This is a genomic window from Microbacterium sp. SLBN-146 (assembly GCF_006715145.1).
Taxonomy (GTDB): Bacteria; Actinomycetota; Actinomycetes; order Actinomycetales; family Microbacteriaceae; genus Microbacterium.
In genome coordinates, this window is sequence record NZ_VFMR01000001.1 from 459,914 (window position 1) to 690,599 (window position 230,686).

At 69.1% G+C, this 230,686-nt stretch carries 204 protein-coding genes, 2 tRNA genes and 1 pseudogene (2 of these 207 cut by a window edge); 85 read left to right on the forward strand and 122 right to left on the reverse strand.

From position 1 onward, the window contains the following. From FBY39_RS01870 to FBY39_RS01925, 12 genes are all read right to left on the reverse strand, one after another. Positions 1–1,364 carry the 5' portion of an AMP-binding protein gene (locus tag FBY39_RS01870; protein WP_160132874.1) on the reverse strand. Its footprint begins 190 nt before the window's first position, so the window shows 1,364 of its 1,554 coding nt (coding positions 1–1,364); the start codon lies at positions 1,362–1,364; its stop codon lies off the left edge, out of view. After that, positions 1,361–2,392, reverse strand: coding sequence for an acyl-CoA dehydrogenase family protein (locus FBY39_RS01875; protein WP_160132876.1), 1,032 nt, complete (start codon positions 2,390–2,392; stop codon positions 1,361–1,363). Before FBY39_RS01875 ends, FBY39_RS01870 begins: the two co-directional genes overlap by 4 nt. Then, positions 2,389–3,588 (reverse strand): acyl-CoA dehydrogenase family protein, encoded by a 1,200-nt coding sequence (locus FBY39_RS01880; RefSeq protein ID WP_141929981.1) that lies wholly within the window; start codon positions 3,586–3,588, stop codon positions 2,389–2,391. Before FBY39_RS01880 ends, FBY39_RS01875 begins: the two co-directional genes overlap by 4 nt. Continuing rightward, positions 3,585–4,499: an LLM class flavin-dependent oxidoreductase gene (locus FBY39_RS01885; RefSeq protein WP_160132878.1), complete on the reverse strand. Its 915-nt coding sequence runs from the start codon at positions 4,497–4,499 to the stop codon at positions 3,585–3,587. The genes FBY39_RS01880 and FBY39_RS01885 overlap by 4 nt, the downstream gene beginning before the upstream one ends. Positions 4,500–4,509: 10 nt before the next feature. Next, positions 4,510–5,307, reverse strand: coding sequence for an LLM class flavin-dependent oxidoreductase (locus tag FBY39_RS01890; protein WP_141929983.1), 798 nt, complete (start codon positions 5,305–5,307; stop codon positions 4,510–4,512). 14 nt (positions 5,308–5,321) lie between these two features. Next, on the reverse strand, positions 5,322–6,512 hold the full coding sequence (locus FBY39_RS01895) for an ABC transporter substrate-binding protein (RefSeq protein ID WP_141929984.1): 1,191 nt from the start codon (positions 6,510–6,512) through the stop codon (positions 5,322–5,324). A 93-nt stretch (positions 6,513–6,605) separates the two neighbouring features. Further along, positions 6,606–7,775, reverse strand: coding sequence for an ABC transporter substrate-binding protein (locus FBY39_RS01900; RefSeq protein WP_222115646.1), 1,170 nt, complete (start codon positions 7,773–7,775; stop codon positions 6,606–6,608). A gap of 11 nt (positions 7,776–7,786) precedes the next feature. Then, on the reverse strand, positions 7,787–8,665 hold the full coding sequence (locus FBY39_RS01905; protein ID WP_141929986.1) for a MaoC family dehydratase: 879 nt from the start codon (positions 8,663–8,665) through the stop codon (positions 7,787–7,789). A 40-nt stretch (positions 8,666–8,705) separates the two neighbouring features. Then, on the reverse strand, positions 8,706–9,809 hold the full coding sequence (locus FBY39_RS01910) for an acyl-CoA dehydrogenase family protein (RefSeq protein WP_141929987.1): 1,104 nt from the start codon (positions 9,807–9,809) through the stop codon (positions 8,706–8,708). 92 nt (positions 9,810–9,901) lie between these two features. Continuing rightward, positions 9,902–10,510, reverse strand: coding sequence for a TetR/AcrR family transcriptional regulator (locus FBY39_RS01915; RefSeq protein WP_141929988.1), 609 nt, complete (start codon positions 10,508–10,510; stop codon positions 9,902–9,904). Positions 10,511–10,595: 85 nt separating this feature from the next. Further along, positions 10,596–11,780 carry an acetyl-CoA acetyltransferase gene (locus FBY39_RS01920; protein ID WP_141929989.1) on the reverse strand — a complete coding sequence of 395 codons (1,185 nt, stop codon included), beginning with the start codon at positions 11,778–11,780 and terminating at the stop codon, positions 10,596–10,598. After that, the gene (locus FBY39_RS01925) at positions 11,780–13,168 is read right to left on the reverse strand and encodes a hydroxymethylglutaryl-CoA synthase family protein (protein WP_141929990.1); all 1,389 of its coding nucleotides are present in this window, start codon (positions 13,166–13,168) and stop codon (positions 11,780–11,782) included. The genes FBY39_RS01920 and FBY39_RS01925 overlap by 1 nt, the downstream gene beginning before the upstream one ends. 112 nt (positions 13,169–13,280) lie before the next feature. Between FBY39_RS01925 and FBY39_RS01930 the strand changes: the two genes are divergently transcribed. The 3 genes from FBY39_RS01930 to FBY39_RS01940 are packed head-to-tail and all read left to right on the forward strand — an operon-like array spanning position 13,281 to position 15,975. Continuing rightward, the gene (locus FBY39_RS01930) at positions 13,281–14,468 is read left to right on the forward strand and encodes an acyl-CoA dehydrogenase family protein (RefSeq protein ID WP_160132880.1); all 1,188 of its coding nucleotides are present in this window, start codon (positions 13,281–13,283) and stop codon (positions 14,466–14,468) included. Continuing rightward, complete coding sequence (locus FBY39_RS01935) at positions 14,465–15,508, forward strand: TIGR03617 family F420-dependent LLM class oxidoreductase (protein ID WP_141929992.1); 1,044 nt, start codon at positions 14,465–14,467, stop codon at positions 15,506–15,508. The genes FBY39_RS01930 and FBY39_RS01935 overlap by 4 nt, the downstream gene beginning before the upstream one ends. Next, on the forward strand, positions 15,505–15,975 hold the full coding sequence (locus tag FBY39_RS01940) for a nuclear transport factor 2 family protein (RefSeq protein WP_141929993.1): 471 nt from the start codon (positions 15,505–15,507) through the stop codon (positions 15,973–15,975). The genes FBY39_RS01935 and FBY39_RS01940 overlap by 4 nt, the downstream gene beginning before the upstream one ends. Before the next feature lie 9 nt (positions 15,976–15,984). Here the strand turns inward: FBY39_RS01940 and FBY39_RS01945 are convergent, their stop codons facing one another. Next, positions 15,985–17,025, reverse strand: coding sequence for a nuclear transport factor 2 family protein (locus FBY39_RS01945; protein ID WP_160132882.1), 1,041 nt, complete (start codon positions 17,023–17,025; stop codon positions 15,985–15,987). A gap of 68 nt (positions 17,026–17,093) precedes the next feature. Between FBY39_RS01945 and FBY39_RS01950 the strand changes: the two genes are divergently transcribed. From FBY39_RS01950 to FBY39_RS01975, 6 genes are read left to right on the forward strand one after another with little or no spacing between them, the layout of a single operon-like run. Further along, a complete protein-coding gene (locus tag FBY39_RS01950) occupies positions 17,094–17,978 on the forward strand; it encodes an SDR family NAD(P)-dependent oxidoreductase (RefSeq protein WP_222115647.1) in 885 nt (294 codons plus the stop codon). Positions 17,979–18,006: 28 nt separating this feature from the next. Then, positions 18,007–19,191: a thiolase family protein gene (locus FBY39_RS01955; protein WP_141929996.1), complete on the forward strand. Its 1,185-nt coding sequence runs from the start codon at positions 18,007–18,009 to the stop codon at positions 19,189–19,191. A 3-nt stretch (positions 19,192–19,194) separates the two neighbouring features. Then, entirely contained in the window at positions 19,195–20,166 is a 972-nt protein-coding gene (locus FBY39_RS01960; RefSeq protein ID WP_141929997.1) for an amidohydrolase family protein, read from the forward strand. Then, on the forward strand, positions 20,163–21,740 hold the full coding sequence (locus FBY39_RS01965; RefSeq protein ID WP_160132886.1) for a class I adenylate-forming enzyme family protein: 1,578 nt from the start codon (positions 20,163–20,165) through the stop codon (positions 21,738–21,740). Before FBY39_RS01960 ends, FBY39_RS01965 begins: the two co-directional genes overlap by 4 nt. Then, the gene (locus tag FBY39_RS01970) at positions 21,737–22,621 is read left to right on the forward strand and encodes an LLM class F420-dependent oxidoreductase (protein ID WP_141929999.1); all 885 of its coding nucleotides are present in this window, start codon (positions 21,737–21,739) and stop codon (positions 22,619–22,621) included. Before FBY39_RS01965 ends, FBY39_RS01970 begins: the two co-directional genes overlap by 4 nt. A 5-nt stretch (positions 22,622–22,626) precedes the next feature. Further along, positions 22,627–23,130: a nuclear transport factor 2 family protein gene (locus tag FBY39_RS01975; RefSeq protein WP_160132888.1), complete on the forward strand. Its 504-nt coding sequence runs from the start codon at positions 22,627–22,629 to the stop codon at positions 23,128–23,130. A gap of 40 nt (positions 23,131–23,170) precedes the next feature. On the opposite strand, the gene FBY39_RS01980 is transcribed toward FBY39_RS01975, so the two are convergent. Genes FBY39_RS01980 through FBY39_RS02000 form a run of 5 tightly spaced genes read right to left on the reverse strand, consistent with a single transcriptional unit; the run spans position 23,171 to position 27,470 of the window. Beyond that, on the reverse strand, positions 23,171–24,091 hold the full coding sequence (locus FBY39_RS01980) for an SDR family NAD(P)-dependent oxidoreductase (RefSeq protein WP_141930000.1): 921 nt from the start codon (positions 24,089–24,091) through the stop codon (positions 23,171–23,173). 39 nt (positions 24,092–24,130) lie between these two features. After that, the gene (locus FBY39_RS01985) at positions 24,131–24,835 is read right to left on the reverse strand and encodes an ABC transporter ATP-binding protein (protein ID WP_141933802.1); all 705 of its coding nucleotides are present in this window, start codon (positions 24,833–24,835) and stop codon (positions 24,131–24,133) included. Beyond that, on the reverse strand, positions 24,780–25,631 hold the full coding sequence (locus tag FBY39_RS01990; RefSeq protein WP_160132889.1) for an ABC transporter ATP-binding protein: 852 nt from the start codon (positions 25,629–25,631) through the stop codon (positions 24,780–24,782). Before FBY39_RS01990 ends, FBY39_RS01985 begins: the two co-directional genes overlap by 56 nt. After that, positions 25,628–26,551 (reverse strand): branched-chain amino acid ABC transporter permease, encoded by a 924-nt coding sequence (locus FBY39_RS01995; protein ID WP_141930002.1) that lies wholly within the window; start codon positions 26,549–26,551, stop codon positions 25,628–25,630. The genes FBY39_RS01990 and FBY39_RS01995 overlap by 4 nt, the downstream gene beginning before the upstream one ends. 31 nt (positions 26,552–26,582) lie before the next feature. Continuing rightward, the gene (locus FBY39_RS02000) at positions 26,583–27,470 is read right to left on the reverse strand and encodes a branched-chain amino acid ABC transporter permease (protein WP_141930003.1); all 888 of its coding nucleotides are present in this window, start codon (positions 27,468–27,470) and stop codon (positions 26,583–26,585) included. A 201-nt stretch (positions 27,471–27,671) separates the two neighbouring features. Between FBY39_RS02000 and FBY39_RS02005 the strand changes: the two genes are divergently transcribed. The 6 genes from FBY39_RS02005 (at position 27,672) to FBY39_RS02030 (ending at position 34,738) form a co-directional block, all read left to right on the forward strand. Then, on the forward strand, positions 27,672–28,424 hold the full coding sequence (locus FBY39_RS02005) for an SDR family NAD(P)-dependent oxidoreductase (RefSeq protein ID WP_141930004.1): 753 nt from the start codon (positions 27,672–27,674) through the stop codon (positions 28,422–28,424). Positions 28,425–28,542: 118 nt separating this feature from the next. Next, positions 28,543–29,847, forward strand: a complete 1,305-nt coding sequence (locus FBY39_RS02010) for a TrkH family potassium uptake protein (protein ID WP_141930005.1) — start codon at positions 28,543–28,545, stop codon at positions 29,845–29,847. Next, a complete protein-coding gene (locus FBY39_RS02015) occupies positions 29,840–30,538 on the forward strand; it encodes a TrkA family potassium uptake protein (RefSeq protein ID WP_222115648.1) in 699 nt (232 codons plus the stop codon). The genes FBY39_RS02010 and FBY39_RS02015 overlap by 8 nt, the downstream gene beginning before the upstream one ends. 17 nt (positions 30,539–30,555) lie before the next feature. Then, positions 30,556–31,956, forward strand: coding sequence for a TrkH family potassium uptake protein (locus FBY39_RS02020; RefSeq protein ID WP_141930006.1), 1,401 nt, complete (start codon positions 30,556–30,558; stop codon positions 31,954–31,956). Positions 31,957–32,047: 91 nt separating this feature from the next. Then, entirely contained in the window at positions 32,048–34,015 is a 1,968-nt protein-coding gene (locus tag FBY39_RS02025; protein WP_141930007.1) for an AarF/ABC1/UbiB kinase family protein, read from the forward strand. Between the two features lie 132 nt (positions 34,016–34,147). Next, positions 34,148–34,738 carry a fasciclin domain-containing protein gene (locus FBY39_RS02030; RefSeq protein ID WP_141930008.1) on the forward strand — a complete coding sequence of 197 codons (591 nt, stop codon included), beginning with the start codon at positions 34,148–34,150 and terminating at the stop codon, positions 34,736–34,738. Between the two features lie 72 nt (positions 34,739–34,810). Here FBY39_RS02030 and FBY39_RS02035 read toward each other — a convergent pair whose 3' ends face one another. From FBY39_RS02035 to FBY39_RS02045, 3 genes are all read right to left on the reverse strand, one after another. After that, a complete protein-coding gene (locus tag FBY39_RS02035; RefSeq protein WP_141930009.1) occupies positions 34,811–35,806 on the reverse strand; it encodes an NADP-dependent oxidoreductase in 996 nt (331 codons plus the stop codon). A gap of 148 nt (positions 35,807–35,954) precedes the next feature. Further along, positions 35,955–36,623, reverse strand: a complete 669-nt coding sequence (locus FBY39_RS02040; RefSeq protein WP_141930010.1) for a response regulator transcription factor — start codon at positions 36,621–36,623, stop codon at positions 35,955–35,957. Continuing rightward, positions 36,620–37,822, reverse strand: coding sequence for a sensor histidine kinase (locus FBY39_RS02045; protein WP_141930011.1), 1,203 nt, complete (start codon positions 37,820–37,822; stop codon positions 36,620–36,622). Before FBY39_RS02045 ends, FBY39_RS02040 begins: the two co-directional genes overlap by 4 nt. 131 nt (positions 37,823–37,953) lie before the next feature. Between FBY39_RS02045 and FBY39_RS02050 the strand changes: the two genes are divergently transcribed. From FBY39_RS02050 to FBY39_RS16325, 3 genes are all read left to right on the forward strand, one after another. Then, the gene (locus tag FBY39_RS02050) at positions 37,954–38,676 is read left to right on the forward strand and encodes an ABC transporter ATP-binding protein (RefSeq protein WP_141930012.1); all 723 of its coding nucleotides are present in this window, start codon (positions 37,954–37,956) and stop codon (positions 38,674–38,676) included. Then, a complete protein-coding gene (locus FBY39_RS02055) occupies positions 38,673–39,968 on the forward strand; it encodes an ABC transporter permease (RefSeq protein WP_141930013.1) in 1,296 nt (431 codons plus the stop codon). The genes FBY39_RS02050 and FBY39_RS02055 overlap by 4 nt, the downstream gene beginning before the upstream one ends. A 213-nt stretch (positions 39,969–40,181) precedes the next feature. After that, a complete protein-coding gene (locus FBY39_RS16325) occupies positions 40,182–41,348 on the forward strand; it encodes an ice-binding family protein (RefSeq protein ID WP_160132891.1) in 1,167 nt (388 codons plus the stop codon). A gap of 293 nt (positions 41,349–41,641) precedes the next feature. On the opposite strand, the gene FBY39_RS02065 is transcribed toward FBY39_RS16325, so the two are convergent. After that, the gene (locus tag FBY39_RS02065) at positions 41,642–41,968 is read right to left on the reverse strand and encodes a YchJ family protein (RefSeq protein ID WP_141930014.1); all 327 of its coding nucleotides are present in this window, start codon (positions 41,966–41,968) and stop codon (positions 41,642–41,644) included. 226 nt (positions 41,969–42,194) lie between these two features. Between FBY39_RS02065 and FBY39_RS02070 the strand changes: the two genes are divergently transcribed. Both FBY39_RS02070 and FBY39_RS02075 read left to right on the forward strand, forming a co-directional pair. Beyond that, positions 42,195–43,601 (forward strand): VaFE repeat-containing surface-anchored protein, encoded by a 1,407-nt coding sequence (locus FBY39_RS02070; RefSeq protein WP_141930015.1) that lies wholly within the window; start codon positions 42,195–42,197, stop codon positions 43,599–43,601. 58 nt (positions 43,602–43,659) lie between these two features. After that, positions 43,660–44,814, forward strand: a complete 1,155-nt coding sequence (locus tag FBY39_RS02075; protein ID WP_141930016.1) for an amidohydrolase family protein — start codon at positions 43,660–43,662, stop codon at positions 44,812–44,814. Positions 44,815–44,877: 63 nt separating this feature from the next. Here the strand turns inward: FBY39_RS02075 and FBY39_RS02080 are convergent, their stop codons facing one another. The 6 genes from FBY39_RS02080 to FBY39_RS02100 all read right to left on the reverse strand — a co-directional run bounded on the left by FBY39_RS02080 (position 44,878) and on the right by FBY39_RS02100 (position 51,407). Then, complete coding sequence (locus FBY39_RS02080) at positions 44,878–46,305, reverse strand: amidase (protein WP_141930017.1); 1,428 nt, start codon at positions 46,303–46,305, stop codon at positions 44,878–44,880. Continuing rightward, positions 46,302–47,426 carry a pyridoxal phosphate-dependent aminotransferase gene (locus tag FBY39_RS02085; protein WP_260837394.1) on the reverse strand — a complete coding sequence of 375 codons (1,125 nt, stop codon included), beginning with the start codon at positions 47,424–47,426 and terminating at the stop codon, positions 46,302–46,304. Before FBY39_RS02085 ends, FBY39_RS02080 begins: the two co-directional genes overlap by 4 nt. Further along, the gene (locus FBY39_RS16330; protein WP_160132895.1) at positions 47,423–48,397 is read right to left on the reverse strand and encodes a hypothetical protein; all 975 of its coding nucleotides are present in this window, start codon (positions 48,395–48,397) and stop codon (positions 47,423–47,425) included. The genes FBY39_RS02085 and FBY39_RS16330 overlap by 4 nt, the downstream gene beginning before the upstream one ends. Next, positions 48,394–49,398: an LLM class flavin-dependent oxidoreductase gene (locus FBY39_RS02090; RefSeq protein WP_141930019.1), complete on the reverse strand. Its 1,005-nt coding sequence runs from the start codon at positions 49,396–49,398 to the stop codon at positions 48,394–48,396. Before FBY39_RS02090 ends, FBY39_RS16330 begins: the two co-directional genes overlap by 4 nt. Before the next feature lie 43 nt (positions 49,399–49,441). Further along, entirely contained in the window at positions 49,442–50,653 is a 1,212-nt protein-coding gene (locus FBY39_RS02095; RefSeq protein ID WP_160132897.1) for a M20 family metallopeptidase, read from the reverse strand. Positions 50,654–50,765: 112 nt separating this feature from the next. Then, positions 50,766–51,407 (reverse strand): GntR family transcriptional regulator, encoded by a 642-nt coding sequence (locus FBY39_RS02100; RefSeq protein WP_141930021.1) that lies wholly within the window; start codon positions 51,405–51,407, stop codon positions 50,766–50,768. Positions 51,408–51,618: 211 nt separating this feature from the next. Between FBY39_RS02100 and FBY39_RS02105 the strand changes: the two genes are divergently transcribed. Both FBY39_RS02105 and FBY39_RS02110 read left to right on the forward strand, forming a co-directional pair. After that, a complete protein-coding gene (locus FBY39_RS02105; RefSeq protein WP_141930022.1) occupies positions 51,619–53,118 on the forward strand; it encodes an aldehyde dehydrogenase in 1,500 nt (499 codons plus the stop codon). Between the two features lie 34 nt (positions 53,119–53,152). After that, complete coding sequence (locus tag FBY39_RS02110; protein ID WP_141930023.1) at positions 53,153–53,830, forward strand: GntR family transcriptional regulator; 678 nt, start codon at positions 53,153–53,155, stop codon at positions 53,828–53,830. 5 nt (positions 53,831–53,835) lie between these two features. Here FBY39_RS02110 and FBY39_RS02115 read toward each other — a convergent pair whose 3' ends face one another. The 13 genes from FBY39_RS02115 to FBY39_RS02175 all read right to left on the reverse strand — a co-directional run bounded on the left by FBY39_RS02115 (position 53,836) and on the right by FBY39_RS02175 (position 66,997). Beyond that, positions 53,836–55,152, reverse strand: coding sequence for an NtaA/DmoA family FMN-dependent monooxygenase (locus FBY39_RS02115; protein ID WP_141930024.1), 1,317 nt, complete (start codon positions 55,150–55,152; stop codon positions 53,836–53,838). An 8-nt stretch (positions 55,153–55,160) separates the two neighbouring features. Further along, entirely contained in the window at positions 55,161–56,237 is a 1,077-nt protein-coding gene (locus FBY39_RS02120) for an LLM class flavin-dependent oxidoreductase (protein WP_141930025.1), read from the reverse strand. A gap of 10 nt (positions 56,238–56,247) precedes the next feature. Beyond that, positions 56,248–57,063, reverse strand: coding sequence for an ABC transporter ATP-binding protein (locus FBY39_RS02125; protein WP_141930026.1), 816 nt, complete (start codon positions 57,061–57,063; stop codon positions 56,248–56,250). Continuing rightward, positions 57,053–57,910, reverse strand: coding sequence for an ABC transporter permease (locus FBY39_RS02130; RefSeq protein ID WP_260837395.1), 858 nt, complete (start codon positions 57,908–57,910; stop codon positions 57,053–57,055). Before FBY39_RS02130 ends, FBY39_RS02125 begins: the two co-directional genes overlap by 11 nt. Then, the gene (locus FBY39_RS02135) at positions 57,907–58,551 is read right to left on the reverse strand and encodes a TenA family protein (protein WP_160132899.1); all 645 of its coding nucleotides are present in this window, start codon (positions 58,549–58,551) and stop codon (positions 57,907–57,909) included. The genes FBY39_RS02130 and FBY39_RS02135 overlap by 4 nt, the downstream gene beginning before the upstream one ends. A 68-nt stretch (positions 58,552–58,619) precedes the next feature. Further along, complete coding sequence (locus FBY39_RS02140) at positions 58,620–59,675, reverse strand: ABC transporter substrate-binding protein (RefSeq protein ID WP_141930028.1); 1,056 nt, start codon at positions 59,673–59,675, stop codon at positions 58,620–58,622. A 54-nt stretch (positions 59,676–59,729) separates the two neighbouring features. After that, positions 59,730–61,052: an amidohydrolase family protein gene (locus FBY39_RS02145; RefSeq protein WP_222115649.1), complete on the reverse strand. Its 1,323-nt coding sequence runs from the start codon at positions 61,050–61,052 to the stop codon at positions 59,730–59,732. A gap of 229 nt (positions 61,053–61,281) precedes the next feature. Then, complete coding sequence (locus tag FBY39_RS02150) at positions 61,282–62,661, reverse strand: GMC family oxidoreductase (RefSeq protein ID WP_141930030.1); 1,380 nt, start codon at positions 62,659–62,661, stop codon at positions 61,282–61,284. Continuing rightward, on the reverse strand, positions 62,658–63,686 hold the full coding sequence (locus FBY39_RS02155; RefSeq protein WP_141930031.1) for an amidohydrolase family protein: 1,029 nt from the start codon (positions 63,684–63,686) through the stop codon (positions 62,658–62,660). The genes FBY39_RS02150 and FBY39_RS02155 overlap by 4 nt, the downstream gene beginning before the upstream one ends. Positions 63,687–63,739: 53 nt before the next feature. Then, positions 63,740–64,423 (reverse strand): thiaminase II, encoded by a 684-nt coding sequence (gene tenA, locus FBY39_RS02160; protein ID WP_141930032.1) that lies wholly within the window; start codon positions 64,421–64,423, stop codon positions 63,740–63,742. Continuing rightward, positions 64,420–65,772: an NtaA/DmoA family FMN-dependent monooxygenase gene (locus FBY39_RS02165; RefSeq protein ID WP_141930033.1), complete on the reverse strand. Its 1,353-nt coding sequence runs from the start codon at positions 65,770–65,772 to the stop codon at positions 64,420–64,422. The genes tenA and FBY39_RS02165 overlap by 4 nt, the downstream gene beginning before the upstream one ends. A 72-nt stretch (positions 65,773–65,844) precedes the next feature. Continuing rightward, positions 65,845–66,474: a nitroreductase family protein gene (locus FBY39_RS02170; RefSeq protein WP_141930034.1), complete on the reverse strand. Its 630-nt coding sequence runs from the start codon at positions 66,472–66,474 to the stop codon at positions 65,845–65,847. Further along, the gene (locus tag FBY39_RS02175) at positions 66,455–66,997 is read right to left on the reverse strand and encodes a flavin reductase family protein (protein WP_260837396.1); all 543 of its coding nucleotides are present in this window, start codon (positions 66,995–66,997) and stop codon (positions 66,455–66,457) included. Before FBY39_RS02175 ends, FBY39_RS02170 begins: the two co-directional genes overlap by 20 nt. A 408-nt stretch (positions 66,998–67,405) precedes the next feature. Between FBY39_RS02175 and FBY39_RS02180 the strand changes: the two genes are divergently transcribed. Beyond that, positions 67,406–67,948: an NADPH-dependent FMN reductase gene (locus FBY39_RS02180; protein ID WP_141930035.1), complete on the forward strand. Its 543-nt coding sequence runs from the start codon at positions 67,406–67,408 to the stop codon at positions 67,946–67,948. 66 nt (positions 67,949–68,014) lie between these two features. After that, positions 68,015–68,581 (forward strand): M15 family metallopeptidase, encoded by a 567-nt coding sequence (locus FBY39_RS02185; protein WP_141930036.1) that lies wholly within the window; start codon positions 68,015–68,017, stop codon positions 68,579–68,581. Positions 68,582–68,602: 21 nt separating this feature from the next. On the opposite strand, the gene FBY39_RS02190 is transcribed toward FBY39_RS02185, so the two are convergent. Beyond that, positions 68,603–69,250: a GntR family transcriptional regulator gene (locus FBY39_RS02190; RefSeq protein ID WP_141930037.1), complete on the reverse strand. Its 648-nt coding sequence runs from the start codon at positions 69,248–69,250 to the stop codon at positions 68,603–68,605. 127 nt (positions 69,251–69,377) lie between these two features. Here FBY39_RS02190 and FBY39_RS02195 point away from each other — a divergent pair, with 127 nt between their 5' ends. The 3 genes from FBY39_RS02195 (at position 69,378) to FBY39_RS02205 (ending at position 72,279) form a co-directional block, all read left to right on the forward strand. After that, positions 69,378–70,430 carry an alpha/beta fold hydrolase gene (locus FBY39_RS02195; RefSeq protein WP_141930038.1) on the forward strand — a complete coding sequence of 351 codons (1,053 nt, stop codon included), beginning with the start codon at positions 69,378–69,380 and terminating at the stop codon, positions 70,428–70,430. Between the two features lie 84 nt (positions 70,431–70,514). Continuing rightward, positions 70,515–71,189: a response regulator transcription factor gene (locus FBY39_RS02200; RefSeq protein WP_141930039.1), complete on the forward strand. Its 675-nt coding sequence runs from the start codon at positions 70,515–70,517 to the stop codon at positions 71,187–71,189. A gap of 31 nt (positions 71,190–71,220) precedes the next feature. Then, positions 71,221–72,279: a HAMP domain-containing sensor histidine kinase gene (locus FBY39_RS02205; protein WP_260837397.1), complete on the forward strand. Its 1,059-nt coding sequence runs from the start codon at positions 71,221–71,223 to the stop codon at positions 72,277–72,279. 32 nt (positions 72,280–72,311) lie between these two features. Here FBY39_RS02205 and FBY39_RS02210 read toward each other — a convergent pair whose 3' ends face one another. Beyond that, positions 72,312–73,271, reverse strand: a complete 960-nt coding sequence (locus tag FBY39_RS02210; RefSeq protein ID WP_141930041.1) for a Dyp-type peroxidase — start codon at positions 73,269–73,271, stop codon at positions 72,312–72,314. Positions 73,272–73,307: 36 nt separating this feature from the next. Beyond that, positions 73,308–74,039, reverse strand: a complete 732-nt coding sequence (locus FBY39_RS02215) for a YoaK family protein (RefSeq protein ID WP_141930042.1) — start codon at positions 74,037–74,039, stop codon at positions 73,308–73,310. Between the two features lie 170 nt (positions 74,040–74,209). Here FBY39_RS02215 and FBY39_RS02220 point away from each other — a divergent pair, with 170 nt between their 5' ends. The 3 genes from FBY39_RS02220 to FBY39_RS02230 all read left to right on the forward strand — a co-directional run bounded on the left by FBY39_RS02220 (position 74,210) and on the right by FBY39_RS02230 (position 78,304). Continuing rightward, positions 74,210–75,424: a cupin domain-containing protein gene (locus FBY39_RS02220; protein ID WP_141930043.1), complete on the forward strand. Its 1,215-nt coding sequence runs from the start codon at positions 74,210–74,212 to the stop codon at positions 75,422–75,424. Next, positions 75,421–77,055, forward strand: coding sequence for an MFS transporter (locus FBY39_RS02225; RefSeq protein ID WP_141930044.1), 1,635 nt, complete (start codon positions 75,421–75,423; stop codon positions 77,053–77,055). The genes FBY39_RS02220 and FBY39_RS02225 overlap by 4 nt, the downstream gene beginning before the upstream one ends. 112 nt (positions 77,056–77,167) lie before the next feature. Continuing rightward, positions 77,168–78,304 (forward strand): helix-turn-helix domain-containing protein, encoded by a 1,137-nt coding sequence (locus FBY39_RS02230; RefSeq protein WP_141930045.1) that lies wholly within the window; start codon positions 77,168–77,170, stop codon positions 78,302–78,304. A gap of 124 nt (positions 78,305–78,428) precedes the next feature. Here FBY39_RS02230 and FBY39_RS02235 read toward each other — a convergent pair whose 3' ends face one another. Both FBY39_RS02235 and FBY39_RS02240 read right to left on the reverse strand, forming a co-directional pair. Next, positions 78,429–78,815 carry a nuclear transport factor 2 family protein gene (locus FBY39_RS02235; protein WP_141930046.1) on the reverse strand — a complete coding sequence of 129 codons (387 nt, stop codon included), beginning with the start codon at positions 78,813–78,815 and terminating at the stop codon, positions 78,429–78,431. Positions 78,816–78,908: 93 nt separating this feature from the next. Then, positions 78,909–81,734: an AAA family ATPase gene (locus tag FBY39_RS02240; RefSeq protein ID WP_160132901.1), complete on the reverse strand. Its 2,826-nt coding sequence runs from the start codon at positions 81,732–81,734 to the stop codon at positions 78,909–78,911. 100 nt (positions 81,735–81,834) lie between these two features. Here FBY39_RS02240 and FBY39_RS02245 point away from each other — a divergent pair, with 100 nt between their 5' ends. Together FBY39_RS02245 and FBY39_RS02250 are read left to right on the forward strand one after the other, a co-directional pair. Further along, positions 81,835–82,428 carry a TetR/AcrR family transcriptional regulator gene (locus tag FBY39_RS02245; RefSeq protein ID WP_160132903.1) on the forward strand — a complete coding sequence of 198 codons (594 nt, stop codon included), beginning with the start codon at positions 81,835–81,837 and terminating at the stop codon, positions 82,426–82,428. Between the two features lie 119 nt (positions 82,429–82,547). Further along, positions 82,548–83,363, forward strand: coding sequence for a helix-turn-helix domain-containing protein (locus FBY39_RS02250; protein ID WP_160132905.1), 816 nt, complete (start codon positions 82,548–82,550; stop codon positions 83,361–83,363). Positions 83,364–83,424: 61 nt separating this feature from the next. On the opposite strand, the gene FBY39_RS02255 is transcribed toward FBY39_RS02250, so the two are convergent. Next, positions 83,425–83,952 carry a thioredoxin domain-containing protein gene (locus tag FBY39_RS02255; protein ID WP_141930049.1) on the reverse strand — a complete coding sequence of 176 codons (528 nt, stop codon included), beginning with the start codon at positions 83,950–83,952 and terminating at the stop codon, positions 83,425–83,427. Between the two features lie 13 nt (positions 83,953–83,965). Further along, the gene (locus FBY39_RS02260; RefSeq protein ID WP_141930050.1) at positions 83,966–84,475 is read right to left on the reverse strand and encodes a redoxin domain-containing protein; all 510 of its coding nucleotides are present in this window, start codon (positions 84,473–84,475) and stop codon (positions 83,966–83,968) included. Between the two features lie 268 nt (positions 84,476–84,743). Between FBY39_RS02260 and FBY39_RS02265 the strand changes: the two genes are divergently transcribed. Further along, complete coding sequence (locus tag FBY39_RS02265; protein ID WP_141930051.1) at positions 84,744–85,580, forward strand: alpha/beta fold hydrolase; 837 nt, start codon at positions 84,744–84,746, stop codon at positions 85,578–85,580. Between the two features lie 70 nt (positions 85,581–85,650). On the opposite strand, the gene FBY39_RS02270 is transcribed toward FBY39_RS02265, so the two are convergent. Then, positions 85,651–86,886 carry an Nramp family divalent metal transporter gene (locus FBY39_RS02270; protein ID WP_141930052.1) on the reverse strand — a complete coding sequence of 412 codons (1,236 nt, stop codon included), beginning with the start codon at positions 86,884–86,886 and terminating at the stop codon, positions 85,651–85,653. 194 nt (positions 86,887–87,080) lie between these two features. After that, positions 87,081–88,016 (reverse strand): dihydrodipicolinate synthase family protein, encoded by a 936-nt coding sequence (locus tag FBY39_RS02275; protein WP_141930053.1) that lies wholly within the window; start codon positions 88,014–88,016, stop codon positions 87,081–87,083. A 174-nt stretch (positions 88,017–88,190) separates the two neighbouring features. On the opposite strand from FBY39_RS02275, the gene FBY39_RS02280 reads away from it, so the two are divergent. After that, positions 88,191–89,201, forward strand: a complete 1,011-nt coding sequence (locus tag FBY39_RS02280) for a LacI family DNA-binding transcriptional regulator (RefSeq protein WP_141930054.1) — start codon at positions 88,191–88,193, stop codon at positions 89,199–89,201. Positions 89,202–89,600: 399 nt separating this feature from the next. Here the strand turns inward: FBY39_RS02280 and FBY39_RS02285 are convergent, their stop codons facing one another. From FBY39_RS02285 to FBY39_RS02300, 4 genes are all read right to left on the reverse strand, one after another. Beyond that, positions 89,601–90,185: a PIN domain-containing protein gene (locus tag FBY39_RS02285; protein WP_141930055.1), complete on the reverse strand. Its 585-nt coding sequence runs from the start codon at positions 90,183–90,185 to the stop codon at positions 89,601–89,603. A gap of 26 nt (positions 90,186–90,211) precedes the next feature. Next, positions 90,212–90,736, reverse strand: coding sequence for a helix-turn-helix domain-containing protein (locus FBY39_RS16495; RefSeq protein ID WP_186336912.1), 525 nt, complete (start codon positions 90,734–90,736; stop codon positions 90,212–90,214). Positions 90,737–90,849: 113 nt separating this feature from the next. After that, positions 90,850–91,971 (reverse strand): DUF3322 domain-containing protein, encoded by a 1,122-nt coding sequence (locus FBY39_RS02295; protein WP_141930056.1) that lies wholly within the window; start codon positions 91,969–91,971, stop codon positions 90,850–90,852. Next, positions 91,968–94,436 (reverse strand): ATP-binding protein, encoded by a 2,469-nt coding sequence (locus FBY39_RS02300; RefSeq protein WP_260837398.1) that lies wholly within the window; start codon positions 94,434–94,436, stop codon positions 91,968–91,970. Before FBY39_RS02300 ends, FBY39_RS02295 begins: the two co-directional genes overlap by 4 nt. On the opposite strand from FBY39_RS02300, the gene FBY39_RS16640 reads away from it, so the two are divergent. After that, positions 94,413–94,643: a hypothetical protein gene (locus tag FBY39_RS16640; protein ID WP_260837399.1), complete on the forward strand. Its 231-nt coding sequence runs from the start codon at positions 94,413–94,415 to the stop codon at positions 94,641–94,643. The genes FBY39_RS02300 and FBY39_RS16640 overlap by 24 nt on opposite strands. A 441-nt stretch (positions 94,644–95,084) precedes the next feature. Here FBY39_RS16640 and FBY39_RS16820 read toward each other — a convergent pair. The 9 genes and pseudogenes from FBY39_RS16820 to serS all read right to left on the reverse strand — a co-directional run. Then, positions 95,085–95,318: pseudogene (locus tag FBY39_RS16820) on the reverse strand (ATP-binding protein); the annotation flags it as partial. After that, positions 95,315–95,971: a DUF4194 domain-containing protein gene (locus FBY39_RS02305; RefSeq protein ID WP_141930058.1), complete on the reverse strand. Its 657-nt coding sequence runs from the start codon at positions 95,969–95,971 to the stop codon at positions 95,315–95,317. The gene FBY39_RS02305 and the pseudogene FBY39_RS16820, both read right to left, overlap by 4 nt. Further along, a complete protein-coding gene (locus FBY39_RS02310; RefSeq protein ID WP_141930059.1) occupies positions 95,968–97,419 on the reverse strand; it encodes a DUF3375 domain-containing protein in 1,452 nt (483 codons plus the stop codon). The genes FBY39_RS02305 and FBY39_RS02310 overlap by 4 nt, the downstream gene beginning before the upstream one ends. 252 nt (positions 97,420–97,671) lie before the next feature. Further along, positions 97,672–97,763 (reverse strand) — tRNA-Ser (locus FBY39_RS02315). Positions 97,764–97,844: 81 nt separating this feature from the next. Beyond that, positions 97,845–99,155: an LCP family protein gene (locus FBY39_RS02320; RefSeq protein WP_186336913.1), complete on the reverse strand. Its 1,311-nt coding sequence runs from the start codon at positions 99,153–99,155 to the stop codon at positions 97,845–97,847. Then, entirely contained in the window at positions 99,155–100,435 is a 1,281-nt protein-coding gene (locus FBY39_RS02325; RefSeq protein ID WP_260837400.1) for an LCP family protein, read from the reverse strand. The genes FBY39_RS02320 and FBY39_RS02325 overlap by 1 nt, the downstream gene beginning before the upstream one ends. A gap of 56 nt (positions 100,436–100,491) precedes the next feature. Then, a tRNA-Ser gene (locus FBY39_RS02330) sits at positions 100,492–100,576 on the reverse strand. A gap of 220 nt (positions 100,577–100,796) precedes the next feature. Continuing rightward, complete coding sequence (locus FBY39_RS02335; RefSeq protein WP_141930060.1) at positions 100,797–101,699, reverse strand: HAD hydrolase family protein; 903 nt, start codon at positions 101,697–101,699, stop codon at positions 100,797–100,799. Then, entirely contained in the window at positions 101,696–102,961 is a 1,266-nt protein-coding gene (gene serS, locus FBY39_RS02340) for a serine--tRNA ligase (protein WP_141930061.1), read from the reverse strand. The genes FBY39_RS02335 and serS overlap by 4 nt, the downstream gene beginning before the upstream one ends. Before the next feature lie 64 nt (positions 102,962–103,025). Here serS and FBY39_RS02345 point away from each other — a divergent pair, with 64 nt between their 5' ends. Further along, the gene (locus FBY39_RS02345) at positions 103,026–104,192 is read left to right on the forward strand and encodes a diacylglycerol kinase family protein (RefSeq protein WP_141930062.1); all 1,167 of its coding nucleotides are present in this window, start codon (positions 103,026–103,028) and stop codon (positions 104,190–104,192) included. A gap of 799 nt (positions 104,193–104,991) precedes the next feature. Here the strand turns inward: FBY39_RS02345 and FBY39_RS02355 are convergent. Next, positions 104,992–106,659: a ThuA domain-containing protein gene (locus tag FBY39_RS02355; RefSeq protein ID WP_160132907.1), complete on the reverse strand. Its 1,668-nt coding sequence runs from the start codon at positions 106,657–106,659 to the stop codon at positions 104,992–104,994. A 430-nt stretch (positions 106,660–107,089) separates the two neighbouring features. Between FBY39_RS02355 and FBY39_RS02360 the strand changes: the two genes are divergently transcribed. Further along, positions 107,090–108,433, forward strand: coding sequence for a deoxyribodipyrimidine photo-lyase (locus tag FBY39_RS02360; protein ID WP_141930065.1), 1,344 nt, complete (start codon positions 107,090–107,092; stop codon positions 108,431–108,433). Between the two features lie 32 nt (positions 108,434–108,465). Then, positions 108,466–108,879 (forward strand): hypothetical protein, encoded by a 414-nt coding sequence (locus FBY39_RS02365; RefSeq protein WP_141930066.1) that lies wholly within the window; start codon positions 108,466–108,468, stop codon positions 108,877–108,879. 16 nt (positions 108,880–108,895) lie between these two features. Here FBY39_RS02365 and FBY39_RS02370 read toward each other — a convergent pair whose 3' ends face one another. From FBY39_RS02370 to FBY39_RS02390, 5 genes are all read right to left on the reverse strand, one after another. Continuing rightward, positions 108,896–110,968, reverse strand: coding sequence for an alpha-galactosidase (locus FBY39_RS02370; protein WP_141930067.1), 2,073 nt, complete (start codon positions 110,966–110,968; stop codon positions 108,896–108,898). Between the two features lie 7 nt (positions 110,969–110,975). Further along, complete coding sequence (locus FBY39_RS02375; RefSeq protein ID WP_141930068.1) at positions 110,976–112,310, reverse strand: ABC transporter substrate-binding protein; 1,335 nt, start codon at positions 112,308–112,310, stop codon at positions 110,976–110,978. 64 nt (positions 112,311–112,374) lie between these two features. After that, a complete protein-coding gene (locus FBY39_RS02380) occupies positions 112,375–113,280 on the reverse strand; it encodes a carbohydrate ABC transporter permease (protein ID WP_141930069.1) in 906 nt (301 codons plus the stop codon). Beyond that, complete coding sequence (locus tag FBY39_RS02385) at positions 113,277–114,212, reverse strand: carbohydrate ABC transporter permease (RefSeq protein ID WP_141930070.1); 936 nt, start codon at positions 114,210–114,212, stop codon at positions 113,277–113,279. Before FBY39_RS02385 ends, FBY39_RS02380 begins: the two co-directional genes overlap by 4 nt. Then, positions 114,209–116,227, reverse strand: coding sequence for a beta-galactosidase (locus tag FBY39_RS02390; protein ID WP_141930071.1), 2,019 nt, complete (start codon positions 116,225–116,227; stop codon positions 114,209–114,211). Before FBY39_RS02390 ends, FBY39_RS02385 begins: the two co-directional genes overlap by 4 nt. 145 nt (positions 116,228–116,372) lie before the next feature. Between FBY39_RS02390 and FBY39_RS02395 the strand changes: the two genes are divergently transcribed. The 3 genes from FBY39_RS02395 to FBY39_RS02405 all read left to right on the forward strand — a co-directional run bounded on the left by FBY39_RS02395 (position 116,373) and on the right by FBY39_RS02405 (position 120,996). Continuing rightward, positions 116,373–117,392 carry a LacI family DNA-binding transcriptional regulator gene (locus FBY39_RS02395; RefSeq protein WP_396652237.1) on the forward strand — a complete coding sequence of 340 codons (1,020 nt, stop codon included), beginning with the start codon at positions 116,373–116,375 and terminating at the stop codon, positions 117,390–117,392. 195 nt (positions 117,393–117,587) lie between these two features. Next, positions 117,588–119,822 carry an alpha/beta hydrolase-fold protein gene (locus tag FBY39_RS02400; protein WP_141930073.1) on the forward strand — a complete coding sequence of 745 codons (2,235 nt, stop codon included), beginning with the start codon at positions 117,588–117,590 and terminating at the stop codon, positions 119,820–119,822. Positions 119,823–119,934: 112 nt separating this feature from the next. Beyond that, positions 119,935–120,996: an LLM class flavin-dependent oxidoreductase gene (locus tag FBY39_RS02405; RefSeq protein WP_396652238.1), complete on the forward strand. Its 1,062-nt coding sequence runs from the start codon at positions 119,935–119,937 to the stop codon at positions 120,994–120,996. On the opposite strand, the gene FBY39_RS02410 is transcribed toward FBY39_RS02405, so the two are convergent. The 3 genes from FBY39_RS02410 to FBY39_RS02420 all read right to left on the reverse strand — a co-directional run bounded on the left by FBY39_RS02410 (position 120,983) and on the right by FBY39_RS02420 (position 123,473). Then, complete coding sequence (locus FBY39_RS02410; protein WP_141930075.1) at positions 120,983–121,414, reverse strand: pyridoxamine 5'-phosphate oxidase family protein; 432 nt, start codon at positions 121,412–121,414, stop codon at positions 120,983–120,985. The two genes, FBY39_RS02405 and FBY39_RS02410, sit on opposite strands and share 14 nt — an antisense overlap. Then, positions 121,411–122,361 (reverse strand): prephenate dehydratase, encoded by a 951-nt coding sequence (gene pheA, locus FBY39_RS02415; protein WP_260837401.1) that lies wholly within the window; start codon positions 122,359–122,361, stop codon positions 121,411–121,413. The genes FBY39_RS02410 and pheA overlap by 4 nt, the downstream gene beginning before the upstream one ends. Before the next feature lie 152 nt (positions 122,362–122,513). Further along, positions 122,514–123,473 carry an EamA family transporter gene (locus FBY39_RS02420; RefSeq protein ID WP_141930076.1) on the reverse strand — a complete coding sequence of 320 codons (960 nt, stop codon included), beginning with the start codon at positions 123,471–123,473 and terminating at the stop codon, positions 122,514–122,516. 72 nt (positions 123,474–123,545) lie between these two features. On the opposite strand from FBY39_RS02420, the gene FBY39_RS02425 reads away from it, so the two are divergent. Together FBY39_RS02425 and pgm are read left to right on the forward strand one after the other, a co-directional pair. After that, complete coding sequence (locus FBY39_RS02425) at positions 123,546–124,478, forward strand: LysR family transcriptional regulator (protein ID WP_141930077.1); 933 nt, start codon at positions 123,546–123,548, stop codon at positions 124,476–124,478. A gap of 61 nt (positions 124,479–124,539) precedes the next feature. Continuing rightward, positions 124,540–126,180: a phosphoglucomutase (alpha-D-glucose-1,6-bisphosphate-dependent) gene (gene pgm, locus FBY39_RS02430; protein ID WP_141930078.1), complete on the forward strand. Its 1,641-nt coding sequence runs from the start codon at positions 124,540–124,542 to the stop codon at positions 126,178–126,180. 697 nt (positions 126,181–126,877) lie between these two features. On the opposite strand, the gene FBY39_RS02435 is transcribed toward pgm, so the two are convergent. Together FBY39_RS02435 and FBY39_RS02440 are read right to left on the reverse strand one after the other, a co-directional pair. Beyond that, positions 126,878–128,188: a cellulase-like family protein gene (locus FBY39_RS02435; RefSeq protein ID WP_141930079.1), complete on the reverse strand. Its 1,311-nt coding sequence runs from the start codon at positions 128,186–128,188 to the stop codon at positions 126,878–126,880. Beyond that, positions 128,185–131,493: a DUF5107 domain-containing protein gene (locus FBY39_RS02440; RefSeq protein ID WP_141930080.1), complete on the reverse strand. Its 3,309-nt coding sequence runs from the start codon at positions 131,491–131,493 to the stop codon at positions 128,185–128,187. Before FBY39_RS02440 ends, FBY39_RS02435 begins: the two co-directional genes overlap by 4 nt. A 96-nt stretch (positions 131,494–131,589) precedes the next feature. Between FBY39_RS02440 and FBY39_RS02445 the strand changes: the two genes are divergently transcribed. Beyond that, the gene (locus FBY39_RS02445) at positions 131,590–132,453 is read left to right on the forward strand and encodes an AraC family transcriptional regulator (protein WP_141930081.1); all 864 of its coding nucleotides are present in this window, start codon (positions 131,590–131,592) and stop codon (positions 132,451–132,453) included. 12 nt (positions 132,454–132,465) lie between these two features. Here FBY39_RS02445 and FBY39_RS02450 read toward each other — a convergent pair whose 3' ends face one another. The 7 genes from FBY39_RS02450 to FBY39_RS02480 form a co-directional block, all read right to left on the reverse strand. Continuing rightward, the gene (locus tag FBY39_RS02450; protein WP_141930082.1) at positions 132,466–133,329 is read right to left on the reverse strand and encodes a carbohydrate ABC transporter permease; all 864 of its coding nucleotides are present in this window, start codon (positions 133,327–133,329) and stop codon (positions 132,466–132,468) included. Next, positions 133,323–134,297, reverse strand: a complete 975-nt coding sequence (locus FBY39_RS02455; RefSeq protein WP_141930083.1) for a carbohydrate ABC transporter permease — start codon at positions 134,295–134,297, stop codon at positions 133,323–133,325. The genes FBY39_RS02450 and FBY39_RS02455 overlap by 7 nt, the downstream gene beginning before the upstream one ends. Positions 134,298–134,359: 62 nt before the next feature. Next, positions 134,360–135,694, reverse strand: coding sequence for an ABC transporter substrate-binding protein (locus FBY39_RS02460; RefSeq protein ID WP_141930084.1), 1,335 nt, complete (start codon positions 135,692–135,694; stop codon positions 134,360–134,362). Positions 135,695–136,250: 556 nt separating this feature from the next. Next, positions 136,251–136,847, reverse strand: coding sequence for a hypothetical protein (locus FBY39_RS02465; RefSeq protein ID WP_141930085.1), 597 nt, complete (start codon positions 136,845–136,847; stop codon positions 136,251–136,253). Positions 136,848–137,117: 270 nt separating this feature from the next. Continuing rightward, a complete protein-coding gene (locus FBY39_RS02470; protein WP_141930086.1) occupies positions 137,118–137,567 on the reverse strand; it encodes a hypothetical protein in 450 nt (149 codons plus the stop codon). Positions 137,568–137,701: 134 nt separating this feature from the next. Further along, positions 137,702–138,298, reverse strand: coding sequence for a hypothetical protein (locus FBY39_RS02475; protein WP_141930087.1), 597 nt, complete (start codon positions 138,296–138,298; stop codon positions 137,702–137,704). Between the two features lie 184 nt (positions 138,299–138,482). Next, a complete protein-coding gene (locus FBY39_RS02480) occupies positions 138,483–138,764 on the reverse strand; it encodes a hypothetical protein (protein WP_141930088.1) in 282 nt (93 codons plus the stop codon). Between the two features lie 24 nt (positions 138,765–138,788). On the opposite strand from FBY39_RS02480, the gene FBY39_RS16570 reads away from it, so the two are divergent. After that, positions 138,789–139,016, forward strand: a complete 228-nt coding sequence (locus tag FBY39_RS16570; protein WP_222115651.1) for a hypothetical protein — start codon at positions 138,789–138,791, stop codon at positions 139,014–139,016. A 41-nt stretch (positions 139,017–139,057) separates the two neighbouring features. Continuing rightward, the gene (locus tag FBY39_RS02485) at positions 139,058–139,945 is read left to right on the forward strand and encodes an IS3 family transposase (protein WP_260838047.1); all 888 of its coding nucleotides are present in this window, start codon (positions 139,058–139,060) and stop codon (positions 139,943–139,945) included. Here FBY39_RS02485 and FBY39_RS02490 read toward each other — a convergent pair. The 14 genes from FBY39_RS02490 to FBY39_RS02555 all read right to left on the reverse strand — a co-directional run bounded on the left by FBY39_RS02490 (position 139,917) and on the right by FBY39_RS02555 (position 155,396). After that, the gene (locus tag FBY39_RS02490; protein ID WP_141930089.1) at positions 139,917–140,348 is read right to left on the reverse strand and encodes a hypothetical protein; all 432 of its coding nucleotides are present in this window, start codon (positions 140,346–140,348) and stop codon (positions 139,917–139,919) included. The genes FBY39_RS02485 and FBY39_RS02490 overlap by 29 nt on opposite strands. A gap of 462 nt (positions 140,349–140,810) precedes the next feature. After that, positions 140,811–141,905, reverse strand: a complete 1,095-nt coding sequence (locus FBY39_RS02495) for a glycerate kinase (protein ID WP_141930090.1) — start codon at positions 141,903–141,905, stop codon at positions 140,811–140,813. After that, positions 141,902–142,951 (reverse strand): LacI family DNA-binding transcriptional regulator, encoded by a 1,050-nt coding sequence (locus tag FBY39_RS02500; protein ID WP_141930091.1) that lies wholly within the window; start codon positions 142,949–142,951, stop codon positions 141,902–141,904. The genes FBY39_RS02495 and FBY39_RS02500 overlap by 4 nt, the downstream gene beginning before the upstream one ends. Then, on the reverse strand, positions 142,951–143,841 hold the full coding sequence (locus FBY39_RS02505) for a sugar phosphate isomerase/epimerase (protein WP_141930092.1): 891 nt from the start codon (positions 143,839–143,841) through the stop codon (positions 142,951–142,953). The genes FBY39_RS02500 and FBY39_RS02505 overlap by 1 nt, the downstream gene beginning before the upstream one ends. Beyond that, on the reverse strand, positions 143,838–145,025 hold the full coding sequence (locus FBY39_RS02510) for a dihydrodipicolinate synthase family protein (protein WP_141930093.1): 1,188 nt from the start codon (positions 145,023–145,025) through the stop codon (positions 143,838–143,840). The genes FBY39_RS02505 and FBY39_RS02510 overlap by 4 nt, the downstream gene beginning before the upstream one ends. A gap of 3 nt (positions 145,026–145,028) precedes the next feature. After that, complete coding sequence (locus tag FBY39_RS02515; RefSeq protein WP_260837402.1) at positions 145,029–146,231, reverse strand: Gfo/Idh/MocA family protein; 1,203 nt, start codon at positions 146,229–146,231, stop codon at positions 145,029–145,031. 104 nt (positions 146,232–146,335) lie between these two features. Continuing rightward, positions 146,336–146,992 carry a hypothetical protein gene (locus FBY39_RS02520; protein ID WP_260837403.1) on the reverse strand — a complete coding sequence of 219 codons (657 nt, stop codon included), beginning with the start codon at positions 146,990–146,992 and terminating at the stop codon, positions 146,336–146,338. Between the two features lie 4 nt (positions 146,993–146,996). Then, on the reverse strand, positions 146,997–147,932 hold the full coding sequence (locus FBY39_RS02525) for a carbohydrate ABC transporter permease (protein ID WP_141930094.1): 936 nt from the start codon (positions 147,930–147,932) through the stop codon (positions 146,997–146,999). Continuing rightward, entirely contained in the window at positions 147,929–148,924 is a 996-nt protein-coding gene (locus FBY39_RS02530) for a carbohydrate ABC transporter permease (RefSeq protein ID WP_141930095.1), read from the reverse strand. Before FBY39_RS02530 ends, FBY39_RS02525 begins: the two co-directional genes overlap by 4 nt. A gap of 80 nt (positions 148,925–149,004) precedes the next feature. Beyond that, entirely contained in the window at positions 149,005–150,303 is a 1,299-nt protein-coding gene (locus FBY39_RS02535) for an ABC transporter substrate-binding protein (protein ID WP_141930096.1), read from the reverse strand. Positions 150,304–150,498: 195 nt separating this feature from the next. After that, entirely contained in the window at positions 150,499–151,428 is a 930-nt protein-coding gene (locus tag FBY39_RS02540) for a hypothetical protein (protein WP_260837404.1), read from the reverse strand. Then, a complete protein-coding gene (locus FBY39_RS02545; RefSeq protein WP_260837405.1) occupies positions 151,425–152,525 on the reverse strand; it encodes a Gfo/Idh/MocA family protein in 1,101 nt (366 codons plus the stop codon). Before FBY39_RS02545 ends, FBY39_RS02540 begins: the two co-directional genes overlap by 4 nt. Beyond that, complete coding sequence (locus FBY39_RS02550; protein ID WP_141930097.1) at positions 152,522–153,400, reverse strand: PmoA family protein; 879 nt, start codon at positions 153,398–153,400, stop codon at positions 152,522–152,524. Before FBY39_RS02550 ends, FBY39_RS02545 begins: the two co-directional genes overlap by 4 nt. A gap of 220 nt (positions 153,401–153,620) precedes the next feature. Then, a complete protein-coding gene (locus tag FBY39_RS02555; protein ID WP_141930098.1) occupies positions 153,621–155,396 on the reverse strand; it encodes an ABC transporter ATP-binding protein in 1,776 nt (591 codons plus the stop codon). Between the two features lie 257 nt (positions 155,397–155,653). On the opposite strand from FBY39_RS02555, the gene FBY39_RS02560 reads away from it, so the two are divergent. The 9 genes from FBY39_RS02560 (at position 155,654) to FBY39_RS02600 (ending at position 167,852) form a co-directional block, all read left to right on the forward strand. Beyond that, positions 155,654–156,658 (forward strand): LacI family DNA-binding transcriptional regulator, encoded by a 1,005-nt coding sequence (locus tag FBY39_RS02560; protein WP_141930099.1) that lies wholly within the window; start codon positions 155,654–155,656, stop codon positions 156,656–156,658. Positions 156,659–156,915: 257 nt separating this feature from the next. Continuing rightward, positions 156,916–158,247, forward strand: a complete 1,332-nt coding sequence (locus FBY39_RS02565) for a Gfo/Idh/MocA family protein (RefSeq protein WP_141930100.1) — start codon at positions 156,916–156,918, stop codon at positions 158,245–158,247. After that, positions 158,244–159,161, forward strand: a complete 918-nt coding sequence (locus FBY39_RS02570; protein WP_141930101.1) for an NAD(P)-dependent oxidoreductase — start codon at positions 158,244–158,246, stop codon at positions 159,159–159,161. Before FBY39_RS02565 ends, FBY39_RS02570 begins: the two co-directional genes overlap by 4 nt. Further along, a complete protein-coding gene (locus FBY39_RS02575) occupies positions 159,158–160,057 on the forward strand; it encodes a 5-dehydro-4-deoxyglucarate dehydratase (RefSeq protein ID WP_141930102.1) in 900 nt (299 codons plus the stop codon). The genes FBY39_RS02570 and FBY39_RS02575 overlap by 4 nt, the downstream gene beginning before the upstream one ends. Continuing rightward, entirely contained in the window at positions 160,054–161,115 is a 1,062-nt protein-coding gene (locus tag FBY39_RS02580) for a mandelate racemase/muconate lactonizing enzyme family protein (RefSeq protein ID WP_141930103.1), read from the forward strand. Before FBY39_RS02575 ends, FBY39_RS02580 begins: the two co-directional genes overlap by 4 nt. Positions 161,116–161,149: 34 nt before the next feature. After that, on the forward strand, positions 161,150–162,592 hold the full coding sequence (locus FBY39_RS02585) for an aldehyde dehydrogenase (NADP(+)) (RefSeq protein WP_141930104.1): 1,443 nt from the start codon (positions 161,150–161,152) through the stop codon (positions 162,590–162,592). A 188-nt stretch (positions 162,593–162,780) separates the two neighbouring features. After that, positions 162,781–164,565 carry a beta-galactosidase family protein gene (locus FBY39_RS02590; protein WP_396652240.1) on the forward strand — a complete coding sequence of 595 codons (1,785 nt, stop codon included), beginning with the start codon at positions 162,781–162,783 and terminating at the stop codon, positions 164,563–164,565. A 2-nt stretch (positions 164,566–164,567) separates the two neighbouring features. Next, on the forward strand, positions 164,568–165,539 hold the full coding sequence (locus FBY39_RS02595) for a serine hydrolase (RefSeq protein ID WP_141930106.1): 972 nt from the start codon (positions 164,568–164,570) through the stop codon (positions 165,537–165,539). 45 nt (positions 165,540–165,584) lie between these two features. Then, positions 165,585–167,852, forward strand: coding sequence for a beta-galactosidase (locus tag FBY39_RS02600; protein WP_222115652.1), 2,268 nt, complete (start codon positions 165,585–165,587; stop codon positions 167,850–167,852). A gap of 192 nt (positions 167,853–168,044) precedes the next feature. On the opposite strand, the gene FBY39_RS02605 is transcribed toward FBY39_RS02600, so the two are convergent. Beyond that, the gene (locus tag FBY39_RS02605; protein WP_141933830.1) at positions 168,045–169,031 is read right to left on the reverse strand and encodes a LacI family DNA-binding transcriptional regulator; all 987 of its coding nucleotides are present in this window, start codon (positions 169,029–169,031) and stop codon (positions 168,045–168,047) included. 246 nt (positions 169,032–169,277) lie between these two features. On the opposite strand from FBY39_RS02605, the gene galT reads away from it, so the two are divergent. The 3 genes from galT (at position 169,278) to FBY39_RS02620 (ending at position 172,676) form a co-directional block, all read left to right on the forward strand. Beyond that, the gene (gene galT / locus FBY39_RS02610) at positions 169,278–170,423 is read left to right on the forward strand and encodes a galactose-1-phosphate uridylyltransferase (protein ID WP_141933833.1); all 1,146 of its coding nucleotides are present in this window, start codon (positions 169,278–169,280) and stop codon (positions 170,421–170,423) included. Then, entirely contained in the window at positions 170,420–171,571 is a 1,152-nt protein-coding gene (gene galK, locus FBY39_RS02615) for a galactokinase (protein WP_141930107.1), read from the forward strand. The genes galT and galK overlap by 4 nt, the downstream gene beginning before the upstream one ends. 265 nt (positions 171,572–171,836) lie before the next feature. After that, entirely contained in the window at positions 171,837–172,676 is an 840-nt protein-coding gene (locus tag FBY39_RS02620) for an alpha/beta fold hydrolase (RefSeq protein WP_141930108.1), read from the forward strand. Between the two features lie 48 nt (positions 172,677–172,724). On the opposite strand, the gene FBY39_RS02625 is transcribed toward FBY39_RS02620, so the two are convergent. After that, positions 172,725–175,805 carry a lamin tail domain-containing protein gene (locus FBY39_RS02625; protein ID WP_141930109.1) on the reverse strand — a complete coding sequence of 1,027 codons (3,081 nt, stop codon included), beginning with the start codon at positions 175,803–175,805 and terminating at the stop codon, positions 172,725–172,727. Between the two features lie 181 nt (positions 175,806–175,986). Between FBY39_RS02625 and FBY39_RS02630 the strand changes: the two genes are divergently transcribed. Further along, positions 175,987–177,468 carry a carboxylesterase/lipase family protein gene (locus FBY39_RS02630; protein ID WP_141930110.1) on the forward strand — a complete coding sequence of 494 codons (1,482 nt, stop codon included), beginning with the start codon at positions 175,987–175,989 and terminating at the stop codon, positions 177,466–177,468. Between the two features lie 61 nt (positions 177,469–177,529). Here FBY39_RS02630 and FBY39_RS02635 read toward each other — a convergent pair whose 3' ends face one another. From FBY39_RS02635 to FBY39_RS02650, 4 genes are all read right to left on the reverse strand, one after another. Further along, complete coding sequence (locus FBY39_RS02635) at positions 177,530–181,069, reverse strand: S8 family serine peptidase (RefSeq protein WP_141930111.1); 3,540 nt, start codon at positions 181,067–181,069, stop codon at positions 177,530–177,532. A gap of 197 nt (positions 181,070–181,266) precedes the next feature. Beyond that, the gene (locus FBY39_RS02640) at positions 181,267–182,253 is read right to left on the reverse strand and encodes an LLM class F420-dependent oxidoreductase (RefSeq protein WP_141930112.1); all 987 of its coding nucleotides are present in this window, start codon (positions 182,251–182,253) and stop codon (positions 181,267–181,269) included. A gap of 51 nt (positions 182,254–182,304) precedes the next feature. Continuing rightward, complete coding sequence (locus tag FBY39_RS02645; protein ID WP_141933835.1) at positions 182,305–183,270, reverse strand: site-specific DNA-methyltransferase; 966 nt, start codon at positions 183,268–183,270, stop codon at positions 182,305–182,307. 29 nt (positions 183,271–183,299) lie between these two features. Beyond that, a complete protein-coding gene (locus FBY39_RS02650) occupies positions 183,300–184,349 on the reverse strand; it encodes a biotin/lipoate A/B protein ligase family protein (RefSeq protein WP_141930113.1) in 1,050 nt (349 codons plus the stop codon). A gap of 210 nt (positions 184,350–184,559) precedes the next feature. Between FBY39_RS02650 and FBY39_RS02655 the strand changes: the two genes are divergently transcribed. Continuing rightward, a complete protein-coding gene (locus FBY39_RS02655) occupies positions 184,560–186,167 on the forward strand; it encodes a DEAD/DEAH box helicase (protein ID WP_141930114.1) in 1,608 nt (535 codons plus the stop codon). A 233-nt stretch (positions 186,168–186,400) separates the two neighbouring features. Here the strand turns inward: FBY39_RS02655 and FBY39_RS02660 are convergent, their stop codons facing one another. Then, positions 186,401–187,252 carry an alpha/beta fold hydrolase gene (locus FBY39_RS02660; RefSeq protein WP_141930115.1) on the reverse strand — a complete coding sequence of 284 codons (852 nt, stop codon included), beginning with the start codon at positions 187,250–187,252 and terminating at the stop codon, positions 186,401–186,403. Positions 187,253–187,422: 170 nt separating this feature from the next. Between FBY39_RS02660 and FBY39_RS02665 the strand changes: the two genes are divergently transcribed. Then, entirely contained in the window at positions 187,423–187,866 is a 444-nt protein-coding gene (locus tag FBY39_RS02665; RefSeq protein WP_141930116.1) for a MarR family winged helix-turn-helix transcriptional regulator, read from the forward strand. Continuing rightward, positions 187,863–189,248: an MFS transporter gene (locus FBY39_RS02670; protein WP_141930117.1), complete on the forward strand. Its 1,386-nt coding sequence runs from the start codon at positions 187,863–187,865 to the stop codon at positions 189,246–189,248. Before FBY39_RS02665 ends, FBY39_RS02670 begins: the two co-directional genes overlap by 4 nt. An 8-nt stretch (positions 189,249–189,256) precedes the next feature. Here the strand turns inward: FBY39_RS02670 and FBY39_RS02675 are convergent, their stop codons facing one another. Beyond that, on the reverse strand, positions 189,257–190,261 hold the full coding sequence (locus tag FBY39_RS02675) for a LacI family DNA-binding transcriptional regulator (RefSeq protein WP_141930118.1): 1,005 nt from the start codon (positions 190,259–190,261) through the stop codon (positions 189,257–189,259). A 190-nt stretch (positions 190,262–190,451) separates the two neighbouring features. Here FBY39_RS02675 and FBY39_RS02680 point away from each other — a divergent pair, with 190 nt between their 5' ends. The 7 genes from FBY39_RS02680 to FBY39_RS02710 all read left to right on the forward strand — a co-directional run bounded on the left by FBY39_RS02680 (position 190,452) and on the right by FBY39_RS02710 (position 198,494). Continuing rightward, positions 190,452–190,832 carry an L-rhamnose mutarotase gene (locus FBY39_RS02680; RefSeq protein ID WP_141930119.1) on the forward strand — a complete coding sequence of 127 codons (381 nt, stop codon included), beginning with the start codon at positions 190,452–190,454 and terminating at the stop codon, positions 190,830–190,832. Continuing rightward, positions 190,829–191,995, forward strand: a complete 1,167-nt coding sequence (gene rhaI, locus FBY39_RS02685) for an L-rhamnose isomerase (RefSeq protein WP_141930120.1) — start codon at positions 190,829–190,831, stop codon at positions 191,993–191,995. The genes FBY39_RS02680 and rhaI overlap by 4 nt, the downstream gene beginning before the upstream one ends. 69 nt (positions 191,996–192,064) lie before the next feature. Then, on the forward strand, positions 192,065–192,898 hold the full coding sequence (locus tag FBY39_RS02690; protein ID WP_141930121.1) for an alpha/beta hydrolase fold domain-containing protein: 834 nt from the start codon (positions 192,065–192,067) through the stop codon (positions 192,896–192,898). Continuing rightward, a complete protein-coding gene (locus tag FBY39_RS02695) occupies positions 192,895–194,931 on the forward strand; it encodes a bifunctional aldolase/short-chain dehydrogenase (protein WP_141930122.1) in 2,037 nt (678 codons plus the stop codon). The genes FBY39_RS02690 and FBY39_RS02695 overlap by 4 nt, the downstream gene beginning before the upstream one ends. Then, entirely contained in the window at positions 194,928–196,340 is a 1,413-nt protein-coding gene (locus tag FBY39_RS02700) for a rhamnulokinase family protein (RefSeq protein ID WP_141930123.1), read from the forward strand. Before FBY39_RS02695 ends, FBY39_RS02700 begins: the two co-directional genes overlap by 4 nt. Positions 196,341–196,390: 50 nt before the next feature. Further along, entirely contained in the window at positions 196,391–198,001 is a 1,611-nt protein-coding gene (locus tag FBY39_RS02705; protein WP_141930124.1) for a DHA2 family efflux MFS transporter permease subunit, read from the forward strand. Between the two features lie 121 nt (positions 198,002–198,122). Beyond that, the gene (locus FBY39_RS02710; RefSeq protein WP_141930125.1) at positions 198,123–198,494 is read left to right on the forward strand and encodes a protein-L-isoaspartate carboxylmethyltransferase; all 372 of its coding nucleotides are present in this window, start codon (positions 198,123–198,125) and stop codon (positions 198,492–198,494) included. Between the two features lie 4 nt (positions 198,495–198,498). Here FBY39_RS02710 and FBY39_RS02715 read toward each other — a convergent pair whose 3' ends face one another. Together FBY39_RS02715 and FBY39_RS02720 are read right to left on the reverse strand one after the other, a co-directional pair. Next, the gene (locus FBY39_RS02715; protein ID WP_141930126.1) at positions 198,499–198,831 is read right to left on the reverse strand and encodes a peptide ABC transporter permease; all 333 of its coding nucleotides are present in this window, start codon (positions 198,829–198,831) and stop codon (positions 198,499–198,501) included. After that, entirely contained in the window at positions 198,828–199,172 is a 345-nt protein-coding gene (locus FBY39_RS02720; protein WP_141930127.1) for a hypothetical protein, read from the reverse strand. Before FBY39_RS02720 ends, FBY39_RS02715 begins: the two co-directional genes overlap by 4 nt. Positions 199,173–199,294: 122 nt before the next feature. On the opposite strand from FBY39_RS02720, the gene FBY39_RS02725 reads away from it, so the two are divergent. Beyond that, entirely contained in the window at positions 199,295–199,774 is a 480-nt protein-coding gene (locus FBY39_RS02725) for a MarR family winged helix-turn-helix transcriptional regulator (protein ID WP_141930128.1), read from the forward strand. A gap of 2 nt (positions 199,775–199,776) precedes the next feature. On the opposite strand, the gene FBY39_RS02730 is transcribed toward FBY39_RS02725, so the two are convergent. Further along, complete coding sequence (locus tag FBY39_RS02730) at positions 199,777–200,271, reverse strand: MarR family winged helix-turn-helix transcriptional regulator (protein ID WP_141930129.1); 495 nt, start codon at positions 200,269–200,271, stop codon at positions 199,777–199,779. A 128-nt stretch (positions 200,272–200,399) separates the two neighbouring features. Between FBY39_RS02730 and FBY39_RS16500 the strand changes: the two genes are divergently transcribed. Beyond that, positions 200,400–200,549 carry a hypothetical protein gene (locus FBY39_RS16500; RefSeq protein WP_186336914.1) on the forward strand — a complete coding sequence of 50 codons (150 nt, stop codon included), beginning with the start codon at positions 200,400–200,402 and terminating at the stop codon, positions 200,547–200,549. A gap of 200 nt (positions 200,550–200,749) precedes the next feature. Here the strand turns inward: FBY39_RS16500 and FBY39_RS02735 are convergent, their stop codons facing one another. Genes FBY39_RS02735 through FBY39_RS02745 form a run of 3 tightly spaced genes read right to left on the reverse strand, consistent with a single transcriptional unit; the run spans position 200,750 to position 204,325 of the window. Beyond that, positions 200,750–201,595: a transglutaminase family protein gene (locus FBY39_RS02735; RefSeq protein WP_141930130.1), complete on the reverse strand. Its 846-nt coding sequence runs from the start codon at positions 201,593–201,595 to the stop codon at positions 200,750–200,752. Between the two features lie 13 nt (positions 201,596–201,608). Then, positions 201,609–202,541: an alpha-E domain-containing protein gene (locus FBY39_RS02740; protein WP_141930131.1), complete on the reverse strand. Its 933-nt coding sequence runs from the start codon at positions 202,539–202,541 to the stop codon at positions 201,609–201,611. Next, positions 202,535–204,325, reverse strand: coding sequence for a circularly permuted type 2 ATP-grasp protein (locus FBY39_RS02745; RefSeq protein WP_260837407.1), 1,791 nt, complete (start codon positions 204,323–204,325; stop codon positions 202,535–202,537). The genes FBY39_RS02740 and FBY39_RS02745 overlap by 7 nt, the downstream gene beginning before the upstream one ends. A gap of 116 nt (positions 204,326–204,441) precedes the next feature. Between FBY39_RS02745 and FBY39_RS02750 the strand changes: the two genes are divergently transcribed. Continuing rightward, positions 204,442–206,097 carry a molybdopterin-dependent oxidoreductase gene (locus tag FBY39_RS02750; protein ID WP_141930132.1) on the forward strand — a complete coding sequence of 552 codons (1,656 nt, stop codon included), beginning with the start codon at positions 204,442–204,444 and terminating at the stop codon, positions 206,095–206,097. A 322-nt stretch (positions 206,098–206,419) separates the two neighbouring features. On the opposite strand, the gene rocD is transcribed toward FBY39_RS02750, so the two are convergent. Both rocD and ddaH read right to left on the reverse strand, forming a co-directional pair. After that, positions 206,420–207,646, reverse strand: a complete 1,227-nt coding sequence (gene rocD / locus FBY39_RS02755; protein ID WP_141930133.1) for an ornithine--oxo-acid transaminase — start codon at positions 207,644–207,646, stop codon at positions 206,420–206,422. A gap of 13 nt (positions 207,647–207,659) precedes the next feature. Continuing rightward, a complete protein-coding gene (gene ddaH, locus FBY39_RS02760) occupies positions 207,660–208,526 on the reverse strand; it encodes a dimethylargininase (RefSeq protein WP_141930134.1) in 867 nt (288 codons plus the stop codon). Positions 208,527–208,763: 237 nt separating this feature from the next. Between ddaH and FBY39_RS02765 the strand changes: the two genes are divergently transcribed. Genes FBY39_RS02765 through FBY39_RS02780 form a run of 4 tightly spaced genes read left to right on the forward strand, consistent with a single transcriptional unit; the run spans position 208,764 to position 213,011 of the window. Beyond that, positions 208,764–209,675, forward strand: coding sequence for a hypothetical protein (locus FBY39_RS02765; protein WP_141930135.1), 912 nt, complete (start codon positions 208,764–208,766; stop codon positions 209,673–209,675). Next, complete coding sequence (locus FBY39_RS02770; RefSeq protein WP_141930136.1) at positions 209,672–210,877, forward strand: acylneuraminate cytidylyltransferase; 1,206 nt, start codon at positions 209,672–209,674, stop codon at positions 210,875–210,877. The genes FBY39_RS02765 and FBY39_RS02770 overlap by 4 nt, the downstream gene beginning before the upstream one ends. Then, positions 210,874–211,746 carry an N-acetylneuraminate synthase family protein gene (locus FBY39_RS02775; RefSeq protein WP_141930137.1) on the forward strand — a complete coding sequence of 291 codons (873 nt, stop codon included), beginning with the start codon at positions 210,874–210,876 and terminating at the stop codon, positions 211,744–211,746. Before FBY39_RS02770 ends, FBY39_RS02775 begins: the two co-directional genes overlap by 4 nt. Continuing rightward, positions 211,743–213,011: a DUF6716 putative glycosyltransferase gene (locus tag FBY39_RS02780; RefSeq protein WP_141930138.1), complete on the forward strand. Its 1,269-nt coding sequence runs from the start codon at positions 211,743–211,745 to the stop codon at positions 213,009–213,011. The genes FBY39_RS02775 and FBY39_RS02780 overlap by 4 nt, the downstream gene beginning before the upstream one ends. Positions 213,012–213,101: 90 nt before the next feature. Here the strand turns inward: FBY39_RS02780 and FBY39_RS02785 are convergent, their stop codons facing one another. From FBY39_RS02785 to FBY39_RS02795, 3 genes are read right to left on the reverse strand one after another with little or no spacing between them, the layout of a single operon-like run. After that, a complete protein-coding gene (locus tag FBY39_RS02785; RefSeq protein ID WP_141930139.1) occupies positions 213,102–214,106 on the reverse strand; it encodes an NAD(P)-dependent alcohol dehydrogenase in 1,005 nt (334 codons plus the stop codon). Position 214,107: 1 nt separating this feature from the next. Next, positions 214,108–214,323, reverse strand: coding sequence for a helix-turn-helix transcriptional regulator (locus FBY39_RS02790; protein WP_141930140.1), 216 nt, complete (start codon positions 214,321–214,323; stop codon positions 214,108–214,110). Beyond that, positions 214,323–214,757, reverse strand: a complete 435-nt coding sequence (locus tag FBY39_RS02795) for a hypothetical protein (protein ID WP_141930141.1) — start codon at positions 214,755–214,757, stop codon at positions 214,323–214,325. The genes FBY39_RS02790 and FBY39_RS02795 overlap by 1 nt, the downstream gene beginning before the upstream one ends. Before the next feature lie 160 nt (positions 214,758–214,917). Here FBY39_RS02795 and FBY39_RS02800 point away from each other — a divergent pair, with 160 nt between their 5' ends. After that, a complete protein-coding gene (locus FBY39_RS02800; RefSeq protein WP_141930142.1) occupies positions 214,918–215,640 on the forward strand; it encodes a hypothetical protein in 723 nt (240 codons plus the stop codon). A 480-nt stretch (positions 215,641–216,120) separates the two neighbouring features. Here FBY39_RS02800 and FBY39_RS02805 read toward each other — a convergent pair whose 3' ends face one another. Further along, positions 216,121–219,810 carry a bifunctional proline dehydrogenase/L-glutamate gamma-semialdehyde dehydrogenase gene (locus FBY39_RS02805; RefSeq protein ID WP_141930143.1) on the reverse strand — a complete coding sequence of 1,230 codons (3,690 nt, stop codon included), beginning with the start codon at positions 219,808–219,810 and terminating at the stop codon, positions 216,121–216,123. A 132-nt stretch (positions 219,811–219,942) separates the two neighbouring features. Here FBY39_RS02805 and FBY39_RS02810 point away from each other — a divergent pair, with 132 nt between their 5' ends. Then, positions 219,943–220,854, forward strand: coding sequence for a LysR family transcriptional regulator (locus FBY39_RS02810; RefSeq protein ID WP_141930144.1), 912 nt, complete (start codon positions 219,943–219,945; stop codon positions 220,852–220,854). 9 nt (positions 220,855–220,863) lie between these two features. On the opposite strand, the gene FBY39_RS02815 is transcribed toward FBY39_RS02810, so the two are convergent. Beyond that, complete coding sequence (locus FBY39_RS02815) at positions 220,864–221,424, reverse strand: thioesterase family protein (RefSeq protein ID WP_141930145.1); 561 nt, start codon at positions 221,422–221,424, stop codon at positions 220,864–220,866. 141 nt (positions 221,425–221,565) lie between these two features. On the opposite strand from FBY39_RS02815, the gene FBY39_RS02820 reads away from it, so the two are divergent. The 3 genes from FBY39_RS02820 to FBY39_RS16335 all read left to right on the forward strand — a co-directional run bounded on the left by FBY39_RS02820 (position 221,566) and on the right by FBY39_RS16335 (position 223,144). After that, positions 221,566–222,072, forward strand: a complete 507-nt coding sequence (locus FBY39_RS02820) for a GNAT family N-acetyltransferase (RefSeq protein WP_141930146.1) — start codon at positions 221,566–221,568, stop codon at positions 222,070–222,072. Between the two features lie 5 nt (positions 222,073–222,077). Next, positions 222,078–222,842, forward strand: coding sequence for a coenzyme F420-0:L-glutamate ligase (locus tag FBY39_RS02825; protein WP_141930147.1), 765 nt, complete (start codon positions 222,078–222,080; stop codon positions 222,840–222,842). 164 nt (positions 222,843–223,006) lie between these two features. Then, on the forward strand, positions 223,007–223,144 hold the full coding sequence (locus FBY39_RS16335; protein WP_160132911.1) for a hypothetical protein: 138 nt from the start codon (positions 223,007–223,009) through the stop codon (positions 223,142–223,144). A 123-nt stretch (positions 223,145–223,267) separates the two neighbouring features. Here FBY39_RS16335 and FBY39_RS16340 read toward each other — a convergent pair whose 3' ends face one another. Continuing rightward, the gene (locus tag FBY39_RS16340) at positions 223,268–223,429 is read right to left on the reverse strand and encodes a hypothetical protein (protein WP_160132913.1); all 162 of its coding nucleotides are present in this window, start codon (positions 223,427–223,429) and stop codon (positions 223,268–223,270) included. A 270-nt stretch (positions 223,430–223,699) separates the two neighbouring features. Between FBY39_RS16340 and tcmP the strand changes: the two genes are divergently transcribed. The 4 genes from tcmP to FBY39_RS02845 all read left to right on the forward strand — a co-directional run bounded on the left by tcmP (position 223,700) and on the right by FBY39_RS02845 (position 226,987). After that, positions 223,700–224,938 carry a three-Cys-motif partner protein TcmP gene (tcmP, locus tag FBY39_RS02830; RefSeq protein WP_141930148.1) on the forward strand — a complete coding sequence of 413 codons (1,239 nt, stop codon included), beginning with the start codon at positions 223,700–223,702 and terminating at the stop codon, positions 224,936–224,938. Positions 224,939–224,954: 16 nt separating this feature from the next. Further along, positions 224,955–225,710 carry a DUF5131 family protein gene (locus FBY39_RS02835; RefSeq protein ID WP_141930149.1) on the forward strand — a complete coding sequence of 252 codons (756 nt, stop codon included), beginning with the start codon at positions 224,955–224,957 and terminating at the stop codon, positions 225,708–225,710. A 128-nt stretch (positions 225,711–225,838) separates the two neighbouring features. Next, the gene (locus FBY39_RS02840) at positions 225,839–226,504 is read left to right on the forward strand and encodes a hypothetical protein (protein WP_141930150.1); all 666 of its coding nucleotides are present in this window, start codon (positions 225,839–225,841) and stop codon (positions 226,502–226,504) included. Between the two features lie 183 nt (positions 226,505–226,687). Further along, a complete protein-coding gene (locus FBY39_RS02845; protein ID WP_141930151.1) occupies positions 226,688–226,987 on the forward strand; it encodes a hypothetical protein in 300 nt (99 codons plus the stop codon). Between the two features lie 4 nt (positions 226,988–226,991). On the opposite strand, the gene FBY39_RS02850 is transcribed toward FBY39_RS02845, so the two are convergent. The 5 genes from FBY39_RS02850 to FBY39_RS02870 form a co-directional block, all read right to left on the reverse strand. Then, positions 226,992–227,894 (reverse strand): hypothetical protein, encoded by a 903-nt coding sequence (locus FBY39_RS02850; protein WP_141930152.1) that lies wholly within the window; start codon positions 227,892–227,894, stop codon positions 226,992–226,994. 457 nt (positions 227,895–228,351) lie between these two features. After that, entirely contained in the window at positions 228,352–228,702 is a 351-nt protein-coding gene (locus FBY39_RS02855; protein ID WP_141930153.1) for a hypothetical protein, read from the reverse strand. Positions 228,703–228,899: 197 nt separating this feature from the next. Beyond that, complete coding sequence (locus FBY39_RS02860) at positions 228,900–229,751, reverse strand: DUF4097 domain-containing protein (RefSeq protein WP_141930154.1); 852 nt, start codon at positions 229,749–229,751, stop codon at positions 228,900–228,902. Then, positions 229,748–230,434, reverse strand: a complete 687-nt coding sequence (locus FBY39_RS02865) for a response regulator transcription factor (RefSeq protein WP_141930155.1) — start codon at positions 230,432–230,434, stop codon at positions 229,748–229,750. Before FBY39_RS02865 ends, FBY39_RS02860 begins: the two co-directional genes overlap by 4 nt. Further along, positions 230,422–230,686: the end of a histidine kinase gene (locus tag FBY39_RS02870; RefSeq protein WP_141930156.1), read on the reverse strand. The gene runs 1,037 nt beyond the window's last position; 265 of the gene's 1,302 nt are visible here — the last part of the coding sequence; the start codon falls outside the window, past its right edge; the stop codon is at positions 230,422–230,424. Before FBY39_RS02870 ends, FBY39_RS02865 begins: the two co-directional genes overlap by 13 nt.

Genomic DNA, 230,686 nt, shown 5'->3' on the forward strand with positions numbered 1-230,686 from the left:
GCCTCGACGACAGCGCAGACCGTCTCACCCCATTCCGGATCGGGCAGTCCGATGACACCCGCGTCGCGGACGTCGGGATGCTCGAGGAGCGCCGCCTCCACTTCGGCCGGGTAGACGTTGACGCCGCCCGAGACGACGACCTCCGACATCCGCGCGAGAAGGTACAGGTAGCCGTCCGCGTCGATCCGTCCGATGTCGCCGACCGTCACGTAGTCGCCGTGGCGTCCCGCGAGGGTCTTGTCGGGGTCGCCGCGGTAGACGAAGGCGTGCGCGCCCATCCTCAAGAAGACGGCGCCGGGCTCGCCGGCGGGAACGTCGTTGCGCTCCGCATCGAGGATGCGCACGTCGGCACCCGGCTGCGGACGCCCGACGCTGCCCGGTCGCGCGAGCCACTCCGCCGAGTCGATGACGGTTCCTGCGGCCTCCGTCGCCCCGTAGTACTCCCAGATGACGGGGCCGAACCACGCCAGCATGTCGCGCTTGACCGACTCGGGGCAGGGCCCGGCACCGTGCACGAGGTTACGCATCGAGCTGACGTCGTAGCGTTCGCGGACCTCCGCGGGCAGCCGCAGCAGACGGTGGAGCTGCGTCGGGACCATGTGCGTCGTCGTGACGCGCTCGTCCTGGATGAGCTGCAGCACGCGTTCCGCATCGAAGCCGTCGGTCAACACGACGGCGTGCCCGAAGTGGAGCGAGGTCACCGCGAGCCCGCTGACGGCGGTGTGACTGAGCGGCGACGTGACGAGGTGGACACCGGATGCCAGTGGCTCGATGCCGAACATGCCGAGCTGCCACTGCGCGCCCGCTGCGAAGACGTCGTCGGGCTCGCCCTGCGCGAGTGCTCGCGCGACGCCCTTCGGACGCCCGGTCGTACCCGAGGTGTATCCGAGGAAGGCACCCGGGGTCCGCTTCTCGGGAGTTCCCGAGGGATGCGTCTCGAGCACCTGCGTCAGGTCACGGAAACCCGAGGATGCCGCGAACGAGAACCTTGCGTCGGCGTCGAGTCCCGCGGCATCCGCTGCCGCACCGACGACGTCGGCGAACCGCACCGAGGTGAAGACCGCAACGGGCTGTGCGTCGCCGATGATGTACGAGATCTCGCCCGAAGTGAGCGCCGTGTTGACCGGCACGTAATAGAAGCCCGCCTGCTGGCAGGCAAGAGCGAGCGCGAGCGCGAGCGGCTCGTTCGCGACGACCCCCACGACCCGGTCGCCGACGCGCGCACCGCGTGCACGCAGGAGGTGCACGATCCCGTTGCACCGCGACAGGAGCTCACCGCGGGAAACGACGACACGGTCGGCACCGACGACGCCTGTCGCGCCGGGCTCCGCCGCAGCGAGACGCCAGAAGCCGAGCTCGCTCACGACGACGGAACCTCGTCGAGTGACGCGATGAGCTCGACGGCCAGGCGCCGACGAAGCGATCGCGTCGTGCCGTAGTCCGCCGACAGGCTCATGACGCGCTTGAGCCAGATGTGCAGCTCGTACTCCCACGTGAACCCGATACCTCCGTGCAGCTGCAGCGCGTGCAGATTCGCGAGGTGGGCGGCGTCTCCGGCATAGGCCTTGGCGGCGGCCGCCCGCCGGAAGGCGCCGGGCTCGGTGACGCGGTCGAGCGCGGAGAGAGCTGCGGCCTCGGCGAGGTCGACCATGACGGCGACATCGGCGACCTTGTGCTTGACGGCCTGGAACGAGCCCACCGGCCGGTCGAATTGCTTCCGCACGACGATGTAGTCGACGGTGAGGTCGAGGAGGCGCCGGGACGCACCGGCGAGCATGCACGCCGCGCCTGCGATCGCGATGGCACGGATGCGCTCGACGTCGGCGGCTGCGATCTCGAGGGGCGTTCCCGCTCCGATCGGCGTGACCGCTGCGAGCGGACGCAGCGGGTCGAGTGCGGCCACGTCGCGCACATCGAGCTCATCCGGGGTGAACGCGTGCACGGAGTCGTCGGTGCGCAGGTCGATGAGCAGGTCGGCCTCGCTCGCGAAAGCGACGTGGGGTGCGTCATCCATCCGGATCGCCACGATCGCGTCGCCGGCGGCGATGCGCTCGAGCCACGCCGGCGCCTCTGCCCACGACGTCGCGGTGAGGATCGACGCGGCGATGACCGAGGTTTCGAGGAAGGGCTCCGGTACGGCATGTCGGCCGAACGCGGCGAGAGTCGTCGAAAGGTGCGCGGGCGACAGCGCGATCCCGCCCTGCTCCTCCGGGACGAGGGCCGAGAGGATGCCGGACTCGGCCAGGCGGCCCCACAGGGCCGCCGTGTGCGCGGTGCCCTCCTCGAGGCGCGCGCGCAGATGATCCACGGTGCACGATCGCGCGAGCAGATCCTCGCCGAGGTCGAGGAGCTCCTGCCGCTCCGCTTCGAGACTCGCTGTTGCCTGTGTCATTTCCTGGGCTCCAAGGGAAGTCCGAGCACGCGCTCGCTGATGATATTTCGCTGGATCTCGTTCGTGCCGCCGAAGATCATCGCGGCGCGGGAGTACCAGTACCGGTGGTGCCAGTCCGCCCATGCGCGGGCGGTGACCTCGTCGGCGCCGGCGAGAGCGGACGGATCGCCCACAACGACGGCGTCGTCCTCCATGAGGCGAAGACCCGTATCGAAGATGTCGTACTGCATCTGCGTCCAGAACACCTTGTTGATGCTGGCGGTGGAGGTGAGGTCGACGCCGCGCTCGGCCATCTCGGCGAGGCGATAGACGTTCGCGCGGTAGACCTCGGTCTCGACGAAGACGCGTCCGAGTTCGTCGAGCGCCGAGGCGTCGTCGGCGAGGTCGCGGGCCCGCACGAGCCGAGCGAGATTCGCGACGTCCTTCGAGTACTTCGCGTGGTCGCCGAAGACGGCGCCGCGCTCGAATCCGAGCGTCGACATCGCGACAGCCCAGCCGCCGTCGATCTCGCCGACGACGTTCTCGACGGGAACGCGGACGTCCGTGAAGAAGATCTCCGCGAACCCGCGGGTGCCGTCGACCATCGTCAGCGGACGCACCTCGACACCGGGAGAGCGCAGATCGATGCACAGGAACGTGATGCCGTCGTGCTTGCGACGACCCTCGCCCACCGGCGACGTCCGGACCAGGGCGAAGATCCAGTCCGAGTACGCCCCCATCGACGTCCAGATCTTCTGACCGTTGACGACGAACTCGTCGCCGTCCCGATCCGCACGGGTCCGCAACGACGCGAGATCGGAACCCGACTCGGGCTCACTGAAGCCCTGGCACCAGATCGTGCGGCAGCTCAGGATGTCGGGGATCCAGCGCGCGCACTGCTCGGGCGTCCCGTGCTGCATGAGCACAGGACCCAGGAGGTAGAGGCCGCCCATGTTGATGCGCTCGGGGGCGCCGGCGCGGTAGTACTCCTCGCCGAACACGATGGAGCGGAGGAGCCCCGCATCCTGTCCGCCGTACTCGGCGGGCCAGTCGATCGCGGCATATCCGCCTTCGTAGAGGACCCGCTCCCACTCGCGGTGAGCCGCGAAGCCCTCGGGGTCGGTCCACGATGTGAGCGGCTCGGCGGGGACGTGCGACGTCAGCCACTCCCGCACATCGTGCCGGAAGTCGTCGAGGGATGCGGTGTCGTCGCTCATGCGGCAAGCTCCAGGATTCGCGACGCCGTTGCCAGCGTCTCGGCGTACGATCGGGCGTCGGTGCGCAGGGAGACGTTCACTCCGTCGGCGCCGAGGCGCGCATAACCCTCGACGACGGCGGGCAGCGCTTCGAGGTCGCCGCTGAAGCGCAGTCCTGCGATCACGTGTTGGTCGGCGAGGTCGCGTCCCGCCTCGCGGACGCGGCGCGCATAGGTCGCGTGGTGCTCCTCGAACTGCGGCAGCGTGAGATTCCAGGGGTACCACCCGTCGGCCACCTGCGCGGCCCGGCGGATCGCGGCAGGCGAGTGCCCGCCGACGAGCATCCGCGGTGACGGCCGCGACGCAGCCCCATGCTGCGCGGCATCCGTCGACCATCGCCGTCGCAGATCGACCATCATGTCTTCGTTCCGCCGTCCGCGCGAGGCGAAGTCGGTCTCGCACGCCTCGAGCTCCTCCGACGACCATCCGACCCCGACGCCGAGGTCGAACCGGTCGCCCGTCAGCTCGCCGACCGTCCTCAGCTCGCGCGCGATGACGGCGGGATTGCGCAGCGGCAGGAGCAGGACGGAGCTGCCGAAGCGGATCCGCGTCGTCGCGCGGCACACGTGCACGGCGGTCTGGAAGAGGTCGAGCAATCCCTGGTCGTCGGAGACCTCGACGCGCGGCTTGCCGTCGACGGTCGCGTTGTGCACCTCGGACTTCGTCGGATCCGTCGCCGACGGCGCCGAGGGGTAGGGGTATTCCGACTCGTACCGGTCGAAGAAGAGGATGTGCTCCGGCAGCCAGATCCCTGAGAAGCCGAGATCCTCGGCGGTCCGGGCGAAGCGCTGGATGAACTCGGCGTCGCGCTCGGGACTCCCGTCGAAAAGATCGACGATGCCGATCTCGACGGGGCGTCCCTTCACCGTCATGGCCACCATGTCAGGCCACCAGCGCGCGGACGTCTTCGGGCGTCGGAACGTGATCGAAGAAGCCCACGACCTCGTCGACGCCGAGATCGGGTGCGGCGCCCCGTGCGCGGGCGATCTCCGCTGCGGGCACCACCCACGTCCGCCGGACGGCGCCCGCCCGTTCAGCGAACACGTCGTCGAGCAGGGAGTTCGCGCGGTCGACATCGTGAGCGTCGGCCGACCAGACGACCCAGCCGCCGGGCACTCCGCAGGATGCCGCGAAGCGGTCGAGGTCGTCGGCGCTCGTCGCGCGGACATGAGTGACGGGCACGCGGTCCCCCTTCGGCTTCGGCAGCGCGATCGCGCCGGTGAACGAGATGAACGGTCCGGTGTGGGTTGCGCGACGCTCCGTCCAGAGCGATCGCATCGCACGCACCTGGTCGAGAGCATGTCCGACGTGGTCGTCGGGGCGGGAGCGGAGCGGATCCACGAGCGCGGCGGGAGCAGGTCCGAGATCGATCCCGTACTCGGCACGGCCGCTACTGAACCAGTCGAGCGTCGCTACCTGCTTCGCGCGTACCGGCGCGCTGTAGAGAGAGGGGATGTCACCGGAGACCACCACGCGCAGTCTGCGTGTCGCCGTCGCGACGACCTGCAGGCCGAGCATCGGGTCGTGGCTGCCGTCCGCTGCGGCATCCCGATCCCCCAGGCTCCACCACGACGCGAGCGTCGTGGCGTCCGCTGCGCGAGCCGCTCTTTCGAGGGCTTCGGCCAGCGACGTGTCCTGGGTTGTTCGGAAGCTGCATGCGAGACCTGTCTCCGGTGACATCCTCGTTCTCACTCTCAGCCGTTCCACTCCTCGAGAGTGCCGTCTTCCTGCCACACGAGGTAGACCCCGGGGCCGTCGAGGCTCGCCTGCCCACCGCTGTAGGTCAGAGGACCGTAGACCGAGTCCTGCGATGTGATCGCTTCGAGCGCCTCGGCGACCATCTGCGGGTCGGGGTCACCCGACGCCTTCAGGCCTTCCGCGAGGAGCCACATCGCGGTGTAACCCTGCGCGCCGTACATGTCGGGCATCTCGCCGTACTCGGCCTCGTACGCCTCGACGAATGTGACGGCCTCTTCGTTGGTGTTGAAGCCCGCGTGGAACGGCGACATGAAGATCGTGCCGGCCAATCCCCCGCCCGACGTCGTGAAGAGCTCTTCGCTGTCGACGCCGTAGGTGGTCAGGAAGGGCTTGTCGTAGCCGCGCTCGCGCATGGACTTCGCCAGGAGCGCCGACGGCGTTCCGAGCGTCGAGCCGATGACGGCGTCGGGATCGAGCGCTTCGATCTCGGTCGCTGCCTGCGTGTAGTTGGTGTCGGCGGCAGAGGTCTCGATCGTCTTGAGGATCTCGACGCCGTTGCGCTCGAGCGCTTCCGTCCAGACCTTCGCGTCGCCCACCATGCCGTCGTTGTCAGCGGTGACGACCACGACGGCCGTCTCGATGTCCTCACCGGGCACGATGGCGTCGACGAACTGGTCGTACATTCCGCCCGGCTCCGACGGCAAGATGACCGATCGGTAGATATAGGGCGGGTCCGCGAGGCCCGCGAGGATCGCCGACGTCACGACGGCAGGCGTCGACTGGTCGGTGATGACGGGAGCGAGCGCGCCGGCCTCGGAGGAGAGACCGCAGCACAGGATGCCGGAGGCACCGTCGGCCGCGTACTGGTTGAACAGCGCGATCGCCTGGGCGGGGTCGCCCTTGATGTCGTCGATCTTGAGATCGATCGTGGAGCCCTCACCCAGGAATCCGCTCTCGTTGATCTCCTTGACGGCGAGCTTCGCTCCGTCGGCGATCGGAACGCCCGCGAAGGCGGCGGGACCCGACAGGATGGCAGGGAAGCCGACGACGTACTCGATCGCCTCCCCGCCGTCTCCGGACGGCTGATCGTCGGACGCGCAGCCGGCGAGCGCGACCAGCGATGCGGCGGCCACGACGGCAACGAGGCCTCGCGTCCGCATTCGGCGTGTGGTGGTGAACTGGAACATCGTCGTCCCTTCTTCGGGTTGTGCTCGGTCATGTGAAGCAAGCACTTGATTTTGACATGCGGGCGGGACGGGCGCAATGCCCTTCGCTAACGATTAGGGAGCGAGAAGCTGAGGATCTCCCGCATCGCCCCACACGAGATGCAGCGCTGTCTCCTCGACCTCGGCCTGCCCGCCGACGTAGATGATCCGGCCGTAGACACTCTCCTGCTCGCCGATCGCCGAGAGGGCCTCCCCGACGGCTGCCGGGTCGCCCGTGCCCGCGTCGCGAATCGCCGTCGCGAGGAGCCAGGCCGCCGTGTACCCCTGCGCCGCGAACATGTCCGGCGCCGTTCCGTACTCGTCTTCGTACGCCGCCGCGAACGCAGCGCCGCGATCGTTGACGGGATAGTCGGCGTGGAAAGGCGTGGGGAAGATGGTCCCCGCCATCGCACCGGCGGACGCGTCGAACGCCGCACGACTGTCAGCGCCGACGTTCGAGACGATGGGGCGGTCGAAGCCGCGCTCACGCAGCGCCTTCGCGAGATTGGCGGTCGAGGAGCCGATCGTGCTGGCGACGACGACGTCGGGGTCAAGGGCGATGATCTGCGTCGCGGGTCCGACGTAGGACGTCTCGACGACCGGGACCTCGACGGTCTCCCGCAGCTCGACGCCGTTCCGCGCGAGCCCCTCGGCGTAGATCGACGAGTCCTGCACCATCGCATCGTTGTCGTTGTTGACGACCATGACGGCGGACGAGTAGGCGCCCGCGCCGAAGACGGCGTCGAGGAACTCGTCGTACGTGCCCCCGGGCGCCGACGGCACCTCGAACGGACGGAAGAGGTGGGGAGGATCGGCGAGGCCGTCGAGGATCGACACGGTCACGACGCCCGGGAGCGTGCTCTCGGAGAGGAGCGGCTGCAGCGCACCGGCCTCGCCGCCCAGCGTGCAGCACAGCACGCCCGCAGCCCCGGAGGCCTCGGCCTCGCGGTAGGCGGCGATCGCCTTCGCGGGGTCTCCTGCCGTGTCGACGAACTCCATCTCGATCGTCGCGCCGTCTCCGAGGAAGTCGGAGGCGTTGACTTCGGCGATCGCCAGTTCGATGCCCTGCGTGACGGGAATGCCGGCGAACGCGCCCGGACCCGACTGCACGAGGGGCGCGACGACGGAGTAGACGGTCGCGCCGTCGGCATCCTCGTTCCCGTCTCCCGGCGCGCACGCCGCCAGCACGACGACGGTCGCGACAATCGCGGCGACCGACAGTCGCCGGGTGGAGGTCCGCTTCACGTTCTTCCTCATCACTCCTCCGCTCCACCAGAGGCATCGTCGGTCGGCCGCAGGTCGAGGCGACCGCGGTCGATCACGATCTCGCCGTCGCGCGTCACCACTTGGAAGGACGCGCCGTCTTCATCGCGCCAGACGAGGAGCCGCATGGGGTCGCCCGGATAGGCCGGGCGCGCGAATCGTCCGGAGATCTTCCGGAAACGGGCGACGCTCCCTCCGCACAGCTCCGCGAGCAGAAGTCGCGTTGCGAATCCGTAGGTGCACATGCCGTGGAGGATGGGCCGCTCGAAGCCTCCGCGCGCCGCGAAGGCGGGATCGGAATGCAGGGGATTGCGATCACCCGTGAGGCGATAGAGGAGCGCCTGGTCGGGGCGCGTCGCGAATGCGATGTCCGCGTCGGCAGCGCGCTCCGGCGCGGCCCACGCCGAGCTCGGACCGCGCTCCCCGCCGAAGCCGCCCGCGCCCCCGAGGAACGCACCCGTCCGTGTGCGCGCGAGAACGCGGCCCGAGGCGGGGTCTCGCAGCTCCGTCTCGGTCCAGACCATGGCGTGAGGGTCTTTGTCCCACATCTCGGTGAGGGTCGTCGAGACGTCGGCTTCGCCCTCGGATGCGAGTGGCGACTCGACCTCGATGGTCTGCTCCGCGTGCACCGCGCGCGTCGGGTCGTACTCGCCGATGTCGGGGAGACCCTGACCGAATCCGAGGACGACGGCGAAGCTCGGAAGCACCTCCTGGTCCACCCCCGCACTGTTCTCGGTCGTGAGCGACAGCTCGCGAAGGGGGTCTGCCTGACCGGCTCCGACCGCGAGCGCATAGAGAAGCGACTCGGTCGTCGTCCACCGAACACGGTGGGGGTCGGTCACGAGACCGACGCGAGAGGGATCGAGCGCCATGAGACCTCCATTGGTCAGGATGCCGCGACCGCGGCGGTGATCAGAGTCCGCGCGAAGCGGCGATGAGCGAGCGGTGGTACGCGGGGGTTCCGTAGAGGTTCCGGCCCGCGACGACGCGTCGGAAGTGGTGCGACACCTCGTGCTCCCACGTGAAGCCGATGCCCCCGTGGACCTGGACGGATTCCCGCAGGACGTGCAGCGCGGCATCCCCCACGCGCGCCTTCGCGGCGGAGGCAGCGAACCTCCAGTCGACCGCCGCACGCGAGTCGGCGTCGGCGGCGAGGGCGATGGCGGTGTGCACGGCGCTCAGGGCCGTCTGCTGGTCGCCCCACATGTCGACGAGCTTGTGCTTGATGCTCTGGAAGGATGCCACGGGGCGGCCGAACTGCTCGCGGATCCGGGCGTAGTCGAGCGAGAGGGTCAGGGCGCGCTCGGATGCCGCGAGCAGGTCGATACTCGTGAGGAGTGCTCCGATGAGCCAGGCGTCGTGGAGGGCCTGCGGGATCCCGTCGCCGCGCGCGACGATGGCGGCTTCGACGTCCGCCAGCTCGATGACCGCGAGACCGCGGCCGGGGTCGACGGCATCCATCACCGTCCGCGTCACGCCGGCCGCGTTCGCGTCGACGCGCGCGAGGACGAGCGCGCCGTCGTCGTCGACGGCGGGGACGAGCAGGATGTCGGCGTGCGCACCGCTGTCGACGAAGGTCCTGCGCCCGTCGAGGAGGACACCGGTCCCCGCCGGCGTCGCACGCACGGTGGTGTCGAGCGATACTCCGTGAGCGTCCTCGTGGAGGGCGACGACGACGATGGCTCCGTCCTCCGCGATCGCGGCGAGAAGGCCGGAGTCGTCATCGGAGTCGAGGGTGTGCAGCAGCGTCGCGGCCACGCCGGCCGTCGCGACGAGGGGCCCCGACCATCCGCACCGGGCCGTCTCGGCGACGGCGGAAGCGAGTTCGACGAGGGTCGCGCCCTGACCGCCGTGGTCCTCACCGACGAGGAGGCCTGCCGCGCCGACCTCTTCGACGAGCGCGGACCAGAGGGCGGGGCGTTCGGCGCCTCCCATCCGGCTCACGTCCCACGGACTGCGGTCGTCGACGAACCGCGCGAAGATCGGCGTGAGGTCGGGGCTGATGTGCGGGAACACGATCGGGTTCTCCTCCCTGACTCGAAACAAGCGCTTGCTTTTATTCCGAGACGATCAGCTTTCGTGAAGGGCCCTCGCGGGCCGGTGGCATCTCAGCTCGGGCGTCGCACGCCGTCGAGCAGGATGGAGGTCTGGATCTCGATGATGTCGTCGATGCTCACGCGGCCGCGCGGGTCGTACCACCGGATGACGGCTTGGACGGCCCCCATGATCGTGCGGTACACCATCCGGGAGTCGAAATCGGCGCGGAGCGCTCCGCTGTCGACACCCTCCTGGATCGTGCGCATCCAGAGCTGCTCGACCTGACGCTGCCGCTCGAGGATCCCCGGCATGGGGCCGACGTACTGCCAGTCGTTCTGCAGGATCGTCAGGTGCTCGCGGTGGGTGACCGTGCCGCGGAGCGCCTCGGCGACGAGCCGCTCGAGTCGGTCGACGGGCCCCTCAGCCTCCTCGAGCGCACGTTCGTAAGCGCGGATCTGGCGGTCCAGATACTCGATGAGCACCTGCTCGACGATCGCCTCTTTCGAGTCGAAGTAGTAGTAGAGGCTGCCGGAGAGCATGTCGGCCTCGTCAGCGACATCTCGCACCGTCGCGACCGAGAATCCGTTCTCGGCGAAGACCTTCGCGGCGGCCTTCATAATGACCTCTTTGCGCGCGACGCCCGCAGGAGAGCCGGCCGAGCGGCGACGGGTCGTTGTCACGGTGCCCTTCCTCTCTGTCACGTGTCCGAATTCTGACAAAGACTATCCGAGGCGCACGCCGACACTCCGACGCGATCGCGAAGGCTCATGCCGCCCCCGACACGATCGTGACGGCGCTCACGAGTTCGCCGGGGCTACCGCCCTGATTCTGGATGAGGCCGTACTTCGGATCGGCCACCTGGCGCTCGCCGGCCTCGCCCCGGAACTGCAGCCACATCTCGAACATCATGCGAAGTCCGCTGGCGCCCACGGGGTGGCCGAAGCTCTTGAGTCCTCCGTCGACGTTGACGGGGAGCGCCCCTCCGCGATCGAAGCGCCCCTCGAGGACGTCGCTCCACGCGCGGCCCCGCTCGGAGAAGCCGAGCTCCTCCATGAGCACGAGTTCCGTCGGAGTGAAGCAGTCGTGCACTTCGGCGAGCGAGATCTGGGATGCCGGATCCGTGATCCCCGCCTGCGCATACGCCTGGCGGGCGGAGACGGCGGCCTCCGAGAGGTCGGAGTAGTCGTAGTCACTGTCGTGCCTGCCCGTGCCCGACCCCGCATCGAGCGCGAGCGCGTGGATGTAGAGGGGGCGGTCCGTGTACTTCAGGGCATCCTCGGCCCTCACGATGATCGCCGCCGCGGCGCCGTCGGCGACACCGGAGCAGTCGAAGACGCTGAGGTTCCCCGCCAGTGCGGGGGCCGCGGCGATCGCCTCCTTCGAGACCTCCTTGCGGAACTGCGCACGCGGGTTGAGCGCGCCGTTGCCGTGATTCTTCCAGGCGATGTGGGTCATCGCCTCCTTGATCTGCTCCTCCGAGACGCCGTACCGGCGCGCGTAGGCCGGCACGATCATCGAGTACATGGCGGGGGCGCTGAGCACCGCCGGGGTCCCGTCGTTGGGGACGCTCGGCATCTCGAGGCCCGAGTATCCGGCATCCTTCAGCTTTTCGCCTCCGACGGCCATCACGATGTCGTAGGCACCGGATGAGACGGCGAAGCACGCGTTGCGGATCGTCTCCGACCCCGTCGCGCACATGTTCTCCACGCGCGTGACGGGCTTGTGCCGGATGTTGAGCGGTCTCGTCAGCGTGAGCCCGGAGACGCCCGAGACCATCGATCCGAGCCAGAACGCGTCGATGTCCTGAACGTCGAGGCCCCCCGCGGATGCGAGCGCTCCGTGCGTCGCCTCCACGAGCAGATCATCGACGTCGCGATCCCAGTGCTCGCCGAAGCGCGTGCACGCCATCCCCACGATGGCGACGGGGTTCTTGAGCGCGTGTGCTCCCATCAGGAGTCCTCCTCATCGAACGGGCGGACCTTCCACACGTAGTTGCGTACTCCGTTGCCGGCGACGCTCGCCAGGCGGAACGTCGCCCGGACGCGATCGCCGATCGCGAACGCCCGGCCCACGGCATCCGCCATCTCGAACTCGAAACGTCCGCCGCCCTCGAAGTCGACGGCCACGACCTTCGCGGGAAGCTGCACCGACTCTGACAGCCAGTCGTCGGTGAAGGTCGCGACTCGGCCCGGCACGTCGACCATGGAGATCGGCACGAAGCCGTCCGTCGCCGAGCACCGGAGGCACACGCGGCGGGGCGGGAGATTGCGGTAGCCGCAGGACGTGCACTCGCCCGCGATGAAGGCGAACTTCCATCCGGCGCTGCGTCGGGATGCCGGGGGCACGGGCGGGCGCACGTCGGGCCGCCGAGCGGGTTCGCGCGGAAGGAGCCCGCGCCAGTTGAGGAAGTCGCCGTACGAGACGCCGTAGCCCCCGGCGAGGGAGTCGGCGATCCCGCCGCGAGCGCGCGGTGCGTGCCTCGCCGTCGTGCGGAAGACGAAGGCGTCGGCGCCGTCGGCGCCCGCCACGACGAGCACGGTCTGCTCGGGCGCCGCACCATCGAGGGCCGCGGTCAGCCGGAGCGCCGCGTCGGCCGCACCGGCGAAGCCCGTTCCTGCGGCGTCGGCCGCGGCGAGCTGTGCGGGCGTGAAGCCCTTCCTCATCGCGGCTGCCGAACGGGCGTGCGGAACGCTGATGACGACGTGGTCGACGCGGGCGGCATCGAGACCTGCCCGGTCGAGCGCTTCCTGTGCCACGCGCTGCATGAGGGGTACGTACTCCTCCGTGCCGAACCGTTCCTCCCACGTGCGGGTGCGGACGGCTCCGGGCTCGCGCCAGCGCTCGAGGAACTCGCTCGTGACGGATGCTTCGGCGACGAGCTCCGCGACGGGGGCATCGTCGCCCATGACGAACGCGGCAGCGCCGTCGGATCCGCCCGTCTCATCGATCGAACCGGGAAGTCCGTAGCGGACGTCGCTCACGACGACGAGCGCGGAACCGCCGTCGAGGCCCACCCGGATCGCGCCGATGCCGCTGCGGAGCGCCCCGGAGACGTCGTAGGCGCCGACGGAGTCGGGCAGGCCCGCAGCGACGGCGACCGTCGTCGCGTTGGACTTCTCGAGGTAGGCGGGGCGACTCGTCGCGAACCACAGATTGCGGACGTCGCGCGCGCCGCTCAGGGCGAGGCGGGCCGCTTCGACACCCATGGTTGTAGTGTCCTCGTCAAAGGATGCGACGGGGCGCCGTCCTTTCGCCCGGGCGCCCATGACGGTCGAGGCCTCTGCCAGGTCGAGCCGTGGTGCGGGAACGTAGGCGCTGTAGCTCTCGATGCCGACCACGACACTCCCTTCGTTGGGTAAGGACGTTTAAATCAAGCACTTGCTTTGCTAGCATACGAACACCATCACGGTAACGCAACCGATGGCAGAACGGACTGCCCGAGGGAGGACCATGACGAGCGTGAGCGAGACGGAGTTCCGCAGCGAGGTGGAATCGGCGCTCGCCGCGTTCGCCGCACGACGAGCCGACGAGGGCACGACGGGCCCTCCCGACGACCGGGTCTCGGTCGTGGCAGAGCGGTCAGAAGGAGAGGCCGAAGAGCTGGAGGCGCTCCGCCGTTACCGCACCCACCTCGCCGAGCGCGGCCTCGCGTGGGTCGACGGACCCGAGACGTACGGGGGCCGCGCGCTGCCGGCCGCCTACGCCGAGATCATGCGCGAGATCGAGGGAGACTTCGTGCTCCCCGATGACGGATACCTCCGCTTCAGCGTCTCGACCCTCTCCCCCACGCTCCTCGCACACGGCACGACGGCGCAGCAGGAGGAGTTCCTCCCCCGCCTTCGTACGGCCGAGCTCATCGCGTGCCAGCTCTACAGCGAACCCGGGGCAGGATCCGATCTCGCAGGACTGTCGACCCGTGCCGTCCGCGACGGCGACGGCTGGCGGATCACCGGGCAGAAAGTGTGGAGCTCGGGAGCACACTTCAGCGACCTCGGACTGTGCATCGCACGCACCGATCCCGAAGCGCCGAAGCACGCAGGCCTCACGACATTCCTCCTCGATATGCGTTCCGAGGGCATCGAGGCGCGTCCCATCCGCCAGCTGACGGGCGGCGCGTCCTTCGACGAGGTCTTCCTCACCGACGTCTTCGTGCCCGACTCCCGCCGGATCGGCGATGTGAATGCCGGCTGGAAGGTCGTCGTGACGTCGCTCCTCAACGAGAGATCCGCGATCGGTCGGGAGGTGGGCGTCGACGACACCCTCGTCGACCGGCTCGTCGATCTCGCGCGCACCTCGCGGCATCCTGTCGACGAGCGCACGCGAGACGCCGTCGCCGACGTCGTCGTGCGCGCGTGGGCCGCGCGGCTCACGACCGAGCGACTCCTCGGCGACGGCGCGCCCGGTCCCGAGCTCTCGCTCGCGAAGCTCCTCACGACGGATCTGCTCTCGCAGATGAGCGACGTCGCCTCGGACATCCTGCAGGCCGCGCATGTCGCCGACACCGGCGAGTGGGGCACGTACGCGTGGTCGGAGCTCACACTCGGGCTCCCGGGGCTGCGGGTCGGCGGCGGGACGGACGAGATTCTCAAGAACACGATCGGCGAGCGAGTGCTCCACCTTCCGAAGGATGCGCGATGAAGATCGACATGGGACTCATCGGGGCGTCCGGAGCGGAATGCGGACCCCTCGCCGCGACGGCCGAGGAGCGGGGATTCGACGCCGTCTGGGCGAGTGAGAGCGTGACGGACGCGTTCCTGCAATCGCAGGCGGCGCTCCTGCAGACCTCGCGGCTCACCGTCGGCACGGCGATCGCCGTCGCCTTCGCCCGCAACCCGATGTCGACCGCCTACGCCGCGTGGGATCTCGCCGGGATGTCGGGCGGACGCTTCATCCTCGGACTCGGGAGTCAGATCCAGCCGCACATCGAGCGCCGCTTCTCGATGCCCTGGTCGGCTCCCGCGCCGCGCATGCGCGACTATCTGCTGGCACTCGATGCGATCTTCACCGCCTGGCGCGACGGCACGAAGCTCGACTACCGCGGGCCGATCTACCAGCACACCCTCATGACACCCGTCTTCACACCGCATCACCACGAGCACCGCATCCCCGTCATGATCGCCGCCGTCGGCGAACGAATGACGGCACTGGGCGCCGAGCTGTGCGACGGCCTCCTCCTCCACGGGATGACGACGACGGGCTACCTCGATGGAGTGACGCTGCCCGCGGTCGAACGGGGGCTCGCGGCATCCGGTCGGAAACGCGACGCGGTCGAGCTCTACGTCCCCCTCTTCATGGTCATGGGCGACACGGAGGAGGAACGGGATGCCGCGGCCCGCAAGACCCGAGAGCAGATCGCGTTCTACGCCTCGACGCCGGCGTATGTGAAGGTCCTGGAGAGCGTCGGGTACGAGAACCTGCAGCCCGAGCTGCAGGCCCTGTCGCGCGAGGGGAGGTGGGCCGAGATGGCCGACCTCATCGACGACGGACTCCTCGACGCCATCGCGCTGACGGGGACCCCCGAGGAGATGCCCGACCTGTGTCGCGCACGCTTCGGCGGACGCGTGGACCGGGTCTCCTCGTACTACGGCTGGCCCGTCGACGATCCCGACCGCCTCGCCGAGATCCTGGCGCGCTTCCACGACGCGCCCGCCGCACAGTCCGAGGAGGACGTCGCATGACCAGAGTGACACCCGAGCAGCTGGTGGCGAGGGCCGAGATCGCCGACACCCTGAACGCCTACAGCAGGGGCGTGGACCGCCGCGACATCGACCTCCTGGCCGACCTCTTCACCGCCGATGCCACGTTCGACTACGGACACGGCAACATCACGCGCGGCCGAGAGAATCTGCGGGGGCTGTTCGTCGCGGCGACCGGCAAATACACTGCGACAAGCCATCACGTGTCGACGATCAACTACGTGCGGGTGGACGACGAGACCGCTTCCACGATCACGTACGTCTATGCGTTCCACGACACGGGCGACGCGCACTTCCACGTGTGGGGCTGCTACGAAGACGAGCTCGTCGACGACGGTGACCGCTGGCGGATCGCGGCACGGCGCGTCCGTCCCGCCGGAGCGAAGACGACGACCAGCGAGGCCCTCCCCGACCGCTTCGAGCGCTACGCCAGGCCCGACCCGAGCTGAGTCGCAGCCTCAGAGCGGGAGCTCGTAGACGTCGAAGGCGTGCTGCGTGTCGCAGTACTCGCGCACCTCGCTGACGAGTCCCGCGGCGTTGAGACGGAGAACGAAGGCGTAGCGGTTCTGGTAGCGGCGTCCGTTGGCGACGCGACGCCCGTCACTGACGGCTTCCACCAGGACGAGACCGGATGCCGCGACGTCGTCGTCCACGACGATCCGGTGCGCGTCGATCCGCAAGCCGTCGCGGTACGACTCGCGCAGCCCGGGGATGCGTGCCGCGCGCTGCGAGACGAGCACCTTCCCGACGACGAGCAGCTCGGGGTCGCGGTCGACGGGCCCTTCGGGGTCGGACCAGCGACGGCTCGCCCCGCCGTCGGCCCACCACGTGGCATCCGGTGTGAACAGCGCGCGGAACGCTCCCTCATCCGCCGCACTGATCGCCGCCATGAGCCTGACTCCGACCCCCGCCGCCGCCCGCGTTGCCGACAAGACCCGAACTGCGGCGAAACCGTCCGGATCTGAGCGGTTTGGGTCTTCTCGGCGGTGGGCGGTCGGGATGATGGGGGACGTCGGGAACTGCTGGGCGTCGAGCTCGGTGCGGCGGTCGAGGTTGCGCCCTTCGAAGACGGATGCCGCGTGGCGCGTGTCGAGATACTCGCGGACCTGGGTGACCCGCCCATCGCCGACGCGGACGACGAAGCAGTAACGGTTCCGGTACGGCCGCTCGCCCAGGAACATGCCATCGCCGGCGACCTCGAGCACGGCGATGTCATCGCCCGCGAAGGCACGGCGCACCGCCTGCCGCACTCCGCCCGGAAAGCGTTCGCGGACGCCGGCGAGCAGGTCGCTCTTCTCCGCGGCATCCATCTCGCCGTGGAGCGGCCACGGGCGCTCGTCGCCCGGATCCTCGCCGAACCGTCCCGCCCTCCTGTCGAGTCCCGTGTCGACCCACCACGTGGCGCCGGGCGCCATCCACGACCGCACGCCCTCCGCGTCGTTGGCATCGAGGGCACCCATGAATGACCTCGCGACTCGAAGCGTCTCTCCGCCTGACATGCGCCCACGATACGGGGCGTGCATTGCGTAGATCAAGCACTTGCTCTACAGTCGGATCACCGTCAAAGATGCCGACCGAGGACACTCATGATCTCGACCTTCCGCTGCCGCGAGCTGCCTGCTTCCGCGGCTCCTGCGCACCGGGTGGCACGACGATGACCGGCCGTTTCAGCGGCCGCATCGCGTACGTCCTCGGCGGCGGCAGCGATGGCCCCGCCCGCAGCGGCGAGAGCCTTCCAATGGGCAACGGCCGCGCGATCGCGATGCGCCTGAGTGCCGAGGGCGCCACCGTCGTCGTCGGCGACAAGATCCTGGAGCGTGCACAGACCACCGTCGACCACCTCGCCGGATCAGGGCTCGCCGTCGAAGTCGACGCGGCGGATGCGGCATCCTGTGCAGCTGCCGTCGCTGTCGCGGCCGACTTCGCCGGCGGGCTCGACATCGTCGTCTGCAACGTCGGCGTTTCGGGCCGCGAGCCCCTCAAGGTGCAGTCGCTCGACGACTGGGGTTTCGCGAGCGATGTCAACGTGCGCTCGCACTGGCTCACGGCGCAGGCAGCCCTTCCCGGGATGCTGGACAACGGACGCGGTGCCTTCGTCTTCGTCGGGTCGACGGCCGGGATCCTCAGCAGCAGGCGGTCGCTGTCGTACGAGGCGACGAAGGCCGCACAGCTCGCCGTCATGCGGCACGTCGCCGTCCGGTACGCCGATCGCGGCATCCGATCCAACGCCGTCGTCCTCGGCAACATCGACTCCGCCCTCGTGCGCCGGGAGTTCGGCGCCGACGGATCGAAGGCCCGGGCCCAGGTCGTGCCGATGGCCCGAGAAGGCCGCCCCGAGGAAGCCGCAGCGGCGGTCGCCTTCCTCGCGAGCGACGACGCCGGGTACATCACCGGCCAGAGCCTCGTCGTCGACGGCGGTGTCAGCGCCGCCTGGCCGGTTCCCCGACCGTGACGACGACAACCCCGACGAAGGAGCTCCCGTGAACAGCGACGCAGTGATCAGCGGAGTCGGGATGCACCCGTTCGGGAAGCACCTCGGCCTGTCCATGAAGGACATGGCGCGGGTCGCCGTCGACGCCGCCCTTGCCGACGCCTCGATCGGCGTACCGGACGTGCAGGCGGTCTTCTTCTCCAACGCGCTCGCCGGCCTCATCACGGGGCAGGAGTGCATCCGCGGGGAGGTGACGCTGTACCCGCTCGGCCTCGCGGGCATCCCGATCCACAATGTCGAGAACGCGTGCGCGTCGGGCGGGAACGCCCTTCATCTGGCATGGATGGCCGTGGCCTCGGGCATGTACGACACCGTGCTCGCCGTCGGCGTCGAGAAGACGAACCTCGAGGACCGTCAGCGCACCTTCAGCGCGTACGCCGCCGGGATGGACGTCGAGGAGGGGTTCGCGACGGGCGATGGCGCCGGACAGGAGCGGAGTCCCTTCGTCGACCGCCAGGCGCGCCTCGCCTCGACGCTCTTCGACGAGCGAGGGGTGACGCTCGAAGGCCTCGCCCGCGTGGCATCCCGCTCGCTCGAGGCCGCTCGCCTGAACCCCTTCGCGCATCGCCGCTTCGGCGCATCGCCAGAAGATGTCCTCAACGCCCGCGTCGTCGTCGAGCCGCTGACGTCGCTCATGAGCTCGCCCATCAGCGACGGCGCTGCGGCGGTCGTCGTCACGAGCCGACCCGAGGTCGCCCGCTCGGCGCGCGCCGTACCGGTCCTCGCGTCGCGCATGGCCACACGCCCTCCCAAGGACCAGCCGGACGCGCCGAACGCCGTCGAGGCATCGACACGCCTCGCCTACGAGCAGGCGGGCCTCGGCCCCGAGGACATGGACCTCGCCGAAGTGCACGACGCCTCCGTCGCCTACGAGCTCATGGCGTGGACCGATACGGGTCTGTGTGCCCCGGGCGACGAGCAGCGGTGGGCGATGGAGGGCGTGACGGATGCGACCGGCAGCATGCCCGTCAATCGCTCCGGCGGGCTCGTCGGCCGCGGGCACGCGCTCGGCGCGAGCGGTCTCGCCCAGGTTCACGACGTCGTCCAGCAGCTGCGCGGGGAAGCCGGTGATCTCCAGCTCGCCGACCCGCAGCGCGCCCTCGTCCAGATCGGCGGCGGTGTCGTCGATTGGCTCACGGCCGCCTCGAGCGTGCACATCCTCGGGAAGGGCTGACCCGTGACCACGGACCTCGTCATCGACGCCCACATGCACGTGTGGGATCCGTCGTGGCTTCCCGAAGGACTCCGCCTCGCGTGGGCTCGGCAGGGCGCGGGACGACGGTTCCCCTCTCGGGACCCGCAGGATCTCCTGCCTCGCGTCGCGACGGGCGAAAGCGATCCGGATGCCACGATGACGATGCGCGCGTTCGACCGGGCCGGCGTCGCGGCGGGACTCATCCCCGTCGTCGACTGGACGATCGTGGGCCGCCCCGTCGGAGAGCACCTCCCGATCGACCGCTTCAACCGGCAGTACGAGGAGCTCTGCGCGACGCACGAGGGACGCCTGTTCTTCGCAGCGGGAATCGACCCGCGCCACGACAACGCACGCGAGCTCTTCGAGGAGTCGGTCGCCCATCCCCACTGCCGCGGTGTGAAGCTCTACCCCGCCGCGGGATGGGACCTCCGCGACCCCGCGCACGCGTGGCTCTTCGACGCCCTCGTCGAGCGAGAGCTCCCCGCGGTCATCCATTGCAGCCCGCTCGGGGGCGACCCGCTTCAGACGATCCGTTCGCGGCCCGCCGAAGTGGCGGCGCTGCTCGCGCAGCATCCGACGCTCCGTGTGTCTTTCGCGCATGCCGGCATCGAGGCCTGGTGGGCCGAGGCGCTGGACTGCGCGACCGGGTGGCAGCACGCCTACCTCGAACTGTCGCTGTGGCAGCGTCTCGCGGCCCGCGACTATCGCGAGTTCCGTCACCGCGTCCGCCTCATGCGCGATCAGCTCGGCGCTCATCGTCTCGTGTTCGGCTCCGATATCGTGCGCGGCGTCAAGCACGACCCCGAGGGCGAGGATCTCGCTCGATGGGTGGACATGGCACGCGGTCTCGCCGCACCCTGGGAGGGCGAGCCCGCCGTGCTCTCACCCGAGGAGCTCACCCTCTTCATCGCCGACAACGCCGTCCGGCTGTTCGATCTCAAGGAGTTCGCATGAGTGCCACCCTCGGTCAGCTCTTCGCCAACGCGGGCGAACGGTTCCGCGACAACATCGCCATCGAGTCCTGCGGCCAGCAGAAGACCTTCCGCGAGGTCATCGAGAGCGGATGGCGCCTCGCTCACGCACTGCGGGACCGGGGACTGCCGCCGGGATCCCGAGTCGCGGCACTCCTCGGCAATCGTGTCGAGTCGCTCGAGGTGTACATCGGCCTCGCGCTCGGCGGCTACACGACCGTCCACGTCAACGACCGGCTGACGTCGGCCGAGGTCGACTACGTCCTCGTCGATTCCGGCGCGACGGCGCTCATCAACACCGATACGGCGAACGCCGTCGCCGCGGGCCTCTCATGCCACGGCCAGCTCGCGGCGTGGTTCACGATCCAGGGCGATGCTCCCGAGGGCGCCGAGTCATTCGCCGCAGCGCTCGATGCGGCATCCGACACGCCTCTGCCGATCGATGCCGAACCTGAGGACATCGCCCTCATCGGGTACACGAGTGGCACGACGGGGTTCCCCAAGGGCGTTCTGGTGAGCCATCGGGCCGTCGTGAACTGCATCAAGCTCGTTCCCTTCGCCTACCGCCTCCCGCTCCAGGGCCACGCGGCTTTCCCGGGCGGATGGTCGTTCGTCTCAGGATTGTGGGGCGTCATCTTCCCGCACTTCTACACGGGCGGCACGGTGTCGTTCCTCCCCGGCGCGACGCCCGACGAGCTGGGGCGGCACATGGTCGAGCGCGGCTCGACGTTCACGCTGGGTCTGACGCCGCTCATTCCCGGGCTCCTCGAGGCGATCCGACTGCACCCCTCGATCCTCGACACCCTCCAGTCGGTCCTTCATTCGGGCGGACCACTGCCCCCCGAGTATGCCGAGAGGCTCGTCGGTGTCATCGGCGACCGGCTCGTCGAGACGTACGGCATGACGGAGGTCGTCGGCCCCATCACGATCACGAACCGCTCCGACTACCGCGCGGGCGGGCCGGAGCACATCTTCGAGTCGGTCGGGCGCCCCCTTCCGACGTCGTCGATGCGGGTCGTCGACACGGAGGGTCGGACGCTCGGACCGGGCGAGATCGGCGAACTCGTGATCTCGGCCGACACGATGTTCTCGGGATATCACAACGCCCCCGAGAAGACGGCGGCGGTCCTCCGCGACGGCGAGTACTTCACGGGTGACCTGGGCTACCGCGATGAGCAGCACTACTACTACTTGACCGGGCGCGCGCAGGACCTCATCGTGAGCGGCGGCGCCAACGTCTACGCGGCCGAAGTGGAGCGGGTTCTGCTCCTCATGGACGAGATCACGGATGCCGCAGTCTTCGGCCTTCCCGACGAGCGCTGGGGCGAAGCCGTGTCGTGCGCGCTCGTGATGGCACCGGAGTCGACCGTCACACACGACGACATCCGCGCTTTCACACGCGGACACCTGGCGGGATACAAGAAGCCCGTGCACATCTTCGTCGTCGACCAGCTGCCGAGGAACGCCGGGATGAAGGTCATGAAGCACGTGTTGAAGGACGAGCTGGCCCCGCGCATCGACGCGGCGCGCGCCGACGAGAAGAAGGTGGGCGCATGAAGCTCGGCATCAGCGAACTGTTCACGGGCTCTGACGCGCGCGCGGGGTCGTGGTCGACCGATGCGGCTCAGCTCATCGAGGAGATCGGCTTCACCTCCGTCTGGCTCCCCGAGCACGTCGTCTTCTTCCCCGAGTACCGATCCCAGTACCCGTACGAGTCGGGCGGCGCGCAAGAGGTGAACCGGATGCTCGGCGTCATCGACCCGCTCGTGCTGGCCGCGAGCATCGGGGCTGCGACGACGACCCTCCGCATCGGCACCTACGTCTTCGTCGTCCCGCAGCGGAATCCCATCATCACCGCACGCCAGGTCGCGAGCATCGATCAGCTCACGGGCGGCCGTTTCGAGTTCGGCGTCGGCGTCGGCTGGGCCGAAGAAGAGTACGCGGCCCTCGATGTGCCGTTCGCCCGGCGCGGCGCGCGCATGAACGAGTACCTCGCCGCCATGCGCGCGCTGTGGTCGCCCGAGGAGCTCACGGAGTTCTCAGGCGAGTTCGTCGAGTTCCCGCCCCTGTACTGCTTCCCCAAGCCCGCGCAGCCCCGCCTCCCGATCATCGTGGGCGGCAACAGCGACGCGTCCCTCCGGCGCATCGTCGAGTATGGCGACGGCTGGGCCGGCTACAGCCAGACATTCGACGACATCGAGGCGTTCATCGCGAAGCTGTCGACGGCGATGGAGGCGGCAGGACGACAGATGTCCGAACTCTCCCTGAAGGTCGGCCGGCGCAGCAAGGGCAAGACCGAGAAGGACTGGGAGGACGACCGCGCGTACATCGACCACGTTCTGTCCCTCGGGATCGACGAGGTCGTCGTCTCACCCCGGATCGGCGACGAGAACTACGAGCGCGACATGCGGCGATACGCCGAGATCATGGACCTCTGACCGCGGTGGCGACGGCCTCGAGCGTCGACCGCCTCCTGGCGGAGGATGCCATCCGGCGAGCCCTCCTGGATTACTGCCGCGGAGTGGACCGAGGGGATGCCACGCGGACGCTGAGCGCGTACCACCCCGACGGCGTCGACCACCACGGCACGTGGGACGGCGTGGCGCACGAGCACCTCCCGGACGCGCTGGGTCGACTCCTCGAACGCACGACGGCGACCGTGCACCTGCTCGGACCGTCGACCTTCGACTGGGTCGACGACGACACCGTACGCGTCGAGTCGAACGTCTACGCGGTGCACGAGGTCACCGGCGAGGCGCGCGCGATCGAGCACCTCCACGGCCGGTATCTCGACGTCTTCACGTGCGTCGGGGGTGACTGGCGCATCCACGAGCGCACCTTCGTCCACGATGTGGATGCCGCCGACGTCGACGCCGCCCTCGCATACCCCCCGGGGATCTTCACCCGGGGAGGAAGAGGCGCCGGCGATCCGTCAGTGCGGGGCTGACTCCGGAGGCGGATGATCGCCGCGGCTCGAGGCGGGTGCGTCAGGAGCTCGCCTCGGCGGAGGCTTCGGCGCTCAGCATCCCGACGAGCAGCTCGAACTCCTGCTGGAAGGAGACCATCACCTGAGCGTCGTCCGGGTCGTTCAAGGCGGCCCAGTTGTCGCGGACGTCTTCGGGGGTCAGTGCGGGTGAGAAGTAGCCGGGCGTCTGCGCGATGACGACGCGCGCGACGCGGCCGCCGCCGACGTTGTAGATCTCGCCGGTCGTCTCGCAGGCCTCCGCACTCAGCCACGCCACGACGGGGGAGACGAGGCTCGGGTCGAGGCGGTCGGCGTACTCGCCGAGGAGGTTCTCGGTCATGCGGGTGCGCGCGCCGGGCTCGATCGCATTGACATGGATGCCGTGACGGGCACCCTCGATCGCGAGAGTCTTCGTGACACCCCAGATGGCGGCCTTGGCGGCTCCGTAGTTGACCTGGCCGAAGTTACCGAAGATCCCGCCGGCCGACGTCGTGTTGACGATGCGGCCGTAGCCCTGCTCCACCATGACGGGCCAGGCGGCCTTGCTCATCCAGACGGTGCCGCCGAGGTGCACGGCCAGGACCGGCGCCCACTCGTCCTCGGTGAGCTTCGCGAACGACTTGTCGCGCAGGATGCCGGCGTTGTTGACGAGGATGTCCAGGCGACCGTAGGTCGATGTCGCGAGCTCGACGATCTTGGTCGCGCCTTCGAGCGTGCTGACGTCGTTCGTGTCCGCGACGGCGGTTCCTCCCGCCGCGCGGATCTCCGCGACGACCTGCTCCGCCGGCGACGCTTCGCCCGAGCTTCCGTCGAGCGCGCCGCCCCGATCGTTGACGACGACCGTCGCACCGCGGGACGCCAGTGCAAGGGCGTGCTCGCGACCGAGACCGCGGCCCGCGCCGGTGACGATCGCGACGCGGCCGTCGAGGGTGATATCGCTCATGTGGTTCGTGCTCCTTGTCGTGGGGTCCGAGGGCGCAGGTCAGCCGAACAGCGCCGACATGACCTCGGCGCTCGCCCTGACCTCGTCGGCGGTTCCGTGCGAGACGATGCGTCCACGCTGCATGACGTAGACCTCGTCGCTCACCTCCAGGGCGAGCTCCGCGTTCTGCTCGACCAAGAGGATCGTCGCCCCGCTGTTGTGCAGCGTCTCGATGTTCTCGAAGAGCACGTCCACGATCGACGGGGCGAGACCCATCGAAGGCTCGTCGAGGAGGAGCACTTGCGGCTGGGTCATGAGCGCGCGCCCGAAAGCGAGCATCTGCTGCTCGCCGCCGCTCAGCGACGCGGCGAACTGGTTCTTGCGGTCGGCCAGGCGGGGGAAGAGCTCGAAGACGCGCGCGAGCTCGTCCTTGCGCTCCGCGCGTGTTCCGCGCCCGCTGTACGCCGAGAGTTCGAGGTTCTCCAGGACGGTCAGCGGTGGGGCCACCCGCCGCCCTTCAGCGACGAGCGCGACACCGGATCGCACGACACGGTGACAGGCCCACCCCGTGATGTTGCGTCCGCCGACCGTCACGGTGCCGCCCGACGGCTTGTGCAAGCCGGCGATCGTGTTCAGGGTCGTGGTCTTGCCCGCTCCGTTCGAGCCGATGAGGGCGACGAGGGTGCCTTGGGCAACCTCGATGTCGACCTCACGAACCGCCGGGATCGCGCCGTACCCGGCGGAGAGTCGCGATACGCGCAGCATCGGATCGTTTCCCAAAGTAGGCCTCCTTCACGTCGTCCTGTTCCAGGCACCAGGTCGGTGGCCCTTCCGCGAGGAGAGCACCCGAGTTCATGACCGAGACGGACTCGCAGAACTCTTCGACCAGTCGCATGTTGTGTTCGATGAGGATGAGGGTGAGCCCGAGGTCCTTCAACTGGACGAGGAGCCGACCCACCTGCTCCGACTCGACATCGTTCATTCCGGCGGTCGGCTCGTCGAGGAGGAGGATCCGCGGGTCGGTCGCGAGGGCTCGCGCGATCTCCACTCGACGCTGATCGCCGTAGGACAGCGTCTCGGCGAGGGCGGAGTGCGGCGCCGTGCATCCGACCATGTCGAGCAGTTCCGCGGCGCGGGCACGTACGGCCTTGCGCTCCTTGCGCTCGGTCGGACTCAGGAAGATCGCACCCGCGATCGTCGACCGGCGCTGCATGTACGCCCCGGCGATGACGGTCTCGATCACGGTCAGGCCGGGGAAGAGACGGATGTTCTGGTACGTGCGGGCGACGCCACGGCGCGCGATGTGGAAGGGCGCCATGCGCGTCACATCCTCGCCGAATACGTCGATGCGTCCCGAGTCCGCGCGGATGAAACCGCTGATCATGTTGAGGACGGTCGTCTTTCCCGCGCCGTTCGGGCCGAGGATTCCGTGGACGCGCTGACGCGGCACCTTGATCGTGACGTCGTCGACCGCCTTGAGCCCGCCGAAGGTCTTCGTGAGGTCGACGATGTCGACGGCGAGTTCCTCTTCGACCGGGATGTTGCCGCTCGTGTCCGTCATGACCTCGCTCCCGCCGTGATGTCTTCGTGCGGACGCTCTGCGCCCTCCGCTGTCGAATCGCCGCCACGCTTCCGCCGTGCCGCCCATTTCGCTCTGAGCAACCGCATGCGCCGCATGTCGACGAGGCCGCGCGGCATGTAGATGATGATGACGACGAGCAGGACGCCGGTGACGACGCGGTCGTACTCGCCCATCGGCCCGCGAAGGATCTCGGGGAGGATCGTGAAGACGATGGCACCGACGATCGGACCCAGCCAGTAGAACGCGCCGCCGAGGACGACGGCCGCGAGACTCACGAACCCCAGGTGCGTGTAGAACGTGTCGGGCCCGATGTACTGCAGGAAGCTCGCCTGCATGACGCCCGCCGCTCCGCCGAGCGCTCCCGAGATGACCATGCCCACGAACTGGATCCGCCGGGGGGACACGCCGAGCGTCTCGGCGACGGCCGGATCCTCGCGGACGGCATCCGCCGCGAGACCGAAGCGCGAACTGCCGAGTCGTCCCATGACGTATCCCGCGACGACCAGCGTGCCGATGAGCCACAGCCAGGATCCGAGGTCGCCCGAGACGCGCGTGCCCGTGGCACCGCCCGTGAGTTCGGGCATATTGAGGATGAGGACGCGACCGATCAACACCATGGCGATCGTCGCCATCGCGAGGTAGTGACTCTCGAGCCTGATGAGCAGCGCCGCCGTGATCGCTCCGACGACGGCGCCCAGCACGATGCAGATGGCGAAGGCGAGGGCGGGCGGAAGCCCGAGTGACGACACGATGTAGGCGAAGGTGAAGGCGCTGAACGCCCCGAAGAAGACGGGTGCGAGGCTCAGGACGCCGGTCCACAGCGACGCGTAGATGGCGAGGGCGAAGAGGGCGCTGACACCGGCGAACTGCAGTGTCGTCAGCCATGCTGCGGTACTCACGAGTGGGTCTCCATAGTCAGGCTCGGGGGCGTCAGGCTCGGACGAACTGTCGTTCGCGGAAGATGCCGCGCGGCCACGCGACGAGGACGAGCAGCAGGATGCCGAACGTGATGGCGTCGCGGAATCCCGACGAGATGTACTGGGCGCTCATGACCTCGAGAACCCCGATCGCGACTCCGACGATCGCTGCGCCGCGGATGTCGCCCCACCCGCCCACGACGACGGCAGCGAACCCCTTGAGCAGAAGCGCCTCCCCGAGGTTGAACGAGACGTTGTTGTCGGCGAGCGCCGCGAGGACGCCGGCGAGGCCCGCGATGGCACCCGCGAGGAACGCGACGGCGATGAGGGTGTTGCGGGCATTGACACCGACGATCGTGGCCGAGCGGGTGTCGGACGACACGGCGCGGACGGCGGCACCGAAGCGCGTCTTGGTGAGCAGCAGGTGCACACCCGTGACGACGATGATGAGGGCGATGACGCTGTAGAGCTGGGCTGGCAGGATCACGAGCCCGCCGATGCGGAACGCCTCGGTCTGCACCGAGCCCGCGGGGTAGCTCGTCGCCGAGGGCCCGGCGAACGCCTCCGCCACGGTCAGGAGCACGATCCATATACCGATGCTCGCGATGATGGGGGCGAACGTCCCTGCCTTGCGTCGGCGAAGCGGCTCGAACGCGAGAACATCGGATGCCACGCCCAGGATGCCCGCGAAGAGCACACCCGCGAGAAGCGCGACCCAGAAGTTGACTCCGAACTGAGAGACGAGCCAGTACGACGAGAGGGCGCCCCAGGTGGCGAAGGTGCCGTGGGCGACGTTGAGGATCCCCATGCGCGCCATGATCAGCGAGAAGCCGACGGCGAAGATGGCGTAGATCGAGCCGAGCGCAACACCGTTCATCAGTTGCTGGATCAGGAGTTGCACGGATGCCCTCTTTCCTGTGCGCTCGTCGGTTCGGGTGGAATCTCAATCAAGCGCTCGCTTGACTTCAATGTCAGCGGAGTCAGTTTACGACATCGGATGCCCGGCATGTCAACCATTCGGGGATGATTCATCAAGCGCTTGCTCGACATTCCGATCTCCGGCCCGTACGCTCCCCCCGAGAGCACGGGTCGAAGGAGAGCCATGGATCTGCAGCTGAACGATCGCGTCGCCGTCGTCACCGGCGCGACCGCGGGCATCGGCCGAGCGACGGCCCTGACGCTGAGCGCGGAAGGCGCGCATGTCGCCCTCGTGGCGCGACGCGGCGACGCCCTCCGCGACCTGGCCGACGAGATCGAGCGCCGCAGCGGCCGGCGTGCTCTCGTCGTCGAGACGGACATCCTGGATGCCGCGGCACCGGCGCGCATCGTCGACGCCGTGGATCGCACGTACGGCCGCATCGACATCGTCGTCAACGCCGCAGGCGCCGCCGAGCAGCCGGGCGAGTCACTCACGGAAGAGGTGTGGCAGCGCCAGTTCGACCTCAACTTCCACTCGAAGAGACGCCTCGTCGAGGCATCCCTTCCGTTTCTCGCCGCGAGCGGTCGCGGGCGGGTCGTGAACTTCGTTGGCCTCCTCGAACCGACGCTCGTGTCTGCGGCCCAGGCCGCCGTCGCCGCGTGCACGCTGTGGTCGAAAGCCCTCTCGCGCGTCGTGGCGCCGGACGGCGTCACCGTCAACTGCATCGCACCGGGGCGGGTGGACAGCGAACAGGTGCGCCGGGCGCTCCCCGAAGGAGACGCGAAGGACGACTTCATCCGCCGCCGCATCCCCGCCGGACGATTCGGCACCCCCGAGGAGGCAGCCGCGCTCGTCGCTTTCCTCGTCTCGGGTCCCGCGGGCTACATCACGGGAGACACCTTCAGCGTCGACGGCGGGATGCACTGGGCCATCTGACGCGACGCGAGCGTCCCCATTGACGCCGACAACGCAACCCGACCAGGCGTAGTCTCATGCGGTGCGAGAGAACCGGACCGAGACGGTGCCGTCGCGAGGTCGGCGACACCATCCCGCCATGACGGTCTTCCTCGGATTCGCGGTGGCGACCTTCGTCGGCACGGGACTGCTGATGCTCCCGATCGCCAAAGCGGGCGCGGGGGGCGCTTCGCCTTTGGAAGCACTCTTCACAGCGGTGTCGGCGCTGTGCGTCACAGGACTGATCATCGTCGACACCCCGGTCTATTGGACCGGGTTCGGTCACGCAGTGATCCTGGCCCTCATCCAGCTCGGTGGTCTCGGTGTCATGACTTTCGCATCGGTCGTCGGCCTCGCCGTCATCCGTCGACTCTCCCTGCGCTCACGGCTGACCGCGGCGACGGAGGCGAAGAACATCGGGCTGGAGAACGTGAAGGCCCTCGTCCTCGGAGTCGTGAAGATCTCGATCGGGATCGAGGTCGTCGTGGCGCTGATCTTGACCGTCCAGTTTGGCGTGGCCTACGAGAAGTCCCTCGGCGAAGCGCTCTGGCTCGGTGTCTTCCATTCCGTGTCGTCCTTCAACAATGCCGGTTTCGCGCTCTTCAGCGACAGCATGATGGGATTCGTGGGCGACCCGATCATCTGCCTTCCGATGTGCGCTGCGATCATCCTCGGCGGGCTCGGTTTTCCCGTCATCATGCAGCTGCGAAAGCAGATACGAACACCCCGCCTCTGGTCGATGAACACTCGGATCGTCGTCTGGGCGACAGTCCTGCTCCTCGTGGCGGGAACCGCGTACATCACCGCGCTGGAGTGGAACAATCCGCAGACGCTCGGCGCGCTCGACTGGCCGTCCCGTCTTCTGGCGGGGTTCTTCCAATCGGTACAGACGCGAACCGCAGGCTTCAACAGCATCGACACCGCCGAGATGGGCACAGCGACCTGGCTCGGGATGGACGCCCTCATGTTCATCGGCGGCGGCTCCGCGGGGACGGCGGGCGGCATCAAGGTCACGACCTTCGCCGTGCTGTTCTTCATCATCGTTGCCGAGATCCGCGGGGACGGGGCCGTCAACGTGTTCGGGAAGCGCCTCTCTCGTGCCGTCCACCGCCAGGCGATCGCGGTCGCGCTTCTCGCCGTCGCGCTTGTCGCCGTCGGGACCGTCCTCGTGATGCTGATGACCGACTTCAGCCTGGACGAGATCCTCTTCGAGGTCACATCGGCGTTCGGCACCGTCGGCCTGTCGACGGGGATCACTGCGGCACTCCCGCCGGCGGCGCAACTGATCCTCGTCGCGCTGATGTTCATCGGCAGACTCGGGCCCATCACGTTCGCATCGGCGCTGGCGCTCCGTCAGCGCACACTCCTGTACGAACTCCCCAAGGAAAGGCCGATCATTGGCTAGACGAATCCTCTTCGGCGGCACGGACCCGGCGCGAGTGGCCGAGGCCGACTCCGTCGCCGTCCTGGGGCTCGGACGCTTCGGCCAGTCCCTCGCCCTGGAACTCATGGACAACGGCACCGAGGTGCTCGGCGTCGACGGTCGCGAAGACATCGTCCAGTCCCTGAACGGGCGCCTCACGCACGTCGTCACAGCGGATGCCACCAAGGAGACCGTGCTTCGCCAGCTCTCGGTCCCCGACTTCGACCGTGTCGTGGTCGCCATCGGGAGCGATATCCAGGCGAGCATCCTCACCACCTCCCTGCTGCTCCGCTTCAAGATCCCGCAGATCTGGGCGAAGGCGGTCGGCGAGGCGCACGGGACGATCCTCGAGCAACTGGGAGTGGGCCATGTGATCTACCCCGAGAAGGACATGGGCAAACGCGTGGCCCATCTCGTTCGGGGGAGCATGCAGGACTTCATCGAGATCGACGAGGGGTTCGCGATGGTGAAGACCACCCCGCACAGCGCCATCATGGGAATACCGCTGGGCCAGACCGATCTGCGCAACAAGCACCAGGTCACCGTGACAGCGGTCAAGCCGGATGGCGAGCCCTGGACGTACGCGACCGCCGAGACGGTTCTCCGCCCCGGCGACACGATCCTCGTCGCAGGCCCCACCCGCAAGGCGGAAGTTTTCAGCCAACTGCGCTGACGAGGCAGACTGTCTGCATGCCGCGCAGCATCCGTGTCCCGCGAGGCCCCTCCCCGGGGAAAGCCGGACGCCTGGGAAGCGGGCTCCTCAAGGAGCTCGTCAAGCGCTCGCCGGCGCGGGCCGCCGCCGGCATCTTCATCCTCGCCGGTCTCGTGTTCACGAGTCTGCTGAGCCTCCCCATCGCTTCCGCGAGCGGCCGCGCGACAGCCCTACAGGACGCGATGTTCACGGCGGTCTCCGCCGTCACCGTGACGGGGCTCACGACCGTCGACACGGCGACACACTGGTCCTTCTTCGGCCAGGTCGTGATCCTCGTCGCAATCCAGGCGGGCGGCCTCGGGATCGTCACGATCGCACTGCTGCTCGCACGGGCGGTCAGCCGTCACCTCGGCGTCCGCAGCAAGGTGTTCGCGCAGCAGAACATCGGCACGTCGAAGCTCGGCGAGGTCGGCGCACTGCTGCGCACCGTCGTGCTCACGACGCTCAGCATCGAGGCCATCCTCGCCGCCATCCTGATCCCGCGCTTCATCATGCTCGACGAGCACTGGTGGGAGGGCGTCTGGCACGGCCTCTTCTACGCCATCTCCGCGTTCAACAACGCCGGCTTCGTCTCGACCGTCGGCGGACTCGAGCCCTACGACGGCGATATGTGGATCCTCATCCCCATCATGGTCGGCGTCTTCATCGGAAGCCTCGGATTCCCGGTCTTCCTCATTCTCCTCAGTGCGCGCGGGAACACGCGACGGTGGACGCTCCACACGAAGCTGACCCTCGCCACGACCAGCATCCTGCTCGTGGCGGGCGCCGTCGCGTGGGGCGCTTTCGAATGGTCCAACGTCGAGACCGTCGGGAACATGAGCATCCCCGAGAAGATCTTCCACGCCCTGTTCGCCTCGACGATGATGCGCTCGGGGGGATTCTCCCTCGTCGATACGGCGCAGTCGACGTCGGCCACCCTCGTCGCGAGCGATGCCCTCATGTTCGTCGGAGGCGGGTCGGCCTCGACCGCGGGCGGCATCAAGGTCGCGACGCTCGCCGTCCTCTTCCTCGCCATCATCGCGGAGGCCCGCGGCGACAAGCGGCTCATGGTGGCGGGGCGCGTCATTCCCGACGGCACCCTCCGCCTGGCGATCAGCGTGACCTTCCTCGGAGCGACTCTCGTCCTGTCGACGGTCCTCGTCCTGACGCTCGTGACCGATGCCTCGCTCGACAGGATCCTGTTCGAAGTCATCTCGGCATTCGCGACGTGCGGGCTGTCGGTCGGCTTGAGCGCAGAACTCGATCCGTTCGGCAAGATCGCCCTCAGCGTGCTCATGCTCGCCGGGCGCATCGGCCCCGCAGGTCTCGCGGCCGCTCTCGCCGTCCGCCAGCGCAACGTTCTGTACAACCATCCTGAGGAGCGACCGATCATCGGGTGACCAGTGCCCCGGTGACGAGGAAGTCCGGGATCACCGCACGGATCACGCGACGGCGCTTCTGCCTCGCGGCATCCGCTGTCAGAATCGGCGCATGCCCACCTGGCTCATCTTCGCGGCGGTCGTCCTGTCGTTCTCGCTCATCGCCGCGTGGATCGTCCGGCGACTCCTCGACACCGAGATCGGATGGCTGCGGGCGTGGCTGACAGCACTCGTCGTCTTCCTCCTAGCGACCCCCGTCGCAATCTGGGCCCTCACGGAAGCCGATGTGTACCAAGACGGCGCCTTCGTCGTCGCGGGTCCCGTCGCCCTCGCGTTCGTCGCGCTCAATCTCGGATGGATGTTCGCCGCGGTCTTCATCGTCGTGATGACGCTCGAGTTCCTCTGGCCGTCGCGTCGCTGGCGCAACCCGATCACCGTCGTGCGTGACGCGATCCGTCGACGCGATCGGGCCCGGAGATACGCGCAGATCCTCGCGATCGGATCCCGGCACGGCTTGACGTTCTACGAGAGCAGGCGCCACGGCGACGAAGGCGAGCTCCCGTCGGCCCTCGTCTCGGCGATGAACGAGGCCGGCGTGACCTTCGTCAAACTCGGCCAGGTGCTCTCGACGCGCGAGGACGTCCTGCCACCGCCCCTCATCCGCGCGCTCTCGACGCTCCAGATGGACTCCTCGCCGATCCCCTGGCCCGAAGCCGAGGCGGCGATCGCCGAACAGCTCGGTCGTCCCCTCGACGAGGTCTTCGGCGAGATCGATCCGGAGCCGCTCGCCGCGGCATCCGTCGCGCAAGTGCACGCCGCGAGACTCGTCGACGGTGATGAGGTGGTCGTGAAGATCCAGCGGCCTCGCGCGCGAGCGCAGGTCACGACAGACCTCGACATCCTCGACCGCCTCGCCGCGGAAGCCGAGCGGCGCACCGACTGGGCGAAGGCCTACGGCGCCTATGCCCTCGTCCAGGAGTTCGCCCGAGGGTTGCGCGAAGAGCTCGACTACGGCACCGAAGTCGCCAACACCGAGATGCTCCGCTCGACCGTCGAGACGGCGGGATCGCGCCTTCGGATACCGCGGGTCTACACCGAGTGCTCGACGCGGCAGATGATCGTGCAGGAGCGGGTCACCGGCATCCCCCTCAGTCGCCTCGAACCCGGGGCGCTGCCGCTCGATCGGGCGACCGATCTCGCCGATGCGCTCGTGGACGCCGTCATCGACCACATCGCCGTGCGAGGGATCTTCCACGCCGACCTGCATCCCGGGAACGTCATCCTCGACGAGGACGACGGGACGGGGCAGGCGACGCTCACCCTCATCGACTTCGGATCCGTCGGGATCGTCGAGAGCAGCGTGCGGCGCCTCCTGCTGCCGATGCTGATCGGGATGGCGAACGAAGACGACGTCGCCGTCACCGACATCGTGCTCATGCTCTGCCAGCCGGCGGACGGTGATGTGGATGCCACGGCGCTCCAGCGCGACATCGGGGTCATCCTCACCCGGATGCACAACTCCGGGATGGACGAGAACATCTTCCGGCTCCTCCTCGATGTCCTGCGCCGCCAGCGCATCGCTCTGCCGCCGTCGCTCCTCCTGGTCTTCCGGACCCTGACGTCGCTCGAGGGAACACTCCGCAAGCTCGTTCCGGGATACGACATGGTCTCCCGCGCCCTGACGACGGCGCCGCGGATCGCCTCCTCGCTCGTGTCGCTGCACGGGATGGCGCTGACGGCCCAAACCTGGTCGATGCTCCTCGGCGAACAGGTGCGACGACTCCCCCGGCGGATCGAGAACGTCTCCCGCGCGCTCGAGGAGGGAACCCTCTCGGTGCGGCTCCGCAGCTTCGAGTCCACCGACGAACGCCGATGGGTCGACGGCCTCCTCGGCCGCGTGACGACGACGCTCATCGGCATCGCGCTCGTCATCAGCGGTATCCTCCTGGGCGTCGACGACGGCGGACCGATGCTCACCGGCAATGTTCCCGCGTTCGCGTTCCTCGGGAGCATCGTCGGCCTCGGCGGGCTCCTCCTGCTCCTCCGCAGCCTCAGGACTGCACTTCGACGGCGACCCTGAGGCCGCATCCGAAGAACGGCGACAGAAGAGGCGGCACTGCCTGCATCCGGGAACGCTCCTGGTGCGGAATAACTCGATGACGCCCGGCCGATGGAGCTCGGACGCCTTCCTCTTCTACGAAGGAGCAGAACGATGAAGATCAGATTCCGCCTCGCCATCGCCGCCGTCGCGACGGCCGGTCTCGTGCTGGCGGCGGCGCCCGCGCACGCCACCGGCGGCGCCCCGCGGGGGAACATCGTCGACGTCGCCGTCGCCGCATCCGGCGGGGGCGCACCCGACCACAACCCCAACGACTACGACCTGCTCGTGCAGGCGGTCCTCGCGACCGGCCTTGCGGGCACGTTGTCCGACGCCGCGACGAAGTACACCGTCTTCGCCCCGAACGATCGCGCCTTCCTGCGGCTCGTGACCGATCTGACGGGCACAGCCCCCGCGTCGGAGGCTGCCGCGCTCACGACGATCACGAGCGCCTTCACGATCGATCAGATCAAGAACATCCTGCTGTACCACGTCGTACCGGGGGCGAAGCTGCGGCCGTTCCAGGTGCTGCTCGCGGGATCGCTCACGATGGCCAACGGTGGGATCGTGAAGCCGCGCGGCATCACGCTGCGCGACACGAGTCCCGCTCTCGCCGATCCCAAGCTCATCCTGTGGAAGATCGACATCCCGGCATCCAACGGCGTCATCCACACGATCGATCGCGTGCTCGTCCCGGGTTCCTGACGCTCACCCGGGCAGAAGGAGGGGCTCCGGTCGCACATTCGGGATGCGACCGGAGCCCCTTTACCGTCCGGATCAGCTGGCGGCTTCGAACAGTTCTCGCGCCTTGAGGGTCCGGAAGGTCGTCACGGGATGGGTTCCGAGGATGACCTTGCCGCGCGCGTGCATGCGCCCGAGGTCCGAGTACGCCTCCGCGACCTCCTCGAGCGGGTAGTAGCCCGAGACGAGGAGCGTGAAGGCGCGCGATTCGGCGAGCCGACACAGTCGCTCGAGAAGAGCCGTGCCGCGGGCCGTGGACACAGGGTCGTCGTGCAACAGCCGGATCTCCATCTCGCGGCGATCCTCGCTCGAACGGTAGCGGGATGCCGGCACGCCGAGCTCCTCCGCGAGTCCGCTCCCCTCCTGCCCGAAGTTGTCGATCATCGCCGTCACGGGGGCGCGACCCGCCGCCGCCCGGATGCGGTCGACCATCCCCTCGCCGTAGCGGACCGGCTTGATCCCGAGCTGGCGGAGGTAGTCGAAGTTCCTGTCGCCGCACGTGCCGATGACCGTTGCGCCGAGGTGCTTCGCGACCTGCGCCTCAATGCTCCCGACCCCGCCGGCGGCCGCGGACACGACGAGCACGTCGCCAGCAGCGACGCGAAGCTCATCGAGCGTGTCGAGCGCCGTCGCGCCGGCGAGGAACAGCCCTCCCGCCGACTCCCACCCCAGCCGCGGCGGCTTCCGGACGAGCGCACCCGCCGGGACGTTGAGGAACGTCGCCTGGGCCCCTGAGCGCACGTGCCCGACGACCTCGGCGCCGCGGGCGAATCCCCGCACGTCGGACCCCACCGCCACGACGATCCCCGCGAAGTCGCTCCCCGACCGGCGCGGCCAGGGGTCTTCGCTCCACGTCTCCTCGCGGCCCTCGCGGATGAATCCGTCGATGTGGTTGAGCCCCGCCGTGATGACCTCCACGGTGACTTCTCCGGGCCCCGGCGGCGCGAGCGCCACCGATCTCACGTCGAGCACGTCGGGGCCGCCGACGCGGTCGTACTCGATGACAGTGGTCAGGTCACGCCGTCGTGCCATGATGCGCCTCGATTCTCGCGACGGATCGCGATCTCAGTGGTCACTGCGCCTTGATGTTAAGTTGCCTCGCCGATAAGTTCTTCTCCCGCAGAGCCCGATCCAGATGCATCCCACGACAAAATTCGCTCCGGCGGGGTGGGGGCGGATGCTACGTGCCCGGCGTCAGCAGTCCGTTCTCGTACGCGAAGATGACGAGCTGGGCGCGGTCGTGCGCGTACAGCTTCGACATGATGCGGTTGACGTGCGTCTTGGCGGTGTGGGGTGAGATGAAGAGCTCGTCGGCGATGTCCTGATTCGAGCCGCCACGCGCGACGAGGAGCAGCACTTCCCGTTCTCGCTCGGTGAGCTGGGCGTACTCCGGAGGCGGAGGGCCCGTCGGAGCGGCCGTTGCGGGCAGCACGAATCGCGTGATGAGCCTCCGCGTCGCCGTCGGAGAGAGCAGGGCGTCACCGGCGTCCACGGCACGGACCGCGCGCACGATCTCGTCGGGCTCCGCACCCTTTCCGATGAAGCCGCTCGCGCCCGCGCGGAGCGCCGCGACGAGGTACTCGTCCTCCTCGAACGTCGTCAGGATCAGGACCCGGGTGTCGACGAGAGAGGGATCCGCGCAGATCGTCTCGGTCGCGGCGATGCCGTCGACCTCCGGCATCCGGATGTCCATCAGCACGATGTCGGGTCGCAGCTCCCGGGCGAGCCGCGTCGCTTCGGCGCCGTCCGCCGCCTCGCCGACGACCGTCACCCCGGGCGCGCTCTCGAGAAGATCCCTCACAGCCGAACGGATGAGGGACTGGTCGTCGACGACGAGCACGGTGGTCACGGAGCATCCGCCGTTCGCGTGAGGGGAAGGGTCGCCGCGAGCCGGTAGCCACCGGGAGTCGATCCGGCTTCGACGCTGCCGCGCACCAATGCGACGCGCTCGCGCAATCCGATCAAGCCGTGCCCCCCGTGTTCGGATGCCGCGACCTGGTCGGGGTCGTCTGGTGTGGTGGGATTCGTCACGACCACCCGCAAGGCCTCCGCGTCGGCGCTGAGCAGCACGTGCGCCCGCCGGTCCGCGCCGTGCTTGTGCGCGTTGGTGAGCCCCTCCTGGACGACACGGTACGCCACGCGATCGACGGCGACGGGCACATCCTCGACCGCCCCTTCACGGCGCGCCACGACATCGAGCCCGGACGCGCGGAATCGCTCCAGCAGATCGTCGAGACGATCCAGACCCGGCTGCGGCGCACGAACACCCTCGACCGTCGAGTCGTCGTCGGCGCGACGCAGCATCTCGAGCAGGTCTCCGATCTCCGTCAGGACGGAGCGCGACGCTTCTCGGATGTTCGCCAGCGCTTCGCGCGTCTTCTCCGGCCTCGTCTCGAGCGATGTCGACGCGACTCCGGCGTTGAGACTGATCACAGAGATCTGATGCGCGACGGCGTCGTGGAGATCTCGTGCGATGCGCAGTCTCTCCTCGGTGACGCGACGCTGCGCCTCCGTCTCGCGATCCTCTTCCGCTTTCCGCGCGCGTTCGGTGACGGCCAGGATGAACTCCCGCCGGAAGCGGGTCGCATCACCCGCCGCGGCAGCGAACGCGATCGTCACCGCGAACTGGAACGTGCGCGGATCGAAGACGTCGCCGAGGGATGCCAGGAGACTCAAGATGATGACGGCGACGATGCTCGCCGACGCCACCACCATGGTGGTCCGGCGGTTCGATCGCGTCGCTACGCCGAACATCGCGATAGCCGCTGCCAACACGACACCGGGAGCGACGGTGCCGAGCAGAGCGGCCACCCCGTAGCATCCGAGGCACGCCGCCAGGATCGACACCGGCCAGCGACGCCGCAGCGGCAGGATCACGGCGGGGAGCAGCACGACGACGAAGACCAGCGGCGTGCTCGGCCGGAACTCCGTCCAGGGAAACGGCAGGAGCGCGGCGGCCGCGACGAGGGCGGCAGCGATGACGTCGCCCACCCACGCCGGAGGGCGGGCATGCGGCCACGGCTGGAGGTCGCCGTCGAGGGTGCGCATCCCCTCAGTGTGACGCGGAATCCAACCGCGCACGTCACCCCCACGCGGCAGTCCGGGGTACTGCGACTGCGGTATTCCGATGCATCCGTTGAGGGGATGCCCGCGGCTGTGGAACCGATGACGCTGGAGCCATGACCTCACACACGAACCAATCTCGTTCGGGCCCCGCGCTCATATCGGTGACGGACGTCCACAAGTCCTACGGCCGCGGCGCCAATCGTTTCGACGCGCTGCGAGGCGTGAGCCTCGACATCCACGAAGGCGAGAGCGTCGCAATCGTCGGGAAGAGCGGCTCGGGCAAGTCCACCCTCATGCACTTGCTCGCGCTCCTCGACCAACCCACCAGCGGTCGCATCGACCTGGCGGGAACCGACACCCGCACCCTCCGGGGGCGCGCACTGAACAGCACGCGCAACAGCACGTTCGGGTTCGTCTTCCAGCAGTTCTTCCTCACCGCCAACACAACGGTGCTCGACAACGTCGTGCTGCCGATGAAGATCGCCGGCGTCGGCCGACGCGAGCGGAAGAACCGCGGCATGGCCGCTCTCGCACAGCTCGAACTCGACGACAAAGCACGCAACAAGGCGCTCGACCTCTCCGGGGGACAGAAACAGCGCACCGTGATCGCCCGAGCCCTCGTGAACAACCCGCGAGTCATCTTTGCCGACGAACCGACAGGAAACCTCGACACCGTGACCGGCGGGGTGGTCGAGGACATCTTGTTCGATCTCAACCGTGAACACGGCATCACTCTCATCGTCGTGACGCACGACGAAGACCTGGCAGCACGATGCGATCGGCGCATCCTGATCCGCGACGGGCTCATCGTGCAGGACGAGGCGGTGGCGGCATGAAGACGTCAGACCTGATCGCCACGGCGGTCTCCCAGACATTCCGCTCCAAAGTCCGAACGACCTTGACGATCCTCGCGATCTTCGTCGGCGCCTTCACCCTGACGCTCACGAATGGGCTCGGCACCGGTATCAACCAGTACATCGACGACACCGTGAGCTCGATCGGAGCCGAGGACGTCATGACGGTGACCAAGCCGTCGAGTTCGGCGTCTGCGAGTCCGACGGGCCCGGTGGAGTACGACCCCGATGCGATCGCAGCGGGACCCAACGCGATTCCCGGGTCCACGGTCGTGGCGTTGGACGAGAGCGACATCGAGGCGCTCGGCGACATCGACGGCGTTCTTCGGGTCGAGCCGACAGAGTCGATCGCCGCTGACTACATCCAGTACGCGGATGGCACGAAGTACGTCTCGGGAGTAGGCGCGCTCGTGCCGGGCCAGTCCCTCCAGCTCGCGGCGGGTACCGAGCCCGACGACACGTCCTCCGCGCGGGAGATCGCTCTCCCTGACTCCCTCGTCGAACCGCTCGGGTTCGACGACGCCGAGGCCGCGGTCGGCGAGACGATCACGATCGGATTGACGGATGCCGAAGGCCAGAGCCACACCGTCGATGCGACCGTATCCGGCGTCATGGAGGAGTCCTTCACCGGTCCGACGACCACGACCATCCCCAACAGCGCACTGACGGAGGAGCTGCTCGCCGTCCAGAGCATCGGGGTTCCCGAGGCGGATCAGGGAAAGTACGCGCAGGCGAGCATCTGGTTCGACCCCGATGCGACGCCCGAGCAGATCGACGCCCTGAAGGAGCGCCTCGAGGACGCGGGCTATTCCGGAACCACGGTGGCCGACCAGTTGGGGACGTTCAAGGCGGTCATCGACGGCATCGTGCTCGTCCTCAATGCGTTCGCGATCATCGCGCTCCTGGCTGCGAGCTTCGGAATCGTCAACACGCTGTACATGTCGGTGCAGGAACGGACGCGCGAGATCGGGCTGATGAAGGCGATGGGAATGGGTAGCGGACGCGTCTTCAGCCTGTTCAGTCTCGAGGCGGTGTTCATCGGATTCCTCGGCAGCGCGATCGGAGTCGGGGTCGGGATGCTCGTGGGCACCGGCGTGAGCTCCCTCGCCAGCTCGGCGCTCCCCGACCTACCGGGCCTCACGCTCATCGCATTCGACCCGGCGTCGATCGCGATCGTGATCCTGCTCGTGATGGGAATCGCCTTTCTCGCGGGGACACTTCCGGCGGCGCGTGCCGCGAGGGCCGACCCCGTGGCATCCCTCCGCTACGAGTAGTCGGCGACCCTTCGCTGCGGCGGCGCTTCCGATCGGAGGCGGCGCCGCAGCGTCGTGGTGCTCGCGACCGCGGGGTCGCGTATAACGATCGGGTACACGATATATCGCGATCTCGTTCCAGTCCGCGATACCTGATAGACCTGCGATAGGCGCAGATTCTGTTGATCGCAGTCGATGATCTTTGTTCCTCCCAATCGAAAGGGATCGAACAACATGGTCCAGCACTCTCGCCGCGTTGCGACACTCGCCGCCACCGTCGGCATCCTCGCCGTCGCCCTGCTGCCGTCCGCGGCGCACGCCGACACCACGATCGACGGACCGATCGACCTCGGAACGGCGGCCCCCTTCTCCGTCCTCGGAGCATCGACCGTCACCAACACCGGCCCCTCCGTCCTCAACGGCGACCTCGGGCTCAGCCCGCAGACCTCCATCACCGGTTTCCCGCCGGGGATCGTCAACGGAACCATCCACCCGACCGATGCGGTGGCGGCGCAAGCCCAGATCGACCTCACCACGGCATACAACGTCGCCGCGAGCCTCTCCCCCACGGCAACGGGCCTCGGTGACCTCGTCGGTCAGTCGCTCACACCGGGGGTCTACTCCGGCGGCGCGCTTTCCCTCACCGGCGCGCTGACTCTTGCGGGAACCGCCGAATCGGTGTGGGTCTTCCAGGCCGCCTCGACACTCACGATCGCCACGGGCTCGATCATCACGATCACCGGCGGCGCGAGCGCGTGCAACGTCTTCTGGCAGATCGGCAGCTCCGCGACGATTCAGGGCGGCGCACAGTTCGTCGGCACCGTGATGGCTGCCGAGTCCATCACGGCCGAGACCGCGGCGACGATCGCCGGTCGCCTGCTGGCAAGCAACGGCGCCGTCACGCTCGACACCAACACGATCACGGCTCCCGAGGGCTGCGAGCCGGGGACCGTGAGCACGAGCCCCACCATCACGTCCGAGGCCCCGCCCCTCGGAACGCCCGGCGATGACTACAGCTACACCGTGACGGCATCCGGAACCCCCGCGCCGTCGTTCACCGTCTCGAGCGGGTCGCTTCCGTCGGGGCTGACGCTCGACGCCGCCACGGGCGCGATCACCGGAGTACCCACGACACCCGGCGACTACGACTTCGACGTCACCGTCTCCAACGGCACGGCGCCAGATGACACCGCCAGCTACACCGTGACGATCGCGGCCGCGGCCTCGCCCGCACCCGTCGCATCGCCCAGCGCCGGTGCCGGCGCGGTACCGGCAGGCGCCCGCCTCGCTGAGAGCGGCGTGGTGAACGCCCCCACGGGCATCGTCTCCTTGGCGCTCATCTCCCTGGGCCTTGCCTTCGTCTTCTTCGCCCGCCATCGCGTCGCACGCCGACGCGGCTGACGCCCATAAGCCTCAGGTCCGACGTCGTCCCCAGCGACGGAGCGCGTTCCCCAGACGCCCCGTGATCTGCGAAAGCAAGCCCCCTGAACCTCCTCGCGAGGGTCAGGGGGTCTTGTTCGGCTGTTCAGTCATGGTTCCTCCTCGGTAGGTGAACAGCCGCCAGAGCCCCCTTGGCCGAGAAGACTCGAACCGCTGCAGAAGCGGCCCGAATCGAGCGGATCAGGTCTTCTCGGCGGAGTGGCCACCGATGCATCGGCCCGTGCGGATGCTCACGCTTCGCAGGCATCCGTTCGTCAGTCTCGCTTCACGATCCCGTCGATGTAGAACCATCGACCGCCCTCGCGGACGAAACGCGATCGTTCGTGCAGTACTCCCACACCGTCCGATGAACGGTAGGTCGCCCGGAACTCCACGATGCCGGCTGTATCGTGCTCTTGGCCGCGGACGGTGTCGACGATCTGAAGCGCCCGCCACACCGGGTTGTCGTCGAGCTCGACCACGTCGGGCCGTGTGGACGGATGCCACGTGTGGAGGAGCCACTCGGAGTCCCCATCGCGGAATGCTTCGAAGCGCGACCGCATCAGCTCTGCGGCGGTGCGGGGTTGCGGGCGCTCTGTCATGGGTTGCGAAAAGGCTACAACCATCCGTCCTGCCTGCCGAGAAGACGCGAACTGTCGCTTCTGCGCGCGAAAACGAGCGGTCTGGGTCTTCTCGGCGGGAGGGCGCCGGCCGCCACGAGGGGACCTGCTGAGCGAGTCCGCGACGAAGGGCGACCTGAGTCCATGGTGGCTGCGGCGCGATCGGGTGACGCTGGAAACACTCCGCCGTCCTGCAGAACGGATCCTCGTGCACGCTGATTCTCTCCCCCAGCCCGGTCGCCGACACCGTTTCGCAGCCGCAGCCGCAGTCGCTGTCGTCCTCGGCGTTGCGGCAGGTCTGCTCGGGGCCGCCCCGTCAGCGGATGCTGCGGCATCCGCGCCCACCGTGCGTGGGGCCCTGGTGGGCGAGCGGTTGCTGCCACCGACGGGCGGAACGATCGTCGAACGCGTCACCTACGAGAACCTGACCCCGGGCATCGACTACTTCCTGTTCGTGAGCCTCGACACCCCCGCCGCCGTCGCTACCGGCATCGACAGCTCGCTCACCTTCACCCCCATCGCACCTGCCGGCACCATCGACGTCGAACTCACCGTGCCCTCCGGATACGCCGGACGTACCCTCGTCGCCGCCGTCCGCCTCTTCACCCCACCCGGACCACCCATCGCCGAATACGCCGACTACACCGACCCGCAACAGACCCTCCAGATCGGCGTACCGACGATCCGCGGTGCGTTGGTGGGCGAGCGACGGCTGCCACCGACGGGCGGAACGATCGTCGAACGCGTCACCTACGAGAACCTGACCCCGGGCATCGACTACTTCCTGTTCGTGAGCCTCGACACCCCCGCCGCCGTCGCTACCGGCATCGACAGCTCGCTCACCTTCACCCCCATCGCACCTGCCGGCACCATCGACGTCGAACTCACCGTGCCCTCCGGATACGCCGGACGTACCCTCGTCGCCGCCGTCCGCCTCTTCACCCCACCCGGACCACCCATCGCCGAATACGCCGACTACACCGACCCGCAACAGACCCTCCAGATCGGCGTACCGACGATCCGCTCGTCCCTGACGGATGCCGCGGACGGTGACCGCATCCTCGCCACCACCGGCGGAACGCTCGTCGACTCGGTCACGTTCGAGCATCTCGAGCCCGGAGCCCTGTACACGCTCAGCAGTGTCCTCTTGCGGGGCGCGGATGCCACGGAGACACCGTTCACGACGGAGGTGACCTTCACCGCGAGCGCGCCGGACGGCATCGTGGAGTTGTCGTTCGACGTGCCGGCGGGCTACGCAGGAGAGGTCCTCGTCTCGTTCCCGCGTCTCTCTGCGGGCACGGACACCTCCGCTGCTCCGCTCGCGGAGGACGCGCAGATCGACGACCCGTCCCAGAGCGTGACGGTCGAGCGCGCGGCCGTTCCCGCACCGGGCGCCGCAGCACCGACCGGGGTGCCCGCACCCACGCTGGCGGCGAGCGGTGGGTCGGCATCGCCCGCCGCGGTTGCCGCCGCTGCCCTCCTCCTCGCCGCCGGTGGTGTGCTCCTGACCACCCGGCGGCGGAAGAGCGGCATCCTTGATGCCGCAGCGGTGGGACGGGTCCCCCATGGCAGTCTCGTGCCTGAAGGGGGTGGGGATACCGACACACCGCGGTAACACGCGCGAGGCATACTGATGCGATCCGATATTTCAGATCTCATAGACGGGATGCGCGATGAGCCGACTCTTGATCACCGATGCGACGATCCTCACGCAGGATGACGAGCGCCCGTTCCTCGAGAAGGGGACCGTCGTCGTCGAGAACGGATACATCGGGGAGGTGTCCGAACACGCCGTCGAGGTGAGCGCGGACGACACGGTCATCGACGGGTCGCGGATGGTGGCGACGCCGGGGCTCGTCAACCTGCACTACCACGTCGATCTCGGTAAGGCGGCGGGCGAGTCCAACGAACGGAAGCCCATGTGGGATCTGCTGTTCGACGACTGGTATCCGTTCCTCGGTCAGCTCACGGAGGAAGAGGCCTACTGGGCGACGCTCGCGAGCTACGCCGAGTCGATCCGCAACGGCACGACGACGGTCAATGACATGTACGTCCTGAGCCCCGCGCGGGCGAGGGCGGCGAGGGAGATCGGCATGCGCGCCATCCTCTCGAACGAGATCGCGACGCCCGAGACGGGGATCCACATCCACTTGAACGAGTCCCTCTCCGAAGTCGACGACGCCCTCCGCCGCTTCGGCAAACGGCCCACCGAACTCGCCTACGAACTCGGGTTCCTGGGTCCCGACGTCGTGGCGGCGCACTGCGTCCACCTCGACGACGCCGAGATCGGATTCATGGCCGAGACGGGAACGCACATCTCGCACAACCCCGGCTCGAACGCCTACCTCGGCAACGGCATCGCGCGGCTGAACGACTTCCAGCGCGCAGGGATCAACGTCGGCATCGGCACGGATGCCGGGTTCTGCTCCGACCTGTTCGAGATCATGCGGTGGGCGGCCTACCTCCACCGCGCCACCACCCGCGACATCTACGCACGCTCGAGTGCCGAGTCGCTCGTGATGGCGACGCGCAACGGATCCCGCGCACTCGGCCAGAAGACCGGCGTCCTGAACGCCGGGATGAAGGCCGACCTGATTCTCATCGACGTCGACCAGGTCAAGTTCGCCATGATGGACCGCACGAACGGCGACGAGGTGACCGAGTTCGTCGTCAACCAGGCGAACGGGTCCGACGTCGACACGAGCATCATCGATGGCCGGGTCGTCATGCGGGGCGGCGTCCTGACGACGGTCGACGAGAACGCGATCTCCGAGGGTGTCGCACGGTCGCTGCGCGAGGCCGGCGAGCGCTACTTCGGCGGACACTGACGCGAGCTCGCACGGCGCGGAGGGGGATGCTCCTCCCGAGCCCCCGCGGCTCGGGAGCGGAGGCTACCGGGCCGTGCGGCGCTCGATCGTGGGGGCGACGATCTGCTCGAGCCGCTCGGCGACGGCGAGCACGAGGTCGTCCGCGGCCCATCCGCCGACGACCTGGAGTCCGATCGGCAACCGTCCTGCACCCAGATCCACCGGCACCGTGATCGCGGGCTGACCAGAGATGTTGAACGGGTAGGTGTAGGGCGTCCACGTGATCCACGGCAGCGGAGCATCCGCCTCGCCACCGGCCGGCACTTCGGCATCCGCCTCGAACGCCGTGAGCGGCATGGTCGGCATGATCAGTACGTCGTACCGCGTCAGCACGTCGAAGATCCGCGCATTGAACGCGCGCCGGGCCTGCAGCGCGTCGAGGAAGCCGGCGAGCGAGTACTCCTCGGCGAGGCCCGTGAGCCGCGCGAGTCCCGGGTCCATGATGTCGCCGACGCTCCGTGACAGCTCCGCGAAGCCGAACCCGCGCCCCGTGACCCACAGGGCCTCGAAGACGGTCCGCGGAACCGGGATACTCAGGTCGACGTCTTCCACGACGCCGATCCCCGAGGCAGGGAGCGCCGAGAGAACGGGCCGGAGGCGCTCGGCGACCTCGTCGGAGGGCGCGATCCCCCACGGCTCCCGCACGACGCCGATCCGCCACGGACGCCCGAGCGGAAGCGGGACGGGCTCGGCGAAGGCGGACTGCGGATCGCGCGGATCCGCGCCCCTCGTGATGCGCAGGACGGCGCGCGCGTCGGCGACGGACCGCGTCAGGGGTCCCGCGTGGGACAGCGATTCGTTGACCGTCCCCGGCCACACCGGGATCGCGCTGAGGGTCGGCTTGAGACCGACCGTGCCGCAGAACGCGGCGGGGATGCGGATGGAGCCGCCGGCATCCGATCCGGTCGCGATCGGCACGGCACCCGCACCCACCGTCGCCCCCGACCCCGCCGATGACCCGCCGCTGTTGCGCGACGGATCCCAGGGGTTCCGCGTCACGCCCGTGAGCGGCGAGATGCCGGTGCCCTTCCAGCCGAACTCGGGCGTCGTCGTGCGGCCGATGATGACGGTTCCCGCGTCGACGAGTCGCTGCACCATGGGCGAAGCCGTCGTCGCCGGAGTATCCGTCGTCGTGCGGGATCCCTTGAGCGCGGGCTCCCCCGCGATGTACATGTTGTCCTTCGAGGCGATCGGCACACCGTGCAGGGCGCTGCGCAGCATCCCGGCTCGCGCTTCCCGCTCGCGCTCCACCGCTTCGGCGCGCGCGGCGTCGTCTCGGAACGCGACGTAGGCGTTGATCTCCGTGTCGTCCTGCTTCGCGAGCGACAGGGCGAGTTCGACGAGCATGACGGGCGACAGCGTGCCGTCGGCGACGCCACGGGCGAGGTGGAGTCCGGATGCCGCGCGGTAGGCCGCTTCGTCGAGGTCGCGGTACGTGCCCCCGAGGTTCATCGCACGGGCTCCAGGGCCAGCGCGCGCCAGGCGTCGGCGAAGCGCTCGACCCACTCGGTCGGAACGGAGGTGCTGATCTTGACGAACCGCTCTCCGAAGCGCGGCGACTGATAGGTGCCGGGACGGATGAAGACGTTCGCTTCGTCGAGGAGCCGCTCGCACACGTCATCGGCCAGAAGGCCCGAGCCGCTCACATCGACCGCGAGGAAGTTGCCGTGCGATCCGGGCACGACGACCTCGCCGAGACCCGTCTCGGCGACGACCGCCTCGACGCGGTCGATGTTCGCGCGGTTCACCGACCGGACGTACTCGAGCCACGGCTCGCGTCCGCGGAGCCCCGCGATCGCACCGCGCTGCCCGACGATCGAGGAGCCGAGCGGATTGGCCGGCACCGCCATGATCGAAGCGAGCAGCTCGGGGCGCGCGACGACGGCGCCGAGGCGCATGCCTGCGAGACCGAGCCACTTCGAGAAGCTGTAGGTCGTGAAGGTGCGGTCGGGAGAGAGGTCCGCGACGAGGGTGTGCCCCGAGGCGAAGTGGCGGTACGTGCAGTCGTGGACGATGTACGAGTCGGTCTCGCGTGCGAGCGCGACGATCGCCTCGAGCTCGTCCCTGCCGTAGCGGCTGCCGAGCGGGTTGAGCGGGTCGATGAGGTAGATGATCGACCGAGGCTCGATGACGGCGGCCACCTGCTCGGCCCGAAGAGTCCGCCCCGGGTTCTCGTAGACGTCGAGCGCCGACACGGGGATGCCGCTCCGGCCGAGGAACCGGCCCGGCCACGGCCATCCCGGATCCGTCGTGATGAGCCGTGACACCTCGCCGCCGAGGACCGTGCAGATCTGATGGAGGCCCGCGACCGCGCCATCCGTGATCCAGGCGTCGAAACCGGCGCGGCCGAGATCCTCGACGACGAGCTCGCGCAGCTCGGCGAATCCGCCCGGAGGCGCGTAGAGCTGGAATTCCCTCGCCGCGAGCGATTCCTCCATCGCCTCGACGACGGCACGCGGGGGTGCGAGGTGCGTCGTGTTCTGCCCCATCCAGATGATGTCCGGGGATGCGAGCAGCTGCTCGAAGCTGGCGGCCATGCCGTGGATTCCTTTCGATTGCGCGCGCGACGTCACGCGTCGACGAGTGTGCCCTCGACGATGCGAGGGATGCCGTCGAGGTAGACGGTGGCGTCCTTCATGACGCAGTCCAAGTGGGCGACCGCCGCGACGGTGCCGCCGTAGGCGATCGAGTTGCCGAAGGCGATGTGGGCGCTTCCGAGCGTCGACTCGGTCTCCATCGGCACCCCGCAGACGGAGCCCTGCGGATTGAGACCGACCGAGACCTCCGCCAGATTGCTCATCCGCGGGTCGCGGCATGCCTCGATCATGTGGGTGAGGCGCTCGGCCTCGGCGCCGTCCGTCGAGACGAGCACGCCGTCGCGGATGTGGAGGGCGGATGCCGCGGCCGCCGGCCCCTGACCCATGAAGAGGTAGTCGCCGTCGATCACGACGGTGCCCGAGCTCGAGCCCTCGACGGGTGCCGTGCCGGACTCGATGTCGGGCGGCGCCATGTAGTCACCGGGATTGCGCGCGACGCCCGTGAGGGCGCGCCCCTTCCGCCCCTCCACCGATCCGCGCAGGTCGGTACCGGCCGGCGTCACGATGCGGTACGTCGAGGCGTTCTCCCACGCACGTGCGAGCACCTGCGTCACGACGGCGAGCGCGTCGAAGTCGACGTCGAACGGACCTCCGATGCGGAACGTGTCGGCCACGACGCCCGGCATGCACAGGTAGCGCGTGCCCGCCGCAGACGCGTCACGCCGCGCTTTGCTGGATCCGATGAACGTCGACGTGAGCTCGATGCCGCAGTCGACGGCGGACAGTTCCTCGGCGATGTCGTCTGGCGGCGCGCTCCCGGGCAGGTCGTACCGCGGCAGGATCCGGACGATCGGAATCCCACCGCGCTCCTCGATTCCGAGCGCGAGACCCTCCACGACAGTGGCATCCGTCCCGGCATCCGTGAGCAGCACGACCCGCTCGCCGCGCGCGAGGCCCAAGCACATGTCGAGCGCGCGCGCCACAGTGGCCGACGGAAGCAGGCTCACTGCGATCCCTCCGCGAGCGCGAACGCGTCGGAGAAGTCGGCGATCGTCTTCATCCGCGTGTCGGCGTCGCCCCCCAGGGGGAAGACAGTCATGCAGTCGATCCCGAGCTCCCGCAGGTTGTCGACGTGCGTCTTGACGCTCGCCTTGTCGCCGGCGAGCGCCATTCGCTTGACGAAGTCGTCGGGAAGGAGGCGGGCCGCCTCGGCGGCCTCCTGGAACTCCCCGCCCGCGTACATGCCCTGCACGGTCGCGATGAGGTCGCGGTCGAGCCCCGCGAGTTCGCAGTACATGGGCGCCGTCTGCGGGAACCACGCGGCGATGGTGCGGGCAGCTTCCATCGCGACCGACTCGTCGTCGTCGATCGCACCGTAGGCGAACACCGAGATCTCGGGGCGCTTGTCGCGGCCGGCGGCCTCCACTCCGCGATCGATGTGGTCAAGCGCGTACTGCAGCCCCTCGGGGTGCAAGCCCGCGAGCAGCACGACGCCGTCGGCGATCCGGCCCGCGAGTTCGAGCGTCTTCGGCCCGCTCGCGGAGATGTAGACGGGAATCTCGGTCGGAACGTCGTAGCGCATATGCGCGTCGTCGAGCTCGAACCCGCGCGCCTTCCATGTGACGGTCTCCCCCGTCCACAGGCGACGTGCCGCGACGATCGCGTCTTCGAGCAGGGCCAAGCGAGCGGGCGCGAGCCCGAGCGCGAGGAGCGGGCGGTCGCCCGCCCCGATGCCGTAGACGGCTCGGCCGCCCGAGATCTCGTCGAGCGTCGCCGCAGCGACCGCGCCGAGGGCGGGGTGGCGCGTGACAGGGTTCGTCACAGCAGTCCCGATCGACATGCGCCGACTGCGCAGCGCGGCGATCGTCAGGTACATGTAGCTGTACTTGGAGTGCAGGGACGAATCGGTGAGCCAGAACTCGTCGAAGCCCAGCCCCTCGATCGTCTCGACCATGTCGCCGAACTGCTGAGAGGGATAGACGGGCTGGAGTGCGACGCCGGATTTCATGCGGAACCTCGATCGAGAAGGCGGGAGTGCGACGTGACCGGGGTCACTGTGCGCCGAGCGCGATGGCCGCAAAGGTCGCGTAGACCCGGGTGGCCTCGATGATGTCGTCGACGGAGAGGTGCTCGTCGGGGCAGTAGACGGGCTCACCACCCGGTCCGAAGATGATCGTGGGGATGTCCTCGCCGAAGCTGGCGGTGTCGCCCAGCCATCCTGCTGCCTGCAGTTCGGGCTCCGTGCCGCGAACCGACCCGACGGCGCGGCGCATGAGGGTGGTCACTTCGTCGTCGGGGGATGCCAGGTAGCCGGCCTTCACGTCGGCGAGCACGACCTCGGCCTCGAACCGCGGCTCCTTCTCTTTCGCGCGGGCGAGGCACGCGTCGATCTCGGCGCGCACCTCTTCGATCGTCACACCGGGCTGGGGACGGCAGTCGACGCGGATGACGCACTCGTCCGGGATCATCGACGGCCCTCCGGGGGGCAGACCGCCGTACACGCGGCCGGGCGCCATGTACGTCTCAGGGCCGAACAGGTCGACGACCCAGTCCTCGAGCACGGGTTCGAGCTTCGACTTGTCGAGTTCGATGATCGCGTAGGCGGCGAGCATGTTGGCGTTGATCGCGAGCGGCTTGTGACACGTGTGGGCGGAGACGCCGCGCACGAGGATGTCGAAGTAGTAGCGGCCGCGGTGCCCGAGGAAGATCTCGTTGTCGGAGAGCTCTCCGAGCACGCAGTAGTCGGCCGTGTACTCCTTGAAGTACTCGATCGACCCGATCTGGTCGCCCATGTGGTCGGATACGGCAGCGATGGCGACGCGGCCCTGGACCGCGATGCCCGACGCGCGCAACGCCTCGGCGGCGACGATCTGGCACACGAGCGCGGCCTTCATGTCCATGATCCCGTGGCCGTAGACGGCTCCGTCGATGAGGTCTCCCGAGAACGGCTGGGTCTTCGTCCAGCCGTGCGACACGGGCTTCGTGTCCATGTGACCCGTCAGGACGACGGTCTTGCCGCCGAGTGCGGGGTCGCCGAAGTCGATGTGTCCGACCGCGTTGGGCCGCTCGGGGAGGACCGGCTGCAGCGCGACGCCGTCGAATCCGGACTCGCGCATGACCTCGGCGAGGTAGGCGGCGAGAGGACCCTCTTCTCCCAGGATGCTGGGGATACGGCACACTTCCTGCACCAGGCGGACGAGTCGGTCGGTGTCGATGTGCGCCGCGACCCTCTGATAGACGTCGGCATCGATGAGTGTGGTCATGGAGCACGGGCCCTTCATCTCAGGTTGGTATATGAGATCTTATCTCTCGGATATTACAGTTCGACCCGAGAGCGGGGCCCTACGTAAACTCTGCGTTACGAAGCGGGAGGAGTCACTGTTCGCGCGCGACGACGACCTGCAGAGCGCGCGCCTGCGCTGCGGCGACACTGCCGAGGTGGGCGGTCAGCACACGCCGAGCGCTCGCCTCGTCCCCACGCTCGAGCGCGTCGACGATCTGCTCGTGCTGCTGGATGGACTCCTCGAACCGGGCGCGGCCCGCGCCGAGCTTTCCCAATCGGCGGAGGTGGAGCGTGAGCTTCTCGACGACTCCCGCGAGCAGTCGATTGTCGAGCTGCGCGAGCAGGAGGTCGTCGAACTCGTCGAGACGCGCCGAGACGTCCGCGAGCATCCCCGCCGCCAGCGCCGAGCGCGTCTCCTCGACATTCGCGCGGAGCCGCGCGATGGCGCCCTGATCGTCGGCCGTCATCCGCAGACCTTCGGATTCGAGAAGCTCGCGGGCCTCGAAGAGCTCTCGCGCATCGTCCGGCGTATACGTGCGCGCACGCGCCCCTTTATACGGTGCGATCTCCACGAGACCGTCATGCTCGAGGCGGACGAGGGCCTCGCGGATCGGCGTCTTGCTCACGCCGTAGCGGGCGGACAGCGCGACCTCGCGCAGCGAGTCACCCGGGGCGTACTCGTGCTCGATGAGTGCATCGCGCAACCGCAGGTAGACCAGTTCTTTGATCTGCACGGGTTCTACTTCGTGGATGGCGATGGCAGGGCCCTCTCGAACTCATCGCGACGACCGCACGCCACCGCTCGGATATGGTATCCGAAATCTCACCCGCACCCCCGGGTCGCGGTGTGTTAATTCCGCGTTACCAAACCCCTCCGAGCGCGGAGTCGGCGCAGCACCGTCTTAGGATCGCATATTAGATCTCATTCGACGCTCAGGAGCACTTATGCCCACTGCGACCGTCGCGCTGCTCCCCGAAGTAGCGCGCTTCCTCGACACCGACCACGGTCTCATCATCGGTGCCGACCGACCCCCGGCATCCGATGGCGGCCTCATCGACGTGTTCGATCCCGCGAACGGGCGACTCCTCACGCGAGTCGCCTCGGCCACGGCGAGCGATGTGGACGCTGCGGTCGCCGCCGCGCGCGCGGCGCTCCCGGTCTGGAACGCACTGTCCCCCGCCGATCGGGCGGATCTCCTGTGGCGCCTGGGCGACGAGATCGCCAAACGCGCGGAGGAGTTCGGCCAGCTCGAAACGCTCGACAACGGCAAGCCGACCTCGGAGTCCGGTGTCCTGGACGTTCCCCTCTGCGCCTCCCTGTTCAAGTACTACGCGGGATGGGCGACGAAGATCGAGGGCGAGTCGATGACGCCGTCGGGCGGCGGCGCCTTCCACGTCTTCACGCGCAGGGAGCCCGTCGGCGTCGTCGGGGCGATCATCCCGTGGAACTTCCCCCTGCTCATGGCCGGCTACAAGCTCGGCCCCGCGCTCGCCGCCGGCAACACCATGGTGCTCAAGCCCGCTGAGCAGACACCGCTGTCCGCCCTCCGCCTCGTCGAGCTCATGCTCGAGATCGGATTCCCGCCCGGCGTCGTCAACGTCGTCACGGGCGACGGTCCGGGAGCCGGCGCACCGCTCGCCGCGCACCTCGACGTGGACAAGATCACATTCACGGGCGAGAACGCGACGGGCCAGAAGATCCTGGAGGCCTCGAAGGGGAACATGAAGCGACTGTCGCTCGAACTGGGCGGCAAGTCTCCGAGCCTCATCTTCGCGGATGCCGACATCGACAAGGCCATCGCCGGAACGTTCGGTGCGATCTATTTCAACCAGGGGCAGTGCTGCATCGCGGGTGCGCGCGTCTTCGTCGAGCGCACGGCGTACGACCGGTTCGTCGACGGTCTCGGGGCGAAGGTCGCCGGCATCCGTCTCGGGAACGGCCTCGACCCCGAGACGACGATGGGCCCCGTCGTCAGCGCGGAGCAGCAGGCACGGGTGGACGGTCTCATCGCCTCCGGAGTCGCCGCGGGTGCACGCGCCGTCGTCGGCGGCGGTACCGTCAGCGCACCCGAACTCGCGGACGGGTACTTCGTCCAGCCCACGCTCTTCACCGACGTCGCCGCCGACATGGAGATCATGCGACGGGAGATCTTCGGACCGGTCGGTATGGTCGGAGTGTTCGACACCGAGGACGAGGCGATCGAGCTGGCCAACGCGACGCCGTTCGGTCTGGCATCCGGACTGTGGACGAGCGACGTGACGCGGACGCACCGCGTCGTGCCGCAGATCCATGCCGGCGTCGTCTGGGTCAACACGTACGGCATGTTCGACGTCGCGATTCCCTACGGTGGCTTCAAGGCGAGCGGATACGGCAAGGAATTGGGCCGGGAAGCGCTTGACCCTTACCTTCAGACCAAGACAGTCTGGATCGACCTCGGCGGATGACCGGTCCGGGGCCGGACGGAGAGAGAGAATCTGGATGCCGACGCCCGAGAGCGAGCAGCTGAGTCCCCTGCAGATCAAGGATCTCGTGTACGAGAAGCTCCGCACGGCGATCATCGACCAGACCTTCGCGGCGGGTGAGCCGCTGCGAGAAGCGGCCCTCACGGAACGGTTCGGGGTCTCGAAGACGCCCATCCGGGAAGCGCTCGTGCGGCTCGAGCAGGATGGGCTCGTCGAGATCGCGCCCTACCGCGGAGCCCGTGCCAAGAAGTACTCGCCGTCCGATCTCCACGAGATCTACGCGGCCCGCGAGATCCTCGAGGCGGAATGCGTGCGACGCGCAGCGCGGAGCAAGGACCCGGTCGTCGTCGGCAAGCTGCGGGAGAACATCGCGGCCTCTCGCGCCGCCCTCGTCAAGGACGACCTCGACGGCGCGGCCGACGCGCTCGACGAGTTCGACGAGGTGCTCTTCGCGGGACTCGAGAACTCCCTCCTCGAAGACATCCAGCGCCGACTGGGCGCGCACCTTCGCCGCGTGGGCCAAGTGGGCCGAAGCGCGGAACGATTCTCCGTGTCGATCGACGAGCACGAGCGCATCGTGGATGCGATCGCGGCGGGATCGGCGGCGAAGGCGGACGCCCTCCTGCGCGCGCACCTCCGCAGCGTCCTCGAGACGCAGCTCGCCGTCCTCGAAGAGGCCGACGCCGCGTCCTGACCCGGTCAGAACTCCAGGAGGTGATCCCGGAACGTCGTGCCCCGGTACTCGGTGCGGACGCGTCCGCGGCGCTGGAGAGCGGGCACGAGTCCGTCCGTGATACTCGCCGTGAAGACGCGGCTGGGCTGGAACCCCGGCGACTCGATCAAGTAGCCGTCGCCGCCGACCTCGTCGATCGCCGCGCACATGGCATCGGCGACGGTGTCGGGAGAGCCGACGAGGTCGATGCAGTCGTGCGAGAAGCCCATCTCGCGGACGCACTGGCGGAGTGTCTTCCCCGTCCCCCACTGGGCGAGTCGCTCCAGGATGCCGCGGCTTGCCTCCGTGTGCATCTCGGGCAGCGGTTCGTCGAGGTCGTACTGCGAGAGGTCGTGTCCCGACCATCCCGACACCCGCGCGAGCACGTCGAGCGCCGTGCGCTCGCTCGACAGGAGCGCCTCGTACGTGGCCTGCGCCTCTTCATCGGTGCGGCCCACGATGGGCGTCACGACGAAGAGCACCTTGCACGTGTCGGGATCGCGGCCATATGCCGTCATTCGTCCGCGGATCTCGTCTCGGTACGCCTTCATCGCCTCGGTGCCGCGGACGGCCGTGACGATGACCTCCGCGTGCTTGGCGGCGAAATCCATACCCGCAGGGGATGCGCCCGCCTGGATGAGGACCGGCTGGCCCTGCGGCGACCGGACGGTGTTGAGCGGCCCGCGTGAGGAGAAGTGCGTGCCGCGGTAGTTGATCTCGTGGACCTTGGAAGCGTCCGCGTAGATTCCGTTCTCCCGATCGCGGACGACGGCATCCTCGTCCCACGAGTTCCAGAGCGCCTTCGCGATCGACACCGTCTCGTCCGCGATCTCGTAGCGCTCGTCGTGGTCGGGGAGCTTGTCGAGCCCGTAGTTCTCGGCGATGCCGGCCCCCGCGGTGGTGACGAGGTTCCAGCCGAAGCGTCCGCCGAGGAGCGAGTCCATCGTCGAGCAGAGCCGCGCCACCTGGTAGGGCAGCGTGAAGGTCGTGCTCATCGTCACGCCGACCCCGAGATGACGGGTCAGGTAGCCGATGATGGCGGCGAGCGGGACGGGGTCTCCCTTGGGCGCGACGAAGTTGTGGCGCAGATAGAGCTCGCGGGAGCCGCCGTACGTGTCGGGGATCGCGACGGCATCCTCGAACATCAGGAAGTCGAACTTCGCGCGCTCGAGCGCCTGCGCGAGCTCGACATAGAAGTGGCCGTTCCAGAAGTCGCCGCCGCCGGAGGCGAGCGGGCCGTTCCATTCGTCGGGGACGAAGCCCGTGAAATAGCCGAGGTGGAAAGGACGACCGACGTCGGACATGTGAAGTCTCAGGCGGCGGAGCGCCCGAACCCTTCCTTCGCGAGCAGGGGCACGATCTCCTCACCGAGAACCGTCAGGTCGTCGATGAAGTCCGGCATGATGAACACCGCACCGTCGATGTCGGCGCTCTCGATCATGTCGGCGAGCTGCTCCGCGATCGTGGCCGGGGATCCTGCGACGGTACCCGTCGAGATCGCGGTGGCCTCGAGCCATCCCTCATTGTCGGGGTTGTGAGCGGACGCGTCGTGCGAGACGGCACCCCACTCCCGAGCCATGTTCTGCAGCGCGACGACGTCGCGACCCTCGTTGTAGAAGTCGATGCGGCGTTGAGCATCGGCATCCGTCTCTCCCGGGATGACCATGAAGACGCAGTACGTCTTCAGCCGGTCGCCGTTCTCCTGCGAGATGCGGCGTGCCCGTTGTCCCGTGGCGACGACGGAGTCGCGCGACGTGCCCTCGAAAAGAACTCCGTCGAGGTTCCTCGCGACGAACGCCATGCCCGTGTCGGAGGTCGCGGCGCAGATCATCTGGGGGATGCCACCGACCGGCTTCGGATCGGACTGGCAGTCCTGCAGCTGGAAGTACTCGCCGTCGTAGTCGACCGTCTTCTCGGTCCACAGCGCCTTGACCACTTCGACCCATTCGGCGGCCCGACGGTACTTGGTCGAGCTGTCGAGGTCGCGGCCGAGTCCCATCTGGGTCTCCGACCTGCGGTTGCCGCCGGCGACGATGTTGAGGCCCGTCCGGCCGTTGCTGATCTGGCTCTGCGTGGCGACCATCTTCGCGGCGATGGCGGGATGGATCATGGCGGTGTTCACCGTCGACCACACCCCGATGTCCTCCGTCGCCTCGGCGAGACCCGCACTCGTGATGAGCGACTCCAGGTTGACGTCGAAGTGCTTCGAGGTTCCGCCGTAGCCGCGCCAGACGGCCTGCGACAGCGTGAAGTCGAACCCGAGGCTCTCCGACAGCTCTGCGACACGGCGGTTGTAGGCGTAGCTGCCGTCGAGGAGGGGGATGTTCCCCGACGGGATCCACCCGCCGCTCCCGACGGGCATGAAGATGCCGTACTCGATGTCCTTCATCGTGGTCCTTTCACGCGACCCGTGTCGCGGAGCTCTGCTGGGCGAACGCTCGCCGCGACTCTTCGTGGAGCACCTCGATGAGCTGCTCCTCGATCGCGACGAACTCCGGTGCGGTCGTCATGGACAGCTCTCGCGGTCGCGGAAGCGGGACCTCGACGTCCAGCCGGACGGTCGCCGGCCGCGCGCTCAGCACGATGACGCGATCCGCCAGGTAGATCGCCTCCCGGATGTCGTGGGTGATGAGGACGGCCGTCCACGAATGCTCCGACCACATCCCCTGCAGCCAGTTCTGCATCTCGATGCGCGTGAGCGAGTCGAGCGCTCCGAAGGGCTCGTCGAGCAGGAGGATCTCCCGCCCCTGTACGACGGTGCGAAGAAGCGCGGCGCGCTGTCGCATCCCGCCGGACAGCTCGAACGGGTAGGCGTTCTCGAAACCGGCCAGCCCGAAGGTGGGGAAGAGTGCGGTCGCCTTCGCGAGGGCGTCCTTCTTGGGCATCCCACCCACCTCGAGACCGAGAGCCGTGTTCTTCCCGACCGTGCGCCACGGGAAGAGCAGGTCCTTCTGCGGCATGTAGGCGGTGTGGTGACGTTCTCCGATGGCGGACTCCCCGTCGACGCGGATATCCCCCGTCGTCGGGGTCTCGAGACCCGCGATGATGTTGAACATCGTGCTCTTGCCGCATCCGGACGGACCGATGACGGACACGAACTCGCCGGCACGGACCGAGAAGGAGATGTCGTCGACGACCTGGCGCACGTCGCCGCCGCCGATCGGGAACTCTTTCGTGAGGTGGTCGAGATGGATGCGGGGGACGTCACTTGGCATTGCGGGCCTTCCTCTCCTTGAAGCTCCACGGGATCACGAGCCGCTCGAGCAGGAATGTCGACAGGTACAGCGCGATGCTGAGGATCGCCGTGACGGCGACGGCGGCCAGCACGAGGTCGGTGCGGAAGGAGTTCTTCTGCATGCTCATGTAGATGCCGAGGCCCATCTGGGCGCCGACGTACTCCGCGAAGATCGCCCCGACGACGGCATACGTGATGCTGATGCGCAGGGCCGTGAAGAACGAGGGAAGCGCCGAGGGGAGTCGGACGTACCAGAACTCCTTCACGCGACCCGCACCCATCGAGCGCAGGAGACTGCTCGCTTCGTGGTCCGCCTTGTTGAAGCCCTCGATGAGGCCGACGACGATCGGGAAGAACGTCACGAGCGCGACGACGAGGACCTTCGGCAGCAGACCGAAGCCGAACCAGATGATCATGAGCGGCGCGATCGCGATGATCGGAATGGTCTGGGAGGCGATGAGGAGCGGCAGGAGCCCTCGGCGCAGCGGCATCCAGAAGTCGATCGCGATCGCGAGGATCCACGCCACGACGAGGGACAGACTGAACCCGACGAGGGTCACCTGGAGCGTCGCGAGTGCGTGCGGGATGATGACGTCCATCTGCTCGAGCCCCTGCGCAACGACGCGAGAGGGCGTCGGAAGGACCTGCGGGCGGAGGCCGAAGACGTTGACGGCCACCTCCCACGCGATGAGGACGATCGTGACGATCACGAGCGGTGGGATGACCGTCTGAAGAACCCCCTTGGGTCCTCGGCGCTTCTTCCGCGGCGTCGTGGATAGCTGCGGGGGTCGTGCGATCGTCGAATCGATCATGGGCTCGGCGATCATGCCGCCGTCTCCTTTCTCGCCGGTTCCTGATTCCAGAACTGGATCTCCAGTGCCAGACCCCGCTCGGCGATCTCGAGCGCGCGGTCGAGCGGGATGTCGGCTTCATCGATGAGGGCGAAGTGCAGCTCCATCAGCGCGCCGTAGTCCGCGGCGGTGTAAATGTCGATCCAGTCCGCGTACGGAGAGCCGGAGGGTGTCGCCTCGCGGACGAGGCTCAGCGCGATCCCGTATCCGTAGATGCACGGCAGCATCGCGACGAGCGTCGCCTCGCGATCATTCGCGAGCTCCTCGTAGAAGGCGACGTAGTCGTCGAGCGCCGGTGACGGGGAGATCCGGTCGAAGTCGCATCCGAAAGGCTCGGCGGCTCGGCGATGGTGGTCGAGCTCGACGGTGAGGACACCGTGTGCCAGTGCGATGAAGTGCTCGAGCTCGTCGTCGGTGCGGGATGCGGCAGCCAGTCGTGCGTAGATGCGCGCGTAGTAGCGCAGGTAGACGAAGTCCTGCTCGAGGTAGTTCCGGAAGACGTCGCGCGCGAGCGTGCCCGACCGCACCGCCGACAGCATCGGCAGCTCCACCCATTCCGCGGCAGCGGTGGCGATACGCTCCCGCAGCGCCTGCGAGAGCGAGTCCGTCGTCGTCATACCGGTCATCCTTCGTCGTCGGGAGGGGTGGACGGGCCGGCACCGGAGGAACCGGCCCGCCCACTCCGTCACGGGGTGATGTACTCGTTCGTGAAGAACGCGGACCAGTCGGGCGCTTCCGTCAGCGGCTCGCCGTCGACGTCGGCCAGAAGGCCGTTGTCGAGCAGCCACTCGCCCAGAGCAGCCCACCGCTCCTCGGTCATGACACCGAACGCACCGCTCTCGTCGAGCATGTACTCGCCCGAGATCATCTCCTGGCTCTGGTGCACGAGCTCCGTGCCCTCCTCGGTCGAGAAGGCGTCGGGGTTGGCCGCGATGAGCATGTCGCCGGCCTCGATCGGGTTCTCCTGCGTGAACTCGTAGCCCTTCTGCACCGCCTGCACGAAGGCGGCGGCCTCTTCGGGGTTCTCCTCGAGCCAGTCGGTGTTGCAGTTCACGAGGACGGCGTAGTTGTCCGGCATCCCGAAGTCGGTGAACTCGAAGTGCTTGAACGGCGTGCCGCGGATCTCGGCCTCGATGCTCTCCCACGTCTCGAACGGGATCGTGAAGTCCGCCGTTTCGGCATAGACCGCCTCGTAGGCGCTCGTGCTCAGAGTGACCGTCTCGAACTCACCGGTCCCGCCGTCCGCCTGGATGACGGTCGACAGCATCGGCACCTCGGCGGGGGCCCCGAAGCCCGCGTAGATCTTGCCGTCGAGGTCGGCCGGGGTCTGGATCGAGTCATCGTCGGCACGGACGCCGATCGCCGTCACCCAGTGCTGGATGAGGGCGAGAACGGACTTCACCTTGGCACCCGCGGCCATGTTGACCGTCGAGCTCTCCTGGAAGCCGATGCCGCATTCGGCCGAACCCGCGTCGACGAGCGTGTCGGGGTAGGAGCCGTTGTAGGGCAGGATCTCGACGTTCAGACCGGCGTCGGCGAAGTAGCCCTCCGCCTCGGCGACGAAGAGTCCCGTGTGGTTCGTGTTGGGAGTCCAGTCCAGTGCGAACCGCACTGTCGTGGTCTCACTGGCACCGGAGGCGTCGGATCCGGCGTCCGAGGTGTCGCCCGACGCGCACGACGTCAGGGTGAGGGCGGTGACCGCGGCGGCTGCGCCGACGGCGATCAGTCGCGATTTCTTCATGGGGTCCTCTTTCAGGTGGGGTGCAGGGGGGCGTGCTGTGTGGTGCAGGCCGGCTCAATGCGGACGCCGGACGATTTCCATCCGCTCGATGGTGCGACGGAACGCGATGTTGGCCTCGTGGACGATGCGGCTCTCATCGACAGCGGTGAGGGTGCGACCCCGCATGACCACGCGGCCGTCGATGATGGTCGTGTCCACGGCCGAGCCGTTGGCGGCGAAGACGAGGTGGGACGTCATGTGCACGGGGGTGTCGCGGAGGAGCGGCGTGAACTCGACGGAGTTGGTTTCGACGAGGATGATGTCGGCCTTCTCGCCGGGGGCGAGCATTCCCGATCCCGTGCCGAGGGCCTGCGCCCCGTGCCGTGTCGCCATGCGGAGCACGAAGTCGGCGGGCATGAGGCTCGCGTCTTCGCGCTTCGCGCGGTGCATGAGCGACGCGAACTTCATCACCTCGAACATGTCGCCGCTGTTGTTGCACTCGACGGCGTCGTGACCGAGGCCGACGTTGATGCCCGCGGCGAGCATCTCGGGAACGCGAGCGATGCCGTTGCCGAGCTTCGCGTTGGAACTGGGATTGTGCGAGATATTGGTGCCCGTCTCGGCCATCATCCTGATCTCGTCGTCGCTGAGGTGCACGCAGTGCGCCGCGACGACGTCCGGGCCGAGCATCCCGACCTCGTATGCGAGTTCCGTCGGCCGCTTGCCGAAGCGCTCGATGCTGTTCTCCACCTCCGACATCGACTCGTTGAGGTGGATGTGGATGCCGATCCCCAGCTCGTCGGCGAGGGCACGGGTGTCGCGGAGCATCTCGGGCGATGCGAGCGGCAGCCACTCGATGCCCATCCACACCTTGATCCGGCCGTTCGCGGCGCCGTTGCTGCGATGGAACGCATCGACGTTGTCCTGAAGCGTGTCGAGGTCGTGCTCGTCGAGGGCGACGTCGTTGGAGAGGACGGCGCGGATGCCGATCTCCTCCGCTGCCACGGCGAGCGCATCGAGCCTGCGGTACATGTCGTTGACCGTCGTGACGCCCGCCTTGATCGCCTCGGCATAGCTCGCCATGGCGGCCCAGTACGCGGCATCGAAGTCGAGCGCGCGGATCATGGGGTACCAGCACTCGTCGAGGTACTCCCAGAGAGGGAGGTGGTCGTTGTAGCCCTTGCCGAGTGCCGTGTGGAAGTGAAGGTCGACGAGACCCGGCATGATGATCTTGTCGGTCGCGTCGATGACTTCGGCGCCCCCTGCCGGCGGCTCGAGGTCGGCGGGGCCGAGCCATGCGATGCGATCGTCTTCGATGACGACGGTTCCGCGCTCGAAGTACGTTCCCGCATCGTCGAGGGTGAGGATCATTCCGCCGCGGAGGACCAGTCGGGACATCAATCGGCTCCCTTGTTCGGGTTCGGGAATCAGGCTCTACAGGCTGTCGGATTTGAGATCTCAGATCCCATGTCCTGAAAACTAACTCCCCGGAACGGCCTCCACCAACCCGTTCGACCGATCTTTCGCAGGCTGTAACGGGCCGGAAACAGCGCACACAGAAAGGCGCGTGACGGGGCGGACTCGCGCAGAAGCACGTGCTGCGCGAGGTGTCGACCGCACGGCTGGACTACGCGATCTCGCCGAGGATGATGCCGCCGCCGAGCCAGCCGATCGCCATCGTGACGAGGTTGGGCCCCCCGTCCGGGATCTTCGGCATGACGGAGGCGTCGATGATCTTGAGCCCCTCGACACCCTCGACGTTCAAGCGCCGATCGACCGTGCGATCGATCCCGCACGAGGCAACGGGGTGGTTGTAGGTTTCGACGCGCTGCCGCACTGCGGTGGACAGGTCGCGCGTGCGCCACCACGCATCGCCGGGGATCGTGACGATGCCCGAAGATGCCATCTCATCGATCAGGTCCGCGGTGTGCATGACAGCACGGACCATCCGATCGAGATCGCTCGGATGGTCGAGATGACCGAGACGGATGCGCGCCGAATCGTCGTCGGCACGACCGACCGACCCACGACTCACGGGCTGCATGAGAGCGACCGAGACGCTGTAGGACGCGCGCGGAGCGCTGTGGTCGTAGAGCCACGTCGAGAAGGGGAAGACCTGGAACTCGTCGGCGGGATCGTCGGCGACGGGTGCCCGCAGGAGGGAGCCGCTCACGGGACGGGCGAAGACGTCGGCCTCGTTGCGGGCGAGCACGTTCATCATGAGCCAGGGATGGTCCTGGAGGCCCTCGCCGATCCCGGGCGCCTCGATGCCGGATCTCCAGAGCAGCTCGGGCGTGCCGAAGGCACCGCAGCTGATCACGACGAGGTCGGCGAAGAGCTGTTCCCGCCCGCCGGGGCCGTCGACGTCGACTCCCACGGCACGGCCGCCGTCCACCAGCACGCGACGCACGAGCGTGCGGTCGCGCAGCGTGATCCGGTCGCGCACGAGCGGAGCGACCGCCGCGAGAGCACCCCACCGTCCACCGTCGACGCGGTTGGTCGGCCACGGGCCATAGCCGCGCGATCCCGGCGCGTTGTGGTCGGCGCAGAGGGGATGCCCCGCGCCGGCCGACGCCGCGGAGAACGCGTCGTCGAGCGGGCCCGGTGCGAGTCGTGTGATCCGGATGGGCCCCGAGTCGCCGTGATACGGCTCGGCACCGTACTGCTCATCCGTCTCGATCGCCCGCATCGCGGGGAGCAGGTCGTCCCACTGCCATCCGGGTCCCCAGCCTTCGAAGCCGGACGGTTGACCCCGCGACCCCGCCGCGGCGTTGACCGTCGACCCGCCGCCGAGCACCCGCCCGCGGACGAGATGCTGGCCGCTGTCGAGATTCGTGTAGTCCCAGTCGTGGTCGGGATACCCGTGCTCGTGGAGGAATGCCGGTGGCACGGGATCACCGGGGTCGATGCCGGCTTCGATGAGCGTGACGTCGGCGACATCCGCGATCCGATGCGCCGTCAAGAGGCCGCCGTTGCCACCCCCGACGATGATGACGCGAGGCTTCATGACGCCGCCCCCTCGGCGATGAGGCCCGTCATCCGGGCGAAGTTGTCGCCCATGATCCCGGCGATCTTGTGCTCGGGGATCGGCGGGAGGTCGAGCACCGCCGCCTCCTCGTTGACGGTGAGGAGCTTGTCGCGCAGCACGACGGGGTCGTACAGGAACCCGGGAGAGTCGGTGCCGAACATGATCTTCTCGAGCGGGACGAACATGGGCTCTGCTCGATGCAGATAGAGGAAGAGGTCGCGCCGGGTGACGGTGGCGATGTGGTAGCTGATCTCGGTGTAGAAGTTCGGATGCTTCGTGAGCATGAACATCGCCTCGTCGACCCACGGTGTGCCGCAGTGGGCGATGATGACTTTCAGGTCGCGGAACTCGCGCCCGAGGTCGTCGAGCATCGCCGGTCGCGCGTACTCCAGCTTCGCGTCGATACGCGTCGAGCCGGCCTGGTGGATCATGACGGGGATGCCGAGGTCTCGGGCGGCCGCGTAGATCGGGAAGGCGAACTCGCGGTCGGCGGGCGACCAGTGCTGATACATCGGGTAGAGCTTCACGCCGGACAGGCCGTCCTGCTCGACGGCGCGGCCGAGCTCCTCGACCGCCGCCTGCACGCCGCGGTACCGGGGGTTCACCGACGCGAAGCCGATGATCTTGTCGGGCTGCGCGCGCACGCACCCCGCGATGTACTCGTTGCACCGCTCCGGATGCCGCTCGCCCTCCACGTCCGTGACGCCGTAGACGTCGACGGTGCCGATGAGCTTGCCCTCGAGCCACTGCGGGCTGATCGAGAGCGCGACCATCTTGTCGAATCCGGGGTGCGCCGCGACCGCCTCGTCGGGTCCGTACACGCCGAACCCGTCCTTGCCGTCCTCCTCTTCGACGTGCTCCCACTCGTCGTGGGTCGGGCACCGGTGCGAGGGCAGCCGCCCGTCGGCGCGGTAGATGCAGAGGGAGCCCTCGCGCCCGTATTGCTTCGTGAAGTCGGCGTCACTCGCGAGCGAGAGGATGTGGGTGTGGGCGTCGATCTGCATCCGTGTGTCTCTCTTCGGTCGGGTCGGGCCAACTCAGGTCAGGCCTGGCACGGTCAGATGAGGTCTGCCCAGTGGGATCCGGTCAGCCCTTGGCCCCAGAACTGCCGCTCCATGCGGCATCCCATGAGGAAGATGGCGGCGAGGCGTTCTCGCGCCGCCACCGGGGCCTCAGCGAGGTCGCGGTCGAAGGCTTCGCGCAGGGCGACCACGACGGCGTCGTAGTCGTCGGAGGCGAAGAATCGCAGCCATTCCGAATAGACGGGATGCTCCGATGCTTCGCCGATGAGACGTCGCGCGATGACGCCGTAGCTCCAGGCGCAGGGCAGGAGGGCTGCTTGGATGTCGAGCGCACTCCCGGTCGCCGCGATCGCGAGCAGCCACGAGGTGTACGCCGCCGTCGCGGGGGCCATGACGAGATCGGCATCCGTCACGGGTCCGGCGATCTCGACGATCGCCTCGCGCATGCGGAGGTTCTGCGGGATCTCGACGTCGACGATGTTCGCCATGGCGCGCGTCGATTCCTCCAGCCCGCGCAGGTCGGGAGTCCGCGAGGCGCCCACGGCGATCATCCGCGCGTACTCGGGCAGGTACATGATGTTCTGCGAGATGTAGAAACGGAATCGCTCGGGGGGAAGCGTGCCGTCGGCGAGCGTCCGGGGAAAGTCGTGCTCGACGAGCGCATCCCAGAGTCCTCCGACGCGTGCGCGGAACTCCTCGCTCGTGGCGGGTACCGTCATCGGACGAACTCCTTCGTCTGCGTGAAGTGACCGCGGATCGTCTCCGACGTGTACTCGGTGCGGTAGACGCCGCGCTCCTGCAGCGCCGGCACGACGAGGTCCACGAACTCCTCGATCCCTTCGGGGAGCGTGGAAGCGTTGATGTTGAACCCGTCCGCCGCGCGTCCGTCGAACCAGCGGACGAGCTCGTCAGCGATCTCGTCCGCCGTGCCGACGCACGTGAAGTGCCCGCCGCCCGCGGAGATGCGACCGAGCATCTCTCCCACCGTCACGCGCCGGCCGTCGTCGTCGACCGACAGCGTCTGCATCATGACGTAGCGGCCCTTGGGCCCCGCGAACTCCTCGATCGGCGGGAGTTCCGGCATGACGTCGTTCGGATCGAGGTGGGAGCAGTCCATCGAGATGTAGCCGCTGAGAGTGTCGAGCTGCTTCGGCAGCGACTTGAGCGAGTCCAGGTAGCGCTTCTTGTCGACCGCTTCGGCATGCGTCTCACCGATGACCGTCACGACTCCCGGGAGCACCGTGATGGCGGATTCCGGCCGACCGTGCGCGACCGTCCGTCGCTTGATGTCCTCGTAGTAGTCCCGCGCGTCTTCGATGGTCGAGCCGATGCCGTAGATCGCTTCGGCGTACTGAGCCGCGAGATCGCGCCCCTGCGGGGAGGCGCCGGCCTGGACGAGGAGGGGGCGACCCGCCGAGGTCTGCGGCACGTTGAGCGTCCCCGACACGCGGAAGTTCTGCCCACTGTGCTCGATACGCCCGAGCGCCGCCTCATCGATGAAGACCTCGTCGACCTTGTCCATGAGGATCGCCGACTGCGGATACGTGTCCCAGAGATCGAAGAGCAGCTCCGCGAACTCGCGGGCCCTGCCGTACCGAGCATCGGGGTCCGGGAGTCCCGGCATCCCGTGCAGTCGCGGCTCGGCGTCGCTCTGCGACGTCACGAGGTTGATGCCGGCCCGCCCTCGACTGAGGAGGTGAAGGGATGCCATCGACCGGGCGACATTGACGGGATGGTGAAGGGTGCTCGACACCGTGCCGATCAGACCGATCCGGCTCGTCTTGGCTGCGATGTACGACAGCAGCGTGAGCGGCTCGAACAGCGACGCCGTCGAGACGTCGGCGCGCTGATAGATCGCCTGTTGCGAGTCGGCCAGGAAGACGGCATCGAAGAGGCCCCGTTCGCACGTCATGGCGAGATCGGCGAACCAGTCGGGATCGAACGCCGCGTCGGCGGATGCTCCCGGCCGCTGCCATGCGGAAGGATGGTGCCCGTACAGCCGCATGAAAAGGTTGAGGTGCAGGAGCCTCTCTCCGTCGGGTGCAGATGCGTGCGATTCCGATGTCATCGACCAACCTCCTTGAGATCTAAGATCTCAGACACACGTTTCGACGACGTCACCGGTCGTTTCGAGCGCGTTTCACGGGCCTGTCGAAAGAGCCACAGTCGCCGCATCGTCCCGCGCGCGCCGTGCACGACCCCGCTCGTGGATCGCGGTGGCGGCCGGATCGAGGTCGCGCTCGTCACCCGGATAGCCCACGGCGCTAACGATCGCGACGCGCTCCCCTGGAGCACATGCGACGATCGCCGCCAGGGCGGATTCGTCTCGACCCGCCATCTGGCAGACGCCGAGACCTCGCGCCGTGGCTTCGACCGTGAGGAGCGCCGTCGCCTGACCGAGGTCGTAATCGGCCCACGGGCACGGCGTCCCATCGGGCGCGACGTCCCGCGCGACACCCACGATGAGGAGCGCTGCCCGCGACGCCCAGACGGCGTTGTAGTCGGCGAGCGACGCGACGATCAGGTCGAACTGCTCCGTGCCTCGCTCCGTGATCCACAGTCGCCAGGGTTGGAGGTTGTGGGCGGACGGCGCTGTCCTCGCGGCATCCACGAGGGCACGGACGTCAACCGCGGCGACCGCCCGCGTGATGTCGAACTCCCTGACGCTCCAGCGGGCCGCGAGGAGCGGCGTCAGGTCGGGATCGAGCTCGAACGCGCGCGCTCGGGACGGCGGTTCGAGCATGAGGCTCTCACCGCCCGCCGATCGCATGCAGTGAATGGAACCGGCGCTCGTGATAGACGAGCGGCGCACGGTCGGGGTCGGCGCCCATGCCGTGCACCTGCATGACGATGATCTGGTGGTCGCCCGCGGGAGTCGTGCTGACGACCTCGCACTCGAGCCACATCGTGGCCCCATCCAGGAGCACGGCTCCCTGATCGCTCGCGGCGAGCGACAGGCCTTCAAACCTGTCACGGCTCCGGGATGCGAGTTGCAGGCACGCCTCGGACTGATCGGAGCCGAGCACGCTGACGCCGAGTCGCGCGGCCGCACTCAGCTGAGGCCACGTCGACGACGAGTTCTGCACCGAGAACATCACCATCGGCGGACTGTGCGAGACCCCCGCCGAGAACGACGACACGACCATGCCGACGGGGCGTCCGTCGACGATGGCGCAGATGGCGGCCACTCCCGACGGGAAGCGTCCCATCGCGGTGCGCATGTGCTCGGGATCGGCGCTCAACCGCGGGGATTCACGCAGAGAGGGGGGAACGGGCTGGGACAGCAGAGACATTGCGGACTCCCTCGACAAGATTGCTGAGATGGTGAGCATCGAGTCGATCGGCGGCATGCAGCGAAACGGTCTACATCCAGACCCGATGCTTGCCCCCGGGGTCTTGTGTCCCGAGAGGGTCCGCAGCGGCTTACGCTGCCCCACCAGTATGCAGGGTGCGGGATTGCCCGGCGGTCACGCGGATGTAAAGGCCTTGTTTCCGGGATCCGGGCGCGACACAGACGTCGCGACTTCACGGGGACGTAACACGGGCACGGCATACTCGGGGGTGCAGCGTGAGTCGTTGCGGGCGCTCCGGGCCAAAAGATCCTGGTGGCGCGTGGAGGTGTCGCACGCCCCGCAGCCCGCTCGGCCTGTGGACGATCGGCATCCCCGTCCCCTGTCACTCGGTACGGATGTGAGCTACAGATGCCCCTCAAGGTCATGGTCGTCGTCGGAAACCCCAAGCCGGCGTCCCGCACACGCAAAGTCGCAGAGCTTCTCGTCGAGAAGCTGCTGACACCCGGGTCCTACGATCTCGAAGTCATCGATCTCGCCGACCACACGGGCGAGATCTTCGCGTGGCCGTCCGAGGCGATGTCGGCGATGAACGCCGCCGTCGCCGACAGCGACCTCGTGATTTTCGCGTCACCCACGTACAAGGCGACCTACACGGGGCTGCTGAAGGCGTTCCTCGACCGCTATCCGGCGAACGGACTGGCGGGGGTAACCGCGATTCCCGTGCACACGGGTGCGGATTTCACGCACGCCATGGGGCCGACGTTCACGCTCGCGCCGCTCCTCGCAGAGCTCGGAGCCACCGTCCCGGGGCACGGGTTCTACCTCGCTCTCAGCCAGATGGACAAGCTCGAGGAGGTCGTCGAGACCGCCGCCGCGGAGTACGCCGCGAACCTCGCGGCACTCGCCATGGTTGCGGCAGCGACCCGCTCCGCCGATCCGCCCAACATGTGAGCGACAAGCGCTTCGGCATGCTGCTGCATATGCTCTCGCAACATGCGGTCCGATGGACTGCTGTCCATGAAGAGAACGACACGACTGATCGGCTCAGTGATCTCAGCCACGCTCCTCTTGAGCGCCGCCGGTTGCGCAACTTTCGGTGAGCCAGGCGGCTCAGAGATCCCCCGAAACGAACAGACGCACGACGGCCCGATCGGACCCGCAGACGGATTCCACCGCGACGAGGCGCTCGACCCCTGGGCCGACGTCCCTGCTATCACCCGCCTCGAACCCGCCTTGCGGACAGCACTGCAGTCCGCCGCTGCGGCGGCGCGCGCCGCGGGTACCGACTTCTGGGTGACCTCCGGATGGCGCAGCGCCCGATATCAGCAGCACCTCCTCGACGAGGCGATCGTCACATATCGCAGCGAGGCGGAGGCGATGAAGCTCGTGCAGACACCCGAGAAGTCGAAGCACGTCACGGGTGAGGCAGTGGACGTCGGCCCGACGGATGCGAACAGCTGGATGAGCATCCACGGAGCCGAGTACGGACTGTGCCAGGTTTACGCGAACGAGATGTGGCACTTCGAGCTCCTGACGGAGCCCGGCGGTACGTGTCCGCGGGCCAGAGCGGATGCCGCGAGCTAGCAGTCCGACGCGGGAGGGCCGCTACTGGTCTTCCGTGGGCAGGGCGTGCCAGATGTCGAAGGCGACGATGGATGCCTCGTCGGACTCTCCGGCTGCGAGCAGATCGATGAGCGTGTCGTGCAGTTCCACGGAGGACCCCCCGTCCCGGCTGAACCGCTGCCGCTCCGCGCGCCGGACAAGAGGATCGAAGTGATCGAGTACGGACTCGACGGCCGTGTTGCCCAGGGCGGCGACGGGGACGCGATGAAGCTCGTCGTCGGCGTCGAGCGCGGCATCCACGTCTCCGGCGGACACGGCGGCGGCGAACCTCCTGTTGGCCTCCCGCATCTGCTCCAGTTGATCATCGGAGAGCTTTCCGGCGACCTCCCGCACCGCCATGGCGTGCATCGCGGCGATGACGTCGCGGGCATCTCCCGCAGCCTTGGAGTCGATCGGCGTGACCGTCGTCGATCGTCCAGGGATCGCCGCGACGAGTCCGCTCGTGCTGAGTCGCAGAAGCGCCTCTCGCACCGGCGTGCGGCTGACCCCCAGCCACTCGGCGAGTTCGGCATCCTTCAACTGCTCGCCGGGCTGGAACGTCCCGTCGACGATGGCGTCACGGAGGCGCCGGAAGACATCGTCGCGGAGCAGCGACCGGTCGACGCGGGGCGAGTTGGAGGGGATCGGCATGCAATATGTTGCGCACAGCCGAACCCGCCACGCAAATTTGTCTGAGCCCTGGGGAATAGAAGCGTCATGCAATATATTGCACATTACAGGCCGACACTCGGGTCGACCCAGAAGGAAGGAAGGCACCATGAGCACCACTGCCGACGCAATCACCAACGTCGTGCTCGTGCATGGCGCGTTCGCCGATGGATCGGGCTGGCGCGGTGTGTACGAGAACCTGACGGCGCGGGGGTACCGCGTCACGATCGTTCAGAATCCGCTCACCTCGTTCGCCGACGACGTCGCCGCGACCACGCGCGTGCTGGACCAGCAGGACGGCCCGACGATCCTCGTCGGCCACTCCTGGGGCGGCACCGTCATCACGGAAGCCGGGAACCACGAGAAGGTCGCCGGCCTCGTCTATGTCGCGGCGCTCATCCCCGATTCGGGTGAGACCTCCGGGCAGCAGTACGAGGGATTCGCACCCACCCCCAAGTTCGTCATCGACATCGGCGACGACGGATACGGCTTCCTCAACCGCGATGCCTTCGCCGTCGCCTTCGCCGCCGATGCGAGCGAGGCAGATGCCGCGTTCCTGCGAGATGCACAGGTGCCCGTCAACATGGGGGTGTTCGGGGAAGCAGTGAGCATCGCGGCGTGGCACGAGAAGCCGAGCTGGGCCATCATCGCCACGGAGGACAACGCCTTCGATCAGGCGATGCTCCACCACATGGCCGAGCGCGCAGGCGCCCGGATCACCACGACGCCGGGGAGCCACGCGGTGTATCTCACGCAGGCCGGCGTCGTGTCCGATGTGATCGCCACGGCCGCGCGGGACGCTCTCGCGACGGCCTACGCCCCCTACGACCCCGAACTGCTCCCGCCGGTCGTCGTCCGCTATCTCGAGGAGCACGACGACCCCGCGCAGCGAGAGGAGATCGCCGAGCTGTTCGCCCCCGAAGCGAGAGTCGTCGATGAGGGTATCGAGTACACCGGCGCCGACGCGATCCGCGGATGGCTGGACAAGACGGGCTCGGCGTATACCTACACGACCACGCTGCTCGGGCAGACCGCTGCCGGCGAGGGGCGCTGGACGGTGTGGGGGCGCTTGGAAGGGGACTTCCCCGGCGGCATCGTCGACCTGCGCTACCAGGTCGCTGTCGAGGACGATCGGATCGCTGATCTGGTCATCGCGCCGTAATCGCAGACGCGGTCCCGGGCCCGAACGCGGGCGCGGGACCGCGTCCATACGCTCCCGATATACGGGCTGAGTACCGTGGGAACGATGCGGGTACTGATCGTGGAAGACGAGCTGTTTCTAGCCGAGGCGTTGCGTGACGGGCTTCGGCTCGACGCGATCGCTGCCGACATCGCCGGGGATGGCCACCTCGCTCTCGAACTCCTCTCCATCAACGAGTACGACGTCGTCCTCCTGGACCGGGACATCCCGGGGCCAAGCGGTGATGAGATCGCCCGGTTCCTCTCGAAGAACTCGCGTGGCCCTCGCGTCCTGATGCTCACGGCGGCCGGGCGTCTCGACGACAAAGAGGTCGGCTTCGCGAGCGGCGCCGACGACTATCTGACGAAACCCTTCGCCCTGCGGGAAGTCGTTCTCCGCCTGAGGGCGCTCGAGCGCAGGCCGTCAGCCGGGACACCCCCCGTCCTCGAGTTCGGCGGCCTCACGATGGACACTTTCCGCCGGGAAGTCTCGCGCGACGACCGGCGCATCGAGCTGACACGGAAGCAGTTCGCCGTGCTTCAGGTGCTCGTCGCTGCCCGGGGTGGGGTCGTGAGTGCGGAGCAGTTGCTCGAACGCGCGTGGGACGAGAACGCCGATCCGTTCACGAACGCCGTGCGTATCACCATCTCGGGTCTACGCAAGCGTCTGGGAGCCCCGTGGCTCGTCGAGACGGTGACGGGTGTTGGCTACCGCGTCGCCGAGAGCGCAGACGATGCGTAGGCCCGCCCGGCGCGTCGGCCCATCAGTCCGGATGCAGCTGACCCTCAGCTACGCAGCCCTGCTCGTGCTCGCGGGAGTCGCGCTGTTCGCCGTCGGATTCCTGATCCTGCGGTTCGTCCCCGAAGGCAACCTCGTCGTCGTGGGCGGGGGGTTCGCACCAGGACGCGACGATCTCATCGACGTGTTCGTCCCCTACTCGCTCTTCGCCCTCCTGGGCCTCGCGGTCGTCGGTCTCGGCGGCGGATGGCTTCTCGCCGGGCGGATGCTACGCCCTCTCATGCGCATCACGGATGCCGCGCGGCAGGCCCGCGACGGATCGCTGTCTCACCGGATCGATCTGCCCGGCCGTCAGAACGAACTCGCGGAGCTCGCCGACACGTTCGATGACATGCTGGGCCAGGTCCAGCGGTCCGTCGAAGAGCAACGGCGCTTCGCCGCCAACGCATCGCACGAACTGCGCACGCCGCTCGCTGTCATGCGCACGATGCTGGAGGTCGCCGGCGCCGATCCGGCCGGCCGCGACACCGACGCACTCCTGGAGCGCCTCGCCGAGACCAACGAGAGATCCGTCGCCCTCACGGAGGCACTTCTCACCCTCGCCGAGGTCGAGCATCGGGACCACCCCCGGGTGGAGGTCGACATCGACGCCGTCGTCGAAGAAGTGGTCGAGGAGATGAAGGATGCCTCGTCTCACAGCGGCATCCGGATCGAGACCGACCTCGCGGCGGGCACCGTGATGGCCGCACCCATGTTGCTTCGGCAGCTGGTCACGAACCTCGTGCAGAACGCCATCGCCTACAACCACCCGGGCGGCGTCGTGCGGGTTGCGACGAGACGCGCCGCCGACGGCACGACGCTCGAGATCAGCAACACCGGCGACGTCCTCGATCAGACCCTCGTCGACACCTTCATGGAGCCGTTCGTGCGCGGAGAAGGCCGGACCCGCCGATCGGCAGAGCGCCCCGCCGGCTCGGGACTGGGGCTCGCGATCGTGTCGTCGATCGTGGCGGCGCATGGCTGGGGCTCGACCGTCACCGCGCGCGAGGGCGGCGGCCTGTCCGTGCGGGTGTCTCTCGTTGCCGCACGATGAGAAGCGAGCCGAGCCCGGTCTGCCTCGACCCGTCAGTCGTCAGCCAGGCCATCGAGCAGCTGAGCCGACGGAGCAAAGAAGACGCTTCCCGTCAGCGGGGTCGAGAAGTCCAGGAGCCGATCGTGCATCCCCGGGGGGTCGCCGATGAACATGCGCTCGAGCATCTTCTCGATGACCCAGAGATGCCGGGCGTAGCCGATGAAATAGGTGCCGAATTCGACGCTCCCGGGAGTCCCGAACGGCATGTTGTCGCGGAGGATGTCATGCTCGCCGGCATCGTCCGTGATCGTCGCGAGAGTCTTGTGGGACTTCTGACCGTCGACGGCGTCTTCCAGTTCGATGTTCTCGGCTTTGGTCCGACCCATGATCTGCTCCTGCTGCTCCGTTGTGAGCTCGTGCCACGCCGCAAGGGGATGCACGTACTTCTGCACCACGACGTACGTGCCGCCCGCGGCATCCGGATCCTCGTCACCCACCAGAGTCACCTCTGGCAGCGCTTGCCCGACGGGATTCGCCGTGCCGTCGACGAATCCGAGGAGATCTCGCTCGTCGAAGTAGCGGAACCCCACGGTCTCGTCCACGACGGTCACCGCATCGCCGAAGACGTCGAGCAGTTGACGCTCCAGCTCGAAGCAGAGGTCCCGTCGGTCCGATCGGATGTGCAGCAGGATGTCGCCGGGGGTTGCGATCGCCGTGTGGACGGCACCCTTCACGGGCCGGAACTCGTGCAGCTCCGTGGGGCGCGGAAGGCCGGTCAGGGCATCCCAGACCCGGCTTCCGATCGCGACCGTGCATGCGAGGGAGGCACCGAGATCACGGAACGCGACGTTCTTCTGCACGTCCGACACGCTGCCGATCGCGGCTCTCGCGGCGGCCCGCGCCTCCGTCGTGTCGGCCACGGCGAGCACGAGGAAGACCGCCGAACCGGTGAGAGGCGCGTCGACGCTCTGCGGCTCGATCGGTACCCGCCGTGCGGGAGTTGACATGGCCATGGGCGGCACCTTTCGACGGAGGGCGTGGTCGTGCTGTCACGGAGTGGGCGCGTTCTGCGCCGGATCCACGGCACCGTCGTGCTGCAGGGCGAGGACGGCCAGTCCGAGGAGCAGGACTGCTGCACTCAAGATCGACGCCGTGGACCAGACCTCGTCGAGCGCGAACCCGATTCCGCCGCCGCTCGCGAATCCGAGCAGAACGAGGACGTATGCACCTGCCGGCCGCAGGTGCGGCTGCCCGTCGGAAGCGATGCGGTGTCCGATCGCCCGTCCGAGGAGGCTGCCCGCCATCTGCACGACCAACGTGACCGCGACATTGCCGTAGAGCATCCCGCTCTCTCTGTGGAACGCGTTGCCCTGCACCCCCGCGAGGAAGCTGATCCCCCACGCGATCCACCACGGGTCGATCGGCGCGCACGACAGCAGGATGGTCGCGGCGATGAGCACGAGAGCCTCGCCCGACAATACGGCGACGGAGTACGACCCGCCGTGTCGCGTCAGCCGGAGGACGAGCAGGCTGCACAGGCACGCACCCGTGAAGAACGCCACGACCGAGACGAGTGCGACGGCCACTCGCGGCCACTCCCCCTGAACGAGGTAGAGCCCGAGCGAGACGATGTTCCCGGACTGGACGGTCGCGAAGGTCTGCGTGTTCGCAAACGTCCACGAGTTCAGCAACCCCGCGATGACCGCGAACAGGACGGCCGGCACGGGACGTTCGAGAAGTGGGAAGCGTGCGCGACGGGGGTGCGTGGAGACTGCGCTCATGGCCTCGCCTTTCTGCGTGCAGTCGATGGCTGCACAAGACAACCGTGCGGGACGCCCCCGCACGTGCGACGGATCTCGAACGGTGTTGAGACAAATGAAGGAGGCCTGCCCACGTGGCTCCCGCGACGCTGGGTTCCGAACCGCCTCTGAGCGAGTGAAGGAGCCGAAACATGGATGCCGCCGACACGCCCGTCCCCCACCACGAGACCCCCGTCCTGGGCAACCCCGATCTGCCGCCCGAGGGGGAGGCGAACACGGTGGATCACCCGCGGAGCACGGTCATGACGGGCCCGCGGAATCCCGTCATCGAGAGCCAGTTCCCGAATCAGATCGATCCTCCGAGAACGGACATCAGCACACAGGCCTTCTTCTGGTCGTCGTTCAACATCTCGCCGCGTCGGGTGCAGCAGGGCGGATGGGCTCGCGAGATCACGAAGCAGGACTTCGCGATCTCCGACGAGATCGCCGGCGTCAACATGTACCTCGAGGCCGGCGGCATCCGTGAACTGCACTGGCACCAGACAGCGGAGTGGGCCGTCATGACCCGCGGCAAGTGCCGGGTGACGACGATCAGCCGCAACGGGGTCCCGAGCGTCGAAGATGTCGAAGAGGGCGACCTCTGGTTCTTCCCCGCCGGCACGCCCCATTCGCTGCAGGGTCTCGGGCCCGACGGAGCGGAGTTCGTCCTGGCGTTCGACGATGGCGACCAATCCGAGAGCAACACCCTGCTCCTGACCGACTGGTTCGCCCACACGCCACCGGACGTGCTCGCCAAGAACTTCGGTGTCGCGCAGGAGGTCTTCCGCGACATCCCGCTTCACAACCTCTGGATCTTCTCTGGCGACGAACCGGGGGACCTGGCCGCCGATCAGGCTGCCGCCGGTGTCGAGTGGGGATCCGCCGAGCCGATCATCTTCCGGCTCTCACGCTCGACGCCACTCCACAAGAACAGCGGCGGCAGCATCCAGATCGCCGACAGCACGAACTTCCCCCTGTCGAACACCGTCGCCGCCGCCCTCGTGACGGTCGAGCCGGGCTCGATGCGCGAGCTGCACTGGCACCCGAACGCGGACGAGTGGCAGTACTACCTGCGCGGCTCGGCGCGCATGACGGTCTTCAACACCGGCCCCCATGCCAACACGACCGACTTCCGGGCGGGCGACGTGGGCGTCGTGAAGAAGAACTTCGGGCACTACATCGAGAACACGGGAGACGACGTCCTGCAGTTCCTCGAGGTCTTCAAGACCGATCGGTACGAAGAGATCTCGCTCGCCAACTGGCTGAGCCACGTGCCGCCATCACTCGTGACCGCCCACCTCAACATCGATGAGGCCACTCTCGCCACGTTCCCGCGCGGCGCGCAGGGCATCACTCCACTGCGGTGACGGATCCGGGCCGCGCGAATCCCCCCTCGGTCGCAGGTGGGTTCGCGCCTTTCGCGCTCCCGATCTTCCGTCTCATCTGGACGGCGGCCCTCGCCAGCAACATCGGGAGCTGGATGCAGAGCGTCGGGGCGCAGTGGCTGCTCGTCGAGGGCGGCAGCTCCCCGTTCACGGTCTCGCTACTGCAGACGGCTGCCGCGGCGCCGGTCCTGATGTTCGCAATTCCGGCGGGTGTCCTGGGCGAGTTCCTCAATCGACGACGCATCCTCATCTACTCCCAGACGGTGCAGCTGGCTGCGGTGTGCGTGCTCACCTTCCTCACCTGGGAGGGGAGCACGACTCCCGGCATCCTGCTCGCGACGACCTTCGTCCTGGGGGTGTGCTCTGCCATCCAGCTTCCCGCTTTCGCTGCGCTGATCCCCGACATCGTCCCCGCGACGATGATCAGGGATGCCGCGTCCCTGTCATCGATCAACGTCAACATCGCCCGGGCCATCGGCCCCGCAGTCGCGGGAGTCATCGTGGCAAAGTTCGGCGTCGCGGCCGTGTTCCTCGTCAACGGACTCTCGTTCGTGCTGTTCCTCGGGGTGCTCGTGTTCTGGCGCACATACGACCCGCCGCACCCGCGGCCGGAGCCGTTCCTCGACGCGACGCGAGCGGGGCTCCGCTATGCCGCGCACTCGGGGATCGTCCGGTCGACACTCATTCGCCTCGCGGTCTTCCTCGTTCCCGCCAACGCGATGTGGGCCCTGCTGCCCGTCATCGCGAAGAGCTCTCTCGGCCTCGATGCGGGCGGCTACGGACTGCTGCTCGGCGCGCTCGGGGCGGGATCCATCATCGGGGCGATCGTCTTGCCGCGGCTGCGCGCTCGCCTCGGCACCAACGCCGTCGTGCTGGGCTCCTGCGTGATCTACGGCGCAGCCTTGATCGCGCTCGTCCTCTCGCCGTGGCTGTGGGTGACGGTGCTCGTGCTCGTCGGTGGCGGACTCGGATGGCTCGGCGTGATCGCCACGACCAACGGCAGCATCCAGGCGTTCCTGCCGGAGTGGGTGCGCACGCGGGGACTGTCGCTCTACCAGTCAGTCCTCTACGGCGGGTCGGCGCTGGGCGCCGCGCTCGCCGGAGCACTCGCAGCGATCCTGAGCCCGACGATCGTCGTCGTCGGGGCCGGCGCAGCGGTCTTGCTGGTGGGGGTCACGCTCGCGTTCCGACCACTGCCGAGCACGCAGGGCATCGGGCGCGGCGTCGTGTCGATTCCGGGGGTCGTCGACGCGTCAGAGGGCGCCGACGACGATCGGCAGGTTCTCGTCATGATTCGGTACCGCGTTGCGGCATCCGATCGCGACGCGTTCGAGACGCTCATGCGCAAGGTGGAGCAGTCGCGCCACCGAACCGGCGCGCGTCGGTGGGAGCTGTACACCGACCGCGACGATCCGGGGGTCGTGGTCGAGGTCTACTCCGTGGGGTCGTGGCGTGAGCACGTGAGTCAGCACGAGGCTCGCGCGACGGAGTACGACAGCCAGCTCCTCACGAGGGCCTACGGATTCAGCACGCCCGCTCCGATGGCCCAGCACTTCCTCGCCGTGTGGCCGGTCCGAGGTGGCCGGGTCGGGTCGTCCTCGCGCAACGGCTGACGCATCCGTCGGAGGGGTACCGACAGGGACACCCTGAGGGTGGCCTTATTGTGCCCACGCGCGCGACCCGCGGCTCGACATACCTTTCCCGTATCGCGCACAGGAGGTCGCAATGGAAGATCAACGTATCGTCGAGCATCTGGCCCACGAACTGCGGCGCTCTGTCGTCATCGTGGACCGGGACCACACCGTCATCGGCGTGTGCTACCGGGCCGAGGACCATGAGATGTTGCAGCGGGAAGGAGCCGCGAGTCCGAACCAGGTGGTCCGGGAGTGGATGCATCGCGCGACGCGCGGCTCACGGTCGCGCGTCCTTTCGTCGGCGCAGAGCGGCGAAGAGACGGCCTGGATCACGGTCCCCCTTCACTCCGACGGCGAGGTCATGGGATGGGCCCTCGTAGCCTGGCGACCCGCCGACCTGTCGTCGGCGCAGCTGGCTCTCATCGACATCGCGGCGGACCTGCTCGCATCCGCAGCCCGGACGACCAGTGCGCGCGAAAGCCGCCGAGGGGTGCTTCGCAATCTCCTCGACGCCGACCCCACGATTCGTCGCGCCGGCCTCCGCCGGGCATCGGCCCAGCGGTGGATCGATCGGCTCAAGGCACCGGCCGTCCGCGCGCTGGTGTTCGACGACCGGGTGGGGATGCTCGAGCAGCTGCACCTGGCGGAGTCGGCGTGCCGCGCTCTTCCTCTCCGCGCCGAGGTGCTCCGCGAGCGCGACGACGCCGTGTTCATCCTGACGAGTCGGACGACGGGCAGCGAGGACGTCGACGATGCGATCCGTCGCTGGGCGGCGGATCGCGGCATCGCCCTGAAAGCGGTGGGTTCGGCAGCCGTGCGGGTCGATGACGAGGACCTCGCGCGCGCGGCCCACGCCGCCACGACAGCGGCCGAACTGAGCATGTCGATGCCCGAGCTCACGGGCATGAGCAACGGTGACTCGCTCGGCGGGTGGGCCCTCCTCAACGCGGTGAAGGGGCAGCGCGACCTGCTGTCCGTGGCGTCCCCCGCGGCGGAGCTCCTGTGCGCACTGGGTGACACGCAGCGTGAGACGGTCGAGGTCTACCTCGATGAAGCGGGGCACGTGCGCGCTGCCTGCGAGCGCCTGCACATCCACCGGACGACCCTCTACTATCGCCTCGACAACCTCCCGGACGTCGTCAAGTCAGCGCTCGCCGACGGGATGCAGCGCAGCACGCTCCACCTCGCGTTGAAGCTCGATCGGCTCTGGGCCGCCGCGGGCGTGTGAGTCCGCGGCGACGGAGCACGCCCTCTCGCCGAGAAGACCCAAACGGTCCGAATCCGAGGGCTCAGCGCGCAGTTGGGGTCTTCTCGGCGAAGGGAGGACGGGCTTTTCGACAGCAGGCTCCGCGCTAGGCGTAGGTCTGCGTCCACTCGACGATCTGCATGTCACGCATGCGGAACCGTGCGAAGCTCAGGACCTCGACACGTTGGTCGCCCGACCGCCCGAGCGACAGCCCGAGCTGCGCGAACACCGAGCCCGAACCGAAGCCGATGTCGACGATGCGGACCCTGAAGACCTCGAAGGCCTCGCGAATCTCGGCGACAGCGCTCACGACGCGTTCACGCCCTTCGACGCGGCGATGAGGCGAGGTGACGAACGCGACGTCGTCATGGAGGAACGCGCGGAGCTCACGCCAGCACCCTTCGTCGAGGAGATCGAGGAAGTCGCGTACCAGAAGCTCGTACTCGAGGCGCAGGATCGCGTGCCCTGCGTCACGGGAGAGGGATTCGCTCATCTCGGTCCTCCTGGTCGGTGATGACGATCGTGGCCGATCAGCACCGGGAGAACACAGGACAACTGACGAAATCGCATCCGACAGTCGTCAGTGTCATGAGCCGAGGATCTCGATGACCTCGTTGCGCGTATTCACTCCGAGCTTGGCGAAGATGTGACGGATATGCGTGACGACCGTGTGCGGCGAGAGCAGGAGCGCATCGGAGATCTGCTTCGTCGTCGCACCGGTCAGCAGGACCTCGGCGACCTGCTGCTCCCTGCGAGAGAGGCCGTGCGCCCCCGCGGCGACGCTCTTCAGGCGTCTGTGCACGCCCCGCGACCGCAAGCTACGGAGAACGCGACTGGCATCCCGCGTCGCACCGGCCGTCTCATAGAGTGCGAGCGCCTCTTCGAGGGCCTCGACAGCTGCGCGATCCTCAACGGTGACGGAAGCGAGCACCTCCAGCACGTGTGCGAGCACGAGCGGCCTCTCGCCCGCCCGGAAGACCGTCGCCGCCTCGACGAGTTCCGTCTCCGACCGCGCGACAAGCCCGTGGACCGCAGAGCTCACCGCTCCCACGAACCTGTTCGAGCGGTTCGCCGCGGCCCGCTCGGTCACGACGCGCTCGATGCGAACGATGGATGCCGTGTCACGCGCTCCGATGCAGATCTCGGTGAGCATCACGTCGTCGAGGAAGTCGGCGGGCGTCGTCATCGACGGCGTCGCCTCTTCGAACGACGCCAGCGCCAAGTCGCACCACCCGAGTGCCTCGGAGAATCGTCCGGACTCCAGCGCTTCGACCGCGAGGTTCCATCGCCCCGTCCGCGTCAGGCCCACACCGTCGGCGAGCGCGCTGACGAGGGGACGGGTCTGCTCGAGCAGGGCGACGTCGCCGATGTGCAGGGCGATCCGGAACAGCACGATGCCGGCGGTGGCGTTCGCGAAGTCACCCAGCTGCAGCTCCGATGCGAGGTCGAGTACCGCCTCGGACTGGGCGCGCGCCTCGTCGAGCACCCCGAGGTCGTACAGCACGCGGGCCCGCAACATCATCCAGTAGGCCTCGGCGATGACGCTGTGCGCCCGTCTGGCGTCGGCGAGACCCGCATCGACCTCGGCGAGAGCGCGTCGGCACTCCCCCATCGAGTTGTGCATGAACGCCATCCAGAGCCCTTCGGGCAACCAGAGGGACGCACGCGCGCCAGAGTCGGCGATGCGCCGGAGGGCGTCGCGCTGCAGTGCGAGTGCGTCGTCGAAGCGGGACTCGTAGAAGGTCAGCACCGACTCGCACGCATCGAGTGTCGCGAGAGCGACCCGATCCCGATCGTCGTCGGCTTCTGCCCGCCCTTCGGCGATCGACGCGCGAAGACCTACCCAGTCGGCCTTGTTGGCGTAATTGAGCGTGCGCACGGCGAGCAGTTCGACGCGAGTCGACGCCGCCACACCAGGGATCTGCAGGGCGCGTTCGCACGTGCGGATCGCATCTTCGAACGAAGACTCCGTGAGCAGCCGGGCGACCGCGAGATCGACCCGGGCACGCTCATCGCCCCGCAGCGCGGAGGAGAACTTCTCGCCGACGGACGCAACTTCGTCTCCTCTGCCGCCCGCCCACAGGGTGGGCAACAGCTCGACGATCTCTGCCGCGCAGCGCGCATTCGCGGGTGCGAGGGACGCTGCCCGGGAGATGAGGGTCGCGGCTGTATGCGCATCGGTGGATGCGAGTTCCCGGGCAGCGGAGATGAGCAGATCGATCGACGAGGGGTCGCCCGGCTCGGCGAGTCGCAGGAGCTCGCTGGCTACGACAGCGGCAGGAGTTCCGTCGTCCAGCCGACGCTCGACGACTTCACGACCCAAGACCTTTCGGAGCGAGGGGGTGAGCGTCTCTGAAGCCGCCTCGCGAATGGTGTCGTGTCGGAAGACGAGCTCGTCGCCCTCATCGGCCACGATGTCGTTGTCGATGAGCTCTTCCACGGCCGACGCCGCGGCGCCCGGGGGAGTACCGATGACACTCAGCGCCGCCGAGAGCGAGAAGTGCCGGCCGAAGAGGCTGCCCACCTGAGCAAGCCTCAGAGCGGGGCGGGAGAGTGCGGCGAGACGCCGGCGCGAAGACGCCCCGAATCCGCGTGGGAGTCGGTCGTCGATCACGTCGGCACTTCCGTCGACGACGGTGATGAGCTGCTCGTCCTCCAGGCCGTACAGCAGTTCGAGCGCCAGGAGGGGATTCCCCTCCGTGCCGGCGAGGGCGTGGGAGAGGGTCGGTCCCGCGGGATGGCCCAGTACGTCGGTGCCGATCTCGTCGATCGCGCCCTCGGACAGCGGTGGCACCTCGATGAGCTGCCCCGTCCCGCGCGCCTGATCGAGCAGACGACCGTGCGCCGCCTGGTGCGTGCCCGGTCGTGTGGCGAGGAGCCAGTTCACAGGCATCCCGAACGTCGTGCGGACGAGGGCCGAGAGAGCGCCCAGCGAGCCCGCATCGAGCCACTGGAGGTCGTCGACGACGACGAGGACCGCCGTGTCTTTGGCCGCGATCTCGATCGCGTCGTTGAGGAGTCGCGTGATCCAGTACTGCGGATGGGATCCGATGAGCACGGGAGCGAGCGCCTCGGCGTCGAGGAGGGGTGGAGTGGACGACAAAGCCGCGTTCGTCAGCGCCCCGAGCGGGGTCGTGAGCGAGTCCTCATCGGGGGCGGCGACGATCGAGCGCCACCCGCGATGATCCGCCTCGTCGAGCGCTTCCCGCAGAAGTCGAGTCTTTCCGATCCCGGGCCGCCCCGACAGGATCGTCAGGCGCACGCCGCCTCGGATCGAGTCGTCGAAGGTCTGAGTCAGACGCTCCGCGATCTCGTCCCGTCCACGCAACGGCAACGCCTCACGGGAGACTCCGGGGCTCAGATGCTGCACGGGCGCCGGACCGAGCGGCGAAGTCGATGCAGCGTGCGTCACACGAGCAGGATAGTGGAGCATCCGCTCCACTAGGAACAGCCCCCCCCCCGAGAGCGGTCCCATGACCCGTGACCTCCCTCGCGTGCACTACGGTCAACACATGCCGAGAGGACGCTCTTTCGACCCTGTTGCGGTTCTGGACGCCGCGATCGATCTGTTCTGGGCCGATGGGTATGCGGGCGTTTCGATGCAGGACATCGCCGACGCGAGCGGTATCGGCAACGGCAGCATCTACTTGGCATTCGGCAGCAAGTGGAATCTCTTCATCGAGGCGTTCCGCGTGTACTGCGCGCGGCGCGTCGAGCTTGTGCGCGCCGGAGTGTTCGTGACTGCCGGTTCCACGGAGGACATCGTCTCGGCGTACTTCGACGCGATCATCGCCGCGTGTGCGTCAGACCCTCAGCGCCGTGGATGCCTGCTCATCAACTCGATCGCCGAGCTCGGCGATGACGCCGCGGTCGCCGAGATTGCCCGGCAAACGATCGGGAAGATGGAAGCGGAACTCGCAGGAGCCATCGTCCGCGCGTCAGACGCGAGGGCGGACTCCTCGGACGTCGCGCGGGCGGCCGAACAAGCCGTTGCGATGTCGCAGTCCCTCATCCTCGGCAGTCGCCTCGGGCGCCCGACCCCCGATCTTCAGATGACAGGACGCGCTGCGGCGCGGACGATCGCGCGGGGAGTTCTCGTCTCCTGAGGTGATACCCCGGTCCGCGGCCGGGGGATAGACGCGCCCTTCATGGGTGATGTGGGCGCTCACGCATCCCCCTACGGTTGTCATCGTCGTCGGAGTGGGTGAAGACGGGGAGCTGGAAAATGCGCATGTATCGGACGAATCTCGGCGATTTCCTTCGCGCCCGAAGGGACGCGTGCCAGCCCGAAGACGTCGGAATCGACCGCGAGCGACACCGTCGGGTCGCCGGCCTCCGCCGCGACGAGGTCGCCGCACTGGCAGGCATGAGCACCGAGTACTACGTCCGCCTCGAGCAGGGTCGCGTGGACAGCCCATCGCGACAGGTGCTGGACGCCCTCGCACGTGCACTGCGCCTCAGCACCGTCTCGACCGACTACCTGTACCGGCTTGCAGGGCTGGGCGCACCGCGGGTCGCCAGCATCGCGCCACAGTCCCGAGACGCGATGAACTCCGTTCTCCGGCGGTGGCGGTACACCCCCGCCTACATCATGGACTGCAACCTCGATGTCGTCGCGGCGAACGACCTCATGATCGCCGTCTCTCGCGGTGAGGTTCGGCCCGGCGTGAACGCCGTCGAGCTCACATTCTCGACCGATCGACAGGTCGTCTTGGAGGACTGGGAGCGGACGGCCCGCGAGACGGTCGCGACGTTCCGGTACCTGACCGACGACACGTCCAGACGCCACCACGAGATCCTCGAGAAGGTCTCCGACGATCCCGACTTCGCCCGCTTCTGGAAACTTCACGAGGTCAACCTGCCGACCAATTACGAAGTCCGAGCCGACGTCGAGGGCCTCGGTGAGCTGTGCGTCGATGTCCAGAATCTCACTCTGCCCGACTTCCACGGCCACACAGTGACGCTGTACACGGCCGAGGAGGGCTCATTCACCGACGAGGTTCTGAGACAACTCGCCGGGTCCCTCGAGGTCGCCGCGTAAGGCGGGTCGGGCATGGTGACCTCCGGCTTCGCATGAGGTGCAGGCGCGCCGCCCCGCCGCCTCATGCTCCCGGCGCGAGGGCTGTGCGAATGGCGTCCGCGAGACCCGCCGTCCCCGACTCGACGATCACGCCATTGAGGAAGAAGGTGGGCGTGCCGTTCACGCCGCTGCGGATGCCGCCCTCTTCATCGGCCCGGATGCGCGGAATGTAGGTGTTCTGCCGTGCCGCGGCCTCGAGGTCGGTGACGGACAGCCCGAGCGCTTCACAGATCCGCTGGTACAGCTGCGGCCCGAGCTCCGACTGGTTCTCGTACAGCAGGTCGTGCGCCTGCCAGAAGTCACCATGGTCTGCGGCGAACTCGGCGACGAACGCCGCGTCGACGGCCTCGGGGTGGATCTCCTGGAGGGGGAAGTTTCGGAAGACGAACCGGATCCTGCCGTCGTACCGCTGGAGCAACTCCTTCACAACGGGAAACGCTTCGCCGCAGTACGGGCATTGGTAGTCGCCGTATTCGACGAGCGTGACAGGAGCGTCGGCGGGACCGACGCTGTGATCCTGGTCGGAGACGGGGATGCGCAGACGTGACATGGAGGTTCCGCTCTCAGGTGGTGGGGGTCGTGCGCGATGCGAGTGCGTCAAGCGCGTCGAGGACGCCGTCGACGCCCGGGTTCACGTCGATCGGCGACTCATGGCTCCACGAGACGATCCCGGACTCGTCGATCACGAACAGCGCTCGTCTGCTGGTGCCGGTGTCGGCGTCATACGCGCCGTACTCGCGAGAGACGGCTCCCTTGGGCTCGAAGTCACTGAGCAGCGCGAAACGGAAGCCGCGATCGGCCACGAAAGCGCGATGGCACCACACGCCGTCGACGGAGATGCCGAACACCTCGGCGCCGTATGCGTGCAGGAGCGCCTGCGCTTCGTTGAAGACGTTCAACTCGTCACCGCAGACCGCGCTCCAATCGGCGGGGTAGAACACGAGGACGACGGGATTGCCGCGAAGGGTCGACAACGTCACGGTGCTGTCCGGTGTGGAGTGAAGGGTGAAGTCAGGAGCGGCGCTCCCGACTTCGAGAATGCCGTTCGCGGCGCGTTCGACCTTCCCGGTCATGAATCCTCCTCAGATCGCCGTGGACATCGGCTGTTCCAGACGCTATCCGCGAGCGAGCACAGCGTCACCGGACGGATGTCGAAAGCGATCGAGGGCGCCCACGGCGATGTTCTGAGCGCGTCGCGCTGAGGCGAGAGTCTGAACAAAAGTAGGAGCACCAGCGGACACGCCAGGGGCTACGGTGAATGCGCTCCCCGCTGAACGGCAGCGGGAGCGTCCGACTGCCGCCCCGATAAGTTCGGCGCGACAACACACCTGGAGGTCGATCATGGCATTCGTCACCACGGATGACGGCGCAGAAATCTTCTATAAGGACTGGGGTTCTCGGGATGCCCAGCCCATCATGTTCCACCACGGCTGGCCCCTGTCCTCGGATGACTGGGACGCGCAGATGCTGTACTTCCTCTCGAAGGGGTACCGGGTGGTCGCGAGCGACCGGCGCGGGCACGGTCGGTCCTCGCAGATCGACACGGGCCACGACATGGACCACTACGCCAGCGACGCATCCGCCGTCGTCGAGCACCTCGATCTGCGCAACGCGATCCACATCGGGCACTCCACCGGTGGCGGTCAGGTCGCCCGCTACGTCGCCCAGTACGGAGAGCCCCAGGGACGTGTCGCCAAAGCCGTGCTGGTCGCGTCCGTCCCGCCGCTGATGGTGAAGACCGACGCCAACCCGGAAGGGACCCCGATCGAGGTGTTCGACGGGTTCCGTGACGCGCTCGCCGCGAACCGTTCCGAGTTCTTCCAGGCCGTGGCATCCGGACCGTTCTACGGGTTCAACCGTGACGGCGTCACCCCCTCCGAGCCGGTGATCGCGAACTGGTGGCGGCAGGGAATGGCCGGCAGCGCGCTGGCCCACTACGAGGGGATCAAGGCGTTCTCCGAGACCGACCAGACCGAGGACCTGAAGGCGATCTCGGTGCCCGTTCTCGTCCTCCAGGGCGACGACGACCAGGTCGTCCCGTACAAGGACGCGTCGGTCAAGCAGGCGGAGATCCTCAGCAACGCGACCCTCAAGATCTACGAGGGCTTCCCGCACGGGATGCTGACGACCCACGCAGGCGTCATCAACCCCGACATCCTCGCCTTCATCCAGGCGTAACCGCACGACCGAGAGACGGCGCATCCCGGGAGTACCTGGGATGCGCCGTCTCGGAGTCAAGCGCCGACCGTCAGCCGGCGAGCAGGCTCATCAGGAGCCTCACCGACAGCGCCAGCACAGCGACGAGTCCAATGACGCCGAAGAGGTTCTGCCACCAGGTGTTGCGCATGCTCCCCATGAGCGAGCGGCGGTTGGCCATGATGATGATCAGCGCGGCGAGCACCGGCGCCACGAAGATGGTCAGCGCCTGCGCGATGACGATCAACTGGATCGGCGACGACTGGAAGATCAACGCGACCACGACTCCGAACGCCAGGATCGAGCCCGACACGATCTTCGCCGTCCGCGAGCCCGATGACGCGCCCCTGCCGAGTCCGTCCGAGAGCATCGTGCCGCCGGCGGTCGCGTTGGCGACCATCGACGAGAAGGCGGCCCCGAAGAACCCGATCGCGAAGACGGTCGATCCGATCGGACCCGCAAGAGGTTCGAAGACGCCCGCGAGCGCCACGATCGTCCCCGCAGCCTGGCCGGTCTGTCCGAGCACGGAGGCGGCGACGACGATGACGAGCGCCGTCATGATCCCAGGGGCGACTATCCCGGGAATCGTGTCGACGATGGTGACGTCGCGGTACTGCTCCTCCGTCCGACGACGCTCCTTCGTGCCGTACGCGGTGTAGAAGGCGGCGTTGATGCTGAAGTTGGTGCCGACGAGGGCCACGATGAGCAGCCATGAGCCGTCCGGTGCCGAGGGGATGAGACCGGATGCCGCGGCGATCCAGTCGGGGTTCGAGATGAAGGCGCTCGCGACGAAGGCGATCGCCATCAGGGCGATCATCACGACGAGGACCTTCTCGACCACGCGGTAGACGTTCCGGAGCAGCAGGATCCCCGCAACAGCGAGGGTGCAGATCACGGTCCACATCACGGGCGCTCCGCCGAAGAGCATCGACAGCCCGAGCCCCGACCCGACGGCATTGCCCACGGAGAAGCACAGCGTGATGAGGAAGATGCCGATGCCCGCGATCACCCCGACCGCCTCGCCGAGGTGGTCCTTGATAGAGGCGATCAGAGACACGGGCGACTTGATGCCGAGGCGGACGCTCATGTCGGTGAGGAAGATCATCAGGATCGTCGACACGACGATGACCCAGATGAGGGTGTACTGGAAGCCGCTCCCGGCCTGAACGGCGGTCGTGAGATTGCCGGGCCCGAACTGCCAGGCGCCGGCGACGAACGCCGGACCGATGAGCGCGAGCTGCTGCCAGAAGCTGCGGCGCTGCGTGCGCGAATCGACGATTGTTCTCATGGTCTCTGTCGAGATTCGACCATGTCCCGTGCCGGGTGTCGAGGGGGGACGATGTGTGGTGCGCTCGCTCATGGGGTCTCCTTCGTCGGAGTGCGGCCGCGGGGCCGCGAAGTCGTCATTGACTGGATGCCGCGGCGGAACCCTCCGGCGGCGGGTGCGGGGCGACCGGCCGTCGGACCGGCCGCCCCAGGTCATCACGCGGAGACGGTGACCTTCGACAGACCGGCAGATGCGAAGGCTGCGGCGATCTCGGCGTCGGCTCCGTCGGCGAGCGGGAGCAGCGGCGGACGAACCGTCGCGTGGTCCAGGATGCCGCGGTGAACGAGGCCCCACTTGAGCGCGACGGTGCCCTCCATGTGGGAGCCGCGGTGGTAGACGTTCTTCGTCACGGGAAGGAGCTGCTCGTGGATCGCGTGCGCGCGGGGATAGTCCTGAGCCTTGCCCGCGGCGATCAGCTCGACGAGCAGCTCGGGGGCGATGTTGCCGTAGCCGACGAGGAGCCCGTCGACGTCGAACATCGTCGGCAGCAGGTACTCGTCGTGGCACGAGAGGATCTGCAGCTCGGGGTAGGCCGCGCGGAGCGCCGGGATCTCCGTGTACCAGCGCTTCATGTTGCGGACGCCGTTCTTCGTCGCGAAGACGCCCTCCTGGCCGGCGATCTCGAGCTGGGTGTCGAGGTTGTACGTCGCCTTCGTGTTGTCGGGGTACTGGAACAGGATGAGCGGGAGGCCGCTGGTCTCGTAGATCTCCTTATACCGGGTCTGGGGAGCGCCCTCCTGGTAGCCGAAGCGCAGCCACCCGTGCGACGGGTAGACGAGGCCGGCTGACGCACCGGCATCCACTGCACGCTTCGCCTCGAGTGCGGCGACCTTGTTTCCCTCCCCCGTGATGCCCGCGATGATCGGGATGCTGCCGTCGACGGCGTCGCGGAAGGCACCGATGACAGCGAGCTGCTCGTCGACCGTGAGGAACGTGCCCTCGCCGGCGTGGCCGAGGACGGTGAGGCTCTTCACCCCGTCGATCGATCCGAGCCACGCGCCGAGGCGCTGGATGGCGTCGAAGTCGACGTCGCCGGCTTCGGTGAAGGGAGTGACGGGGGCGGGGTTCAGTCCGCGGAGGTCGATGGTCATGGCATCCTTCTTTCTCTTCTTCGAGTTGTTTGGGAACGTTTGCGGGAACGTTTGCAGGAACGATTGCAAGTATCGTCGGAGAGGGCCGACGAGTCAAGGGTTCGATGAAAACTCCCGTCGACAGGTTCCTGCGACGACGCTGGATACACTCGGGAGAAAGGCGAAGGGATCACGATGGAAGCGAGCACCGATCGCCGCGTGGTGACCCTCAAGGACGTCGCGCTCGCGTCAGGCGTGAGCATCTCGACGGTCAGCCGCATCCTCGACGAGCGCACTCCGTCGTCACGATCTGAGACGGCCCGCCGCGTGCGCGAGATCGCCGACACGCTGGGTTACCGCCGCAACATGAATGCATCGAGCCTGCGTCGCGGTGCCACCGGCACGATCGGCGTCCTCGTTCCACGGCTGACCGACACCGTCATGGCGCTCATGTTCGAGGCCGTCGAACTGGCCGCACGCGGTCGTGGTCAGTTCGCGGTCGTCGCCACCTGCGGGGATGAGCCGGAGGACGAGGCCCGCGCGACCGAGACGCTTCTGGATCGCGGGGTCGACGGACTGATCCTGGCGACAGCGCGACTCGACGACGCCCTCCCCGCTTCCCTGAGGGAGCGGCGCATCCCGCACGCGCTCGTGTTGCGCACCGACGGAGCCAGCCCCTCATCGCTCGGTGACGACGAAGCCGGCGGATATCTTGCCGCTCGCCACCTCCTCGACCTCGGCCACCGCGACATCGCGGTCATCACGGGTCCGTGGTTCACCTCGAGCGCTCGCGCGCGACTCGACGGCGCACGCGGTGCTCTGCGCGAAGCCGGAATCGAGCTCGACGACGAACGCATCGTTTCCGGCGGGTACGGGATCGACGACGGGATGGCCGCGGGCCGCGACCTGCTGACGCGCGACGACCGGCCGACCGCGATCTTCGCCGCCAACGACAACATCGCCATCGGGGTCTGCTCGGTCGCGCAGAGTCTCGGGCTGGCTGTGGGCGAGCAGATCTCGGTCGTCGGATACAACGACATCCCCCTGGCGGCGCGGCTGCCCGTGCCGCTCACGACCGTGCGGACGCCCTTCGAGCTCATCGCCGCGACAGCGCTCGAACTCGTGCTGGCAGGCCCCGACGCGGGCCCCGCGGTTCGCCGCGCCATGCCGTCGCTCATCCCCCGCTCCTCCACCGCGCGTCCGTAGCCGCCGACCCGCGGCATCCCCGGTCGATGCCCGTTCCCCGTCGATGCCCCGTTCACCGTCGATGCCCAGTCAGCGAGAAGACCCGAACTGCTGCAAACTCGGCCTCGATGGAGCCGATTGAGTCTTTTCGGCGAGAGGAGCTGGAGCCTGTTCGCGGGCCCCCCAGCGTCGCGACAGAGGTCGAGAAGACGACGTGAGCAGGGATTCTTCTGGCGGAGACGGAGGGATTGGAAATCGCGCCGATGGCAATTGAACTCAACTGATACCGCACGATTCCGCGGATTCTGACGTCGATTACGTCGTGCTCGATCAGGCCGGCCGGGTTCGATTCGTGGCAAGAACGTGGCGGGTATCGGGCGCTCATCAGGCGGCTGCGCACGCGGGCGAGACGTGCTGAGACTACGCGGACGCAGCTTCGGCCATCATCTCGACGGCTTCGATCATGCGGTACCGCTCTCGCAAGGTCTCGAGGATCTCGTCGATAGTGAGTACTGCACCGTTGCGGCCGGAGCGCCTGGCGATCTCCTGCACCGCGGCGAGCGCATGCCTTGGGTTGAGTGCAACGGTGTTCTTAGCGAACTCGCGCGCACTGAGCACTTGAATGGTCGGCGGAATCTTGTCTGCGGGGAAGTCCTTGAGATTCTCAGTGACGATCGCACCGGCTCCCGCAATGACGGCCGCGGCGACCACGTGCTCGTCGTCCTGATCGGGAAGACCGAACGTGCCCTCCAGTGGTTCCCACCCTTCGGCCTCCGCATCAGCGAACTCGCGCCGCATCGCTGCAATGAGGGTCGCTGCGCGGCCTGCAGCCTCTGCTACGGGGATTCCCCGCTTCACGAGCTTGGCTTCCTCGTGATACTCGAGCTCTTCGAGGATCGCCGCGCTCCAGCTGGGTCGATACGCGCCCTCGATCGCGAGGGAAAGAAGGAAGTCACGTTGCAGGCTCGGCCACAGCACGCTGGTGTCGAGGGTCGCCGTGAACACGACCCCCATCCTGTCAGGCTGCGGAGCTAACGGCGGGCAGCCCGCCTCGACGCGACCGCCTTCCTCGCCGCTTTGAGGTCCTCTAGCGTCTGTTCGACGTTGTCTTCGTCTACAGCGTCACGCGTGGCAGAGAGCATGTCGTACTGACGCTTACGGCGGCGCTCCCGATACTCGAGCAGATCTGCAAGAAGAACACGGCGATGCGTTCCGGCCCTCTCGAAGGGAATCTCGCCCTCGTCGAGGAGCTTCACAACGGTCGGGCGGCTTACGTTCAGGAGATCCGCTGCTTGCTGAGTGGTCAACCGCGTCGTCTGCGGCACAACCGAGACGGCCAGCCCGCTCTGCATGGCATCAACAATCTTGCGAAGTGCAAGGTAGACCTCCTCCGGGAGTTCTACCTGATCGCCTGGACGCGCTCCCGCAAGGAAGTACCTTGGCTCGGGAAGAGCTCGCCCGGCAGCCTCATGGGCGGTGAGGAAATCCAGAACAGGCGCAAGCTCATAGCCCTTGCTAGGAAGGTACGTCTCTTCAACGACTGCAGCGCGAGACACGGGAATCACCTCAATACACGTAAACGCAGTGAGTTTGCGTTTGTTGCGATTACGGTACCACGCGTCTCCGACAAATCGATAGTTGGATGCTGGGCCAGCACGTCGACTGCCGCTCAAGACACTCCCAGTCGCGCGAGCGCGTAACTCCACGGGACGCGCTCCTGCTCGAGGCGAATGTTCCCCTCCGCGCTTAGCGACTGAAGAGTCACACGCTCACCCGGAGTGAGCAACTCGAACACACCAACATTCGGATCCGGATCGATCCCCCAGAGATCGCGGTGGTCGAAAAGGGTATCCATATCCATCAACGCCGACGCCGCCTCCACTCCTCTGGCTCGAAGTCGGTTGAGTATGGCGAACCCGTGTGAATCAAGATCGCCCCAGTAGGTGACCGTCTGTGCCCACGGGAGGCGAGCGACGAGATCCACGCGGTGACCGCCCCCGTGCACCGCTACAGCTCCGGATACCTCTGGCATTGCGAGCAGTGTCGCGAGGTTCTCGAAGACGAACACGCGCCCTGGGCGTATCGGGCTCACCGCAAGATCGTCCACGGGAGCCGACACATCGGTGAGCCCCTGGAACGAAAGCGACGGATCGAGAATGCGGATCCGCATGAGAGGAGACGGCTCGCGAAGGCCGAGCCCGGGCGCACCGGTTCCAGCCCGATGCAACGCATCCACGAGTCCGCGGCGAGATTCGATCCACTTGGTGTGGATGCCGCGGATCGGCAGTTCCCTGACCAGACGACCCGATTCCGGATTCTTGCGCAACCAGACCAGCACATGGACGAGCCTGTCGAAGTCGGCGCCCTCGAGATCGGCGATCGCGCGGGCGTGGGCGCGGAGCACGTCGCCGGCGGCGGAACCGGTCAGATCCCTCAACTCGTCAAGTCGCGCGACCAGAAGTTGCCAGCGATCGACCTCGCCCGCCGCTCGAGCGATCGAATCCGCGCCACGCAGCACCGCGCGAGCGGGGACTTCCTGCGACCCGATGCGCGACCAACTGCGGACGGCCCACTCGAGCTCGATGCCCAAGCTTTCGCTCACGCCGCGCCAAGCGTCGACCCACGTTCGAACGCGATCGAGGTCGCCGAGCGCCTCGCGCTCCGTTGGCGGACGCAGCGAAACGTCAAGCACGACATCGGTCTGCTGCTCGGCCGCCCACGTACGCGCATCACGGTCGAACATCTTCTTCGCCCGCGCGTACACATCCGCCGGAGTGACGAGCGTCCTCACCGCGACTCCGCGTGAGGCGCGGTGGCGCCCTCATGCTCATCGACCGAGAACACAACATTAGCCAGGCGTGACGCATTCCGGTCGGGGTTCGATACCGAGGTGATCGCGCCCACGTAGGGTTCGAGCGTCTGCAGCAGCTTCTGCGGTGTCGCGAGGATCATGTGGAAGCCGAACTCGCGGAACACCTCCATCGCGTTGCGCGTGTATCGGCTGTCGGCCTTGTCGAACGCCTCGTCAAGCACGATCGACCCGAACCGCGGGACCTCGTCCTCTTCTTCAGTGAGCTGGTACCGCAGCGCTGCGGCGAGGCAGAAGATGACGAGCTTCTGCCGTTGTCCACCCGATAGGCCCTCGGCGGAGTCGTACACCCGCACAACGCGGCCGGTGACGTCTTTCTCCCGCGCCAGGAAGCTCACGTGAAGCCTCGTGTCGAGCACCCGGTTGCGCCAGTCGATGTCGACGCGATCTTTGGATCCAAGGCGACCGATCACGCGCTGCAGCACGGCGAATCGCTGCTCCGCACCGGCAGCCGACTCGTCAGCCCAGTTCCCCTCGACGATGCGGCGCAGGTCGGTGAGGAACTCGTCGACCTCCCGAGTCCGCGTCGTCTTCACATCGATCTCAAGGTAGCGATCCGCACCCTCGAACGGGGACCGCCCCAACGATGCGTTGACTGGGAGGATCCGTTCCCGGATGAGACCCGGGGCATCGCGCAGATCGCCGAGCAAATGCGCGACCACGTCCTGCGATCGCTCACGCAACAGCTTGCGGAACTCGGTCTCCTTTTCGGGCAAGCCGCGGGCGAGAATGCCCTCGCGCAGTTCCCGATAACCGTAGCGGTCGCGGATGTCACCAGTCAGTTCGGCGGATGCCGCCGGCCACCCGAGACGGAACTCAGCCGCGCTACCGGCGAAACGGGCTTCCGCGTCCGCGGCGCGGCCGGCGGCGGCATCCTTCTCCTTCGAAAGCGCGGACTGCACCCTGCGGGCTACTTCGTCGACGGTCTCCAGGCTCAGCGAGCGCCGCTCAGCGCGGAAGCGCCCTTCGAGGGCTTTGGTGATCGACGCGTCGACCGGTGTGTGTGGGGCGGCCTCAAGTTCGGCGATCTGCGCGGTGATACCTTCCACGTTCTTGAGGGCGACCGCATGACGCCCGAGCGCCCCCGCGTGCTCTTGGTTCGCTCCCTCCAAGCGCTGAGCAGCACGCTCTGCAGCATGTTGGGCCTCACGCAGGGTTCCTGACTCGCTCGTGAGCATCCGAAGTTCATCGCGGCGAGCTTCGGTCACCGCAGCCGCGGAGGCGAGATCGACGTGGTCCCAGGTGAACTTTGCCACGCGTGTGAACACGTCACGACGCGTCACAGCATTCTGGCGGAGCGAGTCCGCCTCGGCATCCCGGGCGGTTGTCTCCTCCATTCCCGCGATCGCCCTACGACGACGCTCCAGCAACGCCTCGAGCCGCGCCTGGGTATCACCGCCCAGCACCCATCTCGTGGCATCGTCGACGTCGTGACGGTCGTCCTTCTCGTACCTGCGTGAGTTGCGCTTGACCAGGCCGCCGATCGTGACACCACGCTCGACATCGTCGAGCTCATCGGGATGCGACACGCAGGCGAAGTCGAACTCGGTGGCCATACGCTTGCGAACGTAGGAGGCGAAGGGCCCGTCGCTCACCACGAGGCGATGAATGAGCGAGCGGGCGTCCTTCGGACGACGCGGCTCGTCGACCGAGTGCGGCACCGCTTCTATGACGAGCCGAACACCCAGCGTCCGCGTATCGGCTGCACGACGAGCCGCGGAGAGATGTTCGTCGCGCACCAGGAGGGTCGATGCGAACGGTGCCATCACCCGCTCTGCCGCACCGCGCCAGGCGGAGTGCTGCTCGGCGACCGAGATCAGCTCTCCGGCAAAGGGGAGCGCCGACGCCGGCACGCCGACGGACTCCGCGAGGAATCGGCGCGCTCTCAGCAGCTTCTCGTCGAGGTTGCTCCGGTGATCCCTTAACGACTGAATCTGCTTCGTCACATCGTCCAGCGCCTTGCGCGCCTGGCTCGCCGCGTCACGCACGTCAAACGACACAGCGGGGATGTCGCGTGCCGCTTCGGTGACGGCGGCGGCGAGAAGCTCCGCGAACTGCGCGGCGTCTTCCGGCAACGTTGCACCGATGCGCGTCAGTTCGGCGCTCAACTGGGCGCGATACTGCCCGATGACGTTCTGGTCGCGCTGCGCACTGTCGATCCGTTCCTGCAGCAGCTCGACCCGCGCGCCTCCCTCATCCCGGACCCGCGCCTTAGAGCTCTCTAGCATCTCTGCCGCCAACCGGCGTTCTCGAGCCGCGTCGCTCATCGCGCTTTCCGCGCGCGCCAGCCCCGCACGTGCTGGGCCCGCTGCATCCTTCGCGAGCCGAAGTTTGAGTCCCGCGGTGAAGGGCTCGACCGCCTCGTGCAGATCGGAGATCGCGGCCATCTCGGCGCCGGCCAGGTCGAACGCCGTGATCGCCTCGTCGACGGTTCGGAGCGCATCGGTCTGCTTCCGCAGGTCGACCACGTGCTTGTGGGCGGCATCGAGTTCCGTGAACTGCTCGACTGCGGTCTCGGCGCGCGCGAAGGTTCCCGGCTGGTCGAGCATGAACCCACGGAACAGCGCGTCGAGGGTGCCGAGGTTCTTCGCTGATTGTGTCTTGTGGAGAAGCTGAAGCGTCGCGTCTCCTCGGAAGCCGAACTGGCGAATGACGCGCTCATGAAAGCGTCCGTGTCGTCCGCCGGTGGTGATCAGCGCGTCGGGGAAGGCCTTCGACATTCTTCGTGCGTCGATTCCGCCTTCGACGTGCGGCTTCACTTCGAGAAGCTCCAGTCGACCGCGGGCGAAGATCCGTGCGTCCTTCAAAGCGGTTGTATCGGTGCGCGTGCCGGGTGCGTGGAACACCCGCAGCAGGACGACTGGCTGGTCGCGGAGATTCTCGTAGCGGAGCAGGACGCCACTCCAGGTCGCCTTCGAGCGCAGGTAAGTCGTGGTGGCGCGATCGGCAGTCTCGTCTGCTTCCTTGCTCCATGCCCCGCGCACGTAGCTCATCAGCGTCCGGTCGCTCTGCCTGGAAGCGCCATCTTGAGCTGCCGCGTTGAGACGGAGCCACCTGTCGGGGGTGAGAACGGCAGCGATCGCGTCGAGGAGCGACGACTTTCCCGATCCGGATGCACCAGTGAACAGGTGGCCGATGCGCGCCACGTCGACGGCGACGTGGCCAGCGAACGTCCCCCAATTGACGAGTTCGATCTGGGCGAGGCGCCATTGACCGGTTCTAGTCGGATCGATCTCCGGTTCGTCGGTCGGGAAGCTCAGCATCGTCATTCGCTCTGGTCCTCGGCATCCGTCGACGGGGCAATGCCCCCGCCTTCGCGCTCGCGGCCGATCCGCTGGTACTCCGCGGTGATTGCGCGGATCTGATCTGCATCGACGAGCAGGCGAAGCACCGGGGAGATCTCGGCACGGTCATCGCCGAGCGCGTGGAGCACGCGGAGCTTGTTCTGCATTTTGTTCCACGACGAGTTGACGCGGCTCGCGAAGTCCTTCTCGTCACGGTCAGGGGTGCGGAACACGGCGAGTTGCTCGAACACCTCTGCCTGTCCGACGATCACGCGCCCGCGGCCCTCTTCGCTCAGCATGGTCTGGCGCAAGATGAGCAGCATTGCGGTGTCGAGGAAGGTGAGCGCCTCCGACCGCACCGCCTTCGGGACGTCATCGGAGGGAGCGTTTCGGACGAAGGCGAACTCGCCGACACGGTCGATGACCAATTCGAGGAACAGGTCGGCGAGCCGGGAGCGGATGACAGCCTCGTCGGTGAGCAGTACCGCCCACAGCTGCGCCTCGCGAGCGCCGGAAAGGTACGGTCCGCGCACCAGACGTAGCAGGACTCGCCGCGTACGATCCGGAAGCTCTCCCGCGTCGCCCCGCCACAGGCCGGTGTGCGCGTCGGGAGCGCCATCGACAGCCGGTTCGGTCATATGACCGCTCCTGTGAATCGGTGTGCGGCGACGATCGCCACACGCGAAACTCCGTCTGAGCCCTCCCACGCGAGCACCTCGGGTTCGTCGTCGACCGTGCCCTGTTCGGCCGCGATCGCGAGGAGTCCGACCACGCTGCCGACACCCTGCGTCGCTGGGAATCGAGCGAGGACATCTCCGACGGTGCATGAGTGCACGTCAGAGAGCAGGTCGTTGACGTTTCGGGCGAGCTCGTCGAAGTCGATCTCGGTCTCGCGAGCGATCGCCCGCAACTCCTCGAGGCTCGCGAGAGATGCCGTCCGCGTGACGATCTCCTCGGTGGCGGCGAATTCGGCGGGATCGTGGAGGTCGACCGCGCCGACACTTGACATGGCCACTGCCGAGAGATCGAGTTTGAGAGACGTCGGATGCCACGGACGTGTGTGCTCGGCGGCTTCCGCCCCCGCGTGCTGAGCCTCCCGCAGAAGAGTTCTTAGCACCCGGTCGCGCTGGTAGTCCTGTGACTGCACGTAGCGTCGAAGCGCCCGGGCGAACAGCGTGATGACATCGTGGATCTCCGCGCTTCGTCCCTTGAGCGTGGTCAGGAACGAGCGCAGTGCCCGGCGCTCATCCGTGGTGAGGTCGCGAGCGAATCCGCGATCGAGGATGCGGCGGATGTCGGCCTCGAACGCGGCACCAAGTGCAGGGTCGAGCACGAGCTGGGAGAAGGCAGCGAAACTGCGGCCCGCGTCCGAGTCGGAGATGTGGTCGATTCCGCGGAAAACTTCGTCCACGACCGATGCCTGAGAGACATCAGACTCGACGATCTTCGTCCTCAGCGACGCATTCAGCGTCTCGAACTCAGCACGCACCCGAGCGAAATCGTCCGGCACGTCCGCCGCCTGCGCCAACACATCGCGAACGCGTTCGAGCGCCCGATCCTCGTCGATCGCTGCCTCGTCGCCCGAACGCAGGCTCTCGATCCGCCGCTCGATCGACTCGATCTCTTCTTCGAGCAATGCGATTCGGGCTGACACGTCGGGATCAGTGTCGATCGCCAGGCGACGGACTTGCGCCGCAAGGCTCGCAAGCCGAGACTCTGTCACACTCGAGCGCGGGGCGGCGCGACCCTGCAGGAAGCGGATCCCAGCGATCGCATCCGGCGAGAGCTCGAGTGTCTCGCCCCGCGCTTCCGACGACGGTCGACGCACCAGGAAGCCGGCCGATCGCCACTCCCCGCAGTACCCCCTCGCAGTCAACGGCAGCATCAACGCCTGCGCGCGGAGCCGTTCGAGGTCGGCATCGATCCGCTCGTACAGCTCCTCGGCGTTAGCTCGGCGCTCGTCTCCGCCCAGGTGGGTTGCGAGGAGACCGGCGATCACGGGTGCGCTGTCGGCTCGGAGAAGCTTCCAGGCCGCATCGCGCTCCGCAAGCTGGGCAAGCTCGAGGACCTGGGCGACTGCGGGCACGCGTCCATTCTGGACGACGACGCGGACATCAGCGCATCGAGGGCACGATCTTGGAGACGGAGGGATTGCACCCTCGGTCGCCCAACAGCACAGCGCAAGTGGCTCGCTGCACCGACGGAGCTGCGCAGATGACGTTAATGATGTGCGTCGGGCTGCACGATCTGCGCAACAAGGAGACCGGAGTCGACGTGGCCGAAATCGCAGACTTCGTGGCAGCAGCAGTAAGAAAAACTGCCTGAGCAGGAATTCTTGTGGCGGAGACGGAGGGATTTGAACCCTCGGTCCCCGTGAGGGGACTCCACCTTAGCAGGGTGGTGCACTAGGCCTGACTATGCGACGTCTCCAGGCATCCGGAACCCGAAGGCGCGCGGATGCACCCGGCAATCATAACCGTTCGGCGAGTCCGATCCGAACCGGAGCGGCACTCACTGCTGCGGAACGGTGCACGTGACCTGCGCTGCCGTCTGGCCCGCGATGTTCGACGGGAGGTCGACCCGGGTTTCGGTGGGCGCCGGCGTCTCCGGAGCGGATGCCTCGGGGGCAGCGGAGTCGGATGGCTCGGGCGTCGCGGCATCCGTCGGCTCTGCGGCCGGCTTCGTGGCCTCACCCGTCACCTCGACGCCGTCACCCTGACTCGCGTCACCCGTCAGGTTGAGCGGCTGGTTGGCCGCCAAGGCGGCGAAGAGCACGTCGGCGGCATCCGTTACGGGGAGCACCCGATCTGCCCCGGGGCCCGAGCCGTATCGCGTCGGGTACTGCACGAAGACGATGTCCTCGTACGGCACGTCCTTCACAGCCATCGCGATCTGCGCCATGAGCGTCGGGTTGGCGAGCGACTGGCTGAGCGTCAGCTGCCCCTGCGTCACCTGCGAGATCGCCGTCGTGGCGAGGTTGAACAGCACGGGAGGGTTCGCCAACACCCCGTCGCTCTGGAGCTTCCGCACCATCGACGACATGAACTGCTGCTGGTTCGAGATCCGGCCGAGGTCGGACCCGTCGCCGATCCCGTGACGGATGCGCAGGAACTGCAGCGCCTGCGCGCCCTCGAGCGTGTGCGCCCCCTCGGTCAGCTGAAGTCCCGTGTGCGGGTCGTTGATCTCGCCCGCGACGCAGACGTCGACGCCTCCGATGGCATCCGACATGTTGATGACGCCCGTCCAGCGGATGGATGCCGCGAACTGGATGTCGATGCCGGTCAGTTCCTCGATCGTCTTCACGGTGCACGGCAGCCCCCCGTACATGTACGACGCGTTGAGCATCTGCGCACTCATGGCGGAGTAGTCGCCGCTGCCGTCCTCGCGCGGACACGCCGGGATCGGCACGATCATGTCACGCGGGAACGACACGACGGTCACTCGCCGGGGCTCATCCGAGATGTGCACGAGCATGGTGACGTCGTTGCGCTCGCCCTCGGTATCCCCGTTCTGACACGCCCCCGAGAGCGCCGCGTTCGGTCCGTCGCACGAGTCGGTCCCCGTCACGAGCAGATTCACGCCACCCTCGATGGCGCCGAGCGAAGGAGGGATCACCTCGTCGGGATCGAGCACGACGGCGTTGTCGCCGACGGTCTGCGCGGCGTTCCACAGCGCGAAGGCACCGACGCCTCCCGCGCTCACCCCGACGACGGCGAGCAGGACGCCGAGGATCACGAGCACAGTGACGAGCGGATGCCGCGAACGCAGCCGCCCGTGGCGCGCCACAGTATCGCGGCCCTGCGGCCGCACCGCCGACGACATCAACCGCTCGTCCGGAGGTTTCCGGCGGAACAGGTCTGGTCGGCCGCCGAAGTGCCCGGAATCGAGTCCGGAAGCTGAACGACGGCTTCGTCGACGGGCGGCGCCGACTCCGTGGCATCCGGATCAGGCGCCGTCGTCTCGGTCGGAGCCGGGGACTCCGACGGGTCGACCGTCACGACGCCGCCTCCGCGGTTCGGGTCGTTCGTGACGGCGATCGGCTCGTTGGCCGCGAGCGCCGCCCACAGCTGGTCGGCCGCCGCATAGTTCGGGACGACGCGGTTGGGATCGGCGGGATCCGTGTTGACGGGATACTGCACGAACACGATCTGGTCGAACGGCACGTCCTTGACGGCGAGCCCGATCTGCGCGAGCGTCACGGGGTTCGTGAGGCTCTCGCTGAGGGTCACGTTGTCGACGGCGGTCACGGCGAGGCGATAGAGCTGACCGAAGTCGCTCAGCACCTCCTCGCTCACGAGCTTTCGGGCCAGACGCGACATGTACTGCTGCTGGTTCGAGATACGAGCGAGGTCGCTGCCGTTCTCGAGGCCGTGGCGGGTGCGGAGGAACTGCAGCGCTTCCATGCCCTGCACGTTGCGCATACCGGCGGGCCAGTCGATGCCCGTGTAGCGGTCGCGGATGCCGCCGTTGCCGATGCACACGTCGACGCCGCCGATCGCGTCGGTGATGTTGATGACGTTTCCGAAGCTGACCTTCGCCGCCATCGGGATGCTCTGCTCACTCAGCGCCGAGATGGTCTTCGCGACACACGACAGCCCGCCGTAGGACCACGCCGAGTTGATCTGCTGCTTGCTCATGGCACCGGTCGACGATCCGTCCTCGCGTGTGCAGGAGGGGATCGGAACCATGAGGTCGCGCGGGAACGACACGACCGTCACGCGTCGGGGGTTGTTCGAGATGTGCACGAGCATGTTGACGTCGTTGAGCTGCCCCTCGGCGTCGGCACCCGTGCAGCGCTCGCCGAACATGTACGCGTACTCGGGTTCGCACTCATCCGTGCCGACGACGAGCAGATCGACGCCTGTCTCGATCGCGCCGATGTCGGGCGGAACGGCATCCTGACCCTCGAGCTCCACCGCCTCGGAGGCGACGCCAGCCGTCAGGTCGATCGCGGCATAGGCGGCGACGCCACCTACTGACACCAGGGCGACAGCCGCGACGATCCCCACGATCTTGAGCAGGAAGGTTGCGGGATGCGGCGACGAGAGGGCGCCGTGACGGGCCACGGTGCGGCGGCGGCCGCGCGGGGTCGTCTTCGTCACAGGGGTCCTCTCGAGGGTCGAAGTCAGGCCCGCTCCCCTACGCACACCTCACCTTGCGGAGGGTGTGGGATTCGAACCCACGGGACATTGCTGCCCACTGGTTTTCAAGACCAGGTCCATCGGCCGCTCGGACAACCCTCCCGACAGGAGCCGGAGCACCCGTCGAACGGCGTCGAGTCTAGCCGACACATGGTCGGAGTCATTCTCGCAACGACGGCTGGACGAGTCCTGTATCTCGGCTTTGCGCCCGCGGCGTGTCTCGCGCGGCATCCTGTCTCGCTCACTTGTCGCGAGTGGTGGGATGCCGCGAGCGCGGGCCGCCCTTTGAGACAAGTGAGCGGAGAGAGCAGCGCGCGGGGGATCAGAGGGCGCGGAGGATGGCGGCGACGCCGCCGACCTGGACCGACGTGGTCAGTTCGCCCGCGGCATCCCGAACCTCTTGCGGGCCCTGCTCCATCGCGACAGCGCGACCACCGTTCTCGAGCGCCCAGCGGAACATGCCGACATCGTTGCGCCCGTCACCGATGACGAGCACGTGCTGCGGATCGATCCCGAGGTTCGTGCGCACGAGCTCGAGGCCCGTGCTCTTGTCGACGCCCTGCGGCGCGATGTCGAGCCACGCCGACCAGCCGACGGAGTACGACACCTGATGGAGGCCGATCCGCGAGACGAGGTCGACGAACTCACCCTCCCCCTGCTCGGGCGCGACCACGACGACGCGGCACACCGGCTGCGCCCCGAGCTCTTCGAACGGCACTCGTGCCGCCTCGACGAGGTTCCAGTCCTCGAGGTACTCGGTGTAAAGGCGTCGCCCGTCGGGAAGCTCGACGAGGTAGCGCGCGTCGGGCAGGTGCTCACGCAGCAGCCGCAGCACTTCGGAGGCGTCGAACGTCTCGATGTGCCACCGCTCGTACTCGAGGTCGTCGGCATCGACCAGACGCAGGACGACGGCACCGTTCGAGCAGACGACGTACTCGGGGGCGATCTGGAGGACGCGAAGGATGCCGCGCGTGCCCTCCCAGCTGCGGCCCGTCGCGATCATGACCTCGTGGCCCGCCTGCCGGGCGTGCTCGACGGCGTCCACGACGCCGGGGCTCAGGCTCTCGTCCTCGAGCAGAACCGTTCCGTCGATGTCGAGGGCGATGAGCAGCCGCTCGACGGGCGCCGACGAATCCTCGGTCTCGCGCACGACCTCCTCGACGATCTCGGTCGCTTCGTCGCGACCGACGACCTCGACCTCGCCCGTCTCGGGAAGTCGGCTCACGCGATCGGCTCCATGACCTCGAGCCCGCCGAGGTACGGCCGGAGCACCTCGGGCACTGTCACGGAACCGTCGGCGCGCTGATGCGTTTCGAGGAGCGCCACGATCCAGCGGGTGGTCGCGAGCGTGCCGTTGAGCGTCGCGACGTGCTGCGTCTTCGCGCCGTCGGGGCGGTGACGGATGTCGAGCCGCCGCGCCTGATACGTCGTGCAGTTCGAGGTGCTCGTGAGCTCGCGGTACGCAGCCTGCGTCGGAACCCACGCCTCGACGTCGTACTTGCGTGCCGCGCTGGATCCGAGGTCGCCCGCCGCGACATCGATGACGCGGTAGCTCAAGCCGAGGTCCTGGAGGAGCTGTTCCTGCAGCCCGACGAGGCGCAGGTGCTCCTCCTCCGCGGCATCCGGAGCGGTGTAGACGAACATCTCCAGCTTGTTGAACTGGTGCACGCGGATGATGCCGCGCGTGTCCTTGCCGTACGACCCCGCTTCGCGCCGGTAGCACGTCGACCAGCCGGCGTAGCGCTTGGCGCCCGCACCGAGGTCGATGATCTCGTCCATGTGGTAACCCGCCAGCGGCACTTCGCTCGTGCCGACGAGATAGAGGTCGTCGTCTTCGAGGTGGTAGACCTCGGCGGAGTGCTGACCGAGGAAGCCCGTGCCCCGCATGACCTCGGGACGCACGAGCGTCGGCGGAATGAGGGGGATGAAGCCGGCCTGGAGGGCACGATCGAGCGCGAGCGTCATGAGCGCGAGCTCGAGGCGCGCGCCGATTCCCGTGAGGAAGTAGAAGCGGCTGCCCGACACCTTCGTGCCGCGCTCCATGTCGATCGCGCCGAGCTTCTCACCGAGAGCCAGGTGGTCGAGGGGCTCGAAGTCGAACGCCGGCGGCTCGCCGTGCGTGCGCAACGTGACGAAGTCGTCCTCGCCACCCGCGGGGACGCCGTCGATGACGATGTTCTCGATCTTCGCGAGAGCTTCGTCGGATGCCGCTTCGGCCGCCGCTACCGCGTGCTGCGCCTCTTTCACGCGCTCACTCAGCTGCTTCGCCTCGGCGACGAGTGCGGCCTTCTCGTCCTTCGGCGCCTGCGCGACGCGCTTGCCGTACGCGTTCTGCTCGGCGCGGAGCTCTTCGAACGCCGTGATCGCCGCGCGGCGCGCACGATCGGCTGCGAGAGCGTCGTCGACGGTGTCGGGCGACTCGCCGCGGGCTTCCTGCGAGCGCTTGACCAGCTCGGGATTATCACGGAGAACAGCGGGATCGATCACCCGTCAATCCTCGCATGCCCGGTTCGCGGCGGCATCCGACCTTTCCGGGACTTACTCTGTACACATGGCGAGCGCCGACGATCACGACCGACCCGCGGACGCTCCCGATCCGGCCGAGGCGGCAGCGCCCGACGACGTGATCCGGGAGCCCGAGGACGTCGCCCCCGACCGCACCGACGACGAGGCAGAGGGCGAGGCGCGCCGCGTCGACGTCGAGGGCGAGCCGCAGCCGATCGAAGACGAGGGAAGGCCCAACCCGAAGGCAGCTCTCGTCTACAACCCGACGAAGGTCGACGCCGACGAGCTGCGCAAGACCGTGTCGGATCTTGCGGCGGAGGCGGGATGGTCCGAGCCCCTCTTCTATGAGACGACGGTGTCGGACCTGGGCGACGACGTCACGCGGCAGGCCCTGTCGGAGAACGTCGACGTCGTGCTCGTCGCGGGCGGCGATGGCACCGTGCGCGCTGTCTCGGAGGCGATGTCCGGCTCGGGCGTGCGCCTTTCCATCGTGCCGAGCGGAACGGGCAACCTCCTCGCCCGCAACCTGCGGCTCCCGCTGACCGAGCCCGACACCATGATCCGGGCGGCCTTCGACGGCGACACACTCCCGATGGACGTCGGCTGGGCGAAGATCCGCCGCGCCGACGGCGAGCGCGCGGAGCACGCGTTCGTGGTCATGGGAGGCATCGGACTGGATGCCGCGATGATCGCCAACACCAACCCGACCCTCAAGAAGACGGTGGGCTGGGTCGCGTACGTCGATGGTGCGGCGCGTTCGCTCGCGAGCGCCAAGCCGTTCCGTGTCATGTACCAGCTCGCCGGCCGACGCCTGCACTCGGCGCGCGTGCAGAGCATCCTGTTCGCCAACTGCGGTTCGCTGCCCGCGGGTCTCGAGCTCGTTCCGGATGCCTCGATCTCGGACGGCCAGCTCGACATCGTGATCTTCCAGCCCAAGGGCGCCTTCGGCTGGATCTTCGTGTGGCGTCGCGTGGCATGGGACAACAGCTTCCTCCGCCGCTTCCGCGCCGGACGCCGCGTGCTCTCGCTGCGCACGAAGGACAACTCCGTCATCTATTCGCGCGGGACCGGCATCGAGATCGGCACGAGCGAGCCGCATCCCGTCCAGCTCGACGGCGACGAGTTCGGCGAGGCGATCGAAGTCGACACCCACGTCGACGCAGGCGCCCTTCTCATCGCGATCCCGAAGGATCACGACACCTCGGGGCTGTAACCTCGCGGCATCCGCCTGGCGGGGGTCGGCGGGGCGGGGCGCGGTTCGGCCGGGTGGGGCGCAGATCGGCGCGGCGGGGCCCGGTTCGGCGCCGCGGGGCGGGGGTCGGTTCAGCCAGGCGCGGCTCGGCGCGGCGGGGCGCGGTTCGGCGCGGCGGGGTGCGGTTCGGCCGGGCGGGGCGCAGTTCGGCCAGGCGGGGCGCGGGTTTTCCGCCCCGAAGCGCCAGGACGCGCCCCAAGCCCGCAGGATGGCACACGCGGGGCACGCCCGCCTGGGGCGCGGGTCGGCCCCTCGCAGCATCCGCCACCCACCCCGAGGCTCAGTTCGGCGATGCCGCGCGAGCGGGGCGCAATTCGGCGGCACGGGGCACGAGTTTTGCGCCCCGATCCGCCAAGACGCTCCCCAAACCCGCACGGGCCCGCACCGGCCCGCACCGGGGCGCAGAACGCCCACCCCAGGCAACGGGTCGGCCCCTCGCAGCATCCGCCACCCACCCCGTGGCGCAGTTCGGCGATGCCGCGCGAGCGGGGCGCAATTCGGCGGCACGGGGCACGAGTTTTGCGCCCCGATCAGCCAAGACGCGCCCCAAACCCGCACGACACCGCACCGGGGCGCAGAACGCCCGCCCGAGGCACCGCTCGGCATCCGCCACCCACCCCGGGGCGCAGAACAGCCGCCCGGGGCGCGAAACACCCGCCCCAAAGCCCCGGAACTCGCCCCACACCGGCGCATCGCGCCCAAACGAACGAAGCCGGCATGCCCCCGGGTGGGGAGCATGCCGGCTCGTTCGGCGACCGGGTCAGCCCGTGACCACGACCTTCTTCGTCAGGGTCGTCGACCAGCCGGACAGATCGGACACGCTCACGCGGACGGTGTACTCACCCGGCGCGAGGTTCGTCGGGAGGGCGTACGAGCCTGCCCACGTCGTCGATCCGATGGCACTGGATCCCGACGTCGAACCGAGCGCCTTCAGTATCGTCGCGTTGTTCGCGTCGTAGAGGTTCGCCGCGATCCGGTTCATGCCGCTGCCGTCGCTCGCCGACAGACCGACGGATGCCGCAGCACCGCGCACCACCGAGGCCGGCGCATCCACGGTCAGCGCCGGGCGCTTCGTGTCGATGAAGAACGACTTCAGATGCGCGCCGCCGGCCGAGACGGAGTTGCCGACGCCGTCGGTGGCGAGCACCGTGACGCCGTAGCGACCGTCGGGGAACTGGGATGCCGGGACGGATGTCGACCACACACCGTTCAGGACAGGCACCTCGATGTTCGTGAGGAAGCCGTCGAGCTTGCCGTTGTCCTTGAGCTTGCGGACGTGCACGGTGACCTCGTCGATGCCCGATCCGGCGTCGGCCGCCGTGCCGGTGATGACGATGTTTCCGCGCTGGACCGAGTCGACCGCGGGGGACGTGATGCGGATGTCGGGGCCCGTGGCGTCTCCGGACATACCGCGCTGCCACTCGACGAGGTCGTCGATCTTCTCGACGAGCGTCGTGTTTCCGAGCGCACCCGCGGTCTCCTGCGTCTGGCGCAGGGTCTTCGCGGCGGCAACGTGGTCCTTCGCGTCGGCCGAGACCTTCGCGGCGTCGAGCCCTGCCCGGACGGCCGCGACGGTCGACGCATTGCCGTCGGCGGCGACACCGTCGACGATGCCCCCGACCTCACGGAACGTGACGCAGTCGCCACCGCCGGTGACGAGACCCGCGGTCCACTGGATGCCCTTGAGGATGTGCGAGAGGAAGAGGGGGTCGGTCCACGAGGCATCCGTGTGTCCGGCACCTTCGTACCAGCTGCGGCCACCCTCGAAGTTCTTGCACCATGCGAGGGGGTGGTCGGCGCCCATGCGTCCGTTGCCGGGGTTGTAGGTCGACTCGTCGAGCGTGATGAGGACGTGCACGTCGTCGCGCGGGTTCGTCGTGAAGTTGTACCACTCGTCGAAACGGACCCACTCCGCGGGGAGCATCGTCGTGGACGGGTGGGTCGGGTTCTCGACTCGCATCGTCGCGGTCTGCTGCTGCGGGTGGTTGCGGAAGCGCGCGCCGCCGCCGGTCAGCTGGCTGTACCAGGGAATGGCGTGCATCGTGTCGGTCGCGGCGTGGAGGCCGACGTATCCGCCGCCGGAGCGGATGTAGCCCTGGAACGCGGCGAGCTCGGTGTCGTTGAGCAGACGCGGGCGTGCGGGGTCCATGTTGTTCGTGCCGTCGACGGGGGACGCGAAGATGATCGTCGCGTACTTCTGCAGGTCGGCGGTCGTCGTGAACGGCGTCGAGGGCAGGGTGACGGATGCCTGGGCGGGATCCCACACGTCCACGGTGAAGCCGTTCTGCTGACCGAGCAGTGTGAGGGCGTTCGTCGTGTCGTCGATGTGGGAGTGGCGGAAGCCGAGCGTCTTGCCGACGACCAGCACCTTGTAGGGGTCTTCTTCGGCGGCCGCGGGCACGGCCGCGATCCCGAGACTGGCGGCCACCCCCACCGCCGCAGTGATGGACAACGCTCTGAGCGATCTGGATCTCACGGGTCTTTCTCTCCTTCGAGTGGACCGATGTCGCTGGCGACGGGATATGTTGCCTGACGCGACTTATTCGTGGGAACTCTATTCCGAGTAACAGTGCAATGTCAACGGCTCCGTAGCGTTAGATGCCTGGCGATCTGCCAGCTTTTGCCGGTTGCTAATCAGAAGTGCCCCGGTGCAGGTACGCGTGGACTCACGTGGAACACCCGCACCTCGAGGACCGAGACGGTGCGATCCGCGCGAGCCGGTACGCCGCGTACGTCCGGGGCGTAGCGGCTCGTTCGGTTCGTGTCGGCTGGACAGTCGGGAGTGCTCGGCCGAGTACCCCCGAGATCCCCAGCGCAAGCCCGACCTTCCGTCCACCGCGCCACGGCAAGATGAAGGCATGGCCTCTCCCTCGATCGTGTGGCTTCGCGACGACCTCCGCCTCGCCGACAACCCCGCTCTTCGCGCAGCTTTCGACCGCGGTGAGCCGGTCGTCGTCCTCTACGTACTCGACGAGGAGTCCCCGGGGATCCGGCCGCTCGGCGGCGCCGCGCGGTGGTGGCTGCACCACTCGCTCGCGTCGCTCGGCGCGCGCCTGCGCGAGCGCGGCGGCGACCTCGTCCTTCGTCGCGGTCGCGCCGCCGATGTCGTGCGCCAGGTCGTCGCGGATGCCGGAGCAGCTGCCGTCTTCTGGAACCGCCGCTACTCCGGACCCGAGCGCGAGATCGACGCGGCGATCAAGTCCGCGCTGCGCGGCGACGGCATCGAGGTCGCATCCTTCGCCGGCTCGCTCCTGTTCGAGCCGTGGACCGTCACGACCGGCGCGGGCACCCCGTTCTCGGTCTTCACACCCTTCTGGCGAGCCTGCCGCGCACTCCCCGCCCCGCGCCAGCCACTTTCCGAGCCGAGGGAGATCGAAGGGATGCCGCAGCCGCTGGCATCCGATGACCTCGACGACTGGGGCCTGCTGCCCACGAAGCCGGACTGGGCGGGCGGTCTCCGCGAGACGTGGGAGCCCGGGGAGCCCGCCGCGCGGCGCCGCCTTCGCACCTTCCTCGACGAGGACCTCGGATCGTACGACCGGGCCCGCGACGAACCGTCGGCCGGGGCGACGTCGATGCTGTCGCCGCGCCTGCGGTGGGGCGAGCTCAGCCCCTACACCGTGTGGCACGAGGCCGTCGAGGCGGGCCACTCCGGCGGATTCCTCTCGGAGGTGGGCTGGCGCGAGTTCGCGTGGCACACCCTCTATCGCTTCCCCGAACTCGCTTCGAAGAACCTTCGGCCCGAGTTCGACGCTTTCCCGTGGCCCCGTCTCAAGCCCTCGCGCCTCGAGGCGTGGCAGAAGGGCGAGACGGGCATCCGACTCGTCGATGCGGGCATGCGCGAACTCTGGCATACGGGCTTCATGCACAATCGCGTCCGCATGGTGACGGCATCCTTCCTCATCAAGAACCTGATGATCGACTGGCACCGAGGCGAGGAGTGGTTCTGGGACACGCTGGTCGACGCGGATGCCGCGAGCAACCCGTTCAACTGGCAGTGGGTCGCGGGGTCGGGGGCGGATGCGGCGCCGTACTTCCGGATCTTCAACCCCGAGCTCCAGGCGAAGAAGTTCGACCCGAAGAGCCACTACATCTCGCAGTGGGCGGCGGACGCCCCGACGGAGCCCATCGTCGACCTCGGCGAGACTCGGAAGGCCGCCCTCGACGCATACGAGGAGGTCAAGCGGGCGCCGAGGTCCTAGGACGGTCGCCCGCCTGGGGCTACCGTGAGCGGGTGACGAATCTCGAGACACGGCGCTTCGCGATCGACGCGATCACGGCGCTCCGCATCGTTCGCGACGATCCGGGGATCGGGGCACGGCACCGCCTGGTCGGTCCGGCGATTCTCCGCAGCCACGTTCTCTCGATGCTCTACCGCGAGGTGCGCGCGGGAACGCTCGACGAGGCTTCCGCACGTGCCCAGCTGGACGGGCTCGCGGGACTCAAGATCCGGCTGCTCGGCGATCGCGTCTCGCGAGCGACCGCGTGGAAGATCGCCCGACAGCTCGACTGGGACGACACGTCGTCGGCCGAGTACCTCGCCGTCGCTTCCCTTCAGGCCGATGCCCTCGTCGCCGGCGACCCGACGATCGCTGCAGCGGCCTCGGGCATCGTGCCGCTCGCGACGTACGACTCCCTGCGCGCGTAGGCCCACCGCACGCGAGCTACTGCGGCGCCTCCGTGAGCGACACCACGATGGCGTTGCCGGGAAGCAGCAGCGGCATGGGGAGCCCGACACGCATGAGCACCGCACCGGTGAGCTCGACGCCATCCGCGATCCAGGGCGGCGGGGCGTCCTGCAAGGCCTCCCACGGCGCGCCGAGGTCGAGCGGCTCGACGCGGTAGCGCAGGGCCGGATCGAGCCCGGCGGGGCGGAAGGGTGCGGGGATCGCGGCATCCGTCGACCCGACGACGGCGTAGGAGAACAGCGCCTCCGAACGGTCCTCGGCGACGACGCCGTGCACGACGATGGCATCGTCGGCGCTGTCGACGCGCACGACCCGGCCGGAGTGCAGGAGGGCGCGCTTCGACCGGTACAGGGCCGTCCATCGGGTGAGAGCGGCGCGGTCGGCGTCGGACACCGCCGTGATGTCGGACTCGATGCCCGCGTGGCCGTAGAGTGCCGTCGCGAGCCGGAAGCTCAGTGTCGAGACGCGGCCCGTCGTGTGTGCGCGGGCGTCGCCGACGTGCGATCCGAGGTACTCGGGCGGGACGAGGACACCCGTCCACCGCTGGATCACCTGGCGGACGAGCGGGTCGTTCGAGTCGCTCGGCCACACGCGGTCGACGCGCCGCAGCATCTCGAGGTCGATGCGACCTCCGCCCGAGGCGCACGACTCGATCTCGACGCGGGGATGAGCGGCGCGCAGGCGGTCGAGCAGCCGGTAGAGCCCGTCGACCTGTCCGCGACCGCCGTCGATGAGGACGTCGCGGTTGTGATCCCACTTCAGGTACGAAATCGCGTGCGCGCTCAAGAGGGCGTCGAGTCGCTCGAAGAGGTAGTCGGTGACGGCGGGATTCGCGAGGTCGAGCACGTGCTGCCAGCGCCACGTCGGGGTCACGGCATCCGTCAGCACCCACTCGGGATGCGCGCGCGCGAGATCCGAGTCGGCGCTCACCATCTCGGGCTCGACCCACAGGCCGAACTGCATGCCGCCGTCGTTGACGCGGCGGATGAGGGGATCGAGGCCCTCGGGCCACTTCGCGGCGTCGACTTCCCAGTCCCCGAGCGCGCGGCGGTCGTCGGCGCGACCGCGGAACCAGCCGTCGTCGAGCACGAAACGCTCGACACCGACCTCGACGGCCCGATCGACGAGCGGGGCGATCCGTTCGAGAGAGTGGTCGAAGTAGACCGCTTCCCACGTGTTCAGGGTCAGCGGACGCGGCGTCGCGATCGTCGACCACGACCGGATCCAGGGATGCAGCCGGTCGGAGAGCCCGTCGATCCCCTCCCCCGACCACACGGCGACGACGACGGCGGAAGAGCAAGTCTCGCCCGGTGCGAGTTCGACGACACCCGTGCGCGCACCGGCGCCGAGCACCGTGGGGCCGAGCTCCGTGCGCTCGAACCACTGGCGTCGGTCGCCGCTCCACGCGACGTGCGTCGCCCAGACCTCGCCGGATCCGAAACCGAATCCGGATGTGCCGGCCATCATGAGGAACGGATCGTCGTGGCCGCCGCGCCCGTGACGCGTCTCGCGCACCCACGCGCCGTGACCCGGCACGACGCGCTGCGGCTCGCGCTCGAGCGCCCAGCGGCCCGAGAAGTCGAGCACGTCGCGCGCGCGGTCCGGGACGGGGAGCGCGACGTCGGCATCCGTCACGCGAATGACGTCGGGACCGTCGTTGCGGATGTCGTGCGAGGCGAGGAGCACGCCGTGCGGTGTCAGGGCGACGCGCGTCGTGATCGCGGCATCCGCCCACGCGCTCGTGATCGTGAGGACGTCACCCTCGCGCACGGTCGTGATCTGTCGAGGGATGCCGCGGCCCGGTGCCCCCGCGAGAGCCACGGCCGGCTGGCCGGACCATCCCTCGGCGAGCGCGGGGAGGAGGCTCAGCCGGAGCGGAACGTCGACGGAGCTCGGACCGACGGCGGGAACGGAAGAATCGGCGAGCGCGGCGAGGTCCGCATCGTCGAGGGCACCGAGGTCGGCGCCCCAGTGGACGATGACGGGCACGCCCGCGCCGCGGGAGTCGAGCACGAGGCTGACTCCCGCGGCGCGGAGGTGGTGGATCATTCGGTGGTTACTCCGCGACGGGGATCGACTGTGCTTCGAGCGTCGAGATCGTCGACGCCTGAGCCGATTCGAGCGCCTCGAGCAGCGTTCCCTGACCGGTCACGGCCGACTGGAAGCCGTCGGACACATCGGCGTAGGTCTGCGTCATGGTCGGACCCCACACGAAGTCGGGGTTGACCTGCTCGGCCGCCTCGGCGAAGACGTCGTAGATCTTCTGCCCGCCGTAGAACTCGACACCCTCCTGCAGCGAAGGCAGGGAGAGTCCGGCCGTCGTCGCGGGGTAGATGTTGGCCGACTCGTTGAGGGCCGTGAGCGCCTCGTCCGACGTGTTGAGCCACAGTGCGAACTTAGCCGCTTCGTAGACGTGCTCGGAGCCCTTGAAGACGGCGACCGACGAACCGCCCCAGTTGCCCGAGCTCTGCTCACCGGCTGCCCACTGGGGCGACGGTGCGACGGCCCAGTTGCCTGCCGTGTCGGGAGCGCCGCTCGCGATCGAGTTGGCACCCCAGACGGCGGAGTTCCACGACCAGACCTCGCCCGAGTTGTAGGCGTTGTTCCATTCCTCGGTCCACGCGGGGTACGTCGCGACGAGGTCCTCGTCGAGGAGCTCCTGCCAGTAGTCCGCGACCGTCGTGGACTGCTCGCCGGTCAGGTCGACCGTCCAGGCGTCTCCGTCGTTCGTGAACCAGTCGCCGCCCGCCTGCCAGACGAAGCCCGCGAACTGGTTGATGTCGGCGGTGGAGAAGTTGGTGATGTAGCCACCGGCCTCGCGGACCTTGACAGCTGCTTCCTTGTACTCTTCCCACGTCGTCGGCACCTCGATGCCGTTCTGCTCGAACAGGTCGGCGCGGTAGAAGAGCGCCATGGGACCGGAGTCCTGCGGCACGCCGTAGACGCCGTCGGACGAGCCGAGCGTGACCTGGCCCCATGTCCACGGGATGAAGTCGGCCTCAGCGGCGACGATGTCCTCGCACGCGGCGAGGTTCTCGAGGCCGTCCTGCACGCGGAAGCTCGACAGCGCGTCGTACTCGATCTGGCCGAGGTCGGGGGCGTTCCCGGCCTCGAGCTGGCTGAAGAAGTTGGCGTACGTGCCGGAGTTGCCGTTCGGGCCCGTCTGCACCTCGACCTGAATGTCGGGGTTCTGTTCGTTCCAGGTGGCGACAACGTCTTCGATGCCGGGGATCCACGAGGTGAACTCGAGGGTGACGTCACCGTCGGCGGGAGCGCACGCGGCAGCATCCCCTCCGCCGTCGGTTCCGGAGCCGCCGGCGGCGCAGCCGGCGAGTGCGAGCGCGGTGAGCAGTGCGACGCCCGTGGCGACTGCTCTCTTGGTCTGCTGCATGATGTTCCTTACTTGGTGGGGTGGGTGTTTTCGGGAGTGCTGTCCAGCGGGGGCCGGGCGGCGGTCATTTCACGGAGCCGGTTCCCAGTCCGTTGCGCCAGAAGCGCTGCAGGAGCAGGAACGCGATGATGAGCGGGACGATCGAGAGGAACGACCCGACGAGCACGTACGTGCGCAGCTCGGGGATCTGGTTGAGCTGCGTGTTCCAGCCGTAGAGGCCGAACGTGACGGGGAACAGCTCCTGGCTGCGCAGCATGATGAGCGGCAGGAAGAAGTTGTTCCAGATGGTGACGAACTGGAAGAGGAAGACCGTCACGAGGGCGGGCGTCATGAGACGCACGGACACCGTGAAGAACGTGCGGACTTCGCCGGCCCCGTCGATCCGTCCCGCTTCGATGAGTTCGTCGGGGACCGACGACGCGGCGTAGATGCGGCTGAGGTAGACGCCGAAGGGGCTCACGATGCTCGGCAGGAGCACGGCCCAGAACGTGTTGGTCAGGTTGACCTGGCTGAAGAGGAGGAAGAGCGGGAGGGCGAGGGCCGTCGCCGGCACGAGCACTCCGCCGAGGACGATGTTGAAGAACGTCTCACGGCCGCGGAACCGGTACTTCGCGAGGGCGTAGCCGCACATCCCCGCAACGATCGTCGCGAGCAGCGCGCCGATCCCCGCGTAGCCGAGGCTGTTGAGCAGCCAGCGCAGGTAGATCCCGTCGTTGTAGGTGATGAGGTCGCCGACGTTCTGGAAGAAGTTCCAGTCCGCGAACCACAGGGCGGGCGTCGTGAGGAGATCGCCGCGGTCCTTCGTCGACGCGATGAAGAGCCACCAGATCGGGACGAGGAAGTAGAGCGTGAAGACGCCCATGACGAGGAGGGAAGCACCGCGCGACAGCATGCTCTCGCGGGGGCCCCGCCGGCGCGTCGGTGCGAAGTCGTCGGGTGTCGCTCCGGCGGTGCGGGTCAGGAGGCTCATTGGGTCGCCTTCCGTTGGGTGGCCTTGAGGAACGTGAAGGAGAGCGCGAACGTCGCGAGCGCCAGCACGACCGAGAACGCGGCGGCGAGATGCGTGTTGGGGATCGCGTTCGTCGCGTAGATCGTCATGTTGGGCGTGTACGTCGACGAGACGGCGGCGCTGAACGAGCGGAACACCTGGGGCTCGGCGAGGAGCTGCAGCGTCCCGATGATCGAGAAGACGGCGGTGAGGACGATCGCCGGGGCGACCATGGGGATCTTGATCGACCACGCGATCCGGATCTGTCCGGCTCCGTCCAGTCGCGCTGCCTCATACACCTCCGACGGGATCGCGAGGAGCGCCGAGTAGATGATGAGCATGTTGTACCCGACGAACACCCACGTCACGACGTTCGCGATCGACCACAGCACGAGTTCGGGCGACAGGAAGTCGATCGAGCGTGTGACGTCGGTGAACGGCGACAGGTTCGGCGAGTAGAGGAAGCCCCACATGATCGCGGCGATGACGCCGGGCACGGCGTAGGGCGCGAAGAACGCGAGGCGGAAGAACTTCTTGCCCTTGAGCGCGGGCGAGTCGAGCAGGAGCGCGAAGATGAGCGCGAGGCCCAGCATGACGGGCACCTGCACGACGCCGAACAGGAGCACGCGGCCGACCGACTCCCAGAAGGGGGCGTTCTGGAAGACCAGCAGGTACTGCGTGAGTCCGCCGAACACCTCCTGGGGTGCGCCGTAGGTGCCGTCGCGCTCCACGACGAGCAGCGACTGCCAGACGGCGTAGCCGATCGGGATCAGGTAGAAGAGCAGGAACAGGATGCCGAACGGGCCCGCGAAGATCGCGATGGCGCCCTTGTGGGGCGTCTTCCGCTTCGGGGCGCGCTCGGCGCGCGCAGGGCTTCGGCGCCCCCGCGTGACGAGTACTTCTGTGGCGGTCATGCGGCCGCCTCCTCTCTGACGATCCGTACGGATCCGGCGGGAACCTCGAGCGACCCGTGCACGGCGACACCCGTGACGAGCTCGTCACCCGTCGCGCCGAGGGTCGCTGAGGCGGTCCCGTGATTGATGGCGAAGAGATACGACGCCTCGGCGCCTCGGCGGCGCACGAGCTCGAGGGCGGAGACCTCGCCGTCGTGGATCGCGACGGGCGATGTCACGCCCGCTTCGCTCGCGAGACGTGCGATGAGGTCGCGGTAGGCCGACGGCTCGAGCTGCGTCGAGAGGTACCAGGCGGCACCGTGTCCGTGGGCGTTGCGGGTGACGGCGGGAGATCCGGCGGAGGGGCCGTCGGCGAAGGATGCCACGACCTCGGCCGTCGTCGCGTGTCCGCGCTCCGACCAGAGCGACGCACGGCTGCCGTCGTCGAGGGTGACAGTCTGTCCGGCGGCGACGGGGGCGAACTCCTCGATCTGGACGCCGAGGAGGTCGCGGAACGGACCCGTGTAACCCCCCGTCCAGACGCGGTCCTCGGCGTCGACGGTTCCGCTGAAGAACGTCACGAGCGCCGTGGCTCCGTCCGCGACGCGGTCGGCGATCACGGCGGCCTCTTCCGCGCGGACGAGGTGAAGGCCGGGCACGAGCACGAGCGCGTAGCCGGACAGGTCGGCGCCGGGCCGGACGACGTCGACCGTCAGTCCGAGCGCGTGAGCGGCGGCGTAGCAGGCGTGCACCTGGTCGAGGTATCCGACGAACTGGCTGGGGCGCGATAGCGACTGCGTCGCCCACCACGCCTCCCACGAGAAGACGAGGGCGACATCGGCATCCACACGCGATCCCGCGATCTCGGAGATCCGCTCGACGATGCCGCCGAGCTCGACGACCTCGCGCCACACGGCGGAGTCGGTGCCGGCGTGCGGGAGCATCGCGGAGTGGAACTTCTCCGCTCCTTGGACCGACGCGCGCCATTGGAAGAAGCACACGCCGTCGGCGCCGCGGGCGACGTGGGTGAGCGAATTCCGGAGGATCTGGCCGGGGGCCTTGGGCACGTTGAGCGGCTGCCAGTTGACGGCGCCCGTGGAGTGCTCCATGAGGATCCAGGGCGCGCCGCCGCCGAGTCCGCGCGACAGGTCGGCGGCGAAGGCGAGCTCGGACGTCGGGTCGGCGAGACGATTGTCGAGGTAGTGGTCGTTCGCGACGATGTCCATGTCGGGCGCCCACGACCAGTAGTCGAGATTCTCGATGTGAGCCGTGACCATGAAGTTCGTCGTGAGGGGCCGGTCGCTCAGGGGACGGATGACGTCGGCCTCGGCGCGGTAGTAGTCGAGGAGCTGGTCGGAGCTGAACCGGTGGAAGTCGAGCATATGGCCCGGGTTGCCGAGCGAGAGGGTCGCGAGCGGCGGCAGGATCTCGTCCCACTCGCGGTACGTCTGGCTCCAGAAGGCGGTGCCCCACGCGGCGTTGAGCGCGTCGATGTCGGAGTAGCGCTCGCGCAGCCACACGCGGAACGCCGCCGCGCTCTCGTCGCAGTAGCAGAGCGCGTTGTGGCATCCGAGTTCATTCGAGATGTGCCACAGCTCGACCGCCGGGTGGTCGCCGTAGCGCCGCGCGACCTGCTCGACGAGCTGCAGCGCGGCGTCGCGGAAGATGCGGGAGCTGGGGCAGAAGGCCTGGCGCCCGCCGGGGTAGCGTCGCGTGCCGTCGACGACCATGGGGAGGATCTCGGGATGTCGCCGGGTGAGCCACGCCGGAGGGGATGCCGTGCCGGTGCCGAGGTTCACCCGGATGCCGGCGGCGTGGAGGCGGCCGATGACGTCGTCCAGCCGGTCGAAGTCGTACTCGCCCGGGCGCGGCTCGATGTGCGACCACCCGAAGATATTGATCGCGACGAGGTCGACCTTCGCCTCGGTCATGAGGGCGATGTCCTCGTCCCAGATCTCGGGGGTCCACTGCTCGGGGTTGTAGTCGCAGCCGAACGCGATGCCGTCGTGTTCGAATGCTCGGGCGGGGGCCGTCATCTTCTCCTCGGTTCTGTGAACGTGCACAGTCCCGAGCGCGATTCCTCTGCGCTGAGGTTCTGTGAACGTGAACAGAGTAAGCACACTCCAGACCACTGTCAACACACCGTTACCGGATTGTGTTCGTGCACATACGATGGGTGCCGTGGAAACGAACGGACGACGACGCCGAGCGACAGTGAAGGACGTCGCCCTCGAGGCAGGGGTCTCCCGGGGTACCGTCAGCCGAGTTCTCAACGGTCAGCCGTACGTCTCCGATGAGGCGCGAGCCGCCATCGACGCCGCCATCGAGAAGGTCGGATTCGTCCCCAATCGCGCCGCGCGGAGCCTGGTCGTGCAGAGTTCGCAGGCCATCGGCCTCATCATCCACGAGCCGCACTCGCTGTTCGTCGAGGACCCGAACATCGCCTCGATCCTCCTCGGCGCGAACTCGGCGCTCTCCGACGCGGACTACCAGATGGCCTCGCTCATCGCCGACAGTCCGCGCGACATCGAGCGCCTCTCGAAGTTCCTCGGGGCGGGGCTCATCGACGGCGTCATCGTCGTCTCGGCGCGCGTCGGCGACCCGATCACGCGGGCCGTTTCGCAGCTGCAGCTCCCCGCCGCGTTCGTCGGGCACCCGCGCGACATCGGCGACGCGGCCTACGTTGCGATCGACAACCGCGCTGCGGCACGCGAGATCACGACGCGACTCGCCGGAACGGGGCGGTCGAAGATCGGGATGATCGCCGCGGCCCTGGACCGCGACTCGGGGTCGGACCGCCTCGCCGGGTTCGTCGACGCCCTCGGCAACCGGTTCGACCCGCAGCTCGTCGAGCGCGTGCCGCTCTACTCGTTCTCCGACGGGCAGGACGGCATGCGGGCGCTCCTCGCGCGCTGCCCTGACATCGACGGCGTCTTCGCCTCGAGCGACGCCGTCGCCGCCGGCGCGATGGACGTCCTGCAGTCGGCAGGGCGCCGCATTCCGGAGGACGTCGGGATCGTCGGCTTCGACGACAGCTCGTGGGCGCTCCGCTGCGACCCTCCCCTCTCGACGGTGCACCAGCCGGCCGGCGAGCTGGGCCGCGCTGCCGCCGAGTCGGTGCTGCGCCAGATCCGCGGCGAAGAGCCCGACGCGCACAGCCGCGTGCTCGCGTGCCCCGTCGTCTGGCGCGAATCCGCCTGACGCCGACCGCGAGAGCGACGGGCGACTCGGCCGTCGGAAGCGGCGGATCGATCTGCCGCGTTGACACCAGAGTGCGAGAGTGCCAACCTGTTCACGTTCACAGCGTGCTTTATGCGCTTCTGTGAACGTGAACACTCCGTGTTCCGCCGTGTGGCGATGTCGCCGCGCGTTCTCCCGACAATGAAGCAGGAGCTTGTGGATACCCGCACCCCCCGACGGCATCGCGCCGCACTCGCCGGAGGGATCGCCGCACTGGTCGCGGCATCCGTCCTCATCGCCCCGCCGGCGCTCGCCCAGAGCGCCCCACCCGCGACGGTCTCCATCGACCTCGAAGGCACGTGGAAGTTCACGAAGGGCGACGACCCGTCGTACGCCTCGCCCTCGTTCGACGACTCGGCCTGGTCCGACATCCAGGTGCCCGGTGACGGATCGCCGTTTGCGAGCTACGACGGCTTCGCCTGGTACCGCCTCGACTTCACACTCCCCGCAGAGGCTCAGGGCACCAACCTCGTGGCCTCGCTCGGTTTCCTCGACGACATCGACGAGGCCTTCCTCAACGGCGTACGCATCGGCGGGTCCGGCACGATGCCACCCGCCGCGAGCAGCCAGTGGTTCGAGAAGCGTCTGTATCCTGTTCCCGCCGACGCACCGAACTTCGGGGGCGAGAACACGCTCGCCGTGCGGCTCTACGACATGAACGGGGGCGGCGGCTGGTACGAGGGACCCGTCGGGATCTTCTCGAAGGATGCCGTGCGCGAGAACGTCTACGGCATCTCGGGGCCGCTCGCATCGGCCGAGCAGACGGCAGCCGTGAACGCCTTCCTCGCGGCCCAGCGTGCCGCCCTCGCCTCGGGGAACATCCGCGCGTACCTCGCGACCCTCGACAAGGACTACTTCCACGACGGTCGTTCGAAGGAGCGCCGCGAACGCGAGCTGCGGTCGTGGCTCGCGGAGTCGGGCACGCTGACCCTCACCGACGGCGAAGTCGAAGTCGTGCAGGGGGCCGACGGCAGCCTGATCGTCGACACCAACCGCACGATCACCGGCACGCGAGACGGCCAGCCGTACACCTTCCAGCCGGCCGCGCAGCAGTTCCTGCGGTTCTCGAGCTCGACGCTCACCGAGACGGGAAACGCGTCGCGCTTCTTCCGCGAGACGGTCGACTCGACGCTCGAGGGATCCCCGCGCGAGTTCGTCACCTACCTCCCGCCGTCGTACCTCGAAGAGCCGAACCGCTCCTACCCCGTCGTGTACCTCTTCCACGGGATCAACGGCGGGAGCCGCGAGTGGGAGCCGCGCGACATCGACGACGTCCTCGACGGGCTCTGGGCCGAAGGCCTGGCGGAGTCGATCGTCATCATGCCCGACGGCGAGTCGCTCTGGTACGCCGACCAGCCCAACGGCGTCCCGTGGCGGAGCATGTTCCTCACGGAGATGATGCCGCTCGTCGACGCCGAGTACCGCACACTCCCGACGCGCGAGTTCCGTGGACTCAGCGGCGTGTCGATGGGAGGCTTCGGCGCCTACTCGATCGGACTGTCCAACCCCGACAAGTTCTCCTCACTGGCATCCCACATCGGCGCGCTCAGCTTCTCGTCGGCGGGACTTCCGACGCCGCTCGCTCAGGTCGCGGGCATGACGACGGAGCAGCTGTCGGCGTACGACTTCTACTTCGACGCGTGCGAGTTCGACGAGTATCGCTTCGACAACGCGGCACGCTCGATGAGCGCGACTCTCACGACGAAGGGGGTTCCGCACACGTGGCTCGTCGAGCCGGAGGGCCGGCACAACGACGCATGCTGGATGCCGCACCTCCGCGACTCGTTCCGCATGCACTCCGACAACTTCCGGTCGTCGGGGCTCGTGGAGGACACGATCCGTCCGACGGCGACGCTCGTCTCGCCGACGACGGCCGGCCCCTTCCCGACGCTCACCCTCACGGTCGACGCGACCGACAACAAGGGGCTCACGCGGATCGTCGCGAACGTCTACCGCGGCACGACGCTCGTCAAGAGCACGCAATCGGCGGCCGGCGGTGCCGTGTCGGCGTCGCACACCGCGAACGTCACGCTCCCGGACGGCGCATACACCGTGCGGTACAACGCACAGGACACGTCGGGGAACATCTCCGCGACGAAGACGTTCGACGTGACCGTCGACGCCACGAAGCCGACCGTCACCGTCAAGACGGGCGCGAATGAGACGGTTGGATCGAACGGCGGCTACTCGCTCGTGAGCTTCAAGCTCTACGACGCGGGCAAGATCGACAAGGTCGTGCTCAACGGTGTCGTGAAGGATCTGTCGAACAATGCCTGGTCCGACGTGAATTTCGTCAAGCCTGGCGTGTTCGGAGCCAAGGCCGGCGCCAACAGCCTCGTCGTCTACGACGTCGCCGGGAACACCACGACGATGGAGTTCACGCTCCGCTGACAGTCTGACCCGAACAGACACGGGCCCCGCGGCTGCAACGCCGCGGGGCCCACTCGTCTCGCGAGGCAGGCGGCATGGAATGCGCGCGGCGTCCCCGCGGTTGTCTCCGCCGATGCCTGCTACGCCCGCTCCCGCCCTGTCCGTCCTCGACCTCGTCGGCGTGCGCGCCGGGCAGAGCTCCGCGCAAGCCATCGCGGCATCCCTCGACCTCGTCTCCCTCGCCGACGACCTCGGCTACCGGCGGTACTGGTTCGCCGAGCACCACAACATGCCCGCCGTCGCCTCGACGACGCCGCCCGTCCTCATCGCGGCCGCAGCCTCACGGACGAGCCGTATCCGTGTCGGATCGGGCGGCGTCATGCTCCCGAACCACTCGCCCCTCGTCGTCGCGGAGCAGTTTGCTGCGCTCGAAGCGATCGCGCCGGGACGCATCGACCTCGGGCTCGGCCGCGCGCCGGGAAGCGACCCCGTCATCACGCAGCTCCTGCGGATGTCGGGCACGACGAGCGACGTCGAGCGCTTCCCCGAGCACATCAACGACATCCTGCGGCTCGTCGCCCCCGACGGGGCGTCCATCCGCTTCACGTCGGGCGGCACGTACGACGTGCGCGCGACGCCCGCCGCCACGACGACCCCCGAGGTGTGGCTCCTCGGGTCGAGCGACTACTCGGCTCAGCTCGCGGCATCCCTCGGACTCCCCTACGTCTTCGCGAACCACTTCTCCGGCGCCGGGCTCGAGCGCGCCCTCCAGCTGTACCGCACGCAGTTCCAGCCGTCCGCGACACTCGACGCCCCCCGTACGTTCGTCACGGCGAACGTCATCGCCGCCGAGACCGCCGAGGAAGCTGAGCAGCGCGCACTCCCGCAGTTGCGGATGATGGCGCGGCTGCGGAGCAACATGCCGCTCACTCCCCTCGAGTCGGTCGAGCAGTCGATCGCCGGGGCAGACGACTTCGATGGGCTCGCGGCATCCGTCATGCAGACCACCCGCGCGACGTGGTTCGTCGGCACGGGCGCATCGGTCGCGGCCGAGCTCACCGAGTTCGCGGCGCGCCACGGCGTCGACGAAATCATGATCTCGCCCGTCGCGGGATCGTTCGACGCCGAGCCGTTGGATGCCGCGACCGGACGGCGCCAGACGCTCGAGCTGCTGGCAGCCGCTACCCGAGGATGAGACGGTTCGGGCGGAAGATCAGCGCGAGCGAGAAGTCGCCCGTCATGCGCGGGAGCGACCAGCCGAGCGCATCGAGTCCCGCTCGGTACTTCGCGAGGTAGGGCTCTCCCACGCGGTCCATCCAGGCCTCGGTCGGCTCCTCGGAGAACTCGACGACGCCCTGCAGGAGCAGCCAGTCCTCCCCGTCGTCGGCGGTCTCGAGCTGGAACATCGCACGCGAATCCTCCGCGAGGTTGCGCGCCTTCGCCGCGTGCGGCTGACTGAACGTCAGGATCGCGTCGTCGTGCCACAGGAACCACACAGGCACGGCGTGCGGGTAGCCGTTGCGCCCGTTCGTCCCGAGCCAGCCGATCTCGCGCGTGCGGAGCAGCTCGAGCGCGTGCTGGTGCCGCGCATCGGCCGGATCGAAGACGCTCATACGCCGGGCTCCCCGCTCAGGATGCCGCGCAGCCAGTCGCGCGCCTCGACGAACACGTCGTCGGAGTAGCGGTCGGGGTAGTGCACGACCTGACGGTCGGCGCGGGGGTAGGACCCGAGGAACGTCACCCGGGGGCTGAACCGGCGAAGGCCGAGGAGGGCATCGGCCATCCGCTCGTCCTGGATGTGACCGTCGGCGTCGATGACGAAGCGGTAGCGCCCGATCTCGTCGCCGATCGGACGAGAGGCGAGGAGCGACAGGTTGATGCCGCGCGTCGCGAACTGCTCGAGCATCTCGAGCAGAGCACCGGGGTGGTCGTCGGGGAGCTCGACGATGAGGGACGTCTTGTCGGCACCCGTCGGCGGCGGCGGGGCGACCGTGCGGCTCACGAGGAAGAAGCGCGTCATCGCCTTCGCGTTGTCACCGATGCCGGATGCCAGGAGCTCGACGTCGTGGTGCTCGAGGATGCCGGGAGGGGCGATCGCGGCATCCGCATCGCTCGACCCGTCGATGAGACCCACGGCACTCGCGACATTGCTCGCCGCGGGGATGTGGGCGTGGGCGGGGAGCGTCGCGGTCAGCCACTGGAGGCACTGCGCGTAGGCGACGGGGTGAGCCGAGATGAGCGAGACGTCGGCGAGCGTCGAGCCACGGCGGCCGACGAGGACGAACTCGACCGGCACGAGGTACTCGCCCACGATCCGCAGGCCCGGGACGGTCGCGAGGGCGTCCTGCGCCGTCGAGACCCCGCCGTCGACCGAGTTCTCGATGGCGATCATCGCGGCATCCGACCGTCCGTCGACGACGTCGGCGAGCGCCTCGCCCACGTTCCGCACGGGGCGCCAGCGCTGGCCGCGGGCTTCCGGGACCTGCGCGAGCGCCGCCTCGGTGAACGTCCCGGCGGGTCCCAGGAAGCTGTAGGTGCGAAGTCCGGCGTCGGCAGTCACGCGCTTCAGCCTAACGGCGCGAGGTCGGTCGGGGCCGCGTGTCACAACTCCGCCTGACCCGGGGGCACGCCCTCGGGGATCCGGCCGCCCGTGCGGCTCACGCCCCCAGCGAGGCGGAGCTACGGCACACCTGGCCGCCGCGCGTTCAGAATTCAGTCTGCAGCGCGGGCTGTCTCGGCGACAGGCGCCGAGACGCGCGACCGGGAGGCACTCCGGCTGACGCGCAGACTGAATTCTGAACGCCCGCGCCGCCGCACACTCGTGACGAGGACGCCGACGACGAGGATCACCCCGCCGATGGCCTCGGCCGGCGTGGGGATCTGGCCCAGCAGGAGGGCGGCCGAGATCATCGCGACCACCGGCGCCAACAGCACCCAGGGCACGACGGCCGCCGACCGGTTGCGAGCCAGGAGGCCGTTGAAGATGGCGTATCCGACCACCGTGCACAGGACGGCGGTGTAGAGCGTCGAGAGCAGCGGTCGCCAGCCGAAAGCCGCCAGGCCGGTCGCGATGGCCTCGGGTCCGTCGACGACGACGGCGAGCGCCAGAGCGGGCACGGGCACGACGAGGGCGGACCAGACCGTGAGGGACAGCGCCCCGAGGGGACCACGACCGCTCACCGTGCCCGCTCGCCGCGAGATGACGTTGCCGACGGCCCACGAGAGGGCGGCGGCCAGGGCGAGGCAGACGGCGAGGACCGGAGCGTCCCCTCCGCGTCCGGCTGCGACGATGCCGAGGCCCGCCGTCGCGATGACGACGCCGACCAGCTGCGCCGTGGTCGGCCGCTCGCGCAGAACACCCGCGGCGATCACGACCGTGAAGACGGCCTGCGCCTGCAGCAGGAGCGCGGCGAGTCCGGGCTGGAGCCCGAGAGCCATCGAGGTGTAGAGCAGGCCGAACTGCCCGAGGCTCATGAACAGCCCGACGCCCACGATCGTGCGCCACGACGCCGCGGGGCGAGGCACGACGACCACGAGCGCGGCGACGAGCACGAAGCGGATCGCAACGAACAGCAGCGGTGGGATGCCGGACATCCCCCAGTCGATCACGACGAAGTTGACGCCCCAGAGGGTCGCGACGAAGGCGGCGAGAATCATGTCACGGCGGGTCACGTCTCCATACCAGCGGTTCATCGGATGAAGAACAAGCGATGCTATTTACTTCAAAATCGGTAGCATTCCTTCATGATTGATCTCGAAGCCGTCGTCGCCCTCCGCGCCGTGGCAACGCAGGGGAGCGTCGTCGCGGCCGCAGGGCACCTGGGGTTCACGCCTTCCGCGATCTCGCAGCAGGTCAAGCGGCTGGAGCGCGAGACGGGAGTCGCGCTCGTCGAACGCGCGGGAAGAGGCGTGGTGCTGACGGATGCCGGGACGCGGCTCGTCGTCGCGTCGACGCCGATCCTCGCCGACCTCGAACGGCTGCGGGCCGACCTCCACGCCACGGCACTCGAGCCCGAGCGTGTCACGGGTGAGATCCGTTTGGCGGCCTTCTCGACCGTCGTGCGCGGACTCGTCGTCCCCGTGCTCGCGGGTCTCGGCGACCGGCATCCCGATCTTCGCGTGCCACTGCGCGAGAGCGAGCCGTGGGAGTCGATCGCGCTCGTGGCCTCGGGACAGCGCGACCTCGGGATCGTGCACCGGTGGGGCGGCGTCGCGTTGGCCATGCCAGACCACCTCGTGGCCACTCCGCTGTTCACCGATGTCGCCGACGTGATCCTGCATCGCGATCATCCGCTCGCGGATCGCGCCGTGCTCCACCCCCAGGAGCTGGCCGAGGAGAGATGGGTGGCGACCTTCGACGCCACGATCTGCCGCCAGTGGCTGCGTCGCCTCTTCGACGGCGTGCCGAACGCGCCCCGCATCGTGCACGAGTCGATGGAGTTCGCCAATCACCTCGAACTGGCGCGCGCGGGTCTCGCCATCGCGCTCGTCCCGCGGCTCGGGCGCGGGGATCTCGGTCCCGAACTCGTGGCGATCCCCACGGTCGACCCGGCCTCGACCCGCGACGTGCTCGCCGTGCATCGCCGCACGCAGGCTGACTCCCCCGCGCTGCGCGCCACTCTCGAGGCCTTCGTCGCACACGGTGCTCCTGACGGTGCGGAGCCGCTCGCCGTCTGAATCCCCTGACGATTGTGACGCGCGGGTGCGCGCGACGGTGCGCGAGAGGCAGACTAGGGGCATGACTCGCGCAGGACAGCCAGCCGAAGCATCCGACCTCATCGACATCGACGAGTTGATCGCTGCCTACTACGACCGAAAGCCGGATGCCTCGGTGCCCGCCCAGCGCGTCGCGTTCGGCACGAGCGGCCACCGCGGCTCCTCGCTGTCGACGAGTTTCAACGAGGACCACATCCTCGCCACGACGCAGGCGATCGTCGACTACCGTCGCGCTCAGGGCATCGAGGGGCCCCTGTTCCTCGGCCGCGACACGCACGGCCTTTCACTCCCCGCCGAGCGGAGCGCCATCGAGGTGCTCGTCGCGAACGGCATCGACGTGCGCATCGACAGCCGCGACTCGTGGGTTCCGACCCCTGCTCTCTCGCACGCGATCCTCGCCTACAACCGCGGCCGCGCGCTCGACGACCCGGGCCGCGCCGACGGCATCGTCGTCACTCCGTCGCACAACCCTCCGCGAGACGGCGGCTTCAAGTACAACCCGCCGAACGGCGGTCCGGCCGACACGGATGCCACGGGCTGGATCGCGGACCGGGCGAACGAACTTATCGCGTCAGGGCTCGAGGGCATCGCTCGCACGCGCTTCGCCGACCTCGACGCCGACGCACTGGGCCAGTACGACTTCCGCGACGCGTACGTCCGCGACCTCGCCACGATCATCGACGTCGACGCGATCGCGAAGGCGGGCGTGCGGATCGGTGCCGACCCGCTCGGTGGCGCATCGGTCGAGTACTGGGCGCTCATCGCCGAGGTCTACGGTCTCGACCTGACGGTCGTCAACCCCGACGTCGATCCGACGTGGAGGTTCATGACCCTCGACTGGGACGAGAAGATCCGGATGGATCCCTCATCTCCGTCGGCCATGGCGTCTCTCGTCGCGCGCCGCGACGAGTACGACATCCTGACAGGCAACGATGCGGATGCCGACCGGCACGGCATCGTGACGCCCGATGCGGGCCTCATGAACCCGAACCACTACCTCGCGGTCGCGATCGACTACCTGTACTCGCACCGCGAGAGCTGGCCCGCGGATGCCGCCGTCGGCAAGACCCTCGTGTCGTCGATGATCATCGACAAGGTCGCGGCAGCGCTCGGCCGCAGGCTCTACGAAGTCCCCGTCGGATTCAAGTGGTTCGTGCCGGGTCTTCTCGACGGCTCGATCGCCTTCGGCGGCGAGGAGTCGGCCGGCGCATCGTTCCTGCGCTTCGACGGCTCGGTGTGGACGACCGACAAGGACGGCATCCTTCTGTGTCTTCTGGCCGCGGAGATCCTGGCCGTGACGGGCAAGACCCCGTCGCAGCGCTACGCGGAGCTTGAGGCCGAGTACGGCTCGTCGGCGTATCAGCGCGTCGACGCACCGGCATCCCCCGCCCAGAAGGCGCAGCTCGCGAAGCTGTCACCGGATGCCGTGACCGCGACGGAGCTCGCGGGCGAGCCGATCACGGCGAAGCTGTCGCACGCTCCCGGCAACGGCGCGGCGATCGGCGGTCTCAAGGTGCAGACGGAGAGCGCGTGGTTCGCGGCTCGCCCGTCGGGCACGGAGGACGTGTACAAGCTCTACGCCGAGTCGCTGCGCGGCCCGGAGCACCTCGCCGAAGTGCAGGCCGAGGCCCGCGCCGTCGTGTCGGAGGCGCTCGGCGACTGACGCCGCCCCGCCGCAGCGGCCGAGTCCCGCCCCGGACGGACGGATCGCGCCCCGGACGGCGTGGCGCCTCCCTCGGGGCGCGTACTGGCGCTGCGGGGCGTGCGTTCCGCGCCCCGGGACGACGACGTGCGCCCCGGAGCACGGTCGCGCGACGGTCGGCGCCCCGCGGCGACGGATCCCGCCCCGGACGGACGGATCGCGCCCCGGACGGCGTGGCGCCTCGCCCGGGGCGCGTGCTGACGCTCCGGGGCGTGAGTTCCGCGCCCCGGAACGATGGCCTGCGCCCCGGCCGCCGGTCGCGCCGCGGTCGGCCCCGCGCGATGACGCCGCGGTCGGTCCCGCGCGGCGACGCATCCCGCCCCGGCCGGGGACGGACCGCGCCCCAGGCGGCGAGGCGCCTCGCTCGGGGCGCGTACTGAAGCTCCGGGGCGTGAGTTCCGCGCCCCGAAACGACGACGTGCGCCCCAACGCCGGCCGCGCGACGGCCGGCGCCCCACGGCGACGCGTCGCGCCCCGGACGGACGGATCGCGCCGCGGAACGGCGAGGCGCCTCGCCCGGGGCGCGTACTAGCGCTGCGGGGCGTGTGTTCCGCGCCCCGGAAAGGTGACCTGCGCCCCAGCGCCCCACGGCGACGGCCAGCGCCCCGGCCGGACGGATCGCGCCCCGGACCGACGGATCCCGCCCCACGGCCCGGGGTTACTGGGCGGCGGCGAGGATGCGGGCGTTCTGCACCCGCTGCCAGTCGCGCAGCTGCCACATCGGATGGTGCGGAGCCGCGTTCGAGCAGAGCACGACGCCCCACACGCCTCGCTCGAGGGCCGTGTCGATGCCGTGCTCGGCGAGCGCGCGACCGACCGGGCTCTCTTCGAACGTGCCGTGCAGCGGCGTGTATCCGACCCACCCCTCGCCCACGAGCGCTGGCACACGGTGCGCCCGCGCCCACTCGGCGATCGCGATGACGCGCGACTCGATCTCGCGCCGCATCACCTCGCGGTAGGGGCCGTAGTGCTCGAGGAGCCACGTGTCCCACGCGTCGGCGTCGACCCAGTCGTATCCGTAGATCATCTGGTCGGTGATGACGGTCGCGCGATACTTCCACTCCGCCGCGCGTCCGTACTCCTCGACGCTCGGGGCGTCGGCGCGCAGGAGCGCCCGCAGCTCGGCGTTGGGGAAGTCCGCGCTCCCCTCCGAGCGGATGTCGACGCGCTTCTGCAACGCATCGAGCACGCCGTAGCTGTATACGTGGAACTGCGCCGCGCCGAGCCCCTCGGGCAGACGGTGCATCGCGAGGTGCGGCGGCTTGCCGTAGCTGGCGGTCACGAGCAGATCCGGATGCCGCGAGGCGAGCCGCGACACCTCGCGGATGCCCCCATCGGCGAGCGCCGGGAGAATCGAGAAGTCGACCTCGTTGTGGAGTTCGACGAGGGCGACGCGGTCGCGGTGCCCGTGCTCGGTCAGGAAGCCGAGGAGCCGATCCCACGCGTCGGCGAGCACGCGATACCGCTGATCGAGCGGCACGGCGTCGATCGCCTCGAACCATCGCGGTGACGCGGCGAACGAGGGGGACTGCTGGTACTCCCAACTCGCGAGGATGATGACGACCCCGTGCCGCTCGGCGGCGTCGAACAGCGCGAGAAGTCGTCCGCGCAGGTCGATCGAGTAGCCGCCCGGCGCGTCGTACCACCGCGTGCACTGACCGTAGTACCCGCCGTCGGGCGCCGCGCCGAGGCCTTCGATCTCGAGATCGCTCGCGAGGTCGTCGAGTCCGAGTCCCCCGAAGAGCAACAGGGGCGCGGCGCAGATCCGGATCGCGTTGTAGCCGAGGGATGCCGCGTCAGCGACCGCCTCGTCGAGGTCGGCGTACGGCTCCCCGTCGCCCGCGCGCGTGTACCAGGAGAAGTCCCACAGCGTGATCGTGAGGCGCTGCGGCAGATGCGCGGGAACGGCGCCGGTCAGTCCGTCGTGCGTCTCGGGGATCGTCCCCGAGCCCAGGTAGCGCTCGGTCATACGTCCATCCTCCCGCGCTCGGGTGTCGCGAGCACGGCCTCGTCGCCGATCAGGGCGCGCCCCGCCGCGGCGGCGTCGCGCAGCCGCCGTGCGACCTCACGGCGTGCCCCCGACGTGTCCGTGTCGAACACGACGAGCTCGGGGAGCGACGTCGCGAAGTAGTCGATGTCGTCGCGCGCGCGCTCGAGCTCCGCGGCGCGGTTCTCCAGACGAAGCCACACCAGCCGCGCAGCCTCGAGCTCGCCCAGCCGAACGTGGGCGACCCCGATCCACTCGTCGGCCTCGTCGGCCGGCCGCTCGTCGACCGCGAGTGGCGTCGTCGCGCGTGCCGTCTGCCAGGCCTCGCGCGCACCGACGGCGTCGCCGGCAGCCGCGAGCGCATCGCCCAGGAGCACGAAGCGCTCCGCCTGTGGAACCGCAGGATGCCTGCCCTCGCCGAGGTTCGCGGGCGCCGCGACTCCCGCGCGGAGCAGTGCCGCCGCGGCATCCGGCTCCCCCTCCGCGAGAAGGCGCCGCGCGATGGCGCACGCGGCACGGTCGTATGCGGCGATGACGCGCCCTTCACCTCCCTCGAACGCACGGAAGACACGACCCGTCAGGATCGCCCACGCCTCGTCGACGCGACCGACGTCGAGCAGGAGGGTCACGTGCGTCAGCGCGAGGTCGTCGCGCGTCGCGAGCAGGTCGGCGTGCTCCTCGAGCAGCGCGAGTCGATCGGATGCCGCGACCCCGGCGATCCGCGCGAGCAGATCGCGCTCGAACACGAGGCGTCCGTCGGCACTCAGCTCCAGCGCTCCGGCGTAGGCCGCGTCGGCGTCGGCGAGCGCGCCGCCCGTGCGGACGATCGCGAGGCCGAGGTTCCGCCATGCGACGGGGTCGGCGATGCCCGCGGCCATCGCCGCAGTGAGATCCGCGAGCGCGTCGGCATCCCGCCCCGCGTCGAGCAGCCACATCCCGCGCAGAGCCCGCACGACAGGGGTGTCGGCGCGCGCGAGCTCGGTGAGCGCGTCGTACTGGTCGAGCCCCGCGGGGAAGGCGAGGTCGAGGGATGCCGCATCCAACGCCGCGATCTCGGCTGCCGCGTCGGCGTCCCCCGACCGCACAGCCCAAGCCGCACGGAGGACGCGGCGGAGCGGCTCGCTGTTCCCGAGCGCGGCCGGCGCGTCGTGCGGTGCAGCCTCGGTCGCGGCGAGCGCCTCGGCGTAGGCGCCCGCGCGCGCGAACTCGCTCGCGATGTCGAGCAGTGCCCGCGGGTCGACGGGCAGGCGGTCGGCCCCCGGCGCCTCGATGCCGGTCGCGCGGGCGAGCGCCGCCGTCGCCGCGTCGAGCGGAGCGCGGTCGGCGAGAGCACGGAGTCGGGCGGCCGCAGCCGCGCGCAGGTCCGTCCGCAGCAGCGCGAGCACCGCGACCCGCCCCGCCTCGGGGATGGAGGCGGCCGCATCCGCGAGCTTCAGCGCGTCGGCCGCTCGCCCCTGCCGCAGCGCGATGCGCGCGCGAGCGAGGTTGGCGGGCGCCGCCCACACGGCGTTCCACGCGGCGCGCGCGAACCTCCGATCGGCGTCGGCGAGGTCGCCCTGCCGCTCCCGCACGAGTCCGAGCAGGTAGAGTGTCTCGCCGTCGCGCGGGTTGAGGTTGCGTCGCGTCTCTCGCGTGAGCGCGCGTTCGAGGAGCTCCGCGGCATCCGGGTACTCGCCTCGCCGCAGGTGCCACGCGCCGAGTGCCGTCGCCGCGCGCGCATCGTCGGCGTCGCGCGCGAGCGCCTCGCGCAGGTACGCGACCGCCGACCGCGTGGGGTGACGGTACTGATCGAGGTGCGTCGCCGTGACATAGAGCTCATCGGACGCCGCGATCTCGTCGGGCTGGGGCGGTGCCGTCGCGACCCAGGGCTCGGCGGCCTTCTCGGTGCGCTCGATCCACTCGACGAGGACGTTCCCGGATGCCGCGTCCCGCACCTCCACCCGGATGATCCGTGACCCTCCGACCTCGGCGAAGGTGTGCACGACCGGCGCCTCAGGTCCGAGCATGACGCGTGCCGAGAACTCCCGCCCGTCATCGACACCCACGAGGATCTCGGCGCCGGCGACGGCCCGCGTCGCAATGACTCCGACGCGATGAGCGTCCTGGTCGACCGAGACCGCGGCATCCGTCGTCGCTTGACGTGCCGGACCGATCTCGTGGATCGGGTACCAGAACTGGCTGAACCGCTTCGTCTCGCCGGGGACGAGCCACGCGAAATCGGGCTGGTTGTCGGTGTAGACACCCGCCATGAGCTCGACGTAGGGGCCGTCGTCGTCGGTGAGCTGCGCGTCCCACGCCTGACCGATCTCGCCGGTTCCCCACGTCCACTGCTTCTTGCCGGGCGAGACGGCACGGTCGGCCCAGTGCACGAATCCCGCATCGACCGCGTGGTCGTAGCCGCCGAAGAAGGCGTCGTCGGTGTCGGTGATCATGTACGACGTCGGCACGGGGATGTTGCTGTAGATGTCGATGCGGTCGGCGTCGGGACGCTCCAGCGCGAGCGCGGGATAGTCGACGCCGTAGTACGGCCGGTCGGCACGCGGGAAGGCCGTCATGGCGCGGCGCGCGTGGTCGGCGACGTAGGCGACGTCGTCGGGGAAGAACGACTGATACTGCTCGTGCGATCGGGCGGCGACATTGGCCCACCACAGGAACGTCTGCGTCGTGTCGGTGCGGTTGTGCAGCTCCACGTCGGCCTCGATGAGCGACGAGCCGGGGCGCAGGCGGATGCCGTGAGTCCCGCGCATGCGCTGGAGGGGATCGAGATCGCTGTGCCACACGACGACGGCGCCGTCTTCTTCACGCTCGATGCGCGTGTCGACCGGCAGATACGTCGCGGGACGGTGGTGCTGCGGCCAGTTGAACTCGACGCCGCCCGAGATCCACGGACCCGCGAGGCCCACGAGGGCGGGCTTGATGACGTTGTTGCGGTAGAAGAAGTCGTACCCGGCGACCTTGTCGTAGCCGATGTGGATGCGTCCGCCGATCTCGGGCAGCAGCATGAGACGCACGTAGGCGTTCTCGAGGTGGATCGCCTGCCATTCGCGCGGTCGCTTCGTGTGCGAGACGGCGTCGGTCATCGGCAGGGGGTACACGCGTCCGCTCGAGCCCTGGTAGACGCGGCGGTCGAGGAAGAGCGGATAGCGGTCGGGGTGCCCCGCGTCGTAGGTGTCGATCGACACCGCTTCGGACCAGCACGCCACACCCCCGGCGTCGAGGAGAGCCTGTTGATCGCGGGGTGCGGGAGGGAGCTGGATGCGGCTCGGGGCGTCGTCGTCTGGAGTCACGGGGCAACTCTAGGCACCGGGCGAGGGTCGCGACCATGGCTGATCGAACGTCAGGCATGGATGATCCGCTGATCGGCACTGTGAGAGGATGCCGCCATGGAACGCGCCGACGGATTCGACCACCAGCGCCTCGAGGTCGTGCCGCGGCCGCTCGTGGAGGCCGCCCTCGCACGGGGGGTGACCCGCCGCATCCTCGTGACCGACGCGGGTTACTTCCCGCGCGCGGACCACCACGGCCGCCACCGCATCGCGGGGGCACCGGAGACGATCGTCATCGTGTGCGTCGGAGGATCCGGATGGCTCGAGAGCGACGGCGTCCTCACGCGCGTCGGCCCCGGCGGCGCCGTCGTCATCCCGGGCGGAACACCCCACTCGTATGGTGCGAGCGAAGCGGATCCCTGGACGATCTGGTGGGCGCACGTCCGGGGCACCGACGTCGCCGAGCTCGTCGAGGCGAGCGGCATCCGTCCGGGCAACCTCGTGCTGTCGCTGCGCTCGATCGACCGGATCACGTCGCTCCTCGACGAGATCGTGACGTCGCTCGAACGTGACATGACGCCAGCGCGGCTCGTCGCGACGAGCGGCATGGCATGGCGGCTGCTGACGCAGCTCGCGGTCGACCGACTGCTCCCCGAAGACGGCACACCCCTCGAGCGGGCCATGCGCTATCTGCAGGAGCGGGTCGACGGTCACGTGCAGGTCGCGGAGCTCGCGGCCCTCGTCGGCATCTCGCCGTCGCATCTGGCCGCCCTCTTCCGCCAAGCAACCGGCGGCGGAGTGCTCGCGCACCACCTGTCGCTCAAGATGGCGCGCGCGAGGCGCCTCCTCGACACGACCGACCTGACGGTCGCCGAGATCGCGCGGCAGGTCGGGATGGACGATCCGTTCTACTTCTCCCGACAGTTCCGCAAGATCCACGGTGCAAGCCCCACGGCCTACCGCGACACCCGCAAGGGCTGAAAGCGGCGGTCGTCAGCCCTTCGTCGCACCGGCGGTGAGGTCTGCGCGCCAGAACCTCTGCAGTGCGATCATGAGCGCGACGAGGAGGATCGCCGACACCGCCGAGCCCGTCACGACGAGCTGGTAGAACATCGGATCACGCTGCGTCTGCGAGTTCCACAGGGTGAGACCGAGCGTCACGGGGAACGTCCGGGTGTCGTTGAGCATGACGAGCGGCAGCAGGTAGTTGTTCCAGATCGTGACGAACTGGAACAGGAAGATCGTCACGAGTGCCGGCGTCATCATGCGCGCCGCGATCGTGCCGAAGATCCGGATGTCGCCCGCGCCGTCGAGCCGCGCGGCCTCGACGACCTCGTCCGGAACACTCGCGTTCGCGTGGATGCGAGCGAGGTAGACGCCGAACGGGCTCACCATGCTCGGGAGGAGCACGGACCAGTACGTGCCCGTGAGGCCCACCGTGTTGAGGAGGAAGTACAGCGGGAGCGCGATGACGGTCGCGGGCACGAGGACGCCGCCGAGGATCGTCGAGAAGAGCAGCTCGCGTCCGCGGAACGGGAACTTCGCGATGGCGTACCCGCACGCGGCGGAGAGGACCATCGCGACGAAGGCCCCGACTCCCGAGTACAGGATGCTGTTGAGGATCCATCGGACGAAGGCGCCGTTCTCCTGCGTGAACAACGCCGTGAGGTTCTGCCACGCCTGCGGCGAATCGGAGAACCAGAGCCCGAAGGAGGCGAAGAGGTCTCCCGGCGACTTCGTCGCGGCGATGAGCACCCAGACGAGCGGGAGGGCGAAGTAGATCCCCGCGACGGCGAGGACGATCGTGACGGCGGTCGTGCCGACGGGATCTGTCGTGGGGTGGCGGCGCGTCACCATGCGCGGTTCCCCTTCCGGTTCACGATGCGGAGGAAGCCGAACGAGAAGATGAAGCCGAGGACGGCGACGATCACCGCCATCGCGGCGGCGAGGTTCGGGTTGCCCTGCGCGAACGCCTGGTTGTAGGCGGCGAGGTTCGGGGTGAACGTCGAGCTGATCGCGGTCGTGAGCGGTTGCAGAACGAGCGGTTCGACGAAGAGCTGCAGCGTCCCGATGATCGTGAAGACCGTCACGAGGATGATCGAGGGGCGGACGAGCGGAAGCTTGATGTTCCAGACGATCGACCATGCCGACGCGCCGTCCATGCGGGCCGCCTCGTAGAGCTCGGACGGGATCGCGTGAAGCGCTGCCATGAGGATGACCATGTTGTAGCCCGCGAAGCCCCACAGGGCGATGTTGGCGATCGCGAAGAGGACATTGCCCGACGAGAGCGGGTTGACGTCGATGCCGACGGACGAGAGCACCTGGAGGACGGGACTCGTCGCGGGGATGTAGAGGAAGCCCCACAGGAGTGTCGCGACGACGCCGGGAACGCCGTACGGCGCGAAGTAGAGGACGCGGAAGAAGCGCGGCGCGAGAGCCTTGCCCGAGTCGAGCAGGAGCGCGAGGCCCAGCGCCGTGACGACCATCGACGGCACGAGGATCGCCGAGAAGAGCACGAGCCGGCCGAGGCTCGCGAGGAAGTCGGAGTTCGAGAGGGCCCGGACGTAGTTGTCGAAGAAGACGAACGTCGTCTCGGGCGGACCGAAGCCGAGGCCGCTCGAGCGGGTCGTGAAGAGGCTCTGGACGATCGCGTAGACGATCGGAGCCACGAAGAACAGCAGGAACATCACGACGAACGGGAGCACGAGCACCCAGATCGCGACGGAGCTGCGGCGGGCGCCTCGGCGCTGACGCGCTGGTGCCGGCGCGGTGGAGACCGGCGCGGCGGCGGGCGGCGGGCCGCCCACGGAGGGTACGGAAGTCACGGGGGAGTCTCTCGGTGAGAGGGGGAGGGGCGTTCGGGCGCCCCTCCCCCGTTCGACGTCGGTCAGTCGACCGCGATCCCGCGCTCCTCGAGCGCGGCGACCATGTCAGTCTGCGTCTTGACGAAGGCATCCGCGATCGGGGTGCCCGCGTCGACGGCGGCGGAGACGTTGTCGCTCAGCGATGCGAAGAGCGTCGACGAGAGGGGCGGCCACGTCCAGGACGTGTCGACCGCGGCATCCGATTCGGCGAAGACGTCCCAGATGTCCTGTCCGCCGTAGAAGGCGAAGACCTCGGGGTCGTCCTGCAGCGACGTGATCTCACTCGTGTCGGCGATCGCGGGCCATCCGGCACCGATGTTGGTGAGGATGTTGACGCTCTCGGGGTCGGAGTTGAGCCACACGGCGAACTCGGCGGCGGCTTCGGGGTTCGAGGAGCCCTTCAGGACGGCGCTCGCGGATCCGCCAGCCCACGTGGCAGACACGTTCTCGCCGGCCTCCCACTGCGGCATGGCTCCGACGGCCCAGCTGCCCGCTGTGTCGGGTGCCGTGCCGCGCACGATCGCGTCGGCCCACGAGCCCGAGATCCACGAGACGATGTTGCCGTTCTGGATGTCGGCGTTCCATTCGCTGGACATGTCGGCGACGATCTTGACGAGGTCTTCGTCGATCATGCGCTGCCAGAACTCGGCCATCTTGAGGGTCTCTTCGCCGTCGATGTCGACCGTCCAGGCGTCATTCTCGGCCGTGAACCAGTTCGCCCCGGCCTGCTGCGAGAGGCCGATGAGCCAGGGTGCCTGGTTGAACGCGAAGGCGGCGATGTAGCGGTTCGGGTCGGAGGCGCGGATGACCTTGGCCGCCTCGTAGTAGTCCTCCCACGTTTCGGGGTGCTCGAGACCCAGCGAGTCGAAGATGTCCTTGCGGTAGAACTGGCCGAGCGGACCCGACGCCTGCGGGACGGCGTAGACGCCGTCGCCGAAGACGCCCGTCTCCCACTGCCACGGCACGAACAGGTCGGCCGAGTCGGAGACGTACGGCGAGATGTCTTCGAGGGCGTCGTTGATGAGGAAGTCGGGGATCGCGTCGTAGCCGAGCTGCACGACATCGGCGGGGTTGCCGGCCTGGACGGCGGCGAGCATCGTCGCGTAGCCGCCGTCGGGTCCGGCCGTGATCGTCTCGAGGTTGACCTGGATGTCGTCGTGCGACTCGTTGAACGCATCGACGGCGCGGTCGATGTTGGGAACCCAGGACTGGAACGTGATCTCGACGGGCTCGCCGTCGGCGGGCTGTTCGGCGTCGCCGCCGCCGCTCGTGCAGCCGGAGAGGACGAGTGCTGCGGTCAGGCCGGCAGCGCCCAGAAGGGCTGCTGTGCCGCGGCGCCTCCGTGCGATTGTGGACATTCTTGCTCCCTTGCAATGCGGTGCGGAACACCGGAATCTCGGATGGTGCCTCCCGAGGCTAAGCCGCGCGATGCCAGTGTTCACATGGGAGATGCTCTGGACTACCTGGACAATCCGACGATCCCCCGCCCCGGTCGAAGACCCGCCCCCGCTGGTCGAGTAGCCGCGCAGCGGCGTATCGAGACCACCCCGCGATGGAAGGTCGATCTCGATACGCGCCTCCGGCGCTACTCGATCACCGGGGCGGGACCCCCACCGCTGGTCGAGTAGCCGCCCAGCGGCGTATCGAAACCACCCCGCGATGGAAGGCCGATCTCGATACGCGCCTTCGGCGCTACTCGATCACGGTCGCGGGACCACCACCCGCTGGTCGAGTAGCCGCAAAGCGGCGTATCGAGACCCACGCTGCGATGGAAGGTTGGATCGTCGTCGCGCCGCGCTATCTCTTCGACATGCGTAGGAGCCGGCGCAACTGGGTGGCCTCGGCGCGGACGTCTGTATCGTCGACGGCGATATAGCCCCTGATGGCACAGCTCAACCCATGCAGCGTGACCGCTCACGAGCTACTTCGAGGAGTCGACTCGTGCGGCAGAATCTGATTGAGATTCTCGATCTCCGTGCTCGACCAGCCGCGCAGATCCGCTAGGCCGCCTCGAGTGACTGCCGCGTCAACGAACCCGTGAGACGAGAAACGGAAGCGGGCTACCGGCCTCCACAAAGCGTCGCCTCGGATCACTTCGACGGAGACGTGCCCGCCGAGCAGGGCGCGAGGTTGACTTCCCCACCCATCCCACACCTCGATGCCCGCGGTTGTGATTAGCAGCCATCCCTTGTCGAGACGCCAGGGCACCGCAGAGGGATCAGAGGGAGTGAACGCCGCACGTTCAAACAGCACGATCATCCCGCTATCTCGTGGGGCCGAGCACGACTCGGCACGTCGAGCCAGACCGCGATGTCTGTACGTCAAGATCGTCCCGTACAACAGGAGCGTGAGCACACCGACCACGATCAAGTACACACGCGTCGAGGCATCAAGGTCGTACGGGGCAAAGGTGGCCGAGCCGATGATGAATGCGGCAACCATTCCGGCGGGAATCACCCTCAGGTACGACCGCTCGATCGGACGAACGGTCAGCGAGTGACGATCAATCATGCTCTAGAACTCCTTCCTTCGACGCCCCGTCCGGGAACTCCCGCATTCGCCTATCGTCACATGACTGCCAGCTTGCGGTCGGAGATGTACTCCCGAACGCTCCGGTCCGTACGGGTGACGAGCTCGACGAGCGGGACTCCCGAGGTCGGCGAGCCGGCGCCGGTCGTCGCGACAACTACCCTCCGGTGAAGTCCCTCGCCCAGCAAGAGGCGCTCGGCCAGCGCAAGCTCGGGTTCTTCCCGTGCCGCTGTAGCACCGCCGCCCAGCGGTTCAGTGAACGAGCGTCACTGAGTCGTAGTCCTCAAGTTCCGACATGAACACGCCGGAATCGCACGTCAGCCGAATAGTGGAGTAGCCCGTGTCGAAGTCGTGCGTTGCGTGCCAAGTCTCCCCCGCGGGCGTCGAGCACGTCGACCCACGTTCACCGCCGAGACGAACGGTCATCGCCGGCATCAGCGAGGAGTCACCCGTGCGAAGCACCTGCAGCTCGACCCACGTGCGGTCCAGGTTCCCATCTCGGCGCCCGGTGGCCTCATCGCGCACCTCGTAGCCGGCCTGAACGAGGTCTCCCTCAACTTCGAGCATGACTGCCCCAGACTCAATTGACGGCGCGGCGGCGGTCCGCAAACCCCATAGCGCGAGAAGCGCGATCAGCACCACCGACGAGACAGTGACAAAGAAGATGCGCACTCGACGCGACCTCTCCAGCGCCGTCAACATGGGGTATCCCTCAGCGTGTTGCTCGCGCTACTTCCGGGGCGACGGTCACGGCGGCGCGACGGCCCAGCTTGGATCCGAAAGTCAGTGAGGCCGGTCACGCGATCCCTTCACCACAGAGGACAGCTACGTCCCGTCTAGTGCTGCGCGAACTCAACAAGACGTCCGCAGATCTCATCGATGTATCGAGAGCTTGCCCCCACGCCCAAGGATGGCGGCGGCGAGATGATCGTGACTGACACCGTACATCCGTCCCTGAGCAACAGCTCAAGCATGGGGTAACCGAGGCTGAGATCGCGACCGACGCGGCGCGCGGACACAAGCTGCTCGCGGGGCACGCTCAACACCTGCCGTCGACCCCACGAGACCCAGATCTCCAACCCATCCGGGTACATCGTGATCCACCCATGCCTGTGCACCGTCGGATCCGTCGATCCTGCGCCCGCCGTGACTTCGAGGGAGTAGAACAGCCACACGCTGAGCGCGCCGGGCCTCGTCACCTTCCTGGATGCGCGGCGGATCCCGGATCCGCTCGTCACCAGGAAGAGCACGAAGCCAATTGCGACTGTGATCGCGACCAGCATCCAGAGGAGTGCGAAAGGTGCCGCAAGACTGTTGGGTTGCGTCGAAGAGAACAACGCGATGAGAGCCAGGACCTCGACCACCAGGAATGAGCCCGGTATCTGCCATGCCGCGAGTCGATTGGGGAGGTGGCCGTGCTGGATACTGGTCAAGAGCTTCCTCTGGGTGACTGGTGGATCGTGCGCCGTCTCGCTTCTTCAACTCCCGCCGCCTAGCCTTCCACGGCGCCAGTCCGCTGGTCGAGTAGCCGCGCAGCGGCCCCGCTGGTCGAGCAGCCGCGCAGCGGCGTATCGAGACCCACCCTGCGATCGAAGGTCGGATCGGCGTCGCACCGTGCTATTTCTTCGACATGCGTTGGAGCCGGCGCAATTGGGCGGTGGCCTCGGCGCGGACGTCGGGATCGTCGACGAGCTCCTCCATGACCGGCCGAGCTCGCAGACGCCCGCTCTTGACCAGCCCGTCGAGAAGAAGTACCCGAGAACGCCCAAGGGAGCCGTCGCGTGCAAGGTCGACCAACTCCTCGAAGTTCGCGGACCGAGCCATCTCCGTCAGCGCAGCAGCAAGCTGCTCCGCCTCTTGACTCCCCCGTTGCTGCTTGTACAACTCGACGAGCGTCACCCAGTGCGTAGGCACCCTTGCGCGATGACGGCGGTGGCGGGGATGCTCGGTATCGGTTCGCCGGAGACGATCCGGACGTGGATTCGCCGGCGTGAGGTCGATGCCGGCGACCGGGCGGGTGTCACGACCGACGCGCAGGCAGAGATCAAGAAGCTGAAGCGGGAGAACGCCGAGTTGCGGCGGGCGAACGAGATATTGAAGGCGGCTTCGACTTTCTTCGCGGCCGAACTCGACCGGCCACACCTGCGTTAGTCGCCTTCATCGAGGCGCACAAGGACCGCCGCGATGGTGGGCTGCGGTGGGGTGTCGAGTCGATCTGCGCCGTGCTCACCCAGCACGACGTGAAGATCGCCCCATCGACCTACTACGACGCGAGGCGCCGTGGCCCCTCACCCCGGGAGGTGTCGGACGAACGGTGGAAGTCGATCGTCCTGGCGACGTGGCAGAAGCAGCGGAAGGTCCTCGGCGCGCGCAAGCTCTGGCTGAGGCTCCGTCGCGATGGGCACGATATCGCCCGCTGCACGGTCGAGCGCCTCATGCGCGACCTCGGGATCGCCGGCGTGATCCGCGGGCGCCGGAAGCGCCCGGTCGATGCGGATCCGCGGGAGACCAGACCAGCCGACCTCGTCGACCGCCACTTCGCGAGATTCCGCACGAACCAGCTCTGGGTCGCCGACTTCACGTATGTCTGGACGTGGTCCGGGTGGGTTTACGTCGCGTTCGTGTTCGACGCGCACTCCCGCCGCATCCTCGGCTGGCGGGCCGCCACCTCGATGACGACACCGTTGGTCCTGGACTGTCTCGAAATGGCGCTCTGGACGCGTCGTCGTGAGGGCATCGCTGGGTTCGCCGGCCTCACCCATCACACGGATGCGGGCAGCGTTTACACGTCGATTTCCTTCACGGATCGGCTCGTGGATGAGGGCATCGACGCGTCCGTCGGCAGCGTCGGCGACGCGTATGACAACGCCCTCGCGGAGTCGCAGATCGGGCTCTACAAGTCCGAACTCATCCACCATGAGGGCCCCTGGCGCGACGTCGATCAGGTCGAGGTTGCCACCGCGAGCTGGGTGCAGTGGTTCAACACCGAACGCACCCACAGCTCGATCGACGACCTCACCCCCGTCGAGGCCGAGCAGCTCGACTACGCTCTCACCGAACCCCTCGAACGAGCGGGCTGACACCAGCAAAACGCTCTCCGGACACGCCGGGGTGACTCACTCCAGCGAGGTTGCGGGTGTTGGTGAAGTAGTCGGCCTGCAACCCTGTGAGCGTCCCGTCATACTGCGATGCCGTATGCGGCGGGGTGATCCCACACCCGGCAGTCGCGACTGGGTTTGCGACCGGTCGTCCGCTGGTCTGGAAACAGACTGCAGGCGCCGGCCCGTAGGTGTCCGTCACGCGATCCGTGTCGGGGTCGTAGATGGTCGTCGATCTCTGGCCGGTCGAGGAGTCTGTCGCGACGGCGAGGTCCTTATTCGAGTGCCAGGTCGTCGTCGAGGCAACACCCATCGGCGAGGTCGCAGTGAGTCCTCGCCAGATGTCGTCGTAGGTCACGGTAGCCGCGCCGCTGACGCCGCTCATGGTGTAGGTCGTGGCCCTGGTGACCGTGTTGTATGCGTAGGTCTTCGTGGCCTGCGGGCCGACACCGTCGGGGCGCGGCAAGCGCACCTGAGAGACACGCCAGCAAAATATCCGTTTGTAAGGTTTTGCCTCTCCCAAGCGATTACATAGGGGGGGGGTTCACTTTTTCGGGGCTCCTTTGGAAGCGCTCTCTCGCGATTGTTCGGGCGCTAACCCGCGATCGAAAGTCGGATCTCGATACGCGCCTGCGGCGCTACTCGATCACCGGTGAGGTGCGCACGCGGCGCTGCTCGATCAGCGGCGTGGGCAACCACCCCCGCTGGTCGAGTAGCCGCGGATCGGCGTATCGAGACCCGACCTGCGATGGGAGGTCGATCTCGATACGCGCCTGCGGCGCTACTCGATCAGCGGTGGGGTGCGCCTGCGGCGCTACTCGATCAGCGGTGGGGGCCGTTCCCCGGGTCAGCGGGTGGCGAGGGCGGTGGCGGCGGCGTGGAGCCAGAAGGCCGGGGTGGCGAGCGACGCGGCGGAGGAACCCGCGAGGGCGGTGAGCGAGACGGATGCCGCGAAGGCCGAGGTGTCGGCGTCGGGCGCGATCCGACCGGCCACCAGGGCCACCGGAACGGCATGACGGGCCGCGAGCGACGCGACGAACGAGGGGACCTTGCCCGCGGCGGACTGGCCGTCGAACGAACCCTCACCCGTCACGACGAAGTCGGCGGATGCCACGGCGCCCTCGAGTCCGATGAGTTCGGCCACCTCGGGAGCACCCGGCACGAGACGAGCGCCCCACGCCCGCAGCGCGAAGCCGGCGCCGCCGGCCGCGCCGGTACCGGGCTCCGATGGGTCCGCGGGCAACAGCGCGGCGTAGCGGGAAAGAGCCGCGTCCACAGACGCGATGCCCGCGGCATCCAGCCCCTTCTGCGGACCGAAGACGGCCGCCGCACCCCGGTCACCCAAGAGCGGGTTGGTCACGTCCGTGAGCACCACAACCCCCGCAGCAGGAAGCGGCACAAGTCCCGAGAGGTCAGCTCGCGCGATGTCGGCGAGCCCGCGGGCGCCCGCCACGGTCGCCTCCCCCGCCGCGCCGGTCAGCGACGCACCGAGCACACGCAGGAGGCCCGACCCGCCATCGGTCGACGCGCTCGACCCGATGCCGAGCACGAGGCGTTCCGCGCCAGCCGCGAGCGCCGCACGGATCGCCTGGCCGAAGCCCGTCGTATCGGCGTCCCAGGGCAGACGCCGCTCGCCCAGCAGCTCGATGCCCGACGTCGACGCGAGTTCGACGACAGCCGTGGCGGGGCTCCCGGGAAGCCGCAGCCACGCGGCATCCCTCAGCTCCCCATCGGGACCGGAGACGAGCACCGGGATGCGCTCGGCCCGGTCGACCGCGACGGCGAACGCGTCGAGCGTGCCTTCTCCCCCGTCGGCCATCGGCCGCTCGACGACGGTGGCATCCGGTTCGACGGACTTCCACCCCTCGGCGAACGCAAGCGAAGCGGCCGCGGCCGAGATCGAACCCTTGAAACTGTCGAGGGCGACGACGACGCGCGTCACAGTCCCGGCGTGCTGTCGCGCAGCTGCACTCTCAGTTCGAGCGAAGCGGAACCCGGGACCCACTCGTCGTCGATCGCGGCGTGCAGGCTCTGGTAGCCGAACTCCTCGAGCGGTACGTGCACGGTCGTGAGCGCGGGTGTGACGTCGCGGCTCGTCGGGATGTCGTCGAAGCCCGCGAGCGCGATGTCCGATCCCGCCTCCCGTCCTGCCGCGCGCAGCGCCGTGAGCGCACCGATCGCGATGACGTCGTTGACTCCGAAGACGACCGTTCCCGGCTCGACTCCGTCAGCGAGCGCCCGGCCCATGAGCCGCTCGCCCTCGTCGCGGTTGAACGCCCCGCGGTAGATCCGGTCGACGGACCCGCCCGCCGCAGTGAAGCCCGCGGTGAAGCCTTCGATGCGGTCGTCCGACGTGCGCAGACCCTCTTCGGCGCCGAGGATGATCGCGTGGCGGTATCCGCGTTCGGCGAGCGCGACGGCGAGCGCCCGCGAACCGCCGAGGTTGTCGATGCCGATCGAGCGGACGTCGCCCGCTCCGGGACCGAATGCCACGACGGCGCCGCCGTTGGCGATGAGGGCGTCGAGCTCGCGTTGCAGCTCGTCGCCCGACGAGGTGCTGCTGCGGGATCCCGCGAGAATGAGGCCGCGCGGACGCTGGCCGCGGAGCGCCCGGACGAGTCGGATCTCGCGGACGGGGTCGCGCTCCGTGATCGCGATCGTCATGACGAGACCCGCTTCATCGGCGCCGCGCGCGACACCCGAGGCGATCTGACCGAAGTAGGGGTCGGCGATGTCGGCCACGAGGAGCGCGATGATGGCCGAGGTGCCGCGAGCCGTGGCCTGGGCCGAGAGATTTGCGGTGTAGCCGAGCGCCGCGGCAGCGGCCTCGACACGGCCGCGGTACGACTCGGCGACCTTGCGCGTCGAGCCGTTGAGCACGCGCGATGCGGTCGCGAGGGACACACCGGCCTCGCGTGCGACGTCATGGAGCGTCGCGGCGGCGGTGCGCGGGCGGCCCTTGCCCGCGTCGACGGTCGTGTCGGTCATCACGCTGAGTCTAGGACCGCCGCGAGGTGCGGTGAGACGGCCGCGCCGAAGGTCTCCGCCGTGCGCCGGACGACGCGCGCGGGGTCGTCCGCCCAGATGTCGGCGTTGAAGATCTCGACCTCGATATCGCCCGTGTAGCCCGCGGACTCGACGGCGCGCGTCAGCGTCGCGAAGTCGATGACACCGTCGCCCGGGTAGTGACGACTGAGCAGCACGTCGGCGGGGAGCGGCGTCTTCCAGTCGCACACCTGATACGTCGCGATGCGGCCCTCGCGACCGGCGCGCTCGATCTGCGTCAGCACCTCGGGATCCCAGAAGATGTGGAACGTGTCGACCGCGGCGCCGACGACGGCGGCGTCGAAGTCGGCCGCGATGTCGAGCGCCTGACCGAGCGTCGAGACGACGGCGCGATCCGAGACGTACATGGGATGCAGCGGCTCGATCGCGAGCGTCACCCCGGCTGCTGCGGCATCCGGTGCGAGCTCTCCGATCGCATCGCGCACGCGTTCCCGTGCACCCGCGAGATCACGCGACCCCTCGGGGAGCCCACCCGCCACGAGCACGAGGATCGCGGTCGACCCGTCGGCGCCGGCGGCGGCGAGGGTCGCCGTCTCTTCGATCGCTCGGCGGTTGTCGTCGAGCGCGGCGCGGCGCTCAGGTCCGTCGGGGAGCGTGAAGAACCCGCCGCGGCAGTGCGTCGTGAAGCGGAGCCCCGAGCCGGCGAGCATCCGTGCTGCGACGTCGAGACCGACGGCGTTGACGGGCTCCCGCCACAGGCCGATCGCCTGGACGCCGGCCGCCGCCGTCACCCGCAGCGCCGTCGCGAGGTCGGCGTGCTTGATCGTCGCCTGGTTGATCGACAGCCGCGGGTCGACCGCGCCGCCGCTCATGCGAGCACCCCCGGCACGTCGATGCCGTTGTGGCGCAGCATCCCGTGCCAGCGGAGCATCGCGAGCTCGGGTCGCTCGAGGGCGCGCGCGTCGTTGGCGAGCTCGACGATGCGGCTGAGGTGCGGAAGGCTCCGCGCCGAGTGCAGTCCGCCCACCATCTGGAACGCCGGCTGATGTCCATTGAGCCACGCGAGGAACGCGACACCCGTCTTGTAGTAGAACGTCGGCGCGGCGAAGACCTGGCGGCTGAGCTCCTCCGTCGGTCCGAGGATCTCGAGGTAGCGCGCCGGATCCCCCGCGTCGAGGGCCTGGATCGCCGCGGATGCCACGGGAGTGAGCGCCGCGAACGCACCCAGGAGCGCGTCGGAGTGGCTGTCGCCCCGCCCGACGGTGTCGCCACCGATGAGATCGACGTAGTTGAAGTCGTCGCCCGTGAACATCCGGACACCCTCGGGCAGACGCTCGCGCACGGAGATCTCCGACGCGGCATCCAGCAGGCTCATCTTGACGCCCGCCACCTTGTCGACGTTCTCGTCGATGATCTCGAGAAGGACATCGGATGCCGCGCGCCAGTCGACCGCGCCGAAGTAGCCCTCGAGCGACGGATCGAACGCCGTGCCGAGCCAGTGCAGCACGACGGGCCCGGATGCCGCGCCGAGCACCTCGCGATAGACGCGGCGGTAGTCGTCGGCCGACTCGGCGGCGCGGGCGAGGTGACGCGAGGCCATGAGCACGGGACCCGCGCCCTGCTCCTCGGTGAAGTGGAGCTGCGTCTTGTAGGCGTCGATGACCTCGTCGATCGAGATGTGCTCCGCCTCGACGTGATCGGTGTTGACGCCGACGACGACCGAGCCGCCTTCTTCGCGGGCGACCTCGGCCGACCGCGAGATGAGCTCACGCGTCGCCGCGGCATCCAGTCCCATGTTGCGCTGCGCGGTGTCCATCGCGTCGGCGACGCCGAGGCCCCAGGAGTAGACGGCGCGACGGAAGTCGAGCGTCGCATCCCAGTCGACCTCCGCAGGCCTTCCGGGAGTGTTGTCGGCCCATGTGAGCGGCACGACATGCGCGGCGGCGTACGCGACGCGACTGTGCAGCGGGCCGTCGGGCTTCGTGTAGCCCGGGGATTCGTTGAGGTCCGCCGTGGAGGTGGCCCCCTCGGCGGTGAGGAGCGTCAGCTGCGGCATGGCTCAGTCCAGCGTCAGCGAGGGGATCTCGACCTTGCGGCCCTCGCGGCTCGACTGCAGTCCTGCCTCGGCGAGGAGGACGCCGCGCGCACCCGACAGCAGGTCGAACTCGTACGGGGTGTCGAGCGCGAACGAGAGGAGGAACTCCTCCCACTGCTGGCGGAAGCCGTTCTGGAACACCTCGTTCGTGGGCACTCCGGCCCAGTCGGCGTCGTAGTCGTGGTCATCGGCGAGGTCGGGGTTCCACACGGGCTTCGGCGTCGCGTTGCGGTGCTGGATCTTCGCACCGAAGAGCCCGACGACAGCCGAGCCGTGCGTGCCGTCGACGTGGAACTCGACGAGCTCGTCACGGTTGACGCGTACGGTCCACGACGAGTTGATCTGCGCGACGATGTCACCGTCGAGCTCGAAGATGCCGTAGGCGGCGTCTTCAGCGGTCGCCGTGTAGTGCTCGCCGTTCTCGTCCCAGCGGTCCGCGATGTGGACGGCCGCCTGCGCGTAGACCGACTTCACGTCGCCGAAGAGGTTCTCCAGCACGTAGTTCCAGTGCGGGAACATGTCGACGATGATGCCGCCGCCGTCTTCGGCGCGGTAGTTCCAGGACGGTCGCTGCGCGGGCTGCCAGTCGCCCTCGAAGACCCAGTAGCCGAACTCGCCGCGCACGGAGAGAATGCGGCCGAAGAACCCGGAGTCGATGAGGCGCTTGAGCTTCTGGAGGCCCGGCAGGTACAGCTTGTCGTGCACGACACCGGTCTTGACGCCCGCGGCGGCGGCGAGCTTCGCGAGCTCCAGCGCCTCGGCGGCCGTCTCGGCCGTCGGCTTCTCGGTGTAGATCGTCTTGCCGGCCGCGATGGCACGGCGGAGCGCCGACGCGCGAGCCTTCGTCACGAGGAAGTCGGCGTAGATCTCCCATCGGGGATCGGCCAGAGCGGCATCCAGATCCGTCGTGTAGTCCTCGATGCCGTGCTTCGCGGCGAGCTCGGCGAGCTTCGCTTCGCTCCGGCCGACGAGGAGCGGCTTGACCGTGAGCTTCGTGCCGTCGGGAAGGTCGATGCCCCCGGCGTCGCGGATCGCGAGGATCGAACGCACGAGGTGCTGGCGGTATCCCATACGGCCCGAGACACCGTTCATGATGATGCCGACCTCGCGCACGCGGGGACGGGCATCGGCCTCGACCGGGACGGGGGTGAGAGTCGTGTCGCTCACGCGATCCTGCTTTCTTCGGTAGGCCCGCTCGACGGCGACGTGAGCGGGTAAACGCTTTCCAATAGTGAACCACAGCCGCGGGAGCACCCGCAACCGCGGAGGGGTCAGGTTCTGCTGCGCTCCGGGATGGCGACCGCCGCGAGGGCGGCGAGACCCAGAGCGGGGAGGAGCAGCGGGGGCAGCGCCCACGTCACAACCCCCACGAAGACGGCCGTCGAGGCCAGGTAGAGCACACCTCGCACGTCGTTCCGAAGCGCATTCGGCACGGCGCGGAGCGCACCACGCCAGCCGTTCTCGGGAGTCCACGCCGCACTCGCGGAGAGCACGACGATCGCGACCGCGGCGAGCCCCGACCATCCGACCGCCTCGATGACGACGCCACCCGGCAGGAATCCGCTCCGCGCGAGGTCGATGTCGAGCAGCAGCAGGAGCGTCAGAACGACCGCGACGATACCGACGACGGTGCCGCCGAAGAGCGACGCACGCACATCGCGCCAGAAGAGCGCGAGGGCCGAGTCCTCTCCCGCGATGTAGCGCCGCAGGTGCCGCATCCCCGCCGCGAGGCCCGCGGGAAGCGTGACGACGACGATGCCGACGAGGGCGATGAGGAGCCCGATCATGAGCACCTCACCGAAGAGGGCGAACTTCGCCGCGGCCCCGGGGAACCGCGCGGGAGGCCGCTCGTCGAGGGTCGGACCGCTGCCGCTGATGTCGGCCCGCACGGCGGCCCGATGCTCGCGTCTTGTCGTGATGGCGCCCACGGCCCTACCCCTTGAGTCCCTGCGTCGCGACGCCGTTGACGAGGAAGCGCTGGAACACGAGGAAGAACAGCAGCACGGGGATCAGGGCGATGAAGGATGCCGTGACCGTCGCGCCGTAGTCGCTGGTCGACGTCTGGTCGTTGTACAGGCGCAGCGCGATGGGGAGCGGATAGTTGTCGGGGCTCGTCAAGTACAGCAGCGGACCGAGGAAGTCGTTCCACGACCAGATGAACGCGAAGATCGCGCACGTGATGAGCGCCGGCTTGATGAGGGGCAGGATGACGGACCAGAAGATCCGGATGTGTCCCGCGCCGTCGATGCGCGCTGCTTCGTCCATGTCGCGCGGAAGCTGACGGATGAACTGCACGAGGAGGAAGACGAAGAACGCCTCGGTCGCGAGGAACTTCGGCAGCAGCAACGGCACGAAGGTGTCGATGAGATCGAGCTGGTTGAAGATCAGGTACTGCGGGATGATCACGACGTGGAACGGCAGGAGGAGCGTGCCGATCATCGCGGCGAAGAAGATCCCGAGACCCTTGAACTGGATGCGACCGAACGCGTAGGCGGCGAGGGATGCCGAGAACACCGTCCCGATGACAGTGCCGACGGCGATGATGAGGCTGTTCGCGAAGAAGCGCCACATCGGGACGCCCGCGATCCCCTCCATGACCTTGATGTAGTTGTCGACGGTCGGCGCGTCGGGAAGCAGTCCCAGGTTCGATCCGAACTCGCTGTTGGGCTTGAACGTCGAGAACAAGAGCCACACGAGCGGATAGAGCACGACGGCGGTGATGGCGATGAGCACGACGAACCAGACGACGGTCTGCCACGTGCCGCGCTTCACGCGTCGCCGCTGCGGGGCGGGACCCTGCTTGGCATCGGGGTCGACCTGGTTCTCGACCTGGACGAGGGCGTTCTCTGCGAAGGATGCGGTGCTCATCGGTTGTCTCCCGCGTAGTGGACCCAGTTGCGCTGCGTGCGGAACAGGATGAAGGCGATGATCGCGACGACGATCAGGAGCACCCAGGCGATCGCCGCGGCATACCCCATCTGGCCGTCACTGAACCCGCGCTTGTAGAGATACAGGGTGATGAAGTTGGTCATTCCGGCCGGGCCGCCCGAGCCGTTCGAGATGATGTAGGCCGACGCGAACACCTGGAAGGCGTTGATGAGGCCGAGGAGCAGGTTGAAGAAGATGACCGGCGACAGCATCGGGAGCGTCACGGCACGGAACCGGTGCCACGAGTTGGCGCCGTCCATCTCCGCGGCCTCGTAGAGCTCGCGCGGGATCTGCTTGAGACCCGCGAGGAAGATGACCATCGTGGCGCCGAACTGCCACACGGCGAGGAGGATCATCGCGGGGAGGACGAGCGACGGGTTCCCGATCCAGCCGCCGAGGTTGATGCCGAAGAACGAGAGCGACGTGTCGACGGGACCCTCGTTGGCGAACATCGCCCGCCACACGATCGCGACCGACACCGACCCGCCGATGAGCGACGGCGCGTAGAAGGCGGAGCGAAAGAAGCCGGCGCCCTTGTCGCGGAAGTTGAGGAGCATCGCGACGCCGAGTGCTGCGGCCAGCATGATCGGCGTGCCGATCAGCACGTAGACGAGCGTGATCTGCGCCGACTGGATGAAGTTCGGGTCGTTCGTGAAGAGACGGACGTAGTTGTCGAATCCGACCCAGCGCGGCGGAGTGAAGATGTTGTACCGGGTGAACGACAGGTACAGCGAGTAGACCATCGGCACGATCGTCAGACCGAAGAAGCCGATGAGCCACGGCACGAGGAACCCGTAGCCGGCGAACGTCTCCTTCCGCGCGCGGGCCCGCGCCTGAGGCCGGTCCGCCGAGGTCTCCGGCCGATTCCGGCGGAAGAGGGACCTGCGCGACGGCTTGCCCGTCACGATGACTCTCGTCGCAGTTGTACTCACGTCGACACTCCTGGGAACGATGCTGACAGAGGTCCGGGTCCGGACGACGCCGCAGCGGCGGCATCCGGACCCGGAGGGACTCAGGAACTGAGGACGACGTCCATCTCGGTGAAGAACTGCGAGACGGCATCCTCGACGGTGATCGTCCCGAAGCCGAGTTCGATGCCGAGCAGGCGGAACTTCTCCTCCAGCGAGCCGTAACCCACGATCGGAACGGGCGGGGCGTCGCCGAGACGGTCGGAGATCGACTCCTCGTAGGCGGCGATCTGCTCGCCGAGCGCATCGAGTTCCGCGCCCTCGAGCGCCGTCGTCGAGGCGGGGAGACCGCGGTTGGTGCCGAAGGCGGCGCCGGTCGCGGGCGAGTTCACGAGAAAGTTGAGGAGCGTGACCGCAGCTTCGGGGTGATCCGTGTTCGCCGCGACGGTGTGCAGCATCGAGGGCTTCAGGTAGAGGTCCTTCGCCCCTTCGACCGTCACGGGCGGGGCGACGAGGCCGAGCTCGGTGTACGCCTCGCCGAGGTTCCCGAGGTAGCCCGCGCCGAAGTTGTCCCACGTGAGCTCGCTCGTGGACTTGGCCGAGTCGAAGCCCGACAGCGGGTACGACTCTTCGAGCATCTGCTGGGGAACGGCGATGCCGTCGCGGACGTTCGCGCCGGACTCCCAGAAGGCCGCGAGCTCCTCCTCGGTGAAGTTCGGCTCGCCCTCGTCGGTGAACAGGTCCTTGCCGTTGGCACGCTGCTGGATCTCGAAGTTCTGGATGCGACCGGTGTAGTCGGTGCCGCCGAAGATCGTGCCGCCGCCGGCGGCAGTGACCTCTGCCATCCAGTCGTCGTAATCCGCCCAGCTGCCGCCGCCCTCGTAGGGCTCGACGCCGACCTGCTCGAGGAGCGTCGGGTTGAGGTACATGCCCCACGCGTTGGTGGAGGTTGCGATGCCGGTCGTGACGCCGTCGACGACGCCGATGCCGAGGATGTTCTCGCTGAGCGGCTCGGTGTCGATGATGTTGCCGAGGTACGGGTCGAGGTCGAGGAGCAGACCGTTCTGCGAGTACTGGCGCATGTAGGAGTAGTCGAACTGCATGACATCGGGGAGGTCGCCACCGGCCGCTTCGACCTGGCGCTTCTCCCAGAACTCGGGGTAGCCGAGGAACGAGACGTTGACCGTGATGTTGGGGTATTCCTCGTTGAAGGCTGCGATGGCCTCGTCGTACATCTCGGCACGCACGTCGTTGCCCCAGAACGCGAAGTCGAGAGTGACCTCTTCGTTCGGGTCGTACGTCTCGGCAGGCTGCGAGGAGCCGCCGCCGGCGCAACCGGCGAGGACCAACGCGGCACCGGTCGCGAGTGCTGCGACCGACAGAATCCGCTTCTTGCTGAACATCCTTGTCCTTTCTTGTGAACGTCTGCGTTCCGTTGTCGTCCGCGACATCCATTGTCCGTGGTGCGGTGTGGCGACGGTCCCGTGATGCGGGTCGGGAAAGCGCTTGCCGGTAACCGTACTACGCGGTGAATCGTTTCGCAAGCAATGGAGGGAAAACGTTTCCCGCTCGTGATTCTCCGTCGTTCCCGCTGGGAATCAGCCGTGCGCGACAAGGCGACCGGCCTCGACGACGAGCCGCGTGCGATAGACCGCGCACCGCCGATCGTCGACGGATTCCGCCTCCACATCGGGAACGTAGGCGGCGCTCGGATGCCCGAAGTAGCAGAACCAGAGGTCGTCGCCATCGCGAACCGCGGACCCGTGATGCCCGAACCCCGGGCCGGCGACCTCGCCCGCGCCCAGGATGACGGCATCCTGATCACCCTGACGGGTCCACGCGATCGCGTCGTCGGAGCGGTACACGGCCATCCCCCGCCATTCGTCGACGACCATCCACCACGCACCACCGAGCTCGAAGACGCACGGGCCCTCATGGGGGCGCCCACCGATCGCGACGCCCTCCACCCGCCAGTGCTCGAGATCGGCGGATACCGCGACCTTCGTCACCGACTCCGCGGCCTCGTCCTTGAACCACAGGCGCCAGAACCCGTCCGGAGTGCGGGCGACGGCGGCATCGATGACGCGATCGCTCGAGAGCGGCAGCGGACCACGACGCTCCCAGCGGCGCAGGTCGGCCGAGCGGTACTCCACGATCTCGCGGGCGAACCCCGGCCAGCGATCGGGAACCCCGTCGATCTCGGTGACGTACATGCGCCACCCGGTGCCGTCGTGGATGACGTCGGGCGCCCAGTAGGTGCGGTCGACCCGCGGGGGCGGACCGTCGGCATCGAGCGTGAAGCCCGCGGCATCCGGCTCGAGGGTGCCCGCGTAGTCCCAGTCGACGCCGTCATCGGAGCGGGCGACCCCGATGCGGGAGCCGTGCACCCACGCGACGCCGGGCCCGGGATCGGGGTGCGTCGCGCGACGCTGCGTGTAGAACATCCACCAGCCGTCGGGCGCGATGACGACGACGGGGTCGGTCGCTCCGTCGTATACGGGGTCGCGGTAGAGCTCTCGCGAGATCACGAGCGCAGGTCGGTGACGGGACTCGCGAAGCTTCGTCGATGCGTCGGATGCTCCGCCAGCAGGTCCGGCGTCACGACGGCGCCGTCGGCGGCGGCCGAGGCGTAGATCGCCGCGACGATCTCGAACGAGCGCGCCGGATCCGAGGCCGTGTCGGGGAGGGGGCCGCCCTCGAGGAGCGCATCGAAGACGTCTCGGAGCAAGGGCGCGTGGTCGCTGCGCTCCTCCCCCTCGGGGAACGCCCAGTCCGCGGCATCCGTCTCGAAACCCGGCGCCGGCGTGATGCGCCAGTTCTCGTGCCCGTGCCCGTACAGGTGGTCGACCGTCACGGTCGCCTTCTGCGTGTCGATGCGGATCGAACTCGACTCGCGCGGCGAGACGGCGCTCGTCACGACCTGCGCGACGACCCCGTTCGCGAAGGTGACGGTCGCCGTCGAGACGTCCTCCGTCTCGGTCTCCCGATCGAGGCGCCACAGTCGCCCGTGCACGCTCGCCCAGTCGCCCAGGAGGTAGGCGAGCAGGTCGAGCTGATGGATGCCGTGGCCCAGCGTCGTCCCGCCGCCCTCGGTCGCCCACTTGCCACGCCACGGCACGGCGAAGTAATCCTCGCCGCGGAACCAGAGCGTCTGGCAGACGGCGAGCAGGGGGTGTCCGAGCGCACCGGACTGCAGGAGCCGGCGCACGTGGGCGGCCGCCGTGCCCGTCCGCTGCTGGAACACCACCGCGAGTTGCCTTCCCGCCGCCGCTGCGGCCGCACGCATCTCGTCGAGTTCGTCGAGCGACGACGCCGGCGGCTTCTCGACGACGACGTGGGCGCCCGCGGCGAACGCTTGGACGGTCTGATCGCGATGAACGCCGGGAGGCGTGCAGACGAGCACGACATCGGGATGCTCGGCCGTGAGGAGCTCCGCGAGGTCGTCGTAGACCGCTGGCACGCCATAGCGGTCGGCGAAATCCTCGGCCTCCGGGCGCGTGAGGTTGGTGACGGCGACGATCTCGGCGCGGGGATGCGCCGCGACAGCGCGGGCGTGAAGATTCGCCACCGCGCCCGTGCCGACGAGGGCGACGCGCAGGGTTTGAGTCATCGGGCGGTCTGTCATCGGGCGGTCTCCTTGACGGGGGCGGATGCCGCGGACCGCAGCCGCGCGATGAGATCGGCGTCTGCCACGTACGGAGCGACGTCCCCGTCGGCGACGAGGATCGCGGTGGAGAGCGCAAGGGTCTCGCCCGGCTCGACGACCGTCTCGTCGAAGAAGAAGGGGGCGGGGCCGAGTCCGGCGTACTCCGCCGTCCGCGCGAACCAGGGGGCCGTGGCATCCGTTGCGATCATGACGACGCCGGCGTCCGCCGCCTGCGCTGCGAGCCACGGCGACGGCCTGCCGCGGGCTGCGTCGTCGACGCGGCCGTCGGGGCCGAGGATCGGAGCACCCGTGAAGGCGGCGGGGCCGCGCCAGAAGATGCCCGCGTAGCCGGCATCGGGGCGGCCCCGCGAGGTGGGGGAGCCGAAGGCCAGTGCGGCGTCGGTCTCGTTGCGGAGGGCGCTGTGCCACGTGAGTGCCCAGGCGGCGGCGTCGACCTCGTGGGCGATGAGGGTGCGGTGCTCCGTCAGGACGCGTTCGCCGGCCTGCGAGGTCCAGTCGAGGCGCTCGGACGCCGTCGCGCCGCCGAGGTCGAATGAGCGGTGCTGCTGCGCGCCGTTGTTGGGGAGCTGTACGTAGCCCTCGCCGGCAGTATAGGTCGGGCCGCCCCAGAAGTTGTGCGATCCAACGTGGGGCAGCGCGAGGGAGAGGCCCTTGTGCCAGACGTGATCGGCCGGCCGGTACGCCGTCACGTCGCGGCCGGCGGGGGTGCGCAGCAGCGCGTACGGTCGCGGCGATTCGACCGCGGCATCCGTGGGTCTGTAGACGTACTCGAGCAGCTCGCGCGCATCGCGGCGAAGCACGAGGCGCCCGGCGCCGTCGTCGTGGAAGTGCATGGAACCTCCGCCATGAGGGGACCCTCCCCACTCTACGATCCCACCGCGGAAAGCGCTATCCAAGGTCGGTGCCTGTTTGCCGAGAAGACTCGAACCGTCGTTTTGCGAGCGATAAGTCGACAGAACGGGTCTTCTCGGCGGATGAAGCCGAGGCACGCGAGGGCGGCGACGGCAGCGGCAGCGGCAGCGGCAGTGGCAGTGGCAGTGGCAGCGGCAGTGGTCAGACGAGGCCGGATTGGGTGAGGTGGAGGTGGGCGTAGCGGCCGTCGGCGTCGAGGAGCTCCGCGTGGGTGCCCTGCTCGACGATGCGGCCGTCCTCCAGCACGACGATGCGGTCGGCTTGGCGGATGGTCGACAGCCGATGCGCGACGACGAGAGTCGTGCGTCCGCGCATGAGACGAGCGAGCGCTTCCTTCACGAGCCCCTCGGACTCGGGGTCGAGCGCCGAAGTCGCCTCGTCGAGAAGAAGGATGCGCGGGTCCCGCACGAGCGCACGCGCGATCGCGAGCCGCTGTCGCTGACCTCCCGAGAGGCGCGCACCCCGCTCGCCGACGACCGTGTCCCACCCCTGTGGCTGCGCCTCGACGAACTCGAGCGCGTTCGCGTCGCGGAGCGCCCGGACGATGCGTTCGTCGTCGAGGTGCGGCATCCCGTAGGCGATGTTCTCGCGGATCGTCCCCTCGAACAGCACGGATTCCTGCGGCACGACGGACACGAATCGCCGCGCCGTCCGCAGATCGAGTTCGCTCATGTCGACGCCGTCGAGGAGCAGGCGCCCGCCCGTCGGCCGCACGAACCCCAGCACGAGATTGAGCAGCGTGGACTTGCCCGACCCCGACGATCCGACGAATGCGACGGTCTCGCCGGGCGCGATGTCGAGGTCGATCGCGTGCAGCGCGTCACGGTCGGAGCCGGCGTAGCGATGCGACGCACGGTCGAGACGGATGCTGCCGTCGACACGCTCCACGATCCGCTTGCCTTCGTTCTGCTCGAGATCGGGCTCCTGCATCACCTCGGCGATCGACCGGACCGACTCGAGCCCGCGCGCACCGACCGGGATGAGCATGAGCAGCTGGGTGAGGCCCTGGGTGAGCAATGTGAAGTACGTCGAGAGCAGCACGACTTCTCCGGGGGTGATGGGAAGGATGCCGGTGAGCGAGAACACCGCCGCGAGAACGAGGCATCCGACCCCCAGCAACTGCATCGACACCCACGACAGCGACGCGACATGGCCGTTGAGCAGGTCGAGTCGGAAACCCGCCTCGCGCACGCCGTCGGCACCGTGCGCGACGCGGGATACAGCCGTCGCCTCGAGTCCGTGCGCGCGGGTCACGGGGATGAGGGATGCCATCTCGCCGACGCGCGCCGAGAGGGTCTCGACCTCACGGCGGAAGGCCTCGTTGCGCACCTGCGAGCGGTTGCGCATGCCGTAGCGGATGCCGATGGCGATCGGCACCGCGAGGGCGTACACGGGAAGGAACTCCGGCACGAGGATCGCGGTCATGGAGATGGCGCCGATCATCACCATGGTGGCCGACAGCAGCGGGTGGGTCACCTGCTGCAACATCAGCTCGACGTTCTCGACGTCGCGGACGACCTTCGTCTGCACGATCGAGGAGCTCACCCTCGTGTGGTAGCCGATCGACAGGCTCTGCAGACGCGCGGCGAGCGCGTTGCGGAGGTCGGCGCCGGTGTCACGCACGACCCGCATGAAGTTGCGCGTGTAGAGGATGTGGTTCGGATAGTTCTGCAGCAGGAGGACCACCGCGAGCGCGAACCACCACAGCACGATGGTGACGTCACCGCCGTCGGCGACGACGTCGATGATGGCGGCGGTTGCGACCGGCAGGAACCACAGCGGGATCTCCTTCATGGTGAAGGCGACGAGTGCGATCGCGATGCGCCACGGACGGCGCGCGAGCAGCCGCAGCACCGATCGAGTCGGGTGTGCACCGTCGATCAGGTCCGCGGGATTGGAAAACGCTTTCCTTGCCACGCGTCTATCGTACGCGGATCCGGGGTCGCGCGCGGCGCCACTTCCCCCACCGGCGCCACCTTCCCGGCGCGACCGCTTCACCCCCGGGCCGGCGCGACCGCTGCGCGCGCCGCGCTTGCTGCGAGCCCGGCCTGCGGCATCCGGTTCACTTGTCTCGAAAGGCGACCTCGCGGCCGACGAGCCCGCCCTTTGAGACTCCTGAACCCACGGCGAAAGCGTTTCCTGGCTCGATAGGCTGACGGGCGATCGGAGGGGACATGGCAGAGACTTCACGCCGCGTGCGCATCACGGATGTCGCGAAGGCGGCAGGCGTTTCGCTCGCCACGGTCTCACGGGTGATGAACGGCAACGCGACCGTCGATGCGAGCCTCGCCGAGCGCGTCCGATCGGTGGCCGCCGACCTCGGTTACAGCGCGAGCCCCCTCGCCCGGAGCCTCGTCCTCGGCCGCACGCAGACCATCGCGGTCGTCGTCCCCGACCTCGCCAACCCCACTTTCCAAGCGATCCTCCGCGGCATCAGTCGGGCCGCTGCTGCCGACGGATACCACGTCCTCATCGCCGACTCCGCCGAGCAGGTCGCCGAGGAGCGGGTCCTCGCCGAGGAAACGCGGCGCCGCACGGACGGCGTCATCCTCTGCGCACCGCGCCTCGCCCAGGACGAGCTCGCCCCGCTGCTCACCCTGCTGACTCCCGTCGTCGTCATCAACAGGGGCCGTCAGGATGCCGTGCCGGTCATCGCCGCCGACTATCGGCACGCGCTCGGCGGCCTCGTCGAGCACTTGTACGACCTCGGACACCGCCGCGTGGCGTTCCTCGCCGGCGTCGCCCGCAGCGCCTCGAATGCCGCGCGTCTCGCCGCCCTCGACGACGCGCGCGCCACGCACGCCGACCTCGAGGTCGTCGTGGTCCCCTCCGGCGTCGACTTCGACAGCGGAGCGGGAGCCGTCGACGCCGTGCTCGGCACGGGGGCGACCGCCGTGCTGGCGTTCAACGACCTCGTGGCGATGGGACTGCTGTCGTCGCTCGCCGATCGCAGCGTCCGCGTTCCCGACGACCTGTCGGTGGTGGGCTTCGACGACATCCCGTTCGCCCGCTACACCTCCCCGGCGCTCACGACGGCAGCCGTTCCCGCGGGGGAGCTCGGCGCACAGGCGTGGGCGGCACTCCACGCTCTCCTCACCGGCACCACCCCTCAGCCGTTCGTGTCGCTGACCCCCGAGGTCGTCGTCCGCGCGAGCACAGGCCCCGCCCCCTCCCTCTAGCCCCTTCCTCCCGCCCCTCCCCCCTCCCCCCTCCCCGCCTTCCCCCATCGACTTGTCGTACATGGCGGCTTCGCAGGCCATCCGCGCAGCATTTGGGGCAAGTCGATTCCCGAGGGGTGTAGCGGGGCGCGGTGGCGCGGGGGGCGAGGGAGGAGGGGAGGAGGGGAGGAGGGGAGGAGGGGAGGAGGGGAGGAGGGGAGGAGGGGAGGGGCGGATGCTACGCTGAGAAAACGTTTCCTGAGATTCGGAGAGCACCCATGGACCGCACGCGGTATGCCGTCGTCGGAGCCGGCCACCGTTCCCAGATGTACGTCGATGCGATCGCGGGCATCTACGCCGCGCACGCCGAGCTCGTCGCGATCTGCGAGCCGAACCCCGTCCGCGCCGCGCGCGCGGCCGAGCGTGCCGTCGCCCAGGGTGCCCCGGCGCCGAGCACGTGGCATCCCGATCGCCTCGAAGACCTGATCCGCGACGAGCGCATCGACCGCGTCGTCATCACCGCCCGCGATGACCTCCACGCGCCGCTCATCGTGCGCGCCCTCGACGCGGGCGCCGACGTCGTCGTCGAGAAGCCCCTCACGATCGATGCCGAGAGCGCCGCGGCGATCGAGGATGCCGTCGAGCGCACGGGCCGCGACGTGCTGCTGACGTTCAACTACCGCTACTCGCCGCGCAATAGCGCACTGCGGAAGGTCATCCAGGACGGGCTCATCGGTGACGTCACGTCGATCGACTTCCAGTGGATGCTCGACACGAAGCACGGCGCGGACTACTTCCGCCGCTGGCACCGTGAGAAGGAGCACTCGGGGGGACTCCTCGTCCACAAGTCGAGCCACCACTTCGACCTCGTGAACTGGTGGATCCGCTCCACGCCGCGGCGCGTCTACGCGTCGGGCGGGCTCCGCTTCTATGGCGCCGAGAACGCCGCCGCGCGCGGCGAGGCACCCCGCCCGGAGCGCGGGACGCACGACGGCGCACACGACGGCTTCGACCTCGACCTGCGCGAGCATCCGCATCTGTCCGAGCTGTACCTCGACGCCGAGGGCCACGACGGATACTTCCGCGACCGCGACGTCTTCGGCGAGGGCATCACGATCGAGGATAACCTCGCGCTCGTCGTCGACTACCGGAGCGGCGCGACCCTCAGCTACTCGCTCAACGCGCACGCGCCGTGGGAGGGCTACCGCGTCGCCGTCAACGGCACGAAGGGCCGCGTCGAGCTCGACGTCGTCGAGCGCGGTGCCGTGCTCGAGGCGGAAGGGCTCCACCCCGTGCTCGACCCGAGCGCCGTCGACGCCGGCTCGTCGGGCTCACTCCGCCCGGAGGGCGAACGCCTCCTGCTGCAGCGCCATTGGGAGGCGCCCGTCGAGGTCGAGATCGTGAGTGGCGAAGGCGGCCACGGCGGCGGCGACGCGATCCTCCTCTCCGACGTCTTCGTCGGTCCCGGCGACGACCCGCTCGGGCGGCCCGCGAACTGGCGCGACGGCGTGCAGTCGATCGCCGTCGGCATCGCGGGCAACCGCTCCCTCGAGACGGGCCTGCCCGTCGAGGTCGCCGATCTCGGCGTGCGGCTGCTGGCGGCACCGTGACCCGCATCGTCGTGACGGGCGGCGCGGGACGCCTCGGCCGGAGCCTCGTGGCGGGTCTCACGGCGCGGGGACACGAGCTCGTGTCACTCGACCGGATCGTGACGGATGCCGCGGAGCTCGACGGCGTCGAACAGGTCGCCGTCGACCTCTCCGACGCCGACGCGACGCTCGACGCGCTCCGCGCCGCGCGCGCCGACGCGCTCGTGCACCTCGCCGCGATCGCCGTGCCGTTCAGCGCGCCCGAAGACGTCATCCTCCGCACGAACGCGGGGCTTGCGGCATCCGTTCTGGGCGGGGGCGTCGCGGCCGGAATCCCGAGAATCGTCGCCGCCTCGAGCCCGACGGTGCTGGGTTACGGCGCACCTGCCGGCTGGGTGCCCGAGCACTTCCCGCTCGACGAGGAGACGACGCCGAAGCCCTGGAACGCCTATGCGCTGTCGAAGCTCGTCATCGAGCAGTCGATCCGGATGCTGCAGCGGCAGACGGGCGACGCGGTCCACTTCGCCGCTTTCCGCCCCTGCTACGTCATCGCGCCGGAAGAGTGGGCGGGCGCGCCCACGCAGCAGGGCCACACGGTGCGTGAGCGCCTCGACGACCCGGCGCTGTCGGCTCCCGCGGTCTTCAACTACGTCGACGCGCGCGATGTCGCGGCCTTCGCGCATCGACTTCTCGAGGCGCTTGGCGACATCCCCAACGGCGAGGTCTTCTTCGTCTCGGCCGACGATGCCCTCGCGCGGCGGCCGCTCGCGGAGCTCGTCCCGGAGTTCTTCCCGGGAACGGACGTCGTCGCGCAGGCACTCACGGGCACGACCTCGGCCTTCTCCAGCGCGAAGGCGCGGCGCCTCCTGGGCTGGCAGCCCGCACACTCCTGGCGCACGGAACTCGCGCACGAACGATCGGACGTCCCCGCATGAACTTCGACGGCATCCTCTTCTTCCCCGTGACCCCGTTCCGCGAGAGCGGCACGATCGACCACGACCTGCTCGCACAGCACGTCGTCACGGGCGTCGACGCGGGCGCGGGCGGCGTCTTCCCGGCGTGCGGCACGGGCGAGTACCACGCGCTGTCGGCGGGCGAGGCGGCCTCCGTCGTCGGCACGGCGGTCGAGGCCGTCGGCGGACGGGTCCCCGTCATCGCGGGCTCGGGCGGCCCCCTCGGGCACGCCATCGAGGCCGGGCAGGGCGCCGCGGATGCCGGAGCGGACGCGCTCCTCGTTCTCCCGCCGTACCTCGTGGGCGGCACGCCGTCGGGGCTCGTCGCCTACGTCGAAGCGATCGCCGCGGCATCCGAACTGCCCGTCATCGTGTATCACCGCGGCACCGCCCAGTACTCGGTCGACACGATGCGCCGGCTCGCGGCGAACCCGCGCGTCGTCGGCTTCAAGGACGGCGTTGGCGACCTCGCGACGGCGCAGCTGATCGTGCGGGCCGTCGCGGCGGAGGGGCGCACCGACTTCGCCTTCTTCAACGGCCTCCTGACGGCCGAGCTGACGCAGGCGGCGTACCGCGGCGTCGGCATCCCCCTGTACTCGTCCGCGGCGTTCGCGATGATCCCCGATGTGGCGAACGCGTACTACCGCGCCTACATCGACGGCGACGAGGCCCGGCGCCTCGCGATCCTCGACGGCTTCTACACACCCCTCGTGGCCCTCCGCGACGAGACACCCGGCTTCGGCGTCTCGCTCATCAAGGCGGGGCTTCGGCTCGGCGGCCTGCCGGTCGGCGGCGTGCGGGCGCCGCTCGTCGACCCGACGCCCGAGCAGGAGGAGCGGCTCGCGGCGATCCTCGACGCCGGAAGAGCCCTGCTGTGACGACGATCGCCGCGTTCGACGCGCGCCTCGTGCGCGTGCCGCTGACGCGCCCGTGGGGTGCGGACGTCACGTCGGTAGGCGTCATCGCGACGCACGTCGTGCGCTCCGACGGCGCCGAGGGGTGGGGCTTCTCGTGGACGCCGCAGATCGGCGCCGAGGCCGTGCACGCGCTCCTGACACACGACATCGCGCCCGCGGCGATCGGGTCGGATGCCGACCCCGAGGCATCCTGGACCACCCGGTGGCAGCACCTCCACGAAGCCGGCGGCGGCGGTGTCACGACGATCGCCCTCGCGGGACTCGACCTGGCGCTGTGGGATGCCGCGGCCCGCGCGGCCGGAGAGGGAATCTCCGATCACCTCGGCCGGCGCCGCGACGCCGTGCGCGCCTACGGCAGCGGCGTGAACCTCCACTACGCGCTCGACGAGCTCCTCGCCCAGGTGCAGCGCTGGATCGACGCGGGCTTCACGGCGGTGAAGATCAAGGTCGGGAAGCCCGACCTGCGCGAGGACGTCGAGCGGGTCGCGGCCGTGCGGGAGCTCCTGGGCCCCGACCGCAGCCTCATGATCGATGCCAACCAGCGGTGGGACCTCGACCGGGCCACCACGGCGATCGACGCGCTCGCGCGGTTCGAGCCCGCGTGGATCGAGGAACCCCTCCGCGCCGACGACCTCGCGGGACACGCCGAGCTCGCGCGCCGAATCGAGGTGCCGATCGCGGTCGGCGAGAACCTCCACACCGCCCACCGTTTCGAGGAATACCTCCGCGCGGGGGCCGCGCAGATCGTGCAGCCCAACATCGTGCGGGTCGGCGGGATCACGCCGTTCCGGCGCATCGCACGACTCGCGGAAGAGCACGGCGTGCCGCTGCATCCGCATCTCCTCCCCGAACTCTCGGGCCAGCTCGCCCTGACGCTCGACGGCGACCCGTGGGCCGAAGACGTCGAGGATGCCGGGTTCGCCGACCTCGGCGCGCTGGTCGACGCGGCCCCGGTGGCCGTCGCGCATGGAATGCTGACGGTGGTCCCCCACGACGGCCTCGGCCTGCGCTTCCGCTGACCGCCCCCCTCCCGCCCCTCCGAAAGGATCGACGATGACCACGACGACCGACCAGCTCGAGCAGGTCATGGCCGCGGCCGCCGCGGCGGCGCCCGTCTGGGCGCGCTCGACCGCCGCCGAGCGCGCCTCGTGGCTCCGAGCCGCCGCCGACGCGCTCGACGCCGCGGCCGACGAGCTCGTGCCGATCGCCGATCGTGAGACCCGTCTCGGCGAGACGCGTCTGCGCGGCGAGGTCGGCCGCACGACCGGCCAGTTGCGGCTCTTCGCATCGGTCGTCGAGGAGGGGTCGTATCTCGAGATCATCGTCGACGATGCGGATGCCACGGCGGTCCCGCCGCGCCCCGAACTGCGGCGCATGCTCGTGCCCGTCGGGCCGGTCGCCGTCTTCTCGGCGTCGAACTTCCCCTTCGCCTTCTCGGTGGCCGGCGGCGACACCGCCTCGGCGCTCGCCTCGGGTGCGCCCGTCGTCGTGAAGGCTCACTCGGGGCATCCCGAACTGTCCCGCCGCACGGCCGAGATCGTCGCGGCAGCGCTCGAGGCTGCGGGCGCTCCCGCCGGGTCGCTGCAGCTCGTCGAGGGACGCGAAGCAGGGAACGCCCTCGTGCAGCATCCCGCCATCAAGGCCGCGGGGTTCACGGGGTCGCTCTCGGGGGGCCGCGCCCTCTTCGACCTCGCGAGCGGACGGCCCGACCCGATCCCGTTCTACGGCGAGCTCGGGAGCGTCAACCCCGTCGTCGTGACGCCCGCCGCGGTCGCCGCCCGGGGTGCGGAGCTCGCGGCGGGACTCACCGGCTCGTTCACCCTGGGAGTCGGCCAGTTCTGCACGAAGCCCGGTGTCGTCTTCGTCCCCGCGGACGCCGGCTTCGAGGCATCCGTCGCTGCCCTCGTTCCGGGTACCACGGGCGGACCGCTCCTCACCGACCGCATCACGGCGGCCTTCCCCGACGGCATCGCGCACCTCGAGGCCGATCCGTCGGTCGAGGTGATCGCGAACGGCACGGCCCCCGACGGCGGCGCCGCACCGATCGTGCTGGCAACGGATGCCGCGGCTGTCACCGCCCGGCCCGAAACGCTCCTCGAGGAGTGCTTCGGGCCCGTGACGCTCCTCGTGCGGTACTCGTCGGAGGACGAGCTGAACGCAGCGCTCCGGGTGGTTCCGGGAAGCCTCACTGCGACGCTCCACTCCGAGCCCGGCGATGATGTCACCGGCATCCTGGAGCTTCTGCAGGCCCGCGCGGGGCGCGTGCTCTTCGCCGGCTGGCCGACGGGTGTCGCGGTCACGTGGTCGCAGCAGCACGGCGGTCCGTGGCCCGCGACGACGTCGCTCCACACGTCGGTCGGCGCGACCGCGATCCGCCGGTTCCTCCGCCCCGTCGCGTACCAGTCCGCCCCGCAGCACCTCCTCCCCGCGCCGCTGCGCGACGAGGCGCTGCCATCGCTCCCCCACCGCCGCAACAACACCCTCCACCTCCCCTAACCCCCTCTCCCCTTCCTTCGTCGAGACTCCGGCTTGTCGACGAGCCACCCCGTTGTTTGCGCGCATCAACGGGGTGGCTCGGCGAGAACCCGGTGTGTCGACGTAAGGAGGGGAGGGCACGGCGGCGATAGGAAAGCGCTTGCCGTTTGGAGAGCGAAGACGCATAGGGTGGAAGGACGAACCCGAGGATGACGATGACGAACCCCCCTTCCCGCTTCCAGATCGGCGAGACCGACTTCCTGCTCGACGGGGCGCCGCACCGGATCATCTCCGGCGCCATGCACTATTCGCGCGTGCACCCCGACCAGTGGGCCGACCGGATCCGCACGGCGAAGCTCATGGGCCTCAACGCCATCGAGACGTACGTCATGTGGAACGCCCACGAGCCCGTGCAGGGCGAATGGGATGCCACGGGCCCTCGCGACCTCGGACGTTTCCTCGACCTCATCGCCGACGCCGGCCTCCACGCGATCGTCCGACCCGGCCCCTACGTGTGCGCGGAGTGGCACAACGGCGGGCTCCCGACATGGCTGACGTCCGACCCCACGATGCGGCTCCGCAGCTCCGACCCCCGTTACCTCGAGGCGGTCACCTCGTACCTCGAACGCGTCAACGAGATCATCGTGCCGCGGCAGATCGACACGGGCGGGTCGGTCATCCTCGTCCAGATCGAGAACGAGTACGGCGCCTACGGGTCCGACGCGCAGTACCTCGCGGAGCTCATCCGCCTCACGCGCGCGGCCGGCATCACGGTGCCGCTCACGCAGGTCGACCAGCCGATCCCGCACATGCTCGAGAACGGATGGCACGAGGGTCTGCATACGACGGGGTCGTTCGGATCCCGGATCGGCGAGCGCCTCGCCTCCCTGCGCGAGCACCAGAAGACCGGCCCGCTCATGTGCATGGAGTTCTGGTGCGGTTGGTTCGACCACTGGGGTGAGAAGCACCACACGACGACCTTCGCCGACAGCGCGCGCGACCTCGACGAGCTGCTCGCCGCCGGCGCATCCGTCAACATCTACATGGTCCACGGCGGCACGAACTTCGCCCTGACCGCGGGCGCCAACGACTCCGGTCGCTACCTTCCGCTCGTGACGTCGTACGACTACGACGCCCCGATTACCGAGTCGGGCGACGTCACCGAGAAGTTCCGCGCGTTCCGCGAGGTCATCGCCCGGCACGCGCCCGTGCCCGACGAGCCGCTCCCCGAACCGGTCGCGGCCCCCGTGTTCGAGGCCGCGCTCGAGAGCGTCGGCGACGTGCTCGCGTCGGCGGCGGAGGACCGCGGCGACTTCGCCCACCCTCCGACGATGGACGAGCTCGGACCCGACGTCGTCCTCGTCGAGTACGCGACGCGGCTCGACGCGCCCGCGCCCGCGCCCGCCGTGCTCGAGGTCGGCGAGGTGCGCGACTACGCATGGGTGCACATCGACGACACCCCGGTCGGCGTGCTGCAGCGCACCGTCGGCGACCACGCGCTCACCATCCCCGCGGGGCGCGATCTGCGGGTCCTCGTCGAGGAGACGGGCCGCGTCAACTACGACACGAAGATCGGCGAGCCCAAGGGGCTCATCGGAGGCGTCCGGCTGAACGGCACCGAGCTGCCGGGGCCCTGGACGGTGCGGACGATCGACGTGGCGACCCTGGATCGTGCCGTCGAGGCGGCGGCATCCGATCCCGGCGGCATCGTCGGCGGCCGCGTGGCCGGGCCGGCCGGCCTCCGGGCGCGGTTCACTCTCGACGCACCCGCCGACCTCTTCCTCGACACCCGCGGATGGGGCAAGGGGTACGTCTGGATCAACGGCTTCTTCCTCGGCCGGTACTGGCGCCGCGGTCCGCAGCGCACCCTCTTCGTGCCCGGTCCCGCGACGCGTGCGGGAGAGAATCGGATCGTCGTCGTCGAGCTGGAGACGATGACGGATGCCGCGGCCCGATTCGTCGCGCGACCCGACCTCGGCCACGAAGTGGAGTGACGATGACGTTCTCGAACGCGTTCGACTGGACTCGCCGCCAGGTGACGGAGGGGAGACTCCCCACGGCGGTGCTGGGTGTCGCGACCTCCGACGGGGTCGCTGCCCTCGACGCCTTCGGCGCGACGGGTGCGCGAAAGGCCCGCACCGACGACCACTACCGTCTGTTCTCGGTCACGAAGCCCCTCGTCGGCATCACGGCGGCCCGCGCCATCGAGCGGGGCCAGCTGACCCCCGAGACCCCCCTCACCGATGCCCTGCCCGCGTTCGGCGCGAAGCGCGACGACGTCGTGCGCCTGCGTCACCTCGCGAGCCACACCTCGGGCATCTCGGAACCCGATCTCGACACCGCGAAGCCCCTCCGGCATGAGCTGCTGACGCGGGGCCGCGACTTCCGCGCGGGGACGATGTCGCGCTACTCGACGCTCGCTTTCGAGGGCATCGCGGCGCTGCTCGAGCATGCGACCGGGCAGCACTGGGCGGACGACGTGGGCGCCTGGGCCACGGAGGTCGGAGCCGACGGCCTCACGCTCGACGAGTCGTCCGACCCGCACGAGGTCGTCGGAGCCGCCGAGGAGGGCCTCGACATCGACCGGTTCGCCGCCCTGCGGCATCCGGGTGCCGGTCTCATGGGGCGCGCGGGGGATCTGCTCGCGATCGCGACCGAGCTGCTGCGGGAGGGCGGGCGCATCCTCCGGCCCGCCACCCTCGCGATGATGCGCCGCCCCCTGACGGGCGACATCCCGCGCCTCGACCCGTACCCCGCCGAGCGCGGCCAGGACTGGGGCTTCACGTGGAACCTCCCCACGCGCGCGCCGGGCCTCATCGACCGCGACGCGTACGGACACGGCGGGTGGTCGGGCGCGGAGTTCATGGTGCATCCGTCGGCCGGTGTCGCCTACGTCCTGCTCACGAATGCCGCTCTTCCCGCCCTCGACACCGACGCGCTCGACAACGCCGTCATCGGCTCCCTCTGACACGGCGCGCCGAACCGACCCCGCCCGCCCGACCCCTCGGAGCCCATGCCCCTCTCACTCACCCCCGCCGCGTGGCCCGCACCCGCCGCTCGTGCGCCGATGCCCGCTCCGCATGAGGCAGCCCGCGGAATCGAGGTGACCGATCGGGCGCTGCGGCGTCGCGGCATCCCGTGGATCCCCGTCTCGGGTGAGATCCACTACAGCCGCGTGCCCCGCGACCGCTGGCGCGAGCGCGCGCGACAGCTGCGGGCAGGCGGCATCACGATCGCCTCGACCTACGTCTTCTGGCTCCACCACGTGCCCGAGCGTGGCGCGCCGCGCTTCGACGGCGGCCTCGACGTGGGCGCGTTCATCGACGAATGCGCGGATGCCGGTCTCGACGTCGCACTGCGGATCGGCCCCTGGGCGCACGGGGAGGCGCGCAACGGCGGCTTTCCCGACTGGGTGCGGGATGCTCCCGTCGACCACCGGAGCGACGACCCCGCCTACCTGGACCTCGTCAGCGAGTGGTTCGGTCAGCTCGCCGCCGCCCTCGGGGGCCGCGCGCAACCGGGCGGTCCCGTCGTGGCGATCCAGCTCGAGAACGAGCTGTACGACCGGCCGGAGCACCTCGTGACCCTCAAGCGCCTCGCCCGCGAAGCCGGGATGGCGGCTCCCCTGTGGACCGCGACGGCGTGGGGCGGCGCCGAGCTTCCCGCCGGCGAGGTGTTCCCGCTCTACGGGGGCTACGGGGACGGGTTCTGGACCGAGCCCGACGCGCCGTGGGACCCGACCTTCCGTTCGCACTACTTCTTCTCGCACGTGTGGGACGACCCCGGCGTCGGCGCCGACGTCCGCGCAGCGCAGGGGTTCGCCGCGGCATCCGCCACGAGCGCCGTCGCGTCGCCGTTCCCGCCCGCGACGTGCGAGCTGGCGGGCGGGATGGCGACGGCCTACCACCGCCGCCCGTGGCCGTCGGGCAGAGATGTCGCCGCCGTCGCGCACACCAAGATCGGCAACGGATCGGCCTGGCAGGGCTACTACATGTACGCGGGCGGGACGAACCCGGGCCTCGACCTCGAGGAGTCGCACGCGACGGGCTACCCCAACGACATGACCCGCCTCAGCTACGACTTCCACGCCCCGATCGGGCAGGCGGGCGACGTCGCGGAGAGCTCCGCGCTGCTGCGGGGCCAGCACGCCTTCCTCGACGCCTTCGGCGCGCGCCTGGCCGACCTCCCCTCGGCGCTGCCCGACGACCTTCCCGCGGACGTCGACGACACGCGCACGCTGCGGTGGGCGGTTCGCGGCGACGCCGACGAGGGATTCCTTTTCGTCTCGTGGCACCAGCCGCACGTCCCCCTCGCGACCTTCGTCGGAGCGCAGTTCGACGTCGGCGGTGTCGTGCTGCCCGAGCATCCCGTCGACATCCCCGCCGGGACGCTCGCCCGCTGGCCGCTCGGCACGCGCATCGGCCAGACGCGGGTGCAGTGGGCGACGGCATCCGCTCTGACTCTCCTGCCCGCGCCGCCGTCGGGCGTCCCGACGCTCGTGCTCGTCGCCGACACGGGTGTTCCCGTCGAGCTCGCGGTCGAGGGAGCGCAAGTGCGGGTGGTCGAGCCGTCGCTCGATCCCGTGCGCCTCGACGGGGCGGATCTGCTCGTGCTGCCACCAGAGGCTCCCGTGTGGGTGCGGTCTGGTTCGGGGGGAGAGCGGATGCTGCTCCTGTCGGAGGACGAGCTGGCGTGGGACGACTCGGGCGTCTTGGTGCGCTCGCGGCGGGACGAGGCGGTCGTGCGTGTCTACGACCCGGCCTCGCGCTCGTGGCGAGTGTGCGAGGTCGCGGCGCGCGGAGTGCCGGCGCGCGAAGCGGACGTCCTGGCGGTGTGCGTCGCGGAGGCCGCGGACGTCCCGTCGGACTACGGCTTCGCGGGAGAACGGCACTCGGCGCCGACGTGCGATGCGATCGAGGACCTCGCGGCGGTGTACCGCCTCGACCTGCCGGAGTGGGCACTCGACCCCCGACACGACGCGGTCGTCGAGATCGATTGGGCGGGGGATGCCGGCCAGGTGCGCATGGAGGGCAGGGTCGTCGACGATCGCTGCTGGGACGGCTCGCGTTGGTCGCTGAGCGTGCAGGACCTCGGGATCGCGAGCTCGGTCGACCTGCTGCTGCTCCCGCTGGCGGCCGATTCGACCGTGTGGCTGCCCGAGCCCGCCGCCGAGCGCCGTCAGCGCGCGGGCGCGGCTCCGCTGCTCACGCTCGACCGCGTGCGGGTGACCTCGCGCGGCCCCTGGCGCGCCGTGGCCCCGGCCCGCCCGCTGGCCGGGTAGTCGGCTGAGGGGCGCCCCACCACCCGCTGGTCGAGTAGCGGACCGAAGGACCGCCCCACCACCCGCTGGTCGAGTAGCGGACCGAAGGACCGCCCCACCACCCGCTGGTCGAGTAGCGGACCGAAGGGCCGCGTATCGAGACCGACCCCACGCAGGCGTCGATCTCGATACACCCGCTTCGCGGGCACTCGATCAGCGGCGAGGGGCTTCGTTCGGAGAATCACGGGCCGGCGCAGTGTCGCGGGGGATGAGCTGCGTCGGAGTCACCTCGGCCGTCGGGGAGCCGCCGTCGATCAAGGCGACCAGCGCGGCCAATGCCCGCTCGCCGAGCGCGTCGAAGTCCTGGTGCACCGTCGCGAGCGGGGGACGGAAGTTCGCGGCATCCGCGATGTCGTCGAACCCCACGACGGCAACGTCCTCGGGAACCCGCCGCCCGGCGTCGGCCAACGCGCGGAGCAGGCCGAGCGCCATCTGGTCGTTCGCCGCGAAGACGGCCGTGACGTCGTCGCGCGCGGCGAGCTCTCGGCCCGCCGCATATCCGGATGCCGCGCTCCAATCGCCCCGCACGACGGGAGGCGCGGCGCGCTCGGCGAGCGCGAGCCGCCATCCGCGCTCGCGTTCCGCGGCGGCGAAGGAGTCCTCGGGTCCCGCCAGATGCCACACGGTCCCGTGCCCCCCGGCGAGGAGGTGGCGCGTCGCGGCCTGCGCACCGCCCGCGTGGTCGGACGCGACGACGCCGAACCGCTCGTCGGGCAGCGAGTCGACGACGACGAGCCGCAGCCCCGCCGGCGTGCCGACATCCCGGGCGATCGCGGTCGCTTCGTTGAGGACGATCGCCCCGTCGACCCCCTGCTCCTGGAGGCGCGCGAAGGCGTCCGAGAGCGATTGCGGTCCCGTCGCCGTCACGACGCCGAGCGCATAGCCGCGGGCATCCGCCGCGTCGGCGATGGCCTGCAGCATCCGGAAGTTCCCGACCGTGGAGAGCGTCGACACGACGATGCCGACCGTGCTGCTGCGTCCCGTGCGGAGCGCACGTGCCGCGCGATGGGGTCGGTAGCCGAGCTCGGCCATCGCGGACTCGACGCGGGCCCGGGTCGCGGGATCGACGCGCGGGCTGTCGTTCACGACGCGCGAGACGGTCTGGCCCGACACCCCCGCACGGAGGGCGACATCCGCCATCGACACGCGGCGCGTTCCGTCGCCGGGGGGCGCCTTCCGCCGCCGCTCCCGCGCGCGCGGCTCCGCACGGCCCGACCGGTACGCCTCGGGCGACCGCGCGTACTCGCGCTCGAGCCGCTCGAGCGCCTGCATCTCGTCGTCCACAGAGCCTCCCGGGTCTGTCTCCGTGCCGACGCGTCCATAATTCCGTCCCGCCGGTGGATGTTGACGTTACCACGCCCGACCAGCTACCGTGTTGACGTGAACATGGCGGATTCCCGAACCCCCGAACCCCCGCAAACCCTCGGTGCGGGGGTCGTCAAGCGGCCCACGCGGCTTGCCGACGGCCGCGAACTCATCTACTACGACGACCCGGACACGACACTCGGTCCCGAGCGGGGCGTCGATGCCCGCGAAGCGACGCCTCGGCCCGCGACCGCGACGATGCGCCGCGACGTGCTGACGGGCGACTGGATCTCGGTCGCCGCCGCACGGCAGAACCGCGCCTTCCTCCCCCCGGCCGAGCTCGACCCGCTCGCGCCGCAGACACCGACGAATCCCTCCGAGATCCCCTCGCGCTACGACGTCGCGGTCTTCGAGAACAAGTCGCCGTCGTTCGGCCCCGAGCTCGGCGACGGCGCGGCCGCGGACCCCGCTCCCCGCGGCCTCGGTCTGACCCGGACCTCCGTCGGCCGCTGCGAAGTCGTGTGCTTCAGCCCCGAGCACGAGGGCTCCTTCGGCACGCAGTCGCGGACACGCGCCCGCACCGTCATCGAGGCGTGGGCGGACCGCACCGCGGCGCTCTCCGCCCTCCCCGGCGTCGAGCAGGTGTTCCCGTTCGAGAACCGCGGCGAGGCGATCGGCGTCACGCTCGCCCATCCGCACGGTCAGATCTACGCCTACCCGTATGTCACGCCGCGGACGCAGACCCTCCTCGCCTCGATCGACCGGGAGGGTCCCGACCTCTTCGACCGGATCCTCGAGATGGAACGCGCCTCCGAGCGCGTCATCCTCGAAGGCGAGCACTGGACTGCCTTCGTGCCGTTCGCCGCCCGTTGGCCCCTCGAGGTCCACCTCCTCCCGCACCGGCACGTCGCCGATCTCGCAGAGACGACGGATGCCGAAAGAGACGAGCTCGCACCTCTCTACCTGCGACTCCTCCGCGGGGTGGATGCGCTCTACGACTCGCCGACGCCGTACATCGCCGCGTGGCACCAGGCCCCTGTTCGGCACGGGCGTGAGTCGGCGCGCCTGCATCTCCAGCTGACGTCGCCGCGACGCGCCGCAGACAAGCTCAAGTTCCTCGCCGGCTCCGAAGCGGCGATGGGCGCGTGGATCGGCGACATCCCGCCCGAGGCGTCCGCCGCGCGCCTCCGCGAAGCCGTCGCATCCGTTCCGGAGGTGCTGTCATGACCGACGCCGCCCGTCTCTTCCGCGACACGTTCGGCTCCGAGCCGTCCGGCACCTGGTCGGCGCCCGGGCGCGCCAACCTCATCGGGGAGCACACCGACTACAACGACGGCTTCGTCCTGCCGTTCGCGATCGAGCACCGCACGCGTGTCGCCCTCGGCACGCGCGACGATGGACGCATCCGCGTCGTGTCGACGTTCGACACCGAGCCGGTCGAGGTCGCCCTCGCCGAGCTCGACACCTTCTTCCCCGAACGTCGGGACGAGATTCCCGAGTGGGCGCGCTACCCCCTCGGCGTCGCGTGGGCGCTGGGAGGCGCAGGCCGCCAGGGCGTCGACCTCGCGTTCTCCTCCGACGTTCCGGTGGGCGCGGGCCTGTCGTCGTCGGCCGCGATCGAGAACGCGACGGCCGTCGCGCTCGACGACGTGTGGCAGCTCGGCCTCGACCGGGTCGACCTCGCGCAGGCTGGGCGCCGGGCAGAGAACGACGCCGTCGGTGCCCCGACCGGGATCATGGACCAGATGGCGTCGATGCTCGGCCGAGCGGATGCCGCGATCTTCCTCGACTGCCGGAGCCTGGACGCGAACGTGGTCGACCTCGGGTTCGCTGCGGCGGGCCTCGATCTCGTCGTCATCGACACGGGCGTCACGCACGCGCACTCGACGGGCGGGTACGGGGAGCGGCGCGCGGCGTGCGAACGCGGTGCCGCGATCATGGGGGTGCCGGCGCTCCGCGATCTCTCGGTCGACGACCTCCCTCGCGCGCAGGAGCTCATGGACGACGTCACGTTCCGGCGCGTCCGTCACGTCGTGACCGAGAACCAGCGCGTGCTCGACACGGTCCGAACGCTCCGCGAGGAGGGTCCGCGCGCGATCGGCGAGCTGCTCGTGGCATCCCATTCGTCGATGCGCGACGACTTCGAGATCTCGGTTCCCGAGCTCGACACGGCCGTCGAGGCGGCACTCGGCGCGGGCGCGATCGGCGCGCGCATGACGGGCGGCGGGTTCGGCGGCGCAGCGATCGCGCTCGTCCCGCACGCGGAGGTTCCGGCGGTGACGGATGCCGCGACGGCGGCGTTCGCGGCATCCGGATTCGCTCCGCCCACGATCTTCACGGTCACGCCCTCCCCCGGCGCCGCCCGCGACGCCTGACCCGCCTTTCTCCCCTCACCCCCAGCCACCCCCACCCGTCGAGACTCCGGTTACTTGCCGAGCAACCCCGTTGTTGCGCGCATCTAACGGGGTGGCTCGGCGAGATCGCGGTATGTCGACGGGAGGCGACGGCGGGAGCCGACGGGGGCGGCGGCACGGGGCGGCACGGGGGGCGGGGGCGGAGGCGTCAACCCCTCGCGCGGGGTCCGGCGGCGCGACTACCGTCGACACGAGGGCCGGAGCAACCCGGCCGGAAGGAGCGATCGTGGCATACATCACCGTCGGGACCGAGAACTCGGCCGACATCGACCTCTTCTATACGGATCAGGGCACGGGCGACCCCGTTGTCCTCATCCACGGCTTCCCCCTCAACGGCGAGTCGTGGGGCAAGCAGCAGGCGGCGCTGCTCGACGCCGGCTACCGCGTCATCACGTACGACCGACGCGGCTTCGGGCAGTCGTCGAAAGTCGCGTCGGGCTTCGACTACGACACATTCGCCGCCGACCTCCAGGCGCTTCTGGAGGACCTCGACGTGACGGATGTCACGCTCGTGGGCTTCTCGATGGGCACGGGTGAGATCGCCCGGTACCTCTCCCGCTACGGAGCGTCGCGCGTCGCGAAAGCCGCCTTCCTCGGTTCGCTCGAGCCCTACCTCCTGAAGACCGAAGACAACCCCGAGGGCGCTGGCCCCCAGGAGTTCTTCGACGGGATCGCCGCCGACGTCCGCAAGGACCGGTACGCGTTCGTGAAGGGCTTCTTCGCCGACTTCTACAACCTCGACGACAACCTCGGCTCACGCATTTCGCAGGAGGCCGTGGATGCCAGCATCCAGGTCGCCAACCAGGCCGGGAACGCGGGGATCGCCGCCGCGCCGCACACGTGGCCGACCGACTTCCGCGACGACATCCCGTCCATCACGGTGCCGACCCTCATCCTGCACGGGACCGCCGACAACATCCTGCCGATCGACGCGACGGCCCGCCGGTTCCGCAAGCTCGTGCCCCACGCGACCTACGTCGAGCTCGAGGGAGCGCCGCACGGCCTCCTGTGGACGCACGGCGACGAGGTCAACGAGGCGCTGCTGGAGTTCCTCGCCCAGGACTGATCGGACGGATGCCGCGGCGCGCACTGCTGCGCCGCGGCATCCGCACCCTCAGTGCTGTGCCGCGTGCGTCCGTCCTGCACGGCGTCGACGCGACACCGTGAGCGCCGCACCCCCGGCGATGAGACCCAGCGCGAGGACGACTCCGGCGACGGACGCCGTGGCGTCAGAGCCCGTCGCGGGGAGGCGCCCGGCGATCTGGATCGGCGTCCACCCGAGCACATTGCCCTGCGCGTCGAGGATGACGAGGCGGTGCGCGCCGGGGTCGATCCCCGCGGGGAGCGTGACCGTGATGTACCCGTTCTGCGCGACGACGTGCGCACCCAGCGAGACCGGCGTGGAGTACAGCCACACGTAAACCGTGTCTCCCGCGTACTGCTCGCCCACGAGGACCGAGATCGTCTGTCCCGCATTCGCCGTCGCGGGCGCCTGAATCGACCCGCGGTTCGCGTCGGTGAGGAGCTCCTCGGCCACCGGCGACGGCCCGCCCGTGGACGGAAGCGTCGGGGTCGGGGTGGGGGTCGGCTCGCCGGGACCACCCGACGCCTCGCACGGCAGCGATCCCTGTCGCAGCGAGAAGCCGTCGGTGTCGTTGTCGTCGGCGTAGAAGGTCGGCTTCCTCCCGTCGGCGCACACCGCGTCATCCGCCACGGCGAAGCCCTCGTTGGCGATGTTCGCCATGCCGACAGGACGCTCGAAGACCCGCGAGGCGCTGAAGGCACCCGACTCGTCGATCTCGTACAGCGCGATGCGGCCGTCGCAGCTCTCGTCGCAGACGACCCAGAGCGCTCCAAGGTCGGCATCGAAGGTCACGTCAGCGACGAGTGCGAACGTGGTCGGCGATGTCGCGATCCGCTCGAAGCCGCCGTCCTCCATGAGGGCGTAGGCGTAGACGGATGCCGTGCCCTCCACTCCGATGAAGAAGAGTCCGTCTCCGTGGCCCGGGTAGTCGGCGGGCCGGTAGGCGAGGCCGGTCGTCTCGTCGACGAAGCCGCCGTCGACGAGGAAGGTGTCGGGGACCCACGTGATGCCCTCGAGACCTCCGTTGGCGGGAAGGCCGGGGAAGTCCGCCGCGAGGTTCCACTCGTGGCTCGCCGCGATCTCGGCGCCCGCCGCGGTCACGTCGTAGCGCAGCACCGACGGGCGGCTGATCGAGCCGGCCGCGTTGTTGCGCTCGGTCGAGACGTACACACCACCGGAGGAGTCGCCCCCGACGACCGTGACGCCTTCGGCATCCACGATGCCCGTGCCGTCCGGGTAGCGCAGCGTCTTGCCGGCGCCCCATCCGTCCCTCGTGACGGGCGCCCAGCCACCATCGTCGTCAGCGGCGAGCTTGTAGAGGAGGCCGTCGCCGTTCTGCACAGCCCACAGCGTGCCGAACGCTGCCGATCCCGACGGCTCGTACTCGAGGCCGCTGAGGTCACCCGAGAAGGTGGCCTCAGCGTCGAGCACGCGGACGTCGGGCGAGCCGGGCCACGGCTCCGAGAACACGACGCCTTCGCACAGGTTCTGCGTGCCCGGTGTCGCCCCGAGCGTCTGGGCGAAGGCGCCCTTCGGGTCGGGGCAGCGGCCGTACGTGTACGTGGCGTGCTCGGTCCACGCGTAGGCGTCGATGAGGGTCGCGCCGTCGGCGGCGAACAGACGCACCGTATCGGCGCCGCCCAGACCGAACCCGAGCGTGTCGATGAGGAGGTACTCCCCCGCCGCGAGCGTCGTTCCCGCGGGGATCACGTAGCCGCGGGAGTCGTTGTCGTCGCGCACGACGAGGCCGCCGAGGTCGACCGTCGTGGATCCGATGTTGACGAGCTCGACCCAGTCCTCGCCGGAGGCCGGCTGGCTCTCGATCTCGTTGATCACGATCGGGAGGCCGCAGTTGTTGGGTGCACCCTTCGTCGAGACGGTCGTCGTCGCGAACTCGGCGGTGCCGTCCGGGCAGCGACCGTAGGTCACGGCGGCGTGCACGGTCCACGCGTACTCCGCGACGAGCGTCACGCCATCGGGGAGTGAGAGGCGCACCTCATCGGCGTTCCCGAGGCCGAAGTCGAACCCGACCGGGTTCGATCCCGTGGCCTGGTCGATGACGAAGAAGGCACCGGGAGCGACGACCGAACCGGCGGGAAGGACGTAGGGGACGCGTGTCGCGTCATTGTCGCGGAAGCGGTAGCCGGACAGATCGACCGGCTCGGCGCCGATGTTGACGAGCTCGACCCAGTCGGTGTCATCGCCGTTGCTCTCGACCTCGTTGATCACGATCGAGCCGGCCTCGGCCGGCGGGGAGCAGACGTTCGCCGCACCCTTCGTCGAGGATTCGGTGACGGCGAACGCGCCGACTCCGTCGGGGCAGCGTCCGTAGGTCGTTGCGGCGTGGGAGGTCCAGCTGTACGCGTCGACGGCCCCTCCACCGGCATCCGTCAGGCGCACCGAGTCGGCGCCGCCGAGCCCGAACCCGAGCTGCGCCTCGTCGATCACGAGGTATCCGCCTGCGTCGATCATCGTGCCGGATGCGACGGTGAAGACGTGCGTGTCGTCGTTGTCGAGCACCCGCAGCCCCGCGGCATCCACGGGGACGGTCGCCGTGTTGACGAGCTCCACCCAGTCTCCGGGCGTGCCGTTGCTCGACTCGATCTCATTGATCCGTACGACATCGGATGCCGCGATCGTGCAGACGTTCGGCGCGTTCTTGCTCGCGGCGATCGTGGTGACGAACTCGCCGGTCCCATCGGGGCAGCGTCCGTAGCTCGGCGCGGGATGCTCGGTCCAGGAGTAGGTGTCGAGGAGCGACGTGCCATCGGCCGCGTAGACGCGCGCGGTGTCCGCACGGCCCAGTCCGAAGCCGGCCTCGCCGACGTTCGTGTCGACCGTGTAGAAGCCGCCCGCGGCGAGAACCGTGCCGGCGGGGACGACGGCCGCGTGGGTGTCGTCATTGTCCTTGACGACGAAGCCGGAGATGTCGACGGGCGCGTCACCGGCGTTGGTGAGCTCGATCCAGTCGGCGGCCGTCTCGACTTCGTTGACGACGATGGCCGGGGCCTCGGCGGCGAGGGCGGGAGTCGCGACGAGGGCGGGCCCGACAACGACGGCGAGCGCGGCGAGCGCGGCAGGAACCGCGCGAGTGAACAGGCGAGAACTCATGAGGATGCACCTTGCAGTGGGAGACGGGTGTGAGTCGAGAGTCCCGATGCAGATCGAACAATCGGTGAACGCACCGTGTCCGGCGGGGCACTCGGGCGAGAACGCGCGGGGGTCGCGAACGCGTGCGGCACCCTGACCGACGCGAACCGTAGGATGGCAAGCCCGACGACCTGGAGGACGGATGCCGCACCCCGACGCCCCCGTCGCGACGACGAGTGCCGGCGACGTGCGTGGGGTCTGGCGCGGCACGCCCGGAGCCTCCGCGGCCTTCCTCGGGATCCCGTTCGCCGAGGCGCCCGTCGGTCCGCTGCGGTTCGCGGCGCCCGTCCCGCACGAGCCGTGGGAGGGCGTTCGGGATGCCACCGCCTTCGGCGCGACCCCTCAACGCGGCGACACGGGGATCACGCTCATCCCCGAGCCGAGCATCCCGGGCGAATCGACACTCAACGTCAACGTCTTCACGCCCGACCCGCGGGCCGACGGCCTGCCCGTGCTCGTGTGGATCCACGGTGGCGGCTATATCTCGGGATCGCCCGCGAGCGCCTGGTACGACGGACGGGCGTTCGCGCGCGACGGAATCGTCACGGTGAGCATCTCGTACCGTCTCGGTTTCGACGGCTTCGGGCACATTCCGGGCGCACCGTCCAACCGCGGCGTGCGCGATTGGCTCGCGGCCCTGGAGTGGGTGCAGGAGAACATCGCAGCGTTCGGCGGTGACCCGGCGCGCGTCACGATCGCGGGCCAGTCGGCGGGGGGCGGCGCCGTCCTGACGCTCCTCGGAATGCCCGCCGCGCAGCACCTCTTCCACTCGGCCTGGGCCCTCTCTGCGGCGCTCGTCGACGTCTCGCCCGAGCGGGCCCGGACGACGACCGCGCGTCTCGCGAACCTCGCAGGCGTGACCCCGGATCGCGCAGGGTTCGCGAGCGTGCCGGAGGAGCGCCTGCGCGAGCTCGAGGAGAAGGCCGCGGCATCCGACTCGACGGACCGCATCGGCACGGCGATCGAGCTCCTCGCCGGCGACCTGCCCTGGGGGCCCGTGCTCGACGGCGACTTGCTCGCACGGCCGACCCTCGACTCGATCGCGGACGGCATCGGCAGCGACAAGCCGCTCGTCATCGGGACGACCGACGACGAATTCACGATGCTGACGGATGCCGCGGGCCCCGTGCTCCGCGTCGTGCCACCCGCCCTCGCACTCGGGCGCCTCGCCCTCGGCCGCGCAACCCGGCGCGCGTATCTCACCGCCAACGCCGCGCGGCGACGGCTGGGCACGGGACCGCTTCTCGGTCGCTACGTCACCGACGCGGTCTTCCGCTCGACCGTCGTTCGGACGGCACGAGCCCGCGGCGGCGCCCCCACGTGGGCGTATCGGTTCTCGTGGGCGTCACCGACGAAACGGTGGGCCGTGCACTGTCTCGACGTGCCGTTCTGGTTCGACTGCCTGGATGCCGAGGGCGTCGACGTCATCGCGGGCGACGACCCGCCCCGTGGGCTCGCCGCCGCGGTGCACGGGTCGGCGGCGGAGTTCGTCCGCGACGGTCACCCCGGGTGGCCCGCCTGGAGCGAGCACCCCGGCACGACGAGGATCTTCGGCGGACCGGCATCCGCACCCGACGTCGACCTCGACGGCTACGCGAGCGTCGCCGCCCTCGTCTCGCTCTAAACCTGACACGCATGAGAAAGGGGGCGCCCTCTCGGACGCCCCCTCCCCCTGACTCACCCGGCTATTGCACCGTGATCTTCGTCTGCTCCGCGGGGATCGCGCGGAGCTGGTCCGACTGCAGCGCGGCGAACGTCGACCACGTGCCCCGCAGGAGACCCCGCAGCGTGTAGTCGAACGACACGGTGCCGCCCGCCGTCGGAGGTGCCGTCGTGACCTGCACCTCGTTGCCCGCGGCGGGAAGACCCGCGAGGGTCGCGCCGCTCGTGCCGTCGCGGTTCTCCGCCCCGACGCCGATCCACTCGGCCGGGTACGGCGCGAGGTCGAGCGCACCGTACGCGAACGTCGCGTCCTCCGAGCCGCCCGTCTCGATCCAGACCTGGAACGAGTTCAGCGCCGACGTGCCGAACAGCGGCACACGATCCCACTCGACGACGAGCCAGGTCGTGACACCGTCGGTGAGGGTCGTGACCCGTACACCTCCGCCGGCCGGAGCCTGCGACGGATCGAGGTCGGTCCACAGCGGCGCGAGCACGTTGTTCGGCGCCGCCGTGTTCGGGATGCTCGGCTCGATCGAGTTGTCTCCCGTTCCCCCGCCGCCGACCACGATGTAGCCGTTCGAGTCGATCGCGATGCTCGTGTACGACTCACCGCCGTAGAGGAACGCGGGCACCGTGAAGTTCACGATCGACTCGTCGCCCATCGCGATCGGCGTCGCTCCGAAGCCCGAGAGCGGGAGGTACCCGCCCGCCGGCGTCGAACCGGGCGCCAGCACGACGGACTCCACCGTCGGCGGAACCGCCGGCGCGAGAGTGCCGCTCCACTTCGCCCCGAGGAGCGTCTTCTTCGCGGGTGCCGTCACCGAGCGCACCTGAAGGAGCGGGTTGGCGGCGACATCGATCTTCGCCTCCACCGGCACCGGCAGGTAGTTCGCGGCGGTGACCGTGCAGGTCGTCGTCGCGCCGCGCTTGATCGTCGTCGGATCACACGTCTGCGTGAACGTGACCTCCGCTTCGCCGACGTTCGCCGCGACGGGAAGCACCGCGGCGTTCCCCGACCGAGGCGTGATCGTGATCTGACCCTCGTGCCATCCGTCTTCCGCGCTCAACGCGTCGAGGACGACCGTGAGGTCGCGCGATCGGCCCGGTGCGAGCGAGAACGTCGACGGGACGACGGTGATCCGAAGCCCCGCGTCGCTCGTCGCCTTGACGCTGAACTGCTGCGTCTTGCCCGACACGTTCGTCACCGTGCGCTTCGTCGACACGGCTCCGGGGAGCGGGTCGAGGTAGACGCTCGGGATGTTGAGGTCGATGCGGTGCAGCGGGTCGGCTGCGCTCGCGGCGAAGTCCTCCGCCGTCTCGCTGATCGTCAGGACGGGTGCGACAGCGCGGTCGGCGCGGATGGATCCCGCGCCCCGGTCGAAGACGCCCGCCGTCGCTCCGTCGACGTTCACGACGCTCTGCAGCGACGACGTCATGAGCGCGGACTTGATCTGCCCCGGCGTCCACGACGGATGCGCAGCCTTCACGAGCGCCGACACTCCCGCCGCGTGCGGCGACGACATCGAGGTTCCCGCGATCGCCATGTACAGCTCTCCCGGAGGACCGCTCGCGATCTCGACGGGCGTCGGCGTCGTGCCGGCGATGACCTGCACACCCGGCGCCGTGATGTCGGGCTTGAGGAAGTCGCCGACAGGGCCGCGCGAACTGAACGCCGCCATGACGTCACCCGGCGACACCGTCGCCGTTCCCCTCGCCCACGTCGCCGTGACACCGGGGTGCGCTGCCAGGAACGCGGCCAGGTCATCGTTCGGACCCTCGAGCTGGATGGTCGGCAGGAAGTGGTTGTCGGTCTGCAGATCCTGCGGAACGGGGTTCGCGAGGATCATCCCCGCCGCGCCGCCGAGGCTCGCGTAGTAGCCCTTCTCGACTCGACCACCGCTGTTCGCGCCGCCGCGGATGCAGAGCACGACCTTGCCCGCGACGGATCCCGGCGCGAACGGCTCATCGCAGTACTCCGTGCCGGCGTAGCCGGCCACATCCGAGGTCCGCACGACCGGCGCGTTCGTGACGCCGTCCGTGATCGTCGTGCCCTGCTTGACGTAGGTCGCACCGTCGGTCGACGTCAACACGAGCGCCGACGTGAACGCGCGGTCCGACGTCGAGGCGGCGACCGTCGTCGTCCACGGGCTCGCGTGGTCGAGCGTCGAGGCACCGGGGCCGGAGTTGCCCGCCGACGCGTTGACCGTGATCCCCGCCGCGACGGCGTCGAGGAACGCGAGTTCCACCGAGTCGTACGGGTTCTGGCTGCCGCTGACGGAGTAGTTGATGACGTCGACGCCGTCGAGCACCGCCTGTCCGATGGCGGCGAGCAGGTCGCCCGTGTAGCCGCCGCCCGCGGCGAGCGCGCGGTACGCGATGACCGACGCCCCCGGTGCGACGCCGCTGATGGGACCGCGGTCGACGCCGAAGATCGGAGTCGTCGACACCTGGCTTCCCGCGGCGGTCGTGGCGGTGTGGGTGCCGTGTCCGTCGGCGTCGCGCGCCGAGCAGACCTCGACGCTGCAGTACTCGCCGGGGAGGAACTCCGACAGCGCCGCGTACTGGTCGAGGAAGGCGTACGCGCCGATCAGCTTGTCGTTGCACGCGAAGGACGCACCCTGCGTCCCGTCGCCGAACTCACACGCCCAGGGGCCGCCTGCTGGCGTCGCGATGCCGTTGTCCTGAAGCATCGGATGCTCGGGCCAGATGCCCGTGTCGATGACACCGACGATGACACCCTCACCGGCCTTGTCGCGTCCTCCGAGACTCGGCCACACCTTGTCCGCACCGATGAACGTCGTCGCGTCGGTGTCGGGAGCGGGCGTCGTCGCGGGGAGCGACACCGACGGCGACGGCGACGGGGACGGGGAAGCGCTCGCACTCGGCGACGCCGAGGGCTTCGGGCTCTTCTTCGGCTTGCTCTTGTCGGGCGAGACGGGCGTCGGTGTCGAGGGGCTGAGGCTCGGGGCCGTGGTCAGACTCGGCGTCGGCCTCGGCGCGGCGGATGCCGCCTGGCGGAGCTCGTTCGACTGCACAGCGGCGACCGAGCCGAGCTGGGCGATGTCCTTGGCGCGGTTGGCCGGGATGACCATCGCGTAGCCGCCGTATACGACCGGATACGTCGTCAGCATCCTCGCTGAAGGGATGAGCGCCGATGCTTCGGCCTGGGCCTCTGCGATCCGCTGGGCGACGTAGGCCGAGTAGGCGTCGACCGCGGCACGGTTGTCCGCGAGCGCCTTTCCGGTCACCTCGGGACTCGTGGCCGCGAGTCCGTCGACGCCGCCGGCGTACGAGGCAACGGGGTCGACGTCGACCTTCACGAGGACGGGGACCGCCGCGGCATCCGATCGGGCGAGCAGACCCGGGTCGCTCTGGGCGAGCTGGCCGGACGGCGACTTGGCGCCCTCTTCGGCCGGTCCGTCCGGTGCGAGCGGCGTCGCGGTGAAATCGGGCGTCTCGGGCGCCGCCGTCGCGGGGTATGCGACGAGCGAGCCGGCCAACAGACCCGCCACTGCCGCACCCACGATGAGCGGGCGCGTGAGGCGGAATCGGGAATTGCGCATGGCACTCCTCTGATGTGTCCTGCGAGGCGCACCGAGCCTGGGATACTGTGCCGCGCCCCGTCGATGAAGTGACCCTAGGCCTAATCCCGCATCCACACCAGGCTCTTGATGCGCTGGACTCTGGCTGAGTACTGTCTATGAGTCGCGCCCGGACGTCGGAGATACCGCGTCCCCGTCGCGGGATTCAGCGGGGTGCGTCAGGAGACGGCGGGGATGACCTCGCGCTCGAACAGCTCGATGCCGCTGCGGTCGTAGGCAGCCTCGGGGAAGTAGTGGATCGCGTAGCCCATGCCGTGCGCAGACAGCGCCGACAGACGCTCGGCGACCTGCTCGGGCGTCCCGAAGCCGGGGGATGCCAGGTAGTCGCGCTCGATCACCTCGGCGCGCTCCTGCCCGACGTGCGGGAGCAACCGCGCGACGACGGCAGCGAGCCGGTCGCGGGCCTCCGCCTCGGTCGGCGCGATGATCGTGTTGAGGCTCGCGGACCGCGTGATCTCAGCCATGTCTCGGCCCAGATCGGCGCAGTGCCCCGCGAGGATCTCGCTCTTGCGGTCGAACTCCTCGAGCGTCGCGGAGTAGTTCGTGTAGTTCGCGTACTTCGCCGCGATGCGGAGCGTCACCTTCTCGCCGCCGCCGGCGATCCACAGCGGGACGCCGCCCTGCTGCAGCGGACGCGGCTCCACGATCGCGCCATCGACCTGGTAGTACTCGCCGTCGAGCGTCGCCGACCCGGTCGTCCACGCCTGGTGCATGATCTCGACGCCTTCACGCAGGCGCCCGAGCCGCTCCTTGATCGGCGGGAAGCCGTAGCCGTACGCACGCCACTCGTGCTCGTACCATCCGCCCCCGATCCCCATCTCGGCGCGCCCGCCCGACACGATGTCGACGGTCGTCGCGACCTTCGCGAGATACGCGGGGTTGCGGTAGCTCATGCACGTGCACATCTGTCCGAGACGGATGCGATCGGTCGACGCGGCGAACGCGGCCATGAGGGTCCACGCCTCGTGCGTCGCCTCGGCGCTGTGCACGGGCGTCGTGTGGAAGTGGTCGTAGACGAAGAGCGTCTCCCACTTACCGGCATCTGCGTGCGCGGCGAGGGAGCGCATGACGTCCCACTGCTGTGCAGGATCGATCCCGACGAGGTCGAAGCGCCAGCCCTGGGGAACGAAGATTCCGAATCGCATGCCGACAAGCCTAGGTCGATCGGATGCCGCAGACCCGGGGCTTGCGCCGCGTCACGCCGTCGTGTGCACCTCGGCGTGCGGCATCCGTCGCTTCATGACCTCGATCGCCTCGGGGTTGTCGTCGACGAGGATCGCGTCGCGTCCGAGGGCCGACGCGACGGCGCCCGTCGTGCCCGACCCCGCGAAGAAGTCGAGCACCCGGTCACCCGGGCGGGACGATGCCTGCACGATGCGCCGCAGGACCCCCTCGGGCTTCTGCGTCGGATAGCCGGTCTTCTCGCGTCCGGTCGTGGGCACGATCGTGTGCCACCAGACGTCGGTGGGGAGCTTGCCGCGCTCGGCCTTCTCGGGCGTCACGAGGCCGGGTGCCATATACGGCTCGCGATCGACGGACTCGGAGTCGAACCAGTACCGCGCGGGATCCTTGACGTACACGAGGATCGTGTCGTGCTTCGTGGGCCACCGGCGCCGCGACTTCGCCCCGTAGTCATAGGCCCATACGAGCTCGTTGAGGAAGCGGTCGCGGCCGAACAGGGCATCCAGCAGCACCTTCGCGTAGTGCGCTTCGCGGTAGTCGAGGTGGAGATAGAGGGTGCCGTCCGCCGCGAGGAGACGCCAGGCCTCCTCGAGCCGAGGCTCGAGGAACCCCCAGTAGTCGTCGAACCGGTCGTCGTACACCCGCAGGTCGCCGCGCAACCGCTCGTACTCGCGCCCGTGAAACCCCCGCCGCACGACCGGCGCGGCGGTCGCCGGTTCAGAATTCAGTCCCGCCTCGGAGGGCTTCGCACCGGCCGCCCCGCAATCCGGGACAGCCTCCGATCCGGCGTCATCCGCAGACTGAATTCTGAACGTCGAACGCGCCGTATCGAGCGTGCGTTCGCGCACGCGGCCCGTATTGAACGGCGGATCCAGGTAGATGAGGGTGAACGACGCGTCCGCCATCGCCCTGATGACCTCGAGGTTGTCGCCGTGATGGATCGCGACCCGGCCGAGGGCCGGGTACGAGGCATCCGTCATCGTCGACGGCGGCGTTCTGCGACCGACGGTCACGGCACGCGACGCAACCATGCATCGGTGGCGAACTTCGAGGCGACGAGCGCCTCCGCCTCGGCGTACTCGTCGGCGGTGATCTCGCCCGGAACGGCGCCGTAGAGCTTCGCGAAGGTCTCCTTGAGCCGCTCGATGACGGCGTCGCGCGGGAGGCCGGTCTGGCGGCGGAGCGGGTCGACGCGCTTGGCAGCCGATGTCGTGCCCTTGTCGCTGAGCTTCTCGCGCCCGATCCGGAGCACTTCGGTCATGACCTGACCGTCCATGTCGTAGCTGAGCGTCGCGTGGTGCAGGACTCCGCCGTTCGCGAGCCGCTTCTGCGCCGCGCCGCCGATCTTCCCCTGCGGAGAGGCGATGTCGTTGAGCGGCTGATACGTCGCCTCGACGCCGAGCGAACGGAGGGCCTGGAGCACCCAGTCGTCGAGGAAGGCGTACGAGTCGGCGAACGTCATTCCCGAGACGAGGGATGCCGGGACGTAGAGCGAATACGTCACGATCGAGTTCGCCGCCATCAGCATCGCCCCACCGCCGGAGATGCGGCGGACGACATCGAAGCCGTGGCGTGCGGCACCCTCGGGGTCGACCTCGTTGCGGAGGGACTGGAAGGAGCCGATGACGACGGCCGATTCGTTCCACTCCCAGAGCCGCAGCGTCGGCCGGCGACGTCCGTCGCCGACGCGGGCCGTGAGGACTTCGTCGAGGGCGAGGTTCATCTGGGGGGACACGGGCCGATCGTGCACGATCTCCCAGTCGAAGTCGGCCCATCCCGGTGCCGTCACGAGGGCACGGCGCACGGCGGTTCCGACGGCCTCCGGCGTGAAGCCGAGCAGCTGTGCACCCTCGGGGAGGGCGGCACGCACCGCGGCGGCGATCGTCGCGACGTCGGCTTCGACCGGCAGCCCCTCGACGGCGGCGTCGATGTCGGCGAGCGCATCGTCGGGTTCGAGGAAGAAGTCGCCCGCGAGGTGGAACTCCGCGATGCGGCCGTCGCGCTCCTCGAGGTCGACGACGACGAGCTTGCCACCAGGGACCTTGTACTCACCGTGCATGGCACCAGCCTATGGCGCGCTCACATGCTTCGCCCCGCCGGGCCTGCTACGGTTGTCTCGCGGCTCATCGAGCTGCTGCGTCGTCGTCACGCTCCCGGCATCCGAAGCCGCGGCTCTTTTCGAACGGCGAACCGATGCGTGATCCCACGCCGTCGCCACCTCCGCACCGATGCGCACAGCCGTGCGCACGTGCATGCACTGAAAGCACACATGACTTCCTTCCTTTCTCTCGGCGTGCCCGAGAAGCTCGCCGCCGTCCTCGCGGCGGACGGTAAGACCGAACCCTTCGCCATCCAGCGCGACACGCTCCCCGACTCGCTCGCGGGCCGCGACGTGCTCGGCCGCGGCCGCACCGGCAGCGGCAAGACCATCGCCTTCGCACTCCCCCTCGTGGCCAAGCTCGAGGGCGGCCGCCGCCGCGCGAACCACCCGCGCGGCCTCGTGCTCGCCCCGACCCGCGAGCTCGCGACGCAGATCGCTGCGACGATCCGTCCGTTGGCGGATGCCGCAGGCCTGACCGTCACGACGATCTTCGGCGGCGTGAGCCAGCGCCCCCAGGAGCAGGCGCTCTCGCGCGGCGTCGACATCGTCGTCGCGTGCCCCGGACGCCTCGAAGACCTCATGAAGCAGGGACACGTGCGCCTCGACTCCGTCGAGATCGCGGTCCTCGACGAGGCCGACCACATGGCCGACCTCGGCTTCCTCCCGGGCGTCACGCGCATCCTCACGGCGACCCCCCGCGGCGGCCAGCGTCTCCTCTTCAGCGCGACGCTCGACCGGGGTGTCGACTCGCTCGTCAAGCGCTTCCTCAACGACCAGGTGCTGCACGAGGTCGATGAAGAGAGCGTCCCGCAGGGCGTCATGACGCACCGCGTGTTCGTCACGTCGGCCGATGACAAGCCCGCGCTCGTCCGCAGCCTCGCGTCGGGCCACGGTCGCCGCATCCTCTTCACCCGCACGAAGCACCAGGCGAAGAACCTCGCTCGCAAGCTCACGGCATCCGGCATCCCCGCTGTCGACCTCCACGGCAACCTCAGCCAGAACGCGCGTGAGCGCAACCTCGCCGCCTTCGGCGCGGATGCGGATGCCGGTGGCGTCCGGGTGCTCGTCGCGACCGACGTCGCCGCGCGCGGCGTGCACGTCGACAACGTCGAGCTCGTCGTCCACGTCGACCCGCCCGTCGAGCACAAGGCGTACCTGCACCGCTCGGGCCGCACGGCACGCGCCGGCGCCGCGGGCATCGTCGTGACCGTCGCGACCGACTCGCAGCGCGGTGAGGTCAAGGATCTTCTCCGCCTCGCGAAGGTGTCGGCGGCTCTCGAGCCCGTCCACTCCGAGCACGCGGCCGTCGTGGAGCTCGTCGGCGCAGCCGCGCCGCACGTGACCCCCGCGCCGCTCGCGGCCCCGCAGCGTCAGGCGCCGCGCAAGAACGCGTCCGCCGGCGATGGCGGCTCACGTCGTCGCGGCGGTCGCCCCTCCTCGGCATCGCGCCAGGACGTGCGCAGCGGCGAGCCCGACCGGTCCGACCGTCCCGCCCGTTCGGGGCGTCCCGCGGGCCAGCGTGGGCAGGGCTCCGGCGACCGGGCGCCGCAGCGCGCCGGCGCCTCGGGCGGTCAGCGCTCGGGCCAGGGCAACAGTCGGAGCCAGGGCCAGGGCCAGGGGAACGGCCAGGTTGCGGGTCGCCAAGGTGGGCGTGCCAACGCGCAGCCCGCAACCTCCCGCACGGGAACCTCGGCGACGCAGCGCTTCACGACCGGCGCGACGGTGTCCGACATCAGCCGCGGAAACCGCACGCCCAACCGCCGCGCGCGCGGCTGACCCTTTCTTCACACCGGATGCCGGTGCCTCGACGCCCTCTCGGCGCCGGGCACCGGCATCCGTCGTTCCCACCCTTGCTCCCACTTCGTCGAGAAACCGGGTTCTCGCCGAGACTCCCCGTTGTGTACGCGCATTGTCGGGGTGACTCGGCGATAACCCGGGGTCTCGACGAGGCGCGGGGCGTCGCGCGCGGGCGCGGGCATCGCGCGAGGGCGTGGGCGCGGGGGTGCGCGTCAGGTGCGGGTGGGGAAGCGAGGGGCGAGCCACGCGAGCAGGTCGGCGCGCGCGTCGGCCTGCGTCACGTCGTTGAAGATCTCGTGGCGGGCGTCGGGATAGACGAGGGTCGTCACGTCGGTCAGGCCCGAACGCGAACGGTAGGCCTCGGCGAGGCGGTGGACGCTCCGCGGGCCCCCGACGGTGTCGTCGCGGCCGACCATAAGGAGCACCGGCACGTCATGACCCAGGTCGCGGCGCGGACGCCCGATGATGCGCAGCGTGTCGACGACGCCGAAGAGCTGGAGGAGCGGCTTGGTCGTCGTCAGCGGGTCGTCGAGGAAGGCCCGCCCCACCGCGAGGTCAGACGACAGCCACTCCGTCCCGGAGGCGGTCGCGGCCTTCCAGGGGGCGTTGAGGTCTCCCGAGTTGAGCGAGCCGGGCCAGCGCAGCGCTGACCCCGAAAGCACGAGGGCGTCATAGGCATCGGGATGCTCGTCGAGCAGCATCTGCGCGAGGAACGACCCCCAGGAATGCCCGAGGAGCACGAGCGGAAGGCCGGGGTTCTTCGATCGGATGAGCTGCGTCAGCTGCCAGACGGCGGCGAGGGTCGCGGGCATCCCTCCCGGACCTAGTGTTCCGAGCTTCGACGCGTCGCCGCCGTGCTGCTTCATCCCCGTTCGGCCGTGGCCGCGGTGATCGTCGGCGTACACCGTGTATCCGTCGCCGGTCAGCGCCTCGACGAGGGCCGCATAGCGCCCTGCGTGCTCCCCGACTCCGTGGAGCAGCTGCACGACGCCCCGCGGTTCCCCCGCTGCGGGATGGACGTCGTAGACGATGGCGATCCCGTGGGCGTCGATGTACTCGGGCATGCCGACGAGTCTAGGTGCGCGGCATCCGTTCGCCCCCTCCCCGAGACCGGGGATCTCGCCCACACCGGGCGGCATGTCACCGGGTTTCGGCGAGCTCCCCGGTCTCGGCGGGGTTGGTCTCCCCGGGGTTGGATTTACTTAACCTGGATAATGAACTATGCTAATGATCTATGCCTGAACCGGATGCCACGACTCCCGACCTCTCACGAGAGGCATCAGACCTGCGCATCGCGACGTTCCGCCTCGCGCGCCGCATGCGCACGCAGCGCGCGGTCGACTCCATGAGCGACGGGCAGTTCGCCGTCCTCGCGGGCCTGTGGGTCCATGGGCCCCACACACTCGGCGAACTCGCGGAGCGCGAGCGCGTCTCGGCGCCCGCGATGACGCGCACCGTCAACTGCCTCGAGGGCGACGGATACCTCACCCGCACCGCCGACGAGAACGACGGCCGCAAGGTCGTCATCGACCTCACCGACGAGGGCCGCACCGTCGTCGCCGAGACCGCCCGGAGGCGCGACGCGTGGGTCGAAGCCGCCCTCGCAGCACTCGACGCCGAAGAGCGGGAGACGCTCGCGCGAGCAGCAGAGATCATGCAGCGGATGGTGGACCGATGAGCCGCGTGCGTGCCGAGCGCACGAGCCCCGCGATGTTCCGCTCCTTCTCCGTCTTCAACTACCGCGTGTGGTTCATCGGCGCCCTCGTGTCGAACATCGGCGCGTGGATGCAGGCGACGGCACTCAGCTGGGTCGTGCTGACGGAACTCACGTCGAACGACGCCGGCGCCATGGGGATCACGATGGCGCTCCAGTTCGCGCCCCCGCTCCTGCTCGTGAGCGTCACGGGATGGGTCGCCGACCGCTTCGACCGTCGACGCCTTCTGATGATGACGCAGGCACTGCTCCTGACGCTCGGCGTCGCGATCGGCATCCTCGTCCTGACGGGGGTCATGACGCTGTGGCTCATGTACGGCTTCGCGCTCGCGCTCGGCGTGATCGCCGCGTTCGACAATCCCGCTCGGCAGGCGTTCGTCTCCGATCTCGTCGCGCGCGAGAACGCATCGAACGCGGTCGCGCTCAACGCGGCGTCGTTCAACGGCGCCCGCATGATCGGCCCGGCCGTCGCGGGCATCGTCATCGTCGCCGTCGGCACGGGCTGGGTCTTCGTCATCAACGCCGTCACCTTCATCGGGATGATCGTCGCGCTCACGCTCATCCGCCCGGCCGAGCTCATTCCGCGCGTCACGTCGCCCGGTGCGTCACGTCTGGCCGACGGTTTCCGCTACGTCGCGGGTCGCCCCGATCTCGTCGTGACGTTCGCGATGGTGTTCCTCGTCGGCGCGTTCGGGATGAACTTCCCGATCTTCGCCTCGACGATGGCGTTGGAGTTCGGCCAGTCCGCTGACGGATACGGACTCCTGAGCTCGATCCTCGCGATCGGTTCACTCGCCGGCGCGCTTCTCGCCGCGCGCCGCGACCGCGCCCGCATCCGCGTCGTCATCGGCGGCACCGCGCTCTTCGCGACCGCCGCCGCCGTCTCGGCGTTCATGCCGACCTACTGGACATATGCCGCAACGCTCATGTTCACGGGCTTCGCGGTCGTGACCATGCTGACGACCGCCAACGGCTTCGTCCAGACGACGACCGATCCCGCGCTGCGGGGCCGTGTGCTGGCGCTCTACGTCGCGATCCTGATGGGCGGAACGCCCGTCGGCGCGCCGATCGTCGGGTGGGTCGCAGCGGAGTTCGGACCGCGTGCCGCCATCGGCCTCGGCGCGATCGCGGGCTTCGCGGCCTTCGCGATCGGCGCGACGTGGCTCATCGTCTCGGGGCGCCTGCATCGCGAGGACTCTCGCAGGTTCCGCCTCACGATCGACGAGACGCGTCCGGTGTCCGTCGTCCCGCCCGAGGAGTTCAGCGACGAGGTCGCCTCGACGACACCGGTCGCGCTGACGCGGAAGGACCGCCGCTCTCACGCGGCTTCCCGACTCGCGGGCTGACCCCCGCCTCAGCCGGTGGGCGCAGCAGTCGACTCGCGCACGACGAGCTCGGGCTGGAAGACGACCCGCTCGCGGGGCTCTCCGTCGATTTCGGCGAGGAGCAGCTCGACGGCGCGCGATCCGATGAGCTCGCTCGGCTGACGGATGGACGAGAGCGGCACGACCGCGGCGGCGGCGAAGTCGATGTCGTCGTAGCCGATGATCGCGATCTCGTCGGGCACGACGATGCGCCCGAGCATGACGAGCGCCTGGAGCACACCCACGGCGAGGAGATCGTTCGCGGCGAAGATCGCGTCGGGACGGTTCGACGCGTCGCGACGTCGCAGCTGCTCACCGGCCGCGCGTCCTGCGAGCACGCTGAGGGCCGTGGTCTCGATGACCTCGAGTGTCGCGTCGGGGTGCGCATCGACGGCCTGGCGCGCACCCTCGAGGCGGTCGGCCACCTGTCGGATCGAGGTGGGCCCGCCGACGAAGGCGAGGCGGCGGCGGCCCGTGGCGAGAAGGTGTTCGGCGGCCAGTCGACCGCCCGCGACATCGTCGACCGACACGGAGGAGACGTCGGCGTCGCTCGATCGATCCACGAGGACCGTCGGGATGCCGCGCTCACGCAGGCGCGCGAGCCGGGCGTCGACGTCTCCGACGGGCGTGATCAGCACCCCGTGTACGCGCTGCTCCTCGAACAGGTCGAGGTAGCCGGATTCGCGCTCGCGGTCGTCGTCGCTGTTGCCGAGCAGGACGACGAGCTTGCTCTGCATCGCTCGAGCCTCCGCACCGCGCGCGACGTCGGTGAAGAAGGGGTTCCGCACATCCAGGACGACGAGTCCGATGCTGCGACTGCGGCCCGCCCGCAGTTGCCGTGCCGCGTCGTTCCGCACGAATCCGAGTTCCGCGATCGCCGCGTGCACGCGTTCCACCGTCGCGGGTGCGACGCGATCGGGTCGGTTGAGGACGTTCGAGACGGTGCCGACGGAGACGGATGCCGCGTTCGCGACGTCCTTCACACTCACCGACATGGACTCCCCCTCAACGACGTGCTGGCGAGAGCCTATGGCCTCTCACACCCCGTCGCTCGGGACCCCACTCCGGGGTATGCGTTTTCCGCTTGCGCATCCCCGTCGCCGCCCCTATCCTTGAAACGATTCACACACGAAGACCCCGCGGTTCCGGCGTTCGCGCCCGCCCGGGAGCATGAAGGGAACCTCGATGACGAGCCGAACGGCCCCGACGCGGGTCTGCTTCCAGCTGCGCGTGCGTGCCGAACTCCTCGACGAGTACATCGCCCGGCACACGCCCGTCTGGCCCGAGATGCTCGCCGAGATCGCGGCATCCGGACGACGCAACTACTCCCTCTTCCTCGGCGAAGGCGGACAGCTCATCGGCTACTACGAGACGGACGACGACGACGCGGCCCAGGCCTACCTCGCGGCGTCACCGGTCGCGGCGCGCTGGGAGGCCGAGATGAGCCGCTTCTTCGTCGGTCTCGAGGGCCGACCCGATCAGGCCGCGACCCCGCTCACGGAGATCTTCCACCTGCACGACCAGATCGCCGCATCGGCGATCGAGAACGAAAGCACGGCATCATGACGACGTTGTCCCCCGGAACACTCACGCAGCTCGAGGGACAGGGCATCGAACTGCCCTCCTGGGCCTTCGGCAACTCCGGCACCCGCTTCAAGGTGTTCGGTACGCCCGGCACGCCCCGCGACCCGTTCGAGAAGATCGCGGATGCCGCTGAGGTCAACCGCGTGACGGCCCTCGCGCCGAGCGTCGCGCTGCACATCCCGTGGGACAAGGTCGACGACTACGCCGCCCTCCGCCGCCACGCGAACGACCTCGGCGTCGAGCTCGGCACGATCAACTCGAACACCTTCCAGGACGACGACTACAAGTTCGGCGCGCTGACACACGAAGACGCCGCCGTGCGCCGGAAGGCCATCGACCACCACCTCGAGTGCATCGACATCATGGATGCCACGGGGTCGCGCGATCTGAAGATCTGGCTCGCGGAGGGCTCGAACTACCCGGGTCAGGCGGATCTGCGGGGCCGGCAGGATCGCCTCCACGAGTCGCTCCAGGAGATCTATGCGCGCCTCAGCGGCGAGCAGCGCCTCGTGCTGGAGTACAAGTTCTTCGAGCCGGCGTTCTACCACACGGATGTTCCCGACTGGGGGACGTCCTACGTCCAGGTCGCCGCCCTCGGCGAGCGTGCCATGGTCTGCCTCGACACGGGCCACCACGCCCCCGGCACGAACATCGAGTTCATCGTCATGCAGCTGTTGCGCCTCGGCAAGCTCGGCTCGTTCGACTTCAACTCGCGCTTCTACGCCGACGACGACCTCATCGTGGGAGCCGCCGACCCGTTCCAGCTCTTCCGCATCCTCTTCGAGGTCATCCGCGGGGGCGGGCTCAACAACCCCGACGTCGCTTTCATGCTCGACCAGTGCCACAACGTCGAGAAGAAGATCCCCGGCCAGATCCGCTCCGTGCTCAACGTGCAGGAGATGACGGCGCGCGCCCTCCTCGTCGACTCCGACGCACTCCGCGCGGCCCAGGTGTCGGGCGACGTGCTCGCCGCCAACGCCGTCTTCATGGACGCCTTCTACACGGACGTGCGCCCCGCCCTCGCCGAATGGCGCGAGTCGCGGGGACTCCCCGCCGATCCGATGGCCGCCTACGCGGCATCCGGATACCAAGAGCGCATCGAGACCGAGCGCGTCGGCGGCGTCCAGGCAGGCTGGGGCGCGTAGCCCCTTCGACCCGCCGGGGGCGGGGATGCCGATCCCTCGCCCCCGGTGCACGATTTCCCTGAGGACACCATGACCGAACCGTATGCGGCAGCAGACGCACTCGTGCGCGTCTACCCCGCGAGCGACCCCCAGGGCGTCGGACTCGTCTGGGCTCACGGCGGAGGATTCGCCGCGGGCGACCTCGACATGCACGAAGCCGACGGGGTCGCTCGCGATCTCGCAGCGCGCGGCACGACCGTCATCTCGGTCGACTACCGGCTCGTAGGCGAGGGATGCCGCTACCCCGCGCCGTCCGACGACATCCTCGCCGCGTGGGACTGGGTCCTCGGCGCGGCCGGCGACCTCGGGATCGAGCGGTTCGCGATCGGTGGCGCGAGCGCCGGAGCGAATCTCGTGACGGGCGCCGTCCTGCGTCTTCTCGCGGCGGACGGGCCGCTGCCGTCGCTCGTCGTGCTCGCCTACCCGACACTCCTCGCCGTCCAGCCCGAACCCGCCGCGGACCTCCGCGCCGCGCTCGACGCCGATCCCGACGCCGACCGCTTCTCGCCCGCTGTCGTGCGGGCGATGTACGAGGATTTCCTCGGCGGCCCCGTCGATGACGCGCCCCCCGCCGCCGTCCCGGGCCTCGCGGAACCCGACGATGTCGCGGGATTCCCACCGGTCCTGATGATCAACGGCGACGTCGACGAACTCCGCGTCTCGGGCGAGGTCTTCGCCGCGACACTCGCCGCGGCGGGGCGTGACGTCGAGGTCGTCATCGAACACGGCACGACCCACGGCCACCTCAACATCCCGGGACCCGCGGCCTCCGCATCCCTCGATCTCATCGCGACGCGCCTCGCGGCGCTCGCCTCATCCGACTCCGTCTCCACCGACACCGTCAGCGAAGGAACACCCTCATGACCAACCAGGCCGTCTCCGACCTGATCTCCCGGTCCAACCGCCTCGGCGCCGACCCGAAGAACACGAACTACGCCGGCGGCAACACGTCGGCGAAGGGCACCGAGACCGACCCCGTCACGGGTGAGCCGGTCGAGCTCCTCTGGGTCAAGGGCTCGGGCGGCGATCTCGGCACGCTCACGGAGTCGGGCCTCGCGGTGCTGCGCCTCGATCGGATGCGCGCGCTCGTCGACGTGTACCCGGGCGTCGACCGCGAAGACGAGATGGTCGCGGCGTTCGACTACTGCCTGCACGGCAAGGGCGGCGCAGCCCCCTCGATCGATACGGCGATGCACGGGCTCGTGGATGCCGCGCACGTCGACCACCTGCATCCGGATTCCGGCATCGCGATCGCGACGGCCGCCGACGGCGAAGCCCTCACGGCGAAGATCTTCGGCGACAAGGTCGTGTGGGTGCCGTGGCGGCGCCCCGGCTTCCAGCTCGGTCTCGACATCGCGGCGATCAAGGCCGAGAACCCGCAGGCGATCGGCTGCATCCTGGGTGGGCACGGGATCACGGCGTGGGGGGACACGTCAGAGGAGTCCGAGGCGAACTCGCGGTGGATCATCGAGACTGCCGCGGCGTACATCGACGCGAACGGTACCGCCGAGCCCTTCGGCGGCGTGCGTCCCGGTTTCGAGGCGCTTCCCGAGGCGGAGCGTCGGGCGAAGGCAGCGGCCCTCGCGGCCACGATCCGCGGACTCGCCTCGACCGACAAGCCGATGGTGGGTCACTTCACGGATGCCACTGTCGTGCTCGACTACCTCGCGTCGGAGAAGGCGCCCGAACTCGCGGCGCTCGGCACCAGCTGCCCCGATCACTTCCTGCGCACGAAGGTCAAGCCGCTCCTGCTCGACCTGCCGGCCAACGCCTCGGTCGACGACGCGATCGCGCGCCTCAAGGAACTGCACGCGGCGTACCGCGCCGACTACCAGGCGTACTACGACGCGCACGCCACCGCCGACTCCCCCGCGATCCGGGGTGCTGACCCGCTCATCGTGCTCGTGCCAGGCGTCGGGATGTTCTCGTACGGGGCGAACAAGCAGACCGCACGGGTCGCGGGCGAGTTCTACATCAACGCGATCAACGTCATGCGCGGTGCGGAAGCCCTTTCGACGTACTCCCCGATCTCGGATGCCGAGAAGTTCCGCATCGAGTACTGGGCGCTGGAAGAGGCGAAGCTGCAGCGGATGCCGAAACCGAAGACGCACCAGGGGCGGATCGCGTTCGTCACCGGCGCGGCATCCGGAATCGGCAAGGCCATCGCGACGCGCCTCGCCGCGGAGGGCGCGTGCGTCGTGATCGCCGACCTCGACCTCGAAAAGGCCCAGGCGGCCGCCGCCGAACTCGGCGGGACGGACGTCGCGATCGGCGTCGCGGCGAACGTCGCGGATGCCGACGGCGTGCAGGCCGCGATCAACGCGACGCTCCTCGCGTTCGGCGGCATCGACCTCGTCGTCAACAACGCGGGCCTGTCGCTGTCCAAGCCGCTGCTCGAGACGACCGAGAAGGACTGGGACCTGCAGCACGACGTCATGGCGAAGGGCTCGTTCCTCGTCTCGAAGGCGGCCGCGAAAGCCCTCATCGACCAGGGGATGGGCGGCGACGTCATCTACATCTCGTCGAAGAACTCCGTCTTCGCCGGGCCGAACAACATCGCCTACTCGGCGACGAAGGCCGATCAGGCCCACCAGGTGCGCTTGCTCGCGGTCGAGCTCGGCGAACACGGCGTCAAGGTCAACGGCATCAACCCCGACGGCGTCGTCCGCGGCTCGGGCATCTTCGCCGCCGGCTGGGGCGCGAACCGCGCCGCGACCTACGGCGTCAAGGAAGAGGACCTCGGCCAGTTCTACGCCAACCGCACCATCCTCAAGCGCGAGGTCGTCCCCGAGAACGTCGCGGACGCCGTCTACGTCCTGACCGGCCCCGAACTCTCCCGCACGACGGGCCTGCACATCCCCGTCGACTCCGGCGTCGCCGCCGCGTTCCTCCGATGAACGCGGGCGCCGTCGCCGCGGTCGACCTCGGCGCGACGAGCGGCCGCGTGATCGTCGGACGCGTCGGTCCGGACGAGCTGGATGCCACGAGTGTCGCCCGCTTCCCGAACAGCCCCGTCGAGACCTCCGACGGACTGCACTGGAACATCCTGGGGCTCTACGGAGCCGTGGTGGACGGACTCCGCGAGGCATTCAGGCAGTCGCCCGACATCCGGAGCGTCGGGGTGGACTCGTGGGCGGTCGACTACGGTCTCCTCCGCGACGGGCGCCTGCTCGGGAACCCCTTCCACTACCGCGACGCGCGAACGGCCGCCGGCGTGGCGCGCGTTCACGAGCGGATGCCGCACGCCGACCTCTTCGCGCGCAACGGGCTGCAGTTCCTGCCGTTCAACACGCTGTACCAGTACGCGGCGGAGCCGGCCGACATGCTCGCCTTCGCCGACATGGCCCTCCTCATCCCCGACCTCGTCGGGTACTGGCTCACGGGGGTCGCTCGGGCAGAACGCACGAACGCGTCCACGACAGGGCTCCTGCACGAGGGCGACTGGGACGACGCGCTGCTCGCGGCAGCGGGTGTGCCCCGCGGCATCCTCCCCCCGCTCATCGCCCCCGGCGAGCGCCTCGGCACCCTGCTCCCCGCCGTCGCGGCGACGGTCGGTGCTCCGACGGGCGTAGGGGTGACAGCCGTCGGCTCGCACGACACGGGGTCGGCCGTCCTGGCCGTGCCGATGGATCCGGATGCCGCGGCCTACATCTCCTGCGGAACATGGGGTCTCGTCGGAGTCGAGGTCGATCGCGTCGTCCTGACGCCCGAGGCTCTCGCTGCGAACTTCACCAACGAGGGCGGTGTGGACGGGCGCGTGCGCCTCCTCCACAACGTCATGGGGCTCTGGGTCCTGAGCGAAGCGGTCCGCACGTGGGAGAGGGCGGGCCACCCCGTCGACCTTCCGACCCTCCTCGACGCCGCGGAGGAGGTGGCGGCGTCGGTTCCCGTCTTCGACGTCAACGACCCGCGCTTCCTCGCACCGGGCGACATGCCGGCGCGGATCGACGCGTGGTGCGACGAGCACGGCGTCGCGCCTCCCCGCACGCGCGCCGAGTACGCCCGCTCGATCGTCGAGTCGCTCGCGCAGGCGTTCGCCGATGCCGCGCACGAGGCGGGACGCGTCGGCGGCGTCGACGTCCGCACGATTCACATCGTCGGGGGCGGATCGCTCAACGAGCTCCTGTGTCAACGCACGGCCGACCGTGCGGGGCTCCCCGTCCTCGCGGGCCCCGTCGAGGCGACAGCTCTCGGCAACATCCTGGTCCAGGCGCGGACTCTGCAGCTCGTACCGGGATCGATCGCGGCGCTGCGCGATCTCGTCGCCCGGACGCACCCGCCGCGGCGGTACGACCCGCGGATATGAACTCGCCGCGAACCGCTTGACGAGTCGAGGTAGCTAGATAAGCTAGCAAAATGGCAGCTTCGGCACGCCGCCGCTGGGCGGGTCTCGTCTTCATCAGCATCGCCGTCGCGCTGATCATCGTCGACTCGACGATCGTCAACGTCGCGATTCCCTCGATCGTCGACGACCTCGGCATCACGTCGACCGAAGTGCAGTGGGTGCAGGAGGCGTACACGCTCGTCTTCGCCGCGCTCCTGCTCCTCTTCGGCAGCATCGCCGACAGAGTAGGCCGCCGACGGATGCTCGTCATCGGCGTCGTCATCTTCACGATCTCATCGATCGGCGCCGCCCTGTCGGACTCGGGCGGCGCGCTCATCCTCGCTCGCTTCGTCCAGGGCGTCGGCGGCGCGATGATCCTCCCCACGACGCTGTCGCTCATCAACGCGACCTTCCGCGGACGCGAACGGGGCATCGCCTTCGCCGTCTGGGGATCGACGATCGGCGGCATGGCCGCCGTCGGGCCGCTCCTCGGGGGCTGGCTCACGACCTCGTTCTCGTGGCACTGGGCCTTCGGCATCAACATCCCGCTCGGCATCCTCATCATCGTGGGCGTTCTGCTGACCGTCGACGAGTCCCGCGGGGACAGCCAGGGGCTCGATCTCGTCGGGGCGATCATCTCCATCGTCGCCACAGGCTCGCTCGTCTTCGCCCTCATCGAAGGACGCTCGTACGGCTGGTGGCTGACCGAGACCGCTCCGGTCATCGGCGGATGGACCTGGCCGTGGGCGATCTCTCCCATCCCGATCGCCTTCGCGATCGCGGCGCTCGGGATCACCGCCTTCGTCGTGTGGGGACTCCGGCGACGGCGCCACGGCAAGCCGACGCTCATCGCGTTCGGGCTCTTCCGCATCCCCTCGTTCCGTAATGGCAACATCGCGGCGCTCGTCGTGTCGCTCGGAGAGTTCGGGATCATCCTCGCCCTCCCCCTGTGGCTGCAGTTCGCGCTGGACTTCGAGGCGGTGCAGACGGGGCTCATCCTCCTCGCACTCGCCCTCGGTTCGTTCGTCGCGAGCGGCTTCGCCGGCGCGATGTCGTCGCGCCTCTCGGCGGTGTGGATCGTCCGCGCGGGGCTCGTGGCAGAGATCATCGGCGTCGCGGCGGTCGGCTTCGTCATCGCACCGGATGCGTCGTGGGTGCCGCTCATTCCGGCACTGTTCGTGTACGGGTTCGGCGTCGGCCTCGCGACGGCCCAGCTGACGGGCGTCGTCCTCGCCGACGTCGACGTGCGCGAGAGCGGTCAGGCGTCCGGGACGCAGTCGACCTCGCGACAGCTCGGCGCGGCACTCGGCATCGCCGTGCTCGGAACGATCCTCTTCACGACCACGGCGGGTGTCCTGGGGGCCAAGCTCGACGAGCGCGGTGTTCCGGAAACGCAGCGCGATCAGGTGGTCGCCTCGGTCGTCGACAGCGCGGGCGGAGCGATCGCGGGGCTGGAGGCCTCCCCCGACACGGAGGCCATCGCGCAGGACGCCAAGGCCGCCCTGTCCGACGGCACGAAGTACGCGAGCTTCGCCGCAGCGGGCTTCCTCGTGCTCGGCCTCGCTGCCACGGCGTCGCTCGGTTCGGGCCGCCGTCCTCGGGCACACGAGGACGCCGACCCCACGACGCCTACCGAGGCGTGAGGCCCGAGCCATCGGCATCCGTGCATCAGAGATTTATCCTGCTGAACGGGCAGTTACGCAGAAATCCAACGCATACTATGAGGTGTGCCACCTCGGCACGACGAAGTGATTGGTGTGCCGAATGCCCTACCGCGATCAAACGACGGTGGAGGCGTGGGTGAAAGAGTTCTTCGCCTCCTGCCCCGAGCACTCGCACCCCGAGATGAAGGCCGACGTCTCCGTCCTCGAGATGGACATCGACGCGGGCCATGACTCCGGACTCGTCGCCGTATCGCTGCGCAATGCCTCAACCCTGACGTACATCCAGCCCATCACCGACTCGGGTGTCCCGAGATGGATCGTGACGTTCGAATCCCGCTCCGAGAGCTTCGATCTCGACGCCGTGGGCGTCACGCGCCTCGCCGAGGATCTCGCGGCGATCGGTCGCCTGTGCACCTACCTCCAGCAGAAGACCGACGAGGCAGTCGCCCAGCGCGCCACGGCCCAGGTCTGAGTCGTTACGCGACCCAGGATCCGACGCCGACGAGCAGCACTCCCGCCACGATGCCCGACGCCGCCGCGACAGGCTGTGCGATGGCGGCGAGGCGAGCAGCCTTCTCCTTGACTGTGGACGATGCGCCCGTCACGGCGCGCTGAGCCTCGCGAAGAGTCGCGAAAAGTCCGATGGGGGTCGAGCGCCCGTCGAACGCCACGAACCGGCCGTCGGCGGTCTCATCGATCGATCCGATGAACTCTCCCGCTCGTGACGCGACGCGGAATCCTGTGTCGACCGTGCTCCACGTGACACGCCGAGACGACAGCCGCGTCGGCGGAGCCGCCAGCGTGGTCACGCCGCCTTCTCCAGCGTCTTGCGGGCGATCGCGCTGATCGGAGCGTCCTGCGCGTCGAGGTCGATGAGCACGCCGCCGCGAGCGGCAGATTCCGCCAGCTCCGAGAGGTAGCCGCGGTCGAGCGTGATGGCGTCGGCCGTGTCGAACTCGAAGCGAAGCGGGATCGAGCAGTGGAGCCAGATCGTCGAGCGACCGACAGTGGGGTCGGACGCCTGCTTCCAGGACAGCGTGAAGCTTTCGGAACGACGGAGCTTCGTCGTGACGAGCGCCTGGACATGCGCGAGGAGCTCATCGGGGACGACGATCGCTTCCGAACCGTATCCGTAGTGCAGCTTGCCCATGATCGCTCCTTCGTTCGTCGGGTCTGACAGTACAAACCTTACTAGCTGTTTTTCTATTTAGGCAAACTAGCAATACGGGAAGCTGTATTGTGGTGTCTCGAACATCATTGAGGCCGGTGACGATGACTGATGCAGAGATAGTCGATTCCCCCGACACGCGCGCCCTCGTGGACGCGTATCGACGCTTCCGGGCGGCCGACGCGGCGTGTCAGGCGCGAATCCGGGCCAGTACGCACATGGGTGAGAACGAGATCCGTCTCGTCCGCTACCTCGTGGATGCCTCGCGCGAGGGCCACGACGTCATGCCGAGTGAGATCACACGGCACCTCGGCATCTCTTCCGCCTCCACGACGGCGATCCTCGACAGGCTCGAGCGGACCGGTGTACTGGAGCGGCTCAGCCATCCGACGGACCGGCGCAGCATCCTGATCGCTCCGACCGCCGCCGGTCAAGAGGCGCTGTCACGCACCGTGGACGTGTACGAAGCGCTCGTGGAAGACGCCGTGTCGTCGCTCGACCAGAACGCTCGAAGCGCCGTCCTGGGCTTCCTCGGCGCCCTCACGAACGCCGCCGACGGCGTCGCCGTCCCGGAATCCGCCTGACGTCACTCGTCGATGCGGTCGACGGCCTCCCGCATCGAGTCCAGGAAATCGAGGACCACGCGCCGATCGGCTGCGGTCATCGGGCGAACGACGTCCATCATGCGCCCGTGCATCTCGGTGAGCGTGCGACGGATCTCTTCGTCCGTCTTGTCGCTCGGCTCGATGAGGACACTCCGCCGGTCGGTCGGGTTCGGGATGCGGGAGACGTGCCCGCTCTTCTCGAGTCTGTCGAGCACGGCGGTCATCGACGCGGAGGTGATCCCGAGATACTTCGCGAGGACCACGGGGGTGACCTGTTCGCCCCGCCGCCGTGCGCGTGTGAGGTAGCGGAGGACGAGGAGCTCGTTCTCTCCCATGTCCATCGACTGACGGGTGCGCCGCCGCATCGCGACTTCCGCCGCGCGGTAGGACCGGAGCGCCTCCATGAGCGACGTCGCACGGACGTCTTCGGGATCGTCGTACCAGTACGACGTATTCACCGCCGACCCGTCGGTCATCGCGTCCTCCTCCGGCGCCTTTCGCTCGATGACAGATTCTACCGATCCTCCGCCTTTCGCCCCGGGGAGTTGACATGCACCCGTGTCAACCCCTTCGGGCGAGCGGGGCGGGCACTTAGCGTGGGGCCATGGACCAGGAACGGCACGCGGAAGACCAGCCCATCGAGCAGGACGCCCCGACGGGCGGCGACGAAACGACGGAAGACGGACTCGACGCCGACAACGCCGTCGAGGAGGACATGCTCAAGACGCTCGACCCCGACGACGCCCCCGCCTGACCCCGCCCGCCCTTCCGCCCCGGCCTGCTCTCGTCGAGACCCCGGTTACTCGCCGAGTGACCCCGTCGTTGCGCGCACATGACGGGGTGTCTCGGCGACACACCGGGATGTCGACGCCCGAGGGCGGGGAGTGGGGAGGCGCGGCGACTGGGGAGCGGGGAGCGGGGAGGCGCGGCGACTGGGGAGCGGGGAGGCGCGGCTCACGCTTCGCGCGTGATCGTGACCTTCACGTGCAGGTGGGACTTGAAAGGCCCGGCGTACACACCCCGGAGTGGCGGGATGTCGTTGTAGTCACGTCCACGCCCGACGAGGACATGGCGGTCGCCGATCTCGATGCCGTTCGTCGGATCGAAGCCCTGCCACTCGCCGGCGAACCACTCGACCCACGCGTGCGACTCTCCCGGGACGGCCTCGCCGACGACCGCCTCGGGACGCGGGTGCAGGTATCCCGAGACGTAGCGGGCCGGAATCCCGACCTCGCGGAGCGCGCCCAGCGTGATGTGCGCGATGTCCTGACAGACGCCCTTGCGCTCGATCCAGGCTTCCTCGGCAGCGGAGTGCACTCCCGTGATGCCCTGCATGTACTCGACCGCGTCGCCGACGGCCTCCGTGATCGCGTGGGCCGCCCGACCGGGATGATCGTGCTGCGACGCGATGGCGCGCGCGATCTCCACGACCTCGGGGTGCGGACGCGTCCGCGCCGTCTGCCCGAGCTGCTCGACGGTCTCGATCGACCGGGACGCCTCCCGATGGAGTCCGTGCCACGTGACGTCGACGTGCTCGATCGGGCGCGGACGCACCTCGACGAGCGAACGCGCAGTGATCTTCAGATCAGAGTGCGGGGAGAGCACGTCGAACGAGGCGACGCGGGTCCCGAAATAGTCGACGTACTGGTTGACGGCGGCCTGCGGTTCGATGTCGAGCGCCGAACTCAGCACGAACTGGCTGTCGGTCGAGCCGGGGAGCATCCGCGCCTCGTTGTACGACGCCGAGACGTCGCCCTGGTACGAGAAGCCGGTCGTGTGCTCGATGCGCAGTCGCTTCATGCTCGCCACCCCCTCATGAGATCTCGCCGATCCAGCTCGGCTCGGCCTGCGTCGGGAAGAACCTCTGCCGGATGGCTTCGGATGCTTCGCGCGTCACCTTCTGCACTTGGTCCATGTGCTGCGGCAGCTCGTTGAGGATCTCGCTGATCGGGCGGTACTCCAGGTCGTTGCGGATCCGTCCGAGCGCCCGCAAGACCGTGTTGGAGTGGCCCACGCGGTCGGCGCGCGGGTCGATCGCACTCATGCAGTCCTCGGCGCGCTGGATCGAGTAGATGATCGAGCGCGGGAAGAGGCGGTCGAGAAGGAGGAACTCGGCGGCGTTCCGGGCGCTCGGCATCCCGCGGTACGTCCGCAGGTACGCCTCGTAGGCACCGCACGAACGGAGGATCGTCGTCCACGACGGCCCCGACTCCTGGGTGAGCGAGCGTGTCGCGAGGAGACGCGCCGTCATGTCGGTGCGCTCGATGCTCCGGCCGAGGGTGAAGAACTGCCAGGCCTCATCGCGGCTCGTGGAGGAGTCGACGAGTCCGACGGCGAGCGCCGAGCGTTCGCGCGCCCACTGGAAGAACTCGTGCACCTTCTCGTTGTTGATGCGTCGCGGCATCCGTGCATTCGTCGTGTTGAGCGTCTCCCACAGTTCGGTCGACACGATCTCGCGGGCGCGGCGCGCGTTCTCGCGCGCGGCCGTGAGCGCGTAGGCGATGCTGGACGGGTTGCCGCGGTCGACGGCGAGCCGCGCGAGGACGTCCTGTCGTGTGACGAGGTGCCCGGGGTCGGCCGGAGTGGAGCCCATGACGCTCAGGAGCGACCGGCATGCCGTGTCCTCGTCGATCCACGGGTCTTCGAGCAGGAGCTGGAGGTGGACGTCGAGGATGCGAGCGGTGCCGTCGCTCCGCTCGATGTACCGCCCGATCCAGAACAGGGACTCTGCGATGCGGCTCAGCATCCCGATCCCCCCTCTTCGCCGCGAGACTTCATCTCGCGGCCGAGGATGCGGTCGGAGGCTGCAGTTTCGGCATCCGGATGCAGTCTCGCCGAGGAGGTGGATGTCGACGGGACGGATGCCGCGGCGTCACGGCCCTGCTGCTGCTGCTCCTGCTGCTCGTGCTGGTCGCGCGGGCGGTCCTGCGGAGAGTGGGCGGGCTCGGGCTGGTCGTCGTAGATGATCGGGATGGCCGAGGTGATCGCCGCCTGGTCGGCGACGAGACCCGCGAGGCCGTCACCCTGCCCGTACTCGACGTGCGAGGGAGCGGAGCCGCCGACGATCCACGTGTCCTTCGAGCCACCGCCCTGGCTCGAGTTCACGACGAGCTGCCCTTCGGGAAGCGCGACGCGCGTCAGGCCACCGGGGAGCACCCAGATGTCGTCACCGTCGTTCACGGCGAAGGGACGCAGGTCGGCGTGACGCGGCCTCATTCCGTCTTCGACGAGGGTCGGGATGGTCGAGAGCATCACGACCGGCTGGGCGATCCATCCGCGGGGGTCGGCGAGAAGGCGAGTACGAAGTTCCGCGAGCTCCGACTTCGAGGCATCCGGACCCACGACGAGTCCCTTGCCGCCCGACCCGTCGACGGGCTTCACGACGAGCTCGTCGAGGCGGTCGAGCACCTCTTCCAGCGCACCGGGGTCTTCCAGCCGCCACGTATCGACGTTCTTGAGGATCGGCTCTTCCGCCAGGTAGTAGCGGATGAGGTCGGGCACGTAGGTATAGAGGAGCTTGTCGTCGGCGACGCCGTTCCCGACCGCGTTGGCGATCGTCACGTTGCCCAGCCGCGCCGCGAGCATGAGCCCCGGAGCGCCGAGCATCGAGTCGGCGCGGAACTGGAGCGGATCCAGGAAGTCGTCGTCGACGCGGCGGTAGATGACGTCGACGCGCTTGGGCCCGCGCGTCGTGCGCATGAACACCTTGCCGCCGATGCACAAGAGGTCGCGGCCCTCGACGAGCTCGATGCCCATGAGGCGCGCGAGGAGCGTGTGCTCGAAGTACGCCGAGTTGTAGACGCCCGGCGTCAACACGACGACGTTCGGCTCCTCGATGCCCGCGGGGGCCGAGGCCCGCAGCGCCGCGAGCAGCTTGTTGGGGTAGTCGCCGACGGGGCGAACCCGCATCGAGACGAAGAGCTCGGGAAGGGTCTGCGCCATGACCCGCCGGTTGGAGATGACGTAGCTCACGCCCGACGGGACGCGCACGTTGTCCTCGAGCACGCGCATCTCGCCGTGCTCATCGCGGATGAGGTCGATGCCCGAGACCTGGATCCGCACGCCGTTGGCCGAGTGGATCCCGGCAGCCTGCCGGTAGAAGTACTGCGACGACGCGATGAGCGCGGCCGGCAGCACACCGTCGCGCACGCAATGCTGGCGCCCGTAGGCGTCGTCGAGGAAGGCCTCGAGCGCACGGACCCGCTGCTTGACACCGGCTTCGACCCGCGACCACTCGTCGTACGCGATGATCCGCGGGACGGCATCGAGGGGGAACGGCCGTTCCTCTCCCGCGAAGTCGAACGTGACGCCCTGCGCGAGGTACGAGCTCGCGAGCGAGTCGGTGCGGCCGCGCAGCTCCTCCTGCGTCATCTTCGCGAGCGCCTGGTAGAGCTCCCGGTATGCATCGCGCGATTCGACGGGACCGCTCGCCTCAGCCGATACGGCGAACATCTCATCGAACGCCGGAACACCCGAGGGCGTCTTGCGCGGCGCGAGCGTCGACCCGTATCCGTCGAAAAGATCACCCATGGAAAGACTCTAGTCGCGGGCATGTTGCGGAGGTGTTTCCCGGATGCCGCGTGCCGCACGCCGTCGTCAGCACTCTGTAAGACCTTCACCCCGGCATTCGGACGTACGCTGACTGCGTGGATACCGCGCCCGAACGCCGACCGGGATGGACCCCGCTGGGGTGGCTCGCCGGCGTGTCGGCGGTCGTCTTCGGGGCGGGCATCGGCGAATTGGTCGCACGCTTCATCTCGCCGGAGTCGAGCCCCATCGCTGCGATCGGCGGGGGCCTCATCGACCTCGCCCCCTCCTGGGCCAAAGACGCGGCGATCGCACTCTTCGGCACGGCCGACAAGATCGCACTGATCGTCGGCATCGCCCTCGTGCTGCTCGTCGTCGCGGCGATCGCGGGACAGCTCGAGCTGCGGCGTCCTCCGTGGGGCGTCGTCATCGTCGCGGGACTCGGCGTCATCGGCGTCGGGGCGGCGCTCCTCCGCGCCGACGATCCCGCGAGCGCCTGGATCCCGGCGGCCCTCGCGGGCGCGGCGAGCGTCTTCGGACTCCGACTCCTCACGCCCCTGGCGCGTGCGGAGTCACCCGCGCGGAGCCGCGCCGCCGTCCCCGAACCCGCGCTCGTCGGGGCGGGCGGATCGTCCTCTCCGATGGTGGATGACGACAACCCCGACCGCGATGAGAACCGCGCTGCGGCCGGGGCCGCGGCATCCAGTCGGCGCACCTTCCTCCTCTGGTCGGCCGGGGCCATCGTCGTCGGAGTCGGCGCCGCGCTCGTCGGTGGCGTCCGGACGGCGGCGACCGTCGCGGTCGAGAGCGTCCGAAGTGCCCTGCGGCTTCCCGCCGCCGCCGTGACCGCGCCGCCCATCCCCGCCGGTGCAGAGCTCGACATCCCCGGACTCGCGCCCGTCATCACGCCGAACTCGTCCTTCTACCGCATCGACACAGCGCTCATCGTGCCCGAGATCGACCCCGCCGACTGGGCCCTGCGCGTCCACGGGATGGTCGAGAACGAGTTCTTCCTGTCGTGGGACGAACTCCTCGCCCTCCCGCTCGAGGAGAGCGTCACGACCCTCGCGTGCGTCTCGAACCCCGTCGGCGGCGACCTCATCGGGAACGCCGTGTGGCTCGGGTATCCGCTCCGCGAGATCCTGGCACGCGCGAAGCCGCTCCCCGATGCCGACATGGTGCTGTCCGGATCGCGCGACGGCTTCACGGCATCCACACCCATCGAGGCGCTCACCGACGATCGGAACGCGATCCTCGCGGTCGGGATGAACGGCGAGCCGCTTCCGCTCGCGCACGGCTTCCCGGTGCGGATGGTCGTTCCCGGTCTCTACGGATACGTCTCGGCGACGAAGTGGGTCACCTCGCTCGAAGTCACGCGTTTCGACAAGGTGACGGCTTACTGGACCGATCGCGGATGGTCGGAGCGCGGGCCCGTCAAGCTGCAGTCGCGCATCGACGTGCCGCGCGACCGGCAGGGCCTCAGCGCGGGCGACACCGTGATCGCGGGTGTCGCGTGGCAGCAGCACGTCGGCGTCGCGGGGGTCGAGGTGCAGATCGACGACGGCCCGTGGCAGCGCGCCGAACTCGCCACCCCGATCTCGGACGACACGTGGGTGCAGTGGAGCCTCCCGTGGACCGCCGAGCCGGGCGATCACGTGCTCCGGTGCCGTGCCCTTTCGTCCGACGGCGAGACGCAGATCGCCGACCGCGCCGGCGTCGTGCCGGACGGTGCGACGGGATGGCACGAGCGCTTCGTCCAGGTCTTCGAGCAGTAGCCCCGTCCCCCGGCGTCCGTTCCGCTGTCGCCGAGACCGGGTACCTCGCCGAGACAAGGCCGCACACCACCCGGTCTCGGCGATCACCCCGGCCTCGACGCACGCGACGGCCCGGCGAGGGCGCCCACCCATCCCCGGCATCCGCCCCAGCCCCGGCACCCACGCATCCCCGGCATCCGACCGCCCAGACCGGGGATCCCGCCGAAACAAGGCCGCACACCACCCGGTCTCGGCGAACACCCCGGTCTCGACGCACACCCGACGCGACGGCACGCGACGGCGCGACGGACGGCGCGCGACGGCACGCAGGGGATGCCGGAGGTCAGGCGGCGAGGACGACCCGGAGCTGCTCGACGGCCCAGTCGAGCTCGGTCGCGCGGACGACGAGCGGCGGGGCGATCCGCAGGGTCTGGCCGTGCGTGTCCTTCGCGAGGACGCCGCGCGCGAGGAGACGCTCCGCGATCTCGCGGCCCGTCCCGACGGCGGGGTCGATGTCGATGCCGGCCCACAGGCCCGCGATCCGCACCGACGTCACCCCGTGCCCGACGAGGTCGCCGAGCTTCGCCGCGAGGTGCTCCCCGAGGGCCGTGCCGCGCTGCTGGAACTCGCCCGAGCTCAGCATCTCGACGACGCGGAGGCCGATCGCGGCAGCGAGCGGATTGCCGCCGAAAGTCGACCCGTGTTCGCCGGGGCGGATGACGCCCAGCACGTCGCGATCGGCGACGACGGCCGACAGCGGCACGATGCCTCCGCCGAGCGCTTTGCCGAGCACGTACATGTCGGGGACGACGTCTTCGCGATCGCACGCGAACGTCGTGCCGACGCGGCAGAGTCCGGACTGGATCTCGTCGGCGATGAACAGCACGCCATGGCGCGTGCAGATCTCGCGGATGGCGCGCAGGTACCCCTCGGGCGGAATGATGACGCCGGCCTCACCCTGGATGGGCTCGACGAGCACCGCCGCCGTCTCGGGGGTCAGCGCCGCCTCGATCGCGGCAGCGTCGCCGTACGGCACCGAGACGAATCCGGGCGCGAACGGCCCGAATCCGCTCCGCGCCGTGGGGTCGTCGCTGAAGCCGACGATCGTCGTCGTCCGGCCGTGGAAGTTGCCGTTCGCCACGACGATCTGCGCGGCATCCGCGGGGATCCCCTTGACCCGGTAGCCCCACGCCCTCGCGACCTTGATGGCCGTTTCGACGGCTTCGGCGCCGGTGTTCATCGGGAGGACGAGGTCCTTCCCGGCGAGCTCGGCGAGCGCTGCGGCGAACGGCCCGAGCATGTCGTTGTGGTACGCGCGGCTCGTGAGAGTGAGCCGGTCGAGCTGCTCCCGGGCCGTCGCGAGAAGAGCAGGATGCCCGTGCCCGAAGTTGAGGGCGGAGTAGGCCGACAGCAGGTCGAGGTAGCGCTTGCCCTCAATGTCGGTCACCCACGCGCCCTCGCCGCGTGAGATCACGACGGGCAGCGGATGGTAGTTGTGGGCGACGTGCGCGTCTTCGGCCTCGATGACGGCGGTGGTCGCGGCGTCGGGCGCGGATGCCTGGATGCTCATGGCGTGCCTTTCGTCAGCGACGGAGTTCGAGGGTGCAGCACTTGATGCCGCCGCCGCCGAGGAGAAGCTCGGAGAGGTCGACGAGCACGGGGGTGTAGCCGCGTTCGCGGAGCTGCGCTTCGAACCCCTTGGCCCGCGGCGAGATGATGACGTTCCGGCCGTCGCTCGCGGAGTTGAGGCCGAAGACCGCCCCATCGGCGTCGGAGACGAGGATCGCGTCGGGGTAGAGGTCTTCGAGCACGGCACGGGATGCCTCGTCGAAGGCGTGCGGCAGATACGCGATGTTCGCGCGCTCGACGCCACCCGGACCCTCGACGGGGTCGAGCACGGCGATCGCCGTGTCGAGGTGATAGAAGCGGGGGTCGACGAGGGTGAGAGAGACGACCTCTTTACCGAAGACGTCGCGGAGCTCGCGATGGCTGTCACCGGTCGAGCGGAAGCCCGTCCCCGCGAGGACCTTCGATCCGACGAGGAGGAAGTCACCCTCGCCCTCGTTGACCTCGACGGGATCGACGACCTGGAAGCCGTTCTCGCCGAACCACTCCATGAACGCCGGCCCCTCGGGCACGCGCTCCTGGAAGCGGAACTTGGCGCCGTACGCGACACCGTCGATGACGAAGCCGCCGTTGGCCGTGTAGACCATGTCGGGGAGGCCCTCGATCGGATCGATGAGGTGCACGTCGTGGCCGAGTGCGATGTACGTGTCGTACAGGCTCTGCCACTGCCGCACCGCGAGCGCCGTGTCGGTCGGATTCGCCGGCTCCATCCACGGATTGATCCGGTAGCTGACGGTGAAGTGCTCGGGACGGCACATGAGGTACGTGCGGTGCTGTGCGATGCGGCCCGTCTCGATTGCGGGCGCGGTGTTCGGCGTTGCCATGAGGCTCCTTGGGAGGGGCGGCGGACGCTGTCCAGGGGCCCGGCGGTCCTCCACCCCGCCGCTCACTGCGGGCGGTGGGAGGAGGGGCGACACGGGCACGCCGGCACCTATTCTCGCATGCACGCCCGCGGGGGCGGTGTCGCCGATCGTTCATCTTCTGGACTGCTGCGTGACTCCCCCCGTGCGGGCTGACGTCACGACCGGCGCTCACCGTGGGGAGACTCCCGGGAGGTGGGCGTGGATCGAGAAGCCGTCGTGGCATGGGTGGAATCCCCGCTGCAGCTCATGGGCGCCGCCGAGTGGGGCGCGGCGCACGGGCACCGCGTGACCGTCGCCGGCCGATTGACGCCGCAGATGTCGGAGACGGCCGATGCGCTCGTGGCACGCGGCGCGTCGTTCGGCGACCTCGAGCCGTATCTCGGGATCCCCTGGTCGCTCCTCTCGAAGAGCGGGCATTGGCTCGTGGGCGACGGGTTCTCGGGGCAGTTCCGGCTCGCGGCATCCGTCCTGCGTCCGCGGCGCATCACGTTCCTCGACGACGGCGCGCACGCGCTGCCGTTCGCCGACGCCGTGCTGGGCGCGGGCCCCTATGCGCGTCCCGGCGTGACCGAGGGCGGTATGACGTCGCGTCTCGCGCCGTTCGCCCTCGCGGCAGTGCAGCGCGCGGGACGTGCACGTCGGGCGGGGTTCTTCACGGCCTTCGACCTCGGTGCTCCGCGCCAGGAGGCCCTCGTCGATCGCGGGTTCGTCGTCGACCGTCACGACTTCGCGTGGACCCGCTCGTCGGCTCCGGCGCCGGACGATCTCGGCTCCCGCATCGTCTTGGGAAGCGCCCGCCCCGTCGACGGGAGGATGCCGCTCCCGCACTTCGTCGATTGGGTGCGTGCGATCGCCGCGGGCGGTGACGTCGTCTACCTCCCGCACCGGCGCGAACCGAAGGGGCAGCTCACGGCCGTCGCAGCTCTCCCCGGCGTGCGCGTCGTGCACACGGGCATCCCCGTCGAGCTCCTCCTCGCCGGCACGCAGCGCCCCCTCGATGTCTTCACGCTTCCGTCCAGCACGACCACGACGCTGCCGCTCGTCCTGACGGGGACGGGGCTCCGCCTCCACCGCGCGGCGCGGATGCCGGGTGTCGGAGTGGTCTCATGACGGCGTCCGTCGTCGCGGTGATCCCGGCCCGCGGCGGTTCCAAGGGCATCGAACGCAAGAACCTCCGGCGCGTAGGCGGCATCCCGCTCGTCGCGCGCGCGATCCTCGCGGCGCAGCGGTGCGCCGAGATCGATCGCGTCGTCGTCTCGACGGACGATCCCGAGATCGCCGGTGTCGCGCGCGAGTGGGGTGCCGACGTCGTCGAGCGGCCGTCCGAGCTCGCGGGCGATACGGCATCGAGCGAGAGCGCCCTCATCCACGCGCTCGACGTCCTCGCGGCGCGCGGCGTCGACGTCAGCATCCTCGCGTTCCTCCAGGCGACGTCGCCGTTCATCGATTCGAAGGCGCTCGACGAGGCGATCTGCACCGTCCGCACGCGGCGCCGCGACACGGTCTTCTCGGCCGTCGAGACGTACGGCTTCTTGTGGTCGAAGGGCCGGGGCGGATCGGCCGACGGGATCAATCACGACATCGGCGTCCGCCCCCGCCGCCAGGACCGAGACCCGCACTACCTCGAGACGGGCGCGTTCTACGTCATGCGCGCGAAGGCCTTCCGCGCCGTCGGCCACCGGTTCTACGGCTCGATCGGGATCGTCGACGTGCCCCCGCGCACGGCGATGGAGATCGATACGCCCGAAGAACTCGCTGCCGCGCAGGCCCTCGCGCACCTCGTCGACGAGCCGGAGGTCGTCGACGTCGACGCCGTCGTCACCGACTTCGACGGCGTGCACACCGACGACACCGCGATCGTGGGCCAGAACGGCGAAGAGGCCGTGCGGGTGAGCCGCTCCGACGGCATGGGCGTCTCGCTCCTCCGCCGTGCGGGCGTGCCCGTGCTCATCCTGTCGACCGAGACGAATCCCGTCGTGGCGGCGCGGGCTCGGAAGCTCCGGGTCGATGTGCGCCAGGGCGTCGAAGAGAAGGCGGCCGCGCTCGAGGAGTGGGCGGATGCCACCGGCATCCCGCTCTCGCGCATCGCCTACCTCGGCAACGACGTCAACGACCTCACGTGCCTGCAGCGCGTGGGGTGGCCGGTCGCGGTTCGCGACGCGCATCCTCTCGTGCTCGCCGCGGCCCGCACGGTCCTCGACCGACCCGGGGGTGGCGGAGCCGTCCGCGCCCTCGCCGATCTCGTGCTGCACGGGCGGGCGTCCGCAGCATCCGCGACATCCCCCCGCCATGACCGACAGGAGACCCCATGACCGTCACGATCGGACACCGCGTCGTCGGAGGCGGACGCCCCGTCTACGTCATCGCCGAGATCGGCCTCAACCACAACGGCGATGTCGAGCTCGCGAAGCAGCTCATCGACGTCGCGGCCGACGCGGGCGTCGACGCCGTGAAGTTCCAGAAGCGCACGCCGGAGATCTCGACCCCCGAGCACATGCGCGACGTCCCCCGCGAGACGCCGTGGGGCACGATGAGCTACCTCGACTACCGGCGCCGGGTCGAGTTCGACCGCGATCAGTACGTCGAGGTGTCCGACCACGCGCTGCTGCGCGGTGTCGAGTGGTTCGCGTCGCCGTGGGACGAGCCGAGCGTCGCGTTCCTCGAAGACCTGGGGGCGACCGCCCACAAGGTCGCCTCCGCGTGCTTGACCGACACGGGGCTCCTGCAGGCGCTCCGCGACACGGGCAAGCCCGTCATCCTCTCGACGGGCATGTCGACGGTCGAGCAGATCGACGCCGCGATCGGCATCCTCGGCACCGACCGGCTCGTGCTCATGCACGCGACGTCGACCTACCCCATGGAGCCGCACGAGGCGAACCTCCGGATGATCCCCGCGCTCCGCGACCGCTACCCCGGGGTCGCGGTCGGGTACTCGGGACACGAACGCGGCCTCCAGGTCTCCCTCGCCGCCGTCGCGCTCGGAGCGGTCGCCGTCGAACGCCACATCACCCTCGACCGCACGATGTGGGGCTCCGACCACGCGGCGTCGCTCGAGCCGGCGGGACTCCAGCACCTCGTCCGTGACATCCGCATCATCGAGGCGGCGCTCGGCGACGGCGTCAAGCGCGTCTACCCGGGCGAGCAGGCCGCGATGGCGAAGCTGAGGCGCGTCCCGGCGTGACGGCGGAGGCCCTTCGGGTCGTCGCGGTCGCCGACACCGATTCGTACGTCAAGTGGGCGGCATCCCTCATCGGGACGGCCCCCGCTGGGTGGGCGGTGTCGCTCGTCGTCCTGGACACGCCCGTCTCGGTGAGCGACGCGCAGCTGCGCGCGGCGCTCAGGGGAAGCGGGGTGGATGCCGCGGCGGTCCGCCGGGCGACGTTCGCCGACCTCGAGAAGCTCCTCCGCGAGACCGCGCCCGATGCCGTGCTCCTCGCGGCGCGGGGACCTCTCGTGCGTGTCCTGGCGCGCGGCATCGCGGAGCTCGAGCCGCGTCCGGTCGTCGTCTCGGGGCTTCCGGGCATCTCGATCCCCGCGACCCGGCGGGCGCTCGTCTACCGCGTGCAGTGCGACCTGTTCGTCCTGCATTCGCACCACGAGATCCGGGCCTTCGCGGAGCTCGCGGCTCTCGGAGACTTCGACCCCGTCCTCGCCCTCGCCTCGCTCCCCTTCGCCCACCGCGCGGGCGAACGGCCGAGGGCGGATGCGGGTGATCTCGTGTTCGCCGCGCAGGCCAAGGTGCCGAGGGAACGCGCCGATCGGGTGCAGATCGCCGAGCTCCTCGTCCGCGCCGCCGAGGCCGACCCCGACCGCCGCGTCGTGGTGAAGCTCCGCGGATGGAAGGGCGAGCACCAGACCCACGCCGAGGCCGATCCGTATCCCGAGCTGCTCGATCGGCTGGCTGCGCGTGAGGGCGGGATACCGCAGAACCTCGTGATGTCGACCGCGCCGATGTCGTCGGCTCTCGACGACGCCGCCGGCCTCCTGACGGTGAGCTCGACCGCCGCGATCGAAGCGGTCGCCCGCGGCATCCCCGTCATCGCCCTCGACACCTTCGGCGTCTCGGACGAGCTCATCAACACGGTGTTCGCGGGGAGCGGTCTGCTCGGCGGCGAAGACGACGTCATCGCGCGGGCGTTCCGGCATCCGCACGACTCGTGGCTGCGCGACAACTACTTCCACGATCCGTCCGACGACGACTGGACCGAGCTCCTCGCGGCACTCGTCGAGCGGCGGCGCACCGGGCTTCTTCCTCTTCGCGGGCCGTTCCAGCGCCGCGGCGGTCGGATCCGCGACGCGTGGGAGCGCAAGCTCGTGCTCGGCCCGATGGACCGCTCGCTCGCGGGCGCCGTCGCGTACGTCGCCGGGGTGCCGCTCCGTGCCGCTGTGCGCGCGGGGCAGCGCGTGCGACGGTGGGCGACGCGCCCCGACACGACCGTGGCCTGACCCGACACCGCGAGCCGACACGCGAGCGGCGAGCCGACACGGGAAGTGCGCACATCGCGCATCGATTCGCGCGCTCTGTGTCGCTGCGGGTCACTCGACCGTGACGAGCACCTTGCCGACGGCGTGGCCCGCATCGATGTGGGCGAGCGCCGCCCCCGCATCGGCGAGCGGCCACGTCCGCTCGACGACCGGCGCGAGGCGACCCGCTGCGACGTCGTCGAGGAGTGTGCGGAGGACATCGGTTTTCGGGGATGCCGCGAGGGAGTGCACCTTCCGGCGCGACCCGATCGACAGGACGGCGGCGCGGAGCATCCGCCCGACGGGTCCGAGCACGCGTCCGCCGTCACCTGACACCATGACGACCGTGCCGCCGTCGCGGACGAGGCGCTGGAGGCTCCGGAGGCGCGCGGCCCCCGCGATGACGACGACGGCGTCGAACGACGAGGACGGAAGCTCGGGCGAGTCGATCGTCACGCGGCGGTAGTCGAACGTGCGGGCGGCGCCGAGTCCCTCGACGAGAGTCCGGCTGCGCGCACCCGTGAGCGCCCACACCTCCGCACCGCGCTGCGCCGCGAGTTGCACGGCGAAGGTGCCGACCCCGCTGGAGGCACCCACGACGAGCACGCGGCCGCCTCGGACGTGTCCGGCGTCGAGCGCCTGGAGCGCCGTCCCTCCCGCGATGGGGAGCGTTGCGGCATCCGTCATCGACACCTCGGCAGGAACGTGCACGAGTCGGTCCGCCGGGGCGACGACGTACTCGGCCAGCCCGCCGCCGGGGAGCTCGCCGACGACGCGGTCGCCGACGGCGAATACCTCGACGCCCGAGCCGACAGCGACGACCGTGCCCGCGACGTCCATGCCCCGACCGGGCCGCTTCGGCGCGCGCAGGCCGAAGAAGAGCCGCACGAGGAGCGGCTCGCCGCGCATGAGGCGCACGTCGCCGGAGTTGAGGGCGGTCGCAGCGACTGCGAGCAGCACCTCACCAGGGGCCGGCGTCGGCACGGGCACCGTCTCGGCAGCGACCGTCTCGGGGCCGCCGTAGCGATGCTGGAGCCACGACGTCATGCGGGCGGGTGGAACGACGGATGCGGACATGTCAGGCCTCCGGGTATTGGAAGACGTCGTCGAGGGGCACCCCGAAGACGCGGGCGATCTGGAAGGCGAGCTCGAGCGTGGGGGAGTATCTGCCGAGCTCGATCGCGATGAGGGTCTGGCGGGTGACGCCGATGCGCCGCGCGAGTTCCGCCTGCGTCAGGCCGCGCGCTTCGCGGAGGGGACGGATGCTGTTGGTGACCTTCGTGGGCTTGACCATCAGGCGAGTCCGCGGCGGTAGGCGACGACGCTCGCGATGCCGCCGACGAAGGCCGACAGCAGGAAGCCGACGAACATCGTGTTGGCGATCCAGAAGAGATCGGCCTCGATGGCGCACAGCACGAGCACGCCGAGGCCGGCGATCACGAGGAACGACTGTCCGACGCGCGCACTCATGCGGGCGATGTCGCGGTCTCGCTGATCCGACTTGCCGACGCCGTCGGGGTCGCGGAGCCCCGCGCCGAGCCCCCACACGATGCTCAACAGGATCGAGGCGACGATGCCGCCCCCGATCGTCCACAGCATGATGGGCCACCAGACGACATCCGTCAGGGGTCCGCCGGCCGCTTCCTGGAGGGTCCAGCTGACGTAGACGATCGCACCGACGACGGTGACGATGAGCTGCACCCAGGCGATGCGTTCCTCATAGACCATGACGACTCCTGATGTATAGAATCTTTGACATTCAGACCGTAGGGCAGTCTCGGTTCCTGTGTCAAGTATTCTTTACATGCCCGGGGTGACCTGCGACGGGATCCCTGGGGACCCGGTATCCGGTTTCCCGACCTCCCCCGTCTTCTGCCAGGCTGTCGTCATGCCTCGCCGTTCCGCCGAGGAGACACGCCGTCTCATCCTCGACAACGCCCTGCAGCTGCTGCTGGAACGCGGAGTCTCTGCCGGCGTCCAGCACATCCGGCTCCAGGAAGTCCTCCGCTCCGTCGGGCTCACCACCGGGGCCGCCTACCGGATATGGGCCGATCAGACCGACTTCCACCGCGACCTCGCGATCGAGATGGTCAAGCTCCGCATCGCTCCGCCCGTCACGAGCGCGTCGACCGCGATCAAGGACGTCCTCGCGGCGGGCGGCACGATGGACGACGTCATCCGCGCAGCCGCCCTCGATCACGTGTCATACGCCGCACGGTTCCACCTCGAGCCCGAATCCCGCCAGTCTCACGCCTTCATCACGGCGCTCGCACTGCGGACAGCCGCCGGCGCATGGCCCGAGCTTCGAGCGGCGAGCATCGAACGGCATCGCGAGTCGGTCGAGGCGTTCGCGCAGATGTACGGCGAACTCCTGCCCCGCTACGGATACCGCCCGCGAAGCCCCTTCACGTACCTCGACTTCGCCGAGGCGATGGCGGCGCTCGGCGAAGGATTCGCCGTGCGCGCGGCGGAGGGACTCGATCATCCCGTGTACACCGTGACCGAGGATGACGAGGGACCCGCCGGCGAATGGACGCTCTTCGGTCTCGCGATCCGCGGCCTCGTGGAGGCGTTCATGATCCGGGACACGCCCCCCGACCACGCGAAGTAATTCCCGTGCGGCCCCAGCCGCGCGGACTGATTCCAGTGCGGCCCCCGGCCGCCCTAAGAGACTCCAGTGCGGCCCCCGGCCGCCCTGCGTAAATCGCGAGGGCGACCGGGGTCGCTGAGCCCCCAGAAATGCGACGCACCGACGAGACCCGAACTCGGCGGCAGCGTCGTCGCCCCCTCGACTATGGTGGCCGCACTGTCCACGCAAATCTAGAAAGATAACTTCTTTCTCTTAAGGCGTCCCGAATGGCGTCCGCCAGCGACCCAGATCGCGCGCTGACCCCGCGAGGCATCCCCTCCCGCCCCGTTCACTCCCACTCACTTGTCTCAAATGGCGGCCTCACCCCGCGCGAGGTCGCCATTCAAGACAAGTGAACCTTCACGCAACGCGGCCGGTCCCGCTCACTTGTCGCAAAAGGCGGCCTCAGCCCGCCGCGGGTCGCCCTTTGAGACAAGTGAACCGAGGAGGGGAGGGAGCGCTTCAGATGACGGACTCCGACCAGGGGTCGGGGTTGCCGAAGCGGTGGGCCGTGATCGTGACGGACTGCTCGCGGAGGAACGGGAGAAGCTCCAGCCGCCCGGCCGTCGTGACCTCGCCCGAGTGGACCGCGATGTCGGGATCGCCGTCCGTCGCCTCGGCAAGCGCACGCTCGAGGTCGGCAACCGATGCGGCGCGGCCCACGAGACGCACGCGTTCGACGGCCGGGTCGGCGGCGCGGATGCGCGCGATCCAGTCGTCGTCACTCTCGACCCACACCGAGACGTCGACCTCCGACAGCGCGCGGCGCACGGCGGGCGGGAGGCCCACGGGTGCCGAGACGTCGAACGGCGCTCCGGCCCGGATCCCCGCGACCACGACGCGAAGGAGCGACTGCCACGTGGCATCCCCCGTCGCCCGGACCGTCACGCCGGGTGCGGGGCGGTAGCGGAAGAGGTTCCGCTCGACCCCGAGGCGCGAGACGTCCTTGACGCGACCGAACTCCCGGTCCCAGGCGATGGCGTCCGAGAGGGCGCCGCGCCGGAGCCACTCGAACGATTCGTAGTCGAGCGAGGGCTGGGCCGACTCGATGACGGCCGTGATGCGCGAGTCGAGGCCGCGCAGGTGCAGTGTCGCCGACGCGGATGCTCCCGCCGACGCGCGCCACGAACCGAGACCCACGAGGTAGTTGGGCCCGCCCGCCTTCGCGCCTCCGCCGACGGAGGAGCGCTTCCAGCCCCCGAACGGCTGGCGCTGCACGATCGCACCCGTGATCCCGCGGTTGACGTAGAGGTTGCCCGCCTCGACACGGTCGAGCCACAGCGCGAGGTCGTCGGGGTCCTGCGTGTAGAGCCCCGCCGTCAGTCCGTAGGCGACGGCGTTCTGCATCCGGATCGCTTCGCTCAACGTCGCGGCGTGCATGATCCCGAGGACCGGACCGAAGAACTCCTCGCGGTGGAAGCGCGAGCCGGCGGCGACGCCCGTGCGGATGCCGGGGGTCCACAAGCGTCCCTCGTACTCGGCTCCGGCGTCGAGGCGCCGCGGCTCGACGAGCCAGCGCTCGCCCTCGTCGAGCGTCGTGAGCGCCCATTCGAGCTTGCCGCGCGGGGGTTCGACGACGGGCCCGACTTCGGAGAGCGGATCCGACGGCAGCCCCACGCGCAGGGAGGCCGTCGCGTCGACGAGCTGCCGCGCGAAACGGCGCGAGCGACCGACGGGCCCGACGAGGATCGCGAGCGACGCCGCGGAGCACTTCTGCCCCGCGTGGCCGAAGGCGCTCTTGATGAGATCGGATGCCGCGAGGTCGAGGTCGGCCGAGGGCATGACGATCATGGCGTTCTTGCCGCTCGTCTCGGCCAGGAGCGGCAGGTCGGGCCGCCACGAGCGGAAGAGCGCCGCGGTCTCCCACGCGCCCGTCAGGATGACGCGATCGACGTCGGCGTGCGAGATGAGCTGCTGTCCGACCGCTCCTTCGTCGATGTCGACGAGCGCGAGCACGTCGCGCGGCACTCCCGCCGCCCAGAGCGCGTCGGCGACGACGGCGGCGCAGCGACGGGCCTGCGGGGCGGGCTTGAAGACGACGCCCGAGCCGGCGGCGAGCGCCGCGAGCACGCCGCCCGCGGGGATCGCGACGGGGAAGTTCCAGGGCGGAGTGACGACGGTCACGCGGTCGGGGACGAACACCGCCCCGCTGACGCTGTCGAGCTCGCGGGCCGTCGCGGCGTAGTAGTTGGCGAAGTCGACGGCCTCGCTCACTTCGACGTCGGCCTCGGCGAGCACCTTCCCCGTCTCGGATGCCGCGACTTCGATGAGCTCGCTGCGGCGCGCCTCGAGCGCCGCGGCCGCGCGGACGAGCACCTCGGCGCGCTCGGCGGCGGGAAGCGCCCCCCACTGCCCGGCCGCCTCGCGAACGCGGGCGACGATCGTTTCGACTTGGGCGGCGTCGTCGACACGGGCGGCCTGGATCGTGGCATCCCCCGCCGTCGACCGCTCGACGCGATCGAGGATGCCGCGAGCCCAGACCCGGTTGGCGGGAAGCGCCGGGTCGGTGTCGGCGGCGTTCTGGAACCCCGGTGCGCCCGAGGCGACCCCCCGGGTCTCACGGGGCGCGTAGACCGCCGTCTCGACGAAGTGCTCCGCCCCGAATCGCCGCTCCTCGACGACGGGCGCGACGGGGGTCGTGTCGGTTGCCGATGCCGACCGCGCGATGCCGAGGACGGCTTGCGTCAGACCATCCTCCGCGCCGGCGGCATCGTGGTCGGATGCCGGGGGCCGGGTCACGTGGTCGGCGGAACCGCCCGCGGCGGCGCGGTCCTGTCGCCGACGAGCGCCCGTCATGAGGCCGGGATCGCCCGCGCGCGCGAGCGATGCGAGGAACCGGTCGCGTTCGCGGGCGAAGAGCTCGGGCTCGTCGGCGAGGTCGAAGGCGGCCGAGAGGAAGTTCTCGCTCGAGGCGTTCTCTTCGAGCCGGCGCACGAGGTAGCTGATCGCGACGTCGAACTCGTCGGGGCGCACGACGGGGACGTACAGGAGGACGTGCCCGACGTCGCGGGCGATCGCTTCGACCTGCCCCTGCGCCATGCCGAGCAGCATCTCGAACTCGACGGCGTCGCGCACGCCCCGCTCCCCCGCGAGGAGCCACGCGTAGGCGATGTCGAAGAGGTTGTGGCCCGCGACGCCGATGCGCACGGCATCCGTCCGCTCCGGTGTGAGCGCGGCCTCGAGGCATCGCACGTAGTTGGCGTCGGAGTCGAGCTTCGTGTCGTACGTCGCGACGGGCCATCCGTGGAGGGACGCGTCGACATGCTCCATCGCGAGGTTCGCGCCCTTCACGAGACGCACCTTGATGCGCGCGCCGCCGGCCGACACACGGCGCTGCGCCCACTCCGTCAGGCGATCGAGCGCCGGGAGCGCGTCGGGAAGATACGCCTGCAGCACGATCCCCGCCTCGAGGTTCGCGAGACGCGGATCGTCGAGGAGCCGGGTGAAGACCGCGATCGTGAGATCCAGATCGCGGTACTCCTCCATGTCGAGGTTGATGAACGTGGGGCTCTGCCCGCCGCTCGTCGACGACGCCGTGAGATAGAGCGGTCGGAGCCGCTCGACGACCTTCTCGACCGTCTCGTCGAACGCCCACATCGAGATGTGACTCGCGATGGCGGACACCTTGACCGAGACGTAGTCGACGTCGGGGCGCCGCACGAGTTCGTGGATGCCCTCGAGGCGACGGAGCGCCTCCTGCTCTCCGAGGACGGCCTCACCGAGCAGATTGAGGTTGAGGCGCGCGCCCGCTGCGCGGAGCTTCGCGATCGCGGGTCCGAGCTTCTCGGGGCGCGCATCGACGATGAGGTGACCGACCATCTCGCGCAGAACGCGGCGCGCGATGGGGACGACGGGCGACGGCAGCACGGGCGCGACGGCACCTCCGAGGCGCACGGCGGTGCGGAGGTACCACGGCAGGAAGCCCGGGGCGAGGGGCGCGACCCGATGGAGATTGGATGCCGCAGCGGCGAGGCTCTCGGGACGCATGACACCGTCGACGAACCCGATCGTGAAGGGAAGGCCGTCGTCGTCCTTCAGCACGCCCGCGAGGCGCGCCGCCGACGGATCGACGTCGGCCGCGGCCGCTTCCTCGACCCAGCGCTGCGCGAGATCGATGGCCCCTGCCGCCAGGTCGGTCGTCACATCCGTCACGTGCTCACCTTCTCAAATCACCGGGCGCATCTCACCGCGGCTCTCTGCCACTGTGACGCACCCGATCCATCGGCAAAAGCGATCATCTACGATGGATACCGTTGCGAAAACCTTACGAATGGGGCGTTGGGGATGTTCGAACTACGACGTTTGAGAATGCTGCACGAACTGTCACTGCGCGGCACGCTCGCCGCCGTGGCATCCGCCCTGTCGTACAGCCCCTCCACGATCTCGCAGCAGCTCGCTCTCCTCGAGCGCGAAGCAGGTGTGCGCCTCATCTCGCCGGACGGTCGGCGGGTGCGCCTGACCGAACAGGGGATGGCGCTCGCTGCTCACGCGGCACGCGTGCTCGATCTCGAGGAGCAGATCAAGGCCGAGCTCCAGACGATGAACCCGGGCGTCGCTGTCGTGCGGATCGCCGTGCTGCAGACGGCGGCGATCTCGCTCGTCCCCACGATGCTCTCCCTGCTCGACGCGCGCGATCGGGCGGTCCGCGTCGAGATCGAGCAAGTCGCGCCCGAAGAGGGCCTCTTCGAGCTGGAGGCCCGGGGCTTCGATCTCGTCATGGCCGAGCAGTACCCCGGTCACACGCGGGAGCACCGTGCGGGTCTGCACCGCGAGATCCTCGGGGTCGACCCCGTGCGCATCGCGCTGGCCTCCGATGACGACGCCGCGTCGATCGAAGAGCTCGCCGACCGCCCGTGGGTCATGGAGCCTGCGGGGACGGCAGCACGCCAGTGGGCGGTCCAGCAGTGCCGCGCGGCGGGGTTCGAACCCGACGTCCGCTACGAGCTCTCCGACCTCGTCGCCCACGCCCGGCTCATCGCGGGCGGTCACGCCGTCGGAGTCCTCCCCGACCTCCTGTGGGCCGACGTCGTGCCGGCCGTCCGCCTTCTGGATCTGCCGGACTCGCCCGCGCGCGAGCTCTTCACGTCGACGCGCGTCGCGTCGGCGACGCATCCGCACATCACCGCCGTGCAGAGCGCGCTCCGCGACGCGTTCGCGATCTTCGCGGGGCGGCACGCGGCATCCCCCGACGATTAGACCTCGCCGTCAGCGCCAGATGCTCGGGGCGGGCTTCTTCGTCGACGGGAGAGCGGATGCCTCGGCCCAGTCGGCGACCCAGGGAGCGAGGTCGGGCAGGTTGTCGGGCTTGTGGAGCGCCTCGAAGAGCTCCTCGAGCGGGACCACCCCGCCACCGCGGCGCAGGAACCGCGCACGCACGACCATTTCGGCGTAGACCTCGCCATCGACGACCGCGCGGTGCATGAGGTAGGTGGAGCGGTCGTCGTGACCGAGGAGCCTCGACTCGACGGTGAAGCGCTGCCACAGCTCGAGCGACTTCCGGAACGTGATCGTCTCGCTCGCCACGACGGCGTACCACTTCTGCTCCGCGAGGAGGTCCCACAGGCCCGTCCGGATGAGCAGGTCGAACCGGCCGAGATCGAACAGCGACGCGTAGCGGCCGTTGTTCATGTGCCCGAGCAGATCGAGGTCGGTGGGGAGCGTCCGCACCCGGACCCGGCCGACCGACGTCGGCTCGATGACTCCGTCGCGCCGGAGGCGGCGGCGCGCGCGCCAGATGGTGAGAAGAGTGCGCCAGATCACGTTCACGAAGGGAGATCGTAGCGATGCGCACCCGGGGCGGCGATTGCCTTGACGATTTCTACAACGCCGAGGTGCGGCATCCCGAACCTCCTGACGCGGGCGCAGGCCGATTTCGTCTCCTTAGAGCGCGCGCGTAGAGTCTGGCCCATGGATGCCGAACTCCAGACCGACGTCGTCGTTCGTCCGGTTCGCGATGTGGATGCCGAGGCTCTGGGCCGGGTCCACGCGACGTGCTGGCACGAGACCTACGATCACCTCATCAGCAAAGCCGCTCTCGAGGCGATCTCCCCCCGCCGCATGGCCGAACTGTGGACGCACTGGGCGTCGCAGGGTCCCGATTTCAAGATGTTCGCCGCGCTCGTCGACGGTGAGATCGTCGGCTTCGCGGGCTCGGGTCCCGCGCGCGACAAGGACGCCCCCGCGTTCCGCGAGCTGTACTTCATCTACCTCCTCGACGCCTTCCACGGCACGGGGATCGGGCAGAAGCTGTTCGACGCGGTCGTGGCCTCCGACGAGCCGCTGTACCTGTGGGTCGCCGAGGACAACCCCCGCGCGCACCGCTTCTACGCTCGCAACGGCTTCGCCCTCGATGGCGCCTCGCACACCGAGCCGTTCCTCGGCGAGACGCTCACCGAAGTCCGCTTCGTCCGCTGAGTCGCGTGCTGCAGGTCTGGGCCCTCGAGGGCATCCCCGAGGTCGTGGCCGGTGACGACCTCGTCGCGCTCATCGCGCAGTCCGCGGGAGACACCCTCGCCGACGGCGACATCGTCGTCGTGACGTCCAAGATCGTCTCGAAGGCGGAGGGACGCAGCGTCGACGCCGACGACCGCGAGGACGCCATCACGCGCGAAACCGTCCGGGTCGTCGCGACGCGGGAGCACCCCGGCGGACGCACCCGTATCGTGCAGAACCGTCTCGGGATGGTCTCGGCCGCCGCTGGCGTGGATGCCTCGAACACTCCTGAGGGAACGATCCTCCTGCTGCCGGTCGATCCCGACGCGTCGGCGCGCGCCCTCGCCGCCGGTCTGCGCGAGGCGCTCGGCGTGCACGTGGGCGTCATCGTGACCGACACCCTCGGACGCGCGTGGCGCGAAGGCCAGACGGATGCCGCGATCGGCGCCGGGGGCGTGCACGTCTTCGAGGACCTCCGCGGAGGAACGGATGCCGAGGGCCGGCCACTCGTCGTGACGATGCCGTGCGCCGCCGACGAGATCGCGTCGGCCGCCGACCTCGTCAAGGGCAAGGCTGCTCGGCTTCCCGTCGCGGTCGTCCGCGGCCGAGCCGACCTCGTCGGGGATCTCGACCTGCCGGGAGCCCGGACGATCGTGCGGCCGCTGGAGCGAGACATGTTCCGTCTCGGCACACTCGAGGCCTACGCCGACGGCTTCGCCGCCGGCGCGGCCTCGAGTGCGCAGAAGGACTGATCGGGCCATAGGAAGTGCGTCGGCGTCTCATTCTGGGGTGTTTCCGGTCCTTGACTGGGGCCGTTTCTGCACAGCGGGAAGGATTGCCAGTAGTGAATGCGGTACCGACGCCAGCAAAGAGCGGCCTCCGCTCCTACTACGCGACGGTCCTAGTGGTTGCAGTCGTGAGCATCGCACTCGGGCTAGCGACGGCGACCGCCACCTCTCAGTACGTTCTGGTCTTCTGCGCCCAGATTCTGATCGCGGCTCTGCTCGCGGCCTGGTACCCACGCGTCAAGAAGCGCCACATCGGCACGAAGTAGGACTGCACCACTGAGGGGGTATCCCGTAGCGCTGCTCCGCCGCGTGACGGAGCGCAAGGGGCGCTAGGCCCGGTCTCCGGGCATAGTGCTGAGCACGCAACTGCACGACGGGCTGGTCGCGGGTTAGTCCACTGGGCCGACGATCAGTTCATATCCACTCTCCCTCACGACCCTGCGCCAATCCTCCGAGGACTCCTTCTTCAGAGCGGCGAGCAGATCCTGCTCCGCCCCCGTCACGGGGCCCAGCCGCCAGGCTTCCTTCGCCTGCTGGATCAAGCTCTTCACGCACGTTTATCGGCCGTGGGCGCTGTTCTAGCGACGTGGCCATCCAATAGCGAGCGTGGAAGCCGCATTCGCGCTAGCCGATCTCGTGCTAGCCGACAGCGCGTCATTTCGCGTGGATCTGAACCAATCTCACTCGATCGCTGTCACTTCGGGGACTGCGTGGCGACATCTAGTACGTGAGCACGATTCAGCCACGCAGCCAGGCCAGCATCAGTGTCGGGGCACCGGTTAGCGTGAATCGACGGATATGCTCCCGCGCAGGGGGCACATATGACTCGAACTGACGACTTCTTCAAGCGGTCGAAGGCGGCGCAGGCAACGCTGAAGCATGCAATCTTGAGGTCGTATCTCGCGACCTTTGCCACCGCCACCGGTACGCGCTCTCCTGGGCACCGAGTGGGGTACATCGACGGGTACGCGGGACCGGGCGAGTACATCAACGACCTGACGGACAGCCGCGACGAGGGATCGCCCATCATCGCCATGAATGTGGCGCGTCACCAGTCCACGCTCAAAGAGCCGCGGATCCTTGAGTGTATTTTCATCGAGAGGGGCCGTGAGCACTACGAGTCGCTCTCGGCGCTTGTCGCGCAGGCGAGGGAGGAAGGGCTTCCTGTCGAGGCCCAAAAGGGCGACGTGACGAAGCTTCTCGCGCCGGCCGTCCAGCGGTTCCAGTCGTTGCCACTTCTCGTGTTCCTCGATCCGTTCGGCGCCTCGCTCCCGCATTCCGCGAGCATCCCCGCTGTGCTGGGTCGGAGCAGCGATCAGCCCACGGAGGTTCTGCTGAACTTCAGCGTTGAGACCCTCCGCAGGGCGGGCTCGCGCATTCACGAGGAGCCCGGGGCCCCGGGGCGCGAAGGCACGCTCTCGACTATGGACAACTGGCTTGGCGGCGTTTGGTGGCGTGAGCACTTCAGCGACCCCGCTACCGTTCAGGACGCCGAGACGGCATACGAACCCGCGGAACGCATCACAGACGAGTACGCGCGCATGGTGTGCCGCGAGTCGAGAACTAACGTCTTCCCGGTAGACATTCGACGAGCCGCCTCCCACAAGCCGCTCTTCAGGCTGATGCTGTTCCACCCCAAGCCGCTCGCCGCGTTCAAGTTCAACAACGCCGTCAGCTCGGGCAACGAGAAGTGGCGGTCGCTCATGTGGGAGATGGACGTCGAACTCGCTCAACGCGAAGACGCACGCAACCCTCAGCCCGGTATTAGTCGCGAAGAGGAGACACGCATGGCGATGGCCGCGGATCCCGCCCAGGTTATGGACGACAATGTTGAGATCCTCAAAGACAACATCCGAACTGCGCTGAGGACGCGCCCCGTGCTGACCATGGAACATGACTTTGGTCTAATCTTCGGTGCGGCTACTGGCTCTGCGCGCGGAACGCACCTGACCAAGGCGTGGGACGCGCTGACCGAAGAGGGCGTCACACAGCCTCGCAAAGGGTCGTCCTACGACTGGGCAAAGATCTGGAGCGCCCAGGCTGGCGTGAGCTTCAGCTAGAGAGGGAAGCATCAGCATGGCGAAGACAACGATCGAGTGGACCGAGGTCACCTGGAACCCGGTCACGGGATGCGACCGGACCTCCGCGGGCTGTGACAACTGTTACGCGCTCACCCTCTCCAAGCGCCTGAAGGCGATGGGCGCCGAGAAGTACCGGAATGATGGGGACCCCCGGACCTCCGGCCCCGGCTTCGGCGTCACGATCCACCCCAAGTCGCTGGAGCAGCCACTGAAGTGGCGCAAGCCGCTGACTGTGTTTGTCAACTCGATGAGCGACCTTTTCCACGCCAAGGTGCCGACGTCCTTCGTTCAGGACGTTTTCGACGTCATGGCCGCAACCCCGCAGCACACCTATCAGGTGCTCACCAAGCGCTCACTTCGGCTCCGGCGAATGGCCGACAAGCTCACGTGGCCCTCCAACGTCTGGATGGGCGTCTCCGTAGAAGAGCCCAAGGTCCTGAACCGTATCGACGACCTCCGCGAGGTGCCCGCCGCCGTCCGCTTCCTCTCATGCGAGCCACTCATCGCCGCTCTGCCGGGGATGAACCTAGAGGGCATCGACTGGGTGATCGCGGGCGGTGAGTCCGGCGCCCACCACCGGCCGATCGATTCGGATTGGGTGGAGAACATCCGCGACCAGTGCCGCGATGCTGAGATCCCATTCTTCTTCAAGCAGTGGGGCGGGCGCACGCCGAAGCAGCACGGCCGCGACCTCGAAGGCCGCACCTGGGACGAGATGCCTACGCCTCGCGTCAGATTCGCCGCTGCATGACAAGCCGCTGGACATGTGCCTTTTCGACTGTTGCAGCCGTGATCAGCGGGGAGACGTCCCAGTCCTGGCTGGAAGCTCTCGCGGAGTACGTCTTATCACCCGAGGCGATTGGCGCCCTCGCTCTAAACGTGACCGCTGCGGGCCTCGCCTTCGCTGGGGCTTGGTGGCTGGTACGACGACAGCTTCGACACGATCGCGATCTGTTCCGCGAACAGCTGACCGCCGCGCGAGAATCTCGCCGTGCCGAGATACGGCGCCTCGCGGCCTATCGGTTGGGGGAGTCCCTCATTGGCGCGGCGGACGAGTGGTACGGCATGAGCCCAGCCGAGGCGTACGAGCGCCTCGGCAAGACGGGCTTCACCGAACGGATAAGAGCTACTCCAGGTGCAGACGCGATCTCCGATGCGCGCGACCGGGCCGAGCATGAACTCGACTTGGATGACACTCTCACTCGCGTGTGGCGACTGAAACTCGTGTGGTGGGATGCGGCACAGACACATCGAAACGATCCTCGTGTCACGGCGCTCGCTGGCTCTGCGCAGCGGAGCGTGATGTTCGATCTCGTGGACCAGCAGTTCACCGAGTACGACGGGCTCGTGCGCGATCTTGGTGTCCAGCTGATGCGATGGGACGGCGAAGGCGACCTCCCCAGCATCCCCGCGTCAGCCATCCCAAAGGTGCCCGCAGACAGATTCGCGGAGATGAGCCTTTCCGTTCTCGACGGCATCCTGACCCGGCGACAAGAGCGTCTGGAGAAACAACGTGCGAAGAAGGCGACGGATCCGCACTCATAGCTACGCGATAACCACCAACGATGCACAGCAGCCTCCGCGCGCGGGCCGGGATGTGAGCCGCGTCCCAACTTGGCAACCGCACCAGCGCCCACGCGGCGGACGCAGCGCCGAGCCGGAGAGGCGCACACGCACCCGATTCAGGAGTACCTGGAGCGCCGCCAGGTATACGCACTCCTGAAGGCTGTGATCGCCCCCGCCGTCGCGGCCGGACGCATCGCGTCCAATCTCTGCCAGATCAAGGGTGCCGGGATCGCTAATTCCGAGGAGCGGCCGTACATGCCGCCGGAGGTCCTGGACTCCATTGTTGCCCGCGCCAGGCACCGAACCGCGCGGGCCGGCCTGATCTACCAGCACGCTGCGGAGGAGCGGAGCCGGTTGGTCGCGGAGCGCATGGACGCGCTGGCCAGCGGGGCCTCGGCGGTAGCCCGCCTGGAGGCAGTCGTCCAGTTAGGCATTCCAGCGCTCACCAGCACCGGCCGGTAGGCGACTACGGACAGGGTGACGACAGCGGGGCCGTTCCGCCCACGAGGACCGTAATTAGCGACTCGTACTCTCCCTGATCGCATACGGTGCGACTCGTGACGGATGCGGCCGGGAAGCGCTCGATGGCCCGGCCCTCCGTCATCACCGTCGTCCACCCATCCTCGGACTGAAGCACGTAACCGGTCAGGTCCGCTCCGTCCGCCGTGATTGATTCGAGTGGGAGCCAGAAGCCCCTGGGCATCGCGAAGATGACCACGATGAGCACCACGGAGACGAGGAGCAGATGCGTGACGCTCCCGAGGGGCTGGCTGGCGATGGTCACTCGTACGCGCAGAGCCGTGCGCCACGGGTGCCCGGCCCGCCGCCACCTGAACACGCCGACACCCCACACTGTGAGCGCCCCGAGTGCGAGCGCACCGCCGAACCAGAGGATCGTCTCGATGGTGTCCGGCCACGGGCCGACGAGGACGTACAACAACGGCAGGGCGATGATGAGGACGAGCCACCAGTTCCTGTTCGGGGCCGTGCGCCGGAGCAACTGGCGGGTGAGCGGCGCGTCAGTGATGAGCGGCTGGAGCGCTAGCCAGAACAGAAGCGGCAGCAGGGGGAGGAGCGTCCCGAGGAGGAGCGTGGGCACGTCCAGCGTCTCGATGAGCACCCGCATGAGAACGGGGTCGCCGCCGGAGTACAGGACGATGCGGAGCGCGGCCATCGCCACGGGAAGAACGGCGACGAGCACGCCCACGTCTAGCCAGCGGGACCGGGCAACCTTCGCTTGCGCAGGGTCGGATTCCCGGATGGGATCGGGGACGGCCGGTGCCTGCGCGGGCACGGCCGCGCCGCCCAAAACCCCCGTCTCCCAGGGCTCGCCAGTCACGCCCGACGCCGCCCCTTCAGTCTCCGCCACGGCGTTAGCGTAGCGGGATGACTGAGGAAAGGGGCGCCATCGGCCCCAGCGCGCGATCGACTGGGCGCGGCACCCGGATCGATCCCCGTGGCCACCGACTGGCTAATCGCGCCGCGCCGTCAATCATTCGAACAGCGGCAAGTCATCCCAGTTGAGGGTCCAACCTTCAGTGCCAGCCACCGCGTCGGCTACCTTCCGCGCGCCGTGAGAGTAGACGCGAGCGCAGCTTATCGCGCCAGCGACCAGGAGCGAGTGTTTGCCGCTGCGCATCGGTCGCAGCACTTCTGTTGCCGGCGGATCATCGGCTCGAAGCGGTGCAGGCCAACGCTCCGCGCGCCAGCCCGTCGTCAGGCCGTGAGTGAGCGAGTGCCGCACCTGCATCCACGCGGCTCTGCCTCTGAGCGTCGGCCCAGCCGTAGGTGCGCGATGCGGGGCTACGGTAGGTCACAGTCGGAAACTACAAGATGGTCACCATCGATGGCGCGTCTATCCCCGGCGCGGCCTTGGGTACCGCTGCCTTCATGCGATTAGCGAACTCCGGGATCGCTGGGTTGTTCCATGCGCCGACTGCTTTCGCTATCTCCGCGAAGCCCGCTCCAAGGTGCGCAAGCGTGACAGCCAAGAAGTCCTCGGCGAAGCCCTCGAACGCGGAGATGCTTGTCAAGACAATCGCAGGGCTGAGCACCGCTGCGTTGCCCGGGTGCCCTATCCGACGAGAGTGCAGGCTCAACAACTTGTAGGGCGTCCGCATCGCGCGCACGTACTTGTCAACGACGGTCTGTGGGTCTGGTGCGGTGATGATTGCCACGGCTCTGAGTGTGGTCCATGGGCGCCGCCGGCGAATGTATTGGCGCGTCTTGGCACCCGGAGCACTGGGAAGCGGTGGAAGAGGAGCCATGGCCAAAGAGTGAATCCCACGGTGACCTAGGGATAGGTATGTGGAGGGGACGACGGGAGTCGCGCCCGCACCATCAGGTGGGGCTGCCACCCTCTCATCCCCACACCTCACTCCGCGCGGAGGGTCGCGTTCCCGGCCGAGACGGACACCGTCACGACACGGGATGCTCCGGGCACCGATCCGATCCGGTTGTCGAAGTCGCCCGCCGAGACGTCCGACCGCACGTCGTAGTCACCCTCGGGCACGGTGAGGTCGAGCGATCCGGCGCTCACCTCGATCGCAAGCTCCTGCGGCGGCGTGCCCGTCAAGGCCCCGACGATCTCGCCGGCGCTGACGACGAACTCGCCCTCACGGGCACCGTCGATCGTGAGGTCGGCGCGGCCGGCGTTGACCTCGACGGAGACGTCTCGTGCCGTGGCATCCAGATCGGCGCGGCCCGCATTCACCGTCAGATCCAGCTCGCCGAAGTCGCCGTCGGCGCGGAGGTCTCCCGCCGACAGATCGAAGTCGGCGTCGATGCCCTCGAGCGCGACGGGCAGGCGCAGGACGGCGTCGCCCGCGCCGCCGAAGAGCCAGCCGAGGCCGAACAAGCGAGGCGACTCGACGCGCAGGCTGTCGCCGTCACGCGTGAGCGACCACTGGCCGGCGGCCGCGGACGTCCGGACGTCGAGCTCGGCCTCGTCGATGTCGGCGAATTCGATGCGAAGGCTCCCCGCCGACACGTCGGCATCGAGCTCGTCGACGCCCGCTACGGCAACCGAGGTCGCGAACGGCTGGCCGCTCGCGCTCGCGCTGAAGACGGTCTGCACGACGGTGACCGTGACGGCCCCGAGGATCAGGACGCCACCGAGTGCCATCGCGGCGATCGAGATCGCGCGGGCTGCGGGACTCGGCGACGCGGGTGCGGGCGCCGGCGGCTGGACGGGCTGTTCAGGGGCGGGAGGGGTCATGGTGGTCATGCGAGTTCTCCTGTCGAGGGGCCGGCGGACGCACTGCCGCCGTGCTCGAGGTGGACGAGGGCGGCGAGCACCCGGCGGTTGCCGGACTCGTCCTGCTCGAGATCGAGCTTCTGGAAGACGGCGGTGATGTGCTTCTCGACACTGCCTTCGCTGATGAAGAGGGTCTTGGCGATCGCCTGGTTGGACTTGCCTTCGGCGATGAGCGCCAGCACGGTGCGCTCGCGGTCGGTGAGCCGCTGCATCCGTTCGTCGCGAGCGCGGCGTCCGAGGAGCTGCGCGACGACCTCGGGGTCGAACACGGTCGCGCCGGCGCCGATCGACTCGACGGTGTCGACGAACTCCGATACGTCGGCGACGCGGTCCTTGAGGAGGTAGCCGAGCGCGCCGCCCCGACTCGCGAGCAGCTCTGAGGCGTACCGCTCCTCCACGTACTGCGACAGGACGAGGACGGGCAGGTCGGGGTGCTGGCCGCGGAGGCGGAGCGCCGCACGGATGCCTTCGTCGGTGTGGGTCGGAGGAAGCCGGACGTCGAGGATGCACAGCTCGGGATTGGACTCGACGACCGCCTCGTCGAGCGCGCGGGCGTCGGGAAGCGACGCCACGACGTCGTGTCCGGCATCCTGCAGCAGACGGGCGATGCCCTCGCGCAGGAGTGCGGAGTCTTCGCAGATCAGAATGCGCACGGGATGCTCACCTCCACCGATGTGGGCCCGCCGACGGGGCTGTCGAGGCGGAACTGGCCGCCCACGCCGAGCACCCGATTGGCGATGCCGTCGAGTCCGCCGCCGGCGATGACGGTCGCCCCGCCGATGCCGTTGTCTTCGATGCGCGCCCAGAGGAGCCCCTCGTCACGCTGCCGCACGACGATGCGACATTCGGTCGCGCGGGCATGCTTCGCGGCGTTCGTGAGCGACTCGGCGATGACGAAGTACGCC

Excerpts from the sequence above, each read along its gene's own strand:
- FBY39_RS01875 (WP_160132876.1), bottom strand. The coding sequence starts at position 2,392 with ATGACACAGGCAACAGCGAGTCTCGAAGCGGAGCGGCAGGAGCTCCTC.
- FBY39_RS01880 (WP_141929981.1), bottom strand. The coding sequence starts at position 3,588 with ATGAGCGACGACACCGCATCCCTCGACGACTTCCGGCACGATGTGCGG.
- FBY39_RS01885 (WP_160132878.1), bottom strand. The coding sequence starts at position 4,499 with ATGACGGTGAAGGGACGCCCCGTCGAGATCGGCATCGTCGATCTTTTC.
- FBY39_RS01890 (WP_141929983.1), bottom strand. The coding sequence starts at position 5,307 with ATGTCACCGGAGACAGGTCTCGCATGCAGCTTCCGAACAACCCAGGAC.
- FBY39_RS01895 (WP_141929984.1), bottom strand. The coding sequence starts at position 6,512 with ATGTTCCAGTTCACCACCACACGCCGAATGCGGACGCGAGGCCTCGTT.
- FBY39_RS01905 (WP_141929986.1), bottom strand. The coding sequence starts at position 8,665 with ATGGCGCTCGATCCCTCTCGCGTCGGTCTCGTGACCGACCCCCACCGT.
- FBY39_RS01920 (WP_141929989.1), bottom strand. The coding sequence starts at position 11,780 with ATGGGAGCACACGCGCTCAAGAACCCCGTCGCCATCGTGGGGATGGCG.
- FBY39_RS01930 (WP_160132880.1), top strand. The coding sequence starts at position 13,281 with ATGACGAGCGTGAGCGAGACGGAGTTCCGCAGCGAGGTGGAATCGGCG.
- FBY39_RS01935 (WP_141929992.1), top strand. The coding sequence starts at position 14,465 with ATGAAGATCGACATGGGACTCATCGGGGCGTCCGGAGCGGAATGCGGA.
- FBY39_RS01940 (WP_141929993.1), top strand. The coding sequence starts at position 15,505 with ATGACCAGAGTGACACCCGAGCAGCTGGTGGCGAGGGCCGAGATCGCC.
- FBY39_RS01945 (WP_160132882.1), bottom strand. The coding sequence starts at position 17,025 with ATGTCAGGCGGAGAGACGCTTCGAGTCGCGAGGTCATTCATGGGTGCC.
- FBY39_RS01950 (WP_222115647.1), top strand. The coding sequence starts at position 17,094 with ATGCCGACCGAGGACACTCATGATCTCGACCTTCCGCTGCCGCGAGCT.
- FBY39_RS01965 (WP_160132886.1), top strand. The coding sequence starts at position 20,163 with ATGAGTGCCACCCTCGGTCAGCTCTTCGCCAACGCGGGCGAACGGTTC.
- FBY39_RS01970 (WP_141929999.1), top strand. The coding sequence starts at position 21,737 with ATGAAGCTCGGCATCAGCGAACTGTTCACGGGCTCTGACGCGCGCGCG.
- FBY39_RS01980 (WP_141930000.1), bottom strand. The coding sequence starts at position 24,091 with ATGAGCGATATCACCCTCGACGGCCGCGTCGCGATCGTCACCGGCGCG.
- FBY39_RS01985 (WP_141933802.1), bottom strand. The coding sequence starts at position 24,835 with ATGCTGCGCGTATCGCGACTCTCCGCCGGGTACGGCGCGATCCCGGCG.
- FBY39_RS01990 (WP_160132889.1), bottom strand. The coding sequence starts at position 25,631 with ATGACGGACACGAGCGGCAACATCCCGGTCGAAGAGGAACTCGCCGTC.
- FBY39_RS02005 (WP_141930004.1), top strand. The coding sequence starts at position 27,672 with ATGGATCTGCAGCTGAACGATCGCGTCGCCGTCGTCACCGGCGCGACC.
- FBY39_RS02010 (WP_141930005.1), top strand. The coding sequence starts at position 28,543 with ATGACGGTCTTCCTCGGATTCGCGGTGGCGACCTTCGTCGGCACGGGA.
- FBY39_RS02020 (WP_141930006.1), top strand. The coding sequence starts at position 30,556 with ATGCCGCGCAGCATCCGTGTCCCGCGAGGCCCCTCCCCGGGGAAAGCC.
- FBY39_RS02025 (WP_141930007.1), top strand. The coding sequence starts at position 32,048 with ATGCCCACCTGGCTCATCTTCGCGGCGGTCGTCCTGTCGTTCTCGCTC.
- FBY39_RS02030 (WP_141930008.1), top strand. The coding sequence starts at position 34,148 with ATGAAGATCAGATTCCGCCTCGCCATCGCCGCCGTCGCGACGGCCGGT.
- FBY39_RS02035 (WP_141930009.1), bottom strand. The coding sequence starts at position 35,806 with ATGGCACGACGGCGTGACCTGACCACTGTCATCGAGTACGACCGCGTC.
- FBY39_RS02045 (WP_141930011.1), bottom strand. The coding sequence starts at position 37,822 with ATGCGCACCCTCGACGGCGACCTCCAGCCGTGGCCGCATGCCCGCCCT.
- FBY39_RS02050 (WP_141930012.1), top strand. The coding sequence starts at position 37,954 with ATGACCTCACACACGAACCAATCTCGTTCGGGCCCCGCGCTCATATCG.
- FBY39_RS02055 (WP_141930013.1), top strand. The coding sequence starts at position 38,673 with ATGAAGACGTCAGACCTGATCGCCACGGCGGTCTCCCAGACATTCCGC.
- FBY39_RS16325 (WP_160132891.1), top strand. The coding sequence starts at position 40,182 with ATGGTCCAGCACTCTCGCCGCGTTGCGACACTCGCCGCCACCGTCGGC.
- FBY39_RS02065 (WP_141930014.1), bottom strand. The coding sequence starts at position 41,968 with ATGACAGAGCGCCCGCAACCCCGCACCGCCGCAGAGCTGATGCGGTCG.
- FBY39_RS02075 (WP_141930016.1), top strand. The coding sequence starts at position 43,660 with ATGAGCCGACTCTTGATCACCGATGCGACGATCCTCACGCAGGATGAC.
- FBY39_RS02080 (WP_141930017.1), bottom strand. The coding sequence starts at position 46,305 with ATGAACCTCGGGGGCACGTACCGCGACCTCGACGAAGCGGCCTACCGC.
- FBY39_RS02090 (WP_141930019.1), bottom strand. The coding sequence starts at position 49,398 with ATGAAATCCGGCGTCGCACTCCAGCCCGTCTATCCCTCTCAGCAGTTC.
- FBY39_RS02095 (WP_160132897.1), bottom strand. The coding sequence starts at position 50,653 with ATGACCACACTCATCGATGCCGACGTCTATCAGAGGGTCGCGGCGCAC.
- FBY39_RS02105 (WP_141930022.1), top strand. The coding sequence starts at position 51,619 with ATGCCCACTGCGACCGTCGCGCTGCTCCCCGAAGTAGCGCGCTTCCTC.
- FBY39_RS02110 (WP_141930023.1), top strand. The coding sequence starts at position 53,153 with ATGCCGACGCCCGAGAGCGAGCAGCTGAGTCCCCTGCAGATCAAGGAT.
- FBY39_RS02115 (WP_141930024.1), bottom strand. The coding sequence starts at position 55,152 with ATGTCCGACGTCGGTCGTCCTTTCCACCTCGGCTATTTCACGGGCTTC.
- FBY39_RS02120 (WP_141930025.1), bottom strand. The coding sequence starts at position 56,237 with ATGAAGGACATCGAGTACGGCATCTTCATGCCCGTCGGGAGCGGCGGG.
- FBY39_RS02125 (WP_141930026.1), bottom strand. The coding sequence starts at position 57,063 with ATGCCAAGTGACGTCCCCCGCATCCATCTCGACCACCTCACGAAAGAG.
- FBY39_RS02130 (WP_260837395.1), bottom strand. The coding sequence starts at position 57,910 with ATGATCGCCGAGCCCATGATCGATTCGACGATCGCACGACCCCCGCAG.
- FBY39_RS02135 (WP_160132899.1), bottom strand. The coding sequence starts at position 58,551 with ATGACGACGACGGACTCGCTCTCGCAGGCGCTGCGGGAGCGTATCGCC.
- FBY39_RS02140 (WP_141930028.1), bottom strand. The coding sequence starts at position 59,675 with ATGAAGAAATCGCGACTGATCGCCGTCGGCGCAGCCGCCGCGGTCACC.
- FBY39_RS02145 (WP_222115649.1), bottom strand. The coding sequence starts at position 61,052 with ATGTCCCGACTGGTCCTCCGCGGCGGAATGATCCTCACCCTCGACGAT.
- FBY39_RS02150 (WP_141930030.1), bottom strand. The coding sequence starts at position 62,661 with ATGAAGCCTCGCGTCATCATCGTCGGGGGTGGCAACGGCGGCCTCTTG.
- FBY39_RS02155 (WP_141930031.1), bottom strand. The coding sequence starts at position 63,686 with ATGCAGATCGACGCCCACACCCACATCCTCTCGCTCGCGAGTGACGCC.
- tenA (WP_141930032.1), bottom strand. The coding sequence starts at position 64,423 with ATGACGGTACCCGCCACGAGCGAGGAGTTCCGCGCACGCGTCGGAGGA.
- FBY39_RS02165 (WP_141930033.1), bottom strand. The coding sequence starts at position 65,772 with ATGACATCGGAATCGCACGCATCTGCACCCGACGGAGAGAGGCTCCTG.
- FBY39_RS02170 (WP_141930034.1), bottom strand. The coding sequence starts at position 66,474 with ATGCGATCGGCGGGCGGTGAGAGCCTCATGCTCGAACCGCCGTCCCGA.
- FBY39_RS02175 (WP_260837396.1), bottom strand. The coding sequence starts at position 66,997 with ATGTCTCTGCTGTCCCAGCCCGTTCCCCCCTCTCTGCGTGAATCCCCG.
- FBY39_RS02180 (WP_141930035.1), top strand. The coding sequence starts at position 67,406 with ATGCCCCTCAAGGTCATGGTCGTCGTCGGAAACCCCAAGCCGGCGTCC.
- FBY39_RS02185 (WP_141930036.1), top strand. The coding sequence starts at position 68,015 with ATGAAGAGAACGACACGACTGATCGGCTCAGTGATCTCAGCCACGCTC.
- FBY39_RS02190 (WP_141930037.1), bottom strand. The coding sequence starts at position 69,250 with ATGCCGATCCCCTCCAACTCGCCCCGCGTCGACCGGTCGCTGCTCCGC.
- FBY39_RS02195 (WP_141930038.1), top strand. The coding sequence starts at position 69,378 with ATGAGCACCACTGCCGACGCAATCACCAACGTCGTGCTCGTGCATGGC.
- FBY39_RS02200 (WP_141930039.1), top strand. The coding sequence starts at position 70,515 with ATGCGGGTACTGATCGTGGAAGACGAGCTGTTTCTAGCCGAGGCGTTG.
- FBY39_RS02205 (WP_260837397.1), top strand. The coding sequence starts at position 71,221 with ATGCAGCTGACCCTCAGCTACGCAGCCCTGCTCGTGCTCGCGGGAGTC.
- FBY39_RS02210 (WP_141930041.1), bottom strand. The coding sequence starts at position 73,271 with ATGGCCATGTCAACTCCCGCACGGCGGGTACCGATCGAGCCGCAGAGC.
- FBY39_RS02215 (WP_141930042.1), bottom strand. The coding sequence starts at position 74,039 with ATGAGCGCAGTCTCCACGCACCCCCGTCGCGCACGCTTCCCACTTCTC.
- FBY39_RS02220 (WP_141930043.1), top strand. The coding sequence starts at position 74,210 with ATGGATGCCGCCGACACGCCCGTCCCCCACCACGAGACCCCCGTCCTG.
- FBY39_RS02230 (WP_141930045.1), top strand. The coding sequence starts at position 77,168 with ATGGAAGATCAACGTATCGTCGAGCATCTGGCCCACGAACTGCGGCGC.
- FBY39_RS02235 (WP_141930046.1), bottom strand. The coding sequence starts at position 78,815 with ATGAGCGAATCCCTCTCCCGTGACGCAGGGCACGCGATCCTGCGCCTC.
- FBY39_RS02245 (WP_160132903.1), top strand. The coding sequence starts at position 81,835 with ATGCCGAGAGGACGCTCTTTCGACCCTGTTGCGGTTCTGGACGCCGCG.
- FBY39_RS02250 (WP_160132905.1), top strand. The coding sequence starts at position 82,548 with ATGCGCATGTATCGGACGAATCTCGGCGATTTCCTTCGCGCCCGAAGG.
- FBY39_RS02255 (WP_141930049.1), bottom strand. The coding sequence starts at position 83,952 with ATGTCACGTCTGCGCATCCCCGTCTCCGACCAGGATCACAGCGTCGGT.
- FBY39_RS02260 (WP_141930050.1), bottom strand. The coding sequence starts at position 84,475 with ATGACCGGGAAGGTCGAACGCGCCGCGAACGGCATTCTCGAAGTCGGG.
- FBY39_RS02265 (WP_141930051.1), top strand. The coding sequence starts at position 84,744 with ATGGCATTCGTCACCACGGATGACGGCGCAGAAATCTTCTATAAGGAC.
- FBY39_RS02270 (WP_141930052.1), bottom strand. The coding sequence starts at position 86,886 with ATGAGAACAATCGTCGATTCGCGCACGCAGCGCCGCAGCTTCTGGCAG.
- FBY39_RS02275 (WP_141930053.1), bottom strand. The coding sequence starts at position 88,016 with ATGACCATCGACCTCCGCGGACTGAACCCCGCCCCCGTCACTCCCTTC.
- FBY39_RS02280 (WP_141930054.1), top strand. The coding sequence starts at position 88,191 with ATGGAAGCGAGCACCGATCGCCGCGTGGTGACCCTCAAGGACGTCGCG.
- FBY39_RS02300 (WP_260837398.1), bottom strand. The coding sequence starts at position 94,436 with ATGGCCGCGATCTCCGATCTGCACGAGGCGGTCGAGCCCTTCACCGCG.
- FBY39_RS02305 (WP_141930058.1), bottom strand. The coding sequence starts at position 95,971 with ATGACCGAACCGGCTGTCGATGGCGCTCCCGACGCGCACACCGGCCTG.
- FBY39_RS02320 (WP_186336913.1), bottom strand. The coding sequence starts at position 99,155 with ATGTCGTCGGCGGTGCGGCCGCAGGGCCGCGATACTGTGGCGCGCCAC.
- FBY39_RS02345 (WP_141930062.1), top strand. The coding sequence starts at position 103,026 with ATGGCGAGCGCCGACGATCACGACCGACCCGCGGACGCTCCCGATCCG.
- FBY39_RS02360 (WP_141930065.1), top strand. The coding sequence starts at position 107,090 with ATGGCCTCTCCCTCGATCGTGTGGCTTCGCGACGACCTCCGCCTCGCC.
- FBY39_RS02370 (WP_141930067.1), bottom strand. The coding sequence starts at position 110,968 with ATGATCCACCACCTCCGCGCCGCGGGAGTCAGCCTCGTGCTCGACTCC.
- FBY39_RS02375 (WP_141930068.1), bottom strand. The coding sequence starts at position 112,310 with ATGCAGCAGACCAAGAGAGCAGTCGCCACGGGCGTCGCACTGCTCACC.
- FBY39_RS02380 (WP_141930069.1), bottom strand. The coding sequence starts at position 113,280 with ATGAGCCTCCTGACCCGCACCGCCGGAGCGACACCCGACGACTTCGCA.
- FBY39_RS02385 (WP_141930070.1), bottom strand. The coding sequence starts at position 114,212 with ATGACCGCCACAGAAGTACTCGTCACGCGGGGGCGCCGAAGCCCTGCG.
- FBY39_RS02390 (WP_141930071.1), bottom strand. The coding sequence starts at position 116,227 with ATGACGGCCCCCGCCCGAGCATTCGAACACGACGGCATCGCGTTCGGC.
- FBY39_RS02405 (WP_396652238.1), top strand. The coding sequence starts at position 119,935 with ATGCCTGCTACGCCCGCTCCCGCCCTGTCCGTCCTCGACCTCGTCGGC.
- FBY39_RS02410 (WP_141930075.1), bottom strand. The coding sequence starts at position 121,414 with ATGAGCGTCTTCGATCCGGCCGATGCGCGGCACCAGCACGCGCTCGAG.
- FBY39_RS02425 (WP_141930077.1), top strand. The coding sequence starts at position 123,546 with ATGATTGATCTCGAAGCCGTCGTCGCCCTCCGCGCCGTGGCAACGCAG.
- pgm (WP_141930078.1), top strand. The coding sequence starts at position 124,540 with ATGACTCGCGCAGGACAGCCAGCCGAAGCATCCGACCTCATCGACATC.
- FBY39_RS02435 (WP_141930079.1), bottom strand. The coding sequence starts at position 128,188 with ATGACCGAGCGCTACCTGGGCTCGGGGACGATCCCCGAGACGCACGAC.
- FBY39_RS02445 (WP_141930081.1), top strand. The coding sequence starts at position 131,590 with ATGGAACGCGCCGACGGATTCGACCACCAGCGCCTCGAGGTCGTGCCG.
- FBY39_RS02450 (WP_141930082.1), bottom strand. The coding sequence starts at position 133,329 with ATGGTGACGCGCCGCCACCCCACGACAGATCCCGTCGGCACGACCGCC.
- FBY39_RS02460 (WP_141930084.1), bottom strand. The coding sequence starts at position 135,694 with ATGTCCACAATCGCACGGAGGCGCCGCGGCACAGCAGCCCTTCTGGGC.
- FBY39_RS02465 (WP_141930085.1), bottom strand. The coding sequence starts at position 136,847 with ATGATTGATCGTCACTCGCTGACCGTTCGTCCGATCGAGCGGTCGTAC.
- FBY39_RS02470 (WP_141930086.1), bottom strand. The coding sequence starts at position 137,567 with ATGTTGACGGCGCTGGAGAGGTCGCGTCGAGTGCGCATCTTCTTTGTC.
- FBY39_RS16570 (WP_222115651.1), top strand. The coding sequence starts at position 138,789 with ATGACGGCGGTGGCGGGGATGCTCGGTATCGGTTCGCCGGAGACGATC.
- FBY39_RS02490 (WP_141930089.1), bottom strand. The coding sequence starts at position 140,348 with ATGAGCGGCGTCAGCGGCGCGGCTACCGTGACCTACGACGACATCTGG.
- FBY39_RS02500 (WP_141930091.1), bottom strand. The coding sequence starts at position 142,951 with ATGACCGACACGACCGTCGACGCGGGCAAGGGCCGCCCGCGCACCGCC.
- FBY39_RS02505 (WP_141930092.1), bottom strand. The coding sequence starts at position 143,841 with ATGAGCGGCGGCGCGGTCGACCCGCGGCTGTCGATCAACCAGGCGACG.
- FBY39_RS02510 (WP_141930093.1), bottom strand. The coding sequence starts at position 145,025 with ATGCCGCAGCTGACGCTCCTCACCGCCGAGGGGGCCACCTCCACGGCG.
- FBY39_RS02525 (WP_141930094.1), bottom strand. The coding sequence starts at position 147,932 with ATGAGCACCGCATCCTTCGCAGAGAACGCCCTCGTCCAGGTCGAGAAC.
- FBY39_RS02535 (WP_141930096.1), bottom strand. The coding sequence starts at position 150,303 with ATGTTCAGCAAGAAGCGGATTCTGTCGGTCGCAGCACTCGCGACCGGT.
- FBY39_RS02545 (WP_260837405.1), bottom strand. The coding sequence starts at position 152,525 with ATGACAGACCGCCCGATGACTCAAACCCTGCGCGTCGCCCTCGTCGGC.
- FBY39_RS02550 (WP_141930097.1), bottom strand. The coding sequence starts at position 153,400 with ATGCACTTCCACGACGACGGCGCCGGGCGCCTCGTGCTTCGCCGCGAT.
- FBY39_RS02560 (WP_141930099.1), top strand. The coding sequence starts at position 155,654 with ATGGCAGAGACTTCACGCCGCGTGCGCATCACGGATGTCGCGAAGGCG.
- FBY39_RS02565 (WP_141930100.1), top strand. The coding sequence starts at position 156,916 with ATGGACCGCACGCGGTATGCCGTCGTCGGAGCCGGCCACCGTTCCCAG.
- FBY39_RS02575 (WP_141930102.1), top strand. The coding sequence starts at position 159,158 with ATGAACTTCGACGGCATCCTCTTCTTCCCCGTGACCCCGTTCCGCGAG.
- FBY39_RS02585 (WP_141930104.1), top strand. The coding sequence starts at position 161,150 with ATGACCACGACGACCGACCAGCTCGAGCAGGTCATGGCCGCGGCCGCC.
- FBY39_RS02590 (WP_396652240.1), top strand. The coding sequence starts at position 162,781 with ATGACGATGACGAACCCCCCTTCCCGCTTCCAGATCGGCGAGACCGAC.
- FBY39_RS02595 (WP_141930106.1), top strand. The coding sequence starts at position 164,568 with ATGACGTTCTCGAACGCGTTCGACTGGACTCGCCGCCAGGTGACGGAG.
- FBY39_RS02600 (WP_222115652.1), top strand. The coding sequence starts at position 165,585 with ATGCCCCTCTCACTCACCCCCGCCGCGTGGCCCGCACCCGCCGCTCGT.
- FBY39_RS02605 (WP_141933830.1), bottom strand. The coding sequence starts at position 169,031 with ATGGCGGATGTCGCCCTCCGTGCGGGGGTGTCGGGCCAGACCGTCTCG.
- galT (WP_141933833.1), top strand. The coding sequence starts at position 169,278 with ATGGCGGATTCCCGAACCCCCGAACCCCCGCAAACCCTCGGTGCGGGG.
- galK (WP_141930107.1), top strand. The coding sequence starts at position 170,420 with ATGACCGACGCCGCCCGTCTCTTCCGCGACACGTTCGGCTCCGAGCCG.
- FBY39_RS02625 (WP_141930109.1), bottom strand. The coding sequence starts at position 175,805 with ATGAGTTCTCGCCTGTTCACTCGCGCGGTTCCTGCCGCGCTCGCCGCG.
- FBY39_RS02630 (WP_141930110.1), top strand. The coding sequence starts at position 175,987 with ATGCCGCACCCCGACGCCCCCGTCGCGACGACGAGTGCCGGCGACGTG.
- FBY39_RS02635 (WP_141930111.1), bottom strand. The coding sequence starts at position 181,069 with ATGCGCAATTCCCGATTCCGCCTCACGCGCCCGCTCATCGTGGGTGCG.
- FBY39_RS02640 (WP_141930112.1), bottom strand. The coding sequence starts at position 182,253 with ATGCGATTCGGAATCTTCGTTCCCCAGGGCTGGCGCTTCGACCTCGTC.
- FBY39_RS02645 (WP_141933835.1), bottom strand. The coding sequence starts at position 183,270 with ATGACGGATGCCTCGTACCCGGCCCTCGGCCGGGTCGCGATCCATCAC.
- FBY39_RS02650 (WP_141930113.1), bottom strand. The coding sequence starts at position 184,349 with ATGCACGGTGAGTACAAGGTCCCTGGTGGCAAGCTCGTCGTCGTCGAC.
- FBY39_RS02655 (WP_141930114.1), top strand. The coding sequence starts at position 184,560 with ATGACTTCCTTCCTTTCTCTCGGCGTGCCCGAGAAGCTCGCCGCCGTC.
- FBY39_RS02660 (WP_141930115.1), bottom strand. The coding sequence starts at position 187,252 with ATGCCCGAGTACATCGACGCCCACGGGATCGCCATCGTCTACGACGTC.
- FBY39_RS02665 (WP_141930116.1), top strand. The coding sequence starts at position 187,423 with ATGCCTGAACCGGATGCCACGACTCCCGACCTCTCACGAGAGGCATCA.
- FBY39_RS02670 (WP_141930117.1), top strand. The coding sequence starts at position 187,863 with ATGAGCCGCGTGCGTGCCGAGCGCACGAGCCCCGCGATGTTCCGCTCC.
- FBY39_RS02675 (WP_141930118.1), bottom strand. The coding sequence starts at position 190,261 with ATGTCGGTGAGTGTGAAGGACGTCGCGAACGCGGCATCCGTCTCCGTC.
- FBY39_RS02680 (WP_141930119.1), top strand. The coding sequence starts at position 190,452 with ATGACGAGCCGAACGGCCCCGACGCGGGTCTGCTTCCAGCTGCGCGTG.
- rhaI (WP_141930120.1), top strand. The coding sequence starts at position 190,829 with ATGACGACGTTGTCCCCCGGAACACTCACGCAGCTCGAGGGACAGGGC.
- FBY39_RS02690 (WP_141930121.1), top strand. The coding sequence starts at position 192,065 with ATGACCGAACCGTATGCGGCAGCAGACGCACTCGTGCGCGTCTACCCC.
- FBY39_RS02695 (WP_141930122.1), top strand. The coding sequence starts at position 192,895 with ATGACCAACCAGGCCGTCTCCGACCTGATCTCCCGGTCCAACCGCCTC.
- FBY39_RS02700 (WP_141930123.1), top strand. The coding sequence starts at position 194,928 with ATGAACGCGGGCGCCGTCGCCGCGGTCGACCTCGGCGCGACGAGCGGC.
- FBY39_RS02705 (WP_141930124.1), top strand. The coding sequence starts at position 196,391 with ATGGCAGCTTCGGCACGCCGCCGCTGGGCGGGTCTCGTCTTCATCAGC.
- FBY39_RS02710 (WP_141930125.1), top strand. The coding sequence starts at position 198,123 with ATGCCCTACCGCGATCAAACGACGGTGGAGGCGTGGGTGAAAGAGTTC.
- FBY39_RS02720 (WP_141930127.1), bottom strand. The coding sequence starts at position 199,172 with ATGGGCAAGCTGCACTACGGATACGGTTCGGAAGCGATCGTCGTCCCC.
- FBY39_RS02725 (WP_141930128.1), top strand. The coding sequence starts at position 199,295 with ATGACTGATGCAGAGATAGTCGATTCCCCCGACACGCGCGCCCTCGTG.
- FBY39_RS02730 (WP_141930129.1), bottom strand. The coding sequence starts at position 200,271 with ATGACCGACGGGTCGGCGGTGAATACGTCGTACTGGTACGACGATCCC.
- FBY39_RS16500 (WP_186336914.1), top strand. The coding sequence starts at position 200,400 with ATGGACCAGGAACGGCACGCGGAAGACCAGCCCATCGAGCAGGACGCC.
- FBY39_RS02735 (WP_141930130.1), bottom strand. The coding sequence starts at position 201,595 with ATGAAGCGACTGCGCATCGAGCACACGACCGGCTTCTCGTACCAGGGC.
- FBY39_RS02740 (WP_141930131.1), bottom strand. The coding sequence starts at position 202,541 with ATGCTGAGCCGCATCGCAGAGTCCCTGTTCTGGATCGGGCGGTACATC.
- FBY39_RS02745 (WP_260837407.1), bottom strand. The coding sequence starts at position 204,325 with ATGGGTGATCTTTTCGACGGATACGGGTCGACGCTCGCGCCGCGCAAG.
- rocD (WP_141930133.1), bottom strand. The coding sequence starts at position 207,646 with ATGAGCATCCAGGCATCCGCGCCCGACGCCGCGACCACCGCCGTCATC.
- ddaH (WP_141930134.1), bottom strand. The coding sequence starts at position 208,526 with ATGGCAACGCCGAACACCGCGCCCGCAATCGAGACGGGCCGCATCGCA.
- FBY39_RS02770 (WP_141930136.1), top strand. The coding sequence starts at position 209,672 with ATGACGGCGTCCGTCGTCGCGGTGATCCCGGCCCGCGGCGGTTCCAAG.
- FBY39_RS02775 (WP_141930137.1), top strand. The coding sequence starts at position 210,874 with ATGACCGTCACGATCGGACACCGCGTCGTCGGAGGCGGACGCCCCGTC.
- FBY39_RS02785 (WP_141930139.1), bottom strand. The coding sequence starts at position 214,106 with ATGTCCGCATCCGTCGTTCCACCCGCCCGCATGACGTCGTGGCTCCAG.
- FBY39_RS02790 (WP_141930140.1), bottom strand. The coding sequence starts at position 214,323 with ATGGTCAAGCCCACGAAGGTCACCAACAGCATCCGTCCCCTCCGCGAA.
- FBY39_RS02795 (WP_141930141.1), bottom strand. The coding sequence starts at position 214,757 with ATGGTCTATGAGGAACGCATCGCCTGGGTGCAGCTCATCGTCACCGTC.
- FBY39_RS02800 (WP_141930142.1), top strand. The coding sequence starts at position 214,918 with ATGCCTCGCCGTTCCGCCGAGGAGACACGCCGTCTCATCCTCGACAAC.
- FBY39_RS02810 (WP_141930144.1), top strand. The coding sequence starts at position 219,943 with ATGTTCGAACTACGACGTTTGAGAATGCTGCACGAACTGTCACTGCGC.
- FBY39_RS02820 (WP_141930146.1), top strand. The coding sequence starts at position 221,566 with ATGGATGCCGAACTCCAGACCGACGTCGTCGTTCGTCCGGTTCGCGAT.
- tcmP (WP_141930148.1), top strand. The coding sequence starts at position 223,700 with ATGACTCGAACTGACGACTTCTTCAAGCGGTCGAAGGCGGCGCAGGCA.
- FBY39_RS02835 (WP_141930149.1), top strand. The coding sequence starts at position 224,955 with ATGGCGAAGACAACGATCGAGTGGACCGAGGTCACCTGGAACCCGGTC.
- FBY39_RS02860 (WP_141930154.1), bottom strand. The coding sequence starts at position 229,751 with ATGACCACCATGACCCCTCCCGCCCCTGAACAGCCCGTCCAGCCGCCG.